Raw genomic sequence first — 164747 nt, forward strand, 5'->3', positions numbered from 1 at the left:
ATTCGTCGTTCGATCGAAGATCGCCTGTCTCGCAACGAAGCGCCAGCCCTCCGCGGCAGCCGCGCCTTCCTCATACCCGGTGTGGGCCGAGGTCGCCATCTCTTGCATCGGGAGTATCTCGGCCGGGTGCTTATGCTTTCGCCAGATCGAACTGAACGTATTCACGTGAGACGCCCTTCTCCCTCTATCGGTACCTTTGGTTCTCGGGGACTCTGCCACTCAATGCCAATATGCCAATAAGTCAATATAGGTGGGTTGCGGCCTCTCAACCCCTGAGAAACCAGCCCACGAACAATCCTTGCCTACATCGGCCCAAAACGGCTCAGTTGACAGGGCAGGTTCACCTGCGAAAGTTGTAGCGCCCTCCCACAAAAGGGACGGGGCGTCTGCGCCTTCCGACACGAACCTGTTCCGTTCATCGACGGCCAAAAAGTTCAACGGCAGCTTCCTGCTTTCAGCGCTGCGCGGAAGTGCGAGTCCATTCCCGGTTTGGGAATCAGATATGCTGCTTCGTCCACCGCCCCTGGGCGAACAGAACCAGGCTGATGAGAACGATGACGGATTGCGAGACGACCACGGAAACAAACACTCCATTCACCTTCAACGAACTATGCATCGCCAGGAACCACGCAAGCGGAATCTCAACGATCCAGAAACCAAACAGGTTGACGAGCGTCGGTGTGAGCGTATCTCCGGCCCCGTTGAAGGCCTGCAGCAGCACCATGCCATACGCATACGCCATATTGCCGCAACTGAAGATTCTGAGACAGCTCACCGCAACAGGCACCACCGCGGCATCGTGAGTGAAGAGTCCGATGATCCAGGGAGCGAACGCGATAAAGACAAGGCCAACCGAACCAAGGAAAGCCACGTTCCACAACCCAGTCCGCCAAACCGCACTCTTAGCCCGCTCCGGATGCCCCGCCCCAAGATTCTGCCCAACAAGCGTCGCTGCCGCATTACTGAGACCCCACGCGGGAAGGATCGCGAAAATAACAATGCGAATCCCGATCGTGTATCCCGCGATCGCTGAAGGCCCGAACAAACCAATGATGCGCACAAGACCCAGCCAACTCGCCTGGCTGATCAGGAACTGCAGCACCGCCGCCAACGAAAGCCGGAAGAGCTGCCAGATCACTTGCACCTGTACCCGCATGTGCCGCGCCAAAATGCGAAGCCGTTCGGTCCCATTCGCAAGCCGGTAGAACTGGTAGAGCACCGCGATACCCCGGCCGGAGAAGGTAGCCAGCGCCGCCCCCGTGACCCCAAGCTTCGGAAACGGCCCCAACCCAAAGATGAGGCAAGGATCGAGAATCAAATTGAGGATGTTCGAAACCCAGAGCAGACGCATCGCGATCGCAGCGTCCCCCGCCCCGCGAAAGATCGCATTATTGAGGAAGAGCATCAGGACGACCCCCGATCCTCCCAATGCAATCCGCATATAGCTCGTGCCCACAGCCACGATCTCGGGAGACGCACTCATGAACCCAAGCAGGCGAGGCGCGAGGAAGAGGAACGGAAGCCCCAGAACAACCGACGCAATCAGGCCGAGGATGATCGCCTGGACTGCCGAGACAGCCGCCCCGTCCTGATCCTTCTCCCCAATCCGCCGCGCGACCATCGCGGTCGTCGACATACCCAACCCCATGCCCACCGCAAACACAACCGTGAGCACCGACTCCGTCAACCCCACCGTAGCGATGGCATTAGGCCCCAGCCGGCTCACCCAGAAAACGTCGACCACCGCGAACAGCGACTCGAGCACCATCTCGAGAACCATGGGGATTGCGAGCAGCAGGATGGATCGGTTGAGACTACCGGTCGTATAGTCCTGGTGGCTCCCCCGCAAGGCCTCAAAAATCGACTGCAGAAGCGTTGGCTTAGCCGCTTGCTCTTTGTGCATTCCCATTCTGGCTCATGATACTGACGAATACCGAGACGTGACACGAAGAGGCGGTAATAATGAACCATCGGCGGGAGCTCCTCCATGAACACCTCACTTCCGTGGGTACTCCGAAGGTTCTGGATACGTTCCGTGGCAGCCTTCCTGATGATGCTCTTGCTGACGTACCTCGAGGCACGCGCAGGAAACCCCGGCGAGCGCTTCGGCCCTCTCGTGGACCCTCTCTTCGGGGATCTGCTCGAGTACCTTCCCACCTTTCGGCTCCTACACTCAGCCGCCTTCTTTACCGACCCTACCGTCCCGCACGTCGCCTACCCACCAGCCGGCGCCGCGCTCCTTGCCCTCCTCTATACGGGAGGGCACCCAGTCCTGGTCTATCTGACAGTCGCAGCCTTGTGGTTAGGAATAGTGATTGTCCTCGTGTCACGACAGCTCGCAGCAAGCGGAATCTCAGAGCACATATCGTTCTTGTTTCCGCTGACGCTCCTGGCCGTCACTTTCCCAGTCGCCGGACTTCTCCAGCGTGGCAACATAGAGTTGTTCGTTTGGATCCTGTGTGCCTCGGGCTGCTGGGCCTATCGACACTGCCGGAACAGCAGTGCAGCATTCCTGTGGGGACTCGCGGCCGCCATCAAGTTGTACCCCATCCTCTTCCTCGTACTCCTGCTTTCGCGGCGGAAGTACCGGGCACTGTTTTTCGGACTTGGATCGTGTGCCCTGACCTCTACCCTCGCCATTCTGTATCTGGGGCCTATCTTTTCGATGGCCTGGGCAGGCTCCCTGCACAACGTACTTAATTACCAGGGCATTCGGATCTCGGACTGGACAACGCATGACCTGAGTGCGAATCATTCCGTCTTCACTCTCTTGGAAGCAGCGGCCAAAGCCGCGAACCATTCACCCGCCAGCCTTGCGAAGTCGTATATCGTATGGGGATTGCTGTTCTTTGCGGGCCTCTACGTCACCCGTTTGCGAAGGATGCCAGAGCCCAACCAGTTGCTGGCCGTAAGTGTATTCATCGTCGCTTTCCCGCCAACATCTTACTTCTATACCCTCGTCGAACTTTACCCGGCCTTCCTTGTTTTAGCGTTCCTGGCTTTGAGCGTCGATCAGAACGGCACGCAGGTTAACGGACTTTCCATGACCATTCAATTCTTTGTTCCATTGTTCGCCTCCTTTACCTTGTTTACCTTCCGTCAAGTGGGTATGTTCGGAGGCCCCATTCAGGCGTTCTTTCTTCTCGTCCTCTTAGTTTGCGGTGCGGTGTTTCCCTTCGTTGAGTCTTCTGCAGCGGTCTGAGGGCAGAGGTCTGCTATTCAGAGATCACCCTCCTCATGCGCTATCCGCTCCAGCAGGACGACGTTCCCGTCGTCAAAATCGGCTTTCCACCTGCCAGTATGTTCAAGAAGATAGACGAGCGGAGTATCTTTCTCGAAGAAGACGTACTCGATGTTGTATTTGTTCAGAAGAGAGACGGTGTTCTTTATCCGAATGATGTCGAGGTAGTCCTTAAACGTTCCGTTGTACTCGAAGATGTCAACCCTCGAGTCGATGAAGACGGGAATACTCCTCGCGTTCCAGATGATGTAGCCACCCCAGAGATATTCGTTCAAGATTCGTCCATGTATCTGCTGCCCGTGCAGAAACGCGAGACTGCTCGACGGATATGCTGCCTCCCCTTTAGAGCCGAGTTCGGGCGGATCTTTCAGACGGCCCACAACGAGGCAACAAAGAAGGAATAGCAGCGCCGCTCCTGTCAAAGAAGAGGGTGTTTTCACTGGTGAATCGTCACCTCGTGACAGCGAGATGCTTCTGGCAAAGAGAGGAATTACGAGGATGGAGAATAGAACAAGGAACCTTGAGTGCGTCAGCGCGGCATAGGTCCCGATCAGAAGATAAACAACTTCATGTGGTCGCCAGGTGCGAGGACGATAGAGTTGTGAGAGAGCGAGGAGTGCAAGACAGAGAAGTAGTGTTCCTCCGCGCAGAGAGAGTAGATCGAGACTCCTCCACTCCTCGACATTCGCAATATTGAGCTTCTGACGCACGGCAAGGTTGATTGGGTAAGCGACCAGTCGCCAGCCATACGGATTGACAAACAATGCCGCAAAGCTAAGTGCGAAGGAGCATAGTAGTTGCCTAAGCCAACCTTTGGCTAAGCCGTTGGAGTGTAGGTGCCCTCCGCTAATTCTAGGACTCTCCGCCATCACGTATAGGGCGAACAGCACCATCCCGATCATCCACGTCCCATGCGTATTCACCCACACGAGGAAAAGCGTGGGGAACATCCATAGGAGGAATGGCCAATCTCTGGAGAAGTCGAGGAGAAGCAGTTCGACGACTAGCAATATCCATCCGAAGAGCACCGTACGCGGTCCGAAGCTGACCGTGGATAGAGCGGCGGCGATCAACGCGCCAAGCAGCGAAGATTTCAGATTTCTCGATCTACGATAAGCGAGCAGGAAAATCCCCATTATCAGAAGTTCGACGGCCAGGACCGTTATGAGATACAGTCCGTGCTCTCGACCGTGGAGCCACCCAAAATAGAACGGGAGTTCCCCAAGCCACTCATGATTGATCCATGGCGCACCAAAGGCGGTATAGGAATAGAGATCGGTGCCGATGAACCTGTGGGTAGAAGAAAGTATCTGGGCGTTTCGGAGATGCCACCAGATGTCAGGATCAGCGATCGATCTTGGAACGAAGAAGAAAACGACTGCCATGAGTGTCGAGGAAAGCAGCACGGTGGGACAGACGATGGGCGAACTGATCCCTGCATCGCTTGAGAACATCGCTTGCGCCTTCGTCGAACCCATGAGTTCCAGTATCGAGCGAATGCGGTTCTCGGATGATCATCAAACAGGATCCACGATCTTGAAGATGCCTAGGCATTCCCATTCCGGGCATCGGCGAGGACATATACCCGGGAAGGCCATAAAAGCTTCGTGCAGTCCGGGAGGGATAACACATGGGACCTCAGGTCAGAGCCTCATCGAAATTGCCCTGATGATGCCACTGCTCATCCTTCTCATTGGTTATGCGATCGACTTCGGTTACTTCTTCATTGTCGCTGCAAACATTACGTCTGCGGCGCGGAATGCGGCCCAGTTTTCGATCCAGGGATTCGCCACTCCGGGGCAAAGCGCGTTGGCGATTGCAGGGCCCCTGACCACGACCACCTCGGTGGCCGCGACCGCATTAGGCGATATAGCCGCGCTTCTCAATTCGTCTACCTTGACGGCGGTTCAAGTATGCACGAAGTCCTTAGGCACGACGGGCAATCTTGCGAACTGCGCGAATTATGGTGCTACTGCCTCGTCTTACACCCCAGCTGCCGATCCGGAAGCGCCTTACTTTGTGCTGCAACGAGTAGATGTGACATACACCGTGCAACCCCCGATCCCTATGAGCTTCTTCAAGTTCCCACTGCTTCCGCAAATGCAATTTCACCGTCAGGTCTCGATGCGGGCACTCGACTAGTGGAACGCGATGCGCATCGAATCAGAAGGTTGCATCGCCTACTGCATCGTCTCGCAGAGACATTGCCGATTACATCATTCGGCTGCGAGGAGGACGGAGCGGCCGCGCTCGAGACGGCCATCGGTTTCATGCTCATCTTCACCTGCATTCTGGGCATCATCGAGTGCTGCATGATGGTCTACACCTATAGCGTCTACGCTGATGCGGCACGTCATGGTATGCGTTATGCCACCCTACACGGGTTCGATAGCGCAACGTGTAGTGGACCCACGGCCGGCTGTGGCGATCCTACCGCCTCGAACGTGATCAGTGACGTTACGACCTACGCCGCCCGCTATGCTGCTCCAGCCTCTTCGATCACCGTCGCGGTCCTGTATCCCGATATTGGAGGTTGCATCGCTCAGTCCAGGGTTCTGGTGACAGTCTCCTACGTCTACCAGCCTCTCTTTCGTTTTCCTGGAACGGCGACGAGTTTTCAAATCAGCTCGCAAGGGAGGATTCTATATTGACGGTGGCGGCAGCCCGGGGTGTGACCTCCCATTGCAATCGTCCTGATACCTCGGACCTGCCGCAATCGGGTCAGGCCGCGGTGTTTTTGATCGCAGTCCTTGGCATCTTTCTCCTCGCTGTCTTCGGCTTCGCAGTTGACCTCACAAATATCTGGTTTCATCGGCAAACGGCGGTTGCGGCAGCGGATGCTGCCTGCCAGGCGGGTGCGCAGGATATGCTGGCCAGCAGCAGTGGCTTAGCTCTACCCGGCACTGGCTTCATCCCAGGAACATCAAGCGACTGCGTGAGCAGTCCCTTGGCCACCATGTGCAGCTACGCCGCTGCAAACAGCTATAACGGTACGGGTCTCGTTGCGGGAGCAGCCTCGAATGCTATCTCGTGGACATTTCCACCTACAGTGACCGGCGTGGTGCCTGGCCTCGGCACGTATCCTTTCATGCAAGTTCTTATAGCTGAGAATGTCAAGACGTACTTCATCTCTCTGCTCAATGCCTCGCATGTGCAGAGGTTGAACGTCTCGAGCACCTGCGGAGTCACCCTAACGAAGGGCTCCATTCCCATGCTCGTACTCAACCCCACTCTTCTGGGAGCTTTCAACTACTCTTTGGCTGGCCAACTCAATATTGTCGGCGGACCGCAACGGGCCTTGCAGGTGAATTCAACGAGTCCTTTGGCGGTGAGCTGGCTCCTGGGGATGATCAATCTCAGCGCGGCCGGCCCAAACCAGACCGGAGGCGACGTCGGGATCGTTGGCGGTCCGGCTACTGCACCTGGACTTCCAGCCGGCTCCGGATTTCAAGGTGGCACCACGGGTTCCTGGAAGGGGAACGTGCTCCCGGTGGCTGATCCATTTGCAGCGATTGGTGCGCCGACGAGTATTCTAAGCATCACCCCGCCATCCTTGACTGGAACATGGGTTGCCTACGGGGTAGACGGTTGTCCTAACCACCTCGGCCAACTGCTTGCTCCAACGCACTCCTGCTTGGAGTACGGTCCGGGCTACTATCCGCTCGGCATCGACCTGTCACTCGTGCTGTCTACAACGGCTATCTTCAAACCAGGAATCTATTATCTTGGCGGCCCGCTCAACTCAGGGTTGACCAACACTCTCCGGGTCGCCAAACCCTCAGGGTATCTGCAGACCGACGGAGTCATGATGTACTTCGCGGGCCTTTCTTCTCTTAACCTATCCAGTGTTCCAGCGAGTGGGGTAGATAGTGTAGCGGCCACGGACCTGACCTGCGACGGCTCATCGCCACCGGCGGGGCTGGGTCTCGGAACGACTATCTCTGGCAACGTGCTTTATGGCCAATGTGCAGCAAATGGTACCTACTTCGACTCAGGTGGCGACACCTCCGACGTACGATCAGCGACGGGAAGCCGTGGGGTTCTCCTCTTCCAAAGCCATAGTGTTGCCAGCAGTCCAGCGCTCTCGGGTGTGGGCCCGAATGCATTCGCCGGAACTCTCTATTTCCACTCTTCCTCGTATCTCGACGTCCTTAGCGTGACCGGAAGTAATAACTCCGTCTTTGGCGAGGTTGTGTCCGATCAGGTGAGTCTCTTGGGCGGATCGTTAACTCTGGCGCCAAGCCCAACGACGAATATGACGCTGTCCAAGATCTCAATCTTCAATTAAGGTCCCATTACGTTTCGCTTGCCTGAGGCGGATCGTGCGCTCATGTCATTTCGTCTTTTCGTCGATAACTAAAGTACGCAGTTCTTAGCTGCCGGATGAGTTGCGAGACTCATCAAACCGAGCCGAGATCCCCGTTCGACCAGGAGAAAGCATCATGACGCAGATACGCATCGTGTTCGAGCTATTGTTGAAGGACGAGTCGGGCCAGGATCTTATCGAGTATGCACTCGTTGCGGGACTCATTGCCTTGGGTGCTGTTGCTGCGATGTCCGGTCTGGCAACAAAGATCGGTACCGCCTTCAACACAGTTGGCAGCCAACTCACCAGCGCGATGTAAACCGGGGAAGTGGCCTGAGCGACTCGTCTCCGAGAGTCCGAGACCGCTGCAAAGAACATCGCGCCAAGTTTCAAACATGGTGGATCGCGGAGCATTTCATGGCAGTCCCAGCAGCTTTCGTCTATCTAGGAACTGCCCTCATTGTCGCCAGCGTCGCGGCTTTCCATGATGTGCGCGAGCGAAGAATCTCCAACCGTCTCACAGGGCCGTCGGTTCTCACTGGCCTACTCATTCATTTTGTCCTGGGTGGATTCCGCCAACTTGGCCTATCGCTGCTCGGGGGGATGATCGCGGGTGGGATTTTCCTTTTCTTCTATCTCGCAGGGGGGTTGGGCGCGGGCGATGTGAAGCTCATGACTGCGGTGGGCTGCATCACAGGCATTGGATACATCCGGGATATCCTGCTGGTCACTGTGATCTTGGGTGCGGTTTTCGCCATCATCCTCGCTTTTGCGCATGGGCGCGTGCGTACTACGCTGGCCAATGTGTCGATTCTGCTCGCGCATCACCGAACCGCGGGACTCACCGCGCATCCTGAACTCAATCTTGGCAACCGCGCGACCTTACGGTTGCCGTACGCACTACCCATCGCGTGTGGCTGCCTCACGGTCTTCGCTATGCAGGTCTTTCGGGGGGCCGAACTGTGATCTTCCGCCGCCTCGCCTTCGCGATGACTGTGGCGCTCGTTATCTCGGCTGGATGCACCTATCTGCTGAGTCGCAAGATCATTGCGAGCGTGGCCCGTCAGCAGCCGGATCAACGCTACGTTGCGCCAGCTACGCCACTGTCGGCCGGAGAGGTGCTCAAGGGACAGAACCTGCAGATCGTGAACTGGCCCGCGGCGCATCCCGTCGCAGGTTCGTTCAGCCGCATAGAAGACTTAGCGGGGCGAACCCTGCTCTATCCTGTGGACAAGGGCCAGCCGATCACCGACAAATATGTGACCGTCGTTGGGTCAGGTTCAGGACTTGCGGGAAAGATTCCGGATGGTATGCGGGGAGTCTCCTTGCGCTCAGACGAAGTGATTGGCGTAGGTGGCTTTCTCGTTCCCGGCTCTCGCCTGGATGTTCTCTTGACGTATCGATCCGAGCGCATCGGGGAGCCGATCACGGTTACGGTGCTGCAGGATGCGGTCGTTCTGGCGGCTGGGCACCAGGTTCAGCCGGAGCCGGAGAACAAGCCATCGGTAGCCACTGTTGTTACACTCCTGCTCACGCCTGACGAAGCACAGCGTGCTGTGCTGGCCAGTACGCAGGGCTCAATCCATTTCGTGTTGCGCAGCGGTTCTGATCGAGTGAAGAATCAGGAATCCCCGGTGCTCCTATCCCAGCTCTCAGGGGTGTCCGCGCCAGTTTCCGCGCCCCGAACCAGAAGCGAAAAAGAGATTCCCGTGGTTAGGATGGGGGCACCACGAGGCTTCGTCGTAGAGACGATTCTCGGCGACAAACTGAGTGTCGAGACCTTCCCGAGGCCCGCCCTGCAATGATCATCCTCGTGTCACGGAAGCTTTCTCTACTGCTCCTTCTTTTCATAACCCCTCGTGGGATACCCCCCTCGTATGCCCAGACTCTGCCTGCATCCGGGGGCGGCCCCACTGCCGAAAGCTACAAGCCTCAACTGGAAGCAGTTCCATCCTATGAGACGCTTCATGTCATCGTGGGCCGGTCGCTCGTACTTCGACGAGGGAACCCTATTCGCCGGATCTATATCGGCAACCCGGCGGTTCTTCAAAGCTTCGCGGCGGATCCTCAGGAGATTGTGCTGACTGCGAAGACACCCGGTACCAGCAGTCTTGTCCTCTGGGACTCTCGCAATATCTCTTCCCTCTACACCGTATCGTCCGACATTGATCCTGAAGGTATCCGCAAGGCGCTTCGTCAGGCCTATCCCACAAGTTCGATCGATGTGGATAGTCTTGAAGGGAGGCTTTCGCTCTCTGGCATCGTTTCCTCTGCGGAGGCATCTGAAGGCGCCGCGAAGCTCGCGGCCGTCTTTACCAAGGAAGTTGCGAATTCCCTGCGTGTCGTTGCTGTTCATGGCAAGCAGGTAGAGCTGAAGCTACGCATCGTTGAGGTAGATCGAAGCAAGTTGGAACAGTTTGGCGTGAACTTCAGCGTTGGCGGAAGGACAGCGGCCGGTATCTCGACGCAACAGTTCAGCGATCCACTCAACATCTCTTTTTTCAACTCAAAGCTGAACCTTGGAATGCAGATCCAGGATCTTGAGCAGAAACAGATCCTTCAAGTGCTCGCCGAGCCAACTCTCACCACAATGAGTGGCTTACCTGCCCGTTTTCTCTCCGGAGGAGAGTTTCCTTTTCCTGTGGTGCAGGGCGGCACCGCAAATAGCACTGCGGTCACCATCCAGTTTCGCTCTTACGGGGTGAAAGTAGATTTCACTCCGACGGTCAATTCCGATGGTTCGATTCATCTGAAGGTCGCACCCGAGGTCAGCACTCTGGACTACACCAACTCGGTTACGATATCGGGCTTTGTTATTCCAGCGCTTTCAACACGACGCGCTGAAACGGAGGTTGAGCTTAGAGACGGACAGACCTTCATGCTCTCGGGGCTGCTGGATCACAGAACGACGGAAAGCCTCTCAAGGCTACCGGGCATTGCGAATATTCCCTTACTTGGACAGATGTTTCGCTCGAAGAATAACAACCGCTCCGTCGTAGAGTTGGTTGTGCTCGTGACGTTAAAGATCGTCGACCCTCTTACAGAGACAGAAACGGTCGGAGAGCCGAAGCCCGCCGTGCCTGCCATGGATGCCACTACCTTCGATCAACAACTTGCGGGCAAACCAAGGCGATAGCGAACTCCTCATGCAGAAAAACGCGCACAATCCGCATCCGATGCAGCAATCCGTCTTCAGCGTCTGTGCGACGAGTGACATCGTTGCGGTCGCTATGCTGGCAATCGATGAGCTCGCCGGGTCCGAATTCGTCGGCGAGTTTCACGAATATATCACCCTGGAACGGCGCCCACAGCTATCCCCCGCGCTAAGAAATGCGACGGCTTGTGTGGCGATCATCGATTGCGATCAGGACGGAAGTCTCGCGCTCGAGACGATGGAACGACTTCTACAGGCTGCTCCGCAAAGAATGAATCTGATCGCCGCCGCCTCCCATGCGGATGCCAACTTTCTTCTGATGGCGATGCGGGCAGGATGCAACGACTTTCTGAGCAAGCCGATTGACCGGGAGCAACTCTCCTCGGCCCTCGCCCGCTTCCAAGCGGCGCATACAGTGGTCTCACTTGGCCCTCAAGATCTGGGAAGGGTTATATCGCTCTTTGGAGCGAAGGGCGGCGTGGGAACGACGACCCTAGCCGTCCACCTCGCGATGCAGCTTGTCCGCAAACAAGGCAAGAAGGTCCTCCTCATCGACCACAAGCACGAACTTGGCCACGTAGCGCTTCACCTGGGGCTGCAGGACGGCATCTACTTCTTCAGCGAGCTTGTACAAAACGTCGATCGCCTGGACGCGGACCTCCTCGACGGCTTTGTGACACACCACATCAGTGGCCTCGACGTAATCGCCTCACCCGATCACGCGGCACCTCTTCATGATATCCCCCCCGGTGTGACCGAACGGGTGATGGACTATCTACGCACGCGGTATGACTTCATCGTGCTTGACTCGTCCGTCGCCTACAGCAATACCCTCGCCTCGCTCGTGGTCGCCTCCGACGAGATTTGCCTCGTGTCGACTCCGGATGTGGCTGCCTTGCGTGACCTCGTGCGGCATACGGAGCATCTCGCGCACATGAAAGGATCTCCGGCGAAGCTCCGAATTATCATCAACCGATCTACCGCAGCCGATGCGGTGAATGCAGAACAGATCCAGGCGGCAGTCAAGTTCCCCGTGGCTATGGCTATCCCAAACAGCTATCTCGAACTGGTGCGCGCGGTAAACGCCGGGGAGCCCGTACCCCCTCAAGACAAAGGACCGTTTATACACGCTATCGACAAGTGGGCGCAGCGGCTTACCACGGATGCTCTATCGACGGTGGCAGCCGTCCGAGCGAAGAAACGTTTTACCTTCTGGCGACAGTCGGCATAGGAACCGTTGCTTTAGTGACAAAGGTAAGGTGATCCGATGAACGAGGTCTCTCTCTACATGACGGGTGTCCCTGCACGGACTGTGGTTCCTGTTGAGGCTCGAACCGGGCCCGTGCTCTCCGACGGGTCGAAGAATCAGTTGAAGACGGCTGTCCACCAGGAGTTGATCAAACGAGTCGACCTTGAAAAGCTCACACTTCTGCAGACTGACCCAGGTGGACGCCAGAAACTCTTATCGACAATCGCGCAGCTCATTGGTGAGCAGAGCGTTCCTCTAAGTGCATATGAACGTGACTTGCTGGCCGACGAAGTTATGGATGAGGTCTTCGGCCTTGGTCCGCTCGAACCTCTCCTGCATGACGGAACAGTGAGCGACATCCTCGTGAACACGCATGACAAGGTCTATGTCGAGCGACATGGAGTCATCGAGAAGACGAACGTAGTCTTTCGCGATAACGGTCACCTTATGCACATCATCGATAAAATCGTTTCCGCGGTAGGGAGGCGGATCGATGAGTCATCGCCGATGGTCGACGCCCGCCTACTCGATGGATCGAGGGTGAACATCGTAATCCCTCCACTCGCCGTGGATGGGCCGATCATGTCCATCCGCCGTTTCGGTAGCGCCCCGCTCACCTCGGACGATCTGCTACGGCATCGCGCGTTCACGCCGCAGATGCTGGAGTTACTCAAGGGAGCAGTAAGAGCCCGGCTCAACATTGTTGTCTCGGGCGGTACAGGGGCTGGTAAGACGACCTTGCTCAACGTGCTCTCAGGCTTCATCTCCGCTGCGGAGCGCATCGTCACGATCGAGGATTCCGCTGAACTGCAGATCAAGCAGGAGCATGTCGTTCGTCTCGAATGCAGACCTCCTAACGTGGAAGGGAAGGGAGCTGTACGTCAGCGCGAACTCGTCATCAATGCACTGCGAATGCGGCCTGATCGCATCATCCTCGGAGAGATCCGTGGAGAGGAGGCGCTCGACGTACTCCAGGCGATGAATACCGGACACGATGGTTCCATCACCACCGTCCACGCGAACAATCCGAGAGATGCAATCGCGCGCCTCGAAACCATGGCGATGATGGGAACCGTCGCCCTCCCCGAAAAAGCGATTCGAGCCCAGATTGCCTCAGCCGTTCACCTTATCATTCAGGTATCGCGCATGAGCGACGGCTCACGACGCATCACCCATATCAGCGAGGTAACAGGGTCGACCGGAGACATCGTCAGTATGCAGGACATCTTTCTGTTCGAAAAATTGGGCCTCGGCGCTGGACAGAAGGTGAAGGGACGCTTCTTCGCCACCGGTATCGTGCCTAAGTTTGCCGAGAAGCTGACCGCAGCCGGCATTCCCTTTTATCCCGAAACCTTGAGTCACTCCATGGAGGTCTGAAGCAGATGCTTCTCCTGGCCTTTGCCTTCCTCTTCTATTGAGCTTCGGCGTTCTGCACTTCATGCTTCGGCCTCCATCGTCGGAGCGCGCGGTCAAGGCGCGGCTAGTCGCACTGTACGCGGTGAAGAAAAATAAGGTCAAGGAAGACGACGGCCTGGTTCGTGAAGAGACGCAAGGGATCAGTCACCTCATTGGCGAATCCCTGAAACACTACGACTTCGCTGAGGACCTTGGTCGTCTTATCATCCATGCGGGCAGCCGCGCAAGCGTTGGTTCTATCGCGCTCACTAGCTGCGGGCTCGCTCTCGCGGCAGCACTGGTCGCACATCTTGTTGTTGGCACCCTTCCCATAGTGGCGCTCGCCACCATGATTGGAGGATCTCTACGCTACATCGTCCTTCGCCTTCAGAAAACACGTCGGCTAGCCAGGTTTGACACCGCACTTCCAGACGCAATCGAACTTATGGCCCGTGCTTTGCGGGCCGGCCACTCGATGGGATCTTCCATCGAGGTCATCGCGGAGCAATCACCCGAACCGCTCAAGGGGGAATTCGCCCTTTGTTTCCAACAACAGAAATTTGGCATTCCTTTTCGCGACGCTCTCCTCGCGATGAACGATCGCACTCCTTCCAACGACCTTCGGTTCCTGATCACCGCGGTACTCGTTCAGAAAGAAACGGGCGGTGATCTAACAGACATCCTTGATCGCACGACACAGGTTATTCGAGACCGAATCAGGATTCAGGGAGAGGTGCGTACTTATACGGCGCAAGGCAGGCTGACCGGGTGGATCCTTGGCCTGATGCCCGTCATCATGCTTCTACTTCTCAACGTGGTGTCCCCCGGCTATTCACAAATTCTCTTCTCGGATCCATTCGGCCAAAAGCTGCTCTATGCGGGAGGAACTCTGATTGTGATCGGAGGTCTCATCATCCGCAAGATCGTCGATATCAAGGTATGAGGTCAGGCATGAGTAGCACCTTTTTTTTGATGATCGGACTCACCCTGTTCTTCGCATTCTCCCTGATCGCTTGTGTGCTCCTCTCTAGGACAACACATACATTCACGGAACGTGTGCTGGAGGCGGCCTCGGTACGGAAGCGTCATTCAAGAAGAGAGCGGCAATTCTCACAGAGACTCCAGGGTCAGATATTTTCCTCAGTGCGTTGGTTCCGATCCCGCATCGGCTTGTCGGATGATCCGAAGTTGTTAGAGCGCTTCGCACAGTCGGGGTTTAACACCAGGTCTCATCGCGACTTGTATACCACCTCAAGGATGGCTCTTCCGATCATCGGCCTCATCACCGGTTCCTTTGCTCCTTCGAACTCTTTTTTCTGGATGGTCGCCCTCGCGGGTGTCTCATACCTCGGTCCCGACATTATTCTGCAGCGCTTGGTCAAGGCAAGGAGGGAGCACATCCGGCAGGGGATTCCAGATGCTATCGATCTCCTCGTCATCTGCGTAGACGCCGGCCTCGGGATGGACCAGGCTATGCTTCGGGTGGGCCAGGAGCTGGAAACAAGCCATCGCCAGATCTATGAGGAGTTTCTCCAGATAAGCCGGGAACAACGGGCCGGAAAACTGCGTCTCGAGGCATGGCAAGCGATGGCTACCCGGTGCAAGCTCCCTGAGATCGATGCATTTGTAAATATGCTGATGCAAACCGAACGGTTCGGAACACCCATCGCCCGTGCTCTTAGCAACTTCGGTGATGGCATTCGGCAGAGGAGGAGGCAGCAGGCAGAGGAGAAGGCGGCAAAGACGACCGTGAAGATTATCTTTCCTCTCGTCCTCTGCATCTTTCCCAGTCTCTTTATCGTCCTTCTTGGTCCTGCATGTCTAACCATCGCCCAAGGTCTGTCAGGCATCACTCCATAAAGAGAGACGCAAAATAGAAGATGCCGCGTAAGGCCCGTGATCGGCCCTCATCGCTCAAGAAGCCTCATGTTTTGCTACCAAGCAGCCGAAATAGAAGGAGAACACATTTCGCAGCGTCAGGAAGAGAACACGTGAATAACTTTCAGAAATTGGTGCTTGTCTTTATACGGGACGATTCTGGTCAAGATCTGATTGAATATGCCCTTGTTGCTGGACTCATCGGTCTCGGTGCCGTTGCTGCGATGTCCGGCCTCGCAACAAAAGTTGGGACAGCGTTCAACACCGTGGGCAGTCAGCTGACGAGTGCCATTTAGTGCTATATGTCATCTCACCTCAGCCTTGCCAATTCGAGGCGGAGGTCGTGTCTCCGAAACCGTCTTTAGAGGAGTAAGTCATGGATTCAGCAATCGTTGTCCGGGTCGTCGCCGGTGTGCTCTTCGCCGTCATTCTAATTGCCATCATCATGAGGCGAAAGAGCGCCGCCTAGGTTTCCCTGAGCGCCACGCCGATCAGCCGCGGAGGTCCTCTCAGGTTGTCTTGGCAGGGTTACGCTTGCCGTCCAAGAGCCAAAATGGATACGCTCCAGCGAAATGGAATTCTCGTCATCAACGCCACCAATGGAGCCATCGTCTGCTCATCGGGCCACATTGCGAACACCTTTGTGCTCCGGCTGAAAGGCTTGTTGGGCAAGCGGGGTATGCAGGATGATGCGGGCCTCCTTATCACACCCTCTTCTGGCGTGCATACCTTCGGCATGCTGTTCCCCATCGACATCATCTCGCTGGATAAGAACAACCGCGTACTCGGCGCCTGGGAAAGAACTGGGCCCTGGAAAATGCGCGGCTTGACACTTCGTACGCGCAGCGTCCTTGAACTTCCGGCCGGAAAAATCAGGCGGAGTGGGATCATAGTCGGTGACCGCCTGATTATCGAAGTAAGACGCTAAGGCCTATGCCTACGCACAGGAGGCAGTATTGGGTTGTGCCCGCCACTCTCTTTCTACGCCTCTGCCCAACTCGTTTTTTGCTGGAAGAGCTCATCTCATGAACTGATTCTCAAGGCTTAGCCGACACAGAGGTAGCAGAGATCATTGCCCCGCAGCCATGTTGATCTTCTCCTGGCTACATTGTCCAGGCGGCGTGATCAAGGTCAGTGTTCCATCGTGGCGTATTTCAAGAATGGTGAAGGGTGGCTGGTAAGCCTGCGTTGGCGTCGCACTCTGGATTCTAGTATCGGATGCCAACTGCTGGCGCACTGCCTCAATCGCCGCTTCCTCACTCGGAGCAATGTGTTTCATGCGAACGTTCTGTTGCGAGTAGTCCTGAAGCTCGTTAACTTGCACTGTCTTCTCGATCGGCTCGAGCTCTAAGGTTGCCAGCTCGCCGCTCTTCAGTCGCAGGTTGAACGCCGAGACCGATGGTCCAGCCTCTTCCACATTCACCAGAACAAAGCGAAAGACGAAAGCGTCCGACGACGGATGCGAAGTTCCCCCAGCCCCAGGCATCTCCCGTGAGGCAGCTTCCGCGGTGCTCCGTACCAATTCCGTAAGCTTTGAGGTCGAGAGTGCCTGACCATTTAGCGCTCGATCCATACGTTGTTGAACCGTTGTTCCGTCACCACCCGGCGCCTGGCCGTTGGCAGGAGGAGCACTCATGAGCACCACGGCGCGCTTCGCAGCGTGTAACTTGCAAGCCTTGGAGCCGTCCGCCAGAACTTCATTGGTTCCGACGATAAGACCCTTATCAAAACGCGCAACGACCAGAGGAGTTGCGAGACCTTCCTGGGCCGCTAACAGGCAACAGAGCGCAATCGAGAGCTTCTGCATGAAGCCAGAGTACCATTGAGAAAGAGCGCCTACTTCAGTGTGAGACGCCCTCGGCGGCGAGCGCCTTACCACGATTCGGCCGTTTCCCATACAATCCGTTACGCGGACACCACTTCTTCAGGAGCTCTCTTGAACCTCGCCCAACGCGTCGCCTCTGTCGCTCTCTTTGCCGCAACGATCGTCGCTCATGCCCAGCTTGAGGGCGACCGTCTTGATACCAAGCCCGTGCACCATCCAGTCGCCGCGATCCAAGATACCGAGACGCCGGCACAGCGCGACGCGCGTATGGCATGGTGGCGCGACGCGCGCTTCGGGATGTTCATCCACTGGGGCCTATATTCCATTCCTGCCGGCACGTGGGACGGTAAGCAGATTCCGAGCATCGGCGAGTGGATCATGAACAACGCCTCGATTCCCGTTGCCGACTACAAGGCGCTCGCGCCAAAGTTCAACCCGGTCGGATTCAACGCACACGATATTGTGGCGCTCGCGAAATCCGCTGGCATGAAGTACATCGTGATCACCGCAAAACACCACGACGGTTTCGCCATGTTCGATTCGAAGGCGAACTCCTTCAACATCGTCGCAGCCACTCCCTTCAAGCGCGATCCTCTGAGGGAACTCGCAGAAGAATGCCGGAAGCAGGGCATGAAGCTCGGCTTCTACTACTCACAGGATCAGGACTGGACCGCTTCCGGTGGTAGTGCGTACAAGACCGGGAACCACGATTCCCCTACGCATCATTGGGACAAAGCGCAGGATGGCGACTTCGACACATATCTCCACACGAAAGCTATTCCACAGCTAAAGGAGCTCCTCACCAACTACGGTGACTTTCCGGTCGTCATCTGGTTCGACACGCCGACCGCGAACATGACGCCCGAGCGAGCGGGAGAGATTGTCGCCCTTCTGAATCAGCATCCAAATCTTATCTGGAACAATCGCCTTGGGGGCACCTACAAAGGCGATACAGAAACTCCGGAACAGTACATCCCTCCGCAGGGCTATCCCGGACTCGACTGGGAATCCTGCATGACGATGAACGACACATGGGGTTACAAGTCCTACGATACGAACTTCAAGTCGACTGAAACCCTCCTCCGTAATCTCATCGATATCGCGAGCAAAGGAGGTAATTACCTCCTCAACATCGGTCCCGATTCGAACGGCATTGTCCCTCCACCCGAAGCGGAACGTCTGAAGGCGGTAGGACAGTGGCTCTCGTTGAACGGAGAAGCGGTCTATGGAACTTCACCGACTCTCTTCGGCTCCGAGGCCGGCAAGTTCAGCGCGACGGAGAAGGACTCGAAGGGCAAGCCGAAGTTCATCGCGTCATGGGATTGGCGTTCGACGACGAAGGTAGACAAGGTCTATGTAGAGATCTTCAAATGGCCGAATGGCCCGTTCCATCTCGAGAAGATGCCCCGTACGGTTAAGCGCGCTTATCTTCTGGCCGATGCCGAAAAGAAGCTGCTCGCGGTGAAGCAGGATGGCGATATGGTCGATATTCAGCTCCCGGCGAATGCTGCTGACCCCATTGCAACCGTTCTTGTTCTTGAAACGGTGAAGTAATAGGCCTTACCACCGAAGCTCAGTCTCTTGCAATGAATATCCGGAACCAGCGGGGAAGCGGACGGTGAGAGTGTCTCCGTTCAGTTCTCCGCCTTCTACTCTGAGCTTCGCGGAGGCGCGGTTCTTGAGAACGAGAAGCGTTTGGGTAGAACCTGCAGGAGCTTCGAGAGAGAGGCTAAGGTCATTCGGGCCTTCAGCCTGATGGAGCACGTGGAGCGCAGTGGACCGATCCCCTTCGAAAGGGAGCTTTGTGGGGAAGCTGACTTCAATCGGTGGCAAAGGGATCGATAGACGGTGAACCAAGGCGGCGGGGGCTTTGCACTCGTTGGCAGGCTGCGCCTGGGAGAGGCAGAGGACCGTCGGAGTCTTGGAGGCCGCCTCAATCTGAAGAACTTCGTGGTCGCGGGTCATCGTGAGGTCGAAAGCATCCGGGCCGACCTGAACGTGTTCGGCGGAGAGCTTGTTCCATTCCGCCGGCAGGTGCGGTTCGACTTGGAGCGCGTGCCGGAGGGCGTCAGGTTGTAGACCGAGGAGCCCGCGAACAACAGGGGCGATCGCCATCGCGGAGGACCAGAGTTGGTGGGTACTAGACCGGGAAAGCGGTTGAAGGAACTCCCCTGAGAGAACTTCGGTGGTAGCCCCAAGATCCTGTAAGTCATAGAGTGCAAGCGTCTGGCGGGTTCGTTCGATGGCCTGGAGGCTGCGCCCGGCGCGAAATTCGGCGAGGGCAACCCAGCCAGTGTAAAGCGGCCACATGGATCCATGGTGATAGCTGATCGGATCGTAAATTGCTGAATCAGAAGGGACGGAACGGATTCCCCAATCGACCGAGAACGCGCTCGACGCCCAGGAATCAAACATGGAATCAGACCCAGCCAGCCCCTTGGGGTTCGACCACCACGCTACGGACGGGAAGATGGACTTCGTCCTATCGAAGGTGCTGTCGGCATTCCGGCTGAAGGCGTAGAAGCCATCCGCCTGTCGATAGGCCGCCAGCTTCTGCTCGCCAGTTGTAGCGGCTGTCTTTGCCTCTGTGGCAAGTTGCTCGTTTTGCATGAGAGTGGCGAGTTCCGACATCGCATGGCCGGCCTGCACGTCCAGAGCGGCAAGATACACCTCCTGGTGTGGCATCGGACTCGGCCACTCCTCGACCCAGCCCGTGCCTTCGGTATTGGCGTACAGGCCGTTGTCGCTGTGAGAGCGGATGAACTGCCATGCTCGTTGGACGTTGTCCCAGTGAGATTTGAGGTAGGCAACGTCTCCGCTGGCATTTACGTAGTCCTGCATCTGCATGATGAGTAAAGGGGTTGCGTCGGCCGAGGCATACAGGTAGGGGAGGCTTTTCCAGTCGACGGTGAGGGCGGACTGGGAGTACTCGTGCATCATTTTCCCGTCGGCGCGCTGATGGAGGAGGAGGAAGTCGATCGCCTTTTTTGTCAGGGTGAAGTCGCCGTAGCTGTTGACGGCGTAGAGGCTCCATAGGGTGTCGCGGCCAAAGAACCAGCCGTAGCCTGGGCGCGCGGAGTCGTCGGAAGTGGACCATCCGGCGGCAAGACCCATACCTTCGGGCCCTTGGATGCGGCTCTGGTCCATGGAGATTTCGGCCCACCGGAAGCTGTCGTTGAAGGCTGAATCGGGTGTGGTCACGGAGAGGGTGCGGGCGAGGAAGTCCTTGTAATACTGCACGTTGGCCTGCTTGACCTCGGGAAGGTGCTCTTCCTGGGCGAGGGTGGCGGCCAGGAGGTCGTCGGGTTTTATGGAGGCATCGCCGACAGCGGTGAAGAGGGGGTAGAGACGCTTGTCGTCGGTTTTTGGGTCGATGTGGAGGTGGAGTTCGGTGGGCTGGGTCTTGACGCGTTCCTGGTAGGGGGCGCTTGGGCCGGGAGTGGAGCCGGGCATGGCTACTATGCCGTAAAACGCTGGATTATCGGTGTTTAGGATGTAGCCGGTCTTGCGCCAGTCGGGGCCGGGGGTGCCGAAGCTGGGGGCGGGCCACTGGCGCTGCATGACGGGGACGAAGGAGAAGACGAGGTCGGCGGGGCGGATGGAGTGGATCTCGAAGTAGACGATGGCGGGGGAGTGTTTGAGCTTGCTGGTGCGGTCGATGAGGATATGTTCGCGCACGGTGATCGCGGCGTGGGAGAGGCAAATGATTGTTTCTGAAGGGTATACGTCGATTGTCGCGGCGAATTTGTTGAGGTCGAGGGGGGTGTCGTAGTTCTGGAGGTGGGCGGTAACGTGGAAGTTACTCAGGATTTTTACGGGATTTTGCCAGATTTCGAAGGTTCCGTCCTGGGAGCCGAGAATGGCTCCGGTCTCGCCGACGACCGTAAACGGGTGATTTGCGCGCGCGGGACGGTGGATGAGGTTCTGCGAGACGGCGGGAAGGGTGAGGAGGAGGATCAAAAATAATTTCTTGCCCATGTCCACGAAACGATACAGATGGTTCGCCTGGCTGTCATTCCGGTGCATTTTTGTGGTGCAGGATGTGGTCCAATGTACGGTAAACGTGGTTAGCGGTCACGTTCTAAACATGGTGAAGGGTGCGTCTTTATTGGGTGGATGCGTTTTCGATGCGTGTTTTTCGTGGTCAGGTGGTGGAATAGCGCTTTGGGGGTGTTTTGGGGCCGGAGTTTGTCAAGCGGAGCGGCTTTGAGGAACGTGTCCCCGATGCCTCATAATCGCGTCCAACAACCACCGATGCCACGCCGCCACCTTCTCTCGTTTGCCGCGCTTCTCTTTACCCTGCCCCTGAGCGGCCAGGCGGGCAAACCGACCGTCGATCTCGACGCCGCCACGACCGCCATGCGCAATGGCATCGACGCCGCCAACCGCAACGACCTTGCCGCAGCCAAGCGCTACTTTACGCACGCGACCGTGCTGGCCCCGACGATCCCCGCGCCGCACGCGGCGCTCGGATCGATTCTGCTCGCGCAGGGAGACTTCGGTAACGCGGAGCGCGAGCTTCGCAAGGCTCATACGCTTGACCCGAAGGATCCGGCCGTCACCCTCAATCTGGCTCGAACCGACGTCTCCCTGCGCCACTACGACGACGCAGCCGCTCTCTTCCATCAGGCGCTGGCGGCGGACCCGCCTCCTGTTTTGACGGATGAAGAAACGCTTACCTACGCGATCGCTCTTTCCGCTTCGGGAAACCTGAATGGGGCGAAGATCCAGCTTGCCCAGGCACTCACACGTACTCCGAACTCCGCGCTCCTGCACGACGCGCTCGGGTCGCTGCTTGCGCAGACCGGGAGCATGGATGAGGCGATCCCGCACTTCGAGCGTGCTGTCGCGCTCGATCCTTCCCTTAATCAGGCCCAGGTTCATCTCGGCGCTCTCCTGATCGCGCAGAACCGACCTGCGGATGCCGTTGGGCCGCTCGAGTCCGCGGTGGCGGCCGATCCTTCGAGTTTCGACGCCAACCTCCAGCTTGGCCGCGCGCTCTCGGCTGTGCATCGCGACGTGGACGCGCTTCCGGTCCTGCACCATGCCGTCGACCTCCGCGCAGAGGCCGGCGCGTCTACCGCCTCTCTTTACGACCTTGCCCTCGCGCTCCAGGCCAGCGGGGACAGCCGCGCTGCCGTTGCTCTGTTCGCCGCTGTTACTGCCCCGCAAAGCCGTCTGCCAATGGCCAGCCTTGGCCCCGCGCTCACGAACTACGCGCTCGCGCGCGTCCAGACCGGCGATGCTGCCGGAGCGTTGCCTCTGTATGCACGTGCGCTCGCCCTCGGGCCAGATAGCCCGGTCTTTCGCGAGGACTACGGGGTCGCGTTCCTCCAGCAGGCGGACCTGACCCATGCGATCGAGCAGTTCCGCGCCGGATTGACACTCGAGCCAAACAGCGCGCACCTGCACTACGACCTTGGCCTCGCGCTCAAGCTCAAGGACGACCTCGCCGCCGCCATCCCGGAGTTCGAGCGGGCCGCGCAGCTCGATCCAACGCTGCCCGATCCGCCCTATACTCTCGGCGTGATCTATATGCAGCAAGGGCGATACGCCGACGCCAAGACCCAGCTACAGCGCGCCACGCAGCTTCAGCCGGATAACGGCGAGGCGTGGGCGCTGCTGGGCGGAGTTCAGAAGGATTCGGGCGACGCAACGGGGGCTGCCGAGAGTCTGCGCAAGGCCATCGCTCTTGAGCCTGAACAGCCGAGCCTCCACATCCAGCTTGCTGCGCTCTTCTCGCAGGCCGGGAAGACTGCCGACGCGGCAGCCGAACGCAAGATTGCCGCCGACCTCAGCCGTGCCGCCGTCTCGCATCAGCGTGCGACTTTTGCGCTCAAGAGCGGACGCACTCTACTCGAACAGGGCAAGCTGCCGGAAGCTGCTGCGCAACTTACGACGGCGGCTGAAGCGGATCCGAAGGATCCCGAGCCCCACCGCGTGCTCGCCGAAGTTCTGACGCGCCAAGGCAGGCCCGCCGAGGCAGCGCTCGAACGCAAAAAGGCCGCGTCGCTCGCGTCTGCCTCGCCCCAGCCTGACGCAATCGCGCCTGCCGCCGCGCAGCCATGAAGCCGCCGACCCGCACGCGCATTCCGGCTTTGATCCTTGCCTCGCTGCTCTGCGCGCTGTTCATTCCCGCCTCGCGGCAAGCCGCGGAATCGCCTGCGAAGACCCATCCACTCGCCGATCCCGACAAGGCTTGCGCCCAGTGCCACGAGGCCATCTATGAGCATTACGAGAAGACCTCGATGGCGCGAGGAAGCGGCCTTGCCACGGAGGGTCTTCTGCCGGGTGAACTTCATCACAAGGCATCCGGAAGCGACTACCGGGTGTTCCTCCGCGATAGCGACGCGTGGATGTCGTACAGCGAATCTTCGACGGGCGCTCAGGGTGAACGCCGGCTTCTCTACTTCATCGGCTCGGGCCGTCACGGGCGCACGTACCTTTACCAGCTCGAGGGACAGTGGTTCGAGCTACCGATCAACTTCTACACGCGCCGGAGCACCTGGGACATGGCTCCCGCGTATGACAAGGCCACAACGATTCCCGCACCTCCGCCAACGGATGCGAACTGCCTTCACTGCCACGCCACGCAGGTACAGCAACCTCTGCCTACCGCACGCAATCGGTATGCGGACGCACCCTTCGTGCAGGGCGGTGTGGGCTGCTCTGCGTGCCACGGCGATCCGAGCCAGCATCTTGCCCAGCATGGCCACGGACCTATTCTGAATCCTGCCAAACTGTCACCGGCGAAGCGTGACAGCACGTGCCTACAGTGTCATCTCGAAGGAGATGCGGTGGTGTATCGCCCGGGTAAATCGCTCGCGCAGTTTCAGCCCGGTGAGGAGCTTTCGGCTACGGCGCTTTATTTCGTTCGTGCCAGCCAGCAGGCGGGTGGGGGACGTGCCTCAAGCCAATACGAGGCGCTTCTGCGCAGCGCCTGCAAGCGGGCCGTCGGTGATGCGCTGACATGCACTACCTGCCATGACCCACATAGCTCGCCGGCTGCCGCGGAACGGGTGTCGTTCTTCCGCTCGAAATGCCTGAACTGCCACGCTGCGCAGGCTGCGGATCATCACCCGGAGCAGCAGGACTGCGCGACCTGTCACATGCCTACGCGGAACACATCCGATATCTCCCACGAACAGAGTACCGATCACAACATCCAGGCACGGCCAAGCGCACCCAGTCTGCTGAAGTCTGATGATCTTGTTCCTGTGGGTCCGGCCAAACCGACGGACCGGGAGTATGGCCTTGCCTATGCACAACTGGCCCGGCGTGGCAATCGCGCTGCTGGAGAGCGAGCTCTCGCGCTTTTGACGAAGGCCCAGCAATCCGGTGCGAACGATGCACAGGTCGATCTTCAGCTTGCGTTCCTGCAGCAGATATCGCAGCATCCTGTGCAGGCTCGGGCGAACTATGAAGCTGCTCTTCAACAGGATCCTTACGATCCAACGTCCCTCGCCAACCTCGCCGTGATCGACGCTTCTTCGAACCGCGTCGAGGAGGCGGTTGTCCTGCTCAAGAAGCTTGTCTCAGCCGACCCGAGCCAGACGCCCGCTGGCCTTAACCTTGCGTTTATCGAATGCCGTCTTGGCCGGAAGCAAGAGGCGCTCGCCGTCCTCCATCGAATGGTTGAGTTCAATCCGGGCGATGTGCAGGTTCATATCTTTCTTAGCACCGGTGCGTACGCGGGGCAGCATTGCCCGCTGACTGGGAACGGGAGTACAGAGTAGACTGGCTCCCATGGTTCTCCGCACTGCCGCGCTTTTGATCGCTTTCACCGCACTTGCTCCCGGGCAATCCACCATTGACCAGCAGGCCCAGAAGCCCTCGGAGGGGGGCCAAAACGTCAAGTCGGGCGGCGTGAATACGGGCGGCGCGCATGCTGCTGTGCTCGATGCGCAGCACCGGCCTATTACTGCTGGCGGATTCGTTTCGAGTGGGCCGCATGTCTTCGATAACGTGGCCGAGCAGGCGGGGCTGGCGAAGTGGCGGCACCAGGTCGGCACGCCGGAGAAGAATTTCATCATCGAGACGCTTGGGTCCGGCGTCGCGCTGCTGGACTACGACAATGATGGCTGGCTGGATATCTATCTCGTGAACGGAAGCACGTATGAGGCGCAGGCCGGGAAGGCTCCCGCTCCGCATGCGGCTTTGTTTCATAACAACCACGATGGCACGTTCACGGATGTGACCGCGAAGGCAGGCGTGCAGAACGACCGGTGGGGCATTGGCGCAGTCGCGGCGGACTATGACAATGATGGGTACCCCGACCTGTATGTGACGAACTTCGGGAAGAACAGGCTGTATCACAACAACCATAACGGCACGTTCACCGACGTCTCGGAGAAGGCGGGGGTGCAGCTTGGGAACTGGTCGACGGGGGCTACCTGGGGTGACTACGACGGCGATGGTAAGCTCGATCTCTTCGTGCCGGGGTATGTCCACTATGACTTCGAGCATCCTCCCGAGCAGGGTTCCAATGCCAACGTTTCCTACTCGTTCTGCCAGTTTCGCGGCATGAAGACGATGTGCGGGCCGCATGGGCTGAAGGGCGAGCCTGACCATCTGTTCCATAACAATGGCGATGGCACGTTTACCGACGTCAGCGTGAAGGCCGGTGTGTCGGACCAGAAATCTCCCTTCTATGGGCTGGCTTCGCTGTTTGTCGATGTCAATAATGACGGCAAGGTGGACCTGCTCGTTGCGGATGACTCTACGCCAAATTACTTGTATTTGAATAAAGGCGATGGGACGTTTGAAGATGCCAGCTTTGCCTCTGGATACGCGCTGAATGAGAGTGGGCGGGAGACGGCTTCGATGGGGATTGCCGCCGGGGACCTCACGCACAACGGACGAATCGATTTGTATAACACTACTTTTTCGGACGACTACAAGCCGCTGTACCGCAATGACGGTGATGGCAACTTTACCGACATCAGCTACGAGATGGGGATTGCGGAGCCTACCGTACCGTTTCTTGGGTGGGGCGATGCTTTCTTTGATTACGACAATGATGGGTGGCTCGATCTGCTGGAGGTGAATGGGCATGTGTATCCGCAGGTGGATCAGCAGCAGTGGGGGACGAGCTGGCACCAGAGACCGCTGCTATTTCACTCGGATGCAGGCAAGCTGAAGCTCGTGCCGGCGGTGGAGGGGAGCGGGTTGGCTACGCTTGCGGCTTCTCGCGGCATGGCTTACGGGGATCTGTTCAACGATGGGCAGATCGATGCGGTCATCAACAACATGGATGGGGCTCCTACGTTGCTGCGGAACGTGGCGAAGAGCGGAAACCACTGGATCGAGATGAAGCTTGTGGGTGGGCCGAAGAGTCCGCGGGATGCTGTGGGGGCTACGGTTTATCTGACGGCGAACGGGGTGACGCAGCGGGCGGATGTGATCAGCGGAGGGAGCTTTGCCTCGTCGCCTGATCCTAGGGTGCATTTTGGGCTGGGGCAGGGGACGGCGATCGGCAAGGTCGAAATTCACTGGCCTAGCGGGCTGGTGGAGACGATTGCTGTTCCGGCGATCGACAAGATTTCGGCGGTGACGGAAGGGAAGGGCACGCTGGTCAAGGCTGCGCGGTAGGCGTTGCTGTTTGATGAAGGTCTCCACCTTTTGGTGGAGTGACAATGCTGCCGTGGAGGCTATAGAGTTCCCTCTGATCGAGAATTCCGTCACGGGCCTATTTGTCTGAGGTATTTCGCAGTGTCTTCCCCGCTCTCCAAGCTCAGAATCGCCATTCCTGCCGCCCTTCTTCTGGCTTGCGCGGGGATCGCGGTCTCGAAGCTATCCGCTCCGCATGCCGTGGCGCACGCTGAAGAGAACCAGGCGGCGGCGCGGAAGATCTACTCGGATAAGGTTGCCGAGAAGTACTTTGCCCACTTCGACGATAAGAGCCCGTTTCTGCCTTCGAATGCGAACACGGATACGGGGCAGTTTCTTGACCCGTCGACGGTGCCGAATGCGGCTTATTGTCAGCATTGCCACCAGGCGGCGCATACGCAGTGGCGGCAGTCGGCCCACGCGAACAGCTTTCGGGCTCCGTGGTATCGCAAGAACGTGACGCTGCTGATGGACACGAAGGGTGTCGAATATGCGCGGCACTGCGAGGGGTGCCACAACCCGATCGCGCTCCTGTCGGGGTCGATGACCAAGGGGGTTAGCCAGAATCGGAAGACGGATGAGGACGGCATCACGTGCATGGTGTGCCACTCGATGCGTCAGGCTCCGACGACGAAGAGCCAGCGAGGGATTGGAAGCTACGTGCTGGCGCAGCCGGCGGTGCTGGTGGACGAGGCGGGGCTGCCGATCATCGGGAAGGTTCCGGATATCGAGATTCTGTCGCATCTCGACCGGCACTCGAAGGCGGTGATGCAGGACTTCTACAAGACGCCTGAATTCTGCTCGTCGTGCCATAAGGCGGCGCTGCCGACGACGCTGAATGACTACAAGTGGCAGAGGGCTATTTTCCTTTCGGACGAGTGGCAACTTAGCTCGTTTGCCAAGCGGTCGCCGCTACCGTTTTATACGAAGGACACAGTCTCGACTTGCCAGACGTGTCATATGAGCCGGGAGAAGCTGGCTGCTGCCGGGCCTGAGTCACGGGATGCCGGGGCGAAGAATGGGACGCTGGTTTCGCATCGTTGGCTTGGGGCGAATACGCTTATCCCGACTTACTACAACTATCCGGATCAGTTAGCGAAGACGCAGGCATTTCTCAAGGCAGGGGTCTTCAATGTCGATCTGTTCTCGCTGGAGAAGGATGGGCAGAAGGGTTTGATCGCTCCGCTTGGTTCGGTGCCGTTCAGCATCGCTCCGGGGGATCTGCTTACGACTTCGATTGTGATTCAGAACAAAGGTGCGGCTCATAGTCATGTTCCGGAGCAGCGGGATATGTACGAGAGCTGGGTTGAGTTCCAGGTCTCGGATGCTTCGGGCAGGGTCATTGAGCATAGTGGCTTTCTGAAGCCGGATGGGCAGTTGGATGAGAGGGCTCACAGCTTTACCAATCGGCTGATCAATGCCAACTCGACCCTCAATGAGCATCATGAGGTCTGGGCGAACCGGGTTGTGGCTTATAACAACACGATCCAGTCCGGGCGCTCGCAAATAGTGCGCTACCAGTTCAAGGTTCCGGCGGATGTCAAAGGGCCGCTGACGGTTACCGCGCAGGTGAACTATCGGCGCTTCGACCAGACGTTCCTCGACTGGGCTATGAACAAGAAGCACTATCCCGAGCCTGTGGTTGTGATGAGCAGCCGGACGCGCACGTTTGAGATTGGCTCGAACGCTGCTGCCGCCGCGCCTGATCCGAACGACAACAAGGAGTGGATGCGGTGGAACAACTACGGCATCGGGCTGCTTGATGCCCAGCAGTATGCGGACTCCGCTGCGGCTTTTGAGCGTGTCGCGAGGATGCGTCCCGACTATGCGGATGCGTTCACGAACATCGCCCTGGCGAACTTCCAGTGGGAGCGCTACGACGCGGCTCGTGAGGCTATTGGCAAGGCTCTCAAGCTCGCTCCGCAGAATGCGCGGGCGCTGTACTATCTTGCGCTCGTGGAGCGGAACCAGGGTGATCTCGATGCGGCGATTCTCGACCTCCAGGCGGTGGTGAAGCAGTATCCGCTCTCGCGCGACGCTCACCGTGAGTTGGGCTTCAGCTTCTATCAGCAGCATAAGTATCCCGAGGCGCGGCTTGAGTATGAAGCGGTCCAGGGCATCGATCCCGACGATCTTGCAGCTCACTACAACCTGGCCATTCTTTATCGCCGTCTCGGGATGAAGGAGCAAGCCGCTACGGAAGCCGCTGCCTTCAAGGACCAGAAGGACGATCCCACCGCGGCGACTTACGCGCTGACGTTCCTGCGGAACCACAACGAGATCGCCGAAGAGAGCGTGCCCTGGCATGTCCATACGAGCGGAGATACCGTGGCTACGCCTGGGGCGATGCCCCAGACGTTCTCGCAGTCCGCAACGGGCGCAGCCCAATGACCTGGTTCGGCCGTTGTCGATCATCCGCTCTTACTTTTGCCTTGGTGTGCCCTGTGCTACTGGCGCAGGCCCCTCAAGAAGAAAAGCCAGTCGTCCATACCGGAGCCGAGCTCTTTCAGTCCAGCGGCTGCACTCATTGCCACATGATGAACGGCGAAGGGGGCACCAAGGGGCCGGATCTATCTGGTGTGGGACGCCGCCTCAAGCCTGAGGCCATCAAAATTCAGATTCAGCAGGGCAAGGGCGCCATGCCACCTTTCCAGGATGCGCTCTCCGATGACGAGATCAATGCGCTCGTCAGGTATCTCGAAAAGGCCAGGAGCAAGAAGTAGCGGAGTGCATCCGAGCAATCCGACCTGTTAGTCTTTCCGTCCTGTCATAGTAGAACCCCTGTTCAGGAGGGAACGATGCATAGGACAACAGGCGGAAGGCCACCATCCAGCCTCGGCTTTACTCTTATCGAGCTTCTGGTCGTCATTGCGATCATTGCAGTGCTCATCGCTTTGCTTCTTCCCTCCGTGAACCGCGCTCGCTCGGCGGCCGCGGATCGCGCAGCCTCCGACGACCTCACCGCTATTGGCAAGGCGCAGATTGCTTACCGTGAGAAGGCACAGGCTTACAGCGGCACCCTTACCGCGTTGACAAGCCTGCCTGCCGGTCTCGCTTCAGGCGTGGCCGATGGGCATCGCTTCAATGTCGTCTCTGCCTCCACCCAGGCGTTCGTAGTGCGGTCGGCGCCGCTCGAGCCGGGCCGCACCGGCAACCAGGCATGCACGATCGACGAGACGCTTAAGATTGCCTGCTGAATTCGTCCGAGTTGTTGCCAGAGTACTTGCTGTGGGCTCGGTGGATCCGACCTTAGGCGCGATGGTGCCGCGCCGAAGGTGGGGCCCCCGCCGTCGGGGTTTGTTCGGATGACGGCGGACAGTGAGAAAGACGAACGCAGATTCCCTTCGGAAATGACAACTAAGGAGGCTAGGGAATTGATGCGGAGTAGAGGGAGGTTCGGGCGAGGATGTAGAGGGTTTTGTGGTCCTTGCCTCCGAAGACGATGCTGATGGGGCGCTCGGGGACGTCGATTTCTCCGGCGGGGGTGCCGTTGGGGTTATAGATGTAGATCTGTCCGGCGGCCAGGTAGACCTTGCCGTCGGGGGCTACGGCTATGCTTTCGCCGCCCTGGTTGGTGAAGGGCTTGACGTGGGTGAGGGAGCCGTCGGGGGCGACCTGGCCGGACCAGGTCATCTTTTCACCCTCATCGCTAACGTAGAAGGTCTTGCCGGGGGTGGCGGGGCTCAGGGTGAAGGCGCGGAGGATGTCGGCCATCTTGATGCCGTAGTAGAGGGCTCCGGAGACGAAGTCTTCACCGGCGGGCAGGAAGGTTGAGCCGTCGGGGGACACGTACTGCCAGGGCTGAGGGCCTCCGATGCCGGTGGCGCGCTCGGCGGTGAAGCGCCAGTGGTCGGCGGGGAGGACGGCGGTCATGCCTGGGTGGGGCGCGGCGGGTTGGGGCTCGAGGATCTGGAGGTCGGTGGCGGGGCTGTCCGGTTTGAAGGTATAGACGGTTCCGGTGGCTCCGGCGTAGGAGATGACCATGAGGTTATCGGAGTGGTCGAAGAAGATGTTGCCGGGTTCGATGGCGTTGTCGCGGACGACTTCGAGGCGCTTGTCGGCCGGCAAGTAGCGGAAGATGTGCTGCTTGACCGTGTCGACGAAGTAGAGCTGGCCGTGGGAGTCGACGGTGGCGCTGGACGGGTTGAAGAAGCTTCCGGTGAGTCGGGTGGCCTGGATGTGCCTGGTGGCGACGGCTGCAGGGGATTTTTCCGGGATGGTGAGGGAGGCTATTTCGAGCTCGCGGTTGGTGATCCCGCTGTCATCGTCCTTGACGGAGGAATCGAAGGCGGCTTTGCTGTCGCTGTAGATGTGGAGGTTGCGGAAGCGGATGTTGTGCGAGTTGGAGACGTGGATGGTCTTGTCGTAGGGGACGAAGCTCGAGACGACGCGGTAGGCGTGGAACTCGGCGACGGTGATGTTGTCGGAGTCTTCGATAGCGAGCGGGAGGCACTGGGGGCCTTCGCCGCGTTCTTCTTCGGTTTGGAGAGCTACGATCTCCCAGTTGGAGACGCGCTTGAGCTTGACCTCGTTGCGGACATGATGCTCGCTGGATAGCTCGTAGACGTGGCCCTCGGTTTTGGTGTCGGAGATGTAGAGGCCGGCCTGGGAGAAGGTGTCGGGGGTCCAGATGTCAGAGAAGGTGCCACCGCCGCCGTTGAGGACCCAGAGGCTTGGGTACTGGACGTCCCAACGGTAGAGGGGGTTGGGGTCGCCGCTGTGAGTGTTGTTGTAGGGGTTCATGCGGGTGCCGTCGGCGTTGTTGGTGCCGTGGCCACCGAGGAAGCGGACGTCGTCCATGAGGGAGTCTTTGCCGGCCATCCACATGACGGCTACGGAGCGGCTGTTGACGCCGCCGGAGAACAGGCCGATGCCGGTGACGATGTTTGTGCCGCCTTGCGGCGCGAGGAGCATGGCTTTGGGAGCGCCGGGGCCGTCGAAGCCGGGGGTGCTGTCGGAGAGGTCGAACTGGGTGGTGCTGGGGTGGAGACCGATGAGGACGGTGTCGGGGCGGAGGCGGAGGGTGTTGGTGAGGCGGTAGCGGCCGCTGGGGAGATAGATGATGCGGTTGGTGTCGACGATGTGCTGGAGGGCGGCGGTGTCGTCGGTGCTGCCGTCGCCTTTGGCTCCAAGCTCGAGGGCGTTGGCCCAGTTGGTCTGGGTGGGCAGGGCTTGTATGGCGGGGGCGCTGGCTGGTGGGAGCGAGGGGATGGCTTTGGCGTCGATGCGGGTGACGATGACGCCCCTGGCTTTCGGAGAGTCGAAGGTCAGGCCGTGCGAGAACGTGGCTACGCGGTACGTGGGGCCGGCGCCGGAGAAGGTCTTGCCGCTGTCGCGAAGCTGGGCGAAGGTCTTGACACGGTCGCAGAGGGCGTCTTCGACGTTGATCTCGGTGAGGCGGGAGTTCTCTTCACTGATGAGGATGGCGGGACCGGAGATGTTTTCGAAGCGGGAGTTTTTGATCCAGAGCTCTTCGATGTGTTTGGGCTCGATGTCGACGGCGGTGGGGACGTTTTTGAAGGTGTCGTGGATGAGAACGAGGCCGGCTTCATGCTCCTTGATGGCGGCTTCGCGCTGGCCGTCGAAGGTGGAGTCAAGGAGGGTGAACTGCCAGCCGGGGGAGGGTCGGCCAGTCATGATGGCGAACTGGCCGCCGTCGAAGTGGAGGTCTTCGGCTTCGTTCCCGATGTCCTGCAGAGCGGCCATGCCGGAGCCGATGTGGAAGTTCATGTGGGTGAGGAAGCAGTGCTGGGCGACGTGGAAGCGGATGCCGACGGCTCCGGGGTTGGCGTCGCCGATCTCGAAGTCGATGTTGCTCATGGCGGAGTAGAAGGTGCCGGGGTTGGCGTCGACGACGTTGATGGTGGGAGGGACGGTTCCGGCGAAGGGTGCGGGAGCGACGGCTGGGGCGTTGGCGGGGCGCTGGAGGCCTCCGCGACGACGCTCGCCAGTGCGGCCTCCGGTGAAGATCACCATGTAGGACGGGCCGGTCTGGTAGCCGGGGGTGTTGGCGGGGAGGATGAGGGTGGGACGCTGCGCTCCGTAGCCGATGAGGCGGATGCCGGGCCAGACGTAGAGGGTTTTGGTGATGCGGTAGTGGCCTTCGGGGATGAAGAGGATGCCCTGGTGGGTGGTGTCGGCTACGGTGTCGATGGCTTTCTGGAGGGCGGCGGTGTCGTCGGCTATGCCGTCGGCCTTGGTGCCGAAGGTGTCGTGGCCGGGGGAGAGGTAGACGGCGGTTTTGTCTTCGAGACGGGTGGGGTAGAAGGATTGGGCTTGCGCGGCGATCGGGGCGGAGAAGGCTACGAGTAGCAGGAGGGTCAGGCGGGACATTCGGTGCTCCGTGGGTGATGGGCGGCGGCAACGGCAGAGGAAACGCGGATTCCCTTCGGGAATGACAACCAGAAAGGCAACGACAGCGGCAGCATTACCAGACGTAGGTGGCTACGGCTCCGGCGGGGAGGGTGGCTTTGGCGTCCTTGTTCTTGGCACGGATGGTGAAGGTGCTGGGCTGATCGGTGGTGTTGCTGACGATGAGGACGTGGTGCTTGGTGGGGGTGAGGAAGGCTACGTGAGGGAGGGCATCGGCGGAGGCGGGAGAGGCTATGCGGATGGAGCCGGGAGGGACGAATTTCGAGGCGTGGGAGGCGGTGTAGAAGGCGAGGTTGCGGAGGATGGAGTCGCCGTCGAGGGTGATGGCTCCGGTGCAGATGGGGCAGCCGCCGCTTGCGGTGTGTGGGCCGTTCTGGGGGTCGGCGGCGAGGTTCCAGAGGAGGACGTTGCGGCTCCAGTTCTCGGGGGCTCCGATGATGAGGCGGGCTACGGGCTTGGCGATAGCGAGCCCTGTGTCACGCCTGCCGGAGATGACCATCTGCTCGGTGAAGTAGATGTTCTTCTGCGGGAAGGCGTCGTGGGCGGTGGTGAGGGCGGTGATGTCGCCGAGGTAGAGATGGAAGCCGGAGCCGTCAGTGTACTTGTTGGCGGCGGCGTTCTTGAGGATGTCGATGGGGTAGTTGGGGTGATCGCAGTTGTGGTCGAAGGTGATGATCTTGGTGGGCAGGCCGGCCTTGGCGAGGGCGGGGCCGAGATCGTTGCCGATGAAGTCGGCTTCCTGGTCGGCGGTGACGACCATGCTTGGGGTGTTCTTGGGGTTCTCGGGCTCGTTCTGCGGGGTGAGGGCGTCGATGGGTATGCCTTCGGCCTTCATCGCCTCGAGGTACTTGACCCAGTAGGCAGCGTAGGCAGGGTAGTACTCCTTCTTGAGGCTGCCGGCTTTGGGGTTTTCGTTGTCCTTCATCCAGGATGGGGCGGTCCAGGGGGAGGCGAGGATCTTGATTTTTGGAGAGATGGCGAGGATCTCTTTGAGGACGGGGATGACGTCGTCGCGGTCGGGACCGAGGGAGAAGTTTTTGAGGTCGGGGTCGGTCTGGCCGACGGGCATGTCGTCGTAGGTGAAGACGTGGTCGTTCATGTCGGAGGCTCCGACTGAGACACGAAGATAGCTTGTGCCGACGTCGCCGGGGCCGTTGCCGAAGAGCTCTTTCAGCAGCGTGGCGCGGGCAGCGGGGCTCATCTTCATCATGAGCTGGGCAGTGCCGCCGGTGAGAGCGTAGCCGAAGCCGTCCATGGTCTGAAAGCGGGTCCTGTCGTCGATGACGATGGCGGGGCTGTCCTTCTGGCCCTTGGAGAAGGAGAGGTGCTGCGTCTGCTCGGTGAGGAGATTGGTCTTGTCGGGCGTGGTGAGCCAGACGGCGACGTCTTTGGAGGCGGCGTGCGCGGTGAAGGTGGCGGAGGCGAAAAGGAGGCTGGCGATCGCCACGGGAGTGCGGAACATCATGGAGGGACGGACCTCGTGTTGCAGGATGGGCTTTCGGCATCGCTGCCGCGCGCACACCATTGAAGGCCCGCGCAAGGACGGGTGTCAAGGCTGGAGGCGTGAAATTCGCTGGAGACAAGCGATTGTCTCCAGCGGCAGGGAGTAGGGAATACGGGAATAGAAGGGCTTACGGCTTGGGGTAGCCTTGCCAGATGTATTCGAGGGCTTCGGCCAGGGTTTGCTGCTTGACGGCGCGGTCGGTGTGACCGGCGTTGCGGGCGAAGACGAACTGGTAGTGATACCCCTTGGCGGCGAGGATCTGGGCCATCTTTTCGTTGGCTACGACCCAGTCGTGCATGTTGTCTCGCATGATGTTGGGGTTGAAGAGGTCGCGGTCGCCGACCTCCATCCAGAGGCGGATGGGTTTGTCTGGGGTGGAGGGGATGAGGTGCTCGTGGAACTCCCATGCGCCGTGAGGGGTGTCGGGGCTGGGCGGCCACTGCTGGTTGACGTAGGTGCCGGAGTAGGTGAGGACGCGGTGGTAGAGCTCGGGGTGGTACCAGGCCATGATGAGGGCGCAGGAGCCTCCGGAACTGCCTCCCATGGTGGCGCGGGCGTCGGGGTCTTTGGAGAGCTTGACGTGGTACTGGGACTCGACGAGGGGCAGGACTTCGGTTTCGACGAACTCGGCGTAGCGGCCGGACATGGTGTCGTACTCGAGGCCGCGTTCGCTGCCCTGGGCGTCGCCGCTGCCGTTGCCGATGGATATGGCGATCATGACAGGGAGGCGGTGCTGGGCGATGAGGTTGTCGAGGGCGGTGAAGAGGAGGCGGTCAGGGCCGTCGGCTCCGATGATGAAAGGGGCTACGGTGCCGGGGACGTACTGTTTGGGGACGTAGACGGCGACTTTGCGGGTGTAGGGGGCGGGGTGGCTGGTGGTGAGGATGAGCCTGGCGGGGTCGGATGGATCGGCGGTGCCGAAGGTGTTGGGTTCGCGGGCGATGCCGGGGTAGAGCTTGCTGTCGGTGGACTGCATGGTGAATTCGTGGACGTCGCCCTGGGGGACGGTGGGCAGGGCCGTTGTGTCGGGCGAGGGGGTATGGGTGGGGCCGAGGATGAAGTTGCCGTCGGCTTTGGCGGGGGCGTTGGTGTCGTCGGGGAGGGTGGCGGCTTTGACGTAGCCGGGGGTGCCGGGGTCGCGTGTGGGTGGGGTTGGGCGTGCAGGTGGTGCTGCGGGTGCTGGAGACTGGGCGTGCGACGTGGCGGCGAGGAGGGTGATGAGGATTGTGAGCGTTGCGCGGCGCGGCAGCATTGGGTCTCCGTCTCGCATGGGATGGGAGAATCCCACTGCGAGACGGAGAGTAGCACAGGTTATGGCCTGGAAGGGTCGTTGATGGGTTCGCGAGAGTCGGCGGTGATGAGTTCGGATTCGATGAGGGGAACGGGGATCATGCCTTCGTTGTTGAAGCGATCCATGAAGTCGCGGAGGACGAAGGGTTTGTTGAGGGCGTCCTGCTGGTGGCTGTACTCCATCATGAGGCGGTCGAAGAGGATCTTGCCGGTGACGTAGCTTGTGCCGTAGCCGGGCTGGCGGAGGTAGAGGAGCTGCTCGAAGGCGGTAAGGGTGTCGGCGGCACCGGCCCAATGGCGCGGGGTCCACTCTCCCTGGATGTGGCCGGCCTCGACGAGGTTGATCATGTTGGCCTGGACGTAGAGCGAGGCGAGGCCGCGGGCGGCGCGGTTGGCGAGCATGCACCAGACGAGCTCTTTCGCGCGGGGTTCGTTGTCGTAGAGGCCGGCGTGCATGACGAGCTCTTCGAAGGCGGTGGCGAAGCCTTCGGCGCGGGTGTCCCAGATGTTCGAGAGGGGGATGGAGCGGCGGATGGGGCTTGGGTTCGGCTCGTCGCGCATGCGGGCCAGGTCGATCCAGTGGTAGTCGTGGGAGAGGAGAAGCATGGGCTCGCGGTGAGTGACGCGGGTGAAGAAGACGCGCTTTTCTACCGGGACCGCGTTGCCTGATTGATGCTCGATCACTTCGGGGACGAAGTGGCCTAGTTCGGGTTCAAGGGCTCCGCGGATGTATGGCTTGTCGGGGATAATCTCCTGCTTGACGAGGAAGTCGATGAAGGTGTCGAGGCGGGCGTGGGTGAGCTTGTCGAAGGCGGCAGCGCCGGGGACGGGTTCGAGCGGCGGGAGATTGCGGTTGTTGTGCTCTTCGAGGCGGAGGGAGGCCTGGGCGCGTTCGAGTTCGCGGTGCAGGAGGGCCACCTCCTGCTCCCAGGTGTAGGGAAGCATGTGGACGTTCTGCTCGTACCAGGTGTAGTTCTCTTTGCCTACGCCGGAGGGGCCGGTCTTGGTAGGGGCCAGCTTGTCGAGCCAGGCTACGAAGTCGTCGGTTGCCTTTTTGGCGTTGGCGACGGCGGTCTTCAGCTCGGGGCTCGTGCCCTCGAGGGTGGCGTGCTGGCCTCCGCCAAGGGTGGTGACGTGGAGGGTTCCGGCTTCGAGGGAGGCGAGGGTGCGGGACTGGTTGCGGAGTTCCTGCTCGCCGTAGAACCAGATGTCGTGGGCGTTGCTGTCCTTGATGTTGTCCCTGGCCTCGGTGAGGAGGGCGGGGATGATGTTGAGCCTCGCGGCCAGCTCAGTCTGGGCAGAGGGAGAGAGCGGGAAGGTGTACTTGTAGAGCTCTATCTCGGGCTGGGAGATGGGGCCTTCGCGGCGGGGGCAGTCGCTGCGGGCGGGCCAGACGCTGACGTAGAAGGCGGGGTCGCGAGCCCAGGGACGGAGGACGCGAAGGTTGAAGTCGAGGCCGTTCATCTCGGCTTTGACCAGCTTCGCGTCATTCTGCTGCTCGATGGGCCATGCGGAGACGTCAAGGTCGGCGAGACGCTTCTGCCAGGCGGGGAGGGCCTTGGCCTTGGCGGCCATGGCGGCGGCGCTGTAGTCCGGTGTGGTGCCTTTGAGAACGGGGGCTTCGAAGGCTCGCCACTCGTCGAAGAGCTGCACGAGCGCGGGGTAGCCGGTGGGCGCGGGGGCTTCGGCTAACAACGTGCCGGAAGCGCCCATTCCAAGGGCCAGGGCTGCAGCTGCCAGAATGGTGCGGAGGGGTGCCTTCATGTCTTGCTCCTTGGGGTGTATGTCTGGTTTACCAGAGTGGGTAGGGCGGGTCTTTGCGGTCGAAGTACATCCGGTAGGGGAAGCCTTCGTTGTAGGCGTAGAAGGGGCGGAAGCGGAGGCGGACGTGCTGGCCGTCGGGGCGCTCGACGCGGTACATGCCGGGGACGGCGGGTGCGGAGAAGTGGGAGGCGAGTGGGGTGTCGTCGGCGATGAGTAGGCGGTTGAGGGATTCGTCGTCGGGCGGCAGGAGGAAGTTGGGGTCGTGGTAGTCGTCGTCGAGGGCGAGGACGACGGGGCCACGTACGACGGCGACGCGGTCGGGGTGCTGACGATCGACGGACTCGGTGCGGAGGGGCATGGGGATGTGGAGTTCGACGGTGTCGCCGGGGCTCCATTGGCGGCTGATGGTGGCCCATGTGCCGGGTTTGCAGGGGACTATCGAGGGCTTGCCGTTGACCTTGAGGGAGACGCTTTGGGACCACTGAGGAACGCGGAGGCGGAGGTCGAAGGTGGTGGGGGTGGCGGGGTCTACGTTGAGGGTGATGCTTTCGGAGAGCGGGTACGTCGTGTGCTGGGTTAGCTTAACCTGCGTACCGCTGAGGGTCCAGGTGATCTCGGAGGGGACGTAGAGGTTGACGTTGAGGCCGGTGGCGTTCTTGAAGGCGATGAGGTCGTGGTAGGCGGCGAGGTCCTGGAAGTAGGTTCCGGAGCAGCAGGTGAAGTTATCCCAGCGATCGACCTTCATGCCTCCGGCGACGCGGTAGTCGGAGTAGTAGAAGTTGCGGCCGCCCTCGGTGACGGGGAGCGAGGCCCCGATGCCGTTGTAGAAGAGCTGCTCGATCCAGTCGCCGTAGCGGGCTTCGCCGGTGAAGCGGATGAGGTGCTGGGCCATCTTGAAGGCTCCCCAGGAGCCGCAGCCGGTTTCAAAGGTGTCGGAGCGGGTGTCGAGGGAACGGCCGAGGCTTCCGTCGGGGGCCATGAAGCGCTCATTAGGGCCATAGCCTCCGGTGGCGAAGCACTGGGTGTTCTGGAGGTAGTCGAAGGCGTTGACGAGGATACGGAGGGTGACGGGGTCGCCGGTGACCTCGTAGTGCATGGCGGCGCTGGAGAAGGTGTTGACATGGGAGAAGGCGTGGACGCCGTGGGCATCGGCGGGGGATGCGGTGCCGGCGAACTTGTTCCAGTAGGTGGGGTAGAGCCAGACCTCGGCGAAGGTGCGGTAGCGTGGGTCGCCGGTGATTTGGTAGGCGCGGTAGAGGTTCTCAGAGAGCTTGTACCACTCGCCGGGGCGACCGGAGTAATAGACGTTGTCCTGCTTGATGGCGGGGAGACGCTCGCGGCTGATGTTCTTCTCGGCGTGTGCGGTGATGCGATCGAGGAGGGGCATGGCGGTGGGGTCGGCGGCGTAGAGGTGCATGTCGACGAGGCCGCAGTTCATCTTGGCGTACTCGGCTCGACCGTTGCCGTCGGGGGCTATGGTTTTGGCCCACTCGGCCAGGAGGTAGGTGGCTTTGTCGCGGTAGGCGGTGTCGCCGGTGGCGCGGTAGAGGCGCGACATGGCGCTGGTCCAGTCGCCGAGGAGGCCGTCGGTGCGTGGGTAGGCCCAGCCGCCCAGGCTCTTGCCGGGTGCGGGAAGGCCGGCGGCGGCGCGGAAGCCGTGGAGGATGTTGTCGTCGGAGAGGTTGAGGTAGAAGGCTCTTGCGCCGTCGATCTGGTCGAGCCAGCGGCTGGGTAGGAGGCAAACACCCTGGTAGTCGAAGGTCTCGAGCTTGATGTGGGATGGGGCTGAAGGTGCGGCGTGCAGCGTTGGATTGGATGCGAGTGCGGCGACGGTTGCGGCGGCGGATTTGAGGAACTGGCGGCGCGGGATGAGATAGGTCATGAGGCTTCCGCTCCGGGTGGGCCGAGGGATTCTGTCGCTGTCAGCGTATTCTGTAATGTATACAATAACTCGTCTGGCGTGAGAAGAGGATTGTCTCGAACGGAGGAACGATGCGGATTCGTGGGTGGTCTGGACGGCTTGCGTTGATGGCGGTTTGCGGTTGCGGTGCGGTGACGGCGTGGGGGCAGGCTCCTCCGGCGTTGCTGCCGGAGGAGGTGAAGGTCGAGTCGCGGGGGATATTCAAGGAGCTGATTGAGATCAATACGACTAACTCGGTGGGCAATGTGACTATGGCTGCCGAGGCGATGAAGGCGCGGTTTCTGAGAGCTGGGTTTGCCGAGGAGGATCTGCCGATCGTTGGGGCGAATCCGAAGAAGATGAACCTTGTGGTGCGGCTGCGTGGCACGGGGGCGAAGAAGCCGATTTTAGTCTTATGCCACCTGGATGTTGTCGAGGCGGAGCGGAAGGATTGGACGACCGATCCGTTTCAGTTTGTGGAGAAGGATGGCTTCTTTTACGGGCGTGGGACGCAGGATATGAAAGAGGCTGACGCGATCCTGGTGGAGACGCTGATTCGCTTCAAGCGGGAAGGGTATAAACCGGATCGAGACATCATCCTGGTGTTGACGGCGGGGGAAGAAGGCGGTGGGGATAATGGGGTGCGGTGGTTGGTGGAGAATCGCAAGGATTTGATCGATGCGGATTTTGCACTGAATCCAGACTCGGGGCCAGTGCTGATGAAGAACGGCAAGGCTACGATCGTGACCGTTGAAGCGATTGAGAAGAGCAGCGCGAACTTTGAGGTGACGGCTACGAATCGTGGCGGGCATAGTTCGCTGCCAAGGCCGGACAATGCGATCTATGCGCTGGCGGCGGCGTTGGGGAAGGTGGAGCATGCTCCGTTTCCGGCGGAGTTGAATACCGTGACGCGGCCGTTCTTTGAGAAGGTGGCGGCGACGGAGCCCGCGGATGTTGCGGCGGATATGCGTGCCTTGTTGAGCACGCCGATGGATGCGGGAGCGGTCGAGAGGCTTTCGCGGGATCCTTTCTTCAATGCGACGCTGCATACGACATGCGTGGCTACTCGGTTGTCGGGTGGTCATGCGAATAATGCTCTGCCGCAGACGGCTACGGCTGTGGTGAACTGTCGGATTTTGCCGGGGCATAGCGCGGACGAAGTCGGGAAGGTGTTGGCGGATGCAGTTGGGGATCCGAGCGTGACGGTGAAGCAGCAGGTGTTGGCGGGAGCGGGCGTGCGGAAGCCGATGGCGGCTCCGCCGATGCGCGAGGATGTGTTTGGTCCGCTGGATAAGCTGTCGGCTCTATTCTGGCCCGAGGCCGTGGTGGTGCCGCAGATGGAGCCGGGTGGGTCGGATAGTACGGCTACGGCGGCTGCGGGGATTCCTAGCTACGGGATTTCAGGCGTTGAACTGGATGAGGATGATAACCGCATGCATGGGAAGGATGAGCGGCTTGGTGTCGAGGCTTACTTCCATGGGGTGGCGTTTTATTACGCTTATTTGAAGGCGCTTTCGGGTGGGAGTTGATCTGCGCTAAGGGCGCTGTTGGGCGTCTTACGTTCCCACCCTAACCGACGATAAGACTGTCGGCGAGGGATGGGGCACCTGAAACTTCGGGGCGGTTGGAAAAGAAAAGGGCGGGAGCGATTTTGGCGCTCCCGCCTCTATTGTTGCGTTCCGCAGACCTTCGAGCCTCTTTGTTTAGAAGAGAGCCTTCAGGCTGAACTGGACGTTGAAGGGTTCGCCGGGACCGATGCCGGGGGCGCCGTTGTAGTCGCCGATGGTGTCGGTGAGCTGGCCGAGGCTGCTGCCAGTGGTGGCGTGGAAGGGTGCGTAGTTGATCCGGTTGAAGAGGTTGAACATCTCGGCGCGGAACTGGAGACGAAGCTTCTCGGTGACGTTTCCGGTCTTGAAGACGGAGAAGTCGACGTCGTTATAGCCGGGACCGCGGACCTGCGTGCGGCGGGAGGTGACGAAGGTTCCCTTGGGCGAGTTGACGAAGGAGGCGGGGTTGATCCAGTAGGCTACGCCGTTGACGAGCGAGCGGCTTGCTCCGTTGTAAGGGTTGGCGAGGACCTGGGTCGCGCGCTGGGAGCCTTCTCCGGTCCCGGAGTTGTCGGCGCTGCTCTGGATGGAGACGGGCTCGCCGCCGTAGATGGAGAAGACGCTATGGAGCTCGAAGCCGCCGGTAAGCCAGTGCGGGGTTTTCGCGAGGGTGGGGATGTCGTAGTTGACGATCGCTTTGAAGTTGTTGGTGATGTCGTAGGAGCTGTTGCCGTAGTCGGCACCGATGTTGGTGGAGTCCTGCGGGAGAGCGCTGCGGTAGTTGGTTCCGTTATCGAGGTTGTGGCTCCAGGTGTAGGTGAACATCGAGGTGACGCCATGGAGGTTCTGGAGGCGAAGAGTGGTCTGGAGCGAGTTGTAGTTGGCGTTGCCTGCGCTGTCTAGCTCGTTGACGGCTCCGTAGGTGGGGTACTGGGCGAAGAGAGGACGGCTGCTCTGCTTGGCGTAGGCGGCGACGCTGGAACCGGCAGGGTTGAGGGCGGCCTGGTTGATGTCGCGGAGCAGGATCTGCTTGCGCGCCTGGGAGCCGACGTAGCCGATCTGCAGGACGGCGTTGGTGCCGAGCTGCTGCTGGATGTTCAGGCTGTAGTTCACCGTTGAGCCGGGGCGGAGGTTCTGGCTGACGGTGTAAACACCGCAGGGCGAGACCTTGGTGGTGGTGACGATGCAGGTGGTGGCGGGGGTGGCGGCGAGCGGAGCGAGAAGCTGTCCGTCGACGATCGTCTGGGGCTGGACGGAGAGGGTGAAGACGGGGGCGGCTCCGGCGGGATTGCCCTGGAGGCCGATGGCTCCGCCGTTCTTGACGCTCTGCGAGAGGAAGACGTTGATGTTCGGGGTGTCGTAGTAGAGACCGGCAGCGGCGCGGATGACGAGGCCCTTGGTGAAGGAGGGCTCATAGGTGAAGCCGGCGCGCGGGCTGAAGTTCAGGCGCTTGGGCGGGAAGACGGAGCCGATGCCATCGCCCTGGAAGACGATGCCGGTGGCGGGGGTGAAGACCGAGAGATCCTTGTTGTTGTTGTAGAGGGGGCCGGTGTAGTCGTAGCGGACGCCGTAGTTGAAGTTGAGTTGCTGGGTGGCCTTCCAGGCATCCTGGGCGAAGATGCCGAAGGAGTTGACGAAGACCTCACGGGCCTGGTTGCCGCGGGCGACGGTTCCGCTGGCGAGATAGCCTGCGAGAAAGTCGGCGAGGATGGGGATGTTCTTGTCGGCGAAGGTGTCGTTGGCCCAGGGGCCGTGGGCTCCGTCGAAGACGTACTGGCCGATGCCGTTGGAGTGGTAATTCTCTGTGACGTAGCCGCGGCGGTACTCGCCGCCGAAGCGGATGTCATGTGCGCCGAGGGTGAGGGTGAAGGCGTCGGTAGCGTGGCCGGTGGTCCCGTTGCGGCTGAGGGGCGGCGTGGGTCCGATGGGATCGAACTGCGAGCTTGCACCGAGGAGAATGTTCGGGGCTCCGGAGATGTCGGTGACGCCGGTGTTGAAGCCGAGGGCGATGGGGTTGAAGTTGGTGTTGGCGTCTTTATAGGCCTGGAAGAAGTAGTCGGCGCCGAGGAGGACCTGGTTCGAGAAGCGGGAGGAGATCTGGTTGTTCCAGACGATGGCGTAGTTCTGGGCGCGGGTGGGGACGGTCTGGTAGTAGTCGGGAATCTGGGAGCCGGAGGGTGCGGCCTGCTGGCCTTCGCCGGAGAACCAGTGGAAGGAGACGGTGTTCTTCTCGTTGATGTTGTAGTCGAACTTCACGGAGCCGTTGTAGGTGTGGCCGCTGATGGGGACGGTGCTGGTGAAGTTTCCGGTGGTGGCGGGGCCGGTGAGGGTGTTGGCGGGCCAGAAGGTGGCAAGCATGGCCTTGGTGACGGTGTTCGGGGAGACGTTGTACTTGGCTAGCGTGGCGAGGGCGAGGGTCTGGTAGGCCACCGAGGGCTCGGTGCCTAGGCCGGAGGTGCCAAGCTCGAAGCGCTGGGTTTCAAAGGAGCCGAAGAAGAAGAGCTTGTTGTGAATGACCGGTGCGCCGAGGGAGACGCCCCAGTTGTAGTTGCGGACCTTCTGCTTGGTCGTGGTGAAGGGGGATTTGGCTCCGAAGAGTTCGTTGCGGTTGTAGTAGTAGGCGGTGCCGTGAATGTGATTCGTGCCGGAGCGGAGGGTGAGGTTGACGGTTCCGGCGGGGTTGCGGCCTGCTTCGGGAAGGGAGAGCGTCTGGACCGAGAAAGACTCGACCGTATCGAGCGGGAGAGTGGTTCCGGGAAGGCCGCTGACTCCGCCTTCGTTGGCGGCAGGCTCGTTGTGCCAGAAATCGTTGTTGTCGACACCGTCGATCTGCCAGTTGATCTGGTTGCGGCGGGCTCCGTTGAGCGAGCCGTTGAAGCCCTGGCCACCGGCGTAGCCTGCGTATCCGGGTGTGAGGGCGACCATCTGGGTATAGCCGCGGCCATTGAGGGGGAGATCGGAGACGGTCTGGGCGGATAGGGTGGCGGTGTTGGCGATGGTCGCGGTGTCGAGGCTGAGTGCGTCGGCTGAGACGACGACCTCGGTGCTCTGGGTGGCGACACCTACCTTGATGTTGAGATCGACGACCTGGCCCGCGCTCACGGCCACTTTCTCGACGCGCACCTTATCGAAACCGGATGCCTCCACAGTGACGGTGTAGTTGCCGAGGGGAAGCTCCTGGAAGATGAATGTTCCGGCACTGGAGGAGGTGGTCTGGTGGATCTGGTTGGTGTCGACGTTCTGCGCGGTGACGGGGGCAGAGGCGACAGAGGCTCCGGTAGCGTCGACGACGGTGCCGCTGATGCCTCCGCGGAAGGTCTGGGCGAGGCCCGTGATGGGCAACATCAGGAGGCAGACCAGAAGGAGATAGAGGGAGTAAAGACGGGAAGCGGAGCGCATCATGAAGATCTCCTCGCGGATAGGTGAGTCAGAAATGGATGCCGGCGCTGTGTCGCCGTGGAGAGCGGTGCGCTTCCCTGCGGTTAGGGGAAGTGAGTCTCTGGACCGAGAAAGCGGGTGCCATTCACCCTCTGAGAGGGGCGAGTACAAAGTGTGGATACAATGAAGAATACATTGCGGCATGCAGATGTCAAGGTAGTTCGTACTCTGTGGGTGATGCACGGAGGTACGGATGTCTCGCGAAGAAGTTCAAATCCCGCATAGATTGGATCTCATGACCCAGCCAGGACTCTCGACCGCAGAACCGGTGGTTGCGACACGGACATTGAAACGGCAGCTTGGCTTCTTCGACTCCGCGATGATCGTGGTGGGCGTGATGATCGGGTCGGGGATCTTCATTGTCCCGGCGAACATGGCCCGGGTGCTGGGAAGCCCGGGATGGCTGCTGCTGGCGTGGGTGTTCGCGGGAGTGCTTACGGTGAGCGCGGCGCTTTCGTTTGGAGAGCTCTCGTCGATGATGCCGGGAGCAGGTGGAATGTATCTGTATCTCTCCGAAGCCTACTCGCCGCTTTGGGGATTTCTTTACGGGTGGACGTTTTTTACCGTGATTCAGACGGGGACGATTGCCGCGGTGGGCGTGGCGTTCGCGAGGTTCTCAGGGGTGCTGTTTCCCTGGATCTCGGAAAGGAATTACCTGCTTGGGCCGGTGAAGCTTTCGGAACATTATGCGATCTCGCTTTCATCGGCACAGATGGTTGCGCTGGTGGCGATCCTGCTGTTGACGGGGACGAATGCGCTTGGGTTGAAGTATGGGAAGTGGGTGCAGAACCTGTTCACGGTGACGAAGATCGCGGCGCTGGGAGCGTTGATCGTTGCCGGATTCACAATCGGGCGGAGTTCTGCTGCGGTGCATGAGAACTTTGCGCAGATGTTTGTGACTCGCAGCGGTAGTGCGGCACCGGAGATGGTTGGGGCGTTGGGGATTTTGGTCGCGGTGTGCGTGGCGCAGTCGGGGTCGCTGTTTTCTGCGGACTCATGGCATAACGTGACGTTCGCGGCGGAGGAGGTGAGGGACCCGCGACGGGTGTTGCCGAGGGCTTTGATCCTGGGGAGCGTGCTTGTGATCGTGCTGTATCTCGCGGCGAACGTGGCTTATCTCTCGACGCTTTCGTTTGGCGAGATACAGGGTGCGGCGCATGACCGGGTGGCGACGGCGATGCTCGAGAAGATCTTTCCGTCGGTCGGCGGACGGCTAATGGCGCTGGCGATCATGATCTCGACGTTCGGGTGCATCAACAGCCTGATTCTGGCGGGAGCTCGGGCTTACTATGCGATGGCGCGGGATGGGCTGTTCGTCCCGGCGGCGGCGAAATTGAATAAGGCGAATGTTCCGGGGGCTTCGCTGGCGATGCAGGCGGTGTGGGCGGGGATGCTGGTGTTGCTGACGACTTACTCGGCCACGGCAGGGTATGGAAATCTCTATAGCGATCTGCTGGATTATGTGATTTCAGCGGCACTTATTTTCTATGTGCTGACGATCGCTGCTGTTGTTGTGCTGCGATGGAAGAGGCCTTTGGCTGAGAGGCCGTATCGGACGTTTGGGTATCCGGTTACGCCGGGGTTTTACGTTCTTGGGGCTTCGGCGATCGTGGTTTGTCTGTTTGTGTTTCGACCGGCTACTACCTGGCCTGGGTTGGGGATTGTTGCTTGCGGAGCTCCGGTTTACTTCTTGATTCGGAGACGGAAGAGGTAGGGAATCCCACATCTCAGAGGCGAGATGTGGGATTCCGGTTGTAGCGGCTAGACAAGGGCGAGGGTGGGGCGGTTGGCCATGGACGCATCGATGATCGCGAGGGCTTCTTCGCGTTCGGCGCCAGTGAGCTCGAGACGCGGGGGGCGGACGTAGGCTGTGCCTACGCCGATGCGCTCCTCGGTGAGCTTGATGAGCTGGATGAACTTCGGCACGGTATCGAGGCGGAGCAGCGGGAGGAACCAACGGTAGAGGGCGAAGGCTTCGTTGAAGTTTCCCTCCATGGCAAGATTGAAGACGCGGACGGACTCTTCGGGGAAGGCGTTGACGAGGCCGGCGACCCAGCCAGTGGCTCCGGCTGCAATGGCTTCGACGATGGCGTCGTCGACACCGACGAAGAGGGCGAGACGGTTGCCGAGGAGGGTCTGAATGGAGGTGACGCGGCGGACGTCGGTGCTGGACTCCTTGACAGCCATGAAGTTGGGGTGCTCGTTGGCGAGCTCGACAATCTGCTGCGGGGTGAAGTCGGTGCCGTAGGCGATGGGGTTGTTGTAGAGCATGCAGGGGAGATCCGTTGCGCGGAAGATGGCGGCGATGTGGGCTTTCATCTCGCGCCAATCGCCTTTGTAGACGTAGGGTGGCAGGACCATCAGCCCATCGGCGCCGGCTTTCTCGGCCATTTTGGCGAGGTTGACGGTGTCTGCGGTGGCCAGGCCGGAGATGGCGGAGACGACGGGGACGTTGGGTCCGACGGCGTCGCGGCCTATCTCGAGGACGGTGCGCTTCTCATCCTGGGTGAGGGCGGTAGCCTCGCCCAGGGAGCCGAGGAGGATAAGGCCGGTGCAGCCTGAGTCGATCATCCATTTGGCACGTTTCGCGATGGCTTGGTGGTCGAGGCTGAGGTCGCTTTTGAATGCCGTGGTCATTGCCGGCATGACGCCTTTCCAGATCATGAGTTCTCCTTGTACATAGCTTGGGGCTCGGCGACGAGGGTCGCGAGCCGGGCGGGTAGGTAGGGCGTGAGGGGGATGGCGGATTCGCGGCCGGCAAAGTGATCGGCGAGGAGGGCGGCGGTGGCGGGAGAGGTGGTGATGCCGAGGCCTTCGTGGCCGGTAGCGAGGAAGATGGTTTCGTCTTCCGGCCAGGGGCCGATGAGGGGGAGCTTGTCGGGTGTCGCGCTGCGGAAGCCGGTCCAGGTGGTGGCGATAGGGATGCCGGCGAGGGTGGGCATGTATTCCGCGGCGCGGGCGAGGATTCGGGCGATGATGACGGGTTCTACCTCGGGACCTGTCGAGCCGTACTGGCGGGATGAGCCGATAAGGATCTGGCCGGTGGCTCGGGGCTGGACGTTGAAGGCTACGGAATCATCATCGTCGCAGTGGGCGCTCTTGAGATAGCCGAGTTCGACGATCTGGTGGTGAAGGAAGTTGGGATGGGGCTCGGTGAGAGCCAGGTGGCCCTTGCGGAGGCGGATAGGGAGACCGGGAGTGAGTCTGGTGGAGCGTTCGCCGGCGGCGTTGACGATGCGCCGGGAGAAGAGGCGGCGTCCGTCGCTGAGATCAACGGTACCTGCGCCTATGCGGAGGACTTCGGCGGTGAGGATCTGGGCTCCGTGGGCAACGGCCTGTTCTACGAGGGTGCGGGCTATAGCGAGGGGGTTGACGATAGAGTCGGATGGGACGAGGAGAGCTCCGGCGAGGTTGGAGGCAAGGTTCGGCTCGAGGGTGGCTAGCTGCCTGGGGTCGAGGAGCTGAGCGGCTATTTCGTATTCGGCGAAGATGGACTGTTTACGGGCGGCCTCGTGGAGTTCTTCGGCGTCGGATGCAATCCAGATAGTTCCGGCGGGTTGATACTCGGCGGTGGCGGAAAGATTGGGGACGAGAGATTGCCAGAGGGATTGCGAGAAGCGGGTGAGGAGAAGCTGTGGGGCGGAGTCGTCCATGAGGACGACGTGTCCCATGGCGGCAGCGGTGGCTCCGTGGCCGATGGAGCCGCTCTCGATGAGAGCGACAGTGAGGCCATCGCGCGCGAAGGCGGCGGCACAGGCCGCGCCGACGATGCCTCCGCCGACGACGATGGTGTCGAAGGTGGTCATGCGGTGGGGATTCCCAGGCGGAAGGGGTCGGCTGGATCGTAGATGAGTTGAGCATCAGAGTTGACGAAGGCGCGGCCGGTGATGCTGGGGATGAGGCCGGACTCGGTGACGGTGACGCGGCCTTCGAAGACGCTGCCGATGATGCTCTCCTGACGCCAGACGCCGCCGGGGAGGAGCTTGCCGTCGGCGTAGAGGCAGGCGAGCTTGGCGCTGGTGCCGGTGCCGCAGGGAGAGCGGTCGTAGGCTCCGCCGGGGCAGAGGACGAAGTTGCGGCTGTCGATACCGGACTTGTCCGAGTCGACGAAGAGCTCGATGTGATCGATCTCACCGGAGTCGTTGCCGGTGATGTTGTTAGCGGCGAGGGCGCGTTTGATGGCGGTGGTGAAAGTGGTGAGCTGCGGGATCTCGGAGGGTACGAGGCGGAAGGGTGGGTTGGCGACGAGGAAGAACCAGTTGCCACCCCAGGCGATATCTCCGGTGACTGGACCGTAGCCGGGAACATCAACCGTGACGCCTGCAGCGATGCGGAAGCTTGGGACATTTGCGAGCGTCACTGTCATGTCGGGGTGGAGGCAGGCGGAGACGATGCCGACGGCGGTCTCGATGCGGTGCGTGCCTGGGGTGATGCGTCCGAGATAGGCGAGAGTGGCGACGACGCCGATGGTGCCGTGTCCGCACATGAGGATGTTGCCGACGTTGTTGAAGTAGAGGACGCCGGTGACGCAGGTGGGGTCGACGGGCTCGACGAGGAGCGCGCCGACGAGGACGTCGGAGCCGCGTGGCTCGTTGATGATGCTGTTGCGGAAGTCGTTGTGCTCGAGGCCGAAGCGTGTGAGGCGTTCGGCGAGAGGTCCGTCTCCGAGGTCGGGACCTCCGGAGATGACGGTGCGCGTCGGCTCTCCACCCGTGTGTGAGTCGACTACGTGTACCCTGCTAAGATTCATCAGATTCCCTGGTGGACGGTGCGAACGTTAGTCTACAAGATTGAATACATTAGCGCAACGTGCCGTGGATACTGTTGATTTGCATGGATTGCGCATCCGGAGAGATGCAGGAGATGCTTCAGAGATGACGACGCAGAGCAGGGGCAAGAAGGTGGTCAAGGAGCGGAAACGATCGACCACGGAGCATGGGACGACATTAACTTCGGCCTTCCAGCAGGTACGGGACCTGATTGTGCATGGGCGGCTTTCGCCGGGGGCGTGGATCGTGGAGGCGGACCTGACGGAGAAGCTGGGGATGAGCCGGACGCCGGTACGGGGGGCGCTGCAGTGGCTCCAACGCGAGGGGTATGTGATCGAGCAGAAGAGCCGGTCGAAGTCGCGGATGATCGTGGCCCCGCTGACACGGGAGGATTCGGCTGAACTTTATTCGATTGTGGGACATCTCGAGGGTTTGGCGGGAAGGCTCACTGTTGCGTTGCCGAAAGAAGAGCGGGTTGCGGTGGTGGCGAAGATCAAGGCCATTAATGCGAAGCTGCATAAGATCGCGAAGACGAAGGACCTGGCGGGGGAGAGCATCTTCGATCTCGATGCGGAGTTTCACCGGATTATTGTGGAGGCGAGCGCGGGGCCGCGGTTGATGCTGATGCACAAGGGGATCAAGCCGCAGACGGAGCGGTACTGGCGGCTGTACGCGAGCAACATCATCGACTCACTCGATGTAAGCGTGGCCGAGCATGAGGCGATTATTTCGGCGATCCACAAGGGCGATGCAGATGCGGCGGAGAAGGCGCTGATTGCGAACTGGGTGAAGGGCGCGGAGCGGGTGGAACGGGTGATCGCGATGCATGGGGAGCGGGGGAGCTGGTAGCTATTTTCTTATGTCTGTTCTGGCGAGAATGCCGAGGTCTTTGTTGTTTTGATCTACGAGCTTGAGGGCTATGGCTTTGGTTCCGGCGGGCGGGGTTAGGCCTTGTTGCTGGATCACGGCTTCGACGCCTACGGCGATGGGGCCTAGCGTTTGCTTCTCAATTTCGGCTCCGCGCTGGTTGAGGTAGGAGAGGACGAGGGTGCCGGGGGCGAAGGCGGTGACTGTGCCGGTGAGGGTGAGTTGGGTGCCTTCGGCGGTGGCGGTGAAGGCTTGGGTGACGAGGCCGGTTGGGTTGACCGAGATGGGGGTGCCGGTGGTGTAGATCGGGCTCCAGGTGGTGTCGAAAGCGTAGGTCTGGTTGGGGGCGAGCTTGACGATGGGGCTGTTGATCTCGGCTTCCATGTAGTAGGGCGTGGCTAGCTGCGTGGTGTCGGGGATGGTGGCGTGGTCCTGCTTGTCGAAGCGGACGCCGGGGCCGTTCTTGTAGAAGATGGTGGTGGCTTTGCCGGGATAGTTGCCCGCGGGGATGTAGGTGAAGTGCTCGATCATGCCGAAGTGGCTCTGGCGGTCGAGGACGGCGAGCCAGCCTGCGGGGGAGTCGAGCCAGACTTCATTTTCGAAGTATTTCCAGTGGAGCTGGAAGAGGTCTTTCTGGATGGAGAAGGAAGGGTCGTCGGCGAGGCCGGAGCGGACGTGGTAGCCGTCGGGGTAGGTGGAGTTGGGCTTTGCTGGGGTGTAGGCGTAGAGGTCGTGGTTGTAATCGGTGGGGTTGGTGTGGTCGGAGAGGTCGTATTGAGATACCGATTGCACGGACCATTCGATGGGGTGAGTGGCGGCGTTTTTCGTCACGGCGTGGAAGTGGATCTCGGGGGATGTGGCGGAGATGGTGATGGTGCGGCTGTACTGGAGGCCGGTGATGGTGTCGGGTTGGCCGTCGAGCTGGACGGCGCACTCTTTGCCCTGGGAGAGGACTTTGAAGGCGTAGGGCAGGTCGTCGATGGCGGTGGAGGCGAGGACCCAGTGGTGGTCGTCCTGGTCCCCCTCGGGCATGGGCCAGATCTTGTCGCCGCCGTAGTTGATCCAGCCTCCCTTGGCTTCGGTGGGGGAGATGTACTGGCCGCGGAACTTGGGGTTGACGAAGAGGTAGGGGTGGCCGTCGAACTCGACCTGCATGAGGCGTCCGCCGAGCTGGGGGACGACAGTGAGCTTGAGCCACTGGTTGGTGACCTCCTGCGCTTCCCAGCCCTGGTAGGTGACGGGGTGGACGGAGCAGGGGGTTTGGGCGTACATGGCGAGCGGACCAAGAGCGAGGGCCAGGGAGAGGAGATGCTTCATCGCTTGGGTTCCTTATGAAGGTAGGGGACGAAGCCTGTGGCTTTGGTTTCGAGGGTGTAGACGGATGTTCCGGCGGTGATGAAGAGGAGGCTGTTATGTGGGCCGCCCCAGGCGAGGTTGGCGGGCTGCTCGGGGACGAGGATGGTGCCGAGGTGCCGGCCGGCCGGGTTCCAGACCCAGATGCCGCCGGGGCCGGTGACGTAGAGATTTCCCTGGAGATCAAGCTTCATGCCGTCGGGGACGCCTTTGGCGCCGGGGACGTTCTCGTCGGCGAAGAGGATGCCGTCGGAGAGGGTGCCGTCGGGGTGGACGCGGTAGCGGCGGATGTTCTTGCGGGCGGAGTCGTCGATGTAGAGGAACTGGCCGTCGGGGGTGAAGGCGAGGCCGTTGGGCTGATCGAGGTCCTTGGTGAGGAGAGTTACTTTGCCGTCGGGGGCGAGGCGGTAGACGCCCTGGTAGGGGATCTCCTGCTTTTCGCCGGCGACGAGATCGAGCGTGGGGTCGGTGAAGTAGAGGGCTCCGTCGGGGCCGGGGACGACATCGTTGGGGCTGTTGAAGCGCTTGCCTTCGAAGTGGTCGGCGAGGATGTCGTAGGTCTTGCCGTCGGGGGAGAGACGGATGATGCCGCGGAGAACGCTGGCGCAGTCGATGAGGCGGCCTTGCGCGTCGAGGGTGCTGCCGTCGGGGTCGCCGAGGGAGAGGAGTTGCTCGCGGTGGCCGTCGGGGTAGAGGCGGGAGATGGTGTTCTTTTCTTCGTCGCTGACGTAAAGGTAGCCGGCGAGGTCCCAGACGGGGCCTTCGGTGAAGCCGAAGCCTTTGCCCATGATGTTCAATTTGGCCTGGGGGGCGATCAGGGTGGAGAAGGATGGGTCCAGGGGCTGGATTGTCTGGGCAAGTGCGAGGGAGGGGAGTAGCGCGAGCAGGAGGATGGCGGCTTTGATTGGCATGGGCTCTTGGAAAGCGTACCCCAGTGGTTGAAGCCGCGTTGCGCGTTGAGTGGTTTTGGCACGCCTGTTAAGCAAGCGGCTTTAGACGGGCAGGTGTAAGGGCAACGGCAGGCGCAGATTCCCTTTGGGAATGACAACCAGAGAAGCAAATGCAACGGCAACGGCCTGACGGTTGAGCGGCTTCGGCTTCCACCTTCGCCGACGATGAGGCTGTCGGCGAAGGTGGGGCACCCGGTGGTTTGTGTGGGTTCTGGTTAGAAGAGGAGCTTCAGGGCGACTTGCATGATGCGGGGGTCGTTGGCGGAGGTGATGTAGCCGAAGCCGCCTACGCCGGAGTTATTGACATTGCCGGATGGGCCGTTGAACTGGGTGTGATTGAAGACATTGAAGGCTTCGGCGCGGAACTGGACGCTGGTTTCGCGGGCGAAGGTGAAGTTCTTCAGGAGGGCGAGGTCGGTGTTATTGATGCCGGGTCCGTGGAAGAAGCGTCGGTTGGAGTTGCCGAACTGGCCGAGAGGCTCCGGCGAGAAGAGGTTGATGTTGAAGTATGGGTTCCCGTTGCGGGGGTTGTGATCTCCGGAGAGCTTGCCCATGGTGGGGTCGTAGGTGGGGAGATCGTTATTGGTGCCGGTGAGCGAGTTGTCGTCGGTCTCCTGCAAGGTTACGGGACGGCCGCTGGCGAGGGTGGTGATGCCGGAGACAGCCCAGCCCTTGGTGACGTAGGTGGCCCAACCATCCTTGCCGATGAAGTCGTTGAAGGGAAGCTGGACTGTGTAGCTGCCGACGACGTTGTGTCGAACATCGAAGTTCGAGAGGCCGCGGCTCAGACGCTGGTTGAGGACATTGGTGCTGTCGCTTTGACCGGAGCCGTTATCCATGGATTTGGCGAAGGTGTAGCCGAGGAGGACTTCGACGACCTTGCCGCTGTGGTGGATGCTGGTCTGCAGCGAGTTGTAGGTGGAGCTTGCGATGGTGCGCATGTAGGGGTTGCTGGCGAAGTTGATGCCGAGGGTGGTGCGGGTTCCCTGGACGACGGAGCCGTTGGCTAAGGTGTAGGTGCTGGTCTCGAGGCCAGGGCCGCATGGGGTCTGGCCGGGCGCGAGGGCGTTGGGATCGCTGAGGGCGAGGCAGAGGTTGGGATCGCCGGGGTTGGATTCCTCGGTGGTGAGGAGGTGGCGGCCGAGGGTTCCGACATAGTTGGCGGTGAAGACAGTCTGGCCGCCGAACTCACGCTGGATGCCGAAGTAGAAGCTCTGGGTGTAGGGCGTCACGTTCTTTGTATCGAAGACGAGTGAGCCGGAGATGGGAAGGACGGACGGCCAGTTGAAAGTGGTGTCGGGCTTTGAGGCCGAGACGCCGGTGGGCGGGAAGGCGAAGGGGAAGCGCTGGCCTTCGCTGTTACCGGTAGCGCGGTCGATGAAGGGGTTCTCGAAGCGTGATGGGACGGGTGAGGCGTAGAAGAGGCCGTAAGGGGCGTCGCCCACTTCAACGAAGCCGGTGGCGTCCTGGATGTTGGTGTAGAAGATGCCGTAGCCGCCGCGAACGCTGAGCTTGCCGTTTCCTCCGGTGAGCTTGCCGAGGAGGCCGTCGCCGAAGTCAGGCGCGTAGGCGAAGCCGAGGCGTGGAGCGAAGTTGTTATAGCGGATGCCGGCGAGGGTGCGAGGCACTCCGGGATCACCGGGGAAGACGTAGCCTTTGGGCGCGCCGGGGAAGACGACGGACTGCTCGCCGGGGATGATGGCTTCAAGCTTGTTCTGGGTGTCGTACCAGGGGGTGGTGATCTCGTAGCGGATGCCGTAGTTGAGGGTGAGGTTCGGCTTCACGCGGTAGGAATCCTGCGCGAAGACGCCGAGGTAGTGGCTGCGGGAGTCGAGGATCTGCTGGCTGGCCTGGATGAAGTAGCTTGGCGCACCGATGAGGAAGTCGGCGAAGTCGCTGCCGGTCTCCTGCCCGCTGAAGCCGAACTGGCCGTTGGCGCCGTAGTAGTTGCGCTCGTTGATCTGGTCGTAGTGGTAGTTCACGCCGAAGTGGAAGGTGTGTTCGCCGATGACCTTGGTGTAGCTCTCGAGGAACTGGAAAGTGTTGTTGTATTGGCCGAGGTTGTCAGCGGGGGTTCCGAAGCTGAAGTTGTTGAAGCCAATGTTCGGGACACCTTCCGAACTGGCGTTGATGGCGGAGATGCCGCCGGTGGATGCTCCCCAAGGAGTGACGAAGCCGAGCGAGCTGAGCGTGACACCGGTTCCGCCGATGGGTGTTCCGAGCTGGTTGACGTCGCGCAGGTACGAGAAGCGGAAATCATTTACTGCGTTGTTTTTTAGAACAGTGGTGAGGCCGATGTTGGCCATCTGGGCACGGCCCTTGTTGGCTGCGTCGAAGCCGGGGACGGAGGCTCCGGCGTATGGGTCGGTGACACTGAAGCTGTCCTGGTAGTAGTACATAAAGAAGTTGCCGAAGCGGGTGTTGAGATCGAAGCGTCCGGCACCCTTGTAGTCGGCGAGATGGGCGGAGTAGGCGGAGGTCTGGTAGAAGTTGCCAGCTGCGTTGGCCGTGGGAATGTACTTCAGCGTTCCGAGGGCCGCAGGAGACCAGGCTTTCTGGGGAATGACGGCGTTGGGAAAGACGCATACGTCGGTGGTGACGCAGCCGGGGGTGTAGTAGGGTTCGCCGGCAGCGACGGCGTAGCCGAGGCGGTTGGAGAGGTCAGTCGCCCATGCGGTGCCCTGGACGGTGGAGTTGATGGGGGAGCTACCGCCATCGGAGAGATCGCCCGTGCGGTTAGCGTCTGAGGGAACCTGGTAGTTCTGGGTGGCTCCCTTGATCTGCTTTGTGCCCTGGAAGTCGGCGAAGAAAAAAGCCTTGTCTTTCTTGATGGGGAGGCCGATGGTTCCGCCGAAGATGTTCTGGATGAAGGTTCCGCGAAGGTGGTTGGAGTAGTAGTTAGCTGCGTCGAGGTCGGTGTTGCGGAGGAAGTCGAAGACGTCGCCGTGGATGGTGTTTGTTCCGGACTTAGTAACAACGTTGACCTGGCCGCCGCTGAAGTTTCCGTACTCGGCGTCGAAGTTGTTGGTGATGATGCGGAACTCGGCGATGGAGTCGAGGTTGGGGATGATGCTGGCGCCGTTATAGACGCCTTCGTTGGCGTCGGCACCGTTGATCATGTAGCCGTTCGAGGCTTCGCGGCCGCCGTTGACGGATTGGTTTCCGGAGTTGAGATCGCCGGAGACGGTGCGGCCGCCTTCGGTGGTGCTCTTGTAGGGCGAGACGCCAGGCTGGAGGGAGAGGAGATCGGTGAAGGCGCGTCCGTTGAGGGGCACGGACGTAATCTTTTCGGCCTCGATGACTTCGCCGAGCTGAGTGTTCTGGGTCTCGACCTGAAGGGCGTTGGCGCTGACGTTCTCGGTCTCGGTGACGGAGCCTACGGAGAGGGGCACGTCGATGTGGAGGGCGGAGTTGGCGTCGACCTTGATGCCAGTGGTCTGGTAGTCCTTGAAGCCCTGGGTGCTGACGCTGATGGTGTAGTTGCCGATGGCGAGGGCGTTGAAGACGTAGAAGCCCTGGTTATCGGTCTTGACGGTCTGAACGAGCTTGGTGTCTTCGTTGAGGGCGGTGACGGTGATGCCGGGCATGACTGCCTTGCTCGGATCGAGCACGCGGCCGGAGATAGAGCCGGTGATTGCAGCGTGAGCGTAGACCAGTACGCCAAAGACAAAGAGACAAAAGACAAACGGCCTCATTAACTTCTTCTGCATGCAGCCTCCATGAGTAGTTGAAACGCTATCTTTTTCTAAGAAACGAAGAGGAACGATGAACAAGAGCAGCGAACGCTTACCCTGGGGAACGCTGCTTTACCTCGGCCAACGGCTTTTGGATCTGGCTTTCCTGCATCTCGGTAGTGACGTGGACCTAACGCGGAGCGCGCAGGGTAGCAGGAAAGTCTTTTTAGGTTTATTGCTTCGGATGATCTCACCCTAATTTCACGAAAATGTCACGGGGCAAATGTCCTAGCCATGCCTTTTCGGGACGTGGGGCGCGCGTGCGCTTTCGGCCTTACTCGGTAAAGGCTAAGAGGACTTCAAGGGCTGGTAGGTGCGGTAGGTTTCGTCTCCGATGAGAGTGTAGGGTTTGAACGTCGTCGCGGATGGGGTGTCGGGTTGGACGACGAGGGATTCGCCGGAGGAGGCGACCTTGGCGGAGGTCAGGTCGGTTTCGGCTACTTCGGTTGGCCATGCGCCGGTTGCCATGAAGACGACAGGGCCGCGCATCAGGGCGGCGAGACGGACCTGGGAGGTGGTCTCCTTCTGGAGGATGGGCGCTGCGGGCGTAGTCGTGAGGGGCGCGGATGAGTGCGGGGCGGGGAGGTCGGTGCGGGTCATCGAGGCGGTGAGGGTCTCGGTGCGGAGGGGCATCTCGAAGGCGAGCTCGATGCGGTCGCCGGACTTCCAGGTGCGGTGCAGAGTGTGGAAGGTTCCGGGCTGGACTTCTGAATCGGCGGGCTTGCCGTTGATAAGGACGCGGGTGGCTGGGCCTGACCAGGCAGGGATGCGGATGGTGATGGGAAACTCGGCTTCTTTAGCTAATTCGAGGCGGAGAGAGGTTGTGGGCGTGGCAGGGTAGGTTGTTTCCTGGGTGAGGGTGATGGGGGAGCCGGCGTGGTCGAAGGTGACTTGCGACGGAATGTAGAGGATGACCGTAAGGCCGTTGCGGGAGGATGGGCCGGCCTTGGTTTGCGGGGTGCCGGAGAGATAGGTGGAGATGCCGTAGTCGGCGGCGATCTGGGGGAGAGTTCCCGAGCAGCAGGGCCACTTGTCGCGCGCGTAGGTCTTGTGGCCGGTCTGGGTGAAGTCGGAGTAGTAGAAGGCGGAGCCGTCGGCGAGCATGGGCTTGGCACCGGCGACGGTGTTGTAGAGGACGCGCTCCATGGAGTCGCCATAGTGGGGGTCGCCGGTGACGCGAAGGAGATAGCGGGTGATCTTGAAGTGGCCGTAGGCCCCGCAGGGTGTCTCGAAGGAGGCTGCCTGCGTGAAGAGGGAGTGGGCAAGTTCGTCGGTGTTGGGACGGAGAAGGGTTTCGCCGGGTCCCCAGCCTCCGGTGGCGAAGCTTTGAGCTTCGAGCATGCGGAAGGCGTTCTTGGCGGCGCGGAGGTGCTTCTCGCTGCCTAGAACGAGATAAGCCTGCATGGCGGAGGAGAAGGCGTTCACGTGCGAGTAGGCGTGCTCGCCGGGGAGGACGTTGATGTCTTCGGAGAGGGGATTGAAGTACAGATCGTCCTCGAGAAAGCGGATGGCGGCATCACGGTAAGCGGGCTTGTTGGTGCGCTTGTAGGCGAGGAAGAGGTTTTCTGGGAGGGTATAGGTCTCGTCCCAGGTCTGGGCCTCGTTGGTGTGGGGGCGGACGCGCTGCTCGGGACGGGAGAGGGCTTTTTCGGGGAGATGCGGGAGTGCGGCGGCGAGGGCGGTATCGAGCGCGGGACCGGCGGAGGCGATGCCGGCAATGGCATAAGCTTCCTGAAGTCCGCAGCAGGTCTTATCGAAGGTGTAGGCGGGGAGGGTGTAGTTGTCGTAGAAGCGGCTGGTGAGCGTGGGGGAGATTCCGGTAACCAGGGCTTGAACCTTGGCGCGGGTGGCGGGGTCGCTGGTGATGACGGAGGCGCGGGAGAGCGCGGAGAGGTACTGGCCGAAGGAGTGGCCGGGGACGAAGCCGTCGAAGGAGCCGTGGGGATCGAAGAAGGGAGAGTTGGAGTACCAGCCACCCATGTCTTCTCCGGGCGCGGCGAGGCCGGTGCGCTCACGGAAGGGCTTCAGGAGCTTGTCGTTGTCGAGCGAGAGGAGGAGTCGGTGGTGATAGGTGAACTGCTCGTGGAGCGGGCCGGGGAGGAGCTTGATCTTGTCGTAACTGAACTGCTCGAGGACTGTCGCGCCGGTGGTGGGAGAGGCCCAGGACCTGATGGGGAGGGCAGAGACGGCAGCGGCGGCGACGGTGGACTTCAGGAGGGCTCGACGGGTCAGCATGGGTGGCCTCTTCGCGCGTGATCGGGAGGATGACGGCTGTCCCACTGTATCTGGTTAGAGGCAGCCGGCGCCGTACTTTCGATGGTCCGCGACCGAGTGGCGGTCAGCGGAAGTCGGCGGGGACACTCTCAGCCAAGAGCGACGCGGCCGTCAGGGTATTTGACGAAGCTGTGCAGCACGGCTCCGCTGCTGTCTATCTGACGGATGGTCATCTGGGATGCGGACACTTCAAGGTGCGTGAATCCGGCTACCTGCATGCCGTAGGGGCCGCGCCTGGCCGGGCTGATTTTGAGCGGATGGAGCGCGGCTCCGCCGCCGCCGGAGATGACGTACGACATGGGGCTGCCCTCAAACTCCAGATGCTGGAGGTCGTGGTCGTGCCCACAGAGGTAGAGGTGAACGCGATTGTCGAGGAGCAGCTTGTTCCAGTCGCGGATCAGTGCGGGCGTATCGCCGTGGTCGCCGTTGGAGAAGATGGGATGATGCGCCATGACGACAGTAAACGGAGCCTGGGAGGGCTTCGCAAGCTCGTTCTTGAGCCATGTCAACTGTTCGTCTACCTGGCTCTGGATGAGGGTGGGGTTGTGGAGGAAACCGCGCTCACGGGTTTCGGGGAAGTTGCTATCGAGGGCCAGGACGCGGATCAGAGGTTGCGACTCCGGGAACTGGAAGGTGTACCAGCGGTTCGGCATGGTCCATCGGGAGTGCGCCTCGGCGGCGTAGGCTAACTGCGCTTCTGCCTTGCTGGATGGCCGCTTCTCATAGTCGTGGTTGCCCAGGACGGCGTAGCACTTTCCGGGGAATGCAGAGGCAGGGTACATGTCTTCGAACTGCGACTTCCACCGCTCGGATTTCTCGCCGCCGAAGAGCCAGCCATACCAGTTGTCGCCCAGCATGAGGAGATTCTCGACCGTGAGATTATTCTTTGCCTTGTAGCCGAGCATCGCGGCAGCTACCGCCTTTTGCTGCGTCTGCGAGTTTTCGTCACCCCAGTCGCCGACGGCGAAGAGGTGATGCGAGTCTGGGGCGGGAGCCACCTGGGCAAACGCTTCTGCTTGAAGAACGCCTTTCGAGGCAAGTAAGGCAAGGGCGGAGAACGAGAAGCTTTGTTGGAGGAAGTGTCGGCGGGTGAATTTGTTCATCAAGGCGTCACTGAGACGAGTATATCTATCCGTCCCGTTACCGTCGTACTGTGTGGTGTGGCCGTTCTTCCGAGCCGCTTGCGTGGGAAACAGAGCATGTGCGGTTCGTCGGCTCCTTAGTGTCCATGTCTGGACATACGTCATCGCATTCGGACATAGGTTTATCCAGAACCCGTCCTCGCGTGCAGCTAAGCCCTTTCACAGCCATGGCTTAACTTGTCGAGACATGGACCTTGAAATGCAGGTCTACCAGATGCCGATCGGAGGTTTGCCGTGGATAAGGTGTTGGATGACTTTCGCTATGCGGTCCGCAAGCTGAAGAAGTCGCCGGGCTTCGCTTTGACGGTCCTCTTGACCCTTGCTGTTGGAATCGGCGCAACCACGGCGATCTTCACGCTTGTTTATGACGTTCTTCTGAAGCCGCTTCCTTATCATCACGCCGAGCAGCTCATCGTGATGGAAGAACAGGTTGCGGAGTTTCGCGATATCTACCCGACGCTGCCGATCAACGCGAATCATTTTGTGTTCTGGAGCCAGAACGCGCACACCATCCAATCGATGGCGGTGATGCAGGAGTCCTCCATGCCGCTTGGCGGCGGAGCTCGCCCGCTACGGATTGGGGTTTTGCGCACGACGCCAGGCGTCTTTTCCGTACTCGACTCCTCACCGCTGCTTGGTCGTGCCTTCTCGGCCCAAGAGGCGCAACCGGGTCACGATCACGTCATCATCCTGATGGATCAGCTCTGGCGTCAGCAATACGGAAGTGATCCGGCGATCCTCGGAAAGAGCGTGTTGCTCAATGGCTTTCCCTATACGGTGATTGGCGTGATGGGGCCATCCTTCCACCTGCCCGTACTCGAGACGTTTGCGAGCGCGGATAGCACGCCTCCGCAACCTGCGGAGGCATTGGTGCCACTAGCCTTCGCCACCGAGCAACTCCAAGAGAAGATGGGTGATTTCAATTATTTCGGGCTGGCCCGGTTGGTCCCGGGTGTATCTGCATTGCAGGCGAGTGCCGAGATCAACGCCCTGCAAGGTTCGATCATGCGTGGACTTGCCCCGGACGAACAAGGCACCCTCTCTGCGGTGGTGAGTCCGTTTCAGGGGGCGCTGGTGGGTAGCAATCGAACGCCACTGTTGCTCCTGCTCTGTGCCGTTGCGGGACTGCTGCTTGTTGGCTGCGTCAACATCACCAATCTTCTACTGGCGCGAGCCGCGAGCCAGAAGCAGTCACTTGCGATCGCGGCTGCTCTTGGGGCAAGCCGCGCCGAGATCCTGCGCGTGGGGATGCGCGAGACGGTCGTCCTTGCCGCAGCCGGAGGAGCGCTTGGTCTTCTGCTCGCGGCCGGGATCATCCCGATGATGCAGCAGTATCTTCCTCCCGCGCTCGACTTCCGTGGCCCACTGCATCTCGACTGGGTCGGCGCGGCTTTTGCTGTTTCGTTGGCTCTGCTCACGGCCGTGTTCGCCGGCGCGGTCCCGGCGTGGAAGGCGGCCCGAACGGATCCTCACGAGGTCCTGCAAAGCGAAGCACGCTTAGGGAGCGAATCCTCCAGCAGTAAACGGCTGCGCAGAATCCTGGTTGGCGCGGAGGTCGGGGTGAGCATGGCGCTCGTCCTGATGACAGGTCTATTGACGACAAGCCTCTTTCGACTGCTCCACGTCGATCGCGGTTTTGAGGCCAGCCATATTGTCACTGCGACTCTCAACCTTCCGCAGAAATCCTATGCGGATAAGAAAGCGCGTGCAGCCTTCTTCAAAGAGGCGACAGATCGCCTGACGCAGCTACCCGGCGTCGAAGGCGCTGCGGCAGTGAGTGTTTTGCCTCTTACGGGTGATTCATGGATCGACATGATTCGCGTCCCGGGCGACACCCGCCCCGCGATGCAGATACCCTCCGAACATTTTCGGTGGGTTACACCAGGTTATTTTGACGTGATTCATCTTCCGCTGGTCGCGGGCCGCTTTCTGCAGCCTGGAGACGAAGGCAAGAACTATACCGTCCTCTCGGAGCTTACGGCGCGTACGCTTTGGCCGGGGAGAAACCCGATCGGTCAAGAATTTCATAGAGGCGGCCAGAGCGACACGATCTTTACCGTGGTTGGTGTCGCGGCGGATGCCAGAACCGTATCGCTCTCCAAGCCGGATCCGATGATGGTCTACATGCCCTATTGGTACCGGAACGATAACAGCGCAGGTCTGCTCGTGCGTACCCGCCAGGATTCGAGCACGATCGCGGATGCTATTCGCAAGAGCATCTGGAGCGTCGACCCGGAGGTTCCTGTTCCGGCGGTGAATACGATGAGTGGGGTCGTCGTGGATTCGCTCGCGAACCGGCGTTTCGAGCTGGATCTTCTGATCCTGTTCGCTATAAGCGCTTTGCTGTTGGCAGGTATCGGTGTCTTTGGGGTCGTCAACTATTCAGTCGTCCAACGCCAGAGGGAACTGGGTCTGCGACTCGCCCTTGGAGCACAGCGTGGAAATATCTATCGGTTGGTGTTGTTGGACGGTCTTTCGCCGGTGATGGCCGGAGGGATCGCGGGTATCGCGGTAGCCTTCAGCTTTGCCCGTGTGCTGCAAAGCCTCCTCTTCCAGGTGACGGCCTACAACGCGGCGATTCTTTCCAGCTCGGTTTGCCTTCTCCTTGCTGTTGGCGTGGCCGCAAGCCTTTTGCCGGCTCGGCGTGCCGCTTCCACCGATCCGATGCAGGCGCTTAAACGGGAGTAGCCGCAGGAAGTCTGCATGAACCGTTGTGTCCGCTTCCCCCGGAAACGCGGGCTTGGCTGCCTTTGTTCCCGAACGCGTGACCCTTCGGGGCGCTCCCGTAGACGTGCAAAAGCCGCGAAGCTTTGGAGCTCCGCGGCTTGTGATGTTCGGGTTCCTTTTGGTTAGAAGTGGAAGCGGGCAGAGAGTTGAGCCACGCGTGCATCCGGTGTCTCGGCTCCTGTTCCCGATCCTCCGAAGCGGGTGCTGGTGATCTGCCCGAAGCCGCTGCCGATGGTTGCATTCGGCTGGCCGTAGGCAGGAGTGTTGAGCGCGTTGAAGAGGTCGCCCCGGATGTCGAGAGAGGTCTCACGATAGAGCGTGAACTTCTTCGAGAGGGAGAGGTCGACGCGGTTGTAGCCGGGGCCGTAGACGGCGTCACGTCCATAGCCGCCGTAGGCAGCGATGTCGGTGGCGCTGGTGGCGACCGGAGGATTGGTGAAGGCGCAGGGGTTGAACCAGGTTGCGACGGTGCCGGTCTTTGTGGCGCAGGTTACGCCTGTTCCCGGGTTCGCGAGGTTGGTGCTCCTGGCGTCGCCGACGCGGATGGCCTGCGCCTGGGCGGCTCCGTTGGTGGGGTCGTTGTTGGGTTGAACGATCTGGGGCTGGCCCGACTGAACGCGGAAGAGCGTGGTGAGGGACCAGCCGCCGATGAACGCATCCGCGACGTGCGACTTGTTCATGTACTGGCGGCCCATGCCGAAGGGCAGATCGTACTGGAGGTTGACCACGGCGCGATGCCGCGTGTCGGCGAAGGATGGGCCGTAATCGTAACCGTATCCGAGCTGACGCCAGTTACGGTAGCCCGATCCGGACTGGCCACTGGCGCCAAGCGGGAGGAAGGCATCATCGAGGTTCTTGGCAAAGGTGTAGGTCGCGAGCATGTAGAGACCGCGGCCCGCGCGGTGTTCCATGGTGGCCTGCACCCCGTTGTAGTTGCTGACGGCAGAGTAGGACTCCAGGCTGCTCGCGCCGAACTGGTTGAACGGACGCGCGGCCTGCACGTTCGCTCCGGGGGTAAGCAGCGTGGTGATCTGGTTTGCCTTCGGATTTGAGGTCAGGTGACGGCCGAGGTCGCCAACGTAGGCGAGCGTCACGGTGGTGTTGGGGGTGATCTGCTGCTGCAAGGAGAGGTTCATCGCCTCCGTGTAGGGAGTCTGGATATTCTTGGGATACATGCGGAAGTCAGGCGTGGAGACGTAGTTGGAAAGACCGACCGCGATTGCCTGATTGAAGCCGTTCTCAAGCGTCACGCCATCCGTCGGGCATCCCGCCGTGGTGCATGCTCCGCTGGGGAGGTTGGAGGTGAAGAGGAAGGGTGCGTTGGCTCCGAGATTCGGAAAGAAGCCGACCGCTTCGATGCCGCCGAAGAAGATGCCGAAGCCTCCGCGCACGACGGTCTTCGGGCCGACCTCATAGGAGAAGCCGAAGCGAGGCGAGAAGTTGACCTTCTGCGCGTTCGCCAGGGAGTTATTGCTGGTGTAGACAACGGGCACGTTGTTCGCGGCCAGCTCGGTGAGCAGGGCGGTGGGCAGCGTGTACTGCTTCGCGCCGTTGGGAAGGAGGAACTGCGCGGAGTTATTGGCGAAGTCGACGAGGAAGTTGGCCTGGCGGCTGTTGAGTTCTTCGACGGGCTGGAAGTACTCCCAACGCAAGCCTAGGTTCAGGGTCAGCTTCGGCATCGGCTGCCAGTCGTCCTGGACGTATGCGGAGCGATACCAGCGCTGGTTGCGCACGGTGGAGGAGTTGGAGATGGAGGCGCTCTCCATCTGATCGGTGATCATGTCCGCCGCGCCGAAGCCCGTGGTGGAGGACTCGCCGGGGATCTGGGTGTACTTGCCGGTGTAGTTGAAGCCGCCACGCGATGCGGTGGGCTGCAGGGTCTGGACGCGGATGCGCTGGAAGTTTACGCCGACCTTGAGGGTGTGCTTTCCGATGACCTTCGAGACGTTGTCGAGAAGCTGTGCGACGTTCTCATACTCGTCGGTGGGCACATACTCGGGCGAGCCGAAGGACGTCAGGCCGCTGATGCTGAAGTTCGGGGTTCCGCCGTTGCCAGCCGAGAAAGGAATGCCGCCGATACCGAGTTGCGAGGAGACATCGGTGTTGGCATAAGCCTGCTGGTATTTTGCGTTGATCCAGTTGTATCCGAAGCGGAGCTCGTTCGAGAGAGTGGGCGAGAAGAAGTGCGTTTCGCTGGCGGTGAAGTTGCGGCCCTTGTTGCTGATGCTGCCGTCGGAGCCGAAGCCGCCGCCATCGAGAATGCCGAAGGGCTGGGGGAAGGTCTGGGCTTCGTTGAAGACGCTGTAGCGAGAGAAGACCTGGTCGTGATCGCTGACGTTCCAGTCGACACGTCCGTCGTATTGGACGGTGTTGTCGCTTGCCGAGCTCTGGAAGAGGTAGTTGTTGTAGGTTTGACCGGCGACTCCGTAGTTGGGCGCAGGCAGAGCGTTCAGGACATTCTCAGAGACGCTGCTGAGCTGGTTCTGGCAGAAGACGTTCTGGCGGCCGTTGCACTGCTGCAGTACGGTGCCTGCTGAGCCAGGCTGGTAGAGGGTGCGGACGTTGTTGCCGGTGAGCGAGGGGCTGAGCAACTCGCTGAAGTCGCCAGTGCGCATGAGCGCGGTGGGCACGGAGTTGACGGAGGTCTGGCCGAAGATGATGCGGTTGGCTTCGACGTCACCGAAGACGAAGAGCTTGTTCTTGAGGATCGGTCCACCGAGGGTACCGCCGAACTGGTTCTGACGGTACTTCGGTACCGTGGTCTGGAAGTAGTCGCGCGCGTTGAGGATGTCGTTGCGCCAGTACTCCCACATGGAGCCGTGGATCTGGTTGGTGCCGGACTTGATGCTCATGTTGACGACCGCACCGGCGGCGCGTCCGAGTTCTGCGTTGTAGTTGCTGGTCTGGACCTTGAACTCGGCAAGCGCATCGGGGACGGGCTTGATGACGTAGGAGGCGCCGTTCGGGATGTCGACGAGGACGGCGTTGTTGTCGACGCCATCGAGGATGTAGTTGTTCTGCTGCGAACGCTGGCCGTTTGCGGAGAAGTCACCCTTGTTCGCGCCGCGCGATCCCTGCTCGGCCGGGACGACGCCTGGGGTGAGCTGCGCGACAAAGATCGGATTGCGATTGAGGAGGGGCGTCTGGACGATCGCTTCAGCGGAAACGGTGGCGCCGGTGGAGGCTTCCTGGGTCTGGAGAGCGGGTGGCGCGGCGCTGACTTCGATGGTTTGATCGCTGGAAGCGATGCTGAGGGTGAGCGGCACTTCAATGCGCGCGCCTGCGGTAACGTTTACTGATTTTTGCTCAAAAGTACGGAAACCCGAGGCTGAGACGGTGAGGGTGTAGGTGCCGATCTTGATCGGGGTGAAGACATAGGAGCCGCTGTCGTCGGCGACGCGCTCGAGAGCGAAACCGTTCTGCTCGTTCGTGAGTTTCACGTGGGCTCCCGGTACGATCGCGCCTGTGGGATCGATGACCGTGCCAACGATGGAACCCTGGTCCATCTGCGCGAACGCCTGCGGCAGAGATCCGAGGATCAACAGCACGGCGAGAGAAAGCGCCAGCCTCCGGATTGTAAAAAACGTAGTAAAAATCATGTTTCTCCTGAGTGGAACCCCGGGACGATCGTCGATCCCGGTGAATTTCGAGCGTGGTTTAGCGAACCCCGCGTGGACGCGAAGTGGGTTCAGGCCAGCCGAATTAGTTGAAAATGCGCTCCAGTTTCTCCACAGATCTGAAGGCATGCTTGTGAAAAGTTGAAACGTCGATACTTAAGCTACTGCACTATTTCTTGGATGCGGCACTGCTCGGTTCCATGGTGATTGAAAACAGACGCAGCGTGCTTCCAAAACAGGCTGCAACTCGATGTAAACGTTAACGCGCCGCGGCGCATCGACTACTCTATGACTCGCAACGAACGGTTGTCAAAGAGAGTGGATGAGCAGCACAGACCCATGGTGCATTTGAAAACCGCTGCCAAACGGTTCAGCCCCGCTCGCTGGCCCCCATCGGCAAGGTCTTTGTTGCAATGCCCCGAGTAATCTCTAGGATCCTTGCTCTGTATCGAAAGGAGGACGCTGGTCAGTTGTTCCGCCTGTGCGTCCCACGTCTCCCACGTTTGTGGACAGTGCCACCGTTTGGCAGACAACGCACGCTCTCCTATGACTGAGCGCAATTTCGATGGAAAACAGCGGCTATTTGGTCCGCGGTACCCTCTCGTCGTCAGTCGTTCTAAATACCTTCGGAACTCTGGTACACCCATCCGGTCGCGTGACTAGACGTCAGAGGTATGACCGCTACCCCGGATGACACAGGTGTTACATCGGACGAGGAATAGGGCTTTCCGCCGTGTACCCCGATAAACAGAACATGATTAACTTATGCCGTAAGACCACTGTAGTACTTGGAAGTTCCTTGAAGGGCTTGTTCAATTTGATTTCCTCAGGTCCCTCACTCGCCAGCTCGACCCTCTCAGGGGTTCAGAGCGTCCACGATGCTGCAACTGTCTCGGGACGGCCTGGACGCACTCGGTCCTTTGCCGCCGCGATGTTCTTCATTCTGCTCCATGCTGGTTTAGCTCATGCGGCCACGACTTATTACGTTGATAACAAGGCTGGATCCGATACGAACAATGGTCTTACAGCCGCGACCGCGTTCAAGACGATCGCAAAGGTGAATACCATTACGCCACTCCTCCAGCCGGGCGATCAGGTTCTGCTTCGTGCGGGAGAGCGCTTTACCGATGATTTCATTCACTGCGACAACCTGGTCAAAGCGACATCGACAACCACGCTGACGAGCAATCCGGCAGTTTGCTCCGGTACCTCAGGGGCCCCCATCGTATTTGGTAAGTACGCCTCAGGCTCCGACCCTATTATCGATGCCGCCGACCCGCTTGCGGGGCTTGTCTGGAGAGCACTCGGAAATGGAGTGTACTCGACACAACTGGCCGTCGCGCCCCAAAAGCTCTACATCGATAAGCTCACCGAGGCGCCTCAACTTATCCCGGTGCCGAACTTTGTAGGTAACTATGATTCACGAGGCGCCACGACCTATGAGCCATGGGATTCGGTTCTTGACCCCTCCACCGGTCTCTACCAGATGAATGGAGGAAATACACCCCAGACCGCCACCATTGGAGTTCTTGGGCTAGGTGGAGTTTGGGAAAGCCCCTACGCCACGAGCGCCGCCGCTGGCGGCCAGACCTCGCAGGTCTTCTCGCCTACCAACACGGGTCTGCAAAACGTTGAGGTGATTGGAGGAGGATCGGTTTCCTTCTCGCTCTATGGTGGAACTGGTTATCCTGCGAGCTTTACCTTTTCTTCAATAGGTGGGGGTTCGATTGGCGGCGTCGCCTGTGAAGTGGACGGCACAGTCACATCGATCTCTGGGGTACCGGCAAGCGTGACTTACAACGTAAATCGTGGATGCAGCTCGATCCCGACTCTTACAGCCATAGCAGCAACTGGCCGTGGCCTCAAGTTCTTCGGGCGAGTCGATAGCGGAAGCTTCTACTATGCGTCGACCTCTCAGAACGGCGCCCTGGCGAACGAACTCTACGTCCATCTTGCTGATGGATCTGATCCCTCACACCACACGTTCTACGCGACGCACAGATCGTACGGGATCCTTCTGCGCGGAGTGAACTACGTGTCCGTGACACACATTCAGTTTGCCCACCAGCTCAAGAGCGGCGTGATGTCCTTCCCGTATTCGAGTTCCACGACTCCCGGGATGTACTGGACGAACGAGAACATCACTATCTCGCATGCGACTTGCTGGAACACAGGCGATACCGTCAGCGACACGCTGGCATGGGGCTATAACACCAGCAGGACTGCAAATCTGGAAGCCTGCGTGGTTCTTCGCGCATCAGGCGACACGGATCCCCACCTGGTGCGCGGCAATTCGATCTCCGATAGCTGGTCGGGAATGATCGATACCTACTACGGCCGGGGCGACACGTCGCATGCGAACTTTATCCTCTCGGGAATTGACGGCACCAGGACCATCGGGGGCGTGACCTCGAACTACCCAGTTATCCAGTACAGCTATGGACGCAGCCACAACGCAGCATGCATTCGATACGGCCAGGCAGGTCTGATGCGAGACGCGCTTTACCTCAACAAGGGCGGCATCGTCAGCAACAATGAATGCACGGACAACGCAGTTGGAAACATATTCTTCGGCGCTACGGCAGGTGGACAGGCGTCTCATAACTTTATCCATGACAGTCTTGGAGAAGGTATTCAAGCTGGCGGCAATTCCACGAGCGTTCCTGACGCAAGTTCCTATGAAGCTCAGGTCTTCGATCACAACGTCATTGCCAATCTTGGATTCAGCGCGACGCTTTCTCTTTACAACGGCATCGATATCAACAATGGATTGGAAGGTAGCAATTACCCCTACATCTCTGATGTCCATGTCTTCAACAACACGATCGTCAACACCGCCTCAGCTTGCGTGACGCTGGAGATGAACGTTGTGGCGGCACATGTCCACGAGAATGTGTGTGCGCAGAGCGCGAACTACTTCCCGGCGGGTTGGATTTGCCCAAACTGCATTACGACAACGAACAACGCGGCGGGAATCTTCGTTCGTGTGGCTTCGATGCAATATGCGAAGCCGATGGACTGGCACAACAACGTATGGCAGAACCAGGGTGGACCTGTGAATTCGTGGGTCATCTACAACGTGCAGAATACCTTCTCCCAGCGCGGAACTTGCAGCAACATCACGACGTTCCTCAACAAGAACAACGCCTCTGCTCAACTGGAGCCTACATCCTTCTGCACTGCGACCCCGGGGTTCGAGAATGCTTCCGGCAACGACTTTAGGCTGCTATCGTCGTCGCCGCTCAGGGCCGCAGGGACTGGTGGCAGTGATGTCGGGGCGCTTGCCTTTGGAGCCTCCATGTTCCCTGTTGGGCCCAGATAGAAAGGACGGGCTCTGCATGGAAGTGACGTTGAAGCGCTTAGCGTAGGAACTATGAATGGTACTGGGCCAGCACAATCGCTGGCCCAGTACCATTTAACGCAATCCCGGCTATTTTGGCGGCGTTGTCCATGGCCAGAGCTTCCGAGACCTCCCTGTGCGGGCTATTCGAAACGCAGTGCGGTGATTGGATCCACCTTGGTGGCGCGGACATCCGGAATCCACGTGGCCGCCAGGGCGACGCTGCTGAGAAGCAAAGGTGTCACAAGGAATGCGACAGGGTCCCAGGCCTTCACTCCGAAGAGAAGGCCAGCGAGGAATCGACTCAGCCAAAACGCAGCTCCGATCCCCAGCATAACGCCCACAGCAATGAGCACCATTCCCTCACCAAGAACCATGTTCCGGAGTTGTGACGTCTGTGCGCCGAGCGCCATCCGGATGCCGAGCTCTTGTGTGCGTTGTTCCACGGAAAAAGCCATAAGGCCGTAGATGCCCACGGCAGCCAGCAACAAACCGGATGCCCCGAAGACTGTCAGGAGCAGGGTGTTGAAACGCTGCCGGGCAAGCTGCAGGTAGTCGACCTCTTCCATGGTGCGGATGTGTGCGACGGGAAGCCCGCTGCTGGCCTCTCGCAGCGCTGACGTCACCTGCGCGACTACGGCATGCGGATCGCCGTGAGTGCGCACGATCCACCAGAGGGGAGTGACTTTCGAATTGAGCGCCGTCTCGCCGTCCGGCATCTGCGCCAGCGGAATGTACATCGTGGGGTGTGCGTCCTGATTGAAGCCGCCATCAAGCGTATTGCCCACAATCCCGATGATCTGGCGAGGCGGCTCCGCGAAGGCCGGTCCCGCGCCAGGTGCTTTCTGCATCCGGTCGCGCAGCGGATCTCCCTTCGGCCAGAACTGTTTCGCCATCGCCTCGTTGATGATGATCACTCCGCTGGCTGAAGCATCGTCGTGGTCTGTAAAGGTGCGGCCGCGCAGAAGGGGGATCTTGAAAGCCTCGAAGAAGCCCGGGGAGACGGAGTAGTATCCCGCGCTGCCCGTGAACGGAGCGCTTCCCCTGGGGCGTCCCACGACGTCGAATGCCATCCCGAAGGCACCCTGCAGCGGCAGCCCGTTGCCCACGGCTGCTTCAGCCACGCCTGGGATAGCCTTGATGCGTTCTCTCCCCTGGCGGATAATCTGATCCACGGGAGCGCTCGCCTGAAAGCGACTGCCGCTCATCGACATCGCCAGCGTCAGCGTCTCATGGGTGTCGAAGCCGGGATCGACTGCCTGCAACTTGAGGTAGGTGCGAATCAGGAGAGAGGATCCAATCACCAGGACCAGAGCCAGCGCGATCTCCGTGACAACAAGGAGGGAACGGAAGCTGGCGCGGCCGAAACCTGTCCCGGTGCGGCTTCCGCTTTCATTCAAGCCGGCAATAAGGTTGCGTCTCGATGCACTTATAGCCGGAACGAGGCCGAAGAGAATGCCGGTGAGTATCGATAGACCGAGCGTGAAGAGGAGCACGCGCATATCCAGGGCGATCCCCGACCCATCCTCGCCGAGCCTGGGAAGTCCGCCGATATTGACGCTGAGCAGAAGACGAACGCCGGCGTTGCCAAGGAACAATCCAAGCAGGCCGCCCGTGAGCGACAGGAGGAGGCTCTCCGCGAGGAGTTGACGGATGATGTGCCAGCGGCCCGCGCCGAGAGCTGCCCGCGTGGCAAATTCGCGCCTGCGTGCGGAAGCTCTGGCCAGTTGTAGATTCGCCACATTCGCACACGCGATCAGAAGGACCAGCCCAACCGCGCCGAGCAGTACCAGAAGCGGAGCGCGCGTGTCGCCGACCATGGATTGCTGCAGCGACACCACACCGTAGTGATTTTGCGGACCGAGCGCATCGGGCTCTGCTCGCCGTAACTCGTCCGTTGCGACTGTGAGATGAGCGTTCGCCTGTTCGACGGTGACGCCCGGTTGCAGACGTGCCGCTACGGTGAAATAGTGCGCCCGGTCCTGTGAGTTCAGGTCGAATTGATACGGTATCCAGACATCCGCCGGGTTCTCGCTAAAGAAGTCGCGTCCGATAACTCCGACCACGAGATAGGGCGTGTTATCCAACTGGATGTTCCGGCCTACAATCGTCGGGTCGCCACCGAAGCGAGCCTTCCACAATCCATAGCTAAGCACTACGACATTTCCCCCATGCAGGGTATCTTCCGCTTCGGTGAAGGTGCGGCCCGCGATCACCGGCGCATTGAAGAGCGAGAAGTAATCATGCGTGACATGGACACCCTGTATCTGCTGTGGGTGGTCGCCACCGGTTAGGTTCAGCCCGGCGCCGCCGGTGTCATAGGCGGCTACCTCGCGAAGCACTGAGTTCTGATGAAGCCAGAAGTTGAACTCGGGAACGCTTGCGCGATCGAGCGCCCGCTGAGGCGTAAATAGAACCATCCTCACGAGAGACTGCGAATCGGGAAACGGCAGCGGCTCGAGAAGTACGGTATTTACAACGGAAAAGACCGCTGTGTTAACTCCGATTCCGAGCGCAATCACAAGCAGAGCGACGATCGTGAATCCGGGAGTCTTGCGAAGCGACCGCCAGGCATGGCGCAGATCCCGCCAGGTGCTTTCCATCAGCGGCAAGGACCGATAGCTCCAGACACGCTCCCGCACAGTGAGCGGATTGCCAAACTTCAGGCGAGCCTGCCGTCTTGCCTCAACATCCGATAAGCCACGCGCGAGGTTCGCGTCCACTTCGCACGCGATATGCGATTCGATCTCTTCCGCAAGGTCCCTGTCCTTCTTGCCGCGATTGAGATAGCGCTTCAGGCTCATGTCTGTCCCTCCTGCTCAGCCGTTCGATTCTCCGAGGATGAGGCCGATGGCATGCGTCATCCGCCGCCAGCGGCTGGTCGCTGCTTCAAGTTCCTTGCGGCCCTTTGCCGTGAGCCGGTAGAACTTCGCTCGGCGGTTGTTCTCGCTCACACCCCACTCCGAAGCTACCCATTCCCGATCTTCGAGCCGGTGGAGCGCCGGATAGAGCGATCCCTGCTCCACCGAAAGGGCATTCTCCGAAGTGAGCTCGATGGCGTGCGCAATGGTGTGCCCGTGCGCCGGGCCAAGGATCAACGTCCGCAAAATGAGCAGGTCGAGAGTTCCCTGGAGTATCTCGCCTGCGTTCGGTGGTTGGTTTTTTGCCATCGGCCTTCTCCCCTCGAATGACTATGGGTGAGGAATATACTCCACTCGAACGTCTATTGGAAAGGCTTTGTTGCGGGTCGCTGTCTTGCTATCAGAGTTGGATGGGAGTCACGACTCATGAATTCTCTAGCCGGTAATCGGAAAAGCTCTATCGTGGATTTCGAACATAGGCGGTTGCTGCGCCATGCACCCAGATGGCGTCGTAACTTTGTAGGAATAAGTGAAATACCGGGCGGAGATCGCAGGAATAACACCCAGATAGGCGAGCTAAGTCAAAAGCCGCGGCATTTCCCGGACCATTGTGAGTGTCATCTACTAGTTCTTCTATGGGAATCAAGTCGATTTACATCCGGTTCGCAACCTGAATGACGCGTGGGTCATCCTAACCAATCAGGAATACAATCGAGATAGAGGTTTCACGAAATGAACTTGATCGAAGAGATTGACGCGGAGATACTTCGTCTTCAGCATGCCAGAGCCCTTCTGGACGAATCCCCCGTAAAGCGCGGACCTGGTCGTCCCAGGAAGTCGGTTGTGTCGACTGTAAAGGCGAAGGTGCAAGGTAAGCGCCTGATGAGCCCAGAGGGCAGAGCGAGGATTGCGGAAGCTCAGAAGAAGCGTTGGGCCGCGAAGAGGAAGGCCAGCAGGAAGTCCGCAGTCGGAAATTGATTCCGGATTGGCGATCGATGTCTGCGTTCGAGATAGAGCGCCTCAGCCTTAATTATTGGAAGGTTGAAGCGCTCTTTTTGCTGTTTCCCGTTAAAGGCTCTTGATTCCTAAGTCTCAGTTGAGAATCCCGGGGGCAGGAACCGCGCCAAAAGACCGCTGATGGATCGTATCTGCGAAACGTGGAGTTCAGCGGACGCGGCGATAGTTCTGGCCCGAGGGGAGCTGCCTTCTCGTCTCGTTTTCGTCTATTAGTTCCAGCTTCTGAGCTTCCTCTGGCGTAACGAGAAAACCCGCGCCGTAACCGTCCCGAGCTGCCCGAATGGTGGGACCATATCTGCCAGGGTTGATGCCGGCAACGTCCAGAGCCGCGGATAACTCTTCCAGAGTTGCAAAGCTATCTTCCTGGCCGATCTCAGGCTCTGTGGCTCCAGCGGGGCTGCAGTAGATCATCCAGCGACCGAAGCTTCCTGATCTTAGATTAAGATTCAATCGCATATGGGAAGAGTACTACCGGGAAATGGGTGATACCTATTGCGCAATGTGGTGCGCGCCAGATCACCTCTGAACCATTGGCTGCGCCATCGAGGCGCTTCGAAGGGATCCGCAAGGCATTGGGCCTCGTGCACGATCTTGCCATCCTAGAACTCCACGATGCTCATAGTGAACGCACAGTCGTCTCTGATAGTAATTCTGTACACCGTGATCTGGAGATCGCCGCCCAGCAAACCGGTTTACCTGTAAACCTGAGGGCTTGCCGGGATGAGGATTGCGCACGGCTTGCAAGTAAGCTCGACCGATGATTCGTTCGCCCGACGTGCGTGGAATCACAGATGATGTTGTACATGGCGTGCTCTGCGTCGGCAGAGCCAATTGCGGATGTATGGGCCTGGTACTAGAGGAGATGTGGCGGAGAGTGGGGGATTCGAACCCCCGATAGAACTTTTGGTCCTATAACGGTTTAGCAAACCGCCGCCTTCAGCCACTCGGCCAACTCTCCTGCACGTGTCGCCCGCTATGATTTTCGAGCCGGGACGAAGCTGATTATAGCGCGAGCGGGTTCGGGTTCGCGTGCTTTGGCTGGTTTTGTGTTTAGATTTGTTTGCGGATGCGGTCCGCAGGGGTGGGCAGGGATTGACCAGGGCGGTGGGACGGGTGGTTGGTGGGCGGAAGATGCGGTTGCTGCCACTCATTGGGGCGACTTACTTCATGGTGTCAGGTGGGCCGTACGGGCTGGAGGACATCCTTGGGAAAGCAGGATATGGGCGGGCGATCGTGCTGCTTCTGCTGGTGCCTGTGTTCTGGAGTCTGCCGACGTCGCTGATGATTGGGGAACTGGCGACGGCGATTCCTTCGGAGGGCGGGTTTTACCAGTGGGTGCGACGGGCGATGGGGCCGTTTTGGGGGTTCCAGGAGGCCTGGCTCAGTCTGGCGGCCAGTGTCTTCGATATGGCAATCTATCCGACGACGTTTGTGCTCTACCTCTCGCATGTGGCTCCGATGCTGACGGCGGGTTATCGCGGGTGGTTGCTGAAGCTGGCGATCGTGGGGATCAGCGCTGCGTGGAACCTGCGCGGAGCGGCTTCGGTCGGGATCGGGTCGGTGCGGATGATGATGATCTCGCTGTCTCCATTTGTGGTGCTGATTGGGCTCGCGGCCTGGCGTGGGATGCATGTGGGGTTCGTGCCGGCGCGGTTGGGGGCTCCAGATACGGTGGATCTATCGGGTGCTCTCCTGGTGGCGCTTTGGAACTACATGGGTTGGGATAACGCGAGCACGATCGCTCAGGAAGTGGACGATCCGCAGAGGACGTATCCGCGAGCGATGCTGTGGTCGGCGCTGGTGGTGATGTGCGTCTATACGCTTCCGCTGGCGGCGGTGTGGGCCTCGGGAATTCCGGCGGAACGATTTTCGACGGGAGCGTGGGTTGACGCGGCTGGTCTGCTTGGGGGAGCGGGGCTGGCGTTGGCGGTGGTACTGGCGGGGTCCCTCGATGGGCTGGGGACGTTCAATGCGCTGACGCTGTCCTACACCCGGCTTCCATTTGCGATGGCTCTGGATGGCTTGGCGCCGCGGGTGCTTGCGAAACGGTTGCCGAACGGGGTGCCATGGGTGAGCGTTGCGCTCTGCAGCGTGGGTTGGGCGCTGGCGCTTGGGTTTACCTTCGAGAGGCTGATCTCAATCGACCTGGTGCTGTATGGAGCTTCGCTGCTGTTAGAGTTTGTAGCGCTGCTTGTGCTTCGAGTACGGGAGCCTGGACTGTCGAGGCCCTTTCGCGTGCCGGGCGGGATGGCCGGAGCGGTGCTGGTTGGGCTGGGACCAGCTTGCCTGATCGGGTTTGCGCTCTGGGCGGCTCGCGGCGAGACGGTGGGGGCCTTGCCGGCTTTGCTGTTCGCTGGACTGGTGGCTCTGGCTGGGCCGGTGGTCTACTTCGTGGTGAGACGTTCGGCGATTAGAGCGATTTAGGCAGGAAAAAAGGAGCGTCGGTTTGCGGACGCTCCCTTTTCGGACTGCCTTTGCAGCTATTTATTGGGGTGTGGAACCGGCTTGGGTTCGGGGTTGATCTTGTTATCGATGAAGCGCTGCTGGGCTTCCATGACCTTGTTGCGTGCGAAGGCGGCGTCTCGCCAGCCTTTGACCTCAACCTGCTTGCCTTCGAGATCCTTGTAGATGGCGAAGAAGTGAGTGATCTCGCGCAGCATATGGGGGTAGATCTCGGAGTAGTTCCAGACGTCTTTATACCGGGGATTGCCTTCACCGACGCAGAGAACCTTTTCATCGCCGAGGCCCTGATCCACCATCTCGAGGAGGCCGATGGGACGGACTTCCATCACGCAGCCGGGAAAGCTGGGGGCGTCGACGAGGACGAGGACGTCGAGCGGATCACCGTCGTCGCCGAGGGTGCTTGGGATGAACCCGTAATCGCCTGGGTAATGGACGGGAGAATGAAGATTCCGGTCGAGGCGGAAGACGTGCAGGTCTTTGTCATATTCGTATTTGTTGATTCCCTCGTGGGGGATTTCAATGACGGCGTTGATGACCTCCGGGGATCTGGGTCCTACCGGAAGCTCGAGGTAATTCGGCATAGAGTCTGGGATCTCTTCTCGTGAGGATGATTCGCTTCGGGAGCGAGGTTTGGACGTCGGCGACGAGCGCAACGTGCTTGGAGTTCAGCCGCGACGAGAACGCAATCCGGCGGAAGGACTTCGGTTGAAGAGGCTAGCTCAAGTCTATAATCAGTCAGAATGAAGGCTCATGTCTATGTCACATTGAAGAGAACAGTGCTCGACGCGCAGGGGCAAACCATTGCCGATGCGCTTCGGCGGATGCAGTACGGCGGTGTGGCCGATGTGCGGCAAGGAAAGTACTTCCTGCTGACACTCGATGATTCGTTAGATGCAACTGCGGCGGAGGCGGAGGTGGATCGCATCGCTCGTGAGGTTCTGACGAATCCGGTGATCGAGGAATACACGACTCGGATCGATCGCTAAGCTGGATCTCCTTCCCCAGGTGGTGGTTCGGATCTTTTGTTTTCAAGATGATAGGTTGATTCGGCCGAGATTCCTCTCCGACAAAGCGCTAAATCCTCCATTCATTGGAGTTAGGAGAGCTTTGGGTTGGGGCATAATGTCCGTGCGGCTTTGAGCGAGATGTGGGGCGCCCGCATGCAAGGACCGGGCAACTGTGGACGGGTGCTACGCTTAAAGCTGGAGAATCTTCGACCTTGATCGTTTCGGATGTGGCACAATCGGCGGCTCCCGTGAGGGGAAGCCGCTTTGTTCGGGCTTGTTTGCGACAGCCCGTTGATAGGACGCCGGTCTGGTTTTTGCGTCAAGCGGGGCGGTATATGCCGGAGTACATGGCGGTGCGGAAGCACCATAGCCTGCTCGATATCTGCAAGACTCCGGAGATCGCGGCGGAGGTGACCATCACTGCGGCGGAGCGGCTCGGGGTGGATGCGGCGATCATCTTTGCGGATTTGCTGCTGCCGTTTACGCCGATGGGACTGGATTTCGAGTTTGTTGCGGGCGAGGGGCCGGTGGTGCATGTTCCGATCCGCTCGTGCGAACAGGTGAAGGCGCTGGTGACGGATCGGGTGGAGGAGCTGGGGTATGTGGCGCGTTCGATCGAGAAGGTGGCAAAGCACTTTGAGCCGGCACGGGCGGATGGGGATCAGCTTGGGATCATTGGATTCTGCGGGGCTCCGTTTACGCTGGCGAGCTACATGATCGAGGGTGGGAGCTCGAGGAACTATATCGAGACCAAGAAGATGATGTACGGCGACGGCGTGGCGTGGCCGATGCTGATGGAAAAGCTGGTGACGGTGCTTGTGGGGTACGCGCAGCAGCAGGTGGAGGCGGGCGCGGATGTGATCCAGATCTTCGATAGCTGGGCTGGCGCGTTGAGCGTTACCGACTACCGGGAGTACTGCCTGGCGTGGACGACGGAGCTGGTGGGGCGGGTGCGGGCGATGGGTGTGCCGGTGATCTACTTTGGCGTGGATACGGCTTCGCTTCTACCGGCGATGCGGGAAACGGGCGCGGATGTGATCGGGCTGGACTGGCGGGTTCCGCTGGAGGTGGGGTGGAAGTCGGTGGGTGCGGGGTGCGGGGTGCAGGGGAATCTGGATCCGATCGCGCTGTTTGCGCCGGAGGAGGTGCTGAAGGCGCGGGTAGATGAGGTGCTGAAGGCAGCGGCAGGACGGCCGGGGCACATCTTCAACCTCGGCCATGGCATCGTACCGGGAACACCGGTGGAGAATGTGATCCGGGTGGTGGAGTGGGTGAAGGAGCTGGACGGCCGGTACCGTGCGTAGGCTGGCTGCGGGAGAGAGTGCATGAAAGAAGCGGTGTTGTTGCTTGCCCATGGGACGCCGGACGTTCTTGGGGAGATGGCGGAGTATCTGAGCAAGGTTACGGGCGGACGGGCGCTCCCGCAGGAGGTGGTGGAAGAGCTGCAGCATCGGTACGGCGAGATCGGGCTCGGGTGGGAGCTGGGGGAGGAGCCTCCTCCGCTGACGAAGTGGACGCTGACGCAGGGTTTTCTGCTGGAGAAGGCGCTGGGGACGAAGGTGTATGTGGGGATGCGAAACTGGCATCCGTATATCGCCGAGGTCGTCGACGAGATGCGGGCAGATGGGGTGACGCGGATCAAAGCGTTGTGCCTGGCTCCGCAGAACTCGCGGACGAGCGTGGGGCTGTATCGGCGCGTTTTGATGGACGCGGCGGTTGGGATGGAGGTGGAGTTCGTGACCGGGTGGGCGGAGCAGCCGCTGCTGGCACAGGCATTCGCCGAGAAGACATGGCCGGTATGGGCGCAGGCTTGCGCGGAGGCTGGAAGGCGGGTTCCGGTGCTGTTTACGGCGCATTCGGTCCCGTGCCGGACGATCATGACGGGCGCGGCTTCGATTGCCGGGGCTCGGCCGGGAACGCCGGTGCAGGCGACTCCTGATCCCTATCCTGTGGAGGCCAAGCGTACGGCACAGCTTGTGGCGGAGAAGCTCTCGGTCGTCGGCTTCACGGAACAGGACTGGGTGTTTGCGTTTCAAAGCCAGGGAATTAGTGGCGGGCCTTGGATCGGGCCTACGGTGGAGGACACGCTGAAGGCTCTGAAAGAGCAGGGCGAGGTCGGAGTGGTGATGCAGCCCGTTGGATTCTTGTGCGACCACGTTGAGATTCTGTACGACATTGACATTGCGTTTCGGAAGACAGCCGAGGATCTTGGGTTGAAGCTTTGGCGGGCGGAGAGTTTGAACGACTCGGCTACGCTGGTGGAGGCGCTGGTTGAGGTGGTAACCGGACGCTATCAGGCGGATGTGGATGAGGTTGTGGTGGCTTAGTTTCTTCCGGCTTACAGAACGGAGGCTTCGGCCTCCGTTTTGTTTTTCCCCTATCGTGTGAATAGGAGGGTGGATGAAGAGGATTGCGATTGTCGGCGGGGGCTTGGCGGGGGTGGCGGCGGCTTATTTTCTGGCGCGGGCGAAGGCTGAGGTGGAGGTGGTGTTGTACGAGGCTTCCGGGCGGTTGGGTGGAATCGTCGAGACGGTGCGGGAGGGTGGGTTTGTCGTCGAGTGTGGGCCGGATGGGTGGGTGACGGAGAAGCCGTGGGCGCTGGAGTTGGCGCGGGAGTTGGGCTTGGGAGAGGACGTCATCTGGTCGCTGGACGAGGGGCGGAAGACGTATGTGCGGCTCGACGGTCGGCTGGAGGCGATGCCGGACGGAATGCGGATGATGGTTCCGGGTGATATGGAGGCGGTGGAGCGGTCGGAGCTCTTCAGCGAGGGGGCGAAACAGGCGTTTCGCGAGGAGATCGGGCGGGCGGAGGAGTTGAAGGCGATGGCTCCCGAAGGGGATGAGAGCGTGGGGGCGTTCGTCGAGAGGCACTTTGGGAGGGAGGTGCTGGAGAAGGTCGCGGGTCCGCTGCTGAGCGGGGTGTTTGGGGGGGATGTCGGGAAGCTGAGTGTGCGGGCGGTGATGCCGGCGTTTGTAGCAATGGAGCGGGAGTTTGGGTCGCTGATTCTTGCGCTGAAGGCGAAGACCCGGGGGGAGAAGAGGCCGATCTTTACTTCGTTGAAGGGTGGGGTCGGGATGTTGGTGGAGAGGATGGTCGCGGAGATTCCAGCGGGGTGGGTGCGGCTGGGCGAGGAGGTGAAGCAGGTGGAGAAGGTCCCCTGCGGGTGGGTCCTTGGAAGTTCTTCTGGGACTGAGCATTTTGATGCGGTGCTGATGGCGGCTCCGGTGGATGTGGCGCGGAGGCTGTTGGAACCAGTGGATCGGCGGGCGGCTCAGTTGATGGAGATGGAGGCTAGTTCAGCGGTGGTGGTGGGGTTTTGCTTTGCGGATGGGTTTGATCTGCCGCCGGGGTTCGGGTTTCTCGTGCCGCAGGGGCAGGGGAGTCTGCTGCTGGCTTGCACGTTTACGGATCAGAAGTTCGCGGGACGGGTTCCGGCGGGGGCGCGGCAGGTGAGGGCGTTCTTTGGGGCAAAGGCTGGGGAGAGACTTCTGGCTTGCGGGAACGATGAGATTGCTTCGGTGGCGAGGCTTGAGTTGGGGAGGATGCTGGGGCGGCTGCCGGAGCCGGTCTTGACCGTGGTGCGCCGATGGCCTCGGTCGCTGCCGCAGTACGCGGTGGGGCATCTGGAGCGGATGGCGGAATTGAACGGGCGGGTAAAGGCGTTGGAGGGAATCTGGCTGCTGGGGAACGGCTATCGGGGCGTGGGGCTGCCGGATCTGATTCGGGATGCGCAGGCGGCGGTGGGGGAGATCGTTCGGTAGCGCCTAGCCGCGGTGTGAGCGGCGGGAGTGCCTGCGGGCGATGTGGGGGGCGAAGGTCCACTCTCTGACCGGGCCGGTGTCGACGTGGACAAACTGGCTCTTTGGGTAGTAGCCGACGCCGCCGACGCCTAGCGACAGGGCCGCGTCGCGCAAGAGTACCGCTGGGACGCCGAGGACGCGGAGATCGATTGCCTTGGCGGAGATGTGCTGGGAGTGCTCGGCGGCGTTGGTGGTGCCGCTGGCGCGCAGCGCGTCGTTGGTCTCCTGGGAGCGATAACCGGAGAGGATGTCGACGACTCCGTTCGTTCGCCCTAGCTTGGCAAGCATGGTGTGGAGGAGGTCGAAGGTACGCGGATCGTAGGCGTTCACTTCCTGGTTGTGGCTGTCGCGCAGGAAGAGGTCGAGCTGGGTGAGGGCCTCGGGAATGTAGGTGTCACCGATGCGGTAGACGACGTCGATCATCTCCCCGGTTTGTGCATGGGCGAGCTTCAACTCGTATTGCAGGCCCTCGAGGGGAACGTCTTCGGCGTCGTCAGGAAGCAGACCGGCACCGGGCAAGGCCACGTTGACGAAGGTGTGGGCCAGGGCGTGAAGCCGGGGGTGCCGATGCATGGTCGACCTGCGAGCGCTCGCGGATGGTACCGCGACCAGAAGGAGCGCGGCGGCGATGAGAGCTGAGACTTTGCGGGAGAGCACCAGGGGGCGGCGAGCGGCGGGCGGACACTGTGTCAAATCAGCAAAGCTCCATCGTCAATTTGCGCAGTACGTAATTCGGAAGCCGAATCGAACGTGCTGTTTCTCATTCGCGTTTGTCGAGTGTACTGCATGAGGGACGGAAGCGCCTATGACCCATCGAGGTGAGGCGGACCTAGTCGGGCACCTGCCAACCTACGCGGGTCTGGGCGAGGGTGGCCTTGTCGTTGGCGCTGCCGCTCATCTTTTCGGCGAGGTCGGGGAAGGCGGCCTGGACGTCGGCGGATTTCGCCCAGACGGGGGCGTCCTTGATGACGTAGTGGTAGGTGATCTGGGTCTCGTTGAACCCGTTGGCTACGGCAGGGGTGGTGGCGCTGTCGATCGTGGTGACCTCGCGGTGGCCATAGCAGAAGTGGGGGGCGGACTTGGCGCCGAGGTCGGTGGGAACGTAGCGGGATTCCTTGATGGCGGGCTCGCTCGAGACCTTGAGGAGTTGCGAGGCGACGAGGGTGTTCATGCGCTTCTGCTCCGCGGGATCGGTGGTTTCGAGGGGGAAGCGGGCGTTCGGAAGGAGGCACTCAGAACGGTCGACGAAGTAGGCATTGAGACCCTTGAGGTAGTTCGCGTTGGTGGGGGCGGACTTATGGTCGCAGGCTACCGTGGCGAGAACGGCGAGGGAGGCGAGTAGGGGCGTGCGGAAGCGGTTGGGAGTCATCGTGCCTCTTTCTTTTGTGCAGTTTGGTGAGATGCGGTGGGGAGGGCTTGGGTGGTGTTTGGGGCAAGGCAGCGCAAAAACGACAATTTGCGTCAAAAATTGAGTGTCGCGGGATTACCCAGGTTGTCGGAACTGGCCGCAGGTGTGGGCGTACGTTGCTCTGGTTTTTATGCTGTCCGGCATTTTCGAGGGGACGGCATGGGGTTCGCTCACGGTCCTGGTGGGGAGCCGTTTGGGAACTTCGGAACGATGATGCCAGTGGGGCATACCGCCATTTATCTGGACCGGGTGTGCGCGGACGGGCCGCTGAAGTTGAGGATGTGCGAGGCAGGCGAGGCGCAGGGGGTGGCGATCGCGCGATATCACCAGATCGGGGATATCGACTGGGTGGCTTCGCCGATCATGCAGTTTCTCTATGCGACGGATCGGCCTGAAGACATTCCGGCGTATGCGACGGCGGACTCAGTGTGGGAGATGAGACAGAGGTACCGGCGGCGGTACATGCTGGCCATCGTTCCAGACGGGACGGAGAAGGAGAAGGCGACGAACGAGTGGTGGGAGACGGTTGGGGTCGCTTATAACCGGAAGGTGTGGGGGTACCAGATCGCAACATCGCGGGAGCAGGATGAGCAGTTTGTAGCGACGATGAACTCAAGGCCGAACAAGCATCTGTACCACCTGAAGAAGACGAATTGCGCGGACTTTGCCGCGGAGATGGTGAACCTCTATTTCCCGGGGGCGGTGCACAACGACCGGATTGGAGATTTTGGGCTGATGACGCCGAAGGAGGTGGCGCGGTGCGTCCAGGCTTATGCAAAGGAGCATCCGTTTTCCGATTACCGGGTGCTTGAGATTCCGCAGGTGCCGGGATCGCTGCGGCGGAGCAGGCCGGTGCGGGGCGGGGCGGAGGCGGGGTTGAAGACGAAACGGTATTTGTTCACGCTGGCGGTGATTCAGCCGGAGGTTCCGATCGGACTGACGGTGCTCTACCTGTGGCACGGGCGGTGGAAGATCGGTGAAGGAGCGGAGCTTGCGGGGCCGGAGAACTTTATGTCGCCCGTCGAACAGGCAGTTGGTACGAAGTAGCGGTCTGTGGATAGATAATGGACGGATGAAAAGGCGTCCATGTTTTCTGGTGATTGACCGGGAGTTCGCGGGAAGCATTTCTACTCGAAAGCTGTTGATCGAGACGGCCAAGTTCAATGTGATCACGGCTTATAGTGGGACCGAGGCGATCGAGACCGTGGAGCGTTTTCCTGCGGTGAACGGGGTAGTGCTGGACGCTTCGCTCGGGGATATGGAGTGCGACGACCTGATCAAGGCTCTGAAGGTGATCGCTCCGGATGTGCCGACGATCTCGATCGAGGGTGGGTCGAGGACGTGTGCGGACGCGGACTACAACGTTCCTTCGTTCGACCCCGCGAAGCTTCTGGAGGTACTGCGGGGGTTGCAGCCGAAGGAGTCGGATGTGATCGACCGACGCGATGAAGAGTTGAACCGGAAGGCAGAAGCAGAAGCGGAGTGAACCGCTGGTGTGGTTAGTGCGGGGTCGGTTGGGTGATGCCGATCGTCTGGAGCCATAGTTCTACGCTTGTAGGCCAGGTGGTGACGGGAAGCTGGGTTCGGCGGAGTCCGTAGCCGTGGCCTCCCGTGGCGTAGATGTGGAGTTCGGTGGGGACTCCCGCCGCTTTGAGCGCCAGGAAGTAGGCGGTAGCGTTTTCGACGTGGACCGGATCGTCTTCGGCCTGGACGAGGAAGGTGGGCGGCGTTTGGGCGGTGACGGGAATGTCCGGCGTGAAGGCGAAGGCCTTATCGGCCTGGGCGAGGTAGCCGGGGTAGACCACGACGGCGAAGTCGGGGCGGCAGCTTAGCTGGTCAGCCGCGTCGATGGCAGGGTAGAGACGCTCATCATAGTGGGTGCTGACGGCGGCTGCCAGATGTCCTCCGGCGGAGAAGCCGAGGACGCCGACGCGCTTGGGGTCGATCTTCCATTCGGCGGCGTGGCTGCGGACCAGGCCTACGGCTCGCTGAGCGTCCTGCAGGGCGGCTTCCGATTTCGGGTAAGGGCCGGTGGCGGGGACGCGGTACTTGAGCAGAACGCAGGTGATGCCCTTGGCGGTGAGCCAGTCGCAGACCTCGGTGCCTTCTAGGTCGATGGCGAGGATGCTGTAGCCGCCCCCGGGAAAGACGACGATGGCGGCCCCGGTGTTCGGTACGGACGCCTGCGGGGTGTAGAGGGTAAGGGTGGGGGTGGAGACGTTGCCGAGACGGATGAGCGGCTTGCCGGCGATGAGGTTGTCCTTGGCGGTGGTGGTGTCGGCTTCCCGGCCCTTGGTGGTGTTTGGGCCGGGGGCTCCGTTGGGCCAGAGGGTGAGGACAGTGTGGCCGGGTGGTGGGGGCCATCCGGAGGGCTGAGCGAATGCGGCGGGGAGGGTTGCGAGGAGGATGGTCAGGAGCTTGATGGGATGCAGGGTCTTCAAGCGAGCGCTCCGGGGTGGTGGTTTGTGGGTGGTTGAAGGCAACGACAGACGCAGATTCCCTTCGGGAATGACAACCAGACAGGAGATGGCGGCTGGGCGGCCTGGATTCCCACCTTAGCCGACGATAGTGCTGTCGGCGAAGGTGGGGCACCCGGTTTGTTATTTTGTCAGTTTGAGGAGGATGGTGGAGTGGCGGGGCAGGGTGGGTTTGTAGGCGGCGTCGAGGGTTACGGACTTGTCGAGCCAGAGGTCGTGGGCTTTGGGAGCCTTATTGAAGCCCAACTGCTTGAGCGGCAGTGGGATGTTGCGCAGGTCGCTTGGGTCTTCACCGGTGTTGAAGATGGCTAGCGCGGTGCTTCCGTCAGCCAGAGGGCGAGACCAGAACTCGATGGGACCCTCGGCGTAGACGCGCTCGGCCTGGTGACCGAGGGGATCCTGGTCGATGGCGACCACCTGCTTGTTCATGAGGATGGAGGCTACTTCCGGGGTCATCTTCGTGAGGTCGTTTCCGGCGAGCAGTGGGGAGGCAAGCATGGCCCAGAGGGTCATGTGGAAGCGGTTCTCATCCATGGTGAGCTTTCCGTTGCCGACCTCGAGCATGTCGGGGTCGTTCCAGTGGCCGGGGCCAGCGAACTTCCCGAGGCCCGCCTGGTTGAGGCCGATGACGATCATGCGGTCGTAGGTGGCGTTGATATCGCCGGTGGTGCGCCAGGAGTTGGCGCCGACTTCAGGACCCCAGTCCCAGACGGCGTCAAACCCGTACTGGCACAGGCTGTAGACCATGGGCCGACCGGTTTTGAGGATGGCCTGATGCATGAGCATGTAGGCGTCGCGCATCATCTTGTTCTGCTTGGCGAGGTCGTTGGGAGCTTCGGCTTTCTGTTTCTCGCGGAAGCCGCAGAGGTCGTACTTGAGGTAGTCGATTCCCCAGTCGGCGTAGGTCTGGGCGTCCTGCTGCTCGTGGTCGAGGGAGCCGGCGTAATGGGCGCAGGTCTGGGCTCCGGGGGAGGAGTAGATACCGAGCTTGAGGCCCTTGGAGTGGACGTAGTCGGAGAGGGCCTTCATGTCGGGGAACTTCTTGTTGGTGTGGATGATGCCCTGGGCGTCGCGCTCGCCTTCCCAGGTGTCGTCGATGTTGACGTAGATGTAGCCGGCGTCGCGCATGCCGGTGGAGACGAGGAGGTCGGCGGTGTCGCGAATGTCCTTGTCGGTGACGCGACCGGCGAAGTAGTTCCAGGAGTTCCAGCCCATTGGCGGGGTGGCGGCTAGTTTCTGGGCTTGGGCGGGAAGGACGGGTGAGGCGAGGAGCAGAAGGGCAAGGGCGCGCAAGATCGGTTTCACGGAGTTCCTTCGGAGTGAAATTGATTCACGCCAGCATACTCCGCGAAGCATATGTCGAGACTAGCTCGCCTGGGGAAGTTCCTGATTGTAGATGTACACCCAGCAACGTTTACGGGTGCCGTCAGCCAGTGTGACGGTGCGCTTTGACCGGACGAAGAGGCTTTTTTCCGGGTCGTCAGGCTGAAACTCCTCGTATTGATCGAGGGCCTTGAGGGCGTTGGGATCGTCGGGCAGGGAGAAGACAGAGCCGTGGACACGCTGATTGCGCTTGCCAGTAAGTACGAGCGCTGGATATTCGCCGAGGTCGTGGACGTTGCCGACGACGGTGCCTTTGCCGACCGGCACCATGCTGCGGACTACGCTCTTGATCTCTTCAGGGGCATGGTCGGGGTGGAGGGTGCCGTAGACGAACAAGCCTTCCTTCATGAGTGACCTCCCGTTTCTGCTGCCTTCCGGATCATGATATCAAGAAGAGCGTTCAATTCTTCAAAACCATGCCTTGGATCGCGAATGTATTGCCGCAGTGTGGCATCTTGGTTGAGCAGATCGAGGTAATAACCGAGCAGGGATTGGACATCTTCGAATGAGAGATTGTTCTGTCTGCGCAGGTAAGCGACCAGCTCGAAGAAGTTGAGAAAGTCGGTGAACTCGTCCGATTCCCCGGCGACGAATGCTGCGATCGCTATTCCTGATGTGCCATCGAGGGCTCGGCGAACATCCTTATACGTTTTCTCCTCGAAGAAAGCCTTATGGAGTTGACATAGGAACTCGGCGCGACGTGTCTTCGCGTTCTTGCGATAACCAAAGGCGGCGACGAGAGCAGCGGTGCTCGCCACGAGGAAGGTGGCGATGTCCTTCACGACTGTCCATTCGTTCATGGTCATCGATTTACTCAGTGTCGAGGGGTTTGCGGGCGAAGTAGTAGAGGCTAAAGGCTAACAGGGCGAACATGAGGACGCTGACCCAGTCGTGGTGGAGGGGGTTGGTCTCGGCGAAGCGGGGGATCGAGCGGTCGGTGGCGGCTTCGTAGAGCTTGATGGCTACGCCCAGGAGGCCCACGATGCCTCCGGCGGCGATGAGGCCCGAGGCGTAGAGGCTGCCGGGGGAGATCTCGGATTCCAGGTCGAGGGCGGGGGTGACGTCGGTCGGGACGGGGAGGCCGGTCGCGGGGTCGAGGTGGTCGGGGTTGGTGGGGTCGAAGCCTTCGAAGGGGATGAGTTCGGGGTGATCTATGAGAAAGGCGGGGAGGAAGTCGGCGGGGGTGGGGGTGGTGTTGCCGCGGATGAACTCGCGGGCCTGCCAGTCCCTTTGGGTGGCGGTCCAGCGTTCGAGGTAGGCGGCGTGGGTGGCGATGCGCTGCTTCGCTGCATGCTGGAGCATGGCGCGGTCGACCATCCAGCGCATGACTCCGCCTACGAAGATGGCCAGCGTCGTCGCGATGGAGAGATAGGCGCCGACGGCTAACGTAAGGGAGCGGACGCCGAGCATTTCGACCATGATGACCAACGCGACGCCAAGCAGGACGAGGCCCCAGGGAAGTTTCTGGGTGAGGATGCCATTGATGACCGTCGCCATGAGCTTGCCTTGGGGGGCGGCGGCTTTTTCGCTGCCGATGCCCTGGATCCACTGGACTTCGATCCGGTGGGTGGCGGGGTTGTAGAGGTATTTCCCGTCGTCGAGTGTGGTTGAGCCGATGGCGTTCAACAGGACGTACTGGCGGGCGTTGGTGAGCTCTTCCTTGCCCTGGGCGTTGACGACGACGTTCGGGCCTAGGCTGGTTGCAATGGAGGCTCCGGCTGCTTCGGGTGAGGTGGTGCGGGTGGATTTGCGCGTGGTGAGGAGGACGTGGTCGCGGGTGAAGGGGCCTTTATTCTGGACGCCATCAGTGACGCCGCCAATCCCATCGGCGGTGTCGGCGGGCAGCGTGAAGGGGATGGGGCGCGAGAGCCGTTGGAACTCCTCGAGCCCGTTGTTCATGGCGTTAAGCGTCGCGCCGATCGAGAAGACGCTGATGATAACGCCGAGCATGATGGCCAGCTGCTGCTTCCAGGGAGTGGCTCCGATGAGGTAGCCGGTCTTGAGGTCCTGGGCGGTGTCTCCGGCGTTCGAAGCGGCGATGCAGACGATGCCGCCGATGGTGATCGCAAGGGCTCCGAAGGAGGGGGCGACCCAGCCTTTGACGAGGAAAATGGCCGAGGTGGCCATGAGGGTGGCGATGGTCATGCCGGAGACGGGGGAAGCGGAGGAGCCTACGATGCCGACAATGCGGGCGGAGACGGTGACGAAGAGGAAGCCGAAGAGGACGACGAGGAAGCTGGCGGCGAGGTTGGCGAGCGGCCCGACCTGGGCTCCGGGGACAGGATGGAACTGGAGGAAGACGAACATCAACGCGATGAGGAGGACGGAGCCTCCGAGCACCACGATGGACGGAAGATCGTGCGTGGTGCGGGTCGGCGCGGCGGCGGGGGCCTTGTTCTTGCCGATGGTCTTGAGGCCTTCGGTGAGGGCGCTGAAGATGGTGGGGGCGGTGCGGGCGAGGGTGATGCATCCGGCCGTGGCGACGGCTCCGGCTCCCATGGGGCGGACGTAGATCTTCCACATGTCGGATGGGCTCATGTCGTGGATGAGGGTCGTGCCGGGATACAGTGGCACGCCGAGGTGCGAGCCGAAGAAGTAGATGGCGGGGAGGAGGACGAGCCAGGAGAAGACGCCTCCGGCGAGCATGACGGCGGCGACGCGGACGCCGATGATATAGCCGACACCGAGGTACTCGGGGGTGACGTCGGCACGGATGGCGGCGCCTTTGAGGATCTCCTGCTTGCCGAAGGATGGCTGCCAGTTGGGCGTGGAGGGCCAGAGGCCGAAGATGTTGTCGTTCTGGAAGAGGGTATAAAGAGCGCCCAGGCCTAGCCCGAAGAAGACCCGGGAGGCGAAGGAGCCGCCACGTTCGCCGGCCATGAGGACGTCAGCGCAGGCGGTGCCTTCGGGGTAGATGAGGGTGTCATGCTCTTCGACGATGAGCTGGCGGCGGAGGGGAATCATGAAGAGGACGCCGAGCCATCCGCCGAAGAGGGCGAGGGCGAAGATGCGGGTCGATTCGAGATCGAAGCCGAGGAAGATGAGGGCGGGGAGGGTGAAGATGACTCCCGAGGCGATGGACTGGCCGGCGTTTCCGGTGGACTGGACGATGTTGTTTTCGAGGATGCTGGCGCGGCCGAAGGCCCGAAGAATCGAGATGGACAGGACAGAGATGGGGATGGAGGCGGCGACGGTGAGTCCGGCGCGGAGGCCGACATAGACGGTTACGGCTCCGAAGAGGAAGCCGAAGAAGGCGCCGAGGATGAGTGCGCGGGCAGAGAGCTCGGGGCGGGAGACGGTGGCGGGAACGAAGGGTTGAAAGGTCTTGGTTGCGGCCATGTTCTTGTGGTCTCCCCGGTAGTGCGTGTGGTCTGGATGGGAGTGTAACAGTGGGGTGACGATGGCCGATTGCGTTCGAGTTGTCTCTAGGGGCTGACAACATCTTGACAATGGAAAGACAGTGTTCGTCGCGGGGGCGGCCTAGAATTCGCGGTGTGTAAAGGCTGGTGTGATGCGTCGTCCGCGATGAGCGAGGAAAGACGGTGATGTATGAACGGACTTTCAAGGTCCAGGGTGTCACGACGTGACTTTCTTGCGGGGGCTGGGGCCGGTGTCGTTCTGACGACGGGATGCAACAGCAGTCCGGTTCCGACAGTTACGGCTCCAGTCACTCCGACTCCGGCTACTACGACGGCTGATCAGGATCTGCTCAACTTCGCGTTGAACCTGCAGTACCTGGAGGCGGAGTTCTACCTGCGAGCAACAACGGGGCAGGGGCTTTCGAGCGCGGATATCGGAGCGTCACCCGGGACGGTGACCGGGGGGACGCAGGTGACGTTCGCCACGCCCGCTGTGCAGGAGTATGCGCTGGAACTCGCGAATGACGAGTTGCTGCATGTGCGGTATCTGCGGAAGCAGCTTGGGTCGCTGGCGGTGGATCGTCCGGCCATCGATCTGACGGGCTTCAGCGGGTTTGCGGCTACTGCGGGGATTGCGACTGCGTTCAGCCCTTTCACGGATGAGAACAGCTTCATCGTCGGGGCGTTCCTCTTCGAGGAGGTCGGCGTGACGGCGTTTCATGGCGCGGCGAATCTGTTCACGACCAGAGCGAATGCGACGTCGCTGGCGAGCATGATGGCGATCGAGGCTTATCACTCCGGGTTATTGCGGACGTTGCTGGCGGGGTTGGCTACACCCTATCCCACATACGCGAACCAGATCTCGACGCTAAGGGCCAAGCTGGGCGGCGGCAATGAGACGCCGGTGAGTGCGCTCTCGATCGTGGCGGAGAACAACAACTGCGCCGTGTACGAACGCACGACCGACCAAGTGCTGCACATTCTGTATGCGACCGGTGCGGGCGTGGTTGCAAGGGGCGGCTTCTTCCCTGACGGAGTGAATGGAAAGATCACGGCGACGGCGAGCTAAGGCGGGTGGATATGGAAGACATCGGGATCGAAACGACTGAAGCGGCTTTGAACGAGATGCGCGAGCGAAAGCGGAGCCGGCGTGCGGCGATCGGTGCTGGTGTCGCGGCGATTGCGGGGTTTGCGTTTGGGGCCGGGCGTCCGGCCGAGGCCCAGACCGCGGTGAGCGATTTCGACATTCTGAACTTTGCGCTCAATCTCGAGTACCTCGAGGCGCAGTACTACACGCTGGCGTACCAGGGTGTCACGATCGATAAGGTCGGGATCGGGATTACCGGGCCGGGTGGCGCGCCGGGTGGGGCGATCATCGTGAGGTCGAATCCGATAGTTCCTTTCACGACGCCGCTGTTGAAGCAGTTTGCTTCAGAGGTCGCGGCGGAAGAGGCGATTCACGTTACGTTTCTGCGTACTGCTCTTGGGTCGGCCGCTGTCGCGCAACCGGAGATCGACCTTATGAACAGCTTCAGTGCGCTCGCGTCGGCGGCGGGGTTGGGGTCTGGCTTCGATCCGTTCGCAAGCGAGTTGAACTTCCTGCTTGGCGCGTTCGTCTTCGAAGACGTTGGGGTTTCGGCTTACCTTGGGGCGGTGGGACTCATCACGGCGCCGCCTTATCTGGATGCGGCGGTCGGGCTGCTGGGAACGGAAGGGTATCATTCGGCGACGATCCGGAGCCGCGTCTTCGCGCTGGGCGCGGCGGCGCAGCAGGCGGCTACCGCCATCTCAGCGACACGGGCGAAGCTGGATGGGACGGGGAACGATGATGTGGGGCTGGGAGTGACGTCGAGCGGTGCTTCGACGATCGCGTGTGCGGATGCGAATGGGCTGGCGTTCGCTCGTTCGACGGCGCAGGTGCTTGGCATTGTGTATGGGGGCGGGACTGGTAAGGGCGCGTTTTTTCCCGGCGGGCTGAATGGGAACATCAGGTGAGTCCCATGAGTCCCAGATGATGGTGGCGATTTTCTTACGGGTGCGGCTATACTGCGGGCATAGGCGCTTCGCAGACAGCGAATGGCGCGCCGGCGAGTGAGGAGTGGTCTTCAGCGAGAGCTCGAAGGTTCAAACGCTCATAGGGTTGGCAGAGGTTCCGCCTGGCAGGGTGCCAGGAGGGACGATGGCGTGGCGCGCGGTTTCGCGTGTGCTGCGAAGTCCATCGAAGCTTGTGCAGGATGTCGTGACGACTGTGTTTCCTGGGGACTGCCGCGTGTGCGGCGGTCCCTTGTTGTTTTTGATGGGTGGCCCGGTGTGCCTGGAGTGCGTCGGGGCGGTCGAGGAGCAGCGGGGGCTGCTGTGCGACTGGTGTGGCGAGGCTCTCGGGATGGAGAGCGAGCGATTTGCAGGGCAGTTTAGGGACGTGCGGTGTTCGGGATGCCGGATGGCTCCTCCGGACTTTGTCCGGGCGGTAGCGCATGGGGTCTACGAGGATGAATTGCGTCGGATGGTTCACCTTCTGAAGTACGACGGGGTGCGCTCCGTGGCTCCGGTGCTTGGGGCGATGCTGGCGCGGACGGTGCGGAGGCTGGAGCTTGGGCCGGGTGTCGTGGTGGTCGCGGTTCCGCTGTTCCCGGCGAAGGAACGGGTTCGGGGGTATAACCAGGCGGTTGTGCTGGCGGATGCGGCGTTGCGCGGGCTGAAGGGTTTTGTCACGGGTCACTCGGCGCTGCGACGGGTGAAGAACACCGAGAGCCAGTTTGCTTTGACTCCGCGGATGCGGCGCATGAATCTGCGCGGGGCGTTCGTCGTCGCGGACGCGGCGAAGATTGCCGGGCGCGAGGTGCTGCTGGTGGATGACATTTATACGACCGGGGCCACGGCTCGGGAATGTGCTCGGGTTCTGATGAAGGCAGGTGCTGGCAGGGTCTGGGTGGCTACGCTGGCCCGGGCGCAGACGGAGGGAGTGGCGGCTTGGGATGGCTTGCGCGTGATGCCCTGGGCTGGGGCTGAATCGCTCCAGGAATGAGGAACGAGGCAAGGACACAGAAGACGCTGATTCCCTTCGGGAATGAAAACCAAACAGGCAAGGGCAAGAGCAAGGCGGAAGACGACAAAGCACAACTGAAACCGGAGGAATTTGTGATGCAGTCTGTGAAGGCGCGGAAACAGAGGGGAACGGGAAAGTGCCACCAGGGGCACAGCGGGCATGGGCAGTCGGGTTCGCACTCGTCGGGACGGCTGACGACGGATCTGGATGTGCGGGTGGCGGTAGTGCGGCCGCAGGCGATGCAGACGCCGGTGCTGGTGCTGAATGCGAGCTATGAGCCGATTAACATCTGCGGGGCGAAGAGGGCGTTAGTGCTTGTGCTGAAGGGGGTTGCGCGGACGGAGGAGGAGCAGGGCGCGATGCTGCACGCCGCGCGAGTGCGGGTGGCGATGCCTTCGGTGATCCGGCTGCTGGAGTATCGGCGGATTCCGCACCAGACGCGGGCGCTCTCGCGGAAGAATATTCTTCTGCGGGACCGCAACTGCTGCCAGTACTGCTCGGTGGTCTTGACGGCGGGGGAGTTGACGCTGGATCACGTGATTCCACGGTCGCGTGGCGGGCTCTCCACCTGGGAGAACCTGGTGGCGTGCTGTCCTTCGTGCAACCGGCGGAAAGGAAACCAGATGCTGCATGAGTTGACGGATATGAAGCTGCTGCGGGAGCCGAAGCCATTTTCGCTGCATACCTCGCGGCATATCATGAGGATGATCGGGTCGGCGGATCCAAGCTGGCGGCGGTATCTTTACTTCGAAAGTGGCGAGGCGGCTTAGCGGGTGGATGTTGCGAGGTTGAGGGAGGCGACGGCGGCGGATCATGAGGCCGTTGAAGGGGCGGTTCCGCTGATGGATGCGGGACTGGACCGGGCTCGGTATGTCGCGGTGCTTCAGAGGATGCATGGGGTGGTGAAGGTATGGGAGGAGTTCGCCTTGAGGGCGGCTCCTCCTTCTTTATTGCCGATGGTGGTGGAGCGCCAGCGGCTTGGGTTGCTCGAAGGGGATTTGCTGGGGCTCGGCGCGGATGTGCCTTCGGGCGACGGGCCTGTGTTGCCGGGGTGGGGGTCTCCGGGTGAGTTGCTTGGGGCTATGTATGTGATGGAGGGGTCGCGGCTGGGCGGGCAGATGATTGCCCGGCATGTCGAGGGACTGCTGGGGTTTTCTTCGGGGGAAGGCGGTGCTTACTTTCGAGGGTTTGGGGACCGTACGGGTGTGATGTGGAAGGAACTGGTTCGGGTGCTGGACGGGGTTCCTCCACCGCAGGACGAGGTGGTGATTCGGGCGGCCCGGGAGATGTTTGCGGTGTTTGGCGGCTGGATGCGCGGGGTATAGCGGTGAGTGCTCTTGGGGGTCGTCGTTGCAGCCTGGCTGGGAAGAATCGACCGGCGAGGAAGATGGCGAAGGATGATCGGGAATGCGAAGGCGATGACAAAGGAGGCAAGGACCGAGGCTCCTGGTTCAAGGAACTGTCTGGTACCTTGACCGGGAACTGGCGAAGAGAGGCATATCGGGGGTTGAATGCGGACCCGAAGATTCGAGCGCCCCTCACCTTAGCGGCGATGAGCTGCCGCGAAGATGGGGCACCTGGCGGGTTGGCTATTTCTTTGGTGGAGGTGGCGTAGCTGGAGTCTCAGGTGTGTCGCTCTTGACGTCCCCGGTGGAGATGATGCGGGCGGAGCCGCGGAAGCGCTTGTAGTCGGTGTAGCGGACGATGTTGCGCATGTGGACGTCCTGCGAGAGAGCCCCGTTCTGCGCTGCGAAATGGAGCGTGCCTTCGGCCTTGGTGTAGGTGGGGAACCAATACTGGCCATCGATCTGCTCGTAGTAGGTCGTGAAGGGCGGGGATAGGTCTTCGTGGCCGCGGCGGACGTCATCGGGGACGTTCTTGCCATTGACGAGGACGATCTGGAAGTCCTGCTGGTCGACCCAGACCTTGCCCTGGAAGTAGCGCTTGCCCTTTTCGAGGACCTTGGGCTTGGACTCGAAGACGTAGGTGTCGAGCTCGTCGACCTTTTGCCGGCCCAGGTAGGTGATGTTGTATTGGGGAAGGTCAGCGGTGGTGAGGACGAAGGGGAGGCGGTGTTCGATGTCCTGGAAGTCGGCGGGGGACATCATGACGCGCTCAAGGGTGTTCTGGGGGGCGAAGACGACGTGCTCCTCGCGGCGGCCCTCGGGGGAGATGCTGATGTCGGTGACCTGCTGGTACTCGCCGTCGACCTTGTTGGAGTCCTCGGCGAGGGTCTGCACCTTGACGGTCTGGCGGAAGAGGTAGTTGGAGCGGGCCTTGTCGAAGACGGTTTCGCGTGCGGCGAATTTCTCGATGACCTGCTCGGGGCTAAGGCCGTTGGGGAGCGGCGAAACATCGAGAGCGCCGAAGCCATCCTGGCCGAAGGCGAACGCGGCTCCGGTTACCACGGAAGACGTAGAGCTCGCCGAGGGTTCCGGGCTGAAAAAAGTGGCAGCGTTTGCCGATAAGGGGATAAGAGCAAGGACCAGGAAGATTGGGCGGAGTAGATACTGCTTCGTCATCGGCGGAAGTGTCTCCGAAAAGGCGCTGTGGCGCGGGGCAGGATGCCCGTAACTTGTTTCGAGCGGAAGCTGCGTGGGGAGACGTGGTGCAGGCTCTCCCTTCTCACAGACGGTCCTGCACAAGTTTAGACGCGAATGATGGAAAGACGGAGAGCGACGGCCGGCGGATAGGAACGAACGAGACCGGCCTAGCGGGTGGGTATTGATGCACGGATTGATTTCTGGATTTCATTGGGCAGTGAGCATGCATGGGATTTGCGTAGGAGCGATCGTCGGGCTCCTGATCACGCTATGGGTGCTTTGGAGCCGAACGCAGGACCACGAGATTACGCGGCAGCGCGAGAGGCTTCTGCGCGAAGAGCTGCAGGGGTATGCGCGGCTCGATGAGTCGCTTGGGCCGGGCGAGGACGTGAAGCCGCTGGCGAAGCGCGTTTGCCGGGCCGTCGTGGAGACGAGCTCATTCCGGCGAGTGGCGATGCTGATCCGGGACGCGGAAGGCAAGCTGGCGGTGTCGGCGAGCGCGGGGCTCGACGATCTGACGGTGCTGGCGCTCAAGGAGTGGGGTGCGCGAGCAATACGGGAGGATCGGGGACTCGGGAGGTCGGGACCGGTTGGGAAGGCCGAGGCCGCGATGAAATCGGAGATGATCTTCGAGATCGTGCTTGGGCGTGAGGAGCGGAACGAAGAGGCTGAGTACGCGAAGAGCTCGCGCCGGGCCATTGTGACAATGCTGCGGGCGCAGTCGGGCGCTGTGGTTGGGGCTCTGGTGGTGTGCGGGGATGGGATGCAGCCGTGGCCGGCCGAGGTGCAGGATTCGCTTCCGGCACTGTCCGCGCTGGCGCTGAAGCTGGCGAGGACGATTGAAAATGCTTCCCTGATCGAGCGGCTCATGCGGGCGGAGAAGCTGGCCGGGCTCGGACAGCTTGCGAGCGGGGTGGCGCACGAACTGAACAATCCTCTGACGGCGGTGCTTGGGTTCGCGGAGTTAATTTCGGAGACGGCAAGCGATCAGCGGGTGCGAGAGGATGCGCGGACGATCATGCAGGAGGCTCTGCGGATGCGGGATACGGTGCAGAACCTGCAGCACTTCTGGCGTCCGGTGGCGAAGGTGATTGAGCCGGTGGATGTTGCGTGCCTGCTGGGAGAGATTGCCGATGCGTGTGTGGACAAGCTGCGGAACCGGGGGGTGAGCCTGATTCTGCAGACAAGCGAAGATCTTCCCGAGGTGCGGGGAGATGGTGGGCGGCTGCGGCAGGTGGTCGAACACCTGCTGAACAACGCGGCGCAGGCGATCGCGGCGGGGCAGGACAGGCGGAGCGCTGCGGGACGTTCGCAGGTGCCGGGTCTGCCGCGCGGGGCGGATGAGGGCGACCGGAATCCGGTGATCCGGGTGACGGTGACGCATGACCAGAAGATGATGAGGCTGATCGTGAGCGATTCGGGGCCGGGGTTCCGGGAGCCGGCGCGGGTGTTTGAGCCGTTCTATACGACGCGGCAACCGGGGGAAGGTGCGGGGCTTGGATTGTCGCTTTGCTATGGGATCGTGCGGGAGCATGGCGGAGAGATTTCGGCGTATAATCTGCATCCGCATGGGGCGGCGGTGGTGGTGGAGTTGCCGCTGCAGCGGACGGTGATGGAGAAGAGCGAGATGGGAGTTCTGGTCGAGGGATAGGGTTCGGGGGAGCCTCGGAATCAGGCGATTTCGGCGTAGACTGGCGCGATGAGAGTTCGTGCCGGCTGGCTTGCGGGTGTGGTTGGGTTGTTGATGTTGGGTGGGGTGGGTGGGGCGCAGAAGCGTCCGATGACGTTTGATGACCTGATGGCGATGAAGCGGGTGGGGGATCCGCAGGTCTCGGCGAGCGGGAAGTGGGTGATGTTTTCCGTCGTCGATGTTTCGCTTGCGGCGAATACGAAGACGAACAGGCTTTGGGTGGTTCCAGTGACGGGTGGGGCGGAGCGGGACCTTGGGCTGCCTGCAGGGGCATCGAACGGGCGGTTTTCTCCGAACGGGAGGTGGGTCTCGTATACGAATGATGGACAGATCTGGCTTTCCACCTGGGATGAAGCGGCTGGCAAGGCGGCGACGGCGAAACAACTGACGTCGGTTTCGACCGAAGCGGATGGGGCGGTCTGGTCGCCGGATTCGAAGAGGCTGCTGTTCGTCTCGAGCGTGTACCCGGAGTGCTCGGATAAGCCGACATGGACGGAGGAAGACGGCTGCAACCATGCCAAGGACGAGGACGCAGCGAAGAGCAGGTGAAGGCGATGGTGTTCGACCATCTGCTCTACCGGCACTGGACAGCGTTCACGGGGGAGAAGCGGAGCCATGTCTTCGTGGTATCGGCCGCGCTCGGGACGGATGTGCGGGATCTGACGCCGAAGAGTGCGGTGGGCGATGCGGAGACGCCGACCTTCTCGCTTGGCGGGCCGCTTGGGTATGCATGGGCTCCCGACTCGAGCGAGATCGCCTATGTCACGAATCTCGACGAGGTGAAGGCAGCTTCGACGAACAACGACGTGTTCACGCTGCGTCTGGATGAAAAGGGTGCGAAGGCGGAGAAGATTTCGACCTCGCCGGGATCGGATGATGGGCCGGCTTATTCGCCCGATGGGAAGTGGCTGGCGTTCCGGTCGCAGGCTCGGGCCGGGTTTGAGTCCGACCGCTTTCGGTTGATGGTAATGGATCGGAAGGGTGGCTCGACGAAGGAGCTAATGCCTCAGTTCGATCGATGGGTCGATGAGTTTGTCTGGGCCCCGGATTCGCGGTCTGTCTACTTTGCCTCGGCACAGTCCGGAACCGAGCAGGTGTATCAGTATTCCGTATCAGACAAAACGCTGACCTTGCGGACAAAGGGCGTGCGAGGAGACGAATCGAGAGACGCCGATCTTGCCCGCGATCTAAGTCTCTCCCAGGGTGCGGAGTACGGAGGACTGGCGATGAATTCGGACGGCCACTCTCTGATTGCGACGATGATGTCCGCTCGAGCACCGAGTGAGGTTGTCGTGTTGAAGGTTGACGATCGTGAAGAACGGGATGACACCGGGAATCACCTCGCTCGCAAAGCATTCGACGGCAGCGGTTCCTCCGTCCGAGAGGTCCTCTTCGAGGAACGCCGCCTCACCCATCTCAACGACTCGGTCCTTGGGCAGCTTGAGTTACCAAAAATGGAGGAGTACCAGTTCACGGGGGCGGAGAACGCAAAGGTCGAAGGATTCGTCGTGCGGCCTCCGGGCTTCGACCCTAAGAAGAAGTATCCGGTGAAGTTCCTGATTCACGGTGGCCCGCAGGGAGCCTGGGGAGACGCATGGAGCTACCGCTGGAATCCGGAGTTGATGGCGGCCAGCGGGTACGTCGTCGTGATGGTCAATCCACGTGGGTCGACGGGGTACGGGCAGAAGTTTATCGATGAGGTAAGCGGGGACTGGGGCGGTCGGGCCTATGTCGACCTGATGAAGGGGCTCGACGCAGCGGAGTCGAAGTTTCCGTTCATCGACAAGACGCGGGAGTGCGCGCTTGGAGCGAGCTATGGCGGGTACATGGCGAATTGGGTGCTCACCCATACGGACCGGTTCAAGTGCATCGTGACCCATGACGGGATGTATAACCCCGCGTCGGCGTACGGGGATACCGAGGAGCTTTGGTTCAACGAGTGGGAGTTCCGGCGGGCGGGCGATCTTGCCTCGGGCAAGCAGGCGCAGCCCTGGAAGTACGCGGCGGGACCGGCAGCGGAGGATCCCTTCCGGAAGTGGTCGCCGATGCTGCACATCCAGGATGCGAAGACGCCCACGCTTGTCATTCACTCTCAGCTTGATTACAGGCTGGATGTGTCGGAGGGGTACCAGCTCTTTACGGCCCTGCAGCGGCTTGGCGTGCCTTCGAAGATGCTCTATTTCCCGGACGAAGGCCATTGGGTCCAGAAGCCGCAGAACTCTCAACTTTGGAACGCGACCGTAAGCGACTGGTGTGATCGGTGGACCAGGTCTGGCCCGTATGCGGGAAAATGACGAACTAGCGGAGCGGTTGGGATCCTCAACAAACCGCACCGAAAATAAATCTCCCGAAAGACCCACGATTTTGCGGGCATTTTCGCTTGTCAAGCCCCCGAACAGCGTAACCCCTTCGCAATGAGCAAGATGAACCTGTCCTGTTAGTTACGGTCGATTCTCTACAATTAAAGCAGTAACCGAAAACAGCTCAGTTTGCATGGTGAGTGTTGTTCACCGTGCCCTAAGTTCTTTCTTTGCTAATATTTGCACGCAAGTTCTTTGTTTGCATACACTTAGAGGGACATGTTACCCGTAGATCATTGAAAGCAAAAGACTTCCGCCCGGGCAATGGGGAGGGGGGTAGGGCGGGCAAAAGCAACAGGCTTGAGGCTTCAAGGTACGGAACGGTTGGAGGATCTGTGGCATTTGCACGCGCTAAAAAGCGGGAACCGGTAGGCGAGGCGGGACTCTTTGAGTACGCCGTAGGAACGCTCGCGCGGAAGATGCGAACGGAGAGGGATCTGCGTCGCCTGATGAAGGCGCGCGCCGAGGACGGTGACGCAGGACAGAGGGCGATGGACGCCGTGGTGGCGCGTCTTGTCGAGCTCAAGTACCTCTCCGATACGCGGTTCGCGGCGGACTACACGCGCATGCGGAAGGAGAATCAGAGCTTCGGGCGGCGGCGCGTCCAGCAGGATCTGGCGATGAAGGGCGTGGGCAAAGAGCTTGTCGAGACGGCGCTGGAAGCCGCCTACGGCGACGCCGACGAAGTTGCTCTGGCGCGCCAGTATTGCGCCCGGAAGAGGATGCAGAAGCCAAAGGATCAGAAGGAGACGGTGCGGGTAATGAACCGGCTGATCCGCGCAGGGTACTCATCCGGAGCGATCTTCAAGCTTCTGCGGACCTGGGAGATTCCCGACGAGATGATTCCGGGAGAGGGTGGCGGCGATTCAGACTCGTACGCCGAAAAGGACGATCTGCCGGACTTTTAGTACTGACGCCCGTAGCCTATGCGCGGCGGGTACTGCTCTCGCGAGCGGCGTGGCCGCAGGATCAGGAGAGGGAACAGGAAGATCGCCTCGATGAGGTGGAAGACGCCTCCGACCACGATGCCGAGCAGGCGAAAGGGCAGAAGGATGAGCCAGATCAGCGGGTAGAGGACGACGGCGAGAAGAGCGAGCGGCCAGCAGACGACGAGAAGAAGGCAAAAGAGAAGAAGCTTGAGCATTGCGTGGTTTGGCTCCTGCATTGTGATACGCCGCCAGGGTATGAGAAGTTCCAGGAATGAGCATCGAGGCTGGGATGGATAGGGTTGTCGCGGTGGACTGGTCAGGAGATAAAGGGCCAGGGCAGAGAAAGAAGATCTGGGCCGGAGTGTGGACGGCGTCACCAAAGGGCAGGACGATGGGTGGAACGGTGACGCTCGAGGGCGGCCGGACGCGGGACGAGCTGTCCGGCTGGCTGGTCGAGATGGCACGGCAGACGCCGCGAATGGTGGTTGGGTTCGACTTCATCTTCAGCTATCCCGCATGGTTCCTGAAGGAGCACGGCGTGGCTTCGGCGGAGGGGTTCTGGCGCAGCGTGGCGAGCGGGCAGGGAGAGAAGTGGCTGGCGCGGGAATGCGAGGATATCCGCTTCTGGGGCAAGCCGCGGAAGAAGCCCGAGGAGTTCTGCGGTCCCCTCATGCACCGGATGATGCGGCGAACCGACATGGAGGTCAAGGTGGTGGCGCAGATCGCGGAGCCGGCCAAGGCGGCGCGGGTGGTAGGAATTGCGCCCAAATCACCGTTTCAGATTGGCGGGTCGGGGAGCGTAGGGACGGGATCGCTGCGGGGGATGCCGTATTTGCTGAAACTGCGAGAGGCGGGCTTCTCGGTGTGGCCGTTCGATGTGCCCTCATTCCCGATGGTGGTGGAGATGTACTCGAGGCTGATGACAGGGCCGGTGAATAAGAGCTCGGAGGAGGCGCGGACGGCTTACCTGGCGCGCAAGAAGAAGGAGTCGGCGGCCTTTGTCGGGCTTTCGCGGGCTGTGATCGCGGCGGCGCGGGAGAGTGAAGATGCCTTCGACGCGCTGGTTTCGTGCCTCGTGATGACCGAGTTTCGAGGGGAGTTTCCGGAGTTGCGACAGGCGACGGATCCGGCGTACGCGATTGAAGGACAGACCTGGACGCCGGGGGTGGGACGGTGACGTGGATTCCGTGGGCGATGGTATGGCTGAGGGTGATTCTTTGTCCGGTGATTGTGCTTGGCGCAAAGCGTGGATGGGATGGAAAGTGGCTTGGAGTCATCGTCTTGTTGGCGCTAGTGGATGATATCTATGATGGTGTGCTGGCGCGGCGATGGGGATGCGATACCCCCGCGATCCGGTTGGCCGACTCGGTGGCGGACACGATCTTTTATCTCGGGGTGGCGGCAGCGCTCTGGGTGCGGGAACCGCAGGTGTTGCGAGGAAATTGGCATCTGCTTGCGACGCTCGGGACGTTGGAAGTGACGCGATACGCGTTCGACTTCTGGAAGTTTGGAAAAGGCGCGAGCTATCACTCCTACCTCGCGAAGGCCTGGGGCCTGGTGATGGGAGTGGGCGTGATCGGCGTGCTGAGTTTTGGCGGCCCGCGAGAGATGATCTGGGTGTCGCTTCTTGTGGGAGTCGTGACGAACTGCGAGGGACTGGCAATGAGCCTGATGTTGCCGCGATGGAGAAATGATGTAGAGACGCTTGCCGCGGCATGGAGATTGCGGGGAGAGATGATTCGGCAGAGCTAGGCTGAGTTTAAGAAGTGGGGCCTCAATGTCGGGAACGCGTGGCGTAGACATGTTCGTGGTGGGTGGTGGGCCGGCGGGGCTGGCGTGTGCGATCGCCGGGGCGTTACGTGGGTTGAAGGTACGGGTGGTTGATGTAGCGCCAGGTGGGCCGGTGGATAAGGCGTGCGGGGAGGGGTTGCTGCCGGATGCGGTGGAGGCGTTGAGGCGGCTTGGAGTCAGGGTGGCTGGACGCCAATTTGCGGGGATTCGGTTTCATGAAGAGGAGAGGGTAGCCCAGGCGCGGTTTCCGGTGGGCCTGGGGCTCGGGGTGAGGCGGACCGAGTTGCATGGAGCCTTGATCCAGCGGGCGTCGCAGATCGGGGTTCGGGTGGAGTGGGGGACGGCCTTCCGTGGACTCGATGAGATCGAGGCGCGGTTTGTGATCGGGGCGGATGGAGGGCAGTCGCGGGTACGGGAGGCGGCGGGGCTCGATCATCCGGCGACGACGCGGCGAGTGGGGCTGAGGCAGCATTTCACGGTGACTCCGTGGTCGGAATTCGTGGAAGTGTATTGGGGGGATGGGGTTCAGGCGTATGTGACACCGGTAGCGGAGAGGGAAGTTGGGGTGGCGTTTCTTGCGACACGGCGGCTGCAAGGCGTGGCGGAAGCCTTGGCTTGTTTCCCGGAGTTGCGGGAGAGGCTGGAGGGGGCCGAGGCGACGAGCAAAGCGAAGGGCGGGTTGACGGTGACGCGGAAGCTGGGACGCGTGACGTCGGGGAGGGTTGCGCTGGTGGGAGATGCGTCGGGGTCGGTGGATGCGATTACGGGAGAGGGGCTGAATCTCGCGTTCCGGCAGGCGGAATCCCTTGTCGAGGCAGTGCTGGCGGGAAGGCTGGAAAGGTACGAAGAGGCGCATCGGCGGGTGATGCGCACGGCGCGGGTGATGTCAGAGGCGCTGCTCTGGATGGATCGTTCGGCGGTGGTAAGACATGGGGCCATGGCGGGGTTGTCGAATTGTCCGTGGGTATTTCGCGGACTGCTCGGGGTGCATGTGGGTGGTGGCCGCCTGGCGGGACCGCTGACGGCCTAGGCGCATAGACTGGTAGTGTGCGTCGGAGGGTCTGTGCAGGTTCCCCAGGATCTGGAAGGGCAATTGATCGGACTGATTGCGTCGTCGAAGAAGATGGCGCCGGAGACGATTGTCGCCTCGACAACGTTCGAGTCGCTCGCGATCGACTCTTTGGATAAGATCAATCTTTCGTTCGAAGTGGAGGAGGCGTTCGGGATCGAGATTCCGGACGCGGCGATTGGTACGATTCGAACAGTGGGCGATATGGTTGAGGGGGTGCGGGGATTGATTCTGGCACGTGAGGGTTGATGCGGCGGGTCGTGGTGACGGGAATGGGATGTGTGACGCCGATCGGGAATTCGGTCGAGGAGTTTCGCGAGGGCTTGTTTGCGGGGCGGTCGGGGATCGCGGAGCATGTGTTTATGGACCTGCCTGAGGGTAAGGCCGCTGGGCTACGATTTCGCAAGACGGGACAGGTGGTGGGGTTCAACGCCGCCGCGCACCTGGCGCACGCCCAGGTAACGGCGACGGAACGGTCGTCGCAGATGGTGCTGGTGGCGACGGCCCAGGCGGTGCGGCAGAGCGCGATAGCCGGGGTATACGGCGGGGACCGGATGAGTGTTCTACTTGGGTGCTCGACCGGGGGAAGATCGGCGGAAGAGCCAGAAACGGGAAGGCTTTATACGACCGGGGCGCGAGTGCATCCGTTGACCGTGATTCGGTCGATGGCGTCGGCGGGTGCGAGCCAGGTGGCGATCGCGCATGGAGTGACTGGGCCAGTGCTGAATATTTCGACGGCGTGTGCGTCCTCGACGCATGCGATCGGAATGGCATTCCAGATGGTACGCGCTGGGATGGTGGACGCGGCGATCACAGGTGGGCACGATGCTCCGCTGACTTGGGGGTTTCTGCGTGCGTGGGATTCGATGAGGGTGGTGTCGCCAACGGAGTGCAGGCCGTTCTCGAAGGATCGGGACGGGATGACACTTGGCGAGGGCGCGGCGATGCTCTGCCTCGAGACTCTCGAGGCGGCCCAGGCGCGTGGTGCGGAGATTCTTGGAGAGGTTGTGGGGTTCGGGATGTCGTCGGATGCGAGCCACATCACGCAGCCGGACCCGGCTGGGGCTGCCGCGGCGATGACACGTGCGCTTGCGGATGGTGGGGTCGCTGCGGCCGAGGTTGGATACGTTAATGCCCACGGGACCGCGACTCAGGCGAATGATTCAGTGGAAGCAGAGGCGATTAGGAGAGTGTTTGGGGAGCGTGGAGTTCCGGTGAGCTCGACGAAGGGGCATCATGGGCACTCGATGGGAGCGACAGGGGCTATCGAGGCAATGGCCGCGATGCTTGCGCTACGCGAAAGAAAGATGCCGGTGACGGTGGGGTTGACGGCTCCGGATGAGGCGCTCGGGCTGGACCTGGTGATGGGCGAACCGAGGGAGTTGAAGGGTGACGTGGCGCTTTCGAACTCACTGGCCTTCGGTGGGTTGAACGCGGTGCTCGCATTTCGGCGGTGGGGATAGCGGAGGGGCACGCGCTAGGATAGCGAGAACATGATCTCGGTCTTGATCCTTACGCGCAATGAGCAGCTTGATCTGCCGGGATGTCTTGCGTCGGTAAGCTGGTCGGACGATGTGCATGTGTTCGATTCGTTCTCGACGGACGGGACCGTTGCGATTGCTCAGGCGGCTGGCGCGCGAGTCCATCAGCGGGTGTTCGATGACTATGCTGAGCATCGGAATGCTTCGCTGGTGGTGGGGTTTGCGTATCCTTGGGTGCTGATTCTGGATGCGGATGAGCGGCCTACTTCGGCGCTGTGTGCGGAGATGCGGTCGGCGGTGGCTGGCGTGGCGGATGGGGTGGGTGGGTTTCGAGTGCGGCGACGGGATTTCCTGTTTGGGACGTGGCTGAAGCATGCGCAGATATCGCCGTTCTATATACGGCTGGTGAGGCCAGAGCGGTCGAGGTACACGAGGGCGGTGAATGAGGTCATCGAGGTCAGTGGGGCGGTGGCGGAACTGCGCGAGCCGCTCGATCACTTTCCCTTTTCGAAGGGGATAGCGCATTGGATCGCGAAGCACAATGTGTATTCGACGATGGAGGCTGAGTTGATCGTGCGGCAGGAGGGTTTGCAGAATCCTTCCTGGCGGACGGCGCTGCGGGATCCGGACTTTCATACGCGGAGGCTGCACCAGAAGGCGTTGTTCTACAGGATGCCGGGGCGGCCGCTGGTCAAGTGGCTCTACATGGTCGGAGTGCGGCGTAGCTTTCTGGATGGGTGGGCTGGGCTTACGTATGCGACACTGCAATCGATCTACGAGTACTTCATTGTTCTTAAGGTGAAAGAGATGCGTTCCGGAGTGGAAAGGCGCTAATTCGTTCTACCTAAGTTGCAGAAGGCAGCAAATTTCGGCGCGCGGTTGGCATCTACAATCGGAGCATGTGCGGAATCGTCGGTTACATCGGATCGAAGCCCCCCGTCCCCATCATCATTGAAGGCTTGCGCAGGCTGGAGTATCGCGGATACGACTCCGCAGGAATCGCGGTGGCCGGTGGGCCGGTGCAGGAGAATGGATCGTCGCTCGTGCTGCGAAGGGCTCCGGGTAAATTGAAAAACCTGGAGGCGGTGATCGCGGAGCGGCCGATCGAGGGGACCTTCGGGATCGGGCATACGCGGTGGGCGACCCATGGACGTCCAACGGAAGAGAATGCGCACCCGCACCGGGATGGAACCGGAACGCTGGTAGTGGTCCATAACGGGATTGTCGAGAACTATTTGTCGCTGAAGTCGGCACTCATTACGAAGGGCCACAAGTTCGTCTCGGAGACGGATACGGAGATCATTGCTCACCTGATCCAGGACGAGCTGGAGTTGGCGAGTTTGATGCCGCATGCGCATGAGGCGACCGAAGAAGCGAACGAGTCGATTGCGGTGCTTGGCGACTCGACGAAGCCGAGCCTTTCGCTTGAAGAGGCAGTACGGCGGGCGGTTAAGCGGGTGACGGGGGCGTTCGCGATCGGCGTACTCTCGGCGCATGAGCCGGATAAGCTAGTGGCGGCGCGGATGGGTCCGCCGGCGGTGATCGGAATTGGCGAAGGGGAGTTTTTCCTGGCTTCGGACGTTCCGGGGATTCTGCACCACACGCGGAACATTCACTTTCTGCAAGACGGCGAAGTGGCGGTTCTGACGAAGAGCGGCGTGACGATCTCGGACTTTGAGGGCGGGGCTCTGCCCTTGAAGGTAGTGCGGATTGCGTGGGATCCGATCCAGGCTGAAAAGGCTGGATACAAGCACTTCATGTTGAAGGAGATCAACGAACAGCCTCGGGCGATCCGGGATACGACGCTCGGGCGGGTTTCGCTTGAGACGGGCAAGGTCTTCCTGGCGGAGATGCAGGTGTCCGAGAAGGAGTTCCGCGAGGCGTCGCAGATTACGATCGCGGCGTGCGGAACGAGCTGGCACGCGGGGCTTGCGGGCAAGTTCATGATCGAGCGGCTGGCGAGGCTGCCGGTGGATGTGGACTATGCGAGCGAGTACCGCTACCGGGATCCTATTGCCGATCCGCATGCGCTTGGTCTGCTGATAACGCAGTCGGGCGAGACGGCAGATACGATTGCGGCGCAGAGGGAGCTGATTGCGAAGGGCTCGAAGACGCTGGCGATCTGCAACGTTGTTGGCGCAGCAGTGACGCGCGAGGCGCAGGGAACGATCACGACGAACGCCGGGCCGGAAATAGGAGTGGCGTCGACCAAGGCGTTCACGGCCCAGTTGACGGCGCTGTTTCTGTTCGCGCTTTACCTGGCGCAAGTGCGAGGGACGATTACCGCAGAGCAGTCGATGGAGCTCGTGGATGAGCTTTCAAAGGTTCCGGGGAAGGTGGAGGAAATTCTACGAGCCGTGGATGACCAGTGCCACAGCTTGGCAAAGATATTTTCGACTTCATCGGACTTCTTGTTCCTTGGGCGCGGGATTCACTACCCGATTGCGCTTGAAGGTGCTCTGAAGCTGAAGGAGATCAGCTATATCCACGCCGAGGGGTATCCGGCGGGCGAGATGAAGCACGGGCCGAACGCGCTCATCGATGAGACGCTTCCGGTGGTGTGTATCGCAACGAAGGATCCGCACGACCCGTCGTCGGTATTGAAGTACGAGAAGACGCTCTCAAATATCCAGGAGGTCACGGCACGTTCGGGAAGAGTGATCGCGATTGCGATCGAAGGCGATGAGGAGATCAAGCAGCTTGTGGAACACACGATCCAGATTCCGCAGGCTCCAGAGCTTCTGCTCCCGATTCTCGAGGTTGTGCCGTTGCAGTTGCTGGCGTACCACATCGCGGTGCGGCGTGGATGCGATGTCGATCAGCCGAGGAATCTGGCGAAATCGGTTACCGTGGAATAGGCTTCCGGAGTTGAGAAACGACGCGGGACTCCGTTGGCTGAGGGAAGGGACTTAAATGACGAAGCGAATTTTTGCGGGGGCTCTTGTTCTGGTTGCGGCACTCACCATGTGGTGTGAGCCGGCGAAGGCGCAAGGTGTGCCGACTGCAAGCCAGAGACTCGAGCTTTCGGTGTTTGGAGCGGGAACCGGGACCTATACAGGACTGTATGACGGGCGCAACGCTGGCATCACGGCGGGCATCGACCTCACCTTTCCGAGGTACCATCACTTCGATCCGTCGATCGAGCTGCGCGGAAATATCCCGATCAGCAAAGGGGATGTAGATGGGCAGAAGAGCGCGCTCATCGGGCCGAAAGTGAGCCGTGCATTTGGCCGCTTCCATCCGTATATCGATGGTTTCTATGGCCGGGGTCAGTTCGAATATCTCAACGGGGGGATCATCGTCGATCTGCCGGACGGGAGCGGCTTCCTTTATAAGCAAACGACGACGAACGTCTACGCTGGCGGCGGAGGGTTGGATTACAAGGTGAGCCGTCACTTTGATTTGAAGGCGGATGCTCAGTACGAGCGGTGGAAGACGCCCGTGTATCCAGGCGGTGTCGTGTACTCGACGCCTCTAAGCGTCGGCGTGGTGTACCACCTGGACTTCAACCAGTATCACCGGCACCATCGGCGCTAAGGCACAGGCTAGAGGTTGAAGAGGTCACGGAGGCGCTTAGTCTGCGCGCGGCTTACGGGAATCTCGGTTTTTCGGGGATCGTCCATTCGGAGCTGGTAGGTGGACTTGAACCAGGGCACGACTTCGCGGATGTGCTGGATATTGACTACGAACGAGCGGTGGGCTCGCCAGAAGGTCTCGGGGTCTAGCTGGTCCATGAGTTCTTCGAGGGTGCGGCAGTTAGACTGGCCCTCGACACTTGAGGTGACGACGCTGATGGCGCCGTCCTCGATTGAGGCGAAGCAGATCTCACGTTGATCCACAAGAAGAAGGCGGCTCTGGGCTCGGACGATCACCTTACTGTTTGGGGCGCGGTGCGTCTGGGCGTGGGTCTGCTCTTCGACAAGGCGAAGGAGTGCGTCGAGTTTCGCACCGGCCTGCACGTCGATGGAGTTTGCGGGTGGCGCTTCGGCAGGAGTTGACGGGGATGAGGCGGCGATGCGGGCGCGGGCCTTCTCGATGGTCTGAACGACGCGGCCTCTGTCGAAGGGCTTCAGTAGATAGTCGACTGCGTTGACCTCGAAGGCGCGAACCGCGTACTGATCGTACGCGGTGGCGAAGACAACCTGGGGCATGGGAGACTTGCTGTCGAGGAGCTTCTTGAGGACAGCGAAGCCGTCGAGCCCGGGCATCTGGACGTCAAGGAAGACGAGATCCGGTTTATGGATGCGGATGATGTCGACCGCTTCAATACCGTTGCTTCCTTGGGCGATGATCTCGATGCCGTCGGTAGACTCGAGCAGGTAGACGAGTTCCTGGCGGGCGAGCGGTTCGTCGTCGATGAGGATCACGCGCAGCGGAGGTTTGGCGGGACTAGTCACGATACGCGCGTAGCCTTGCGGGGACGTGATCTTCGGCGAGATCGTGACCGCACTGTACACAGAAGACGTCGGTGATCTGCACGCTGCGGAAGCATTTGCCACAGGCGGGGGACATCTGGAACTGGCACTGAGGGCAGAAGTGGTAGTCGGCAGCGAGCTCGGTGGTGCAGTTCGGGCAGCGCGATAGTACGGGCTGGCGCAGGAGAAAGTAGACGACCGCGCCGATGCCGCCGGGCATCAGGATCACCAGCAGCATCCACAGGCCGGCCGACATACGGCGGCGCTTGACGTCGCGGCTGACGTATCCAACGAGAAGGACGTAGCTGGCGAAAGCAGTTCCCGAGGAGTAACCCATGATGAGGCGCATGGGCAGCATTTCATGGCGGCTGTGCGGCATGACCTCGTGGAAGAGGTACTGCGTGGCGATGAAGACGACGATTGCAAGGAAGACCGACCAGCGTGGGATGAGAGCGAGTTCACTATCGCCTCCGCTTGGCTCCATCGAAGATTCAGGATTCTTGTTCCAAGGCATGGTCATCGTGTCTCCCCTCCGGCGGAACGGGAGCGAATGCGGCGCACGAGGGCCACGATCAAGAGGGCTCCGGTTACGGGCAGGAACCAGATCAGGAGAAGAGGCAAGTGGAATCGGACATCGGTGGGTGAGAGCTCATACTCGTCGAACATGATCCAAAAAGTGGAGATGAGGATGATCACCAGCGAGGACGCGATGACGAGCGGAGCGAAAAGGGCGCGGTTTCGGCTGCGCTGAGCCTGAAGGTTGCGGGCGCGTTCGCGGACGACGCGATGGGTTCGATTGACCACAGAGGCGCGGTTGGTCGGGTCAGAAGCCGGGGAGAAGGCGTCCGGCTTGGTTGGAACTGGAATCATCGTGCGCCCTCCCGTGCGGGCCGGAGCGTGCGGATACGCTCCATCTCGGGCTTGAGGGCTGCCAGTCCGCGGTAAAGGCGGGACTTGACGGTAGAGAGCGGCGCGCGCGTGACGCCGGCGATCTCTTCGAGCGAGAGCTCTTCGTGGAAGCGAAGGACGAGGACCTCGCGATAGTTGGGTTCTAGGAGAAGAAGGACCTCGGAGAGTTCGGCAGCGTTCTCGCGGGCCTGGAACTGCTCAAGCGGCGAAGGGCCTTCCATGACGATCTCGAAGGGGCGTTCATCGTCTCCGCCTTCGCTCATCTCATCGAGCGAGGACATGGTGCGCTTGCGGGAGAGGTCGATGACGAGATTGCGGGCGATCGTGAAGAGCCAGGTATCGAAGCGGGCACGGCCGTCGTATTGGCCCCCGCGAATGAGAACGCGCATCCACGTCTCCTGGAAGAGGTCTTCGGCGACTTCGCGACGACCGGTCAGGAAGATGAGGTAGCGGAGCAGGCGGTGCTGATAGAGCTCAATGAGGTGATCGAGGAGCTCGGGATCCTGCTTCTTCAGGCCGCGCGCGATCGCAGCGTTTTCGCGCTGGTTGTTCGCAACATGGGTGGCGAGCTGCGCCGCGGTCAAGGTCATGGAAGAAGCGAGCACACTCATTCGACGACCCCCCTTCGGAAAAAGTCTCGAATCACTGTTAAGAATAGCTGAAGGTTGTCTGGACTGCGGCAATTCGTCGGTTCGAGCGGCGGTAAACTGATTGGATGGAAGTTCTTTATGGTGTGCATCCCGTGGAGGAGGCGATTCGGTCGGGTGCACGGGCGCTGGAGTCGGTGATTGTGTCGCGGGAGCGGCGGGACGAGCGGCTGGAGAAGTTGATCGCACTATGCCGGGCTTCGGGTGTCTCGGTGACGATGGAATCCCGCGAGCAGATGACCAGGTTGGCGAAGACGGATCAGCACCAGGGTGTACTGGCTGTCGTAAAGGAACGGGCGTTTCTTTCGGTCGAGGATCTTTTGAAGCGGTCGAAAGGAGCGGAGCAGGAGGACCGAAAGCGGTTCTACCTGGCGTGCGATGGGATCGAGGATCCGCATAACCTCGGGGCGCTGCTGCGGACGGCGGATGCGATCGGGGTGGATGGCGTGATCCTGCCGGAGCGGCGGTCGGCTCCGATTACGGGTACCGTAGCGAAGACGTCGGCGGGGGCTTCGGAGCATATCCGGATCGCGCGGGTGACGAATCTTGTTCGGGCGCTCGAGGTGATGAAGAAGAACAATGTGTGGGTGATCGGGCTTGATGAACGGGGGACGCCAGATTACATGGACTTCGATTTCAAGACGGACTGCGTTCTTGTGCTTGGGCGCGAGGGCGCGGGGCTTCACGACCTGGTGAAGAAGACGTGCGATCACCTGTTGCGGATACCGATGGCGGGTATGGTTTCGTCTCTCAATGTGTCGGTTGCGGGTGCGGTGGTGATGTACGAGGCCGTGCGGCAGAGGAGGCAGGCTCCGGTGGTGAAGGCTCCGGCTGCTCCGAAGAAGTTGAAAGGGTTGGGTTCTTGACGAAGTTTCCGGTTGCTGAGACGTGGTTGATGGCGGGTGCGCTTTGCCTGCCGATGGGTTTGTTCGGACAAGCGACGGCACCGCCAACAGCTCCCGCAGCTACCGATGGGCAGGATCAAGGGCAGCCAGAGCCTATGCCTCCGCCGAAAGGCAAAGTGCTGTTTTCGCGGGACGGTTCGACTGCGGCGGGGACGTCAAAGGTGGCGATTCCGGAGGATGCGAAGATTCTGCCGGAGGTGACCGATGCGGAGCGGGATGCGTTGACCGTATTGGCTTATGACTTCGATGTGCATTTGACGCCTGCGTCCGCTGAGCTTGCGGTTCGGGTTGGGATGACGGTTCGGAATGATGGGGCCGTGCCGCTGACGCGGCTTGTACTTTCGGTGTCTTCTTCGCTGCGATGGGAGAGTTTCTCAGGACAGGTAGCGGGTGGCCAAGGAAAGCTGGCGTTTCTGCAGCACACCACCGACACGGATGCGGATCACACGGGTAAGGTAAGTGAGGCGGTGGTGACGCTTCCGGCGGCGCTGGCTCCGGGTGCGTCGTATGAGCTTGCGGCGGTGTATTCGGGGACCGTCGGGCAGAGTTCGGGGCGGCTGGACCGGATCGGGGCTCCGGCACAGCAGGCACGGCAGGCTGATTGGGATGAGATCGGGCGAGACGGGACGTCTCTGCGTGGATTTGGTGAAGTGCTCTGGTATCCGGTGGCGGCTGCGCCAGTGTTCCTGGGGGATGGAGCGAAGTTTGTGCAGGCGATTGGGCGGGCTCGGTATCGGAACGAGAAGACGACGGGGCGGCTGCGGCTGGCGATCGAGTACGTTGGCGAGGCTCCGCACTCGGCTTACTTTTGCGGGCGGCTGGAGCAGTTGACTGCACATAGCGAGAACCAGAATGTGCCGGTTGCGGAGTCGCCGGGGATTGCGACCGCGGAGTTTCCGATGGAGACGCTTGGGTTCCGGACGCTGAGCCTGTTCGTGACGGATAAGCCGGAGACGATTGCGGAGGGTGGGCTGCTGTCGGCAGTGACGGAGCAGGATGAGGCGTTCAAGAGCTACGAGGCTGCGGCGAGGCTGGTGCAACCGATGCTTGCGGATTGGTTTGGTGCGGCTGGACCGGCGGAACCGCTGCGGATCATCGATCATCCTGGCCAGGCGTTCGAGGATGGGGCGCTGTTGGTGATGAGTATGCGGGCTGCCGATCCACAGGCGCTTGCCCCGGCGATGGCACAGGCGTTAAGCCACGCATGGATGCCGTTGCGGCAACCTTGGATCGAGGAGGGGTTGGCGCAGTGGATGTACCTGATGTGGCTCGAGAGGACGTCGGGTCGGGATGCTGCGGTGAGCGAGTTGCAGCATGAAGCGGTTGCGCTGGCGTTCGCGGAGCCTCAGGCGGACGCTGGAGGGGCTTTCCCTGCCGGACAGAGCCTGCTGGAGGCTCGGGATGAGGTGTATTACCGGACCAAAGCGGCTGCGGTCTGGTGGATGCTGCGGACGTTGGTGGGTGAGGACGAGCTGAAGCAGGTGCTACAAAGCTATCGGAAGGACGCGAAGGGAAGTGACGATCCGAAGCGTTTGGAGAAGGCTCTCGAATTGAAGACGGGAAAGAGTTTCGGGTGGTTTTTCGATGACTGGGTTTATGCGGATAAAGGATTGCCGGATCTGTCAATCGTTCAGGTGACGCCGAGCGCGCTACGGGCGACCGGACCGAAGGGTCAAGGTTGGCTTGTGGCGGTCGAGGTGAGAAACGATGGGGATGCGGTGGCGGATGTGCCGGTGACGGTGCGGTCCGGTGCGCTGACGGCGACGCAGAGAGTGCGGGTTCCGGGCCGGTCGAATGTGTCGACCAGGATCCTCTTTCAGAAGACGCCGGAGGAGGTCCTCGTCAACGATGGCGAAGTTCCGGAGATGCGGACGAGCACGCATTCGCGGCGGATTACCGTGGAACCTGTCGAGACGAAGTAGTTAGCGGGCTCGCCTGCGATGGGTGCTGGGGGTCTGTGGAGCTGGAGCCGTTTCCTCCCAGATTGGCTGATGTCCCCAGAGACTCGTGGTGGTGAGGTCCAGGTGGATGGGCGCTGTGGGAGTGGCGCTTGCGGCTGCGGTCTTTGCGAGCGGCTTGGGTAATCCGTTGGCTAACTGGGGGACTGCGACGCTCAGGGCGGCAAGGCGCTCGGGAGTGGCGCTTCCGGCGAGGTGGAGGGTGTAGCCTTCGGGCGTGATCGTCCCGTTCAGGATCGCGGGTTCACGGGCTCCGAGGGCGAGCGTTGTCGGCTGGAGGGTGAAGGTGCCCTCTTCGCCGCTCTGGGTTGCTCGTTCCGGCTGGTTCGAGGAGCGCCTTCTAGACGGAGTGAGCGCTGCGGGGTGGGATCCGGTTTCCGTGGTGAGAATGGCGTCGCCCATGGCGATTGATGACTTTGCGTCAGGTGTTGCCGCAAGCGTTCCCCCCTTGAGGAGGATGTTGCTCTTGAGTTCGGTGGCGCTGGTGGCGAGGACGTTGTAGCTGACAGTTCCGCTCAGGACGCCGCCGAGGGTGAGGCGTTCGGGGGTGCGGGTGCTGAGGGTCTGGAGGAGACCAACGAGGTTGGCGGCGGGGGTTGGGGGAAGCTCGGCGGAGACGGAGGTTGGGCCGGGATGACGGATGTCGTCGAGGGAGCCGGAAAAGGAGAGGAGCGGTGGCGCGGAGCTTGAGTTGGCGGGAATGGCGCAGTGGGCGGAGGTGATGGAGTGGAAGGCGCTGGTAACGGTCGCGGTACACTCCGTCGTTACGGAGAGGGCGTTGGCGGGGACGAAGTCAGGGCGATGGATGTCGTCGATGCGGAGGCGGGTGTGAAGCTCGTTCGAGCCAACGGTGCCGAGGGCGGAGGCGGTGAGGGTCATGTCGCCGCGGAGGCCGGCGTCGCGGCCGAGGACGATGCGGCTGATCTCGCCGAGAGGCGCGGACTTCCACTCGGCGTGGAGGTCGATGGGGATCTGGTCGAGGGTTGGTGCGCGTCCGAGGGTTCCGTCGAGATGGAGGATTCCGGTGTATCCGACAGGAAGGTCGGTGCGGGCGGGATGGGCGGTGATGCGGACGTTCCAGGTCTGAGGGCTGGGGAGATAGAGGGAGAAGTCAGCGTCGGTGAGGGAGAACGGTGTCTTGACGTTGTCGAGCTTGAGGTTGAGACGTGCTCCTGTTGCCTCGATGTAGGGGAATCTTGGGGCTGGTCCGGCGGTGCGCTGGGCGGTTGGTGCCGTATCGATGTGGGAGGCCTGGAGGAGGATGGAGTCGAGGTTCCACTTGCCGTTCGAGGTGTGGACGAGATTGATGGATGGATCGGTGAGGCTGATGGTGGAGAACTCGACGTGCCTGCGCCAGAGGGAGCTGACGCGAAGGGTGGCGTGGACGGTGTCGGCGCGGATCGTCGGTTCGTAGCCGAAGGCTGGGTCTTCGCTGACCACGAAGCGCTCGAGGGTGAAGCCTGGGATCGGGAGCAGATTCAGCGTCACGTGATCGAGATGGACGGGACGACCGAGGCTCGCTGAGATGCTCTGGGTGATGCGACGCTGGTAGCGGTTGACATTGATGTAGGGCGGAAGGAAGACCATCAGGAGAAGCGCGATCAGAATGACCAGCGCGATCCAGATGCGGCGGAAGAAAGGCGCGCGAGGGGCGGTCTGCTTCTCGTCGAGTTGGGCGGAATAAGGCATCGTTTGCAATCCATGCAGGATAGAACGAACCCGGTATGTTTCGCCGGGTTCGTTCTGAATTTCAGGGTGTCACGGGTTACTTGATCAGGTGGAGGGTGCGTTTCCAGCGGGTCTGGTCGAAGATGTGGATGACGATGTGAGCCATGAAGGAGACGCGCTCGCCGACACTCTGCTTGTCGATCTGGTCGGCGGGGGTCTGGAAGGACCAGTAGACGAAGAGGGGACGACCGACGATGTTCTCTCTTGGGACGAATCCCCAGTAGCGGCCGTCGAGGCTCTCGGTGCGGTTGTCGCCCATGGCGAAGACCTTGCCGGGCGGGACGACGAGGTCGCCGTTGACGATGTGGCTTGGGAGTTCGTCGGCCCAGAGGGCGGTGACGCCTTCGCCATTGGGTGGAATGGCGGGGAAGTCATCGCGGTAGGGATCGTAGGAGTGTTGATAGTTGCCATCGTCCACGGGCTTGGCGGCTTGCGGTTCGTCCTGCGCGACTCCGTTGAGGTAGACGATGCCGTTCTTGAGGTGGATGCGATCGCCGGGGATGCCGATGGCGCGCTTGACGAGGAACATGTCGGGGGTTTCGGGATTGGGCTTGAGGAAGACGATGACATCGCCGCGCTGGATATCGCGGTAATGAACCCAGGGAGCCCATTTCGACGGTGGCGCGAAAGAGATACGGTCGACGAGGACGTGGTCGCCGATGAGAAGCGTCTTGACCATGGACGCGGAGGGAATCTCGAAGTTCTGGAAGATGAAGGTCATGACGAAGAGGCCGATGGCGAGGACGCTGCAGATGGAGGCGAGCGATTCGAGCGGGGTTTCCACGTCTTTCTGTTCGCTCTCCGGCAAGGCTTCGTGAGTGAACGTGGCCTGATCGGCTGGTAGTGGCTCGGTGATCGTGGCTTTGGCGGTCCTGGTTGTCAACTTCGTCTCCTGCTGCCCGCTTCAGTGTATCGTGTGCCTTCACCGTCCGGCATAGGTATACCCCCCCTCCCCATAGCCTGGGTGTAAGTCTTTTCTTTTGTTGGGCCTGCGACGGGTTATCCGACGCAAGTATAAGATATCAAATAGTTTAGCTGCAAATATTAGTCAGCAAAGGACTTAGGTCTGCTTTCTGTGTTCCGCGACCCTTTTTTGACTCTGATTAAATTGTACGAGAGTGACCATAACTAAAAGGACACTGATAAGTCTTTTGGAATGATTGGTTTGAGAGGTTTTAGGGCTTGACATCGATTTTTGCCCGGTTTCTGACGATATCTATTTTGAGATGCACGGCGCCTCGGCTCTTAACGCTTCCGGGATGAGCCGACTCCCCGCAGGATGAGATCAATTCCGGCGAGAAAATCCACCCGGTCGTCGTGATCCCGGACGTGTCCCGCGATGCTGCGCGTGAAGGGGTAGATATTGGGATCAAGCTGAGACCATGCGGCTGCCACGGCTTCGAGAAAGTCTGAGCGGTCGAGGTTGCGCTCGCGGGCCAGCTGCCCGTTGGCGGCGTTCCTTCCGCCGACGCCGAGGATGTAGCTCAGGAGTGTGCCGACCGCTTCCCACCGAGCCTGCTCCTTGACGCCCAGGGCGCTCACCTGCTGGCCGAGGCGTTCGAGGATGCGCACCATGGGCATCGCTCCCGGGGCTTGCGCCAGGGCCGAGCCGACCCACGGATGCTCGTCGATTGCGTCGAACAGGCCGAGCGCAAGATCGCGAATGTTTGCTTTGGTCTCAACGCCGGAGGGCGTTGCTTCGATGGTGCGGGCAACGATTGCGTCGCACGCGGCGGTGAGCAACTCGCTCTTGTTGGCGATATGCCAGTAGATGGCTCCGGGGCCGGTCGTAAGCCGTTCGGAGAGCGCTCGGAAGGTCAGACCGTCTTCTCCGCTGCGATCGAGGAGATCGATCGACGCTTCGACGATGCTCTCCCGGGAGAGCGATTCTTCCCGGCGCCGCGAGCTGCGCGCTTTTTTGGGCATGGTCCATCTTGACATGAATGGAACGGTGTTCCAAGATCGTGGAATGACGTTCCATTCAAATCAGCAGAACGCCTCCGTAGTGCATGACGTCCTTATCGCTGGGGCGGGGCCTGCCGGTCTCTTCCTTGCCTGCGAGTTGGCCCTGGCAAGGTGTTCCGTGCTCGTGCTGGAAAAGGCGGCGGATCCGCAGTCGCCATTGAAGCGGCTTCCTTTCGGGGTGCGCGGACTTTCGGCGCCTTCGATCGAAGCGCTGGATCGCCGCGGGTTGCTGGACAAGCTCGAGATCCACAAACGGGTGAAGAATCCGCACAAGACTTCGGCTCCGACAGGGCCAACTCGGCAGGTGGGACACTTCGCGGGGATTCCGCTTCTCGAGGGCAGGATCGACACCTCGCAGTGGGCACATCGGCTTCCGAGTTCGCCGCCGGCCAGCCTGATATCCGAGATCGAGGAGCTTGAGTCGCTGCTGGCCCGGCGGGCGGAAGAGCTGGGTGTCACGATCGTGCGTGGAGCTGGCATTCGGGATTTTCAGCAGGGTGCCGATGGGGTGACGGTTCAGGCTGGGGAGCAAACGTTCGAGGGCAAATGGCTGGTGGGGTGCGATGGAAGCCGCAGTGTGGTTCGCAAGGTGGGGGGCTTCGACTTTGCGGGTACGGAGCCGGAGTTTACGGGGTACTCCGCGCGGATTGACCTTGTCGAGCCGGAGAGGCTCAGGCCGGGGCGCAACCTGACAGCCACGGGGATGTATCTGCAATCGCAGCCGGGGTACGTGGTGATGGCGGAGTTCGATGGCGGAGCGGGGCATCGAGCGGAAGCGGCGACGCTGAAACGGGTTCAGGACGCGCTGCGGCGGGTCTCGGAGACAGACGTTACGATCGGGGCGCTGCATGCCGTGACGACCTGGACCGACCGGGCTCGGCAAGCCACGGCTTACCGCAATGGAAGAGTCTTCCTTGCCGGGGACGCGGCGCATATCCATTCGCCGCTTGGAGGCCAGGGGTTAAACCTTGGGCTGGGCGATGCCATGAACCTTGGGTGGAAGCTTGCCGCTGCGATCCACGGGAGAGCGCCAGAGGGATTGCTGGATAGTTATCACACCGAGCGGTATCCGCTTGGGGCGCGGGTTCTGGATTGGTCGCGAGCGCAGGTTGCGATCATGAGACCGGATCCTTCTGCCCGGGCGCTGAACGCGATCTTTCGCGACCTGATGGATACGCGCGATGGGGCGACCTATTTCGCGGGCAGGGTTTGGGGTGTCTTTACGCACTATGACCTGGGTGGCGGTCATCCGCTTGCTGGCCATAGCGTTCCCAACTTTGAGTTCGACGACGGTCGGACGATGGACGAGCTACTGCGCGATGGGCAGGCGATCCTGCTTGATTTTGGGAGCGATGCTTCGCTGATGGCCTTCGCGCGTGAGTACGGCGAACGGATGAGGTACATCTCCGGCCGGGCGAAAGAACGGTTTGGTTTGAGCGCCGCGCTGATACGGCCCGATGGGTATGTTGCGTGGGCTTGCGCCGGCGAGCCGGATGCGAACGAAGTTGAACATGCAGCCGCTGGCTGGCTGCTCAAGGAGGCACAATGAAGACTTCAGTCACGATTATTGGAGCGGGGCTTGGCGGGCTGATGCTTGCGCGCGTCCTGCATGTTCACGGTATTCCGGCAACAGTGTACGAAGCGGACGCTTCGGCGAATGCCCGCGCGCAGGGTGGGATGCTCGACATCCACGAGAACAACGGGCAGGTGGCGTTGAAGGCGGCTGGGTTCTACGAAGAGTTTCTTGCGATCATTCATCCGGGTGGGCAGGCAACGCGGGTTCTCGATCAGGACGGCAGGGTCCTGCTGGATGAACCGGATGACGGCACGGGTGGACGGCCTGAAGTGCCGCGAGGGGAGCTTCGGCGGATTCTGCTGGAGTCACTTCCAGACGATGCGGTTCGGTGGGGACATAAGCTTACGGAGGTGTCTCCGCTTGGAAGCGGACGGCATTTGTTGACCTTTGCTGATGGGTCCACGGTTACGACAGATCTGCTGGTGGGGGCGGACGGCGCGTGGTCGAAGGTTCGTCCGCTTCTTACGGAGGCGAAGCCGGCGTATGTGGGCACGTGCTTCATCGAGACGAACCTGTATGACAGCGACAGGCGTCATGGGGCGAGCGTGGAGGCGGTCGGTGCTGGGGCGATGTTCGCGGTGATGCCGGGGAAAGGTATTCTGGCGCACCGTGAGCCCGACGGCGTCCTGCACACGTACGTGGAGTTGACCAAGCCGAAGGAGTGGGTGGATGGCATCGACTTTTCTGACGCGGCGGATGCACTGGCTCGTGTTGCCGGGGAGTTCGAGGGATGGGCTCCGGCGCTGACGGCGCTGATTACAGACGGTGAGACGGACCCGGTGGCTCGGCCGATCTATGCGCTGCCGGTCGAGCATCGATGGGAGCGGGTAGCGGGGGTGACGCTGCTTGGGGATGCGGCGCACCTGATGATTCCTTCGGGCGAAGGGGCCAATCTGGCGATGTTCGATGGGGCGGAGCTTGCGCGGGCTCTTGCGGCGAATCCGGGAGATGTTGAGGGTGCGCTGCTCGAGTACGAGAGAGAGATGTTTCCGCGGAGCGCTGCCGAGGCTCTGGCGGCGGAGGGGATTCTTCGGGTGTGTCTTGGGGCGGATGCGCCGCAGAGTCTGCTGGATTTCTTTGGCGGCCACGGGCCGGTTGCGTGATTGCCAGGTGCGTAGGAAAGTCAGCCCTCCGTTGAGTTGAAGGGCCGTGGATATGGGGATCCTGATCGCCGGTGAAACGCTACTCTTCGCGGAGGAGGTTTGCGGGGTCGGCGTGCAGGGCGCGGCGAACGGGGGCGATGATGGAGATGATGCCGGTGAGCAGGAGCGTCAGCGCGACAGCGGTGAGGACGAGGGGATCCTGCGCGGAGGCCTGGTAGACGATGTGGGAGAGGAGACCGCTGCCGGCGAGGCCGAGGGCCAAGCCGAGGGCTGATCCGGCACCGATGAGGAGGAGCATGCGGCCGAGGGCAGCGGAGACGATCTGTTTTGCCTGGGCTCCGAGGGCTCGGCGGATGCTGAGTTCGCGCATGCGCTTACTGACGCTGTAGGAGGCGAGGCCGAAGGTGCCGGCGATCGAGAGCAGGAGACCGAAGGCTCCGAAGAGGCTGAGGGCAACGGTAGCGACCTGAGCGGGAAAGAAGCTGAAGGCCAGCTGCGAGGTCCAGGCGCCGGAAGAGCGGATGGCGATGCCTGGGTCAAGATTGTGGACGATCTTGCGGACGGTTGCAGCCATGTCGGCCGCGGCTGCTCCGGTTGCGTCAGGGTGTGTGCGGACGACGACCGAGGTGTTGAAGCCGGGCTGCTGGCGGATGGGGAGGTACATGGCTTCCTGCGGGTCTTCGCTGGTGAGGAAGTACTTTCCGTCGGCGACCATGCCAACGATCTGGATGGAGACGCCGGCGTGGTTCTTGAAGGAGCGGCCGATGGCGTTGTCTGTGTGGAAGAGGCTGCGGGCGAACTGGCGGTTGACGATGGCGACGGGAGGGGTCTTTTCGGTGTCGGTGGGGAGGACGTCGCGGCCGGCGAGCAGGGTAGTTCCGGCGGAGGCGAGGTAGCCGGGGGAGATGTTGTAGGAGAAGGGCTCGAAGGCTTCGTTCGAGGTGCGGAAGTCGGTGGTCTCTTCCTTGTAGACGGCGATCGATGTCGTATCTGCGAGGGGGGTGCCGCTAGCGTACCCGACGGCTTCGACGCCGGGCAGATGCTGGAGCTTTTCCTGGAGCTGCTGCTGGAAGTGAGCGGCGGACTCGCTGGTGTAGGCGGCCTGGCTTAGATCGAACTTGGTGAGCGAGGCGTTCTTTGGCTGAAAGCCCATCTCAGTGGTGAGGGTCCGGCTGAGGCCGCGCAGGGAGACGAACGCGGCGGTGACGGTGACGCAGCAGAGCGCGATCTGTCCGGCGAGGAGGACGTCGCGGAGAGCCCACTTGCGTCCGGAGCCCTGGCTGCCGCCGCTCTTGATCGCTTCGCTGGGATCGGTCTTGATGATCTGACGGAGAGGCATCAAGCCGAAGAGAACGCTTGCGGCGACGGAGATGAGGAAGGCCACGAGGATCAAGGATGGGTGTGGCTTTACCTGAAAGTGGACGGGATAGTCGGTGGGCGGGACCCAGCGGGCGAGGCCGTTGAGGGCGGACCAGGACAGCACGCAGGCAGCCGCTCCGCCGAGGATGGACGTCAGGAAAGCTTCGATCAGCATCTGCCGGACGATGCGCCAGCGGGTGGAACCGATGGCGACGCGGATGGCGAGTTCGCGGGCGCGGTCGGCGGTGCGGGCGGCGAACAATCCGCCAAGGTTGGCGCAGGCGGCGAGGAGCACGATGCCGGCGAGACCCATGATGCCGGAGAGGAAACGGCTGGCGGCACCACGGACGAAGTCGCCGATGAGGCCGGGGGGCGCGAGCTTGTACTGGAGGCCGTCTTCCTCCTTGGGGTTCTGTCTGGCGATGCGGGCGGCGAGGGTGTCGAGGGCGCTTTGGGCCTGTTCGCGGGTGATGCCGTCCTTGATGCGCGCGATGGGGAAGACCATCTTGTTGGTGCGATCCTCGAGCCAGCTCACGCCTTCAAAGGAGGCCTGGTTGGCCATGGGGACGAAGAGATCGGTCTGAAGGAACTTCTGGGTTCCGCGGAAGCTTTCGGGCACGACGCCGACGATGGTGTAGGGATGCTTGTCGATGCGGACGACCTTGCCGATGACCTTTGGATTCGCGTTGAAACGGGTCTTCCAGGCGTTCCAGGAGATGACGAGGGCCTCCGAGGCTCCGGGATGGTCGTCATCGGAGGGCGTGATGAAACGCCCGAGGAACGGCTGGATGCCAAGGGCCTCGAAGTATTGACCGCTTACTTCCGAACCCCACACGGGTTCGGTTGAGCCATCGAATTCGAGGCCGAAGACCTGCATGGCCTCGGCGGCGACGGCGGAGAAGACGGTGCTGCCCTCGCGCACGTCGCGTACCTCGGGGTAGGAGAACACGGGATAGCCGGAGACGTGTGGGGCGAAGGTGAAGACGCGATCCGCCCGTGGGAGGTCGAGAGGCTCGAGGATCATGGCCTGCAGGACAGCGAAGACGACCACGTTGGCGGTAATTCCGAGCGCCAGGATGAGGACAGCGGTTGCCGCGAAGCCAGGGGAACGGCGCATCTGGCGAAGTGCGAAGCGAACATCTTGAAAGAGGGTGTTCATGACCGGCCTCCGGGGGGCTTGCGCGATTTCTCGGTTGCAAACGTCTAGCAGAGTGATGATCTGACAAGAAGCAGCTTCGGGGCCGAATGCCGAGGGAGGCTAAGTTCCTGTAAACGCTCGTTGCCAGCCCGGCTAAGAGCGGACCACGGGTCGGCGGGCGTCCGCTTTCATGGGGCTTAGTCCAGTTTCGGACACCATGTGCCGTCTAGCGGATGACGGTGAGGGTGCGGTCCCAGCGGGCGAAATCGGCCAGGGAGCGGGTTTCGGAGACGGCGGCGGTGGGTGGGTTGTAGCTTGGGCCGGACTCGCTCTCGGGGTCATTGTCGCGCATGCGAAGGGACAGGTAGATGAGGAAGGGTTTGCCGACGATGGCGGCGCGGGGGACAAGGCCCCAGTAGCGGCTGTCGACGCTGTCGTTGCGGTTGTCGCCGAGGACGAAGTAACTGTTGGGGGGGATGACGACGTCGCCGTGGTCGACGAGGGAGCGGAGACGGATCCACCAGCGGGCGTCGACGTCGGAGTCGGGGGAGGGGACATTGGGGAAGTTGTCGCGGTAGAGGTTGGGCGGGCTGGAGCGGTAGACGGCGTAGGGCTCGGCGATGGTGTGGCCGTTGAGCAGGACGTGTCCGGCGCGGAGGCGGATGCGGTCGCCGGGGAGGGCGATGATGCGCTTGACGAGGTGGAGGGTGGGGTCGACGGGGTCGTGAAAGACGATGACATCGCCGCGATGGAGGGTGGCGGGAGGTAGGAGGTTCGACTGGCTGGAGGCGGTGACCTGCTTATCGACGAGGAGGAAATCGCCCACGAGGAGGGTGGGTTCCATGGAGGCCGACGGGATGCGGAAGGGCTGGAAGGTGAAGGTGATGAAGAAGAGGGCGACCGTCGTGAGGACGAGCATGGACTGGATCGCGGGCAGGAGATGGGCGTGAGCTGCGGAGGCGTGGGGCGCGGGGCGCGGCTTGGTGAGGGGAAGAGTGAGGGTGCGGGGGGGCTCGCTCATGGCCGGGCCGCCTCTTTCGCCAGATGGGCGAGGTGGGCGAGGGCTTGTTGGGCGGCGGCTTGCTGGGCTTGCTTTTTTGTTGGGCCTTCGGCTTCGGCGAGGGCGATGGTGTGGTCCGCGTTGTCGGGGAGTGGGGCGGGGACGCGGACTTCAATGCGGAAGCGCCTCTGGTGGTCTGGGCCGGTCTGGGCGGTGAGGACGTATTTGGGCTGGCCCTGGCCGGTGGCTTGCAGGTGTTCCTGTAATGCGGATTTGTGGTCGCCCACGGCTCCGCTGAAGGTGCTTTCGGGGTCCAGCGCGGCTTTCAGGGACGGGAGCGATGGCTGAATGATGTGGCGATCGATGAAGTTGCGGGCGGCTTCGATGCCTCCGTCGAGGTAGAGGGCGGCGATGACGGCTTCGATGGCGTTGGCGAGGATGGCGGGCTTGGCGCGGCCTCCGGATTGCTCTTCTCCACGGCCCAGGAGGAGGTGCGGGCCGAGGTTGATCCGGGCGGCGACTTCTCCCAGGTGCTTGCGGCTGACGATCGAGGCTCGGAGACGGGTGAGTTCGCCCTCGCGGGAGGCGGGGAAGAGTTTGTAGAGGGCTTCGGCAACGACCATGCCGAGGACGGCGTCGCCGAGGAACTCGAGCTGCTCGTTGTCGGCGGTGGGGTCAGTGAGGGCCGCAGGGGAGGTTTCGGAGGAGAGGGAGCGGTGGGTGAGAGCCCGGGTGAGGAGGAATGGGTTGGTGAAGCTGTGGCCGTAGAGGTCCGAGGGTTGCTCTGGGGTGGGTTTTCCTCGGGTTGCGCGACGGGTGGTCATCTCTGTGTTTGATGGTAGGGCAAAGGCGGGAGGGAATACAGGGGCCTTCGCGAGGATCAGATCACGACGGAGAACAGGCAGAAGCGTCCGGCGGGCTTCTTACGTTCCCACCTTAGCCGACGGTGAGGCTGTCGGCGAAGATGGGGCACCCCTTTTCGTGGCTGCGTAGGGGAAGGCAAAGACAAACGCAGATTCCCTTCGGGAATGACAACCAGAGGGTAACGACGAGTGCAACGGCAACGGCAAAGCGCCGGCGGACGCTACTTAGGGTCGGGGCGGTAGGCTTCTTTTTCGGCTTTGCCGGATGGGTCGAGGGGAGTGTTGTCGTCGTCGGCTGGTTGCTGGGCGCGGCGGGGGGTGGCGAAGGGGGCCTTGATCCCTTTTTCGGCGGCAGCCTTGGTGTCGGGGGCGCTGTCGCGGACGGTCAGGGCGGCTTTGTACTCTTCGATGGCCTTGGGGCGGTCGGGCTGGGTGTCGTAGAGGCGGCCCAAGTAGATGTGGGACCATGCCAGCGTGCGCGGGTTCTTCGAGGTCTTGATGGCCTCGGTGAAGTGCTCCATCGCGTCCTCGGGGGATTTTTGCATGAGTTCTACCTGGGCGAGGACGTAGTGGGCTTCGGGGTGATCGCCCTTGGGGTCGGCGAGGATTTTCTGAGCGATGTCTTCGGCGGTGACGAGGTCGCCCTTCATGAGGTCCATCTCGGCGAGGCGGATGCCGGTGATGGGGGGCGGGGTGCGGCGGATGGTGCCGTTGGTGCCCTCGGGGTAGAAGGCGATCTGGCTCTCGTGCTTGCGTTCGCGGTCGACGTCCATGCCGTAGACCATCTGACCGATGTCCTCCTTGAGGCTGGTGGAGTCACGCTCGGTGAGGAGGAGCTGGTTGTAGAAGTACTCGGTGAGGGCCCAGCCCTGGCGCATGTCGCGTTCGACGAGCTCGCGGCGGAGGGCCTCGGTCTTCTTCTCGTAGGCGGCTACGTCGGCGTCGTAGTGGATCATGTCGGTGCGCTGGGTGACGGCGTTTGGCTTGGCGGGGCGGGGGAAGTCGAACTCGAGAAGGCGGGCCTCGATGGCGCGGATGAGGCACTCGGTGATGTAGGCGCTGATATCGGAGCGGTAGATGAAGTCGATGGGGGCTTCGTGGATGGGCTTGAGGAGCGGCAGGAGGCGATCCATGGCGGCGGCGCGGGCGTAGATGAGCGGCTCGACGACGTACTGGAGATAAATGTGGCGGACCTGGTCCATGTGGATGGTCCTGGTCGCACCGTTGGGGCTGGCTACGGCGATGTAGTCGGTGGCGTAGATGCGGGCGTTCGTCGTCGACGGGGCGAGCATGGGCTCGAGGAGGACGAGGAAACGGCGGCCATCGTAGCCGGAGGTCGGCATGCGGACGGCGATGTTGGAGGACAGGACCATCTTTGTGAGCGGGCCGTGGACGGCGTCGTTGAGGGCCTGGTAGTCGGGGAGGTGCTCGACGTAGAGTGCGTGGAGGTGAAGCTGCTCGTTGAAGGCGCGGAGGAGCGGGAGGATGTTGACGACCTGCGTGGAGTCCGGGGGGAGCTCGGTCTCGCCGACGGAGGGGGCGAGGGCTGGCGGAGGCGTGGTGTAGAGGGCGAGGGAGACGTACTGGGCGATGTCCTGGGCCTTGTCGGCGAGGGTGTGGTCGCGGATGTAGAGGCAGATGGCGTCGCGGGAGTCGCGGGCGGGGGCGGAGTTGCGGAGCTCCTCGTTGACCTCTTCGCGGATGGCGAGGCGGACGGGGCTGGAGGCGGCGAGATCGGCGTCGTAGCCGCAGGCGTTGAGAGCGACGGCGATGTCGAAGAGGGGCTCGCTGTTTTCGAGGGTGATGGCGGAGCCGCCGGCCTCGGTTTTGTGCGCGATGCGGGCCTGGGAGGTGCTCTCCTGGATCTGCTGGCTGGGGATGGCGCTGGAGCTTGAGGAGCCAGTCTGGGGTGGATCCTGCTGAGCCGCCAGGGGCAGGGTGAGGAGGAGGGTGGCGAGGCAGAAGAGGGCGGGGTGGGTGGCTCGGATCATGTTGAACACGCTTTGGTTTCGACGTTCCCGGTTATTTTACGGGAGCGAGGGATTGGGCGGTGGGTAAGCGCGGCAGATTCGGTTTTATGCAGTAGCCGGGAGGATGCTGGCCTCTGAAGTCTCCAGCGTTCAGCAGACTTGTTGGACCTATCAGCTGCCCCGTCTGCCATACCATAACCCCGACGGCACGCTCAGCGTGTCGCCATCTCCGTTGCGATCGGGGCGTGGTCGGATAAGTCTTCCGGCAAGGCCCCGTTCAGCTTCGTCAGCGTCACCGGTGTCTCCGGACGCATTGCCGCGTTGGCGGTTGCTCCGGGCTTCACCACGATCCAATCGAGGCGATAGCGGATCACCCCGCCAAAGGTCCTCTTCATGCCGAACGTTGGGACAAATCCCTTGCCCGCGCGCTCGTTGCTGTCTGACAGTGTCTTCTTGCTCTTCTGCAGGTTGCGGGCTGCATCTCCGCTGAAGTCGAAGCTGCCTCCATCCTGGAAGCGATACTTTCGCAGATTTCCGAACATCGCCGCCTCCGGATTCCTGCCAAGTACCGGGATGTGCATCGCGGTTGGGTCGCGGTAGTTCTTCCAGAACTTGAACGGTGCCGTTGCGTAGAAGGGCAGGCTTACGGGCGTAAATTGCATCAGCGTGCCAAGCCAGAACTGGTAGTCCTTCACGCGCGATACGATCTCGTACCGTACTGACGTGGGGGTGCCGTCGGTCCCGGTTGTGTTCCAGTCTCCGGCGAGCACCAGGGCTCCGGGTGTGTCGCTTACGTTCTCGAGGACTGCGCGCATCTGCTTCGCGCGGCAATCGGCCTTGCACTTGTTCTCGAGATGCGCATTGACCAGGCGGACTGTTGTCTTCGCCGCGTCCGGAAGCTCGATATCGGCGACGAGTGCGTTTCGATTCCCTCTGCGTACCTCGCGGCCGATTCTCTCCAGAAAGACCACATCGGCGGTCTTTCGTTTCGCCTTCTCGAGCTTCGAGATTTCTTCCTGCTCCGCGGCAAACCAGTCGTGACACACGGGCAGGCTGATGACACGCACATTCCTTAGCGGATAGCGACTCAGAATCGCGTTGACGTGCAGGCCCTGGTATTTGGAGCGATCGGGCTTCAGATCGTCCGTCATGCGGGCGGAAAGCTCCGGTGTATCGAGCACCGCCTTCTCCGTGCCCAGGCTTACCAGGCTGTCCACCTCGAGGAACTCCACCCCGTAGACCGAGCTCATTCCCAGCGCATCCGACAGCTCTTTCACGACGTTGCGGTAGTCCGTGCGCTTCACCCCGATGTCTACCTCGTTTAGGATGAGCACATCACTTTCCCGAAGTGTCCTGATCTCGCTCCGCAGCCGCTCCAGCTCGTTTGCCGATACCTTCTTCCTTGCGGCCTGCGCCTCCTTAAGGAATCCGTCTGGAGAGCTGAGCATCCGCTCGATCTCATCGAGGTTCTGGCCGCGCTCGATATTCCACTCGGTCACGCGGAGCTTCGCCGGTGCCGCGGTCGCGCCCGTGCGGTTATCCACTACCGGTGTCGTCAACACCACCTTCAATTTGGCAGCGAGCGCGGGGTCGAGATCCTGCTTGTTCGACAGCGTGACGAGCTCATCGAAGCTGAGCCGTGGAACGGAGGCGTCTTCGGCCTGGAGACCTCTGGCAGAGGCGGCGAGCAAGAGCAAGGCTACGAAACCCGCATGGAGCTTCGATGCCCCGGATCCGCAGACAGACATGTTGGACTCACCTGAAGTTGGGTTTACTGGCAACACCGCGCACACAGGATAGCGCGAGCGATCGTACAACGATCGCGAGGGGAATCGGTCAGACGGGAACGGGGATCTAAGCGTGGACGGCGACGCCGGCGAAGGTGATGTAGATGTGGCCCTTGACGGGCGTGCCGAAGACGCTGGCGGGTTTGAAGACGGCCAGTAGAAGCTGGTCTTCGATCTGGGCCTGGACAGCGGGGGCGTCGGGGCCGGTGGGGGCGCAGATGATGCGGTAGTCGTAGACGCGACCGGTGTTGTTGACCATGGCGTCGACGACGACGGCTCCGCCATTCGGCAGCTTCGTGTTGTGGATGGCGATAGGCTGGGGTTCGATGGCCGAGTAGAGATAGCGCGGGGCGGTGATGGCGCCGAGAGGCTCGTCGTCGGCGAGGACGGCGTTCGGCGGGGTGACGACGCCGAGGAGGAAGACGATCGTTCCGACGAGGGTGAGGGCACAGGCGAGGCCAGCCGACGCCTGGATAGCTATGGGGCGTAGGGTGTTCTCCCAGGCGAGAGAAAAAGTGTCGCGCCAGCTTGATTTGCGGGCGGCCTGCTCGCGGGAGATGGCGAGGCGGAGGCGGAGGCCGAGGTCGTCAGGAGCCTTGGTGGTGCGGAGGGAGGAGAGCGTTTGCTGCATCGCCTGCCAGTCGGCGAACTCGTGGTTGCACTCGTGGCAGGACTCCAGGTGCGCGGCGATGCGCTGCATCTCGTGGCCGTTGACGGCGCCATCGAGGTAGGAAGAGAAGGAGTTGCGGATCGTCTCGCAGGTGTCGTTCACGGGCAGGAAGCTCATCGTGCTTCGGCTCCTTGCAGGTGCGCGAGACAGCCGTCGGCGGTAAGGAGCTGGCGGAGGGCGGTGCGGCCGCGGGTGAGGCGGGACTTCACGGTGCCGAGGTTGACGTCGAGGATCTCGGCGATCTCTTCGTAGGCAAAGCCTTCGATCTCGCGGAGGACGACGACGGTGCGGTAGGCCTCGGGAAGCTCGCGGAGGGCAGATTCGACGCGCTCGCGAAGCTGAGACTGGGCGGCGTGGTCGAAGGGCGAGTCGCGGTGGCAGGCGAGAGTGGCGGAGAGGCAGAGGCTCTGGCCGTCTTCGTCGGGCTCGCCGGTGGAGTCGATGGTGATCTCCTGGCGCTTGTGGCGAGACCACCAGCGGCGCTGGTTGGAGGCCTCGTGGAGGGCGATGCGGTAGAGCCAGGTGCGGAGCCTGGAGTCGCCGTGGAAGCTGCGGATGCTGCGGAAGACCTTGACGAAGACTTCCTGGGTGATGTCGGCGGCGTCGGCGGGATCCTGCAGGGAGCGGGCGATGAGGGAGAAGATCTGCTGGTGGTACTGGGCGATGAGGACGCCGAACGCTTCTTCGGAGCCGAGTTTGAGCTCGGCGACGAGGGAGGCGTCGTTTGTCCGGATTCCAATCGCGCTTGCGAGATTTCCCACTGCGGTGCCCGCCTGCATATCGGGTGTCCTCTACAGTACGTCGTGGAACGGTTGTGCGGCAAGGGCCGCCGGTAGCGTTTCAGGGAATCCTTAGAATTGAGCGAAGGAAACTACGCCGCCGGCGGCCGAGTGCTCGCTCACTCTGGGTACTTAGACACCGGGGGGTGGGTGTTTAGTTCCCGAAGTGCCGCGTTTTCGGTGCAGGGTTTGACGGATACGTCAGAGTCCGCGAGAATAGAGAGAGTCCTTCCTAAGAGTGGGCCTGTGGCGCAGCTGGGAGCGCGCTTCCATGGCATGGAAGAGGTCATCGGTTCGATCCCGATCAGGTCCACCAAACAACCCCTTACAAATCAAGCATATGCCGGGAGGCGTTCACTCCCTCCTCTCGGTGACTTTGTGTCATTTTGTGTCACGCGTTCAGAAGGCTTGCGCCGACTTCTGAGCAGTGCTGCGGTTGAAGCCGACTCCTTCAAGTTTTTCCGACTCCGCGCATCCGATTTTCTTAGCTCCAAGTTGATGGAGTTGATCGTCGATTGCACGCTTGCAGGAATCTCCTGCATATAGACGTCCGTGGTGGTAGCGGTGCGTGAGTGCCGCATGACACCTTGAACATCTTTGATGGTCCCCTTCTTCTGTGCGAGGGTTGCGATCGTTCGGCGGATAACCTGAAACGTCAACTTGGGCAACTGCAATTCGCGGGCGATCTTGTGAAGAACGCGTTTGCGATAGTTGTCCGTGTCAAGGAAACCTCCGTCTTCATTTTGAAAGATGAAGTCATCTGGGGACAGAGAGGCCAACGTTCGCTTTCCCTTCTCAAATGCCTCCCGCGCTTTCTGTTCACATTCGAAACGCCATGCATGCAAGTCGTCAGCAAGTTGTCGCGGAATGTGAATCACGGTAAGGCTCTTCTTTGTTTTGCCCCAATCTCGGATCTTGCCTTTATAAACAGTCTCCGCGACCGTGAGCGTCGATGCTTTGTATTCAAACCGCTTCCATCTAAATGCGAAGAGTTCACTCGGACGCAAGGCGTTCGTCATATCGAGCTCAAGCAAGATGCGATCTCGAAGACTCAACTTCGAAAGCGCTAGCCTGAGCTGATCCCAAGTGAGCGTCGTGGTGTCCGTCGCCCGTAGCTGGACAGGAACCTTGAGCTTGCGTGCGGGGTCCTTAACGAGAAAGTCCTGATCGACTGCCTCGGCGAAGATGTCCCGGACGTAAGCACGCATTTGCAAGACACGGTCCTTTGATCGGGTTGTAGCCAGCTTGTTGAGGTGCAGTTGCAAGCTGAACTTGTCAAAGTTGGCCAACGGGATTTCGCCAAGCGGTGCGACGATGTCCAATTGGATAAGGAGCTTCTTGGTTTTCGCGGTCTCTTCCTTCCAAACGGCTTCTTTAAGTGGAATGAACCGGTTGTTTACGAACCATGCCAGGGTGACGGAACCATCGTTGATGATGCGTGTCGGAGAGCCGGGCTGGCCCAATTGTTTAGTGATCTCACGTTCAAGTGCTTGACGGGCTTCTGTCTTGGTCAACTTCGACTTCGGCCCGAGGTTCACAGGAACGCGAACGGACTTCGGCTCATTCGTGGCAGGGTCGTTTACCATTTTCCGGTAATACCCATACCATTGCTTCCCGCGAGGCGTTACATAACCTCGTTGGTAGGTTGTACCCATTCGTTCCCTCAGTTCTGTGGCGGGAAAAGATAGGGCCTATCTCAATTTTACCGACGTGTTCTGCGGGAAATAAAGACAGGCCACACAAGTTTGTCATCTCTGATTCACGAGCTCGGCATCAACTCACGCACGTCGCCGTAAGGCGCTCAGTCGCTCCCTCTCATCGATGAAAGCCTCAATCCCACTAGGGCGATAGCGAAGCGCCCCGTCTCCCATCCGTATGACGGGCAAGAGTGGTTTCTTCCTTGAGGAATGATCCCAAACCCAATCCGTGCTCACATTGAGACGCCTCGCGACGTCCTCGGCCGTGAGAAGCGGTTCTGCATCTATGACCCTTGCTGGTGGCTTTCGAAGTTGATGGTTGAACGACAACCTCTCAGGTGAGGTCGAAGCGCCAACCGGCTCAGGCTTATCGAAGGACGGAACGAACCCGGACGTATTCCCCATGCTGCACCTCGCGTAAATCGATCAGCTTCGAGCGTGACGCTTTCATTCATATCAGTCCAATACTTCTTATCGATTTCGCTCCAGTTTTTGTCTATACCGAGGCCAGCGCGCCGGATGGTTACCTAGAGGACTCCGGTGTCCCCGTCGCGCCCAATTGACAATCTCAGCCCATTGCGAAGAATGGTGTTTGGAACAAGTTTTCCACAGTCGAGTACGTCGGACCTGTGGAATCGACGAAAGCCAAGTGGAGCTCCAGGCTATGTCAGATTCCCTCACATTCCGTCTTCTCCGCTACATCAAAGCGTCTGCCGAGAGCTTGAATTTCACTCGCGCAGCGGAGCAGGTTTTCGTTGCTCAATCCTCTCTAAGCCATCAGATCGGAAAGTTCGAAGACAATATCGACGTCACGATCTTCGATCGATTACAGAATGGGTTGAAGCTCACGCCGGCGGGCCGAATCGTCGCGACGTATGCGGAGAACACCTTGCGAGAGTGGGAGCAGACGCTGGTCATGGCTCGGGCTGTCCAACGCAACGAAGTGCCACCTCTCAGAGTTGGCTTTTCATCCTTTGTCAACGCAAAGCTGCTTGAGAAATTTCACGAGGGTTACGATCGGATGTTCTCCGGTTGCACCATTCAACTGCTGAGTGGAGACCCTCTTCTGTGTTTACAACGTCTTGATGGACGAACGCTCGATTGCGCGATTCTCCCGCTGCCAATCGACGAGAAGCTTTATTGTGTCCAGCAGATTGCACAATCGCCGTTGGTGGTCTGCATGCGCTCCGACGATGTCCTTGCTGACCTCGCGCTTGTCGATATTCATGAGGTCGCGCAACGCATCACCATATTTCCGGATCCAGAACTGCATCCTTCCGCGCACGCCTGTCTCTTGGAGATGTTCGGTGAACTGGGGATTTCTATGCACCTGTCCTGCTCAGCTCGTACACCCTCTGAGATTCAATGGATGGTAAAAGAGCGATTCGGACTCGCTCTCATCGACCAACTCTCGCCACTAGATTCGGGACTTATTACACGAGCAATTGTCGGCCTCAACTGGACGGCCGATACCGCCTTCGTCTATGTAAGCCCAACAGATCACGTTGCACTCCCATTCGTAGAACGGTTCCTTCGGGAGACCTGGATGGAATCACGGAGGAGAAGACTTCCGAGCAAAGTGCGTGTACCCGAGCAGATGGAGCTGCTCGTGTGAAGTGAATGATCGCCATAGGCAAAATGTATGGCGAAATCGATAGGAACTGTTGGACGAGGCGTTGAACGGGCTTTACGTTTTCCTTCATGGCGACGGTTACTCGCCATCAGGAGAATGCCTATGACACTTCGTTCACGTTTCGAAAATCGCAACCTAAAAGGAAAGATCATCCGTGCCATCCGCCTGATGGCTCCAACGCTCTTGGCCCTGTCTCTCGCGGGTGTGGCACACGCGCAAGGAACGATGGACTTTTCAGGAGCCCAAACGCTGATGGGAACCTTCAAAACGACCCTCTTGAAATCGGTTCGCGAAGCCGCAGAACAGCGAGGGTATGTCGTCGAAGGCTTCGCCCCGACTTCTCGCGCCGCGAACCAGCTCCGCGATGCCGGGATCTCCGCCGACACCTTACAGGGCTTCTTGGTTCGCGCCCGCCAGCCGAACCCCGACCGTCATCTGTACATGGTCGATGAATCGAGTCTCGCCAGCACCAAACAAGTGCGTGACTTCCTCGCGAAGCTGGAATCCGGCGACCGTGTATTGCTTATTGGAGATACCAGACAGCATCAGGGAGTCGAAGCCGGCAAGCCGTTCGAGCAGTTGGTGAATGCCGGGATGAGGACGACACAGCTTGACCAGATCGTCCGCCAACGAGAGGCCCCCGAGCTTTTGAAGGCCGTCGAGCATTTGTCACGCGGGGAAATCGCCGAAGGTGTGGCGCTCTTAGAACGGCAGGGCCGCGTTACCGAGATTACCGATCCGCAACAGCGCATCGCCGCCATTGCTCGGAGCTACGCCGCCAGCCCGGAAAACACCATCGTTGTCTCTCCTGATAATGCTTCGCGCCGTCAGATCAATCAGGCAGTCCGTTCCGAATTGCAAGCTCTCGGCAGAGTCTCCTCGGAGGACCACGCGGTGCGCGTACTCGCCCCCCGTTCCGACATGACCGGTGCCGACAGGACCTGGGCCGCTCGCTACGCCGTAGACGACGTTCTCTACTATCCGCGTGGCAGCCAAGACATCGGAATAGAGCGACAAAGCTATACGAAGGTTGTCACTATCCAGCCCAAGGACAACCTGCTCACCGTTCAGAAAGGAGACGGAGCCACCATTACATACAATCCCGCGCGGCTCTACGGCGTGAACGTCTACCGCGAATTGGAGCAGGAGTTTGCCGTTGGCGATCGTTTGAGTTTTACTGCCCCGTCCAAAGAGCTAGGCGTGGCCAACCGCGACCTCGGCACAGTGCAACAGATCGACAACGATGGCCAGCTCTCGGTGAAGATGGACAACGGCAAAGCGGTCAGCTTCGATGCCAATCAAATGCAGCACTTCGACCACGGCTACACAGTCACCAGTCACAGCTCTCAGGGGCTCACCGCCGACCGCGTGCTGATCAATATCGACACGAATGTCCACCCAGAGCTGATAAATCCGCGCTTCGCTTACGTCGCCGTCTCGCGCGCCTCTCACGACACGCAGATCTTCACTAATGCGGCATATGCTTTAGCAACGAATCTCGGTCATGCTGTCGATAAGACTTCAGCAATTACTGTGGGTGAAGGTTTTGGCTTGTGATGGAAATTGTTCACCGCGCGCGGGCGCGTATCAAAGCCGCTGCACTTGTTGTTGTGCCTCTAAAGTGCGGACACGATGTAGCAACCTTTCGACTTCCGCGTTCCGGTTCTTGAACCAATCCGTTGACCATATCCGATGGATCTTCCATCCTTGGTTCTCTAAAGTCATTTGCCGCAGCCGATCGCGGTCCCGTGCGGATCGCCCCGAATGGTAGCTCTTGCCGTCGAACTCTACTCCAAGTAGAAACGCACCCGGACGGTGAGGATGTCTCACTGCCAAGTCAATGAAGTACCCACTTACTCCCACTTGGGGCACAACCTCATATCCATTCGCCTTCAAAACGGACCCAACAGCAGCTTCATGTTGATTCGATGGTTCAGCGCCAGGTGAAATCTCAGGGCTCGCCGAGATTCCACTCTTCGCGAAGTGCATGTATCCCTTGAGTGCGCGGACTCCCCACGGTGTAGTCGCTTCCGAACGGATCATGTCGGGGTCGAGCGAACTGAATAGTACCGTTCGCTTTTTAGCCCGCGTGATCAGCACGTTCAGTCTCCGTTGTCCCGTGGCGCTGTTGACCCCAGAGAATCGCTGGAAATAGTTACCTTGCGGATCGGGTCCATAAGTGACTGAAATGAAGATTACGTCTCGTTCATCGCCCTGAACATTCTCCAGATTCTTGATAAAGAATGGCTCGGGCGTGCTTTCCCTGGCATCAATCCAACTGTTCGAGAACGAATCCTGCTTCAACTTCATGTCCAGCAGCTCTTCGATCAGTTCTCGCTGCTCAAAGTTCATAGTCACAACGCCCAAAGATTCTGACGGATACAGTGCGATGTGCTCCAAGATAGCGTCTACAACGCGCTCCGCTTCCAGAGCGTTTCTACGATTCTCATAGATACCTTTGGCCTCAACGTATTTGACCCCAAGCTCAGGGTGGTCGTGATATGCGGATGGGAAGACGACCAAATTGCCGTCATAAAATTCGGAATTGGAAAACGCGATTAGGCTGTGATGCTGTGATCTATAGTGCCAGCGTAAGCGACGCACGGGCTGGTAACGACTCAGGGCAATATCAAGGATGCTTTCACCTTCTCCTACAGCCGTCTTGTCCTCTGCCTCTTCCGCTTCATCATCTAGGGTTCGTTGAAAATATGAGGTCGGCGGGAGCTGTTTCGGATCGCCAACGATGACCAATTGTGTTCCACGAGCGACTGCGCCCAGCGCATCCTCGGGCCGTAACTGCGACGCCTCATCCATGACAATCAGATCAAAGGACAAATGGCCCGGAGCAAGAAACTGCGCCACCGACATAGGACTCATCATGAAGCATGGCTTTAGTCCCTGAATGGCCCGACCCGCACGAAGCATCAACTGTCGAATTGGGATATGTGCTCGCTGCTTCGTAATTTCGTGGCTTACAAGTGCAAGCTCGGTCGTATCTTTGACAACCGAACCCCGCACTCCGGGTGGGACAACACGACGGCTAGCACGATGCGCAATATCGAGTTGGTTTAGATTGATGACAGATCGATCAAGCGCTGCAAACTGTGAACGCACTTCTTCATGAGTCGTGCCGCTCAAACGCCAGAGGTCGGGATGTTCACTAAACAGGCGCCGAAGCAAAGTGTCGCAGAAGAGATACTCGAAAGCTCCAGATACACTTTCGAAGGAAATCGCTCCGAGCAGGCACTGATTGACCAGATACTCCAATCCCGCATTTCGCAGTTGTGTTGCCGAACGCTGAGCATCGATCCAGATCGGTAAGAGAGATTCGGTTTCTCGACATTTATCAATTGCGGCCGCAGCCTTCTGAAGAGCCGCAACAGACGAACGTTTCGCAAATGGTATCGGTGACCCGAGCGCCGCTACAACCTCATTTTCTCCGACGCCTAAGGCTGAAGTGTTGTCGTTGAGGTCCTTGATCCACCGATATAGCCATTGAACGCGCTCTGGGTACTCCAGTGCCAAGAGCCACTTCTTGATCTCTGACGGGAAGTTTGATGCGACTATCCGTTGCACCAAAGCAATGGCACGAGTCACCGGAGTGGGATCAGTCGCCAGTCCCTCATAATGAAGACCCAAAACTACTTTCGCCGCTTCGTCGTTTTGAATTTGATAGCGGAGACCCTTTGCCTTCGCAACGCGATCAAATAAGTCAACGATCTGGGTCCGGCTCGTTGAGTCTGCAAGTGCGATCGGCTCCAGTATCGTAATCACAAGAGAGGAAGCCGACGCTATAGCGCGCACATTCTCCAAGAAGGCTTCCACTTCCGCGTCCACTTGCTCCAACTTGAGATTTGGGACCCGTGCGTGCAAATCCGTTAACCGCTGCAACGCATCTTCCAACTCTTCCGGTACGGGAAAGCTTTCACTTGCCATGCCGAGAATGCCTCGCAGTCGACTGGCCGGAAGTGTGAGTAGGGCTGATCGCACTTCCGAAGCGAAAGGCTGATGTTCTGGCAGTCTCGCAAATACCTCTTCATGCCACCGCGTGACATCAATCAGATCTGCCCATGGGGTAGAAAGGCCTGAAAACTGTTCACCGAGCTCCGTTCTATATTCCACTCGGCTGGAGAAAGCTTCGATCTTGACACGGCTATGAGCGAGCAAACGCAAGCAAGCGGCCTTTTGATTACGCGTTCGCTTCTGTGCTGCATGGCAATGCGCCTTAAAGAGCGATGCCGCACCACGATATGGCTTAGCCCATCTGCCGTACCACGGCGTGCTATCCAGGACGGCAGCGGCCTCATTTAGTTGCAGCGCAGAGGTCTCACTATCGACCACAAAATGCTCCGACAGGCTTTGTCTCTCCGCCAGGAGTGCGGAACATTCTCTTTGGGCCGCTTCGAGAAGGTGAGCTAGGCCGTCCTTCGCGAAACGGGAACCTCGTAGATGAGCGAGATGCATCGGCGCTTTTGTAAGTAATTGGCGAGCAGCGATCAGGTCGGTGAGGCACCTAAGCGTGAAGGACGAACGAACTCCCAACGCTTGGCCCAATTCGTTGCTAGCGCTCTTCGCTCGCGCGATGTGCTGTTCGCACTCTGAAAGCGCTTTCGGTAAACTGCGCAGACTGCCAAGAGAATAGTCAGTCATTCCAAGATTGCGAAATGTTTCGTCGGCCCGTCGAAAATCATCGGGAACCGTCGTGTCCAGTAAAGAGTCCCCATTAGGCAATGTTTGAAGTTGCGCACGAAAATCATCAATAGACTTTAGAAAATGACCGACCGACGCGGACACCTTGGGCTCAGAGAGGACACTCAGTAGATCGTAATGGCATTCGCTTTCGCCGTTGGGGAGGCGTTCCGTCCATTGGTCTGTCGCCCCGAGCCAATCCGTCATATCAAACACAGGGCGCGAGAAAGTCTGTGCTAGCGTTTCGATCAGGACGACCCGTTGCTCGCACAGTGTTCCAAGCCTAGGGAGAGCCGCTAGCAAGCTGTCTTGCCCTGCAAGGCTCAGTTCCACGTCAGGAAGCCATCCCCACGGATTCTCTTTCTTTTCGATCTTGCCCCCGGACTCGGACATCCGACGAAGATGGGCGGCGTAGGTCGCGACCATATCTTTGCGTTCGTGCAGCGCTCGGTAGTCCCATGTGTGCGCTTCCGCGAAAGTGAGGCTCTTGATCTCGTGCAAACTTTTTGGAACGGAGTTTTCAAGCGCGTCGCGTTGCCAGATCAGTTCGAACGGAGACTTGCCGATTGCCCCATAGGGCAAATTCAGCAAGGACACATATTTGGTAAGTTCATCCCGCTTAGAATCCAGCAAGCCTTGTTTCTGAGCAAGCGTCGTTGGTGAAGAAAAGCTCATAGACGCTCTAATGCGTTCTTCGAGCGACTTCAGTAAACCGACTTTGCTTGTCTTATGGCTGTGCAGCTCCAGGCAGAACTCTCCGAGACCGCTACTGTCGAGACGCCTCTTGACCACCTCCAGCGCTGCCATTTTCTCGGCGACGAATAAAACGCGCTTACCGTTCGCGATGGACGCCGCAATGAGGTTGGTGATGGTTTGCGATTTACCAGTCCCCGGAGGGCCTTCGATGACTAGATTCTTGCCTCGCGCAGCATCAATTAGCGCACTGTGCTGTGAACTGTCTGCGTCGCAAATGAGGGGTGGCACATCTCCCGCAGTAACCGCCTCTTGGTCGATATCAAACTCGTTCGCGAATGTCAAACCCTCTGCAGTGCTTCCGGAGAACATGTCCAGCAGCCGGGGATGATTGACCAGAGCTACGTCTGCCGGCCAACGCTCCGAGTCAAGGTCTAGGTACATTAGGAGCTTCCCGAAGCTAAGCAGTGCTAGTGATACTTGGCGGCATATCCGCCAGTCTCGCTTCTGCTCGAGGATGGAGGCGAAACGCAGGAAATACCGCTCCGGGGTTTCGTCCTCTTCGATATACGGAATCTCGATTCCGAAATCACGTCTCATCTTCTCTACAAGCGAAAGATTTGTCGTCAGATCCTCGCCTGTGTACTGCAAACGCACCGAGCGGTCTTCTTCTTGGGCTCTGGGCGTGATGAGCGAAACGGGAACCACGAGTAAGGGGGCCTGTCGAATCTGGGTTGAGTCGTCCGACTCACGCCATTCGAGGAAACCAAAGACCAAGTGCAACAAATTGGCACCTGACTCTTCAATCGCTGTCCGGGCAGTCGTCCCGATCTTCCGTATGATCGTCTCGAAGTCTTCCTGATAGTGGAGAACCGGAAGGCAAGTCGTCTGACCGGCATCTCGTAATAGGTCAAACCCGGTTCGCCAACCTAGTTCTTCCGCATAATCCTTCGCTGAGGGTTTCTCTCCACGCTCTGCGATGTATTTCTTGGTGGGTTCGGGAACATAGACAAACGGCAATCTCTTGTCATCCACCAGGTTTTCATAGACCACATCGAGATCGGCGTCCACGACTCTTAGGGACGAACTGCCATGTCGATAACTAATGAGCTTATTTCGGTTCGTCAGGTCAAGAAGACGGCGACGAATGTTCTCCAGCCCGCGCCGCACCAAATCCCTTTGCGTGGTATCGAGTTCGACTGGCTGCGGTCTGTCCACGCGAACATCGGGCATAGGATGGGCTCAGGTGGTGCTCTTTCTGAGAACGGGTGACTAAAGATGCGTTGTTTCATCATAGCCTTGACAGCGCCAGTATCGAGGTGTCTGCGGAACGTGCGCCAACGATTACTACATCTCGCCGTTAGGGCATTTTCAGAAAATTAGCGCTGAGCTCTTGACAATAGGACAAAATAGGAGAAAATAGGAACCAGAAGAGGAGATGCCAATGATTTCTCAGTCTGTCTCAAAATCCCGGTTCGGTCTTATTCCACCGCCGCACATGCACGTTGACGCAGAGAACTGTCCTGCCTGTGGACAGGAGATCCCTCCCGATCGTCTTGAAGAGATCAGCGGCAAGATTGCGGCCCGAGAACGCGAACAAGCCTTGGCTTTAACCACGCGCCTTGAGCAGCAGCACGCCTTTGAGAAATCGCAAGTGGAGGCGAAAGCTAAAGCCGACCTTGATTCTGAGCGCCAACAAGGCATTCTGCGTGAACGTGTGGCGCGCGACGAGGCAAGGCAAGCGGCGGAGACGGCGGCAGCAGAAGCTCTGGCTGCGGCTGCAGAGCAGCGCAAACAGGCCGAGGCGGTACTAAAGCAACAACTGGAAAGTTCAGAAGCTTCTCGCCTCAATGCTGAGCATCAGAAGGGCGAACTCAACGGCCAACTTGCTGCGACCGCTGCTGCGCTAGAGGCAGAGAAAGCAGCCGCGAAGTCACGGGAAAACAAAGCACGGCAGGAAGAACGACAAGCAGCAGACGCAGCGTCTGCCATCCGAATTGCCGCGCTGGAGGAAGCGCAAAAGCAGCGTGAGGATGGCTTGCAGGCTCAGCTCGTCGAGGCGAATGCTTCAAAGACTGCCGCAGACCAAAAGACGCTCCTTCTCGAAAGCCAAATCAAGAATGCCGATTCCGCGCATCAAGCGCAGCTCCAAAAATTGAAAGAGGAAGCGGATCAAGCAGCCGAACGAGTGCGTCTTGAAGCGACTTCTGCAGCACGAGCTGAATCAACGGATGCTATCGCCGCCCACGTCAAGGCAGCGACCGATGCAACTGAGAAGGCCCGCGAAGCTGAGGAGAAACTTGGACTTCTTGAACAACAGCATCAATCGAACATCGAGAAAGAACTAAGCGCACAGCGCGAAGTGCTCGAACAGGCCTCGGATGCAAAGTTGAATGCCCAGAGTGCGAAGTCGTTCGAGGAGACTCTGAAGCTCACCAACAAGCTAAATGACTTGCAGAGAGCTTTGGAGAAGAAGACCGCAGAGGAACTCGGAGAGGGCGCCGAGGTTGATGTCTACGAGGCCCTCAAGGCGGACTTCCCGGAAGACAAAATCAATCGTATTCCGAAAGGCGCGGCTGGCGCCGATATTATTCACGTCGTCATAATGAATGGTAAAGAATGCGGAACGATCCTCTACGACTCGAAGAATCACAATCAATTTCGCAACGACCACGTTTCCAAGCTTCGTTCGGACCAGATCGCGGCAAAAGCAGAGCACGCAATTCTGTCGACTCGAAAATTCCCGCAGGGTACCGGGCAGCTTCACGTCCAGGATGGTGTCATCCTCGTCAATCCCGCTCGTGTCGTTTCGATAGCCACCATAATCCGTCAACATCTGTTGCAGATTCACATCATGCGGGCGAGCGGTGTCGAACGAGAACAAAAAACCGTAGCGCTGTACGAATTCATTACGTCGGAGCATTGTGCATCGCTGTTATCGAGGGTGGATGACCGAGCATCTGACCTCTTGGAGCTTCAAACGAAAGAAGTCAAGTGGCACCAGAACCATTGGAACAAAGAGGGAGAAGCGTTGCGGGCTATTCAAAAGGCGAAAGCCGATCTTACCCAGTGCATCGGCTCCATTATCGGCACGGTTGACGAAGAAGAAGAAGAATTGGAAGAGGCCTCTTGAAGATGATCGCGCAAATGCCGTCACCCGTAGTAGCTGCCCCCGGATTCGCGTTACAAGAGCGTCGTCTTGACCGCACTGTTCTCCGTACGTACCGGACTTTGCTAGACATCGACGAGCTCATACCGAATCCTAATCAGCCCAGGCTCGGCCCTAAAGAAGATGATGAATTACAGAGCCAAATCGAGGCGAATGAAGGCATATTCGAACCTTTACTTGTTGAACCTCATCCCGATTTGCCGGCAAAGTTCCGCATCATCGACGGAGACCGCCGCTGGACAAACTCAAAGATCCTCGTTGAGAGAGGAAAGGAACAGTATCGGCGAATTCCAGCGGAAGTGACGGATAGAACCCTGTCGGAAGACGAAAGGCTTCGAGTTTGGATCTATATCCATCGCCAAAGAAAAGAATGGGACGCCAGAGAGAAGGAGATGGTCGCGTACCGGCTCGTCGACCTTGTTGGCCGCGCCAGTGCCGCCAATATCCTTGGCATGACCGTCCGTGAGCTCGATAAACTTGTCGACATCTTTCAGCTTTCCGGCCGTTTCACTGCACTTCGTGACCCGAGTGCTGCGATTACATGGGCTCGGGAGCTTATGGGAGTCAGCAAGAAGCTGTTGGTCCCATCTGTAGTCGACACCGTAGTCAAGAAAGTCAACGAGAAGCGGATAACAAATTCCAAGGACTTGCGAAAGCTCCGAGCGATCCTTCCCGATCCGATCGCACGGGCACACTTTTTAAGCGATGCTGGCGATCTCGAGTCAGCTCAACTTCGTATCCGGCCTGTCGAGAGCAGTCCCCCGGGCGGTCCCTTGAACAACTTGGAGTCGGCTGTCGAAGCGATGAAAGCCCTTCCTTGGGTGGCACTGCAAGAGATGAAAGGCAATGCAACCGTTCTGCAAAAGCTGGAAGAGGCGGAGAATCTCCTAAAGTCCCTCCGCCGAGCGCTCGCGAAGGAATAACTCGAAGCAATTCTCCGTTTCTGAAGGAAAGCATGGCCACGATACTCTGCTCAAATTGCATCGAAGATCCCTACCTTAAGCAAAACATTATTGAGGAGGGCGAACCTGGAGAATGCGATGTCTGCGACGAGGAACAGCCAACAACAATCTCCATCAGCCGTCTCGGCGAAATACTTGAACCTATACTTAGGAAACACATCAAGCAGGGGGAGGAAGTTCGTCGATTTGATTCCGACGACGACAACGGGTACTACGAACAGGAGGGCGACGACCTCGACCACTTCGTTCAGGAGATCTTAGGCCAATATTTCGATTTCAATAACGAAATCATTGAGGCGGTCATCGACGCGGAAGGTTGTTGGCCGCCGGATGGCGACGAACCGTTTTTCGATACGAGCTGCTGCTACGTTTCGACCGAAGTATTAGATTACGAGTACCAGCTTGGCTGGAAAGATCTTCGCAAGGAGATTCAAACTCGCCGTCGTTTCTTTAGTTCGGTTGCAAAGGAGTTCTTTGATGAGCTTTTCAGCGATGTCGATACGCTTTTGACTCATTCGTTCCCAAAGGACGAAAGCGGCGTGGTGCTAACTGTTCCGTTGGGCTTTCCGATCTATCGCAGCCGTGCCTGTGGTTCCGAAAGCGTTCTCCAGGCAATGTTCGACAATCCCTATAAAGAGGTGGGTCCGCCGCCTCCTGAGAAGGCGCGCGCAGGTCGCATGAATCCAGAAGGAATCTCTATGCTTTATGGAGCCACCGAAAAGGAGACTTGCTTGGCGGAGCTGAGACCTCCCCTGGGAGGAGATGCCGCGACCATCAAGGTTGAAACAATAGAGTCGCTGCGCTTGCTTGATTTCACTCGTATGACCAAGGCGTACAAGCTTCTTAGTTATTTCCAACCAGATTTCGAACAGCAAGCCGCTCGCTTCAAGTTTTTGCGCAGTCTCGGTGAGCTCATATCACGACCAGTGACGCCGGGGCACGAAGACGAATACCTTATCACGCAAACGATGATGGAGTATCTAGCTGAGGTCCATTCCAAACCGTTCGATGGTGTGCTCTTTGGTTCCGCGCAGCGAAAGGGCGGCGTCAATGTCGTTCTCTTTGCGCGGACGGAAGATGACGCTCCGGTGTTCCCGGTGCGGTACCTGAAAGACAGTCTGTCCATTTCGGAAACCACTGAGATCACCTACAAGCATCAGGAACGAAAGTATCGTCTCTCCGATGATGGGCGCGTCGAACCAGATTGGGATTGGTGGGACGAATAGCCCATCCAGAAACAAGGGGATGATGAGGCATGCAGTACCGAATGGTGTCACGTTAGCGGGATCTGAAAATATTCACGGTAACGAAAGACCTTGCGTTAACGAATGACCTGAAACTTCACTTCGAGGAAAATCCGTGAATCTAACCCGTTGCTTTCAGAGCGGAAGTGTTCCAAATTCCGCAGCATCAAGAGCTTTCTTTAGCATCTCAGGCCCGTTGTTCCGTACGTTGCCGACCTTCAAATTAGCCTCGTACATCTCCATTTCTTCGGCCTCATACGGTCGAAGCAAATCTAGCGGCAGCCGCTCGGTCTCTTCCCGGTCGAGCCAACGGTCGTAGTCTCGCGAGTGGAGAATTACCGGCATACGCGGATGTATCCGCGACATCAACTCATTTGCTTCGGTCGTCACAATGGCGAACGATTGCAGCCAATGACCGTCCTTGTCTTTCCATGCGTCCCACAAACCCGCAAATCCGAAAAGACTGCCGTTCGAAATCTCAAAGGCGTAGGGTTGTTTTGGCGGTTTTCCTTCCTTCGGCCATTCGTAAAATGCGCTTGCCGGGACGATGCAGCGCCGCTTCTTCATTGGCTCCCGCCAACTCTTAGATGTCGTTATAGTCTCTGCTCTGGCGTTGATCGTGGAAAGCCCTTTGATCTCGCTCAGCTCTTTTGTGAAAAACGAAACCAAACCCCAACGGGCCAAGACCAGCTCGCGTTCGTTTGTCTCTCTGTTCTGCCGGACGATGGGTTGGTGTGTCGTCGGAGCGATGTTGTAATCCGCGTCAGGCATGGGCAGATTAGAGGTGTCATTCTTCGCCTTAAACCACTCAGCGATCTTCTGCTTATCGCTTCGCCTTACATATCGTCCGCACATGATTAGTCCTCACCACAAAGCGCGCACTCCTGCACATGGTCTGCGAAAGCGTCCCATTCCGAAATGCCGGCGAACGCCGAGCTCCGCAGGTCGCTGAAGTCTTTCGGCTCTAAGAACGTGTAATCCTGCGGGCGCGCCGCCGCGAAGTCTTCGAGGAGCCTCGTACCCGCCTCACACGGATAGAAGACCTGAACGATCGGGTCTTCGCGTGAGATCGCTTTATGGGCCATCAACACCTCCGCGCACCCGCGCTTCAGCGGACTCTTTCATTTTGACATATTCGCCTCCTCTTCGCCTATACTCAGTCGATGAAACAGGTGGGAACGCAGTGGAAGATCGACTGGCCGAAGATGGGCCCGTCCATCCTTATCGCAACCGCGCTGATCGTGGCGATCAGGACTGCTAAATGGGCCGCGAAGGCCGCAGGCGACCCGCTCATCTCCGACGTGGATAATGACCTGGACCGCGAAGTCAGCTACGCCGCATGCATCACTATCCGTGTGATGCATGAGTTGATGAAGAAGCACGAGAGCCTGTTTCCTGGAAAAAGAGAACCAATCTTCGACGGCATCCATGACGAAGACGTAGCAGAATAAGCAAACTCCGACGATCAATCCAACGTCAGCACAATCGGCGTGTGGTCGGAGGGCTTTGGCAGTCGCCGAGGAATTTTATCGATCACACATGATTTTAGGCGGCTGCTAAGTCCTGGCGACAAGAGGAAATGATCAATACGGATGCCGCGATTGTGCTCAAATGCCTGGCGGAAATAATCCCAAAACGTGAACTGACCCTTTTCGCTTGGGTGCAAGGAACGGAATGCGTCGATGTAACCAAGCTCCAGCAGCCCCCGATAGCGCTCGCGTGGTTCCGGCTGAAAAAGAGCGTCGCCTATCCACGACGCTGGCTTGTGACAATCAATGTCCTCTGGAATGACGTTAAAGTCTCCGCCAACGACGGTCGCAATCTCACTCGTGAGCCAGCGCTCCATTTGCACCCGCAGCCGATCCATCCAATCGAGCTTGTATTCGAACTTTTCCGTGCCTATCGGATTTCCGTTGGGGAGATAAATGTTCACAACGCGTAGATCCTTGATGATGACCTCAAGAAAGCGCGCATGGGTATCCACTCCGAGTCCGTCCAGACTCTGGCTCACCGACTTCACCGGAAAGCGGGACACGATCGCCACTCCGTTATAGGCCTTTTGCGTGACGGCGACGCTTTCGTATCCCAGCGCACGGAATGTCTCCGTAGGAAAGTCAACGCCCTTCAGTTCTTGGAGTAGCAAGATATCCGGCCCACGCTTTTCTAGCCAGTTCTTGACGTGATCAAGTCTCGCTTTGATCGAGTTGACGTTCCAGCTTGCGATCTCCATAGCGGTTCGGTGTTCTCCAATACTCCGTCAGATGCCCATGCGCGGCGTCACGTCAGGAGGCCTAAACTCCACACTGATCGCGCCAGATCTTTGAAAACGCTAAGGGAGAGAGTCAAAGAGATCTCGCGTCCGCACAGAGAGCGCTCCTGCGAGCTTTACGATGTTCTCCAGCGCCACGTTCCGTTCCCCGCGTTCCACACCGCCCACATAGTTCCGATGCAGTCCCGCCCGTTCCGCCAGCTCCTCTTGCGAGTAGCCGCGATCTTCGCGTAAGGCACGTAAAGCCCTTCCGAAGAGGGATTTGGTCGAGACTTTAGCCACTTCATCATGGTTTGTCCTTGACCACTATGAGTCTACACACGATGAGTGTGATATTCTCGGTCACCGTGAACGGTTCGACTCATCTCTGATGCGCCGAGGTTTCCATGATCGAATGTAAAGAACTTGCTGGAAAGGTTATTCGCGTCTGCCATCTCTACGAAGACGGGGTTAACGGTCCCGAATTGCAGATCGAGTTTACCGATGGCACCAGCTTCGTAACTGGTCTCAAGGTTGAAGTGTCTTTCGAAGCCAGGTATCTGCGAAGCGACGGCGGCGGATCAACAATCCTCAAAGACTATACGCAGCCGGTCATCATCCCCCACTAGCTACGACAAATGGATTTCCTTCTGCACCGCCCTGGCAGGTAGGACATTTGCGTTGAAAAATGTCACTCCCGTTCGCCCCATACACCTGACCGCAGTGCGAGCAACCGAGCTGATAAACCCTCTGTAGATGATCCGTGCCCGGCAATCGAGTGTTCCGCACAACCACCTGACCATTCTTATTTACATATCCTGTGAGTGTAGTTGCCGTCTTTCGCGTTGGCATTGTTTTCCCTACCTCGAACGCAGCTGCGTCAAAGACCGTTGGAAGCACACCAGCCTCCTCACAAACGGACTGCAGCCGGTCAAGCCAAAATTCGTAGCCTTCGGCATCGGTCAAATCCGAATTGGGATGTTCCAACCGAGGTTCTCACCAAGCCAACCGGCTACTCGACTATCGAGCGGAATCTCGTATCGCGCTAGGCCAAGTTCTTGGAGGAGGTTGCGCGACTGCTTTGGACCAATGCCGCAAAGGTTCTCAGAGAGCAAGTGTGCCACCTTGCGTTCTTGATTGATCGTGTCCGCGAGGTGGCCTTTCACGTCAGCTTGAGCGAGTGCCTGCATGACGGAGGAAAGCTCTCCCCAGATGCCCGGGTCTCCGAATAGAGTTTCGAGGTTGGCGCGCAGGAACTTTGTGATCGGGCCACCGAAACGGAAGCTCTTCAAAATCACTCTGATTTCATCATCGCTCTTCTGTTCGTAGACCTCGAGACTTAGCGGGAACGGTTCGCGTTTTGCAAATGATGCGACTTCAGAATCCGGGGTTGAACGCTGCTGCGACGTAAGCAAGGCTAATACAAGCTGCTCCCAGAAAGTCTGTTTCGACGGCGAGATCACGTTTTGTTGTGCGGCACTACGAATCCTGTCCGCTACCCAGGCTGTCGTCTTCGTTCGGTCGACCACTTCAAGAATCAGCGAGGCTTCCACATTCTTTGTTGGCGTAGATGGCGATATGAGATTCATTCTCTTGTCTCCACTTCCCATTATGGCGCGCTCAGGGAGGACGGATCCTCCCTGTCTTCAGCCGCTCTGCGTCTTACGCCACCCGCCTCAGCGGGACGTTCCCTCCCGCAACGCCCTCCCTATCGTTCCTGTGCGCTGGCGCGCACCAATAAGGAAAACAAGCCTCGCTAAGGGGTGAGTGTACCGCGACATGCGTTACGTTGTGGACCTGAGACATCCGTTACAAGCCCCTTGCGGTGGCGATGGTTCGAGTTGAGGGGGCACGAGAAGACATATATCCGGTCGTCGGGGCCGTGGGAATGTGGGAATCCCGAAGGGATTTCCAAAGAGTGTGGGAAGGGTGGGAAGCCGGCTTCTTGGCTTTCCATGCTTTCCATACTCTGTCATTTCCATGGCCTGCTTTTCGCCCAGGCGAAGAGCTGAGTTGACAGCTAGATCGTCCAGCGCAATGGGCCGTACTCGCAAGGAAGTGTCCGTCGTGATTGTTGTCGCTGAGTGCCTTGGCGATCTGCACTAGAGATTTGTCAATCATCAAATCGCAGCGCTTCAAAGAGGCCTTTAGACTTTTTCGTTTCTATGGCAACTTGCAATTCCGAAAGTCCCTGTTTATTGGAGTTGTTCTGAGATTCCGCCCCAGTCCTCCGGGAGAATGTCAGATACGGATTGTGAAAACGTCCAGGAATGGCCTGCAAGATCCTCGGCAACGTACTGCCGCTCTCCGTAAGGATGGGTACCTGGTTCTTGGGTAATTTTCGCGCCGTGCTCTCTTGCGTGATTGCAGTGTGCATCTGCGTCGTCGATGCGGACGGTGACCGAATGGCCGAGGCCGACAGCACCGCCGATCTCATGCGGGCGAAGCTCTCTTGCGATAATCGCGCCTTCTCCGACGTTGAGCTGCACGCGGTGCGTGTCGACTCGCAGGCGGACTGTAAAGGCGAACGCCTGGCACAGCCAAGCCGCTGCCTCATTCGCATTTAGGTAAGCGAGAACCGGGATTACCGTGGCGCGAGGTATTGATCGATTCCAAATCATCTGCAAACTCCCAATAGCGTCAGGCTAGGCTTTGAGGCGACTATAGCAGCGTCATCCTACCCAACCCCATAACAGCCCATCCATAGCCTTCTCAGAATCGACGTGCAAGTCAACCTTTTCCCGGCCATTCCCAGGTCGGTTCAATTGTTGAGAACAGGCCAAAGCACTCATTGAGAAATTGGTAATGGGGCGATCGATAAGCCCCGAAAATCGCGGGTTTCTCAAGGCTTGCTAAAAAGGGGCGTCCGAAACTAGACTCGCGTGTGAGAGCTTTGGCTGAATCAGAGCTGGACATTAGTTTCATGAGAGGCCCGTGTGATGGCTAAGAATGCAGCTCGAGTCTTTTTGGGTCTCGCCTATTGCCTGCTTGTTAGCCTGAGTTCTGCCTCCGCTGAGGTTAAGGCGGTCGTCATTACGAGCCGTTTGCCGTGGCTCGACGGCAAGCCCGTAGGATCGGTGGGTGCATACGAAAAGCTGCAGGGGCACATCACATACACCATCGATCCAAAGGCAAAGGGAAATGAACGTATTGCTGATATTACGCTTGCACCTCGAGATGCACATGGAATGGTTGAGTTCACGGCTGACTTCGTTGTTGTGCGTCCCGTAGACCCGGCCAAGGCCCGGTCTACGGTCTTTCTTGAAATTCTAAATCGGGGCAAGAGCAATGTCAGCCGATATTTATTTCAGTCAGATCGCAAGACCCCGTTCAGGGTTGAGACGCTGGACGGGGTGAAGCTGCGCGATGCGTTTTTGTTCGAGCGGGGTTTTACGGTTGCGTGGGTGGGATGGCAATTCGACCTGCCCAAAGGAACGATTCGTGTAGATGTACCTGCGGTACCGGCGCCGGGGTTGGTGCGGGAGGCTATTGCACCGGACGCGAAGGAACTTGCGAGTGGAATACATTCGTTAAAGGAATCGTATTGCGCCGCCGATGCGGAACAGGCTGCCGCGACGCTTTCGGTGAAGGCGAGCTTCGCTGGGCCGGCGCAGCTCTTGTTACGTAGTTCCTGGTCTTTCGCGCACCGGGATGATGGGAAAGCGGTACCGGATGCCTGTTCGATTTTGTTGCCGGGCGGGATCAAACCGGGAAAGGAGTATGAGGCTGTATATCAAGGTGCGCCTTCACCCGTCGCTGGACTTGGATTAGCCGCAGTTCGCGATTTTGTTTCGTATTTGAAGTTTGGTGGCGTGCCGTCTGCGCTGCGCGAAAGCCCTCAGACGGAACAGCACGTTTTGGGGTATGGATATTCCCAAAGTGCTCGTTTTTTAAGACAATACCTGTACCAAGGATTCAATGCGGATGAGCACGGTCGGCAGGCGTTCGATGCGATGTTTATTGCAAGCGCGGGCGGGGGACGAGGAAGTTTTAACCAACGATACGCGATGCCGGGGGAGGCCGGTAATTCTGTCATGTCTGACCTGAGGCCAGTTGATCTATTTCCTTTCACGGACGGAGATGACACGGACCCTTTCACGGGAAAGCGCGATGGCTTATTGGATGAGGCAAAGAAGTCGAAGACAGTACCTAAGATCTTCTATACGTATAGTTCGAGCGAATATTGGGCGCGGGTAGGTTCGCTGGCCTACACGACCGTAGATGGGAAGCGTGAGCTACCAATCGATGGCCATGCGCGGCTTTACTTCTTCGCGGGAGTGCCGCACGCGCATGGAATTTTTCCAGTAGACAAGATAGGGCTCACACCAGGTCAGACGTATGAGAACTATGGGAATTTCGCCAGTTCCTGGTGGGCGTTTCGGGCGCTGGTTCTGGATCTGGACGCGTGGATGGTGAGCGGTGAAGAGCCGCCACCGTCCGTGTATCCGCGTCCTGGGCATGACCTCGTTGCGCGGGAGCAGGTTCGATTCCCGAAGATACCGGGTTTGGAGTTCCCCTCGTACACGCCACAGAACTGGCGAATGGATTTTGGGAAGGAGTTTGCAGTGTCGGGTGTGCCCACGATCGAGCCTCCCAAACTCGGTCCGGAGTATCCGGTTCTGGTGCCTCAGGTCGATGAGGATGGCAACGACAGGGGCGGGATCGCTCTACCTTTTGTGGCGGTGCCGTTGGGAACATTCACTGGTTGGAACTATGAACTACCGAAGCTTGAGTCATTTCATTATTTGGCCGGGCTGATTGGTAGCTTCCAACAGTTTGCATGCACCAAAGCTGATCGAGACCGGAGTGGCGATCCTCGACTTTCGATTGCGGAGCGATATGCCGATCGCGCAGACTACCTAGCCAAAGTGCATGCGGCTTCGCTCGCCCTAGTTGGAAGAAAGCTCTTGCTTGCCGAGGATTTGGGCGCTATTGAGAAGGAGAGTGAAGGCTTCTGGGATGGGCTTACCGTCGACGATCAACCACACAACCGAAACAAAAAGCTCCAGTAAAAAGAGTTGGATCTCGGCTTTCGGTCGTTTTCTTTCCGGGTCCTATAACGGCATCTTCCTTCTCTCAGATCGCTGAGGGTAGTGCGAGTTCTCGGGACTATCTGGGGGCTCGATGAGTGCATTGGCGATAATGCTCTCATTGACAAGACTGTGGCGAGCGAATGCGTTAGTTATCTGTCCGGCAAGTTGCTTCTATGACATCTCAGCTCCACGATCGTAAGCAATATCGACCAAGTATTGGCTTTTCTCGACATCAAGGAGGACTTCGAATTTGCCGCGTTCGTGATGGGGCCCCCTCAGTGTCCATGCCAGTCAAGCGCGTATATCTCCTGGGTTCCAACATCTCGCAGCACCAAAGGGTCGCCATCGGGCGTCAACGAAAATGCGATACCTGCGAGCCGTCCTGCGAGTCCAATACCCTTCAGACTGGCAACCTCCTTGACCTGCCGGTCGCTTAGGCGGACTCGCATAATGGCCGGGTCGTCTCCCTGCCGCACGAAGAACAAATACAAACCATCCCTCGACCACGTTGGAAAGCCACCGCCGGTCGCGATCTGCTCCCATTTCCGGCTCTTGAAGTCGTAAAGCATCAGGTCGCGCCCATTCGCTCCCCATGCTGCGGCGTGAGTTCCGTCTGGCGACCACGCACCCGCGAACATTCCCTTAGAACCCGGCAGAGTTTCTACTGTCTGGGTCTTGACGTTTAGAACATGAATGCCGATTACTGATGGGTCCGGCACGAAAAACGGGAAATCACTGTACATCAGGGACATTCCGTCGGGAGACCAGTTGGTCGACATCTGATTCCCGCCTGCAGGCTGGGCCGGTCTTGCCTCCCCGCCCTCGCCGGAGATCACATAAGCCTGCGGCTTTTGACCGCCCTTATATCCGTAGAAGACGATCTGGTTAGCGTCTGGCGACCAGAATGGAACCATCACCTGCAACGGAGGAGATGTCAACTGGAGCCGATCACTACCATCCGTCCGGCAACGCCAAAGCGAGCCGCCCGGAAAGTCCACATAGGCGAGCCATTCTCCGTCCCGCGAGATGTCGATAAAGTCGGCTGAAATACCACGCAGAGGTGGGGATCCATAAGGCACAAACTGCTTCGTTCGGGAATCGAAGCGTTCCATTTCACTTCGCAACTGCTGGCCGATAACGAACAGCTTCCTTCCATCAGGACTTAGCACGGGAGCCAGAGAGCTGAGCTGGCCGCCGGTCAGTTGCACGGGTTCATTCACGTCTTTGTCGACCCACTTCATTGCGCTGGGTAACAGGCTCGGTTGAGACGGCATCGACCAGATCTCTGACCGGCCAAGTCGCCTCGTTTGGAAGACAAAATCCCTCCCATCGGGAGTCCAGCTTCCGCAACATACGTCCATTGGGCCGTCCTTGGAGTTCCATCCCTTCAGCAACCTGCGCAAGCCGTGTCCGTCGGCCCCTATCTCCCACAGCGCAAGCGAAGCAGAACGCAGGTCGAAGACCGATAACCTGATCAGCTTTCCGTCGGGTGACCACCGAGGCATCCACCCCGGCCCAGACAAAGTAGATATCTTCTTCGCCCCGGTTCCGTCCCCGTTCGCCACGTAGAGGTCAGCTCCCTGTAGATAGGCCAGCAATTCCCCATTTGGTGACCAGGATGCGTCGCGCCCTTTGACACCATTCAGCTGCCGCGCCGCACCACCAGGCACTGAAAGTGCCCACAGCGTCGAAAACGGTGACGGGTTGACGCCGTCCGAAACCAGCATCTCCGATCGGCTTCGCGCCAGATCCAGAAGTTGCGGTTGACTGATACCCAAAGGGATTCTGGCTGTTTCTCCGCCATGAACCGATACCTCAGCCAACTGTAGGGCGTCGGTCGAACCTTCAGTGAAGTAGACGTTCACCCCATCGGTAAACAAGGCGGCATCGGGGCCACCCTCTGCAATCATGTGTCCGCGTTTCACCAGGCCATCATGGGTGATCTGAACATAGCCTGACATCATCGGCCGAGAAAGTGCGACTCGCCATGTCCACAGACCAAGAAGCAAGAGAGCTATGCAAACACATGCCGCCAGACCCGTAACCAGGCGGTAGATTCGACTTCGAGACTGCGTCGGCGAGGATGCCTCAATCTCTCGATCGGCAAAAGCGCCTTCGGCCGCAAGCGTTGGCTGGAATCCTTGCGAAGAAATGCCCAGTCTATCCAAATCGACCACCGGAACCGCGAGTCGGTAGCCGCGCTTTGGAAGCGTTTGAATGTAGTCTCCGCCGCTTGAAGTTTTCCCCAACTCCTTTCGCAGGAGAGAGATATTTTGAGTTAAGTTTCCCTCCTCAACAAAGGTCTCGGGCCAAACTAGTTTCATCAGCGTCTGCTTACTAACCATTTCCCCATGGCGCTCCACCAACACGGCAAGTATAGAGATGGCCTTGGGTGGCAATCCGACCAGCCGATTGTCACGAGACAAAGTGCCCTGCTCTGGATCGAGCTCAAAGTCGCCAAAACCGTATAAACATCGATTTAGCAAGGCATTCACTCCCTTGAGAAAAAACTGAGGATTTCTTGAGCGTTCGCGTGAGGACTAAGCGCACCTCTCTCTCTTAATGTAGCTCCTGTTCAGAACAGGCAGTTTGACGCATCCCGGAATGTCCGGAGATTGGAGCCGCCGCATGACACCCACCGCACTCGCCAAGGATGCGCTCGACCCGGGTCGCCGGTCGTCGTTTCCCGAATCTTCGCTTGTGGAAACAGTAGATAACAAATCGGAGACCCTAGCCGAAATTCTCTCCCGTAAGCGTCGCGACCACCGCTTCTTTTTAGTCCTGGCGACGCTCGCCGCCATCACGATCTTCTCGGGATTTTCAGCGACCTACTACCTCAAGCCACTCCGAGGTCTCGTACCTCGTCCGGCAAGCTCGCAGCTGCCGATGGTGATCCATTTGCACGGAGCAGTCTTCACTCTCTACGTTCTTTTTTACCTCTTCCAGACCGCGCTAATCTCGCGAGGCCAACGTGCTCTGCACATGACGCTGGGGTGGGTTTCGATCGCACTGATTCCCGCGATGGTGGTACTGGGAACGATGGCGGCATTCCGGGGTGCCAGCGTGGGCCACATGCAGAACTGGCCCGACCTCGAATCTGCAGCCATGGTGAACGTGATGTCAGTATTTGTATTTGCAGTTATCGCCCGTCGGTATCTTGGTGCGAAAAAAGCCCGAAGCCCACAAACGGCTCATGTCTCTCTCCTTCATGACGCTTCTGCCGCCCGCCCTTGCTCGTCCGACACTGGCATCGCTCCTGGGACCTGCGGGAGTGGTTGCTGCCATCTTCGCCTTCATTCTCGCAGGATCAGTCTATGACCTGGTCACGCGCCGCCGCATTCATCCCGCATATATCTTGGGCGTCATATTTTTCATCATTGCCGGCCCACCTGTCCGCCTGGCAATTGGCGCCACACCTGCCTGGCACCACTTTGTTCACTGGGCAATCCGTCAGTGAAACCGGGGATTGCCAAACATTGAGATCGACCATAATCATCCACCTTCACAGCTCGCAGTCAAATTGGCCGGGCACCATTAGCCTCACTTTGCAGAAAGGCGCCTCAATATGAAATTTCTTTCCAGCCGTTTGTTACTGATGTTGAGACTCAAGAACACAGCACCGTTTGTCCACGTCCCGTCATTCGCGATTATCTTGATGACACTCGCAAGCAATGTGGTTTCCATCTGTGCTTTCGGCCAGATCGCGCCGCTATTGCCAGAAGTCCGGGAAGGCGACTACGTCACTAAAGATTTCCACTTCAAAGACGGGGAAGTCCTGCCGGAGCTTCGGATACACTACCGCCTGCTCGGACAGCCTCACCGCAACCCGAACGGGCATGTAGACAATGCCGTGCTTCTGCTGCATATGACAGGCCCGGATGGTGCGGTCTTTCTAAGTCCGCCGTTTGGTGGCGTGCTGTTCGTCCCGGGCGGCGTGCTCGACGCCTCAAAATATTTCCTCATTCTTCCCGACGGCATTGGGCACGGCAAGTCTTCGAAACCAAGCGATGGCCTGCATAGCCACTTTCCAAAATATGACTACGATGACATGGTCGCCGCCGAGCACATGCTTGTGACCGATGGCCTCCAAGTCGACCATCTGCGGCTCATCTTGGGAGCGTCAATGGGATGCATGCACACCTGGATGTGGGGAGAGAACTACCCTGGAGCAGCTGATGCTCTGGCCGCGCTCGCCTGTATGCCAGCTCAGATAGCCGGAAAAAATCGGGCGTGGCGCTACATGATCATCAAGGCCATTACAGATGATCCGGGCTATATGCAAGGCGATTATAAAACGGAGCCTGCATCGTTGCGGACTGCCGCAGACCTAATGGTGATGCTGGACATCACTCCCTTGAAAGTGCTCAAACAGTGCCAGAGCCGAGACGCCGCCGACAAGTGTACCGAAGACTACTGGTCTTGGGCAGCGAAAAACTTTGATGCAAACGACCTACTTTACGCCATCAATGCGTCGAGAAACTACGATCCATCGGCAGATCTCGAGAAGATACATGTTCCATTGACCGCCATCGATTCTGCCGATGACGCTCTCTACCCACCTGACGTGAATGTGTTGCCCACGCAGATCAAACGCGTTCAGAAAGGAAAGTTCGTAATGCTGCCGGCCTCCAGATTCACAAGAGGCGAGGGTACCGACATGTTGGCCGCACTGTGGTCGAACTACCTGGCAGAGTTACTCGATCGTTCCCAGCCTTAGAGCGGGGAGAGAAGTCGCGGGCAGTTTCTCAACTAGCCATGTATTGGTCTGCGGCATGGTTAGATTCATGAGCAGAAAAGATGCTTCATGGCCACGACACTCAATTAGCAACGCCAGAGTTGCAAATACTGAGTTATTGGAACAGCTGATCTGACCGAAATGGCAGGGAAGACGTTCACAAGGCGCTACTTGTTCAACTGGTGATGTCAGATCAATGCACGTTTACAACCCGAAAACGGCTCGAAACGCGCATCGGCGATTTCGCGCCTGTTTAGGCGCTCAGGTGTCCGATGTCGTATTTTTACTATCTCGTCAGTCTTTGCCGCACTTAGTCTCATGAACAAGGCGAGAGTGATGAGCACAGTACTTCAGCAGACGACAACGGACTCGAAGACAAAGAGCTCCGTGGGGCGTTGGTTTTTCACCGGCATGTCGTTGGCGATGCTCACAGTGGCCGTCGCGGCGTTCATACCATCGATTGCACATCCCGCTGGACGTCGCGCGCCGGTGTCGCTGCTCGTCGCCACACATGGAGCGGTGTTCTTTGCGTGGCTGTTGATCTTTCTCGTCCAGAGCAGGTTGGTTGCGACCCAGCATATTGCATGGCACCGAAGGCTAGGAGTGGCCTCGATCTTCGTCTTCGCACTGATGGTTCCGTTGGCCTACGCAACGACGATCGCGATGGTTCGGCGCGGCATCGATCTGAGCGGCGATCTTAGCCTCTCGATTGGCAATGATGTAGTGCACCAGGCAGCGTTCCCGCTTTTCAACACGCTGATTTTCGCCGTGCTGGTCATCATGGCTGTGGCGTACCGGGGCAGGCCGGAGATTCATAAGCGGCTGATGCTCTTCGCCAATATCGAATTGATGCCGGCTCCACTGGCGCACTTCATCGGGCACTCTCCAGTGCTCGCACCGTTGCCCGGGGTCATTGTCATGATCCCTATTTCGATCTTCGTGTTTGCTGCCGTTGGGAGGGATCTCCTTGTAGCGCGGAGAATTCATCCGCTTACCTGGGGGTTGGCGATCCTTCGGATGGTGTCGGGATTTTTCGAGGCCGGACCAATTGGTTCGAGCGTGGTCTGGCACCACCTGCTGGGCTGGCTCGCTAGATAGATAATGATTCGTCAGCGGCAGAGCAAAGGAGGGATAACAATCACTCATGGTCACCACTTCTTTTCGGTCATCCCGGGCGGTGCGGCAGATGTCCTTAGTTGCAAGGTGGTATTACACTGGCATGGCAATCGTAATGCTTGCGATCTCGATCGTCGGTTTCATGCCGTCGATTGTGCATCCAGGTGGACGACGTGCGCCGCTTACGCTGCTGGCGGCGGCCCATGGGATGGTTTTCTTCGCATGGATTCTGCTCTTTCTGGTTCAGAGTCTGTTGGTGGCTTTCCAGCGGGTCGGCTGGCATCGAAGGCTGGGACTTACCTCCGTCTTTCTTCTCGCGTTGATCATCCCCTTGTCGTACGCGACCACTGTCGACATGGTGAGGCGAGGCTTTGACCTGAGCGGCGATCAGCGCGTCGACTCTCAGTCGCAACTGAAAGGAGAGCTGGACGCCCCTAATGCATCGGTCTTCAATTTCTTTGGATTGCTAGCCTTTGTCATGCTGGCGATCGCAGCGATCTGTTATCGGAGCAGGCCAGAGATTCACAAGCGCTTGATGCTATTCGCAAACATCGAGCTTATGGGGCCCCCGATCACTCATCTTATCGGTCACTTCTCTCGACTAGCGCTCACGCCACCCATGGTCCTGGTCCCATTCGCTTTGTTCTTGCTGACAGGAGTAGCCAGAGATTACTTGGTCGACAAGAGGATCCATCCACTGACTACCGGGCTGGCCATTGGAATGTTTGCGAGCTTTCCGCTTCAAGGAGTAGTCATCGGTCCGAGTGCGGCCTGGCACAACTTCGTAGCATGGCTCGCCCGTTGAAGACCGTTTACTCGCCCCGATAATCCTTTGGGTGACATACGGTGAACTCTCTGCCACAATAGTCGGCAAGCGTCCCTCCTGCTTGTCTATCGCAAGAGTTAGGATGAGGGCTGGGAAGGATCGGCCCATGCTCCAGAGCTTCTGCAAGCCGGCACCGGGGTTGCAACAATTTGTCCGCTTCTACACGCAGCGGCAGATGAGGATTGACGGTCCCGGGGTCGTTCACCCAGTGACCGCGCGTGCGGTCCCCATGCTTGAGTTCGAACTGGGTGAGCCAATCAACGCTTTTTATCATGAGGAGCGTTCTCTAAAGAAAAGCCCGGAAGTGACTCTCGTCGGCCCACAGACACATCGCCGAGTCGATCTCCTGCTTCGCGGGGCTCTTGAACATTTCGTGATCATGTTTCAGCCAGATGGTCTCTCCCGTCTGTTCTCGGTACCCATGGGGGAACTAACCGACGAGGACTTCGACGGCCATGCGGTTCTTGGAACGGCTATTTCAGAGGTCTATCAACGCCTGGGCGATTGCAAAACGTTTGAGGAGCGGGTGAGTTTCGTCGACGCTTTCCTGCTGCGCCGCGCGCTCACTTCGTCAAGCCACGATGCAATCTCGGTCGCGGCAAATCGAATTCTTTTGCGTGGAGGACGAGTAGCGGTCACAGATCTGGCGGACCGCGCTGGGTTGAGCACCCGCCAGTTTCAGCGGAGATTTATGCAACAGGTGGGGATGCGTCCCAAACTCTTTGGCCGGATTGCGAGGTTCGAGGCGGCGCTCGACGGCAAGGCGCGCTTCGCGGCGAAATCCTGGACAGACGTGGCGCACCAATTCGGGTACCACGATCAGATGCACATGGTTCACGACTTTGGAGAGTTCACCGGTGAGACACCCACGAAGACACTGAGTCAACTAAAGGCGGTGTTCTCGGGACGTCTGCTGACAGCCCGATCGACGGAAACTTCTGAGACAGATGACGGAGATCCCCGGGTGTTCTTCTAGTAGGAAAGTTATTCCGCGTTTTTGCCTTGAAGATAATCGACAAGGACGTAAGTCATTGCGCGCATGGCCAGTGGGATCGATGAATCGTCGGCGACAAAGTTCTTTGCATGGTTGATGCCAGAGATCGTTCCCGGCTTCTGGGTCCCGAACGAAAAGAAGAATCCAGGGACAACCTTCCCAAACTCTGCAAAGTCGTCCGCCGCCATGACCGGTGATGCGAGCATGACTTCCGACTCCCCGGCCGCTCGTTTGAGCGAGGATAAGCTTCTCTTTGTGAGCCCGAGATCGTTGATCAGTGCCGGGCACCGGTCATAGAACTTCATCTCCGCCGAGCCGCCATTGCCTTGGGCAATGCTTTGGACGACCTCTCCCATCCGACGCTCGATCCTTTCATCTACTTTGTCGTCAAACGTTCGGATGGTTCCGCTAAGAGTGGCCAGGTCTGGAGTGATATTGACGCGCACCCCGCTGTGAATGGTCGATACGCTTAGAACTGCCACATCGCTGGGCGCTATGTTCCGAGTGCGAATCGTTTGCAGTTCCATCACGGCTTCCGCCGCCATCACGACCGGGTCAATCGACTCCTGCGGGAATGCCGCATGTGCCTGTTTGCCATGAAAGGAAATTTGGAAGTTGCTGTCCGATGCGGCAGCGGCACCAAGCCAATAGTGCACTTGTCCGACATCCACAGTTCCAAGCGCATGCATTCCAAAGACTGCCTCCGGCTTGAGTTTTCGGAAGAGACCTTCTTTCAGCATCAACGCGGCCCCACCTTCTTCGCCCGTGGGAGGACCCTCCTCCGCAGGTTGAAAGACGAATATGACCGTCCCTCGAAGCTGATTTCGCATGGAGGCGAGTACGCTGGCCACGCCAAGAATCGCGGCGATGTGAACATCGTGACCACACGCGTGAGCGACACCTACATCCTGATCGTTGTAAGTCGTACGAACCGTAGACTTGAAGGGCAGAGAGCTCTCTTCCGTAACCGGCAGCGCATCGAGCTCCGACCTTACCGCGATCACCGGCCCTGGCTTTGCGCCCTTCAGGACTCCTACCACCCCGGTATGCGCAATGCCCGTCTGCACGTCCAACCCAAGCGCACGAAGCCGTTCGGCGACGAGCTTCGAAGTCTCAAATTCGCGGTTCGATAGCTCCGGATGCTGATGTACTTGATGCCGGAGCTCAATCATCGCCGTTGTGTCGCGATCGATCGCGGCATTGATCTCAGTATCCGTGATCGGGCCGTCGCTTCTAACTAGCGCTTCAGCATTGCAGAGAATGGAACACGTTACTGCGAGGAGAAGAAATGCGAAATGCGTTTTGAGCATGGATGATCTCTCTTTCATTGCTGCCAGGTCTCTGGGGAAGGCTCCAAGCCCATCGCTGTATAAAGAGGCTCAGTCGGTGCCCGTCTGCATGCGAAATCGGTCATGGTTTCGTTGCGCCAGCGGACGGAAAGACTTGAGTCTCTCCGGGAACGGCAGGCAGTCCCTCTACGTTATGCGAATCCACTTCTTCTGCCAGCCATACGCTTCCACTCTTTTTCAGTAGAAATGTGACAACCATGTCGCTTACCGGTGGCGCTGGGGGAGGCTCCAGGGAGGGGTTTTGCCAGGCTGCCTGCAAGATCACAAGTTCAGGTGTGAGCGAACGTTGATGAAGGATGCGGAACGGTGGAAACTGGTAATCCTTGAACGACTGCTTGAGCAGCCTTTCGATTTGTATCTTGAGGGAGGCCCGGTCGCGGAAGAATCTACCGGTGCGATTCACGGTGGCGCAATCCTCGGCCTGCAGGCGGAAAAAGGCTTCTGGATCGTGGGCGTTCATTGCCGCCACAAAGGCTTTGAGAAAGGTCTGCACACCATTGTCAACATCCTGTGTCACGGGAGCTGTCTCCGCGGTTGCGGAAACTGGCGTAGCCACAACGGCGTTGCGCATCGAGATCTGCTTGCCGGCAGACTTGTCCTGCGCCGAAGACAGTCCCACGGAGAGGCCAACGATCATCGATAGCACAAGCGCTCCAATCGATCGTGAGCGCCACTGTGCGGGATTGAGGGGAGATGCTTTTCCGGTTTGAGGAAGTAAATTAAAACTAGGCGTCGAATTCATGGGAGCCTCGCGGAGCTGCTTAGGCGACTTCGCCACTTACTACTACCCGTTCCAAGGGAAACGTCCATGATTTCTTCCCGAACGGCAAGCAAACTCACCGTAAATTCTTTCGTTAACGCGAAACTTGTTGAAAAGAAACGCCCTTGGATAAACCTGTAAACTGGCCCCGCGGGCTGGTATGTGCCTATAGCCACTTCAGGAGAGAACGAATGGAGACGCCGAGGGGCACGGTTTATCGATTTGGGTCGTTCGAAGTGGATACGTCTACCGGCGAGCTACTGAAACAGGGCAGTCCGGTGAACATTCAGGAGCAGCCGTTTCGCTTGCTGATCGTCCTTCTGGAGAGCTGCGGCGAAGTGGTCACGCGGTCGGAGATCCAGACCCGGATCTGGGAAGGAGACACTTTCGTCGATTTCGACAGCAGCTTGCGGGTGGCGATGGGAAAACTACGCAAGGCCCTTGGAGATGACGCGGCGAATCCCCGATATATTGAGACGATTCCCAAGCGAGGCTACCGTTTCCTCGGTCCGGCGATTCAATCGACAACCCAACCAGATAAGGCCGTCCAGTCGATTCCGATGCTGGAGTCAAGCCTCGCTGAGGAGCCATCCCGGTCCAGCCGATTCGGACGATGGGCCATTGGCTTGATGAGTATTTTGTTGTTCGTAGTCGGCGCAGCCTCGTCCTTGTTCGTCTTTCGCAGCAAGAAGCTCCTCACCGAAAAAGACACGGTTGTGCTTGCCGACTTCACAAATAGGACGAGCGATCCTGTATTCGACGAGACACTTCAGCAAGGCTTGACGATCGAGCTGGAGCAGTCGCCGTTCCTCAGCATCGTTTCTGAAGGACGCATCCGACATACGCTTCGGCTGATGGGTCGTCCTGAGGACGCACGGCTTACGCAGGAGGTCGCTCGTGAGGTTTGCGAACGGACGGGGAGCGCCGCAGCTCTGGATGGATCTATCGCGAGTATCGGCAGCCAGTACGTGCTGGTACTACGAGGCCGATCCTGCGCTACGGGAGACGTACTTGACGAAGAGCAGGCGCAAGCGACCAGAAAAGAAGATGTACTGAACGTACTGAGCAGCATTTCGAGTAAGTTCCGGGTCCACCTCGGGGAATCGCTTGCAACGGTCCAGCAACATGATGCGCCGCTCGCAGAAGCCACGACGCCTTCACTCGAAGCGCTGAGAGCCTATTCTGCGGGCTTAAAGATTGCCGAGACATCGGGCGGCACAGCAGCTGTGCCCTTCCTCAAGCGCGCCTTGGAGATCGATCCCAAGTTCGCCATGGCGGACTCCCTTCTTGGGCGAGTGTACGGAGACCTGGGAGAGTCGGAACTCTCTGCCGAGAGTTCCGCCAAAGCTTACGAGCTGCGCGATCGCTCGAGTGACGAAGAGCGGTATTGGATCGATGCCTCTTACGAGAAGCAAGTGACGGGCAATCTGGATAAGGCTGGGCAAATCTGTGAATTATGGATACAGACTTATCCCCGCGCATTGGCTCCACATGGTTTTTTATCGGGGAACATCTCGCTGGTTCGAGGCGACTACCAGAAGGCGATACAAGAAGCGAAGGTTGCCCTCGCGATGGACCCGGACTTCGGAGTCGGATACAGCAACCTCGTCGTCAGCGATCTTGCGCTTGGCCGGACGGACGAAGCGATGAAGATGCTTCAGCAGGCCGCGGAACATAGGGTGGAGATGCCCGACTTCATCATCCAGCGTTACATGATCGCTTTCCTTAATGGAGACAAAGCTGACATGGATCGAGAAGTCGCTGAGGCGCAAGGCAAGCCTGCGGCGGAAGAGTGGATGGCCAACTCCGAAGGGTATGTTCTGGCGTATTCGGGTCGACTGCAAGAGGGAAGAAAGATGTCAGGTCGGGCCGAAGAACTCGCGCTCGGAGCAGATCAGAAAGAAACAGTGGCTCTCTACAAAACGGAGGCTGCATCACGCGAGGCACTCTTCGGCAATGTCGCAGTGGCGAGACAGGAAGCTCTGTCGGCGTTGCGCCTCTCTCGGAGCCGCGATGTGGAGTATGGGGCGGCCTTCGCATTGGCGCTTTCAGGCGAATCGCGTCAGATTCAAAGTGTCGTGGACGAACTTTCAGTACGTTTCCCTCAAGATACAAAGGTTAGATTTGCCTATGGACCAACGCTTCGCGCGCTGCTTGCGTTGAACCACAACAACCCTTCCAAAGCGATCGAATTACTCGACGCCGCCATTCCTTATGAAGACGGAGTACGTGCTACCGGTTCAGAATTGCTAATTGGAGCGGGCACGTTGCATCCGGTATACGTGAGAGGTTTGGCCTACCTCGTGAAGCATCAAGGGAGCGACGCGGCTCGCGAGTTTCAGAAGATTCTCGATCATCCCGGCATCGTGTTGAGCGAGCCGATAGGTGCTGTTGCCCGCCTGCAACTGGCACGGGCGTATGACTTAGCCGGTGATAGAGAAAAGGCGCGATCGGCCTACAGGGACTTTCTCGTCCTCTCAAAAAGCGAGAATACCGACGTCCCCCTCCTAAGAGGCGCAAGATCTGAATATTTGAAACACCATTAGCCGCCGTGCCCACATGTTTTCATGTTGATCTGCCAAAGCTCCTGTGATCGACATCCAGCGATTGAGAGCCAGTTATTCGACTGGCGCTACCAGGCCGATGCATTCATCGAGGATCAGACGACTCTTCGTGCAGCTCTAAAACGAAGCTCTTCCACATTTAGCTCTCCTACCTCGAGGTCGCGAAAGTAAACTCTGTAGAACCCTGGTGTGGTTAGCTCCAGTGCAAGTTCTTCGAAGCGGAATACTTCGCTGATGAAAATTCTGGTCTTGTGCCAGCTGATGTCGCCGCTGTTATTCACTTTTCGCAGAAGCAGCCCTTTGGGGTACGTGAACTCCGACAATTTGCGTGGCAGTCGGACAGAACTGGGGTGATAGAGACTGGCCGGAACTGCGTTCTTCAGGCCCTCATGTGGGCGCTCGTTATTGAAGACGTAGCGAAAATTATCGAAGCGGCTCTGCTGTGCACGAAGAGATGACGCAGGCGGTTTCGTCGTGTCCTCCTTCAGCGTGCGATGCATGCGCTCGTGACGACCGTTCTGTTGCGGTCGGCCTGCCTGAATACGCTCATGCACGATCCCGAGCTTCATCCAGCCGAGCGCAAGCTTCGAAAGTCCCATAAGCCCTGTGCCCGCAAACGGCGCGCCGTTGTCGGTCCTGATTCGAGCTGGCATTCCGTACTCTCGCATAGCTGCTTCACAGATCGCTCGAACGTGGCTAAGGTCGATGCGCGAGACGATCTGGCAACGAATCAAATAACGGCTATAGGCATCGGTTATCGTAAACGGATCGCATCGCTTGCCGTCGCCCGTTACGAAGTAGCCCTTGAAATCCATACACCACAGTTGATTGTGGTCCCGTGACCATTGAGAACGGCTCTGAGCAAGGCGTGATGCGTTTTCTTTTTTTCTGCGGACTCGTCAAGCCCGCGCGGCTCAGGATGTTCCCGAACGTGCTAGCTGCAGGCCATACCAGTTCTGGCTGTAACATTTCAAGCCTTGCCTTGAGTTTGCGTGCGCCCCAAGACGGATGCTTGGCACGGAGCACGAGAATAGCGTTCTCCATCGGCTCAAGGGTTGCGTGCGAGCAGGTGTGCGGCCGGCGACTGCGATCCACGAGTCCTTCTGGTCCGGTCTCGTTGTAACGGTTGATCCAGCGGTAGGCCGTTGGACGTGAGATTCCATACGCGCGACACAGGTCCGCCACTGACATCTCTTCCTTCTGATAACTCGCTAAAAACTGCAAACGTTGATCCAAGATACAACTCTCTTTCCAGGGCATACACCATCGTCGTGTGTCACCCAAACGGCGCGTGTCCGTTAGCGTCGCGCTTCGCTGTAAACCATGTCTCCGGTCTATTTCGTAACGCGAGTGCTAAGTACGCTCAGGGGCTCTGCCCCGATCGCGCGGCGCAAGGGGTATCCCCAGTCTTCCGCGCTGCGCTTGTGCAGACCTTCGCTGCGCTCGTCCTTTCCATTCCAGCTTCGCCTCCATTTCAAGGATGGGAGACACCCCTCCCCTTGCGCCTTGCTACCCCCGCCTTCGCCAGGTGGCGTTCGGCATGTACATGCCGCGTTTCAACGCGGACGTGCAGAAGCCAAACCCCAAGGAGAAGCCACCATGAGCACCACAGCAACCACCATCGACAGCAAGAAGCCCACCACCAAGCAGGAAATCATCACCGCCAACATCAAGCTCCTCATTGAGCAGTTAGAGGCAGGACATTCCGACGCCCTCACCAACTACCTCACCGCCATGAGCCGTTTTCATAATTACAGCTTTGGGAACGTGTTGGAGATCGCCCGGCAGATGCCGACCGCTACCCGCGTTGCAGGGTTCTGGACGTGGAAGAACCTTGGTCGCGGCGTCAATGCGGGAGCCAAAGGCATTCGCATCCTTGCCCCTATCGTCGGTGTTCGCCGCAAGAAGGACGAGGAAGCGGAGAAAGACATCACGAAACAGAACACCCGCGCCCTGCTTGGGTTTCGAAATGCCTACGTCTTCGATATCTCGCAAACCAACGGTGTAGACCTTCCCGAGTTGCACGAGGTTTCAGGCGACCCCGGCGAGAGCATCGACCGTCTTGCAACGTTCCTCAGAGGCAAGGGCATTCAGATTGTCTATAACCCGAAGATTGCTCCGGCAATGGGCGTCAGCTACGGCGGACGTATCGCTATCCTTCCCGGTCAGTCCAAGGCCGAGGAGTTCTCCACGCTCGTACACGAAGCGGCGCACTTATGTTGTGTTCGCAGTTATGTTGTGTAGCGGCTGCGAGGGGCCGTCTTCATTGGGCTTGCCGATTCTGGACGCAACATAACGAGATGAAGGTGGCGATACTGGGCGGATTGATTTCA

General features: G+C 59.8%; 126 protein-coding genes, 2 tRNA genes and 4 pseudogenes (1 of these 132 only partly in view). 72 read left to right on the plus strand and 60 right to left on the minus strand.

Features of this window, described 5'->3' with window-relative positions:
- Together GRAN_RS22020 and GRAN_RS22025 are read right to left on the minus strand one after the other, a co-directional pair.
- Positions 1-108 carry the beginning of an EAL and HDOD domain-containing protein gene (locus GRAN_RS22020; protein ID WP_128915229.1) on the minus strand. It extends 1167 nt beyond the left edge of the window, so 108 of the gene's 1275 nt are visible here — the first part of the coding sequence; it begins with the start codon at positions 106-108; its stop codon lies beyond the left edge, outside the window.
- 388 nt (positions 109-496) lie between these two features.
- Positions 497-1903: an MATE family efflux transporter gene (locus GRAN_RS22025; protein ID WP_241655082.1), complete on the minus strand. Its 1407-nt coding sequence runs from the start codon at positions 1901-1903 to the stop codon at positions 497-499.
- Between the two features lie 132 nt (positions 1904-2035).
- Between GRAN_RS22025 and GRAN_RS22030 the strand changes: the two genes are divergently transcribed.
- Positions 2036-3202 carry a glycosyltransferase family 87 protein gene (locus GRAN_RS22030; protein ID WP_161571103.1) on the plus strand — a complete coding sequence of 389 codons (1167 nt, stop codon included), beginning with the start codon at positions 2036-2038 and terminating at the stop codon, positions 3200-3202.
- Positions 3203-3219: 17 nt separating this feature from the next.
- Here the strand turns inward: GRAN_RS22030 and GRAN_RS22035 are convergent, their stop codons facing one another.
- Positions 3220-4719 (minus strand): hypothetical protein, encoded by a 1500-nt coding sequence (locus tag GRAN_RS22035; RefSeq protein WP_161571104.1) that lies wholly within the window; start codon positions 4717-4719, stop codon positions 3220-3222.
- Positions 4720-4783: 64 nt separating this feature from the next.
- Here GRAN_RS22035 and GRAN_RS25635 point away from each other — a divergent pair, with 64 nt between their 5' ends.
- The 14 genes and pseudogenes from GRAN_RS25635 to GRAN_RS22100 all read left to right on the plus strand — a co-directional run bounded on the left by GRAN_RS25635 (position 4784) and on the right by GRAN_RS22100 (position 16151).
- On the plus strand, positions 4784-5383 hold the full coding sequence (locus GRAN_RS25635) for a TadE/TadG family type IV pilus assembly protein (protein WP_277751248.1): 600 nt from the start codon (positions 4784-4786) through the stop codon (positions 5381-5383).
- 62 nt (positions 5384-5445) lie between these two features.
- Positions 5446-5892: a TadE/TadG family type IV pilus assembly protein gene (locus tag GRAN_RS25640; protein WP_161571106.1), complete on the plus strand. Its 447-nt coding sequence runs from the start codon at positions 5446-5448 to the stop codon at positions 5890-5892.
- 2 nt (positions 5893-5894) lie between these two features.
- Positions 5895-7529, plus strand: coding sequence for a pilus assembly protein TadG-related protein (locus GRAN_RS22050; protein WP_161571107.1), 1635 nt, complete (start codon positions 5895-5897; stop codon positions 7527-7529).
- A 154-nt stretch (positions 7530-7683) separates the two neighbouring features.
- Positions 7684-7866, plus strand: coding sequence for a Flp family type IVb pilin (locus GRAN_RS22055; protein ID WP_128915236.1), 183 nt, complete (start codon positions 7684-7686; stop codon positions 7864-7866).
- A gap of 98 nt (positions 7867-7964) precedes the next feature.
- The gene (locus tag GRAN_RS22060) at positions 7965-8513 is read left to right on the plus strand and encodes an A24 family peptidase (RefSeq protein WP_128915237.1); all 549 of its coding nucleotides are present in this window, start codon (positions 7965-7967) and stop codon (positions 8511-8513) included.
- On the plus strand, positions 8510-9352 hold the full coding sequence (cpaB, locus tag GRAN_RS22065) for a Flp pilus assembly protein CpaB (protein WP_128915238.1): 843 nt from the start codon (positions 8510-8512) through the stop codon (positions 9350-9352). Before GRAN_RS22060 ends, cpaB begins: the two co-directional genes overlap by 4 nt.
- Positions 9349-9621 (plus strand): annotated as a pseudogene (locus GRAN_RS27140) (pilus assembly protein N-terminal domain-containing protein); the annotation flags it as partial. The gene cpaB and the pseudogene GRAN_RS27140, both read left to right, overlap by 4 nt.
- 333 nt (positions 9622-9954) lie before the next feature.
- Positions 9955-10683 (plus strand): type II and III secretion system protein family protein, encoded by a 729-nt coding sequence (locus tag GRAN_RS26460; RefSeq protein WP_241655084.1) that lies wholly within the window; start codon positions 9955-9957, stop codon positions 10681-10683.
- 10 nt (positions 10684-10693) lie between these two features.
- Positions 10694-11932, plus strand: coding sequence for a CpaE/TadZ family protein (locus GRAN_RS22075; protein ID WP_161571109.1), 1239 nt, complete (start codon positions 10694-10696; stop codon positions 11930-11932).
- A 36-nt stretch (positions 11933-11968) separates the two neighbouring features.
- Positions 11969-13327, plus strand: a complete 1359-nt coding sequence (locus tag GRAN_RS22080) for a TadA family conjugal transfer-associated ATPase (RefSeq protein ID WP_128915241.1) — start codon at positions 11969-11971, stop codon at positions 13325-13327.
- A 121-nt stretch (positions 13328-13448) separates the two neighbouring features.
- Positions 13449-14288, plus strand: coding sequence for a type II secretion system F family protein (locus tag GRAN_RS22085; RefSeq protein ID WP_161571110.1), 840 nt, complete (start codon positions 13449-13451; stop codon positions 14286-14288).
- A 314-nt stretch (positions 14289-14602) separates the two neighbouring features.
- Positions 14603-15205: a type II secretion system F family protein gene (locus GRAN_RS22090; RefSeq protein ID WP_241655085.1), complete on the plus strand. Its 603-nt coding sequence runs from the start codon at positions 14603-14605 to the stop codon at positions 15203-15205.
- A 131-nt stretch (positions 15206-15336) separates the two neighbouring features.
- Complete coding sequence (locus tag GRAN_RS22095; RefSeq protein ID WP_128915244.1) at positions 15337-15519, plus strand: Flp family type IVb pilin; 183 nt, start codon at positions 15337-15339, stop codon at positions 15517-15519.
- 257 nt (positions 15520-15776) lie between these two features.
- On the plus strand, positions 15777-16151 hold the full coding sequence (locus GRAN_RS22100; RefSeq protein ID WP_128915245.1) for a DUF192 domain-containing protein: 375 nt from the start codon (positions 15777-15779) through the stop codon (positions 16149-16151).
- Positions 16152-16292: 141 nt separating this feature from the next.
- Here GRAN_RS22100 and GRAN_RS22105 read toward each other — a convergent pair whose 3' ends face one another.
- Positions 16293-17030 (minus strand): hypothetical protein, encoded by a 738-nt coding sequence (locus tag GRAN_RS22105; RefSeq protein ID WP_128915246.1) that lies wholly within the window; start codon positions 17028-17030, stop codon positions 16293-16295.
- A 129-nt stretch (positions 17031-17159) separates the two neighbouring features.
- On the opposite strand from GRAN_RS22105, the gene GRAN_RS22110 reads away from it, so the two are divergent.
- Positions 17160-18602, plus strand: a complete 1443-nt coding sequence (locus GRAN_RS22110; protein ID WP_128915247.1) for an alpha-L-fucosidase — start codon at positions 17160-17162, stop codon at positions 18600-18602.
- 6 nt (positions 18603-18608) lie between these two features.
- On the opposite strand, the gene GRAN_RS22115 is transcribed toward GRAN_RS22110, so the two are convergent.
- Entirely contained in the window at positions 18609-21074 is a 2466-nt protein-coding gene (locus GRAN_RS22115) for an amylo-alpha-1,6-glucosidase (RefSeq protein WP_128915248.1), read from the minus strand.
- A gap of 198 nt (positions 21075-21272) precedes the next feature.
- Between GRAN_RS22115 and GRAN_RS22120 the strand changes: the two genes are divergently transcribed.
- The 6 genes from GRAN_RS22120 to GRAN_RS25940 all read left to right on the plus strand — a co-directional run bounded on the left by GRAN_RS22120 (position 21273) and on the right by GRAN_RS25940 (position 29854).
- Positions 21273-23117, plus strand: a complete 1845-nt coding sequence (locus tag GRAN_RS22120) for a tetratricopeptide repeat protein (RefSeq protein WP_241655086.1) — start codon at positions 21273-21275, stop codon at positions 23115-23117.
- Positions 23114-24784 (plus strand): tetratricopeptide repeat protein, encoded by a 1671-nt coding sequence (locus GRAN_RS22125; RefSeq protein WP_128915249.1) that lies wholly within the window; start codon positions 23114-23116, stop codon positions 24782-24784. Before GRAN_RS22120 ends, GRAN_RS22125 begins: the two co-directional genes overlap by 4 nt.
- Before the next feature lie 10 nt (positions 24785-24794).
- The gene (locus GRAN_RS22130; RefSeq protein ID WP_128915250.1) at positions 24795-26639 is read left to right on the plus strand and encodes a CRTAC1 family protein; all 1845 of its coding nucleotides are present in this window, start codon (positions 24795-24797) and stop codon (positions 26637-26639) included.
- A 120-nt stretch (positions 26640-26759) separates the two neighbouring features.
- Positions 26760-29048 (plus strand): tetratricopeptide repeat protein, encoded by a 2289-nt coding sequence (locus GRAN_RS22135; RefSeq protein ID WP_241655087.1) that lies wholly within the window; start codon positions 26760-26762, stop codon positions 29046-29048.
- Positions 29045-29380: a c-type cytochrome gene (locus GRAN_RS22140; RefSeq protein ID WP_128915251.1), complete on the plus strand. Its 336-nt coding sequence runs from the start codon at positions 29045-29047 to the stop codon at positions 29378-29380. The genes GRAN_RS22135 and GRAN_RS22140 overlap by 4 nt, the downstream gene beginning before the upstream one ends.
- Positions 29381-29455: 75 nt before the next feature.
- Positions 29456-29854, plus strand: a complete 399-nt coding sequence (locus GRAN_RS25940; RefSeq protein WP_206662829.1) for a type II secretion system protein — start codon at positions 29456-29458, stop codon at positions 29852-29854.
- A gap of 169 nt (positions 29855-30023) precedes the next feature.
- Here the strand turns inward: GRAN_RS25940 and GRAN_RS26795 are convergent, their stop codons facing one another.
- From GRAN_RS26795 to GRAN_RS22170, 5 genes are all read right to left on the minus strand, one after another.
- Positions 30024-32990, minus strand: a complete 2967-nt coding sequence (locus tag GRAN_RS26795; protein ID WP_128915252.1) for a glycosyl hydrolase family 28-related protein — start codon at positions 32988-32990, stop codon at positions 30024-30026.
- A 94-nt stretch (positions 32991-33084) separates the two neighbouring features.
- Positions 33085-34494, minus strand: a complete 1410-nt coding sequence (locus GRAN_RS22155) for a glycoside hydrolase family 30 protein (protein WP_241655088.1) — start codon at positions 34492-34494, stop codon at positions 33085-33087.
- Between the two features lie 166 nt (positions 34495-34660).
- Entirely contained in the window at positions 34661-35785 is a 1125-nt protein-coding gene (locus GRAN_RS22160) for an alpha/beta hydrolase (protein WP_128915253.1), read from the minus strand.
- A 59-nt stretch (positions 35786-35844) separates the two neighbouring features.
- Positions 35845-37587, minus strand: a complete 1743-nt coding sequence (locus GRAN_RS22165; protein ID WP_128915254.1) for a DUF885 family protein — start codon at positions 37585-37587, stop codon at positions 35845-35847.
- A 28-nt stretch (positions 37588-37615) separates the two neighbouring features.
- Entirely contained in the window at positions 37616-39469 is a 1854-nt protein-coding gene (locus GRAN_RS22170) for a beta-L-arabinofuranosidase domain-containing protein (RefSeq protein WP_128915255.1), read from the minus strand.
- A gap of 110 nt (positions 39470-39579) precedes the next feature.
- Here GRAN_RS22170 and GRAN_RS22175 point away from each other — a divergent pair, with 110 nt between their 5' ends.
- The gene (locus tag GRAN_RS22175; protein ID WP_128915256.1) at positions 39580-41016 is read left to right on the plus strand and encodes a M20/M25/M40 family metallo-hydrolase; all 1437 of its coding nucleotides are present in this window, start codon (positions 39580-39582) and stop codon (positions 41014-41016) included.
- Between the two features lie 174 nt (positions 41017-41190).
- On the opposite strand, the gene GRAN_RS22180 is transcribed toward GRAN_RS22175, so the two are convergent.
- On the minus strand, positions 41191-44436 hold the full coding sequence (locus GRAN_RS22180) for a TonB-dependent receptor domain-containing protein (RefSeq protein WP_161571111.1): 3246 nt from the start codon (positions 44434-44436) through the stop codon (positions 41191-41193).
- 271 nt (positions 44437-44707) lie between these two features.
- Here GRAN_RS22180 and GRAN_RS22185 point away from each other — a divergent pair, with 271 nt between their 5' ends.
- Complete coding sequence (locus GRAN_RS22185; RefSeq protein ID WP_128915258.1) at positions 44708-46186, plus strand: APC family permease; 1479 nt, start codon at positions 44708-44710, stop codon at positions 46184-46186.
- Positions 46187-46233: 47 nt separating this feature from the next.
- On the opposite strand, the gene GRAN_RS22190 is transcribed toward GRAN_RS22185, so the two are convergent.
- From GRAN_RS22190 to GRAN_RS22200, 3 genes are read right to left on the minus strand one after another with little or no spacing between them, the layout of a single operon-like run.
- A complete protein-coding gene (locus GRAN_RS22190; protein ID WP_128915259.1) occupies positions 46234-47136 on the minus strand; it encodes a dihydrodipicolinate synthase family protein in 903 nt (300 codons plus the stop codon).
- Positions 47133-48278 carry an NAD(P)/FAD-dependent oxidoreductase gene (locus GRAN_RS22195; RefSeq protein WP_128915260.1) on the minus strand — a complete coding sequence of 382 codons (1146 nt, stop codon included), beginning with the start codon at positions 48276-48278 and terminating at the stop codon, positions 47133-47135. Before GRAN_RS22195 ends, GRAN_RS22190 begins: the two co-directional genes overlap by 4 nt.
- Complete coding sequence (locus GRAN_RS22200; protein ID WP_128915261.1) at positions 48275-49222, minus strand: proline racemase family protein; 948 nt, start codon at positions 49220-49222, stop codon at positions 48275-48277. Before GRAN_RS22200 ends, GRAN_RS22195 begins: the two co-directional genes overlap by 4 nt.
- Before the next feature lie 124 nt (positions 49223-49346).
- Between GRAN_RS22200 and GRAN_RS22205 the strand changes: the two genes are divergently transcribed.
- Positions 49347-50090 carry a GntR family transcriptional regulator gene (locus GRAN_RS22205; RefSeq protein ID WP_128915262.1) on the plus strand — a complete coding sequence of 248 codons (744 nt, stop codon included), beginning with the start codon at positions 49347-49349 and terminating at the stop codon, positions 50088-50090.
- Here GRAN_RS22205 and GRAN_RS22210 read toward each other — a convergent pair whose 3' ends face one another.
- The 5 genes from GRAN_RS22210 to GRAN_RS22230 all read right to left on the minus strand — a co-directional run bounded on the left by GRAN_RS22210 (position 50091) and on the right by GRAN_RS22230 (position 59522).
- Entirely contained in the window at positions 50091-51425 is a 1335-nt protein-coding gene (locus GRAN_RS22210) for a hypothetical protein (protein WP_128915263.1), read from the minus strand.
- On the minus strand, positions 51422-52372 hold the full coding sequence (locus GRAN_RS22215) for an SMP-30/gluconolactonase/LRE family protein (protein ID WP_128915264.1): 951 nt from the start codon (positions 52370-52372) through the stop codon (positions 51422-51424). Before GRAN_RS22215 ends, GRAN_RS22210 begins: the two co-directional genes overlap by 4 nt.
- A gap of 254 nt (positions 52373-52626) precedes the next feature.
- Positions 52627-56121, minus strand: a complete 3495-nt coding sequence (locus GRAN_RS22220) for a TonB-dependent receptor (RefSeq protein ID WP_128915265.1) — start codon at positions 56119-56121, stop codon at positions 52627-52629.
- Positions 56122-56433: 312 nt separating this feature from the next.
- The gene (locus GRAN_RS22225) at positions 56434-58380 is read right to left on the minus strand and encodes a beta-L-arabinofuranosidase domain-containing protein (protein WP_128915266.1); all 1947 of its coding nucleotides are present in this window, start codon (positions 58378-58380) and stop codon (positions 56434-56436) included.
- Between the two features lie 128 nt (positions 58381-58508).
- On the minus strand, positions 58509-59522 hold the full coding sequence (locus GRAN_RS22230) for a metallophosphoesterase (protein WP_128915267.1): 1014 nt from the start codon (positions 59520-59522) through the stop codon (positions 58509-58511).
- A 273-nt stretch (positions 59523-59795) separates the two neighbouring features.
- Here GRAN_RS22230 and GRAN_RS22235 point away from each other — a divergent pair, with 273 nt between their 5' ends.
- On the plus strand, positions 59796-62249 hold the full coding sequence (locus tag GRAN_RS22235; RefSeq protein WP_128915268.1) for an ABC transporter permease: 2454 nt from the start codon (positions 59796-59798) through the stop codon (positions 62247-62249).
- Between the two features lie 161 nt (positions 62250-62410).
- Here GRAN_RS22235 and GRAN_RS22240 read toward each other — a convergent pair whose 3' ends face one another.
- Positions 62411-65887 (minus strand): TonB-dependent receptor, encoded by a 3477-nt coding sequence (locus GRAN_RS22240; RefSeq protein ID WP_241655089.1) that lies wholly within the window; start codon positions 65885-65887, stop codon positions 62411-62413.
- An 835-nt stretch (positions 65888-66722) separates the two neighbouring features.
- Here GRAN_RS22240 and GRAN_RS22245 point away from each other — a divergent pair.
- Positions 66723-69227, plus strand: a complete 2505-nt coding sequence (locus tag GRAN_RS22245) for a hypothetical protein (RefSeq protein ID WP_128915269.1) — start codon at positions 66723-66725, stop codon at positions 69225-69227.
- A 161-nt stretch (positions 69228-69388) separates the two neighbouring features.
- Here GRAN_RS22245 and GRAN_RS22250 read toward each other — a convergent pair whose 3' ends face one another.
- From GRAN_RS22250 to GRAN_RS22275, 4 genes are all read right to left on the minus strand, one after another.
- Entirely contained in the window at positions 69389-72049 is a 2661-nt protein-coding gene (locus GRAN_RS22250) for an ABC transporter permease (RefSeq protein WP_128915270.1), read from the minus strand.
- 15 nt (positions 72050-72064) lie between these two features.
- Entirely contained in the window at positions 72065-72415 is a 351-nt protein-coding gene (locus GRAN_RS22255) for a PadR family transcriptional regulator (protein ID WP_128915271.1), read from the minus strand.
- Positions 72416-73270: 855 nt separating this feature from the next.
- On the minus strand, positions 73271-73534 hold the full coding sequence (locus tag GRAN_RS22265) for a hypothetical protein (RefSeq protein WP_128915273.1): 264 nt from the start codon (positions 73532-73534) through the stop codon (positions 73271-73273).
- A gap of 454 nt (positions 73535-73988) precedes the next feature.
- Positions 73989-74081: transfer RNA gene (locus GRAN_RS22275), tRNA-Ser, on the minus strand.
- Between the two features lie 173 nt (positions 74082-74254).
- Between GRAN_RS22275 and GRAN_RS22280 the strand changes: the two genes are divergently transcribed.
- Positions 74255-75547 carry an APC family permease gene (locus tag GRAN_RS22280; RefSeq protein WP_128915274.1) on the plus strand — a complete coding sequence of 431 codons (1293 nt, stop codon included), beginning with the start codon at positions 74255-74257 and terminating at the stop codon, positions 75545-75547.
- 56 nt (positions 75548-75603) lie between these two features.
- Here the strand turns inward: GRAN_RS22280 and GRAN_RS22285 are convergent, their stop codons facing one another.
- Entirely contained in the window at positions 75604-76167 is a 564-nt protein-coding gene (locus GRAN_RS22285) for an inorganic diphosphatase (protein WP_128915275.1), read from the minus strand.
- 159 nt (positions 76168-76326) lie between these two features.
- On the opposite strand from GRAN_RS22285, the gene purS reads away from it, so the two are divergent.
- The 4 genes from purS (at position 76327) to hemG (ending at position 80355) form a co-directional block, all read left to right on the plus strand.
- Positions 76327-76572, plus strand: a complete 246-nt coding sequence (gene purS / locus GRAN_RS22290) for a phosphoribosylformylglycinamidine synthase subunit PurS (protein WP_128915276.1) — start codon at positions 76327-76329, stop codon at positions 76570-76572.
- Positions 76573-76805: 233 nt separating this feature from the next.
- A complete protein-coding gene (hemE, locus tag GRAN_RS22295) occupies positions 76806-77897 on the plus strand; it encodes a uroporphyrinogen decarboxylase (protein ID WP_128915277.1) in 1092 nt (363 codons plus the stop codon).
- A 21-nt stretch (positions 77898-77918) separates the two neighbouring features.
- Complete coding sequence (gene hemH / locus GRAN_RS22300; RefSeq protein ID WP_128915278.1) at positions 77919-78920, plus strand: ferrochelatase; 1002 nt, start codon at positions 77919-77921, stop codon at positions 78918-78920.
- Between the two features lie 73 nt (positions 78921-78993).
- The gene (gene hemG / locus GRAN_RS22305; protein WP_128915279.1) at positions 78994-80355 is read left to right on the plus strand and encodes a protoporphyrinogen oxidase; all 1362 of its coding nucleotides are present in this window, start codon (positions 78994-78996) and stop codon (positions 80353-80355) included.
- 3 nt (positions 80356-80358) lie between these two features.
- On the opposite strand, the gene GRAN_RS22310 is transcribed toward hemG, so the two are convergent.
- Together GRAN_RS22310 and GRAN_RS22315 are read right to left on the minus strand one after the other, a co-directional pair.
- Complete coding sequence (locus GRAN_RS22310) at positions 80359-81087, minus strand: YcbK family protein (protein WP_241655090.1); 729 nt, start codon at positions 81085-81087, stop codon at positions 80359-80361.
- 136 nt (positions 81088-81223) lie between these two features.
- Positions 81224-81763, minus strand: a complete 540-nt coding sequence (locus GRAN_RS22315) for a hypothetical protein (protein ID WP_128915280.1) — start codon at positions 81761-81763, stop codon at positions 81224-81226.
- Positions 81764-81961: 198 nt separating this feature from the next.
- Here GRAN_RS22315 and GRAN_RS22320 point away from each other — a divergent pair, with 198 nt between their 5' ends.
- Positions 81962-82849: a DUF4105 domain-containing protein gene (locus tag GRAN_RS22320; RefSeq protein WP_128915281.1), complete on the plus strand. Its 888-nt coding sequence runs from the start codon at positions 81962-81964 to the stop codon at positions 82847-82849.
- 25 nt (positions 82850-82874) lie between these two features.
- Positions 82875-83288, plus strand: coding sequence for a response regulator (locus tag GRAN_RS22325; RefSeq protein WP_128915282.1), 414 nt, complete (start codon positions 82875-82877; stop codon positions 83286-83288).
- Between the two features lie 13 nt (positions 83289-83301).
- Here the strand turns inward: GRAN_RS22325 and GRAN_RS22330 are convergent, their stop codons facing one another.
- The 5 genes from GRAN_RS22330 to GRAN_RS22350 all read right to left on the minus strand — a co-directional run bounded on the left by GRAN_RS22330 (position 83302) and on the right by GRAN_RS22350 (position 89001).
- Positions 83302-84243, minus strand: a complete 942-nt coding sequence (locus GRAN_RS22330) for an alpha/beta hydrolase (RefSeq protein ID WP_241655091.1) — start codon at positions 84241-84243, stop codon at positions 83302-83304.
- A 159-nt stretch (positions 84244-84402) separates the two neighbouring features.
- Positions 84403-85584: a glycoside hydrolase family 27 protein gene (locus tag GRAN_RS22335; protein WP_241655092.1), complete on the minus strand. Its 1182-nt coding sequence runs from the start codon at positions 85582-85584 to the stop codon at positions 84403-84405.
- 60 nt (positions 85585-85644) lie between these two features.
- On the minus strand, positions 85645-86010 hold the full coding sequence (locus GRAN_RS22340) for a gamma-glutamylcyclotransferase family protein (RefSeq protein WP_128915284.1): 366 nt from the start codon (positions 86008-86010) through the stop codon (positions 85645-85647).
- Positions 86007-86468, minus strand: a complete 462-nt coding sequence (locus GRAN_RS22345; protein WP_161571112.1) for a hypothetical protein — start codon at positions 86466-86468, stop codon at positions 86007-86009. The genes GRAN_RS22340 and GRAN_RS22345 overlap by 4 nt, the downstream gene beginning before the upstream one ends.
- 4 nt (positions 86469-86472) lie before the next feature.
- Complete coding sequence (locus tag GRAN_RS22350) at positions 86473-89001, minus strand: OPT family oligopeptide transporter (RefSeq protein ID WP_128915286.1); 2529 nt, start codon at positions 88999-89001, stop codon at positions 86473-86475.
- A 234-nt stretch (positions 89002-89235) separates the two neighbouring features.
- On the opposite strand from GRAN_RS22350, the gene GRAN_RS22355 reads away from it, so the two are divergent.
- From GRAN_RS22355 to GRAN_RS22375, 5 genes are all read left to right on the plus strand, one after another.
- Positions 89236-90090 carry a ferritin-like domain-containing protein gene (locus GRAN_RS22355; protein ID WP_161571113.1) on the plus strand — a complete coding sequence of 285 codons (855 nt, stop codon included), beginning with the start codon at positions 89236-89238 and terminating at the stop codon, positions 90088-90090.
- An 11-nt stretch (positions 90091-90101) separates the two neighbouring features.
- Positions 90102-91016: a ferritin-like domain-containing protein gene (locus GRAN_RS22360; RefSeq protein ID WP_128915287.1), complete on the plus strand. Its 915-nt coding sequence runs from the start codon at positions 90102-90104 to the stop codon at positions 91014-91016.
- A gap of 184 nt (positions 91017-91200) precedes the next feature.
- On the plus strand, positions 91201-92046 hold the full coding sequence (locus GRAN_RS22365; RefSeq protein ID WP_128915288.1) for a ComF family protein: 846 nt from the start codon (positions 91201-91203) through the stop codon (positions 92044-92046).
- Between the two features lie 116 nt (positions 92047-92162).
- Positions 92163-92837, plus strand: coding sequence for an HNH endonuclease (locus GRAN_RS22370; RefSeq protein WP_128915354.1), 675 nt, complete (start codon positions 92163-92165; stop codon positions 92835-92837).
- Positions 92838-92855: 18 nt separating this feature from the next.
- Positions 92856-93392 (plus strand): biliverdin-producing heme oxygenase, encoded by a 537-nt coding sequence (locus tag GRAN_RS22375; protein WP_128915289.1) that lies wholly within the window; start codon positions 92856-92858, stop codon positions 93390-93392.
- Between the two features lie 264 nt (positions 93393-93656).
- Here GRAN_RS22375 and GRAN_RS22380 read toward each other — a convergent pair whose 3' ends face one another.
- Entirely contained in the window at positions 93657-94589 is a 933-nt protein-coding gene (locus tag GRAN_RS22380) for a hypothetical protein (protein ID WP_192898057.1), read from the minus strand.
- Positions 94590-94833: 244 nt separating this feature from the next.
- On the opposite strand from GRAN_RS22380, the gene GRAN_RS22385 reads away from it, so the two are divergent.
- From GRAN_RS22385 to GRAN_RS22395, 4 genes are all read left to right on the plus strand, one after another.
- Complete coding sequence (locus GRAN_RS22385; protein WP_161571114.1) at positions 94834-96261, plus strand: sensor histidine kinase; 1428 nt, start codon at positions 94834-94836, stop codon at positions 96259-96261.
- A gap of 48 nt (positions 96262-96309) precedes the next feature.
- A complete protein-coding gene (locus GRAN_RS26480) occupies positions 96310-96849 on the plus strand; it encodes a hypothetical protein (protein ID WP_241655093.1) in 540 nt (179 codons plus the stop codon).
- A 5-nt stretch (positions 96850-96854) separates the two neighbouring features.
- Positions 96855-98594 carry a dipeptidyl-peptidase 5 gene (locus tag GRAN_RS22390; protein ID WP_241655101.1) on the plus strand — a complete coding sequence of 580 codons (1740 nt, stop codon included), beginning with the start codon at positions 96855-96857 and terminating at the stop codon, positions 98592-98594.
- Between the two features lie 401 nt (positions 98595-98995).
- Positions 98996-99568: a regulatory protein RecX gene (locus GRAN_RS22395; RefSeq protein WP_128915291.1), complete on the plus strand. Its 573-nt coding sequence runs from the start codon at positions 98996-98998 to the stop codon at positions 99566-99568.
- Here GRAN_RS22395 and GRAN_RS22400 read toward each other — a convergent pair.
- A complete protein-coding gene (locus GRAN_RS22400; RefSeq protein WP_128915292.1) occupies positions 99565-99804 on the minus strand; it encodes a hypothetical protein in 240 nt (79 codons plus the stop codon). The two genes, GRAN_RS22395 and GRAN_RS22400, sit on opposite strands and share 4 nt — an antisense overlap.
- 56 nt (positions 99805-99860) lie before the next feature.
- Here GRAN_RS22400 and GRAN_RS22405 point away from each other — a divergent pair, with 56 nt between their 5' ends.
- The 8 genes from GRAN_RS22405 to GRAN_RS22440 all read left to right on the plus strand — a co-directional run bounded on the left by GRAN_RS22405 (position 99861) and on the right by GRAN_RS22440 (position 107467).
- Positions 99861-100766 carry a hypothetical protein gene (locus tag GRAN_RS22405; RefSeq protein WP_128915293.1) on the plus strand — a complete coding sequence of 302 codons (906 nt, stop codon included), beginning with the start codon at positions 99861-99863 and terminating at the stop codon, positions 100764-100766.
- Entirely contained in the window at positions 100763-101341 is a 579-nt protein-coding gene (locus GRAN_RS22410; protein WP_128915294.1) for a CDP-alcohol phosphatidyltransferase family protein, read from the plus strand. Before GRAN_RS22405 ends, GRAN_RS22410 begins: the two co-directional genes overlap by 4 nt.
- A gap of 25 nt (positions 101342-101366) precedes the next feature.
- Entirely contained in the window at positions 101367-102410 is a 1044-nt protein-coding gene (locus GRAN_RS22415) for an NAD(P)/FAD-dependent oxidoreductase (RefSeq protein ID WP_128915295.1), read from the plus strand.
- A gap of 33 nt (positions 102411-102443) precedes the next feature.
- Positions 102444-102698, plus strand: coding sequence for an acyl carrier protein (locus tag GRAN_RS22420; protein ID WP_241655094.1), 255 nt, complete (start codon positions 102444-102446; stop codon positions 102696-102698).
- Positions 102698-103912 (plus strand): beta-ketoacyl-[acyl-carrier-protein] synthase family protein, encoded by a 1215-nt coding sequence (locus GRAN_RS22425; RefSeq protein ID WP_128915296.1) that lies wholly within the window; start codon positions 102698-102700, stop codon positions 103910-103912. Before GRAN_RS22420 ends, GRAN_RS22425 begins: the two co-directional genes overlap by 1 nt.
- 30 nt (positions 103913-103942) lie before the next feature.
- A complete protein-coding gene (locus GRAN_RS22430; RefSeq protein ID WP_128915297.1) occupies positions 103943-104764 on the plus strand; it encodes a glycosyltransferase family 2 protein in 822 nt (273 codons plus the stop codon).
- Positions 104765-104829: 65 nt separating this feature from the next.
- The gene (glmS, locus tag GRAN_RS22435) at positions 104830-106788 is read left to right on the plus strand and encodes a glutamine--fructose-6-phosphate transaminase (isomerizing) (protein WP_128915298.1); all 1959 of its coding nucleotides are present in this window, start codon (positions 104830-104832) and stop codon (positions 106786-106788) included.
- Positions 106789-106843: 55 nt separating this feature from the next.
- Positions 106844-107467 (plus strand): hypothetical protein, encoded by a 624-nt coding sequence (locus GRAN_RS22440; RefSeq protein WP_128915299.1) that lies wholly within the window; start codon positions 106844-106846, stop codon positions 107465-107467.
- 8 nt (positions 107468-107475) lie between these two features.
- Here the strand turns inward: GRAN_RS22440 and GRAN_RS22445 are convergent, their stop codons facing one another.
- From GRAN_RS22445 to GRAN_RS22460, 4 genes are read right to left on the minus strand one after another with little or no spacing between them, the layout of a single operon-like run.
- Positions 107476-108327, minus strand: a complete 852-nt coding sequence (locus tag GRAN_RS22445) for a LytR/AlgR family response regulator transcription factor (protein ID WP_128915300.1) — start codon at positions 108325-108327, stop codon at positions 107476-107478.
- Entirely contained in the window at positions 108320-108865 is a 546-nt protein-coding gene (locus tag GRAN_RS22450) for a zinc ribbon domain-containing protein (RefSeq protein WP_128915301.1), read from the minus strand. Before GRAN_RS22450 ends, GRAN_RS22445 begins: the two co-directional genes overlap by 8 nt.
- Positions 108862-109215, minus strand: a complete 354-nt coding sequence (locus tag GRAN_RS22455) for a hypothetical protein (RefSeq protein ID WP_128915302.1) — start codon at positions 109213-109215, stop codon at positions 108862-108864. Before GRAN_RS22455 ends, GRAN_RS22450 begins: the two co-directional genes overlap by 4 nt.
- A complete protein-coding gene (locus GRAN_RS22460; protein WP_128915356.1) occupies positions 109212-109844 on the minus strand; it encodes an RNA polymerase sigma factor in 633 nt (210 codons plus the stop codon). Before GRAN_RS22460 ends, GRAN_RS22455 begins: the two co-directional genes overlap by 4 nt.
- Before the next feature lie 125 nt (positions 109845-109969).
- Between GRAN_RS22460 and rlmB the strand changes: the two genes are divergently transcribed.
- Both rlmB and GRAN_RS22470 read left to right on the plus strand, forming a co-directional pair.
- Complete coding sequence (gene rlmB / locus GRAN_RS22465; RefSeq protein WP_128915303.1) at positions 109970-110767, plus strand: 23S rRNA (guanosine(2251)-2'-O)-methyltransferase RlmB; 798 nt, start codon at positions 109970-109972, stop codon at positions 110765-110767.
- Complete coding sequence (locus tag GRAN_RS22470) at positions 110764-112728, plus strand: M1 family aminopeptidase (RefSeq protein WP_128915304.1); 1965 nt, start codon at positions 110764-110766, stop codon at positions 112726-112728. The genes rlmB and GRAN_RS22470 overlap by 4 nt, the downstream gene beginning before the upstream one ends.
- Here GRAN_RS22470 and GRAN_RS22475 read toward each other — a convergent pair whose 3' ends face one another.
- From GRAN_RS22475 to GRAN_RS22485, 3 genes are all read right to left on the minus strand, one after another.
- Positions 112729-114453, minus strand: a complete 1725-nt coding sequence (locus tag GRAN_RS22475) for an AsmA family protein (RefSeq protein ID WP_128915305.1) — start codon at positions 114451-114453, stop codon at positions 112729-112731. It lies immediately after the preceding gene.
- 76 nt (positions 114454-114529) lie between these two features.
- On the minus strand, positions 114530-115300 hold the full coding sequence (lepB, locus tag GRAN_RS22480; RefSeq protein ID WP_241655102.1) for a signal peptidase I: 771 nt from the start codon (positions 115298-115300) through the stop codon (positions 114530-114532).
- 437 nt (positions 115301-115737) lie between these two features.
- Complete coding sequence (locus tag GRAN_RS22485) at positions 115738-116418, minus strand: TetR/AcrR family transcriptional regulator (RefSeq protein ID WP_128915306.1); 681 nt, start codon at positions 116416-116418, stop codon at positions 115738-115740.
- A 43-nt stretch (positions 116419-116461) separates the two neighbouring features.
- Between GRAN_RS22485 and GRAN_RS22490 the strand changes: the two genes are divergently transcribed.
- A complete protein-coding gene (locus GRAN_RS22490; RefSeq protein ID WP_128915307.1) occupies positions 116462-118006 on the plus strand; it encodes an FAD-dependent monooxygenase in 1545 nt (514 codons plus the stop codon).
- Entirely contained in the window at positions 118003-119136 is a 1134-nt protein-coding gene (locus GRAN_RS22495) for an FAD-dependent oxidoreductase (protein ID WP_128915308.1), read from the plus strand. The genes GRAN_RS22490 and GRAN_RS22495 overlap by 4 nt, the downstream gene beginning before the upstream one ends.
- Before the next feature lie 79 nt (positions 119137-119215).
- Here GRAN_RS22495 and GRAN_RS22500 read toward each other — a convergent pair whose 3' ends face one another.
- The 7 genes from GRAN_RS22500 to GRAN_RS22530 all read right to left on the minus strand — a co-directional run bounded on the left by GRAN_RS22500 (position 119216) and on the right by GRAN_RS22530 (position 128702).
- On the minus strand, positions 119216-121654 hold the full coding sequence (locus GRAN_RS22500) for an ABC transporter permease (protein ID WP_128915309.1): 2439 nt from the start codon (positions 121652-121654) through the stop codon (positions 119216-119218).
- A 205-nt stretch (positions 121655-121859) separates the two neighbouring features.
- Positions 121860-122654 (minus strand): signal peptidase I, encoded by a 795-nt coding sequence (lepB, locus tag GRAN_RS22505; RefSeq protein ID WP_128915310.1) that lies wholly within the window; start codon positions 122652-122654, stop codon positions 121860-121862.
- Entirely contained in the window at positions 122651-123457 is an 807-nt protein-coding gene (gene rnc / locus GRAN_RS22510; protein WP_128915311.1) for a ribonuclease III, read from the minus strand. The genes lepB (GRAN_RS22505) and rnc overlap by 4 nt, the downstream gene beginning before the upstream one ends.
- Positions 123458-123717: 260 nt before the next feature.
- Positions 123718-125487, minus strand: coding sequence for a tetratricopeptide repeat protein (locus GRAN_RS22515; RefSeq protein ID WP_128915312.1), 1770 nt, complete (start codon positions 125485-125487; stop codon positions 123718-123720).
- A 191-nt stretch (positions 125488-125678) separates the two neighbouring features.
- On the minus strand, positions 125679-127214 hold the full coding sequence (locus GRAN_RS22520; protein ID WP_128915313.1) for an endonuclease/exonuclease/phosphatase family protein: 1536 nt from the start codon (positions 127212-127214) through the stop codon (positions 125679-125681).
- A gap of 106 nt (positions 127215-127320) precedes the next feature.
- Positions 127321-128040 carry an anti-sigma factor family protein gene (locus GRAN_RS22525; protein ID WP_128915314.1) on the minus strand — a complete coding sequence of 240 codons (720 nt, stop codon included), beginning with the start codon at positions 128038-128040 and terminating at the stop codon, positions 127321-127323.
- Positions 128037-128702 carry a sigma-70 family RNA polymerase sigma factor gene (locus GRAN_RS22530; RefSeq protein ID WP_128915315.1) on the minus strand — a complete coding sequence of 222 codons (666 nt, stop codon included), beginning with the start codon at positions 128700-128702 and terminating at the stop codon, positions 128037-128039. The genes GRAN_RS22525 and GRAN_RS22530 overlap by 4 nt, the downstream gene beginning before the upstream one ends.
- 240 nt (positions 128703-128942) lie before the next feature.
- On the opposite strand from GRAN_RS22530, the gene GRAN_RS22535 reads away from it, so the two are divergent.
- Positions 128943-129018, plus strand: a tRNA-Ala gene (locus tag GRAN_RS22535).
- A gap of 16 nt (positions 129019-129034) precedes the next feature.
- Here GRAN_RS22535 and GRAN_RS22540 read toward each other — a convergent pair.
- Positions 129035-130216, minus strand: a complete 1182-nt coding sequence (locus GRAN_RS22540; protein WP_241655095.1) for a site-specific integrase — start codon at positions 130214-130216, stop codon at positions 129035-129037.
- 847 nt (positions 130217-131063) lie between these two features.
- Here GRAN_RS22540 and GRAN_RS22545 point away from each other — a divergent pair.
- Positions 131064-132014, plus strand: coding sequence for a LysR family transcriptional regulator (locus tag GRAN_RS22545; protein WP_128915317.1), 951 nt, complete (start codon positions 131064-131066; stop codon positions 132012-132014).
- Positions 132015-132134: 120 nt separating this feature from the next.
- Positions 132135-133589, plus strand: a complete 1455-nt coding sequence (locus tag GRAN_RS22550) for an ATP-dependent DNA helicase (protein ID WP_277751246.1) — start codon at positions 132135-132137, stop codon at positions 133587-133589.
- A gap of 30 nt (positions 133590-133619) precedes the next feature.
- Here the strand turns inward: GRAN_RS22550 and GRAN_RS22555 are convergent, their stop codons facing one another.
- A complete protein-coding gene (locus GRAN_RS22555; RefSeq protein WP_128915318.1) occupies positions 133620-138647 on the minus strand; it encodes a DUF4011 domain-containing protein in 5028 nt (1675 codons plus the stop codon).
- A 211-nt stretch (positions 138648-138858) separates the two neighbouring features.
- On the opposite strand from GRAN_RS22555, the gene GRAN_RS22560 reads away from it, so the two are divergent.
- From GRAN_RS22560 to GRAN_RS22570, 3 genes are read left to right on the plus strand one after another with little or no spacing between them, the layout of a single operon-like run.
- The gene (locus GRAN_RS22560) at positions 138859-140547 is read left to right on the plus strand and encodes a DUF2130 domain-containing protein (RefSeq protein ID WP_161571115.1); all 1689 of its coding nucleotides are present in this window, start codon (positions 138859-138861) and stop codon (positions 140545-140547) included.
- Between the two features lie 2 nt (positions 140548-140549).
- A complete protein-coding gene (locus GRAN_RS22565; protein ID WP_241655104.1) occupies positions 140550-141506 on the plus strand; it encodes a ParB/RepB/Spo0J family partition protein in 957 nt (318 codons plus the stop codon).
- A gap of 32 nt (positions 141507-141538) precedes the next feature.
- On the plus strand, positions 141539-142771 hold the full coding sequence (locus GRAN_RS22570) for an RES family NAD+ phosphorylase (RefSeq protein WP_161571116.1): 1233 nt from the start codon (positions 141539-141541) through the stop codon (positions 142769-142771).
- Positions 142772-142924: 153 nt separating this feature from the next.
- Here GRAN_RS22570 and GRAN_RS22575 read toward each other — a convergent pair whose 3' ends face one another.
- Positions 142925-143644 (minus strand): SOS response-associated peptidase, encoded by a 720-nt coding sequence (locus tag GRAN_RS22575; protein WP_128915322.1) that lies wholly within the window; start codon positions 143642-143644, stop codon positions 142925-142927.
- Between the two features lie 2 nt (positions 143645-143646).
- On the minus strand, positions 143647-143874 hold the full coding sequence (locus tag GRAN_RS22580) for a hypothetical protein (RefSeq protein WP_128915323.1): 228 nt from the start codon (positions 143872-143874) through the stop codon (positions 143647-143649).
- A gap of 87 nt (positions 143875-143961) precedes the next feature.
- Between GRAN_RS22580 and GRAN_RS22585 the strand changes: the two genes are divergently transcribed.
- Complete coding sequence (locus GRAN_RS22585) at positions 143962-144240, plus strand: hypothetical protein (protein WP_128915324.1); 279 nt, start codon at positions 143962-143964, stop codon at positions 144238-144240.
- A 14-nt stretch (positions 144241-144254) separates the two neighbouring features.
- Here the strand turns inward: GRAN_RS22585 and xth are convergent, their stop codons facing one another.
- Entirely contained in the window at positions 144255-145019 is a 765-nt protein-coding gene (gene xth / locus GRAN_RS22590) for an exodeoxyribonuclease III (protein WP_128915325.1), read from the minus strand.
- Positions 145020-145118: 99 nt separating this feature from the next.
- On the minus strand, positions 145119-145340 hold the full coding sequence (locus GRAN_RS22595) for a helix-turn-helix domain-containing protein (RefSeq protein WP_128915326.1): 222 nt from the start codon (positions 145338-145340) through the stop codon (positions 145119-145121).
- Positions 145341-145444: 104 nt separating this feature from the next.
- Between GRAN_RS22595 and GRAN_RS22600 the strand changes: the two genes are divergently transcribed.
- The gene (locus GRAN_RS22600) at positions 145445-145666 is read left to right on the plus strand and encodes a hypothetical protein (RefSeq protein WP_128915327.1); all 222 of its coding nucleotides are present in this window, start codon (positions 145445-145447) and stop codon (positions 145664-145666) included.
- 333 nt (positions 145667-145999) lie between these two features.
- Here the strand turns inward: GRAN_RS22600 and GRAN_RS22610 are convergent, their stop codons facing one another.
- Positions 146000-146626 (minus strand): hypothetical protein, encoded by a 627-nt coding sequence (locus GRAN_RS22610; RefSeq protein WP_128915328.1) that lies wholly within the window; start codon positions 146624-146626, stop codon positions 146000-146002.
- 606 nt (positions 146627-147232) lie between these two features.
- Positions 147233-147658, minus strand: coding sequence for a VOC family protein (locus GRAN_RS27145; protein WP_128915329.1), 426 nt, complete (start codon positions 147656-147658; stop codon positions 147233-147235).
- Positions 147659-147976: 318 nt separating this feature from the next.
- Between GRAN_RS27145 and GRAN_RS22620 the strand changes: the two genes are divergently transcribed.
- On the plus strand, positions 147977-150049 hold the full coding sequence (locus tag GRAN_RS22620) for an alpha/beta hydrolase domain-containing protein (RefSeq protein WP_128915330.1): 2073 nt from the start codon (positions 147977-147979) through the stop codon (positions 150047-150049).
- Between the two features lie 296 nt (positions 150050-150345).
- Here GRAN_RS22620 and GRAN_RS22625 read toward each other — a convergent pair whose 3' ends face one another.
- Positions 150346-152565: a winged helix-turn-helix domain-containing protein gene (locus GRAN_RS22625; RefSeq protein ID WP_128915331.1), complete on the minus strand. Its 2220-nt coding sequence runs from the start codon at positions 152563-152565 to the stop codon at positions 150346-150348.
- A gap of 133 nt (positions 152566-152698) precedes the next feature.
- Here GRAN_RS22625 and GRAN_RS22630 point away from each other — a divergent pair, with 133 nt between their 5' ends.
- From GRAN_RS22630 to GRAN_RS22650, 5 genes are all read left to right on the plus strand, one after another.
- Positions 152699-153388 (plus strand): hypothetical protein, encoded by a 690-nt coding sequence (locus GRAN_RS22630; RefSeq protein ID WP_128915332.1) that lies wholly within the window; start codon positions 152699-152701, stop codon positions 153386-153388.
- Between the two features lie 247 nt (positions 153389-153635).
- Complete coding sequence (locus GRAN_RS22635; protein WP_128915333.1) at positions 153636-154787, plus strand: alpha/beta fold hydrolase; 1152 nt, start codon at positions 153636-153638, stop codon at positions 154785-154787.
- 354 nt (positions 154788-155141) lie between these two features.
- Positions 155142-155903 (plus strand): hypothetical protein, encoded by a 762-nt coding sequence (locus tag GRAN_RS22640; protein ID WP_128915334.1) that lies wholly within the window; start codon positions 155142-155144, stop codon positions 155901-155903.
- A gap of 46 nt (positions 155904-155949) precedes the next feature.
- The gene (locus tag GRAN_RS22645; RefSeq protein ID WP_128915335.1) at positions 155950-156726 is read left to right on the plus strand and encodes a hypothetical protein; all 777 of its coding nucleotides are present in this window, start codon (positions 155950-155952) and stop codon (positions 156724-156726) included.
- A gap of 127 nt (positions 156727-156853) precedes the next feature.
- On the plus strand, positions 156854-157723 hold the full coding sequence (locus GRAN_RS22650; RefSeq protein ID WP_260734915.1) for a helix-turn-helix domain-containing protein: 870 nt from the start codon (positions 156854-156856) through the stop codon (positions 157721-157723).
- An 8-nt stretch (positions 157724-157731) separates the two neighbouring features.
- Here the strand turns inward: GRAN_RS22650 and GRAN_RS22655 are convergent, their stop codons facing one another.
- Entirely contained in the window at positions 157732-159069 is a 1338-nt protein-coding gene (locus GRAN_RS22655; RefSeq protein WP_128915337.1) for an amidohydrolase, read from the minus strand.
- A gap of 82 nt (positions 159070-159151) precedes the next feature.
- On the minus strand, positions 159152-159607 hold the full coding sequence (locus GRAN_RS22660; protein WP_161571119.1) for a Cif family virulence factor: 456 nt from the start codon (positions 159605-159607) through the stop codon (positions 159152-159154).
- A 434-nt stretch (positions 159608-160041) separates the two neighbouring features.
- On the opposite strand from GRAN_RS22660, the pseudogene GRAN_RS26490 reads away from it, so the two are divergent.
- Both GRAN_RS26490 and GRAN_RS22665 read left to right on the plus strand, forming a co-directional pair.
- Positions 160042-160341, plus strand: a pseudogene (locus tag GRAN_RS26490) (winged helix-turn-helix domain-containing protein); the annotation flags it as partial.
- A gap of 288 nt (positions 160342-160629) precedes the next feature.
- A complete protein-coding gene (locus GRAN_RS22665; protein WP_241655107.1) occupies positions 160630-162396 on the plus strand; it encodes a tetratricopeptide repeat protein in 1767 nt (588 codons plus the stop codon).
- A gap of 113 nt (positions 162397-162509) precedes the next feature.
- Here the strand turns inward: GRAN_RS22665 and GRAN_RS27150 are convergent.
- Positions 162510-163674, minus strand: a pseudogene (locus GRAN_RS27150) (IS481 family transposase).
- A 339-nt stretch (positions 163675-164013) separates the two neighbouring features.
- Between GRAN_RS27150 and GRAN_RS22675 the strand changes: the two are divergent.
- Positions 164014-164628, plus strand: a pseudogene (locus GRAN_RS22675) (ArdC family protein); the annotation flags it as partial.
- Between the last annotated feature and the right edge of the window lie 119 nt (positions 164629-164747).

The organism is Granulicella sibirica, assembly GCF_004115155.1.
Lineage (GTDB): Bacteria > Acidobacteriota > Terriglobia > Terriglobales > Acidobacteriaceae > Edaphobacter > Edaphobacter sibiricus.

What these genes read in the sequence shown, in the direction of transcription:
- GRAN_RS22025 (WP_241655082.1), bottom strand. Translation starts at nt 1,903, where the DNA reads ATGCACAAAGAGCAAGCGGCTAAGCCAACGCTTCTGCAGTCGATTTTT.
- GRAN_RS22035 (WP_161571104.1), bottom strand. Translation starts at nt 4,719, where the DNA reads ATGGGTTCGACGAAGGCGCAAGCGATGTTCTCAAGCGATGCAGGGATC.
- GRAN_RS25635 (WP_277751248.1), top strand. Translation starts at nt 4,784, where the DNA reads ATGCCTAGGCATTCCCATTCCGGGCATCGGCGAGGACATATACCCGGG.
- GRAN_RS22055 (WP_128915236.1), top strand. Translation starts at nt 7,684, where the DNA reads ATGACGCAGATACGCATCGTGTTCGAGCTATTGTTGAAGGACGAGTCG.
- GRAN_RS22060 (WP_128915237.1), top strand. Translation starts at nt 7,965, where the DNA reads ATGGCAGTCCCAGCAGCTTTCGTCTATCTAGGAACTGCCCTCATTGTC.
- GRAN_RS22075 (WP_161571109.1), top strand. Translation starts at nt 10,694, where the DNA reads ATGCAGAAAAACGCGCACAATCCGCATCCGATGCAGCAATCCGTCTTC.
- GRAN_RS22080 (WP_128915241.1), top strand. Translation starts at nt 11,969, where the DNA reads ATGAACGAGGTCTCTCTCTACATGACGGGTGTCCCTGCACGGACTGTG.
- GRAN_RS22090 (WP_241655085.1), top strand. Translation starts at nt 14,603, where the DNA reads ATGGCTCTTCCGATCATCGGCCTCATCACCGGTTCCTTTGCTCCTTCG.
- GRAN_RS22100 (WP_128915245.1), top strand. Translation starts at nt 15,777, where the DNA reads ATGGATACGCTCCAGCGAAATGGAATTCTCGTCATCAACGCCACCAAT.
- GRAN_RS22105 (WP_128915246.1), bottom strand. Translation starts at nt 17,030, where the DNA reads ATGCAGAAGCTCTCGATTGCGCTCTGTTGCCTGTTAGCGGCCCAGGAA.
- GRAN_RS22115 (WP_128915248.1), bottom strand. Translation starts at nt 21,074, where the DNA reads ATGCACCGGAATGACAGCCAGGCGAACCATCTGTATCGTTTCGTGGAC.
- GRAN_RS22120 (WP_241655086.1), top strand. Translation starts at nt 21,273, where the DNA reads ATGCCTCATAATCGCGTCCAACAACCACCGATGCCACGCCGCCACCTT.
- GRAN_RS22125 (WP_128915249.1), top strand. Translation starts at nt 23,114, where the DNA reads ATGAAGCCGCCGACCCGCACGCGCATTCCGGCTTTGATCCTTGCCTCG.
- GRAN_RS22130 (WP_128915250.1), top strand. Translation starts at nt 24,795, where the DNA reads ATGGTTCTCCGCACTGCCGCGCTTTTGATCGCTTTCACCGCACTTGCT.
- GRAN_RS22140 (WP_128915251.1), top strand. Translation starts at nt 29,045, where the DNA reads ATGACCTGGTTCGGCCGTTGTCGATCATCCGCTCTTACTTTTGCCTTG.
- GRAN_RS25940 (WP_206662829.1), top strand. Translation starts at nt 29,456, where the DNA reads ATGCATAGGACAACAGGCGGAAGGCCACCATCCAGCCTCGGCTTTACT.
- GRAN_RS26795 (WP_128915252.1), bottom strand. Translation starts at nt 32,990, where the DNA reads ATGTCCCGCCTGACCCTCCTGCTACTCGTAGCCTTCTCCGCCCCGATC.
- GRAN_RS22155 (WP_241655088.1), bottom strand. Translation starts at nt 34,494, where the DNA reads ATGATGTTCCGCACTCCCGTGGCGATCGCCAGCCTCCTTTTCGCCTCC.
- GRAN_RS22160 (WP_128915253.1), bottom strand. Translation starts at nt 35,785, where the DNA reads ATGCTGCCGCGCCGCGCAACGCTCACAATCCTCATCACCCTCCTCGCC.
- GRAN_RS22165 (WP_128915254.1), bottom strand. Translation starts at nt 37,587, where the DNA reads ATGAAGGCACCCCTCCGCACCATTCTGGCAGCTGCAGCCCTGGCCCTT.
- GRAN_RS22170 (WP_128915255.1), bottom strand. Translation starts at nt 39,469, where the DNA reads ATGACCTATCTCATCCCGCGCCGCCAGTTCCTCAAATCCGCCGCCGCA.
- GRAN_RS22175 (WP_128915256.1), top strand. Translation starts at nt 39,580, where the DNA reads ATGCGGATTCGTGGGTGGTCTGGACGGCTTGCGTTGATGGCGGTTTGC.
- GRAN_RS22180 (WP_161571111.1), bottom strand. Translation starts at nt 44,436, where the DNA reads ATGATGCGCTCCGCTTCCCGTCTTTACTCCCTCTATCTCCTTCTGGTC.
- GRAN_RS22185 (WP_128915258.1), top strand. Translation starts at nt 44,708, where the DNA reads ATGACCCAGCCAGGACTCTCGACCGCAGAACCGGTGGTTGCGACACGG.
- GRAN_RS22190 (WP_128915259.1), bottom strand. Translation starts at nt 47,136, where the DNA reads ATGATCTGGAAAGGCGTCATGCCGGCAATGACCACGGCATTCAAAAGC.
- GRAN_RS22195 (WP_128915260.1), bottom strand. Translation starts at nt 48,278, where the DNA reads ATGACCACCTTCGACACCATCGTCGTCGGCGGAGGCATCGTCGGCGCG.
- GRAN_RS22200 (WP_128915261.1), bottom strand. Translation starts at nt 49,222, where the DNA reads ATGAATCTTAGCAGGGTACACGTAGTCGACTCACACACGGGTGGAGAG.
- GRAN_RS22205 (WP_128915262.1), top strand. Translation starts at nt 49,347, where the DNA reads ATGACGACGCAGAGCAGGGGCAAGAAGGTGGTCAAGGAGCGGAAACGA.
- GRAN_RS22210 (WP_128915263.1), bottom strand. Translation starts at nt 51,425, where the DNA reads ATGAAGCATCTCCTCTCCCTGGCCCTCGCTCTTGGTCCGCTCGCCATG.
- GRAN_RS22215 (WP_128915264.1), bottom strand. Translation starts at nt 52,372, where the DNA reads ATGCCAATCAAAGCCGCCATCCTCCTGCTCGCGCTACTCCCCTCCCTC.
- GRAN_RS22220 (WP_128915265.1), bottom strand. Translation starts at nt 56,121, where the DNA reads ATGCAGAAGAAGTTAATGAGGCCGTTTGTCTTTTGTCTCTTTGTCTTT.
- GRAN_RS22225 (WP_128915266.1), bottom strand. Translation starts at nt 58,380, where the DNA reads ATGCTGACCCGTCGAGCCCTCCTGAAGTCCACCGTCGCCGCCGCTGCC.
- GRAN_RS22230 (WP_128915267.1), bottom strand. Translation starts at nt 59,522, where the DNA reads ATGAACAAATTCACCCGCCGACACTTCCTCCAACAAAGCTTCTCGTTC.
- GRAN_RS22240 (WP_241655089.1), bottom strand. Translation starts at nt 65,887, where the DNA reads ATGATTTTTACTACGTTTTTTACAATCCGGAGGCTGGCGCTTTCTCTC.
- GRAN_RS22250 (WP_128915270.1), bottom strand. Translation starts at nt 72,049, where the DNA reads ATGAGCCTGAAGCGCTATCTCAATCGCGGCAAGAAGGACAGGGACCTT.
- GRAN_RS22255 (WP_128915271.1), bottom strand. Translation starts at nt 72,415, where the DNA reads ATGGCAAAAAACCAACCACCGAACGCAGGCGAGATACTCCAGGGAACT.
- GRAN_RS22265 (WP_128915273.1), bottom strand. Translation starts at nt 73,534, where the DNA reads ATGATCTACTGCAGCCCCGCTGGAGCCACAGAGCCTGAGATCGGCCAG.
- GRAN_RS22280 (WP_128915274.1), top strand. Translation starts at nt 74,255, where the DNA reads ATGCGGTTGCTGCCACTCATTGGGGCGACTTACTTCATGGTGTCAGGT.
- GRAN_RS22285 (WP_128915275.1), bottom strand. Translation starts at nt 76,167, where the DNA reads ATGCCGAATTACCTCGAGCTTCCGGTAGGACCCAGATCCCCGGAGGTC.
- purS (WP_128915276.1), top strand. Translation starts at nt 76,327, where the DNA reads ATGAAGGCTCATGTCTATGTCACATTGAAGAGAACAGTGCTCGACGCG.
- hemH (WP_128915278.1), top strand. Translation starts at nt 77,919, where the DNA reads ATGAAAGAAGCGGTGTTGTTGCTTGCCCATGGGACGCCGGACGTTCTT.
- hemG (WP_128915279.1), top strand. Translation starts at nt 78,994, where the DNA reads ATGAAGAGGATTGCGATTGTCGGCGGGGGCTTGGCGGGGGTGGCGGCG.
- GRAN_RS22315 (WP_128915280.1), bottom strand. Translation starts at nt 81,763, where the DNA reads ATGACTCCCAACCGCTTCCGCACGCCCCTACTCGCCTCCCTCGCCGTT.
- GRAN_RS22320 (WP_128915281.1), top strand. Translation starts at nt 81,962, where the DNA reads ATGGGGTTCGCTCACGGTCCTGGTGGGGAGCCGTTTGGGAACTTCGGA.
- GRAN_RS22325 (WP_128915282.1), top strand. Translation starts at nt 82,875, where the DNA reads ATGAAAAGGCGTCCATGTTTTCTGGTGATTGACCGGGAGTTCGCGGGA.
- GRAN_RS22340 (WP_128915284.1), bottom strand. Translation starts at nt 86,010, where the DNA reads ATGAAGGAAGGCTTGTTCGTCTACGGCACCCTCCACCCCGACCATGCC.
- GRAN_RS22345 (WP_161571112.1), bottom strand. Translation starts at nt 86,468, where the DNA reads ATGACCATGAACGAATGGACAGTCGTGAAGGACATCGCCACCTTCCTC.
- GRAN_RS22350 (WP_128915286.1), bottom strand. Translation starts at nt 89,001, where the DNA reads ATGGCCGCAACCAAGACCTTTCAACCCTTCGTTCCCGCCACCGTCTCC.
- GRAN_RS22360 (WP_128915287.1), top strand. Translation starts at nt 90,102, where the DNA reads ATGGAAGACATCGGGATCGAAACGACTGAAGCGGCTTTGAACGAGATG.
- GRAN_RS22365 (WP_128915288.1), top strand. Translation starts at nt 91,201, where the DNA reads ATGGCGTGGCGCGCGGTTTCGCGTGTGCTGCGAAGTCCATCGAAGCTT.
- GRAN_RS22370 (WP_128915354.1), top strand. Translation starts at nt 92,163, where the DNA reads ATGCAGTCTGTGAAGGCGCGGAAACAGAGGGGAACGGGAAAGTGCCAC.
- GRAN_RS22380 (WP_192898057.1), bottom strand. Translation starts at nt 94,589, where the DNA reads ATGACGAAGCAGTATCTACTCCGCCCAATCTTCCTGGTCCTTGCTCTT.
- GRAN_RS22385 (WP_161571114.1), top strand. Translation starts at nt 94,834, where the DNA reads ATGCATGGGATTTGCGTAGGAGCGATCGTCGGGCTCCTGATCACGCTA.
- GRAN_RS26480 (WP_241655093.1), top strand. Translation starts at nt 96,310, where the DNA reads ATGAGAGTTCGTGCCGGCTGGCTTGCGGGTGTGGTTGGGTTGTTGATG.
- GRAN_RS22390 (WP_241655101.1), top strand. Translation starts at nt 96,855, where the DNA reads ATGGTGTTCGACCATCTGCTCTACCGGCACTGGACAGCGTTCACGGGG.
- GRAN_RS22400 (WP_128915292.1), bottom strand. Translation starts at nt 99,804, where the DNA reads ATGCTCAAGCTTCTTCTCTTTTGCCTTCTTCTCGTCGTCTGCTGGCCG.
- GRAN_RS22405 (WP_128915293.1), top strand. Translation starts at nt 99,861, where the DNA reads ATGAGCATCGAGGCTGGGATGGATAGGGTTGTCGCGGTGGACTGGTCA.
- GRAN_RS22415 (WP_128915295.1), top strand. Translation starts at nt 101,367, where the DNA reads ATGTCGGGAACGCGTGGCGTAGACATGTTCGTGGTGGGTGGTGGGCCG.
- GRAN_RS22425 (WP_128915296.1), top strand. Translation starts at nt 102,698, where the DNA reads ATGCGGCGGGTCGTGGTGACGGGAATGGGATGTGTGACGCCGATCGGG.
- GRAN_RS22430 (WP_128915297.1), top strand. Translation starts at nt 103,943, where the DNA reads ATGATCTCGGTCTTGATCCTTACGCGCAATGAGCAGCTTGATCTGCCG.
- glmS (WP_128915298.1), top strand. Translation starts at nt 104,830, where the DNA reads ATGTGCGGAATCGTCGGTTACATCGGATCGAAGCCCCCCGTCCCCATC.
- GRAN_RS22440 (WP_128915299.1), top strand. Translation starts at nt 106,844, where the DNA reads ATGACGAAGCGAATTTTTGCGGGGGCTCTTGTTCTGGTTGCGGCACTC.
- GRAN_RS22450 (WP_128915301.1), bottom strand. Translation starts at nt 108,865, where the DNA reads ATGACCATGCCTTGGAACAAGAATCCTGAATCTTCGATGGAGCCAAGC.
- GRAN_RS22455 (WP_128915302.1), bottom strand. Translation starts at nt 109,215, where the DNA reads ATGATTCCAGTTCCAACCAAGCCGGACGCCTTCTCCCCGGCTTCTGAC.
- GRAN_RS22460 (WP_128915356.1), bottom strand. Translation starts at nt 109,844, where the DNA reads ATGACCTTGACCGCGGCGCAGCTCGCCACCCATGTTGCGAACAACCAG.
- rlmB (WP_128915303.1), top strand. Translation starts at nt 109,970, where the DNA reads ATGGAAGTTCTTTATGGTGTGCATCCCGTGGAGGAGGCGATTCGGTCG.
- GRAN_RS22475 (WP_128915305.1), bottom strand. Translation starts at nt 114,453, where the DNA reads ATGCCTTATTCCGCCCAACTCGACGAGAAGCAGACCGCCCCTCGCGCG.
- GRAN_RS22485 (WP_128915306.1), bottom strand. Translation starts at nt 116,418, where the DNA reads ATGCCCAAAAAAGCGCGCAGCTCGCGGCGCCGGGAAGAATCGCTCTCC.
- GRAN_RS22490 (WP_128915307.1), top strand. Translation starts at nt 116,462, where the DNA reads ATGACGTTCCATTCAAATCAGCAGAACGCCTCCGTAGTGCATGACGTC.
- GRAN_RS22495 (WP_128915308.1), top strand. Translation starts at nt 118,003, where the DNA reads ATGAAGACTTCAGTCACGATTATTGGAGCGGGGCTTGGCGGGCTGATG.
- GRAN_RS22500 (WP_128915309.1), bottom strand. Translation starts at nt 121,654, where the DNA reads ATGAACACCCTCTTTCAAGATGTTCGCTTCGCACTTCGCCAGATGCGC.
- lepB (WP_128915310.1), bottom strand. Translation starts at nt 122,654, where the DNA reads ATGAGCGAGCCCCCCCGCACCCTCACTCTTCCCCTCACCAAGCCGCGC.
- rnc (WP_128915311.1), bottom strand. Translation starts at nt 123,457, where the DNA reads ATGACCACCCGTCGCGCAACCCGAGGAAAACCCACCCCAGAGCAACCC.
- GRAN_RS22515 (WP_128915312.1), bottom strand. Translation starts at nt 125,487, where the DNA reads ATGATCCGAGCCACCCACCCCGCCCTCTTCTGCCTCGCCACCCTCCTC.
- GRAN_RS22520 (WP_128915313.1), bottom strand. Translation starts at nt 127,214, where the DNA reads ATGTCTGTCTGCGGATCCGGGGCATCGAAGCTCCATGCGGGTTTCGTA.
- GRAN_RS22525 (WP_128915314.1), bottom strand. Translation starts at nt 128,040, where the DNA reads ATGAGCTTCCTGCCCGTGAACGACACCTGCGAGACGATCCGCAACTCC.
- GRAN_RS22530 (WP_128915315.1), bottom strand. Translation starts at nt 128,702, where the DNA reads ATGCAGGCGGGCACCGCAGTGGGAAATCTCGCAAGCGCGATTGGAATC.
- GRAN_RS22545 (WP_128915317.1), top strand. Translation starts at nt 131,064, where the DNA reads ATGTCAGATTCCCTCACATTCCGTCTTCTCCGCTACATCAAAGCGTCT.
- GRAN_RS22550 (WP_277751246.1), top strand. Translation starts at nt 132,135, where the DNA reads ATGACACTTCGTTCACGTTTCGAAAATCGCAACCTAAAAGGAAAGATC.
- GRAN_RS22555 (WP_128915318.1), bottom strand. Translation starts at nt 138,647, where the DNA reads ATGCCCGATGTTCGCGTGGACAGACCGCAGCCAGTCGAACTCGATACC.
- GRAN_RS22560 (WP_161571115.1), top strand. Translation starts at nt 138,859, where the DNA reads ATGATTTCTCAGTCTGTCTCAAAATCCCGGTTCGGTCTTATTCCACCG.
- GRAN_RS22565 (WP_241655104.1), top strand. Translation starts at nt 140,550, where the DNA reads ATGATCGCGCAAATGCCGTCACCCGTAGTAGCTGCCCCCGGATTCGCG.
- GRAN_RS22570 (WP_161571116.1), top strand. Translation starts at nt 141,539, where the DNA reads ATGGCCACGATACTCTGCTCAAATTGCATCGAAGATCCCTACCTTAAG.
- GRAN_RS22575 (WP_128915322.1), bottom strand. Translation starts at nt 143,644, where the DNA reads ATGTGCGGACGATATGTAAGGCGAAGCGATAAGCAGAAGATCGCTGAG.
- GRAN_RS22580 (WP_128915323.1), bottom strand. Translation starts at nt 143,874, where the DNA reads ATGGCCCATAAAGCGATCTCACGCGAAGACCCGATCGTTCAGGTCTTC.
- xth (WP_128915325.1), bottom strand. Translation starts at nt 145,019, where the DNA reads ATGGAGATCGCAAGCTGGAACGTCAACTCGATCAAAGCGAGACTTGAT.
- GRAN_RS22600 (WP_128915327.1), top strand. Translation starts at nt 145,445, where the DNA reads ATGATCGAATGTAAAGAACTTGCTGGAAAGGTTATTCGCGTCTGCCAT.
- GRAN_RS22610 (WP_128915328.1), bottom strand. Translation starts at nt 146,626, where the DNA reads ATGAATCTCATATCGCCATCTACGCCAACAAAGAATGTGGAAGCCTCG.
- GRAN_RS27145 (WP_128915329.1), bottom strand. Translation starts at nt 147,658, where the DNA reads ATGATTTGGAATCGATCAATACCTCGCGCCACGGTAATCCCGGTTCTC.
- GRAN_RS22620 (WP_128915330.1), top strand. Translation starts at nt 147,977, where the DNA reads ATGGCTAAGAATGCAGCTCGAGTCTTTTTGGGTCTCGCCTATTGCCTG.
- GRAN_RS22630 (WP_128915332.1), top strand. Translation starts at nt 152,699, where the DNA reads ATGACACCCACCGCACTCGCCAAGGATGCGCTCGACCCGGGTCGCCGG.
- GRAN_RS22635 (WP_128915333.1), top strand. Translation starts at nt 153,636, where the DNA reads ATGAAATTTCTTTCCAGCCGTTTGTTACTGATGTTGAGACTCAAGAAC.
- GRAN_RS22640 (WP_128915334.1), top strand. Translation starts at nt 155,142, where the DNA reads ATGAGCACAGTACTTCAGCAGACGACAACGGACTCGAAGACAAAGAGC.
- GRAN_RS22645 (WP_128915335.1), top strand. Translation starts at nt 155,950, where the DNA reads ATGGTCACCACTTCTTTTCGGTCATCCCGGGCGGTGCGGCAGATGTCC.
- GRAN_RS22650 (WP_260734915.1), top strand. Translation starts at nt 156,854, where the DNA reads ATGCTCCAGAGCTTCTGCAAGCCGGCACCGGGGTTGCAACAATTTGTC.
- GRAN_RS22655 (WP_128915337.1), bottom strand. Translation starts at nt 159,069, where the DNA reads ATGAAAGAGAGATCATCCATGCTCAAAACGCATTTCGCATTTCTTCTC.